The sequence below is a fragment of the Mucilaginibacter auburnensis genome (genome assembly GCF_002797815.1).
Taxonomy (GTDB): domain Bacteria; phylum Bacteroidota; class Bacteroidia; order Sphingobacteriales; family Sphingobacteriaceae; genus Mucilaginibacter; species Mucilaginibacter auburnensis.
Genome location: NZ_PGFJ01000002.1, coordinates 864,015 through 1,094,700, shown reverse-complemented (window position 1 = coordinate 1,094,700; position 230,686 = coordinate 864,015). Strand labels below are relative to the sequence as shown.

215 protein-coding genes and 4 tRNA genes (2 of these 219 only partly in view) are annotated in these 230,686 nt (G+C 41.5%); 97 read left to right on the top strand and 122 right to left on the bottom strand.

Annotated features, from left to right (window positions below):
• The 3 genes in view from CLV57_RS15530 to CLV57_RS15520 are tightly spaced (at most 18 nt apart) and all read left to right on the top strand, a layout consistent with a single transcriptional unit that may run on beyond the window.
• Positions 1 to 508, top strand: the 3' end of a protein-coding gene (locus CLV57_RS15530) for a family 16 glycoside hydrolase (protein WP_100342299.1). 905 nt of this gene lie to the left of the window's left edge; the window shows 508 of its 1,413 coding nt (coding positions 906-1,413); its start codon lies off the left edge, out of view; its stop codon occupies positions 506 to 508.
• An 18-nt stretch (positions 509 to 526) separates the two neighbouring features.
• Positions 527 to 2,602 carry a plastocyanin/azurin family copper-binding protein gene (locus CLV57_RS15525; RefSeq protein ID WP_100342298.1) on the top strand — a complete coding sequence of 692 codons (2,076 nt, stop codon included), beginning with the start codon at positions 527 to 529 and terminating at the stop codon, positions 2,600 to 2,602.
• A gap of 18 nt (positions 2,603 to 2,620) precedes the next feature.
• Complete coding sequence (locus tag CLV57_RS15520; protein ID WP_100342297.1) at positions 2,621 to 3,427, top strand: 3-keto-disaccharide hydrolase; 807 nt, start codon at positions 2,621 to 2,623, stop codon at positions 3,425 to 3,427.
• Between the two features lie 97 nt (positions 3,428 to 3,524).
• On the opposite strand, the gene CLV57_RS15515 is transcribed toward CLV57_RS15520, so the two are convergent.
• Together CLV57_RS15515 and CLV57_RS15510 are read right to left on the bottom strand one after the other, a co-directional pair.
• Positions 3,525 to 4,892, bottom strand: coding sequence for a sensor histidine kinase (locus CLV57_RS15515; RefSeq protein WP_100342296.1), 1,368 nt, complete (start codon positions 4,890 to 4,892; stop codon positions 3,525 to 3,527).
• Between the two features lie 3 nt (positions 4,893 to 4,895).
• Positions 4,896 to 5,567, bottom strand: a complete 672-nt coding sequence (locus CLV57_RS15510; RefSeq protein ID WP_100342295.1) for a response regulator transcription factor — start codon at positions 5,565 to 5,567, stop codon at positions 4,896 to 4,898.
• A gap of 186 nt (positions 5,568 to 5,753) precedes the next feature.
• Here CLV57_RS15510 and CLV57_RS15505 point away from each other — a divergent pair, with 186 nt between their 5' ends.
• Entirely contained in the window at positions 5,754 to 6,065 is a 312-nt protein-coding gene (locus CLV57_RS15505) for a hypothetical protein (protein WP_100342294.1), read from the top strand.
• A gap of 73 nt (positions 6,066 to 6,138) precedes the next feature.
• On the opposite strand, the gene CLV57_RS15500 is transcribed toward CLV57_RS15505, so the two are convergent.
• Positions 6,139 to 9,417: a TonB-dependent receptor gene (locus CLV57_RS15500; protein ID WP_100342293.1), complete on the bottom strand. Its 3,279-nt coding sequence runs from the start codon at positions 9,415 to 9,417 to the stop codon at positions 6,139 to 6,141.
• A 333-nt stretch (positions 9,418 to 9,750) separates the two neighbouring features.
• Complete coding sequence (locus tag CLV57_RS15495; protein ID WP_100342292.1) at positions 9,751 to 13,263, bottom strand: PKD domain-containing protein; 3,513 nt, start codon at positions 13,261 to 13,263, stop codon at positions 9,751 to 9,753.
• 278 nt (positions 13,264 to 13,541) lie between these two features.
• Between CLV57_RS15495 and CLV57_RS15490 the strand changes: the two genes are divergently transcribed.
• From CLV57_RS15490 to CLV57_RS15455, 8 genes are all read left to right on the top strand, one after another.
• Positions 13,542 to 16,397: a hypothetical protein gene (locus tag CLV57_RS15490; protein ID WP_157799182.1), complete on the top strand. Its 2,856-nt coding sequence runs from the start codon at positions 13,542 to 13,544 to the stop codon at positions 16,395 to 16,397.
• Positions 16,397 to 17,491, top strand: coding sequence for a DUF928 domain-containing protein (locus tag CLV57_RS15485; RefSeq protein ID WP_100342290.1), 1,095 nt, complete (start codon positions 16,397 to 16,399; stop codon positions 17,489 to 17,491). Before CLV57_RS15490 ends, CLV57_RS15485 begins: the two co-directional genes overlap by 1 nt.
• Complete coding sequence (locus tag CLV57_RS15480) at positions 17,488 to 17,916, top strand: hypothetical protein (protein ID WP_100342289.1); 429 nt, start codon at positions 17,488 to 17,490, stop codon at positions 17,914 to 17,916. The genes CLV57_RS15485 and CLV57_RS15480 overlap by 4 nt, the downstream gene beginning before the upstream one ends.
• A 1-nt stretch (position 17,917) precedes the next feature.
• Positions 17,918 to 24,823, top strand: a complete 6,906-nt coding sequence (locus CLV57_RS15475) for a hypothetical protein (RefSeq protein ID WP_100342288.1) — start codon at positions 17,918 to 17,920, stop codon at positions 24,821 to 24,823.
• Positions 24,824 to 24,837: 14 nt separating this feature from the next.
• Positions 24,838 to 25,632, top strand: a complete 795-nt coding sequence (locus CLV57_RS15470; RefSeq protein ID WP_157799181.1) for a hypothetical protein — start codon at positions 24,838 to 24,840, stop codon at positions 25,630 to 25,632.
• Complete coding sequence (locus CLV57_RS15465; RefSeq protein WP_100342286.1) at positions 25,629 to 34,439, top strand: RHS repeat-associated core domain-containing protein; 8,811 nt, start codon at positions 25,629 to 25,631, stop codon at positions 34,437 to 34,439. Before CLV57_RS15470 ends, CLV57_RS15465 begins: the two co-directional genes overlap by 4 nt.
• 1 nt (position 34,440) lies before the next feature.
• Complete coding sequence (locus CLV57_RS15460) at positions 34,441 to 34,923, top strand: hypothetical protein (RefSeq protein ID WP_100342285.1); 483 nt, start codon at positions 34,441 to 34,443, stop codon at positions 34,921 to 34,923.
• A gap of 324 nt (positions 34,924 to 35,247) precedes the next feature.
• Positions 35,248 to 36,975 carry an autotransporter outer membrane beta-barrel domain-containing protein gene (locus CLV57_RS15455; protein WP_100342284.1) on the top strand — a complete coding sequence of 576 codons (1,728 nt, stop codon included), beginning with the start codon at positions 35,248 to 35,250 and terminating at the stop codon, positions 36,973 to 36,975.
• A gap of 136 nt (positions 36,976 to 37,111) precedes the next feature.
• On the opposite strand, the gene CLV57_RS15450 is transcribed toward CLV57_RS15455, so the two are convergent.
• Both CLV57_RS15450 and CLV57_RS15445 read right to left on the bottom strand, forming a co-directional pair.
• A tRNA-Lys gene (locus CLV57_RS15450) sits at positions 37,112 to 37,184 on the bottom strand.
• A 98-nt stretch (positions 37,185 to 37,282) separates the two neighbouring features.
• Positions 37,283 to 38,260: a WD40/YVTN/BNR-like repeat-containing protein gene (locus CLV57_RS15445; RefSeq protein ID WP_169927092.1), complete on the bottom strand. Its 978-nt coding sequence runs from the start codon at positions 38,258 to 38,260 to the stop codon at positions 37,283 to 37,285.
• A 171-nt stretch (positions 38,261 to 38,431) separates the two neighbouring features.
• Between CLV57_RS15445 and CLV57_RS15440 the strand changes: the two genes are divergently transcribed.
• Positions 38,432 to 38,515: transfer RNA gene (locus CLV57_RS15440), tRNA-Leu, on the top strand.
• A 66-nt stretch (positions 38,516 to 38,581) separates the two neighbouring features.
• A tRNA-Leu gene (locus tag CLV57_RS15435) sits at positions 38,582 to 38,665 on the top strand.
• Positions 38,666 to 38,675: 10 nt separating this feature from the next.
• On the opposite strand, the gene CLV57_RS15430 is transcribed toward CLV57_RS15435, so the two are convergent.
• Genes CLV57_RS15430 through CLV57_RS15420 form a run of 4 tightly spaced genes read right to left on the bottom strand, consistent with a single transcriptional unit; the run spans position 38,676 to position 40,411 of the window.
• Positions 38,676 to 39,251 (bottom strand): hypothetical protein, encoded by a 576-nt coding sequence (locus CLV57_RS15430; RefSeq protein ID WP_100342282.1) that lies wholly within the window; start codon positions 39,249 to 39,251, stop codon positions 38,676 to 38,678.
• Positions 39,248 to 39,778: a CHAP domain-containing protein gene (locus tag CLV57_RS15425; RefSeq protein WP_100342281.1), complete on the bottom strand. Its 531-nt coding sequence runs from the start codon at positions 39,776 to 39,778 to the stop codon at positions 39,248 to 39,250. The genes CLV57_RS15430 and CLV57_RS15425 overlap by 4 nt, the downstream gene beginning before the upstream one ends.
• Positions 39,664 to 40,071, bottom strand: coding sequence for a hypothetical protein (locus CLV57_RS18415; RefSeq protein WP_157799179.1), 408 nt, complete (start codon positions 40,069 to 40,071; stop codon positions 39,664 to 39,666). The genes CLV57_RS15425 and CLV57_RS18415 overlap by 115 nt, the downstream gene beginning before the upstream one ends.
• Positions 40,055 to 40,411 carry a hypothetical protein gene (locus CLV57_RS15420; protein ID WP_100342280.1) on the bottom strand — a complete coding sequence of 119 codons (357 nt, stop codon included), beginning with the start codon at positions 40,409 to 40,411 and terminating at the stop codon, positions 40,055 to 40,057. The genes CLV57_RS18415 and CLV57_RS15420 overlap by 17 nt, the downstream gene beginning before the upstream one ends.
• Before the next feature lie 146 nt (positions 40,412 to 40,557).
• Between CLV57_RS15420 and CLV57_RS15415 the strand changes: the two genes are divergently transcribed.
• The gene (locus tag CLV57_RS15415; protein ID WP_157799178.1) at positions 40,558 to 41,649 is read left to right on the top strand and encodes an acyltransferase family protein; all 1,092 of its coding nucleotides are present in this window, start codon (positions 40,558 to 40,560) and stop codon (positions 41,647 to 41,649) included.
• Positions 41,650 to 41,775: 126 nt separating this feature from the next.
• On the opposite strand, the gene CLV57_RS15410 is transcribed toward CLV57_RS15415, so the two are convergent.
• The 11 genes from CLV57_RS15410 to CLV57_RS15360 all read right to left on the bottom strand — a co-directional run bounded on the left by CLV57_RS15410 (position 41,776) and on the right by CLV57_RS15360 (position 53,682).
• Positions 41,776 to 42,618, bottom strand: a complete 843-nt coding sequence (locus CLV57_RS15410) for an FkbM family methyltransferase (RefSeq protein WP_100342278.1) — start codon at positions 42,616 to 42,618, stop codon at positions 41,776 to 41,778.
• 64 nt (positions 42,619 to 42,682) lie between these two features.
• On the bottom strand, positions 42,683 to 43,477 hold the full coding sequence (locus CLV57_RS15405; protein ID WP_100342277.1) for a LamG-like jellyroll fold domain-containing protein: 795 nt from the start codon (positions 43,475 to 43,477) through the stop codon (positions 42,683 to 42,685).
• Positions 43,478 to 43,479: 2 nt separating this feature from the next.
• The gene (locus CLV57_RS15400) at positions 43,480 to 43,905 is read right to left on the bottom strand and encodes a hypothetical protein (RefSeq protein ID WP_100342276.1); all 426 of its coding nucleotides are present in this window, start codon (positions 43,903 to 43,905) and stop codon (positions 43,480 to 43,482) included.
• A 1-nt stretch (position 43,906) separates the two neighbouring features.
• The gene (locus CLV57_RS15395) at positions 43,907 to 45,619 is read right to left on the bottom strand and encodes a hypothetical protein (protein ID WP_100342275.1); all 1,713 of its coding nucleotides are present in this window, start codon (positions 45,617 to 45,619) and stop codon (positions 43,907 to 43,909) included.
• A gap of 1 nt (position 45,620) precedes the next feature.
• Complete coding sequence (locus CLV57_RS15390) at positions 45,621 to 46,232, bottom strand: DUF6712 family protein (RefSeq protein ID WP_100342274.1); 612 nt, start codon at positions 46,230 to 46,232, stop codon at positions 45,621 to 45,623.
• Between the two features lie 8 nt (positions 46,233 to 46,240).
• Positions 46,241 to 47,521, bottom strand: coding sequence for a hypothetical protein (locus tag CLV57_RS15385; RefSeq protein WP_100342273.1), 1,281 nt, complete (start codon positions 47,519 to 47,521; stop codon positions 46,241 to 46,243).
• Positions 47,522 to 47,588: 67 nt separating this feature from the next.
• On the bottom strand, positions 47,589 to 48,173 hold the full coding sequence (locus tag CLV57_RS15380; RefSeq protein WP_100342272.1) for a hypothetical protein: 585 nt from the start codon (positions 48,171 to 48,173) through the stop codon (positions 47,589 to 47,591).
• Positions 48,174 to 48,279: 106 nt separating this feature from the next.
• Complete coding sequence (locus CLV57_RS15375; protein WP_100342271.1) at positions 48,280 to 49,488, bottom strand: hypothetical protein; 1,209 nt, start codon at positions 49,486 to 49,488, stop codon at positions 48,280 to 48,282.
• A 128-nt stretch (positions 49,489 to 49,616) separates the two neighbouring features.
• Positions 49,617 to 50,810, bottom strand: coding sequence for a head maturation protease, ClpP-related (locus CLV57_RS15370; RefSeq protein ID WP_100342270.1), 1,194 nt, complete (start codon positions 50,808 to 50,810; stop codon positions 49,617 to 49,619).
• Between the two features lie 369 nt (positions 50,811 to 51,179).
• A complete protein-coding gene (locus CLV57_RS15365) occupies positions 51,180 to 51,476 on the bottom strand; it encodes a hypothetical protein (RefSeq protein ID WP_100342269.1) in 297 nt (98 codons plus the stop codon).
• Positions 51,477 to 51,570: 94 nt separating this feature from the next.
• Positions 51,571 to 53,682: a hypothetical protein gene (locus tag CLV57_RS15360; RefSeq protein ID WP_100342268.1), complete on the bottom strand. Its 2,112-nt coding sequence runs from the start codon at positions 53,680 to 53,682 to the stop codon at positions 51,571 to 51,573.
• A gap of 33 nt (positions 53,683 to 53,715) precedes the next feature.
• Between CLV57_RS15360 and CLV57_RS15355 the strand changes: the two genes are divergently transcribed.
• Positions 53,716 to 53,904 carry a hypothetical protein gene (locus CLV57_RS15355; RefSeq protein ID WP_100342267.1) on the top strand — a complete coding sequence of 63 codons (189 nt, stop codon included), beginning with the start codon at positions 53,716 to 53,718 and terminating at the stop codon, positions 53,902 to 53,904.
• Between the two features lie 34 nt (positions 53,905 to 53,938).
• Here CLV57_RS15355 and CLV57_RS15350 read toward each other — a convergent pair whose 3' ends face one another.
• Complete coding sequence (locus CLV57_RS15350; protein WP_100342266.1) at positions 53,939 to 54,709, bottom strand: hypothetical protein; 771 nt, start codon at positions 54,707 to 54,709, stop codon at positions 53,939 to 53,941.
• A 28-nt stretch (positions 54,710 to 54,737) separates the two neighbouring features.
• Here CLV57_RS15350 and CLV57_RS15345 point away from each other — a divergent pair, with 28 nt between their 5' ends.
• Both CLV57_RS15345 and CLV57_RS15340 read left to right on the top strand, forming a co-directional pair.
• On the top strand, positions 54,738 to 54,935 hold the full coding sequence (locus CLV57_RS15345; RefSeq protein ID WP_100342265.1) for a hypothetical protein: 198 nt from the start codon (positions 54,738 to 54,740) through the stop codon (positions 54,933 to 54,935).
• 333 nt (positions 54,936 to 55,268) lie between these two features.
• Positions 55,269 to 55,463 carry a hypothetical protein gene (locus CLV57_RS15340; protein ID WP_100342264.1) on the top strand — a complete coding sequence of 65 codons (195 nt, stop codon included), beginning with the start codon at positions 55,269 to 55,271 and terminating at the stop codon, positions 55,461 to 55,463.
• A 4-nt stretch (positions 55,464 to 55,467) separates the two neighbouring features.
• On the opposite strand, the gene CLV57_RS15335 is transcribed toward CLV57_RS15340, so the two are convergent.
• The 6 genes from CLV57_RS15335 to CLV57_RS15310 all read right to left on the bottom strand — a co-directional run bounded on the left by CLV57_RS15335 (position 55,468) and on the right by CLV57_RS15310 (position 62,761).
• Entirely contained in the window at positions 55,468 to 57,465 is a 1,998-nt protein-coding gene (locus tag CLV57_RS15335; RefSeq protein ID WP_100342263.1) for a hypothetical protein, read from the bottom strand.
• Between the two features lie 114 nt (positions 57,466 to 57,579).
• Complete coding sequence (locus tag CLV57_RS15330; RefSeq protein WP_100342262.1) at positions 57,580 to 59,673, bottom strand: hypothetical protein; 2,094 nt, start codon at positions 59,671 to 59,673, stop codon at positions 57,580 to 57,582.
• A 3-nt stretch (positions 59,674 to 59,676) separates the two neighbouring features.
• Positions 59,677 to 60,126, bottom strand: a complete 450-nt coding sequence (locus CLV57_RS15325; protein ID WP_100342261.1) for a hypothetical protein — start codon at positions 60,124 to 60,126, stop codon at positions 59,677 to 59,679.
• 195 nt (positions 60,127 to 60,321) lie between these two features.
• Positions 60,322 to 61,047, bottom strand: coding sequence for a hypothetical protein (locus CLV57_RS15320; RefSeq protein ID WP_100342260.1), 726 nt, complete (start codon positions 61,045 to 61,047; stop codon positions 60,322 to 60,324).
• On the bottom strand, positions 61,044 to 62,270 hold the full coding sequence (locus CLV57_RS15315) for a PBSX family phage terminase large subunit (protein WP_100342259.1): 1,227 nt from the start codon (positions 62,268 to 62,270) through the stop codon (positions 61,044 to 61,046). The genes CLV57_RS15320 and CLV57_RS15315 overlap by 4 nt, the downstream gene beginning before the upstream one ends.
• Positions 62,271 to 62,305: 35 nt before the next feature.
• Positions 62,306 to 62,761 (bottom strand): terminase small subunit, encoded by a 456-nt coding sequence (locus CLV57_RS15310; protein WP_100342258.1) that lies wholly within the window; start codon positions 62,759 to 62,761, stop codon positions 62,306 to 62,308.
• Positions 62,762 to 62,933: 172 nt separating this feature from the next.
• Here CLV57_RS15310 and CLV57_RS15305 point away from each other — a divergent pair, with 172 nt between their 5' ends.
• On the top strand, positions 62,934 to 63,500 hold the full coding sequence (locus tag CLV57_RS15305) for a hypothetical protein (protein WP_157799177.1): 567 nt from the start codon (positions 62,934 to 62,936) through the stop codon (positions 63,498 to 63,500).
• Between the two features lie 58 nt (positions 63,501 to 63,558).
• Here the strand turns inward: CLV57_RS15305 and CLV57_RS15300 are convergent, their stop codons facing one another.
• Positions 63,559 to 63,984, bottom strand: a complete 426-nt coding sequence (locus CLV57_RS15300; protein WP_100342256.1) for a hypothetical protein — start codon at positions 63,982 to 63,984, stop codon at positions 63,559 to 63,561.
• 55 nt (positions 63,985 to 64,039) lie between these two features.
• Entirely contained in the window at positions 64,040 to 64,216 is a 177-nt protein-coding gene (locus tag CLV57_RS18410) for a hypothetical protein (RefSeq protein ID WP_157799176.1), read from the bottom strand.
• A 194-nt stretch (positions 64,217 to 64,410) separates the two neighbouring features.
• Here CLV57_RS18410 and CLV57_RS15295 point away from each other — a divergent pair, with 194 nt between their 5' ends.
• The 4 genes from CLV57_RS15295 (at position 64,411) to CLV57_RS15280 (ending at position 66,601) form a co-directional block, all read left to right on the top strand.
• Positions 64,411 to 65,097: a S24 family peptidase gene (locus tag CLV57_RS15295; RefSeq protein ID WP_100342255.1), complete on the top strand. Its 687-nt coding sequence runs from the start codon at positions 64,411 to 64,413 to the stop codon at positions 65,095 to 65,097.
• Positions 65,098 to 65,238: 141 nt separating this feature from the next.
• Complete coding sequence (locus tag CLV57_RS15290; RefSeq protein WP_100342254.1) at positions 65,239 to 65,580, top strand: hypothetical protein; 342 nt, start codon at positions 65,239 to 65,241, stop codon at positions 65,578 to 65,580.
• 65 nt (positions 65,581 to 65,645) lie between these two features.
• A complete protein-coding gene (locus CLV57_RS15285) occupies positions 65,646 to 66,011 on the top strand; it encodes a helix-turn-helix domain-containing protein (protein ID WP_100342253.1) in 366 nt (121 codons plus the stop codon).
• 92 nt (positions 66,012 to 66,103) lie between these two features.
• Positions 66,104 to 66,601 (top strand): DinB family protein, encoded by a 498-nt coding sequence (locus CLV57_RS15280; protein ID WP_100342252.1) that lies wholly within the window; start codon positions 66,104 to 66,106, stop codon positions 66,599 to 66,601.
• 33 nt (positions 66,602 to 66,634) lie between these two features.
• On the opposite strand, the gene CLV57_RS15275 is transcribed toward CLV57_RS15280, so the two are convergent.
• The 8 genes from CLV57_RS15275 to CLV57_RS15240 all read right to left on the bottom strand — a co-directional run bounded on the left by CLV57_RS15275 (position 66,635) and on the right by CLV57_RS15240 (position 73,988).
• Positions 66,635 to 66,838: a heavy metal-binding domain-containing protein gene (locus CLV57_RS15275; protein ID WP_100342251.1), complete on the bottom strand. Its 204-nt coding sequence runs from the start codon at positions 66,836 to 66,838 to the stop codon at positions 66,635 to 66,637.
• A 1-nt stretch (position 66,839) separates the two neighbouring features.
• Positions 66,840 to 68,303 (bottom strand): PepSY domain-containing protein, encoded by a 1,464-nt coding sequence (locus CLV57_RS15270; RefSeq protein ID WP_100342250.1) that lies wholly within the window; start codon positions 68,301 to 68,303, stop codon positions 66,840 to 66,842.
• Positions 68,304 to 68,307: 4 nt separating this feature from the next.
• Positions 68,308 to 70,692 (bottom strand): TonB-dependent receptor, encoded by a 2,385-nt coding sequence (locus tag CLV57_RS15265; protein ID WP_100342249.1) that lies wholly within the window; start codon positions 70,690 to 70,692, stop codon positions 68,308 to 68,310.
• A gap of 86 nt (positions 70,693 to 70,778) precedes the next feature.
• A complete protein-coding gene (locus CLV57_RS15260; protein ID WP_100342248.1) occupies positions 70,779 to 71,150 on the bottom strand; it encodes a hypothetical protein in 372 nt (123 codons plus the stop codon).
• A gap of 80 nt (positions 71,151 to 71,230) precedes the next feature.
• Positions 71,231 to 71,584, bottom strand: a complete 354-nt coding sequence (locus CLV57_RS15255) for a glycoside hydrolase (RefSeq protein ID WP_100342247.1) — start codon at positions 71,582 to 71,584, stop codon at positions 71,231 to 71,233.
• A gap of 29 nt (positions 71,585 to 71,613) precedes the next feature.
• Entirely contained in the window at positions 71,614 to 71,967 is a 354-nt protein-coding gene (locus CLV57_RS15250; protein ID WP_100342246.1) for a hypothetical protein, read from the bottom strand.
• Between the two features lie 59 nt (positions 71,968 to 72,026).
• On the bottom strand, positions 72,027 to 72,929 hold the full coding sequence (locus CLV57_RS15245) for a hypothetical protein (RefSeq protein WP_100342245.1): 903 nt from the start codon (positions 72,927 to 72,929) through the stop codon (positions 72,027 to 72,029).
• A 45-nt stretch (positions 72,930 to 72,974) separates the two neighbouring features.
• Entirely contained in the window at positions 72,975 to 73,988 is a 1,014-nt protein-coding gene (locus CLV57_RS15240) for a fatty acid desaturase (RefSeq protein WP_100342244.1), read from the bottom strand.
• Positions 73,989 to 74,192: 204 nt separating this feature from the next.
• On the opposite strand from CLV57_RS15240, the gene CLV57_RS15235 reads away from it, so the two are divergent.
• Positions 74,193 to 75,350, top strand: coding sequence for an MFS transporter (locus tag CLV57_RS15235; RefSeq protein WP_100342243.1), 1,158 nt, complete (start codon positions 74,193 to 74,195; stop codon positions 75,348 to 75,350).
• Between the two features lie 8 nt (positions 75,351 to 75,358).
• Here the strand turns inward: CLV57_RS15235 and CLV57_RS15230 are convergent, their stop codons facing one another.
• Positions 75,359 to 77,011 (bottom strand): ArnT family glycosyltransferase, encoded by a 1,653-nt coding sequence (locus CLV57_RS15230; protein WP_100342242.1) that lies wholly within the window; start codon positions 77,009 to 77,011, stop codon positions 75,359 to 75,361.
• A 270-nt stretch (positions 77,012 to 77,281) separates the two neighbouring features.
• Between CLV57_RS15230 and CLV57_RS15225 the strand changes: the two genes are divergently transcribed.
• The 3 genes from CLV57_RS15225 (at position 77,282) to CLV57_RS15215 (ending at position 79,864) form a co-directional block, all read left to right on the top strand.
• Complete coding sequence (locus CLV57_RS15225) at positions 77,282 to 77,809, top strand: DUF2911 domain-containing protein (protein ID WP_100342241.1); 528 nt, start codon at positions 77,282 to 77,284, stop codon at positions 77,807 to 77,809.
• A gap of 77 nt (positions 77,810 to 77,886) precedes the next feature.
• Positions 77,887 to 79,008: a DUF3810 domain-containing protein gene (locus CLV57_RS15220; protein WP_100342240.1), complete on the top strand. Its 1,122-nt coding sequence runs from the start codon at positions 77,887 to 77,889 to the stop codon at positions 79,006 to 79,008.
• Between the two features lie 127 nt (positions 79,009 to 79,135).
• The gene (locus tag CLV57_RS15215; protein ID WP_100342239.1) at positions 79,136 to 79,864 is read left to right on the top strand and encodes a YoaK family protein; all 729 of its coding nucleotides are present in this window, start codon (positions 79,136 to 79,138) and stop codon (positions 79,862 to 79,864) included.
• A 35-nt stretch (positions 79,865 to 79,899) separates the two neighbouring features.
• On the opposite strand, the gene CLV57_RS15210 is transcribed toward CLV57_RS15215, so the two are convergent.
• A complete protein-coding gene (locus CLV57_RS15210; RefSeq protein ID WP_100342238.1) occupies positions 79,900 to 80,754 on the bottom strand; it encodes a hypothetical protein in 855 nt (284 codons plus the stop codon).
• Positions 80,755 to 81,085: 331 nt separating this feature from the next.
• Between CLV57_RS15210 and CLV57_RS15205 the strand changes: the two genes are divergently transcribed.
• The 3 genes from CLV57_RS15205 to CLV57_RS15195 all read left to right on the top strand — a co-directional run bounded on the left by CLV57_RS15205 (position 81,086) and on the right by CLV57_RS15195 (position 83,428).
• A complete protein-coding gene (locus tag CLV57_RS15205) occupies positions 81,086 to 81,451 on the top strand; it encodes a hypothetical protein (RefSeq protein WP_100342237.1) in 366 nt (121 codons plus the stop codon).
• A gap of 184 nt (positions 81,452 to 81,635) precedes the next feature.
• On the top strand, positions 81,636 to 82,655 hold the full coding sequence (gene murB / locus CLV57_RS15200) for a UDP-N-acetylmuramate dehydrogenase (protein WP_100342236.1): 1,020 nt from the start codon (positions 81,636 to 81,638) through the stop codon (positions 82,653 to 82,655).
• A 236-nt stretch (positions 82,656 to 82,891) separates the two neighbouring features.
• Positions 82,892 to 83,428 (top strand): RNA polymerase sigma factor, encoded by a 537-nt coding sequence (locus CLV57_RS15195; RefSeq protein ID WP_100342235.1) that lies wholly within the window; start codon positions 82,892 to 82,894, stop codon positions 83,426 to 83,428.
• A gap of 70 nt (positions 83,429 to 83,498) precedes the next feature.
• Here CLV57_RS15195 and CLV57_RS15190 read toward each other — a convergent pair whose 3' ends face one another.
• The 3 genes from CLV57_RS15190 to serS form a co-directional block, all read right to left on the bottom strand.
• Positions 83,499 to 84,098, bottom strand: a complete 600-nt coding sequence (locus CLV57_RS15190) for a helix-turn-helix domain-containing protein (RefSeq protein ID WP_100342234.1) — start codon at positions 84,096 to 84,098, stop codon at positions 83,499 to 83,501.
• A gap of 186 nt (positions 84,099 to 84,284) precedes the next feature.
• Positions 84,285 to 84,887 (bottom strand): helix-turn-helix domain-containing protein, encoded by a 603-nt coding sequence (locus CLV57_RS15185; protein ID WP_100342233.1) that lies wholly within the window; start codon positions 84,885 to 84,887, stop codon positions 84,285 to 84,287.
• A gap of 130 nt (positions 84,888 to 85,017) precedes the next feature.
• Positions 85,018 to 86,289 (bottom strand): serine--tRNA ligase, encoded by a 1,272-nt coding sequence (serS, locus tag CLV57_RS15180; protein ID WP_100342232.1) that lies wholly within the window; start codon positions 86,287 to 86,289, stop codon positions 85,018 to 85,020.
• A gap of 115 nt (positions 86,290 to 86,404) precedes the next feature.
• On the opposite strand from serS, the gene rsmI reads away from it, so the two are divergent.
• Genes rsmI through lnt form a run of 3 tightly spaced genes read left to right on the top strand, consistent with a single transcriptional unit; the run spans position 86,405 to position 89,264 of the window.
• Positions 86,405 to 87,085: a 16S rRNA (cytidine(1402)-2'-O)-methyltransferase gene (gene rsmI, locus CLV57_RS15175; protein WP_100342231.1), complete on the top strand. Its 681-nt coding sequence runs from the start codon at positions 86,405 to 86,407 to the stop codon at positions 87,083 to 87,085.
• An 11-nt stretch (positions 87,086 to 87,096) separates the two neighbouring features.
• Positions 87,097 to 87,633, top strand: coding sequence for a DUF1572 family protein (locus CLV57_RS15170; RefSeq protein WP_100342230.1), 537 nt, complete (start codon positions 87,097 to 87,099; stop codon positions 87,631 to 87,633).
• Positions 87,630 to 89,264 (top strand): apolipoprotein N-acyltransferase, encoded by a 1,635-nt coding sequence (gene lnt / locus CLV57_RS15165; protein WP_100342229.1) that lies wholly within the window; start codon positions 87,630 to 87,632, stop codon positions 89,262 to 89,264. Before CLV57_RS15170 ends, lnt begins: the two co-directional genes overlap by 4 nt.
• 537 nt (positions 89,265 to 89,801) lie before the next feature.
• Here the strand turns inward: lnt and CLV57_RS15160 are convergent.
• The 7 genes from CLV57_RS15160 to CLV57_RS15130 all read right to left on the bottom strand — a co-directional run bounded on the left by CLV57_RS15160 (position 89,802) and on the right by CLV57_RS15130 (position 95,787).
• On the bottom strand, positions 89,802 to 90,710 hold the full coding sequence (locus tag CLV57_RS15160; RefSeq protein WP_100342228.1) for a ribose-phosphate diphosphokinase: 909 nt from the start codon (positions 90,708 to 90,710) through the stop codon (positions 89,802 to 89,804).
• A 4-nt stretch (positions 90,711 to 90,714) separates the two neighbouring features.
• A complete protein-coding gene (locus tag CLV57_RS15155; protein ID WP_100342227.1) occupies positions 90,715 to 92,130 on the bottom strand; it encodes a nicotinate phosphoribosyltransferase in 1,416 nt (471 codons plus the stop codon).
• A 5-nt stretch (positions 92,131 to 92,135) separates the two neighbouring features.
• A complete protein-coding gene (locus tag CLV57_RS15150) occupies positions 92,136 to 93,032 on the bottom strand; it encodes an NUDIX domain-containing protein (protein WP_100342226.1) in 897 nt (298 codons plus the stop codon).
• A gap of 81 nt (positions 93,033 to 93,113) precedes the next feature.
• Entirely contained in the window at positions 93,114 to 93,800 is a 687-nt protein-coding gene (locus CLV57_RS15145) for an NUDIX hydrolase (RefSeq protein WP_100342225.1), read from the bottom strand.
• A 45-nt stretch (positions 93,801 to 93,845) separates the two neighbouring features.
• Positions 93,846 to 94,172 carry a hypothetical protein gene (locus CLV57_RS15140; protein ID WP_100342224.1) on the bottom strand — a complete coding sequence of 109 codons (327 nt, stop codon included), beginning with the start codon at positions 94,170 to 94,172 and terminating at the stop codon, positions 93,846 to 93,848.
• 132 nt (positions 94,173 to 94,304) lie between these two features.
• Positions 94,305 to 94,619, bottom strand: a complete 315-nt coding sequence (locus tag CLV57_RS15135; protein WP_100342223.1) for an FtsB family cell division protein — start codon at positions 94,617 to 94,619, stop codon at positions 94,305 to 94,307.
• Between the two features lie 199 nt (positions 94,620 to 94,818).
• Positions 94,819 to 95,787 (bottom strand): hypothetical protein, encoded by a 969-nt coding sequence (locus CLV57_RS15130; protein WP_100342222.1) that lies wholly within the window; start codon positions 95,785 to 95,787, stop codon positions 94,819 to 94,821.
• A gap of 75 nt (positions 95,788 to 95,862) precedes the next feature.
• Here CLV57_RS15130 and CLV57_RS15125 point away from each other — a divergent pair, with 75 nt between their 5' ends.
• From CLV57_RS15125 to CLV57_RS15110, 4 genes are all read left to right on the top strand, one after another.
• Positions 95,863 to 96,441: a thymidine kinase gene (locus tag CLV57_RS15125; protein ID WP_100342221.1), complete on the top strand. Its 579-nt coding sequence runs from the start codon at positions 95,863 to 95,865 to the stop codon at positions 96,439 to 96,441.
• Between the two features lie 98 nt (positions 96,442 to 96,539).
• Positions 96,540 to 96,914 (top strand): response regulator transcription factor, encoded by a 375-nt coding sequence (locus tag CLV57_RS15120; RefSeq protein ID WP_100342220.1) that lies wholly within the window; start codon positions 96,540 to 96,542, stop codon positions 96,912 to 96,914.
• A 182-nt stretch (positions 96,915 to 97,096) separates the two neighbouring features.
• Positions 97,097 to 98,233 (top strand): FIST signal transduction protein, encoded by a 1,137-nt coding sequence (locus CLV57_RS15115; RefSeq protein WP_100342219.1) that lies wholly within the window; start codon positions 97,097 to 97,099, stop codon positions 98,231 to 98,233.
• Between the two features lie 17 nt (positions 98,234 to 98,250).
• Positions 98,251 to 99,780 (top strand): ATP-binding protein, encoded by a 1,530-nt coding sequence (locus CLV57_RS15110; protein ID WP_100342218.1) that lies wholly within the window; start codon positions 98,251 to 98,253, stop codon positions 99,778 to 99,780.
• 45 nt (positions 99,781 to 99,825) lie between these two features.
• Here CLV57_RS15110 and CLV57_RS15105 read toward each other — a convergent pair whose 3' ends face one another.
• The 3 genes from CLV57_RS15105 to CLV57_RS15095 form a co-directional block, all read right to left on the bottom strand.
• Positions 99,826 to 100,872 (bottom strand): NAD(P)-dependent alcohol dehydrogenase, encoded by a 1,047-nt coding sequence (locus CLV57_RS15105; protein ID WP_100342217.1) that lies wholly within the window; start codon positions 100,870 to 100,872, stop codon positions 99,826 to 99,828.
• A 104-nt stretch (positions 100,873 to 100,976) separates the two neighbouring features.
• Complete coding sequence (locus CLV57_RS15100) at positions 100,977 to 101,477, bottom strand: DUF892 family protein (protein ID WP_100342216.1); 501 nt, start codon at positions 101,475 to 101,477, stop codon at positions 100,977 to 100,979.
• 111 nt (positions 101,478 to 101,588) lie between these two features.
• A complete protein-coding gene (locus tag CLV57_RS15095) occupies positions 101,589 to 103,133 on the bottom strand; it encodes a CotH kinase family protein (protein ID WP_169927091.1) in 1,545 nt (514 codons plus the stop codon).
• A gap of 134 nt (positions 103,134 to 103,267) precedes the next feature.
• On the opposite strand from CLV57_RS15095, the gene CLV57_RS15090 reads away from it, so the two are divergent.
• Together CLV57_RS15090 and CLV57_RS15085 are read left to right on the top strand one after the other, a co-directional pair.
• A complete protein-coding gene (locus CLV57_RS15090; RefSeq protein WP_100342214.1) occupies positions 103,268 to 104,176 on the top strand; it encodes a helix-turn-helix domain-containing protein in 909 nt (302 codons plus the stop codon).
• Between the two features lie 95 nt (positions 104,177 to 104,271).
• A complete protein-coding gene (locus CLV57_RS15085) occupies positions 104,272 to 105,033 on the top strand; it encodes an SDR family NAD(P)-dependent oxidoreductase (RefSeq protein ID WP_100342213.1) in 762 nt (253 codons plus the stop codon).
• A 149-nt stretch (positions 105,034 to 105,182) separates the two neighbouring features.
• Here CLV57_RS15085 and CLV57_RS15080 read toward each other — a convergent pair whose 3' ends face one another.
• Genes CLV57_RS15080 through CLV57_RS15070 form a run of 3 tightly spaced genes read right to left on the bottom strand, consistent with a single transcriptional unit; the run spans position 105,183 to position 108,917 of the window.
• Positions 105,183 to 106,949, bottom strand: coding sequence for a M56 family metallopeptidase (locus CLV57_RS15080; RefSeq protein ID WP_100342212.1), 1,767 nt, complete (start codon positions 106,947 to 106,949; stop codon positions 105,183 to 105,185).
• A 30-nt stretch (positions 106,950 to 106,979) separates the two neighbouring features.
• Positions 106,980 to 108,548, bottom strand: coding sequence for a M56 family metallopeptidase (locus tag CLV57_RS15075; protein WP_100342211.1), 1,569 nt, complete (start codon positions 108,546 to 108,548; stop codon positions 106,980 to 106,982).
• Between the two features lie 12 nt (positions 108,549 to 108,560).
• Positions 108,561 to 108,917 (bottom strand): BlaI/MecI/CopY family transcriptional regulator, encoded by a 357-nt coding sequence (locus CLV57_RS15070; protein ID WP_100342210.1) that lies wholly within the window; start codon positions 108,915 to 108,917, stop codon positions 108,561 to 108,563.
• Positions 108,918 to 109,134: 217 nt separating this feature from the next.
• Here CLV57_RS15070 and CLV57_RS15065 point away from each other — a divergent pair, with 217 nt between their 5' ends.
• On the top strand, positions 109,135 to 109,608 hold the full coding sequence (locus tag CLV57_RS15065) for a c-type cytochrome (protein WP_169927090.1): 474 nt from the start codon (positions 109,135 to 109,137) through the stop codon (positions 109,606 to 109,608).
• Between the two features lie 70 nt (positions 109,609 to 109,678).
• Here the strand turns inward: CLV57_RS15065 and CLV57_RS15060 are convergent, their stop codons facing one another.
• Both CLV57_RS15060 and CLV57_RS15055 read right to left on the bottom strand, forming a co-directional pair.
• On the bottom strand, positions 109,679 to 109,864 hold the full coding sequence (locus tag CLV57_RS15060) for a hypothetical protein (RefSeq protein WP_100342208.1): 186 nt from the start codon (positions 109,862 to 109,864) through the stop codon (positions 109,679 to 109,681).
• Positions 109,865 to 110,139: 275 nt separating this feature from the next.
• Complete coding sequence (locus CLV57_RS15055; RefSeq protein ID WP_100342207.1) at positions 110,140 to 110,544, bottom strand: hypothetical protein; 405 nt, start codon at positions 110,542 to 110,544, stop codon at positions 110,140 to 110,142.
• 93 nt (positions 110,545 to 110,637) lie between these two features.
• Between CLV57_RS15055 and CLV57_RS15050 the strand changes: the two genes are divergently transcribed.
• Positions 110,638 to 111,918, top strand: coding sequence for an MFS transporter (locus CLV57_RS15050; RefSeq protein WP_100342206.1), 1,281 nt, complete (start codon positions 110,638 to 110,640; stop codon positions 111,916 to 111,918).
• Between the two features lie 14 nt (positions 111,919 to 111,932).
• On the opposite strand, the gene CLV57_RS15045 is transcribed toward CLV57_RS15050, so the two are convergent.
• From CLV57_RS15045 to CLV57_RS15020, 6 genes are all read right to left on the bottom strand, one after another.
• Positions 111,933 to 112,526: a hypothetical protein gene (locus tag CLV57_RS15045; RefSeq protein WP_100342205.1), complete on the bottom strand. Its 594-nt coding sequence runs from the start codon at positions 112,524 to 112,526 to the stop codon at positions 111,933 to 111,935.
• A gap of 91 nt (positions 112,527 to 112,617) precedes the next feature.
• Positions 112,618 to 113,295 carry a DUF1345 domain-containing protein gene (locus CLV57_RS15040; RefSeq protein WP_100342204.1) on the bottom strand — a complete coding sequence of 226 codons (678 nt, stop codon included), beginning with the start codon at positions 113,293 to 113,295 and terminating at the stop codon, positions 112,618 to 112,620.
• Between the two features lie 82 nt (positions 113,296 to 113,377).
• On the bottom strand, positions 113,378 to 113,578 hold the full coding sequence (locus tag CLV57_RS15035) for a YwbE family protein (RefSeq protein ID WP_100342203.1): 201 nt from the start codon (positions 113,576 to 113,578) through the stop codon (positions 113,378 to 113,380).
• Positions 113,579 to 113,646: 68 nt separating this feature from the next.
• Positions 113,647 to 114,981, bottom strand: a complete 1,335-nt coding sequence (gene argH / locus CLV57_RS15030; protein WP_100342202.1) for an argininosuccinate lyase — start codon at positions 114,979 to 114,981, stop codon at positions 113,647 to 113,649.
• A gap of 328 nt (positions 114,982 to 115,309) precedes the next feature.
• Positions 115,310 to 116,374, bottom strand: coding sequence for a M20 family metallo-hydrolase (locus CLV57_RS15025; protein ID WP_100342201.1), 1,065 nt, complete (start codon positions 116,372 to 116,374; stop codon positions 115,310 to 115,312).
• A 19-nt stretch (positions 116,375 to 116,393) separates the two neighbouring features.
• Entirely contained in the window at positions 116,394 to 117,311 is a 918-nt protein-coding gene (locus tag CLV57_RS15020) for a DUF72 domain-containing protein (RefSeq protein WP_100342200.1), read from the bottom strand.
• 111 nt (positions 117,312 to 117,422) lie between these two features.
• Between CLV57_RS15020 and bla the strand changes: the two genes are divergently transcribed.
• Positions 117,423 to 118,319 carry a class A beta-lactamase gene (gene bla, locus CLV57_RS15015; RefSeq protein ID WP_100342199.1) on the top strand — a complete coding sequence of 299 codons (897 nt, stop codon included), beginning with the start codon at positions 117,423 to 117,425 and terminating at the stop codon, positions 118,317 to 118,319.
• On the opposite strand, the gene CLV57_RS15010 is transcribed toward bla, so the two are convergent.
• The 3 genes from CLV57_RS15010 to purD form a co-directional block, all read right to left on the bottom strand.
• On the bottom strand, positions 118,312 to 119,073 hold the full coding sequence (locus CLV57_RS15010; RefSeq protein WP_100342198.1) for an MBL fold metallo-hydrolase: 762 nt from the start codon (positions 119,071 to 119,073) through the stop codon (positions 118,312 to 118,314). The two genes, bla and CLV57_RS15010, sit on opposite strands and share 8 nt — an antisense overlap.
• Positions 119,070 to 119,342, bottom strand: coding sequence for a hypothetical protein (locus tag CLV57_RS15005; protein WP_100342197.1), 273 nt, complete (start codon positions 119,340 to 119,342; stop codon positions 119,070 to 119,072). Before CLV57_RS15005 ends, CLV57_RS15010 begins: the two co-directional genes overlap by 4 nt.
• An 81-nt stretch (positions 119,343 to 119,423) precedes the next feature.
• Positions 119,424 to 120,701, bottom strand: coding sequence for a phosphoribosylamine--glycine ligase (gene purD, locus CLV57_RS15000; protein ID WP_100342196.1), 1,278 nt, complete (start codon positions 120,699 to 120,701; stop codon positions 119,424 to 119,426).
• 91 nt (positions 120,702 to 120,792) lie between these two features.
• On the opposite strand from purD, the gene CLV57_RS14995 reads away from it, so the two are divergent.
• From CLV57_RS14995 to CLV57_RS14975, 5 genes are all read left to right on the top strand, one after another.
• The gene (locus CLV57_RS14995) at positions 120,793 to 121,335 is read left to right on the top strand and encodes a hypothetical protein (protein WP_100342195.1); all 543 of its coding nucleotides are present in this window, start codon (positions 120,793 to 120,795) and stop codon (positions 121,333 to 121,335) included.
• 156 nt (positions 121,336 to 121,491) lie between these two features.
• Positions 121,492 to 124,800, top strand: a complete 3,309-nt coding sequence (gene secA / locus CLV57_RS14990) for a preprotein translocase subunit SecA (RefSeq protein ID WP_100342194.1) — start codon at positions 121,492 to 121,494, stop codon at positions 124,798 to 124,800.
• Positions 124,801 to 124,851: 51 nt separating this feature from the next.
• Positions 124,852 to 125,304: an SPOR domain-containing protein gene (locus CLV57_RS14985; RefSeq protein ID WP_100342193.1), complete on the top strand. Its 453-nt coding sequence runs from the start codon at positions 124,852 to 124,854 to the stop codon at positions 125,302 to 125,304.
• The gene (locus CLV57_RS14980) at positions 125,301 to 126,485 is read left to right on the top strand and encodes a M20 metallopeptidase family protein (protein WP_100342192.1); all 1,185 of its coding nucleotides are present in this window, start codon (positions 125,301 to 125,303) and stop codon (positions 126,483 to 126,485) included. Before CLV57_RS14985 ends, CLV57_RS14980 begins: the two co-directional genes overlap by 4 nt.
• 31 nt (positions 126,486 to 126,516) lie before the next feature.
• Entirely contained in the window at positions 126,517 to 127,431 is a 915-nt protein-coding gene (locus tag CLV57_RS14975) for a hypothetical protein (RefSeq protein ID WP_100342191.1), read from the top strand.
• Between the two features lie 74 nt (positions 127,432 to 127,505).
• On the opposite strand, the gene carA is transcribed toward CLV57_RS14975, so the two are convergent.
• Complete coding sequence (gene carA / locus CLV57_RS14970) at positions 127,506 to 128,606, bottom strand: glutamine-hydrolyzing carbamoyl-phosphate synthase small subunit (RefSeq protein ID WP_100342190.1); 1,101 nt, start codon at positions 128,604 to 128,606, stop codon at positions 127,506 to 127,508.
• A 485-nt stretch (positions 128,607 to 129,091) separates the two neighbouring features.
• On the opposite strand from carA, the gene CLV57_RS14955 reads away from it, so the two are divergent.
• The 7 genes from CLV57_RS14955 to purN all read left to right on the top strand — a co-directional run bounded on the left by CLV57_RS14955 (position 129,092) and on the right by purN (position 133,165).
• Complete coding sequence (locus tag CLV57_RS14955) at positions 129,092 to 129,727, top strand: CPBP family intramembrane glutamic endopeptidase (RefSeq protein WP_100342187.1); 636 nt, start codon at positions 129,092 to 129,094, stop codon at positions 129,725 to 129,727.
• A 36-nt stretch (positions 129,728 to 129,763) separates the two neighbouring features.
• Complete coding sequence (panB, locus tag CLV57_RS14950; RefSeq protein ID WP_100342186.1) at positions 129,764 to 130,579, top strand: 3-methyl-2-oxobutanoate hydroxymethyltransferase; 816 nt, start codon at positions 129,764 to 129,766, stop codon at positions 130,577 to 130,579.
• Between the two features lie 34 nt (positions 130,580 to 130,613).
• A complete protein-coding gene (locus tag CLV57_RS14945; protein WP_100342185.1) occupies positions 130,614 to 131,336 on the top strand; it encodes an RluA family pseudouridine synthase in 723 nt (240 codons plus the stop codon).
• 61 nt (positions 131,337 to 131,397) lie between these two features.
• Positions 131,398 to 131,628 carry a hypothetical protein gene (locus CLV57_RS14940; RefSeq protein ID WP_100342184.1) on the top strand — a complete coding sequence of 77 codons (231 nt, stop codon included), beginning with the start codon at positions 131,398 to 131,400 and terminating at the stop codon, positions 131,626 to 131,628.
• Positions 131,628 to 131,927, top strand: coding sequence for a type II toxin-antitoxin system RelE/ParE family toxin (locus tag CLV57_RS14935; protein ID WP_100342183.1), 300 nt, complete (start codon positions 131,628 to 131,630; stop codon positions 131,925 to 131,927). The genes CLV57_RS14940 and CLV57_RS14935 overlap by 1 nt, the downstream gene beginning before the upstream one ends.
• A gap of 102 nt (positions 131,928 to 132,029) precedes the next feature.
• Positions 132,030 to 132,530: a lipocalin family protein gene (locus CLV57_RS14930; protein WP_100342182.1), complete on the top strand. Its 501-nt coding sequence runs from the start codon at positions 132,030 to 132,032 to the stop codon at positions 132,528 to 132,530.
• A gap of 56 nt (positions 132,531 to 132,586) precedes the next feature.
• On the top strand, positions 132,587 to 133,165 hold the full coding sequence (gene purN, locus CLV57_RS14925; RefSeq protein ID WP_100342864.1) for a phosphoribosylglycinamide formyltransferase: 579 nt from the start codon (positions 132,587 to 132,589) through the stop codon (positions 133,163 to 133,165).
• A gap of 42 nt (positions 133,166 to 133,207) precedes the next feature.
• On the opposite strand, the gene CLV57_RS14920 is transcribed toward purN, so the two are convergent.
• Together CLV57_RS14920 and CLV57_RS14915 are read right to left on the bottom strand one after the other, a co-directional pair.
• The gene (locus CLV57_RS14920) at positions 133,208 to 133,564 is read right to left on the bottom strand and encodes a hypothetical protein (protein WP_100342181.1); all 357 of its coding nucleotides are present in this window, start codon (positions 133,562 to 133,564) and stop codon (positions 133,208 to 133,210) included.
• A gap of 92 nt (positions 133,565 to 133,656) precedes the next feature.
• The gene (locus CLV57_RS14915; protein ID WP_100342180.1) at positions 133,657 to 134,085 is read right to left on the bottom strand and encodes a hypothetical protein; all 429 of its coding nucleotides are present in this window, start codon (positions 134,083 to 134,085) and stop codon (positions 133,657 to 133,659) included.
• A 169-nt stretch (positions 134,086 to 134,254) separates the two neighbouring features.
• Between CLV57_RS14915 and purH the strand changes: the two genes are divergently transcribed.
• From purH to rodA, 6 genes are all read left to right on the top strand, one after another.
• The gene (gene purH, locus CLV57_RS14910) at positions 134,255 to 135,784 is read left to right on the top strand and encodes a bifunctional phosphoribosylaminoimidazolecarboxamide formyltransferase/IMP cyclohydrolase (protein WP_100342179.1); all 1,530 of its coding nucleotides are present in this window, start codon (positions 134,255 to 134,257) and stop codon (positions 135,782 to 135,784) included.
• A gap of 135 nt (positions 135,785 to 135,919) precedes the next feature.
• Entirely contained in the window at positions 135,920 to 136,942 is a 1,023-nt protein-coding gene (locus tag CLV57_RS14905) for a rod shape-determining protein (protein WP_100342178.1), read from the top strand.
• A 92-nt stretch (positions 136,943 to 137,034) separates the two neighbouring features.
• Positions 137,035 to 137,871 carry a rod shape-determining protein MreC gene (gene mreC, locus CLV57_RS14900; RefSeq protein WP_100342177.1) on the top strand — a complete coding sequence of 279 codons (837 nt, stop codon included), beginning with the start codon at positions 137,035 to 137,037 and terminating at the stop codon, positions 137,869 to 137,871.
• Positions 137,864 to 138,382: a rod shape-determining protein MreD gene (locus tag CLV57_RS14895; protein ID WP_100342176.1), complete on the top strand. Its 519-nt coding sequence runs from the start codon at positions 137,864 to 137,866 to the stop codon at positions 138,380 to 138,382. Before mreC ends, CLV57_RS14895 begins: the two co-directional genes overlap by 8 nt.
• Positions 138,379 to 140,346 carry a penicillin-binding protein 2 gene (mrdA, locus tag CLV57_RS14890; protein ID WP_100342175.1) on the top strand — a complete coding sequence of 656 codons (1,968 nt, stop codon included), beginning with the start codon at positions 138,379 to 138,381 and terminating at the stop codon, positions 140,344 to 140,346. Before CLV57_RS14895 ends, mrdA begins: the two co-directional genes overlap by 4 nt.
• Positions 140,336 to 141,607 (top strand): rod shape-determining protein RodA, encoded by a 1,272-nt coding sequence (gene rodA / locus CLV57_RS14885; protein ID WP_100342174.1) that lies wholly within the window; start codon positions 140,336 to 140,338, stop codon positions 141,605 to 141,607. The genes mrdA and rodA overlap by 11 nt, the downstream gene beginning before the upstream one ends.
• Positions 141,608 to 141,809: 202 nt before the next feature.
• Here rodA and rplI read toward each other — a convergent pair whose 3' ends face one another.
• From rplI to rpsF, 3 genes are read right to left on the bottom strand one after another with little or no spacing between them, the layout of a single operon-like run.
• Positions 141,810 to 142,253 (bottom strand): 50S ribosomal protein L9, encoded by a 444-nt coding sequence (gene rplI, locus CLV57_RS14880; RefSeq protein ID WP_100342173.1) that lies wholly within the window; start codon positions 142,251 to 142,253, stop codon positions 141,810 to 141,812.
• A gap of 15 nt (positions 142,254 to 142,268) precedes the next feature.
• Positions 142,269 to 142,529 carry a 30S ribosomal protein S18 gene (rpsR, locus tag CLV57_RS14875; RefSeq protein WP_100342172.1) on the bottom strand — a complete coding sequence of 87 codons (261 nt, stop codon included), beginning with the start codon at positions 142,527 to 142,529 and terminating at the stop codon, positions 142,269 to 142,271.
• Positions 142,529 to 142,894 carry a 30S ribosomal protein S6 gene (rpsF, locus tag CLV57_RS14870; RefSeq protein ID WP_100342171.1) on the bottom strand — a complete coding sequence of 122 codons (366 nt, stop codon included), beginning with the start codon at positions 142,892 to 142,894 and terminating at the stop codon, positions 142,529 to 142,531. Before rpsF ends, rpsR begins: the two co-directional genes overlap by 1 nt.
• 139 nt (positions 142,895 to 143,033) lie before the next feature.
• Here rpsF and CLV57_RS14865 point away from each other — a divergent pair, with 139 nt between their 5' ends.
• Entirely contained in the window at positions 143,034 to 143,639 is a 606-nt protein-coding gene (locus tag CLV57_RS14865; RefSeq protein ID WP_100342170.1) for a hypothetical protein, read from the top strand.
• A gap of 149 nt (positions 143,640 to 143,788) precedes the next feature.
• Positions 143,789 to 144,073, top strand: coding sequence for a hypothetical protein (locus CLV57_RS14860; protein WP_100342169.1), 285 nt, complete (start codon positions 143,789 to 143,791; stop codon positions 144,071 to 144,073).
• 3 nt (positions 144,074 to 144,076) lie between these two features.
• On the opposite strand, the gene CLV57_RS14855 is transcribed toward CLV57_RS14860, so the two are convergent.
• Entirely contained in the window at positions 144,077 to 144,661 is a 585-nt protein-coding gene (locus CLV57_RS14855; RefSeq protein WP_100342168.1) for a Uma2 family endonuclease, read from the bottom strand.
• A gap of 109 nt (positions 144,662 to 144,770) precedes the next feature.
• Between CLV57_RS14855 and CLV57_RS14850 the strand changes: the two genes are divergently transcribed.
• Both CLV57_RS14850 and CLV57_RS18560 read left to right on the top strand, forming a co-directional pair.
• On the top strand, positions 144,771 to 146,579 hold the full coding sequence (locus CLV57_RS14850; RefSeq protein WP_100342167.1) for a DNA polymerase III subunit gamma/tau: 1,809 nt from the start codon (positions 144,771 to 144,773) through the stop codon (positions 146,577 to 146,579).
• 63 nt (positions 146,580 to 146,642) lie between these two features.
• Positions 146,643 to 147,365, top strand: a complete 723-nt coding sequence (locus CLV57_RS18560; protein ID WP_211290078.1) for a hypothetical protein — start codon at positions 146,643 to 146,645, stop codon at positions 147,363 to 147,365.
• Positions 147,366 to 147,388: 23 nt separating this feature from the next.
• On the opposite strand, the gene CLV57_RS14840 is transcribed toward CLV57_RS18560, so the two are convergent.
• Together CLV57_RS14840 and CLV57_RS14835 are read right to left on the bottom strand one after the other, a co-directional pair.
• Complete coding sequence (locus CLV57_RS14840) at positions 147,389 to 147,802, bottom strand: hypothetical protein (RefSeq protein ID WP_100342166.1); 414 nt, start codon at positions 147,800 to 147,802, stop codon at positions 147,389 to 147,391.
• 84 nt (positions 147,803 to 147,886) lie between these two features.
• Positions 147,887 to 148,567 carry a hypothetical protein gene (locus tag CLV57_RS14835; protein ID WP_100342165.1) on the bottom strand — a complete coding sequence of 227 codons (681 nt, stop codon included), beginning with the start codon at positions 148,565 to 148,567 and terminating at the stop codon, positions 147,887 to 147,889.
• A gap of 287 nt (positions 148,568 to 148,854) precedes the next feature.
• On the opposite strand from CLV57_RS14835, the gene CLV57_RS14830 reads away from it, so the two are divergent.
• The gene (locus tag CLV57_RS14830; protein WP_100342164.1) at positions 148,855 to 150,084 is read left to right on the top strand and encodes an NADP-dependent isocitrate dehydrogenase; all 1,230 of its coding nucleotides are present in this window, start codon (positions 148,855 to 148,857) and stop codon (positions 150,082 to 150,084) included.
• Between the two features lie 307 nt (positions 150,085 to 150,391).
• On the opposite strand, the gene CLV57_RS14820 is transcribed toward CLV57_RS14830, so the two are convergent.
• Positions 150,392 to 151,423, bottom strand: a complete 1,032-nt coding sequence (locus CLV57_RS14820; RefSeq protein WP_100342162.1) for a hypothetical protein — start codon at positions 151,421 to 151,423, stop codon at positions 150,392 to 150,394.
• Positions 151,424 to 151,526: 103 nt separating this feature from the next.
• The gene (locus CLV57_RS14815; RefSeq protein ID WP_100342161.1) at positions 151,527 to 151,970 is read right to left on the bottom strand and encodes a nuclear transport factor 2 family protein; all 444 of its coding nucleotides are present in this window, start codon (positions 151,968 to 151,970) and stop codon (positions 151,527 to 151,529) included.
• Between the two features lie 156 nt (positions 151,971 to 152,126).
• On the opposite strand from CLV57_RS14815, the gene CLV57_RS14810 reads away from it, so the two are divergent.
• The gene (locus tag CLV57_RS14810; protein WP_100342160.1) at positions 152,127 to 152,636 is read left to right on the top strand and encodes a YdeI/OmpD-associated family protein; all 510 of its coding nucleotides are present in this window, start codon (positions 152,127 to 152,129) and stop codon (positions 152,634 to 152,636) included.
• A gap of 2 nt (positions 152,637 to 152,638) precedes the next feature.
• Here CLV57_RS14810 and CLV57_RS14805 read toward each other — a convergent pair whose 3' ends face one another.
• The gene (locus CLV57_RS14805; protein ID WP_100342159.1) at positions 152,639 to 153,004 is read right to left on the bottom strand and encodes a VOC family protein; all 366 of its coding nucleotides are present in this window, start codon (positions 153,002 to 153,004) and stop codon (positions 152,639 to 152,641) included.
• 120 nt (positions 153,005 to 153,124) lie between these two features.
• On the opposite strand from CLV57_RS14805, the gene CLV57_RS14800 reads away from it, so the two are divergent.
• On the top strand, positions 153,125 to 155,908 hold the full coding sequence (locus tag CLV57_RS14800; protein ID WP_100342158.1) for a DNA gyrase/topoisomerase IV subunit A: 2,784 nt from the start codon (positions 153,125 to 153,127) through the stop codon (positions 155,906 to 155,908).
• Positions 155,909 to 156,073: 165 nt separating this feature from the next.
• On the opposite strand, the gene CLV57_RS14795 is transcribed toward CLV57_RS14800, so the two are convergent.
• The 5 genes from CLV57_RS14795 to CLV57_RS14775 all read right to left on the bottom strand — a co-directional run bounded on the left by CLV57_RS14795 (position 156,074) and on the right by CLV57_RS14775 (position 160,568).
• A complete protein-coding gene (locus CLV57_RS14795) occupies positions 156,074 to 156,940 on the bottom strand; it encodes an aldose 1-epimerase family protein (protein ID WP_100342157.1) in 867 nt (288 codons plus the stop codon).
• A 70-nt stretch (positions 156,941 to 157,010) separates the two neighbouring features.
• Positions 157,011 to 157,805, bottom strand: a complete 795-nt coding sequence (locus CLV57_RS14790) for a 5'-nucleotidase, lipoprotein e(P4) family (RefSeq protein ID WP_100342156.1) — start codon at positions 157,803 to 157,805, stop codon at positions 157,011 to 157,013.
• A gap of 7 nt (positions 157,806 to 157,812) precedes the next feature.
• Complete coding sequence (msrA, locus tag CLV57_RS14785; protein WP_100342155.1) at positions 157,813 to 158,358, bottom strand: peptide-methionine (S)-S-oxide reductase MsrA; 546 nt, start codon at positions 158,356 to 158,358, stop codon at positions 157,813 to 157,815.
• A 201-nt stretch (positions 158,359 to 158,559) separates the two neighbouring features.
• The gene (locus CLV57_RS14780) at positions 158,560 to 159,612 is read right to left on the bottom strand and encodes a hypothetical protein (protein WP_100342154.1); all 1,053 of its coding nucleotides are present in this window, start codon (positions 159,610 to 159,612) and stop codon (positions 158,560 to 158,562) included.
• 71 nt (positions 159,613 to 159,683) lie between these two features.
• Positions 159,684 to 160,568, bottom strand: a complete 885-nt coding sequence (locus tag CLV57_RS14775; RefSeq protein ID WP_211290077.1) for a class I SAM-dependent methyltransferase — start codon at positions 160,566 to 160,568, stop codon at positions 159,684 to 159,686.
• A gap of 143 nt (positions 160,569 to 160,711) precedes the next feature.
• On the opposite strand from CLV57_RS14775, the gene CLV57_RS14770 reads away from it, so the two are divergent.
• Complete coding sequence (locus CLV57_RS14770; RefSeq protein WP_157799174.1) at positions 160,712 to 161,932, top strand: carboxypeptidase-like regulatory domain-containing protein; 1,221 nt, start codon at positions 160,712 to 160,714, stop codon at positions 161,930 to 161,932.
• Between the two features lies 1 nt (position 161,933).
• Here CLV57_RS14770 and CLV57_RS14765 read toward each other — a convergent pair whose 3' ends face one another.
• The 3 genes from CLV57_RS14765 to CLV57_RS14755 form a co-directional block, all read right to left on the bottom strand.
• Complete coding sequence (locus CLV57_RS14765; protein ID WP_100342152.1) at positions 161,934 to 162,686, bottom strand: ABC transporter ATP-binding protein; 753 nt, start codon at positions 162,684 to 162,686, stop codon at positions 161,934 to 161,936.
• Positions 162,683 to 163,414 carry an MlaE family ABC transporter permease gene (locus CLV57_RS14760; RefSeq protein WP_100342151.1) on the bottom strand — a complete coding sequence of 244 codons (732 nt, stop codon included), beginning with the start codon at positions 163,412 to 163,414 and terminating at the stop codon, positions 162,683 to 162,685. Before CLV57_RS14760 ends, CLV57_RS14765 begins: the two co-directional genes overlap by 4 nt.
• A 129-nt stretch (positions 163,415 to 163,543) precedes the next feature.
• On the bottom strand, positions 163,544 to 164,863 hold the full coding sequence (locus CLV57_RS14755) for an energy transducer TonB (RefSeq protein WP_100342150.1): 1,320 nt from the start codon (positions 164,861 to 164,863) through the stop codon (positions 163,544 to 163,546).
• A 76-nt stretch (positions 164,864 to 164,939) separates the two neighbouring features.
• On the opposite strand from CLV57_RS14755, the gene CLV57_RS14750 reads away from it, so the two are divergent.
• Genes CLV57_RS14750 through CLV57_RS14740 form a run of 3 tightly spaced genes read left to right on the top strand, consistent with a single transcriptional unit; the run spans position 164,940 to position 167,246 of the window.
• Positions 164,940 to 165,644 (top strand): SDR family NAD(P)-dependent oxidoreductase, encoded by a 705-nt coding sequence (locus tag CLV57_RS14750; RefSeq protein WP_100342149.1) that lies wholly within the window; start codon positions 164,940 to 164,942, stop codon positions 165,642 to 165,644.
• Between the two features lie 30 nt (positions 165,645 to 165,674).
• Positions 165,675 to 166,253: a PspC domain-containing protein gene (locus CLV57_RS14745; protein ID WP_100342148.1), complete on the top strand. Its 579-nt coding sequence runs from the start codon at positions 165,675 to 165,677 to the stop codon at positions 166,251 to 166,253.
• Positions 166,254 to 166,277: 24 nt separating this feature from the next.
• Complete coding sequence (locus CLV57_RS14740; protein ID WP_100342147.1) at positions 166,278 to 167,246, top strand: LiaI-LiaF-like domain-containing protein; 969 nt, start codon at positions 166,278 to 166,280, stop codon at positions 167,244 to 167,246.
• Positions 167,247 to 167,397: 151 nt separating this feature from the next.
• Here CLV57_RS14740 and CLV57_RS14735 read toward each other — a convergent pair whose 3' ends face one another.
• The 6 genes from CLV57_RS14735 to CLV57_RS14710 form a co-directional block, all read right to left on the bottom strand.
• On the bottom strand, positions 167,398 to 168,024 hold the full coding sequence (locus tag CLV57_RS14735) for an RDD family protein (protein ID WP_100342146.1): 627 nt from the start codon (positions 168,022 to 168,024) through the stop codon (positions 167,398 to 167,400).
• Positions 168,025 to 168,087: 63 nt separating this feature from the next.
• Positions 168,088 to 168,711, bottom strand: coding sequence for a class I SAM-dependent methyltransferase (locus tag CLV57_RS14730; RefSeq protein WP_100342145.1), 624 nt, complete (start codon positions 168,709 to 168,711; stop codon positions 168,088 to 168,090).
• The gene (locus CLV57_RS14725) at positions 168,712 to 169,590 is read right to left on the bottom strand and encodes a UbiA family prenyltransferase (RefSeq protein ID WP_100342144.1); all 879 of its coding nucleotides are present in this window, start codon (positions 169,588 to 169,590) and stop codon (positions 168,712 to 168,714) included.
• Positions 169,591 to 169,612: 22 nt separating this feature from the next.
• On the bottom strand, positions 169,613 to 170,890 hold the full coding sequence (locus tag CLV57_RS14720) for a metallophosphoesterase (RefSeq protein WP_100342143.1): 1,278 nt from the start codon (positions 170,888 to 170,890) through the stop codon (positions 169,613 to 169,615).
• Positions 170,891 to 170,896: 6 nt separating this feature from the next.
• Complete coding sequence (locus CLV57_RS14715; protein WP_100342142.1) at positions 170,897 to 172,408, bottom strand: sigma 54-interacting transcriptional regulator; 1,512 nt, start codon at positions 172,406 to 172,408, stop codon at positions 170,897 to 170,899.
• Between the two features lie 123 nt (positions 172,409 to 172,531).
• Positions 172,532 to 173,629 carry a vWA domain-containing protein gene (locus tag CLV57_RS14710; protein WP_100342141.1) on the bottom strand — a complete coding sequence of 366 codons (1,098 nt, stop codon included), beginning with the start codon at positions 173,627 to 173,629 and terminating at the stop codon, positions 172,532 to 172,534.
• Between the two features lie 305 nt (positions 173,630 to 173,934).
• On the opposite strand from CLV57_RS14710, the gene CLV57_RS14705 reads away from it, so the two are divergent.
• The gene (locus CLV57_RS14705; RefSeq protein ID WP_100342140.1) at positions 173,935 to 174,219 is read left to right on the top strand and encodes a GNAT family N-acetyltransferase; all 285 of its coding nucleotides are present in this window, start codon (positions 173,935 to 173,937) and stop codon (positions 174,217 to 174,219) included.
• Between the two features lie 2 nt (positions 174,220 to 174,221).
• Here CLV57_RS14705 and CLV57_RS14700 read toward each other — a convergent pair whose 3' ends face one another.
• Positions 174,222 to 175,100, bottom strand: coding sequence for a carbohydrate kinase family protein (locus tag CLV57_RS14700; RefSeq protein ID WP_100342139.1), 879 nt, complete (start codon positions 175,098 to 175,100; stop codon positions 174,222 to 174,224).
• 155 nt (positions 175,101 to 175,255) lie between these two features.
• Here CLV57_RS14700 and CLV57_RS14695 point away from each other — a divergent pair, with 155 nt between their 5' ends.
• Both CLV57_RS14695 and CLV57_RS18515 read left to right on the top strand, forming a co-directional pair.
• Positions 175,256 to 175,672: a YybH family protein gene (locus CLV57_RS14695; protein ID WP_100342138.1), complete on the top strand. Its 417-nt coding sequence runs from the start codon at positions 175,256 to 175,258 to the stop codon at positions 175,670 to 175,672.
• A gap of 27 nt (positions 175,673 to 175,699) precedes the next feature.
• The gene (locus CLV57_RS18515) at positions 175,700 to 175,951 is read left to right on the top strand and encodes a hypothetical protein (protein WP_169927089.1); all 252 of its coding nucleotides are present in this window, start codon (positions 175,700 to 175,702) and stop codon (positions 175,949 to 175,951) included.
• Between the two features lie 6 nt (positions 175,952 to 175,957).
• On the opposite strand, the gene CLV57_RS14690 is transcribed toward CLV57_RS18515, so the two are convergent.
• Positions 175,958 to 176,839: a cupin-like domain-containing protein gene (locus tag CLV57_RS14690; protein ID WP_100342137.1), complete on the bottom strand. Its 882-nt coding sequence runs from the start codon at positions 176,837 to 176,839 to the stop codon at positions 175,958 to 175,960.
• A gap of 335 nt (positions 176,840 to 177,174) precedes the next feature.
• Between CLV57_RS14690 and CLV57_RS14685 the strand changes: the two genes are divergently transcribed.
• Positions 177,175 to 177,567, top strand: coding sequence for a BlaI/MecI/CopY family transcriptional regulator (locus tag CLV57_RS14685; RefSeq protein WP_100342136.1), 393 nt, complete (start codon positions 177,175 to 177,177; stop codon positions 177,565 to 177,567).
• A gap of 22 nt (positions 177,568 to 177,589) precedes the next feature.
• Positions 177,590 to 179,545, top strand: coding sequence for a M56 family metallopeptidase (locus CLV57_RS14680; RefSeq protein WP_100342135.1), 1,956 nt, complete (start codon positions 177,590 to 177,592; stop codon positions 179,543 to 179,545).
• A gap of 117 nt (positions 179,546 to 179,662) precedes the next feature.
• Here CLV57_RS14680 and atpG read toward each other — a convergent pair whose 3' ends face one another.
• The 8 genes from atpG to CLV57_RS14640 form a co-directional block, all read right to left on the bottom strand.
• Positions 179,663 to 180,565, bottom strand: coding sequence for an ATP synthase F1 subunit gamma (atpG, locus tag CLV57_RS14675; protein WP_100342134.1), 903 nt, complete (start codon positions 180,563 to 180,565; stop codon positions 179,663 to 179,665).
• 125 nt (positions 180,566 to 180,690) lie between these two features.
• Positions 180,691 to 182,265, bottom strand: a complete 1,575-nt coding sequence (atpA, locus tag CLV57_RS14670; RefSeq protein WP_100342133.1) for a F0F1 ATP synthase subunit alpha — start codon at positions 182,263 to 182,265, stop codon at positions 180,691 to 180,693.
• A 36-nt stretch (positions 182,266 to 182,301) separates the two neighbouring features.
• Entirely contained in the window at positions 182,302 to 182,847 is a 546-nt protein-coding gene (gene atpH / locus CLV57_RS14665) for an ATP synthase F1 subunit delta (RefSeq protein WP_100342862.1), read from the bottom strand.
• A gap of 144 nt (positions 182,848 to 182,991) precedes the next feature.
• Positions 182,992 to 183,498, bottom strand: coding sequence for a F0F1 ATP synthase subunit B (atpF, locus tag CLV57_RS14660; protein ID WP_100342132.1), 507 nt, complete (start codon positions 183,496 to 183,498; stop codon positions 182,992 to 182,994).
• Positions 183,499 to 183,582: 84 nt separating this feature from the next.
• Positions 183,583 to 183,789, bottom strand: a complete 207-nt coding sequence (gene atpE / locus CLV57_RS14655) for an ATP synthase F0 subunit C (RefSeq protein WP_100342131.1) — start codon at positions 183,787 to 183,789, stop codon at positions 183,583 to 183,585.
• Between the two features lie 47 nt (positions 183,790 to 183,836).
• On the bottom strand, positions 183,837 to 184,955 hold the full coding sequence (gene atpB, locus CLV57_RS14650) for a F0F1 ATP synthase subunit A (RefSeq protein ID WP_317044591.1): 1,119 nt from the start codon (positions 184,953 to 184,955) through the stop codon (positions 183,837 to 183,839).
• Between the two features lie 32 nt (positions 184,956 to 184,987).
• Positions 184,988 to 185,368 carry a hypothetical protein gene (locus tag CLV57_RS14645; RefSeq protein WP_100342129.1) on the bottom strand — a complete coding sequence of 127 codons (381 nt, stop codon included), beginning with the start codon at positions 185,366 to 185,368 and terminating at the stop codon, positions 184,988 to 184,990.
• Entirely contained in the window at positions 185,365 to 185,580 is a 216-nt protein-coding gene (locus tag CLV57_RS14640; protein ID WP_100342128.1) for an AtpZ/AtpI family protein, read from the bottom strand. The genes CLV57_RS14645 and CLV57_RS14640 overlap by 4 nt, the downstream gene beginning before the upstream one ends.
• Positions 185,581 to 185,626: 46 nt before the next feature.
• On the opposite strand from CLV57_RS14640, the gene porW reads away from it, so the two are divergent.
• The 3 genes from porW to uvrC are packed head-to-tail and all read left to right on the top strand — an operon-like array spanning position 185,627 to position 192,723.
• A complete protein-coding gene (gene porW, locus CLV57_RS14635; protein WP_100342127.1) occupies positions 185,627 to 188,668 on the top strand; it encodes a type IX secretion system periplasmic lipoprotein PorW/SprE in 3,042 nt (1,013 codons plus the stop codon).
• Positions 188,652 to 190,910 carry a transglycosylase domain-containing protein gene (locus tag CLV57_RS14630; RefSeq protein ID WP_100342126.1) on the top strand — a complete coding sequence of 753 codons (2,259 nt, stop codon included), beginning with the start codon at positions 188,652 to 188,654 and terminating at the stop codon, positions 190,908 to 190,910. Before porW ends, CLV57_RS14630 begins: the two co-directional genes overlap by 17 nt.
• A 7-nt stretch (positions 190,911 to 190,917) precedes the next feature.
• Entirely contained in the window at positions 190,918 to 192,723 is a 1,806-nt protein-coding gene (gene uvrC, locus CLV57_RS14625; RefSeq protein WP_100342125.1) for an excinuclease ABC subunit UvrC, read from the top strand.
• A gap of 128 nt (positions 192,724 to 192,851) precedes the next feature.
• On the opposite strand, the gene porN is transcribed toward uvrC, so the two are convergent.
• The 6 genes from porN to CLV57_RS14595 form a co-directional block, all read right to left on the bottom strand.
• Positions 192,852 to 193,832 (bottom strand): type IX secretion system ring subunit PorN/GldN, encoded by a 981-nt coding sequence (gene porN, locus CLV57_RS14620; protein ID WP_100342861.1) that lies wholly within the window; start codon positions 193,830 to 193,832, stop codon positions 192,852 to 192,854.
• A gap of 4 nt (positions 193,833 to 193,836) precedes the next feature.
• Positions 193,837 to 195,369, bottom strand: a complete 1,533-nt coding sequence (porM, locus tag CLV57_RS14615) for a type IX secretion system motor protein PorM/GldM (protein WP_100342124.1) — start codon at positions 195,367 to 195,369, stop codon at positions 193,837 to 193,839.
• A 41-nt stretch (positions 195,370 to 195,410) separates the two neighbouring features.
• Positions 195,411 to 196,214, bottom strand: coding sequence for a type IX secretion system motor protein PorL/GldL (porL, locus tag CLV57_RS14610; protein ID WP_100342123.1), 804 nt, complete (start codon positions 196,212 to 196,214; stop codon positions 195,411 to 195,413).
• A gap of 36 nt (positions 196,215 to 196,250) precedes the next feature.
• A complete protein-coding gene (gene porK / locus CLV57_RS14605) occupies positions 196,251 to 197,573 on the bottom strand; it encodes a T9SS ring complex lipoprotein PorK/GldK (protein ID WP_100342122.1) in 1,323 nt (440 codons plus the stop codon).
• Positions 197,574 to 197,830: 257 nt separating this feature from the next.
• Positions 197,831 to 198,589 carry a uroporphyrinogen-III synthase gene (locus CLV57_RS14600; RefSeq protein WP_100342121.1) on the bottom strand — a complete coding sequence of 253 codons (759 nt, stop codon included), beginning with the start codon at positions 198,587 to 198,589 and terminating at the stop codon, positions 197,831 to 197,833.
• 30 nt (positions 198,590 to 198,619) lie between these two features.
• A complete protein-coding gene (locus CLV57_RS14595; protein ID WP_100342120.1) occupies positions 198,620 to 199,588 on the bottom strand; it encodes a DUF4271 domain-containing protein in 969 nt (322 codons plus the stop codon).
• A gap of 165 nt (positions 199,589 to 199,753) precedes the next feature.
• On the opposite strand from CLV57_RS14595, the gene hemW reads away from it, so the two are divergent.
• From hemW to CLV57_RS14575, 4 genes are all read left to right on the top strand, one after another.
• A complete protein-coding gene (gene hemW / locus CLV57_RS14590) occupies positions 199,754 to 200,875 on the top strand; it encodes a radical SAM family heme chaperone HemW (protein WP_100342119.1) in 1,122 nt (373 codons plus the stop codon).
• 166 nt (positions 200,876 to 201,041) lie between these two features.
• Positions 201,042 to 201,590 carry a fasciclin domain-containing protein gene (locus CLV57_RS14585; protein WP_100342118.1) on the top strand — a complete coding sequence of 183 codons (549 nt, stop codon included), beginning with the start codon at positions 201,042 to 201,044 and terminating at the stop codon, positions 201,588 to 201,590.
• Between the two features lie 206 nt (positions 201,591 to 201,796).
• Positions 201,797 to 202,624: a DUF4349 domain-containing protein gene (locus tag CLV57_RS14580; RefSeq protein ID WP_100342117.1), complete on the top strand. Its 828-nt coding sequence runs from the start codon at positions 201,797 to 201,799 to the stop codon at positions 202,622 to 202,624.
• A gap of 153 nt (positions 202,625 to 202,777) precedes the next feature.
• Positions 202,778 to 203,158: a response regulator gene (locus tag CLV57_RS14575; protein ID WP_100342116.1), complete on the top strand. Its 381-nt coding sequence runs from the start codon at positions 202,778 to 202,780 to the stop codon at positions 203,156 to 203,158.
• Position 203,159: 1 nt separating this feature from the next.
• Here the strand turns inward: CLV57_RS14575 and CLV57_RS14570 are convergent, their stop codons facing one another.
• Positions 203,160 to 204,494: a sensor histidine kinase gene (locus CLV57_RS14570; RefSeq protein WP_100342115.1), complete on the bottom strand. Its 1,335-nt coding sequence runs from the start codon at positions 204,492 to 204,494 to the stop codon at positions 203,160 to 203,162.
• A gap of 213 nt (positions 204,495 to 204,707) precedes the next feature.
• Between CLV57_RS14570 and CLV57_RS14565 the strand changes: the two genes are divergently transcribed.
• The 3 genes from CLV57_RS14565 to CLV57_RS14555 all read left to right on the top strand — a co-directional run bounded on the left by CLV57_RS14565 (position 204,708) and on the right by CLV57_RS14555 (position 207,051).
• Complete coding sequence (locus CLV57_RS14565) at positions 204,708 to 205,427, top strand: peptidase (protein ID WP_100342114.1); 720 nt, start codon at positions 204,708 to 204,710, stop codon at positions 205,425 to 205,427.
• A gap of 15 nt (positions 205,428 to 205,442) precedes the next feature.
• Positions 205,443 to 206,291, top strand: coding sequence for a transglutaminase-like domain-containing protein (locus CLV57_RS14560; protein WP_100342113.1), 849 nt, complete (start codon positions 205,443 to 205,445; stop codon positions 206,289 to 206,291).
• Positions 206,292 to 206,499: 208 nt separating this feature from the next.
• Entirely contained in the window at positions 206,500 to 207,051 is a 552-nt protein-coding gene (locus CLV57_RS14555) for a hypothetical protein (protein WP_100342112.1), read from the top strand.
• 94 nt (positions 207,052 to 207,145) lie between these two features.
• Here CLV57_RS14555 and CLV57_RS14550 read toward each other — a convergent pair whose 3' ends face one another.
• A complete protein-coding gene (locus tag CLV57_RS14550) occupies positions 207,146 to 207,796 on the bottom strand; it encodes an ankyrin repeat domain-containing protein (RefSeq protein WP_100342111.1) in 651 nt (216 codons plus the stop codon).
• A gap of 92 nt (positions 207,797 to 207,888) precedes the next feature.
• Between CLV57_RS14550 and CLV57_RS14545 the strand changes: the two genes are divergently transcribed.
• Both CLV57_RS14545 and CLV57_RS14540 read left to right on the top strand, forming a co-directional pair.
• Positions 207,889 to 210,450, top strand: a complete 2,562-nt coding sequence (locus CLV57_RS14545) for an FtsK/SpoIIIE family DNA translocase (protein WP_100342110.1) — start codon at positions 207,889 to 207,891, stop codon at positions 210,448 to 210,450.
• A gap of 145 nt (positions 210,451 to 210,595) precedes the next feature.
• Positions 210,596 to 211,270, top strand: coding sequence for a LolA family protein (locus CLV57_RS14540; RefSeq protein ID WP_100342109.1), 675 nt, complete (start codon positions 210,596 to 210,598; stop codon positions 211,268 to 211,270).
• Between the two features lie 79 nt (positions 211,271 to 211,349).
• Here CLV57_RS14540 and CLV57_RS14535 read toward each other — a convergent pair whose 3' ends face one another.
• Together CLV57_RS14535 and CLV57_RS14530 are read right to left on the bottom strand one after the other, a co-directional pair.
• Entirely contained in the window at positions 211,350 to 212,006 is a 657-nt protein-coding gene (locus CLV57_RS14535) for a hypothetical protein (RefSeq protein WP_100342108.1), read from the bottom strand.
• Positions 212,007 to 212,395: 389 nt separating this feature from the next.
• Complete coding sequence (locus CLV57_RS14530; RefSeq protein WP_157799171.1) at positions 212,396 to 213,499, bottom strand: DUF6515 family protein; 1,104 nt, start codon at positions 213,497 to 213,499, stop codon at positions 212,396 to 212,398.
• Positions 213,500 to 213,943: 444 nt separating this feature from the next.
• Between CLV57_RS14530 and CLV57_RS14520 the strand changes: the two genes are divergently transcribed.
• Both CLV57_RS14520 and CLV57_RS14515 read left to right on the top strand, forming a co-directional pair.
• Positions 213,944 to 216,742, top strand: coding sequence for a TonB-dependent receptor (locus tag CLV57_RS14520; protein WP_100342106.1), 2,799 nt, complete (start codon positions 213,944 to 213,946; stop codon positions 216,740 to 216,742).
• Positions 216,743 to 216,866: 124 nt separating this feature from the next.
• Positions 216,867 to 218,330, top strand: coding sequence for a hypothetical protein (locus tag CLV57_RS14515; protein ID WP_100342105.1), 1,464 nt, complete (start codon positions 216,867 to 216,869; stop codon positions 218,328 to 218,330).
• Between the two features lie 90 nt (positions 218,331 to 218,420).
• Here CLV57_RS14515 and CLV57_RS14510 read toward each other — a convergent pair whose 3' ends face one another.
• The gene (locus CLV57_RS14510; RefSeq protein WP_100342104.1) at positions 218,421 to 219,398 is read right to left on the bottom strand and encodes a GlxA family transcriptional regulator; all 978 of its coding nucleotides are present in this window, start codon (positions 219,396 to 219,398) and stop codon (positions 218,421 to 218,423) included.
• A 160-nt stretch (positions 219,399 to 219,558) separates the two neighbouring features.
• On the opposite strand from CLV57_RS14510, the gene CLV57_RS14505 reads away from it, so the two are divergent.
• The 3 genes from CLV57_RS14505 (at position 219,559) to CLV57_RS14495 (ending at position 220,873) form a co-directional block, all read left to right on the top strand.
• Positions 219,559 to 219,942: a DoxX family protein gene (locus tag CLV57_RS14505; protein ID WP_100342103.1), complete on the top strand. Its 384-nt coding sequence runs from the start codon at positions 219,559 to 219,561 to the stop codon at positions 219,940 to 219,942.
• Between the two features lie 12 nt (positions 219,943 to 219,954).
• Positions 219,955 to 220,530: a dihydrofolate reductase family protein gene (locus tag CLV57_RS14500; RefSeq protein WP_100342102.1), complete on the top strand. Its 576-nt coding sequence runs from the start codon at positions 219,955 to 219,957 to the stop codon at positions 220,528 to 220,530.
• Between the two features lie 94 nt (positions 220,531 to 220,624).
• Complete coding sequence (locus CLV57_RS14495; protein WP_100342101.1) at positions 220,625 to 220,873, top strand: hypothetical protein; 249 nt, start codon at positions 220,625 to 220,627, stop codon at positions 220,871 to 220,873.
• A 10-nt stretch (positions 220,874 to 220,883) separates the two neighbouring features.
• Here CLV57_RS14495 and CLV57_RS14490 read toward each other — a convergent pair whose 3' ends face one another.
• From CLV57_RS14490 to CLV57_RS14460, 7 genes are all read right to left on the bottom strand, one after another.
• Positions 220,884 to 221,069, bottom strand: a complete 186-nt coding sequence (locus CLV57_RS14490) for a hypothetical protein (RefSeq protein ID WP_100342100.1) — start codon at positions 221,067 to 221,069, stop codon at positions 220,884 to 220,886.
• Complete coding sequence (locus CLV57_RS14485) at positions 221,066 to 221,266, bottom strand: hypothetical protein (RefSeq protein WP_100342099.1); 201 nt, start codon at positions 221,264 to 221,266, stop codon at positions 221,066 to 221,068. The genes CLV57_RS14490 and CLV57_RS14485 overlap by 4 nt, the downstream gene beginning before the upstream one ends.
• 89 nt (positions 221,267 to 221,355) lie before the next feature.
• Complete coding sequence (locus tag CLV57_RS14480) at positions 221,356 to 222,825, bottom strand: TolC family protein (protein WP_245857084.1); 1,470 nt, start codon at positions 222,823 to 222,825, stop codon at positions 221,356 to 221,358.
• A gap of 9 nt (positions 222,826 to 222,834) precedes the next feature.
• Positions 222,835 to 224,202, bottom strand: a complete 1,368-nt coding sequence (locus CLV57_RS14475; protein WP_100342098.1) for an HlyD family secretion protein — start codon at positions 224,200 to 224,202, stop codon at positions 222,835 to 222,837.
• On the bottom strand, positions 224,195 to 225,196 hold the full coding sequence (locus tag CLV57_RS14470) for an ABC transporter transmembrane domain-containing protein (RefSeq protein ID WP_100342097.1): 1,002 nt from the start codon (positions 225,194 to 225,196) through the stop codon (positions 224,195 to 224,197). The genes CLV57_RS14475 and CLV57_RS14470 overlap by 8 nt, the downstream gene beginning before the upstream one ends.
• A 137-nt stretch (positions 225,197 to 225,333) precedes the next feature.
• Entirely contained in the window at positions 225,334 to 225,675 is a 342-nt protein-coding gene (locus CLV57_RS14465) for a hypothetical protein (RefSeq protein WP_100342096.1), read from the bottom strand.
• 262 nt (positions 225,676 to 225,937) lie between these two features.
• Positions 225,938 to 226,009: transfer RNA gene (locus CLV57_RS14460), tRNA-Arg, on the bottom strand.
• A gap of 130 nt (positions 226,010 to 226,139) precedes the next feature.
• Here CLV57_RS14460 and CLV57_RS14455 point away from each other — a divergent pair.
• The 4 genes from CLV57_RS14455 (at position 226,140) to CLV57_RS14440 (ending at position 228,638) form a co-directional block, all read left to right on the top strand.
• On the top strand, positions 226,140 to 227,075 hold the full coding sequence (locus CLV57_RS14455) for a ring-cleaving dioxygenase (RefSeq protein WP_100342095.1): 936 nt from the start codon (positions 226,140 to 226,142) through the stop codon (positions 227,073 to 227,075).
• 2 nt (positions 227,076 to 227,077) lie between these two features.
• The gene (locus tag CLV57_RS14450) at positions 227,078 to 227,704 is read left to right on the top strand and encodes an alpha/beta hydrolase (protein ID WP_100342094.1); all 627 of its coding nucleotides are present in this window, start codon (positions 227,078 to 227,080) and stop codon (positions 227,702 to 227,704) included.
• A 164-nt stretch (positions 227,705 to 227,868) separates the two neighbouring features.
• Positions 227,869 to 228,207, top strand: coding sequence for a PadR family transcriptional regulator (locus CLV57_RS14445; RefSeq protein ID WP_100342093.1), 339 nt, complete (start codon positions 227,869 to 227,871; stop codon positions 228,205 to 228,207).
• Positions 228,204 to 228,638 (top strand): hypothetical protein, encoded by a 435-nt coding sequence (locus tag CLV57_RS14440; protein WP_100342092.1) that lies wholly within the window; start codon positions 228,204 to 228,206, stop codon positions 228,636 to 228,638. Before CLV57_RS14445 ends, CLV57_RS14440 begins: the two co-directional genes overlap by 4 nt.
• 500 nt (positions 228,639 to 229,138) lie before the next feature.
• Here CLV57_RS14440 and tamL read toward each other — a convergent pair whose 3' ends face one another.
• On the bottom strand, positions 229,139 to 230,686 hold the 3' portion of the coding sequence (gene tamL / locus CLV57_RS14430; RefSeq protein WP_100342090.1) for a translocation and assembly module lipoprotein TamL. It continues 750 nt past the right edge of the window; only the last 1,548 of its 2,298 coding nucleotides appear in the window; its start codon lies beyond the right edge, outside the window; its stop codon occupies positions 229,139 to 229,141.

Here is a 230,686-nt window from a genome sequence, read left to right as displayed (position 1 = left end):
ATGGCATGGCCCGTTCATGGACGTTACCGAAATGTGGGAGCAGCGTGGAGAACCACAACTGGCTAAGCCACGTGGTGCTGTAGTGGCATTATCAGAAGCACCTGCGCTGGCCGTGTTAGTGGATAAGGAAGCAACCATTTGGCCGGATTCATTAGCGTTTGATGATTTGAAAAACCAGGGCTACACACTTGATAAGCAACGCAATCCAACTTTTGAGTATGAGGTTGCCGGTTACCATGTTGCTGATAAGTTAGCTGTGGGTAATGCCGATAAAAGCATTGCCAGGCAAATTACTGTAACCAAGGCGCCCGCAAATCTATATCTGAGAATAGCCCGGGGAACGGCTATCACCCCTGCAGGTAACGGACTTTTTGTTATTGGAGATAAAGGTTACTATGTGCAAACAGATGAAAAATTTAAACCATTTGTACGTTACAGTAAAAGCGGATCGGAACTTCTGGTTCCTGTTACCTCGGATAAACCTGTAAACTATTCTATTATTTGGTAACCCACAGCCTGAAAGACAATGATAAACAATAGTAATATTTTTAAGAAGCTTGCTTACCCTGCCATTGCAGTATTGTTAATGGGGATGGCTAAAACTTCGCATGCAAATAATATTTGTTTGACTGATACGAGTCGTATCCAACGCGAAGACGAGGTTTACCGCCTGCGCGATGTGCCAATTCCGCAGGATATATTATTGGAAGTTGGTGGTATGGCCTTTTTGCCAAATGATGCCCTGGCAGTTTCTACCCGCAGGGGTGAAGTATGGATCATCAACAATCCGTACATGAAAAACGGAAATCTGCCGGTTTATAAGCTTTTTGCACAGGGCATGCATGAGGTGCTTGGCCTTAACTATATCAACGGAGATGTTTACGTAGTACAACGCTCGGAGTTAACGCGCCTGCGTGACCTGGATGGAGACGGAGAGGCAGATGAGTACAAAACTATGTACTCATGGCCTTTGGCAGGCAACTATCATGAGTATGCTTACGGACCAATGTTGGATAAAGACGGCAACATGGTAGTAACCTTAAACCTGGGTTGGATCAACTTTGGTGAGAGCTTGTCTAAATGGCATGGATGGATGCTGAAATTTGATAAGGATTTCAACATGAAACCATTTGCAGCCGGCTTTAGATCTCCGGCAGCATTCGCGTTAAATAATGACGGTGATATTTTCTATTCAGAGAACCAGGGCGACTGGGTTGGCTCGGGTAATATTGCTCACGTGGCCGAAGGTGACTTTTTGGGTAACCCCCGCAGCCTGCGCTGGTCGGGTGAACCGGGATCACCCCTTAAACTTAAAATTGAAGATATTCCGGATACCGGCGAACCGAAGTATGAAGTAGCTAAGCGAATTCCCGCGTTAAAAACACCGGCAGTTTGGCTACCGCATACCATTTTAGGAATATCAACCTCGGGTATACTTAATTATGATGCCAAAGGTAAGATGGGGCCGTTTGAGGGCCAAATGTTTGTTGGCGATCAAGGGCAAAGCAAAATCAACCGTGTGTCGTTAGAGAAAGTAAAAGGCGTTTACCAAGGCGTTGTATTTCCTTTTCGCGAAGGTTTTTCATCAGGTATATTAAGATTGAACTGGGGATCAGACGGCTCTATATTTGCAGGTATGACCTCTCGTGGCTGGGGTTCAACCGGTAAGCAATCGTATGGTTTACAACGCCTTGAGTGGACCGGGGTAACACCTTTTGAAGTTAAAACCATTAAAGCTAAACCTGATGGTTTTGAACTGGAGTTTACCATGCCGGTTAATGAAAGCGCAGCAAAAGATGCTGCATCATATAACATCAGCAGTTTTAACTACAAGTATCACCACATATATGGCAGTCCGCCAATTATGCAAAGCGCAAGAGTGATAAAAGCTATTCAGGTTTCACCGGATAAAATGAAGGTAAGATTAGTGCTGGATAGCCTGAAAGAAGGTTATGTACACGAAATTAAGGCAGAAGGCATCCGCTCAACCGATAACTTGTCGCTGATGCACAACTATGGCTATTATACACTCAATCGTATTCCCGATGGTGAAAAATTGACCATAACGGATGCTAACAGGGTAACTGTTGTGGCAAAGCATGATCATGAAGCCATGATGGCTAATGCCGCTGTTGCCGCAAATAAAAAACCGGTTACAGCAAGTGCCGGCAAACCTGCAACCGCTACTGTTAAACGTTTAACCGTGCAGCCCGCAAGCTGGACAAAAGGGCCTGACCGCACCATCGTTTTAACAACGCGGCCGGGTTTGAAATTTGATATAGAAGCCATAACTGTAAAGGCCGGAAGCAAAATAAAGCTTACCTTCAACAATAATGATGATATGCTGCACAACGTAGTGGTAACCGAGCCGGGCTCTGCAACGGAAGTTGGACAGTTAGCTATAAAGTTAGGTATCAATGGCGAGCGTATGAATTATGTTCCAAACTCGTCAAAAGTGCTTTATCATACCGTTTTACTGCAGCCCAATAAATCAGAATCAATTTATTTTATTGCTCCCGATAAACCTGGCGAGTATGAATATTTATGCAGCTACCCGGGCCATTATATGGTGATGCGGGGTGTAATGAAGGTTGAAAAATAATATAACCTATAGTAAATTATGAGAACATCTTTTATATGTACAATAGCGTTAATGGCTTTTGCAGTTAAAGCCAATGCGCAAATGATAGTTGACCCAAGTAAACCGCTTACCAACAAACCGGAAGAAACGGAAGTATATCCACCGCAGGCTGCACTTCCAAAAGTGGTGCAAACCGGTAAAGCATTTGATACGCCACCTTCTGACGCAATTGTGTTGTTTGACGGAAAGAATCTTAATGAGTGGGTATCATCCCGAGGTAAAACCGAAGCGAAATGGACAGTGGCAGATGGCGCATTTACGGTAAATAAACCATCGGGTGACATTGAAACTAAACGTACGTTCACTAATTATCAATTGCATATTGAGTACCGTATACCTGAGAATATTACCGGTACGGGTCAATCACGTGGTAACAGCGGTATTTTCCTGGCTGCCACCAAAGGCAAGGCGGGTGGGTACGAGATACAGGTACTTGATGGATACAATAATGAGAACAAAACGTATGTAAATGGTATGGTAGGCAGTATCTACAAAGAAGTAGTGCCGCTAGCTAACCCGTCACGTAAAGCAGGGGAGTGGAACGTATATGATATTGTATGGACCGCACCAACTTTCAACGCCGACGGATCTGTCAAAACCAAAGCCCGCGTTACTGCATTTTTAAATGGAGTACTGGTTCAAAACAATTTTGAAGTAGAGGGAGAGACCAACTATATAGGCAAACACGAATATATATCGCACGGCCCATCGCCAATTAAGCTGCAGGCCCACGGCGATAAAAGCGAACCGATCAGCTACCGGAACATCTGGCTGCGCGAATTGTAGTGAGTTGTCTTTCAAACGAATAACAACGCCGCTCCGTTCCAAGGGCGGCGTTTTTTTATAGAGCGCGAAAAAGGGGTGATCGCGATTAAATAGCTGATCAGTTCACCCGCAATTTGTTAAAAGCAATGGTAAAAACAGTGCCCCTGTTAACCTCCGATTGAACAGCTACCAACGCGTTATGTAGTTTAAATATGTTTTGCGATAACGATAGCCCAATACCACTGCCCGGAAATTTACTTGCTTTTTTGGAGCGATAAAAGGGTTGGAATATTTTATCTATCTCATCTGTTTCAATACCAATTCCCTCGTCAGCTATTGTTAAGATCACCCTGTCAGAATCATCGGTTACCAAAAGGTCCGGCGCCTTGCCGTCCGAAAATTTTAAGGCATTTTCCAGCAGATTATTTATGCTTATGAAGAGTAACCGTCTGTTGCCGTAAATAACGCCGGTATCGGCATCGTGCAGTTCATAACGTACAACCAATTTATCTTCTCCGTACTTTAACATAAATTCATCAGCAATTTCCCATATCAGTTCGTCCATTCTTATTTTTTCAAAGCCGCCAATATCCATGTTGCTTTGAACAAGTTCCATCAAACTGGTAATAATATCTTTTAGCTTAACAACACTTTCAATGATCTCGCGCAGCGCCGCTTGGTATTCTTCAGGAGTTCGTTCTTTTACCAACGTAGTTTCAGCCTGACCGAGTATAGAGGTAAGGGGCGTGCGTAATTCGTGCGATGAGTTGGCTACAAAAGTTTGCTGGTTTTCAAAGGATTGTTGCAGATGCTCCAACAACTGGTTGATGGATAAACACAATTCATCAATTTCATCTTTCGGTATCTTACTGATAGGTAATCTCCTGTGCAGATCGTTAGCTTTTATGGTGAGCAGATCATTACGTATGGAAATAATGGGACTTAGGGATATCCTGGCAAAAAAACGCCCCATAAAAAAAGTTATGATTAGCGAAGCAAAAAAAGCCAGGAATAATATTTCCTTTAGCCTTTCCATTGAGTCGAGCCCCTTTTTATCAAGCGCCGAAACCACAAATATGAACTTACCCGAATTGTCCGCGTAACGCATGCCGGCCACCTGTTTATTACCCATATAAAAATGAACAGTGCCTTTTTTATCAACTTCTGATAAAAACTTTCTGGACCACCGTATGGAGTCTTCAGAAACCAGTACCGGTTTTAATTGCTGGTCATAAATGCGAAAGGTTTCATTGGTGAGCGACCTCGGAAACTTTTTTTGAACTTCCTTAAATTTTTGAGGTGAAACATTATCCTGGGCCAGATAAAATTCGGCCACATTTACTGCGCGCTCGTCAAGCTGGTAAAAAAAATAAGCGGCACGAGACCTGTTCAAAAAAACGTAAATGAAGATAAATACAACCGACAAAAGGATGCCGAACATTAAGGTGAATTGGAGCACCAGCCTGTCTCTTACCTTTATGGCCATTTGTTAGTCCTTAATAATGTACCCCATACCGATTACTGTATGAATGAGTTGCTTAGGCTGACCTTTATCTATTTTGGCGCGTAAATAGTTAATGTATACATCAATTAAGTTGGTGCCACGGTTAAATGATATCCCCCAAACTTTTTCAGCAATATGTACTCTTGATAAAACGCGCTCTTTATTGGCCATCAGTACTTCAAGCAGCGTAAATTCTTTGGCAGACAATAAAATTATTTTTCCGTTCCTTGAAACTGTTTTGCGGAAGCAATCCATTTCAAGGTCGTCAACTTTATAAATTGTACCGGGTAAGATCATTTCCCTGCGGCGTGTTATGGCTTTTATCCGGGCTAACAGTTCTTCAAAATGAAACGGTTTGGTGAGGTAGTCATCAGCTCCAGCCTCAAGCCCATCCACTTTATTTCTTAACGAATCTAAAGCAGACAGCATGAGGATGGGTACATCTTTTTTTACCTGTCTTATTGTTTTACAAACATCCACACCATTTACATACGGCAGGGCAATATCCAATATAATAAGGTCGTGGTCGTTTTCAAGGCCCAGCTTACAGCCCATATTGCCATCGTAAGCAACTGTAACGTGATGCAGCTGTTCTTCCAAACCTTTGGCAATAAAGGCTGCCACTTTTACTTCATCTTCTACCACAAGGATATTCATAATCAAATATAAAGCTGGAACACCTTATAATATAACAGATTAAATTATTCTAATGTGGCAATAAAATAACTCACATTAAATATTTCTAATCGAATTCTAACGCCTGGTTAAGACCACCTTCATGCTTGCGAACGTTACGTTTTATAACTTCAAAATAATTTATTTACCGTTATTAAGCAGGTTCCGATGAAGCGTGTTGACAAGATTGCACACAGAAAAATAGTTAGTTCTTTAGTTCAGATGGAACAATATTTTGCCCTTGATGAACATCATTCAAATGATGCCGACAATGCCCGTAAAATGATTGCCGATCTGGAAGAAGCCTTTAATGTTTATCAACAGTACTTGCGTGAATTAGAGTGGCAGATCTCGGCTTATGATGAACTGTATCAGCAAGCGAGAATAAAGTTTGTTGGCTATAAATTAAAAGAACTAAAGCGAAATCTGACCAAGGAAGAATTTAAGAACTTTCAGGATAGTTTTGGCTATAGTCTTTAAGAGCCTCCTAATAAAAAAGTCCTGTTGATGTGTTTTGATACACATCAACAGGACTAAACAATTATAATTATTATTAGAAACTATAACGCAAACCAAACTGCATTTGCCAGCGCGATGCAAAGAAGTCTTTTGAGTAACTGGTTACATCTTTCTGAGCAAACGTATAAATAGGGTTGGTTGTAGCAGTACCTGCGGTGGCCAGTTTTAAACCAACACTCGATGTTGAATTAAACGTATTTGGAGAGAAATACTGAACGCCCCATTTTTTATTTAACAGGTTAGTTAAGTTTATGATATCATAAGTGAAGGTAATAGTGTGCTTATGATTGCCACTGCTCAATATGTTTATGTCTTGCGAAAAGCGAAAATCGGCCTGATAATTCCACGGTGTGCGTGCCCCGTTACGCTCCGTAAATTGGCCCCTGCGGCTGCTTAAATATTTATTGCCGTTTATGTAGGTATCAAATGCTGCTGCCTGAGCCTGTCCATCAGTAGTGTTGGCAAAAAAGTTAGGCGTTTCTCCCGCTTTCGGAATATATACCAAACTTACAGTTTGGGCTGTTCCGTCAATTGTTGTATTTACAAAACCAAGAGAGTATGGTGTGCCTGATGCTGCGTTAAAGAACAACGAGAAATTGCTGATCCATTTGCCTCCGCTGTTCCAGTCGCGACGGTAATTGATGGTTGAAACTATGCGGTTGCGTATATCAAAATTTGAGTAGGCAAGGCCAGGGTTGTTTGGGTTAAGCGCCTGGTTAAGCTGCCAGTTAGACTCCATTGAGTTGCGTATACCGTTGGTGATATCTTTAGATACACCATAAGTATAGGCAACATTAACATCAAGACCGAACGGGAAAGATTTCCCAACCTGACCGGTAATGCTATAACGGTAGCCCTGATCTGTATTGGTTAACAAGTAAGCATTGGTATACAACGGATTGATAGCCTGTGTTGTTGCAAGTGGGTTGGCAGTTGTAGGAGCAGGAACCGGGCGGTAAATGGGTTGCTGATGGTTTACATCATACGGGTAATAAATGGGGTTATCAACCAGGTTGATATGTTTAAACTGCAGATCGTGAATAACCTTGGTATAAATACCTTCTACGGTAAATTTCCATTGATCATCTGTTTTATAGTCTACAGCTAAACTGCTTCTCCATGCCTGTGGCATTTTAAAGTTGTTATCTATTAGGTCTACCTGAGTTGCACCGGTGTTATTGTTAATGTTTACGCCTTGTTTTTGAGCAAAGCCAGCTTCGCCGTTGCCAGTTAAAGCATCGCGTATTGGGTCAGATCCGGCTGCCGGTGTTACAGGAGTTGCACCGGTGTAAGTGTAACGCTTGTCAAATGCGCCAAATGTTGAACCATTGTTATAGTAAGCATATCCTAACCAGGCAAAAGGGATACGGCCGGTAAACACGCCGGTGCCACCCCTAACAATTAGCGTCTGGTCGCCGTTTACGTCATAATTAAAGCCTAAACGTGGCGATATCTGTACTTGTCCGAGAAATGAGTTGCGGATGTTTTTGGGTTGGGTGTAAGTGTAAGTTGTGCCGTAACGCGGGTCAACGGGCGCATCGGTTGTTTTTACGCTTAGCGGTTGTTTGTCTGGCATGTCAGCCAGGTCAAAGCGTATCCCGGGAGTAATTTTCAGGTTGTCACCAATCTGAATTTCGTCCTGACCGTATAAGCTGTACATGTTAACCTTGAATTGCGCCGGAGGGTTATCCAGAATAAAATCGCGGCCATTATTAGCGTAGTTGTAATTGGTGCGAACGCGATTAGGGCGGTTATTAAGAAAATCATCAATACTGCTGTAGGCCACACGTCCGTTCCATGAATTTACAAAACCATAGGTAATGTTATAAAACTCATTGTGCGTACCAAAAGTAAAGGTATGGTTGTTTTTTACCAGGGTGAAGTTATCAGTAAATTCAAAAGTTTTCTGCTTCATATTGAATATACTGGCTTCCCTGTCTGTACCCAAAAATATGGTACCACCGTTTGATGCTATTTCAACTTGCGGCAATGCTGGATTGGATAGCGGATCTCTGAAGTCATGGACATTTGAATAGCCCACTATCAAGCTATTTGAAGCGCTGCTGTTAAAACGGCTCTTTAATTCTGCAACGGTTGAATTCTGGTTATTAACCTGCTTAAAGTCAATGCTTCCAAAGCGAAAATTCTGTTGGTCGCGCTCCAGATTGGTTGCTTGAGAAGTAATGGTGTTGTTGCGGATAGATAGCTGATTTTTGTCGTTGATGTTCCAATCCAAGCGGTTAAAGAATTTATTTGAACGCGAGTAAATGTTGTAGTTGTCAAAACTGCCTGCACTAACGCCATAATTGCTTTGTACGTAATTTGCTATCTGTTGTGCCTGGTTTAAATTAATTATAGGCATGTCTGATGAACCAGCCCCAAGTATAACCGGATCCTGACGGCGGGTGATCTCCTCATTAGTAAAGAAAAATAATTTGTTCTTTATAATAGGGAAACCTAAACGAAAACCGGTTTGGTATTCATAGAAAGATGACGGCATTTTAGAGTTGTCGCCCGCCTTGTTGCGGCCGGTTATACTTGCGTTGCGACCAAATGCATACACGGAACCGGTTACAGTATTGGTGCCACTGCGGGTAACAGCGTTGATGCTGCCGCCTAAAAAGTTGCCTATTTTAACGTCATACGGGGCCAGATAAACCTGAATATCCTGAATGGCGTCAATAGATACCGGATTGGTACGCGTACTGCTGCCGGGTTGACCTGAAGTGCCACCTTGCCCGCCAAGCGATGGGCTGAAACCGATAGCATCATTATTAATGGCTCCATCTAACGTTACGTTATTGTAACGGAAGTTAGTACCTAAAAATGAGTTGTTATTGCTTTGCGGCGTAGTGCGCGTAAAATCTTGCAAGCTGCGGCTGGTTGAGGGCAGGTTTTTTAGTTGCGCAGCACTGATGCGTGTACTTGAACCTGTTTTGGTACTGCCGGATGACGAACGAACCACTACCGTTTGTAATTGGGTAGACTCGTCTGGCAGGGTAAAGTTATAAGTAGCGCTACCCAAACTCAATGTTATATCGCTTTGTTCCTGTTTTTTAAAGCCAACATAGGTTGCTGTAATGGTATAAGGCCCACCAGGTGTTACGTTGGCAATAGTATAACGGCCCTCGGCGTTAGTTTGTATGGCGTAACGGGTGCCGGTACCAGTATTAACAACGGTTATGTTAACGCCGGGTAAAGCATTATTCTTTTGATCTGTGGCCTTGCCGGTAATGACAGCGCTGGTTACCTGAGTCAATCCCCGGGTACTCCATAAGCCTAAGAGTAGTAAAATTAAGTAAATCTTTTTCATGACTTTATGTTTCGCCAAAAATTGATCATTAACATTAAGTTAACGTAAACATCGATTTACGTTTGATGGCGAAAAATATTAGGCTGAAATTAGAAGCAACAAGTAGCGTTTAGCGTTTAACTATGATAGCGTTTTTAGGAGTTGGAATTGAGCTGTATTTCAAGGTAAGGCTTCCTTTTATTTGCAAGATGAGGACATGCAGTGTAGAAGTGGTTAATATTAAAATTTTTAATGTTATTTTAAGTTAATATTATTAAAATTAACATGCTGATAACTTACTTCGGATTAGGTAGATTAACAATTAAGAACATGTTGCGTAGAATGATTACAGCCCTATCGTATAACTGTTAGCGAACCTGTAATTTGCTTTTTAGATCCACTAAACGATATTATATAATAATAGGCACCAGTAGGTACGTATGACGAATTGAACCTTCCATCCCAGGGAATATTATAACTTTTAGAGTGAAAAACATTTGCGCCGTATCGGTTAAAAACATCCACAACAGCGTCGGGGTGTTTTTCAATATTACGAATGATCCATATGTCATTAATGCCATCTCCGTTGGGAGTAAAGGTATTGGGCGCTTCAATAGGTGGTAGCACATTGATAATTACAGTTGCAGAAACGTTACAAATGCCATTGGAAACTGTTAACGTATATGTGGTGTTATTTTGTGGTGAAGCAGTAGGATTGGAAATTTTAGAATTGTTTAAGCCTGTAGAGGGACTCCAGAGATAAGTAAGATTATCACCCTGAATAGTTGGCTTTAATAAAACAGATTGGTTTTTTTCTAAATTAATTGCCTGAGGCAAATTTACTTTAAGGGGTTTTAAAACGGTTATAAATTTGGTAATAACTTTTATACAGCCGGAGGAAGTGGTAAAGGTATACTTTATAACATGTTCTCCTGCGCCTGCAATTTCGGGATCAAAAAAACCATTGGCAGTTACTCCAGCCCCCGAATAGGTACCCGTTCCCTGCACTCCGGTTGTTTCGGTGGCTTGTGTTAAACGGAAAGCCGGCATTGTTGTACAAACCTGGGGCAAGGTATCAAAATACAGGGAAGGTGCTTTGGTAATAAGTATGTTTTTAGTAACCTCGTTAAAGCATCCCCCTTCCACATATATTCTTAGTTTAACCTTGTATGTTAACTGCTTTAAATTGTTCGGCAATGGGGGATACAAGTGTGTGTATATATCACCATTTATTGGGTTGTTAAATGTTTCTTTATCATTAGGCCGCCCATCGTAATCAAAATACCATTCAATAGTTTTAATGGTTTGGCTGTTAGTTACTGATAAGTTCTTAAAGGTAACAACATCTCCGTCACATGAATTGCCTTGAACATCAAATTCAGGGGTTATATTCATTTGTGTTATTTGAACGTTTTTTGCCACTGTTTGCTTGCACCCGTTAGCAGATTGAACGGTAAGTGTTACAGTATAAATTCCGGCAGTGCTGTAAATATGAGTTGGTTGCCTGAGCGTAGATGTATTGGCATTAACCATAGTTGAGTTAATGTCGCCAAAATCCCACAAGTATTGAATTGATGGCTCTTCGGTAGTTAAATTAATAACTGATGCCTGCCCTCCGCTACAAGTTTGGGGTATGTTGAAATCGGGCAGGGGGGTAGTATAAATTTTAACAGTATTTGTAACCTCTAAAATGCAGCCCAAAGCATTTTTTAAAATTAATTTTACTGGGTATTCCCCAGGTAATGTAAAAGCGTGGTAAACGGGCAAATTGCTGGTTGCTTGTATAGTCTGATTGTCTCCAAACTGCCATTCCCATAAAACAGGTTTAAAATTGGTAAAATTGCTTTTATCAGTAAACGTAACCGGTTTTTCTACGCATGTTCTGTTCGAAATATCAAACGCGGGTTGTTCAGATTGATTAATATGTATTGTTTTTTTTAAAGATGTTGAGCAACTGTTTGATAATATTAACTGAACTGTATAATCTCCTGCAAGTAAGTAAGTATGGCTCGGTGTTGAGTTTAATGGTACCCCCCAAATTATGCTTCCGTCACCAAAATCCCATGAACACAACTCTCCGTTTACTCCAGTAGCATTTTTTATCTTGAACTTATACGTGTTATCACAATCTTCAGTGGTTATATCAAAGTCTGCCATTGGAGGAGTGATAACTGTAAAAGTGTTATTTATTTCCAGTTGTCCGGCCAAAGCACACTCGCTCGCAGCATAATCAGCGTGAATTTTTATGTCGTGTTTACCAAAGTTATCATAGGCTGGAGTTTTAGGAAAGGTAAATTCATAAAAAAAAATGCCATTTTTTGAGCCTGAGTTTCCGGTAGGGTTGGTTTGAACTATAGGAGCTTCAATGTTGTCAAGCTGCCACGTAATGGCAGTAGGTTTAAATGGTAAGGTTAGTTTGAAAAAGTAGTCATCCTGCACGCATGCCGAATCAATTATTTGATTAGTTGCCTGCTTTATAGCATTGATTGTGTAACTGGCGAAAAGGTTGGTTCCGGCAGAATAAGCATATGATTCTACAGGGCCAAAACCATAGGCAATAGCATTGAAGGCTTCTGACGAGGTAATGTGAAAATTGTTAGTGTTATAACTATTTAAATTAAGTTGCAAGTATGAATACCCTGGTAAGGTTGGCATGGGGGAAAAGGGTGAGGGTGAAACAGTTCCGTTTATTTTGAAAGTGTTTATACCCTCATTTTTTATTACCACATTTACGTATTGCTCTTTAATATCCTCAGAGGAGGATGAGTATACTGTTATGTTTTTTAAACTATATTCAATAGGATTAAGCAGAACCATGTCAGGGTCTCCAAAACTATTTGTATTTCCGGAACATGCCTGGCTTAAAGCATATTGTGCAACGCAAACAGGTTTTGAAGCGGTTATGAAGGCGGGCTTATTGAGAGGAGCCGGAGTTGTGAAAAATTGACCTGCATTCAGCGTTGCTACAACCAGCCCATCTATTTGTACAGTTGTGCCATCGTCTTTTGCCAATATACGCGCAAATTGACCACGCGTTCTGACCGGGTTAGGTTCGGATAAGCTTTTCATGCTGAATGGAACAAAGGCATAATTAAGGCCCCAGCTTTGAACAGGATAAGCTTGTTGAAATAAAGGGTCAATAGTAGCGGCTGTTGTACAATCACTTGGATTTATACGCGTGCCCGAACTACCTGTGAAAACAGCAAAGTTGCTGCATTCAGGGGTAGAAGATGTAATTGAAACACCAGACAGATCTTCTTTTGACAGGTATTCGTAAACATCTCCTGCTTTACTCAATGTTATGCCTCCCGGTACCAGATCAGTATTCCCTCTTTTTAGTCTTACCGATGTATTGTTGTTTGATGCTATTACTATTATAAAGTTTTTGCCATCGTTGGTTTCGTCTTGCATGTAATTCATGCTGAAGTAAGATTTACCTAATGATTCAACCGGTAAAAGTAAACTTGCTGCAGACCGCCTTCCGGCAAAAATGTGTGAATACACCACAACTTTTGGTTGACCCGGATCAACTAAAATATGTACACCTTTGTTAGAAAGAGGTATCCCGCTTTCAGATGTATCAATATAAGCAATAGATCGCGGAATTTTTATCTCGGTAACTGTATTAGCGACAACTGAGAAGTTAGCAGAAAAATTTCCCACACTTATTTTACCTGATGATGATTTGTCTGAAGTGACAAATATGCTCATGTTGGCCAGTGATGGGTTGCCATCAGGTGCGTCAGGAATGTGCGAAGGAAATGCGGTCCAAAATTCTTTTCCCTGATTTGATACAACTTGTCCAAAAGAGCTGCTTAATGCTATTAAAATCAATGCGAATTGAAGAAGGACAGGTTTTAAGGTCATTGCAAACAAATATAAATAACTTCAACGTTACCTCCCCTCAGAAAAAGGGGGCGCTGGCATAAAATAATATTAAAAAAAAGTGTATTATATTGAACTGAATGGTTATTTTAGCCCAACTAAACTTATCAAAAATGACCCTTTCACCAAGCCTTTACTTATTACATAGTTTGACAGCAGTTTTAAAAAAAACTTCTCCATTAGCAGTTTGCTATTACAGCTTATAATTTCCAAATCTTTACGCTTTACTGCTTCCTTTTAACTCTGCCAATTAATTTGCTATGGGACATTTATACCCATTCACTTGCTATATAACTAAGCTGGTCATTACTTTGCTTTGTGTCGCCGTAATCATGGTGGTTCAAATTAGAACATCTTCTGCCCAAAGCAAATTGAGAAGCAATGCTGACAGTGTTGTGTCTGAGATAGCTCTTAAAAATATTAATGTTTCAAAAATTACTCAGGATACTAATGTTAAAAGCGTTCTGATTAAGAAGCCAGCACAGGTCAAAGCTTTGGCCTCAAAAAATGCAAATAAGTTTAAAGATGTTTTTGCCCAGAATCTGGGCTCGCTCAAAAATAACACACCCTCTTTTAACTTAACAATTGAAAGCAGTAACAGATATCAGCCGTTACAAATAATGCCAGGAATACTACCCGGCAATAATTCAAACCAAAAATTTGTTAGTGTAATTACAGTAATTGGGAACTTAAATGCTTGGGGAATACCATTAAATCTAAATTTTTCAACTAATCAAAATTTAAACCGAGGCCCATCATCGCTAATTAATAACCTGTTCAAATTCAATTTTGATCCTAAGCAATTTTCAAACCTTTATCGCAGTGAGTTTAACCAATATTACCAGCTATCGTCAAGAGTGTTTGGTGGGTTAGATCTGTCTGGATATACAAGCCAAAAACTTTTAGACCAGCTCACTACCGGTAAAGGTGTTCTGCCTGCGGGTATCACTACCAACTTGTCTGAATATTTAGGAGATAGCAACAATATGGCTGAGCTTCTTAATATGGATGAGAACGCAGTTAGAAAAAAGCTTTTAACAAAAGCCATGCAAGATTCTGCTGTACAATCTAAAATGCAAACACCTGAGCAGATAATGGCATTGAAAAAGGAAACCGTTGAAAATACGCTTGCAAAACAAAATGCCTTACATAAGCTGAGCAATATAAGTGCGCTGAAACAGAAGCTTTCTGAAGACAAATACATCAATAGTTTGGATAATATGTCAAAAGATGATGTTGCATATAAGCTATCTCAGTTGGTTACAAACGAAAATCTGGTTGCAAAATTAGTACCCTCAACTGATGTGTCAGACGTATTGCTCAAACTTTGCGGTTTAAACGCTGACGTAAAAAGCTATGTTAATAATGAGATAGTTAAACAAAATGCCAATAATAGTGCAGCGATAGAACAGTTGGCAGAAAATATAGTAGAACGACAGAAAACAGGTGTAACAACAACTGATTTGTATAAAGTACCACAAATTAAAAATGTTGATGACGATTTAAATAAAAAAGGACAAGATATACTATCGGAAACTTCAGCACACAATGCCCTGAAAGATTCAATTGCGGTTGTTAAGCATATTGATAGTTTGGTAACAAGCCTATCAGAAATTAAGAAGCAACTTCATGCAAATGGTTTCGATGTTAAGAGTCTATTACAAACGCAAAATCTTTTAAAATTAAATGGAAACAGTCTGGGTAACTCCGAAATAGCCCAGCGCTTGTTAGCGAAAAAGCCTGGCAATCCGGTTCAAAATATTTTTTCAAGAGTTGAGGCTTTGCAAATAGGTTCTTTTAGTAATAAGCTAACCGAGAGTCAACCTCGAGATATGTTCATAAATGGTGCTAACCTCACCGTAAAAACCGGAAATATTCCGGTTACAATAGGTTATGGAAGAGTTAATGACATAGGCTCATTTAAAGATGCTGATTTTCAAAGTTCTATTTATGGTGCTTCGCAAAATCTAACATATATAAGCGCTGAGTTTAAACGAAATAAGGCAGATAACGTTAAAATATTGATGGTGAGTGGCGCAAGCACTAATACCACCAGTACTACCTTGTATACTACTCCCGCAGTATCATCAAATACAATAGCTTTTACATTATCTAAAGACATAAACCTTCAAAAAGCCGGAAAATTTACTGTAGATTTTTCTAAATCTACTACGCAGTATCCAACTGTTAACACTTTAACAACAGAAACCATACTCGACAGAAAATCAGGAAATACATTAAATACGAATGGAAATTTATTTGAAGCATTGGCTTTTGGTTTTAACCATCACCTTGACTTGAAGGAAATAGGATTATCAGATAATTTTTATGTCAACTATTCAGGTATGGGTTATCAAAATCCGGCAAACATCGGACTGAGTGGCGGTAGATTTAGAATGGGCGGAAATGTTAAAAAATCTTTGTACAAAAATAAATTGATTTTAAACCTGAAAACTGATTTGAAAACTATGCCGATAAGCTATAGCGCCGATGATAAATGGAAGTCGTTACAGGTACAGTTGGATACTCGTTTTGTCGTCAATAAAAAGTTTAATCTGAATTTACGCTATGTTAACAATGGGACAAGTAAAAATATAGACAACACTTCAACGCCGGTGTATACATTAAACAAAATGCAGGTTGATGGTAATCTGACTTATAAAATAGGAAGAAATTATACAGTAAGCCATTTCAGTATAGGATCACAAATATTTTCGAATCCGACCGACAAAATGGCTACTACAGCTAATAAGACTTTACTTTTCAATTATACCCAAAGTTTAATACTTCATAATAATACACTTACCGCATCTCTTTTATATAATAAAGAACTATCACCAAATAAAATGATAGGAAATTTATTAAATACTGATGTGATATATCAATATACCTTATTTAGAAAGCTCAATGTTTCATCAGGCATTACTTATCTGGAAAACGATAATATAGCCAGACAAATTGGCATTAAACAAACAATGCAGTTATACACCTCTGGTAACTTTGATATTGATACATATTTAGATATCAGAAAAAATTTGATAACACCTCAATATGCAGATCTATACGCCTCCTGCAGAGCTGAAGTAATATTACGCTATCATTTAAACAAAAAGTAATGTTAAAAAAAGGGTATATAATTATATTATTGCTTGCTATCGCATCGCCGGTTTTTGCTCAGATACGCATAAATTTTATTCCCGAAATTTATGGGCGAAACGTTAATGGCCTGTTTAATTGCCAATTAATTAACGGCCGCCAGGCGGTTACGGCCAGTTTAACTATAACAGTTACCGAGCGTGCAAGTGGCACCATATGCGTAATTAAAACTCCCGAATTTACTTTACAAAGCGGAACCAACCCCGTACCGGCTCTTGCAGTCAGGCAGTCGGCCATTCAGTTTTCGCAAAGTAAAGGTGGAAGGCTGCTTAGCATGAATAACACATTTCCAGCTGGTGAGTACGAATATTGTTACAGTCTGACCATCAGAAATTCAGATATTTTACCTGACGAGGAGTGCTTCTCTTATACTTTGGCTCCATTTGCCGAATTAAACCTAATTGATCCTTATGATGGTGACGACCTATGTAATAAACGCCCTGTTTTTACCTGGCAACCTCTTGTACCCGCGTTATCCGGAACACGGTATCAATTAGTTTTAACGGAGATCAAACAAGGGCAAAGTGCAACCGAGGCTATCAATTATAACCAACCTATTATAAATCAGCGCAATATTACATCACCCATGTTAGTGTTCCCGTCTATCGCGCGCGATCTTGAACTAAATAAAAAGTACTCATGGCAGGTTACTGCTTACAAAGATCTAACCGTATTGAACAGATCAGAAGTAAGCCAATTTAGTATTAACTGTGCAGATAGCGTCAAAAAGCAGGTAGTTGCCTCCGGTTATCGTGATATAGAAGATTTGAGTAAAGGGAATTTCTACATCGCAAGTGGGTATTTGCGGTTTGCGCTTGTAAATTCTTATGGTGTACAAAATATGGTTTATACAATAACATCTATAAATAATCCAAACAAAAAAATTGGCCACCTGGCTAAAATAAAACTGGTAAAAGGCAATAATCAAATAGATATTGACTTGGCTGGTAATTCAAGTTTCACTGATGGTGAATTTTATATACTCACAGTTACAATGCCGACTGGTAACGTTAAAAGTTTAAGGTTTTTGTATAAGGAGGAGGATAGTAAATGAAATGGTTATCCGTCATTATATGCTGGTTCGTTTTAATGGGATGTGGGGCTAAAAAAAATGGTTTTGAGGAAGTTAAAGGCAGTAAGTTGGTTGTACAGGTAAAGAACATGAATAGTGGAGCGGACGATACGGAAATTAGTTATCAGGTTAAAATTTTGCCTGAGAGAAGTTTAACCGAGAAATTAAGCCCCGAGCAAAAAAATAATCTGTGGTATAAGATGGATAGTTGCTTTTATATACAAACTGAGAAGATAAAAGTAACGCCTAATCTGGTACAGCCAATAGCTAACGGGCAAAGCGGTAACTATGAGTTTATGCTAAGCTTCCCCGCAGATAGTGCAATTAATGACGCCTCTACACTGGTGTACAAGGATAAATATTTAAACAAAGAGACGTACAACTTCAAAGTGAATTTAAAAAATTAATATGAGCCCCCAAGTTAAGAGAAATACCAAAGTTGCAAGATTATTACTGCTCATCTGGGTTTATAATTTGTTTTTTCCTGCCGCTACCTATGCCCTAACTTCAGGCCCGGCACAGCCGGAAACGCAAGCTTTCCAACAGGCAAGTGTATCAGACATGGTAGACTTGCAAACTGGTGATTTTAAATATAATATCCCGTTGTTGGATATTGACGGATATCCTGTAAATCTCAACTACCAGTCTGGAGTGGGTATTGACGATGAAGCAAGTTGGGTTGGACTGGGATGGAACTTAAATACCGGTGCCGTTAATAGGCAGCTACGCGGCCTGCCCGACGACATGCGGGGAGAAAAAATCACCACCAGGGATTACAGAAAAGAAATGATTACAGTTGGAGGGAGAGGTACAGCAAAATTAGAGTTATTTGGTTTCGGAAAAGAAATAAAAGATAACGTAAAGAAAATTTTGGGTAAAGGTACAGGTTCTTTTAGCTACGGAGTATTTTTCAATAATTATACAGGCATTGGCGCAGAAGTATCTATAAATCCTGGCATTTCGCTATCCAGATCAAATTCTACATCGCTTAGTGTTGGATTAGGATTTGGTATATCATCTAATACGCAAAGTGGGGCTTCATTCACTCCTTATGCCAGTTTATCTGTTTATACTGATGAAAAAGGCAAACAGGTTTCACAAGCAGGTTTAACGGCTTCACTTGGATATAATAGCAGATCAGGACTGAAATCACTTTCACTTGCTGAAACATTTCAGTCAACGAAACATAAGGATTCGTATGCTTTTAACGGTGCTGGCGCAAGTATATCTTACAACACCGAGCCCATTATGCCCAAAATTTCTATTCCATATAAAACCAATTCATATTCCTTTTCTGTTGATGCCGGACTGGCTAATTTTGGAACTTTTGTAAGTGGTGGACTAACAGGTTATAGAACTACCAAATCTATTCTGTCAAATGCCCAGCAAAACCCCGGTTATGGATTTTTGTATGCCGACCTTGCAAAGGATGATGCACATGCGGTAATGGATTTTATCAGAGAAAAGGAAAGCCTGGTAATTCCTGATCTGCCAAATCTGGCACTCCCAATTCAAACGCATGATCTTTTTTCATACACCAATCAACTGGGCAGCGGGCAATTTCGATTATATCGTGGTGGTACAGGAATTTTCTTTGATAACCAAACAGATGATAGTTCCGAGAATGGTTCTATTGGAATTGATGCGGGACTTGGGAACCTGGCACATTGGGGACTAACGCTGTATCCGCAAACAATGAACACAACCGCTAAAAAATGGACAGATGATAACAGGTATGCCAATGTTGGTGATTTCCAAACATACGATCCGTATAAGCCTAATTACCAGAACGTATTTTTTAAACCAATGGGCGAAAAAAGTGCACAAAACGAAGAGCTGGCTACAGCGTTAGGGAAAACAGCGCCTGTGCAGATTGATTTATCAGGCAAACGAGCAGAGAATAAGTTTTTATGCCCAACATGCAACACATCAATTAGTAGTAAGATAGAAAGTAAAGAACGTCAACCTGGGGCAACAACAATATCTTATTTAACCGCTTCAGAAGCAACATTTGCCGCGCTTAATAAAACTATAGATATTTATGATGGTATAGACGAATCAAATTTACCGGCAACATTTAATGCATCACCTAAGCCCAATACCAATAGTATTGTTCGCGTTGATCCCGTTACACTATCGGGATCTGATATAGTTAAATACCCAGCTTATCTTATAGATCCTACAGATCCTACAGATCTTCCCCCGGATAGGTACCCCTCACGTAAAGCCAACCATATATCTGAGATAACGGTTACAGATGCAACCGGTAGAAGAATGGTTTACGGCACACCGGTTTACAATGTTGAACAAACTGAACGTTCATTTGCTATAGGCAAAGGTTACAATAAAATATTGCAGGGAGGCACAAACAATCCGGATAGGGAAACAAATTTGACTAACCAGGCAATTGATGCTATTCCCGGATTGAATAAAGGAATTGACAATTATTACCATAGCGAAAGTATTCCTCCTTATGCTACAAGTTACTTGCTTAGCGGGATTTTGTCCGCAGATTATGTTGACAGAACAAACGACGGTATAACCGATGATGACCTTGGTACCGCTATAAAATTCAATTATAGCCGTGTTAACGGATTGTACAACTGGCGTGCTCCATTTGAAAACGTGGTTGTTAATAAAGGACAGCTGGCAGATCCTGATGACGATAAAGGATCAGTTATATATGGTCGTAAGGAGCTTTGGTACATCTCTTCAATTGAAAGTAAAACCAAAATTGCATATTTCATAACCAAAGACAGGCTTGACGGATTGGGTGTTGGCAAAGATTGGAAAGTAGGAGGTAAAAACGCCGATGTAAAGCAAAAATGCCTAATGCAGATAAGGCTTTACTCTAAAGCCGACATGTCAAGACCAATAAAAGTTGTAAAATTTGATTATAACTATGAATTGTGCCCATATACACCAAATTCAAACGCTCCTAATGGAGGTAAACTAACTTTAAAATCTGTTTGGTTTGAATATGCTAATGTTACAAAAGGCGCCAACCATGCTTATAAATTTAGCTACAACCAACCCATCGGCATTACTTCTGCCGGTGTAAAAGGAGCGTATGGTTACATGCTCACAGACAGATGGGGTGTGTACAAATCAAGAAGCGAAAATGTCAGTGCCGCATTAAGCAACGAAGAGTTCCCTTATACTGATCAGGATCGTTCAAAAGTAAGTGAAAACGCTTCATTGTGGCATTTAGGACAAATACAATTGCCAACCGGAGGCGTTATTAAAGTAACTTATGAAACAGACGATTATGCATATGTGCAAAATAAAAAAGCCATGCGCATGTATAAAATTGATGCATTATGTAAGGACGGCAACGATTTACCCGGGGCGGGGGCCACGCAAAACGGTTTAAATTTAGCAAATCAGATAAGGGTTACCCTACCGGATAATTATAAAATGCCAACCTCGATGACTCGTCAAAACTTTATTAATGATTGCTTAAACGGGTCAAGTTACATGTATGTTAAGCTTAATGTTAAGATGAATACAAATATTTCCGGGCCAGGGGCAGAAGGTGACTATGATTTCGTATCGTGTTTTGCAGAGGTAGGCGACATTGTAGCAGTAAACGGGAAGACTTTATTAATTGGTTTAAAAAAATTGACCCGTGATGTTACCAATTCAAATGTTGAGACCAACCCCATTGCTATAGCAGCCTGGCAAAAGCTGAAAGATGAGTACCCGCTTTACGCCTATCCGGGCTATGATAACAAAGCCAGTGGCGGAGGTATATCAGCTGTTGTTAGCGCAACCATAAACGCTATAAGCAATATTGGTGAACTTACAAGATCTTTTTATGAAAAAGCCGATGGCGCTGCGGAGCCATATGCATCAATTATCAACAAGGATAAGAGTTTTGTTCGGCTTACAAAAAACGAAGGCGCTAAAATTGGTGGAGGTGTACGTGTTGAACGGATTGAAATTGATGATCAATGGTGGTATTCAAACAATCCGGCCGAAACTCAAAATACATCTTACGGGCAAAAATATATTTATGAATTAGAAGATGGTTCTTCAAGCGGTGTTGCAAGCTATGAGCCATCTATTGGCAATGACGAAAATCCGTTTAAAATGCCAATACCCTACAGTCAAAAAAAGAAAGGGGCTATAACGAATTTATTTCAGCTGGAAGAGCCTTTCGGCGAATCGGTTTTCCCAGCGCCGGGGATTACCTACAGCCGCGTGGTTACCAAAGATCTGGTAAAGAAGCAAGGATTATTAACAACTGATGTTACAATGCGTACCGGGTATGTAGTTAATGAGTTTTATACTACAAAGGATTTTCCGGTAAAAGTAAATGTACTCGGAATTAAAACCAATCACACACCTCCCAATACCCCCACATTCTCGTTTATATTAACTTCCAGTTACGACGAGCTTGTAATGTCGCAAGGGTACAGTATTGAATTAAATGACATGAACGGTAAGTTAAAGGCCACAAGAGTTTTTAAGGAAGCCAAGGATGCTACGGGAAAAGTTGCTGCAACGCAAGTGTCGGCTACAGAATATTTTTATAAAGCCGATAAGCTGAATGGCGAAGCATTGACACTTAACAATTCTGTTCAAACTATTGACATTCATGGAGATGTGAAACCAAAGGTTATAGGCCAGGAAATTGAGCTGTTTACAGATTTTAGGGAACAGAGCAGCAAAAACGAGGGAACAACTTTTAATATTGGCAATGACTTTTTTCTGTCTTTTCCGCTGTCGCTTATATTGCACTTTCCTATAAATATAAATCAAGACAATACACTCTTCAGGTCAGCATGTGCGGTCAAGGTAATACAGTCTTACGGAATTTTAGAGAAAGTTGTAAAAACACAAGACGGTTCATCTATTGCTACTCAAAACATAGCATTTGATGCAGTAACCGGCGAAGCAATTGTTACCAAAACGCAAAACGAGTTTAAAAAAGATATATACAGTGTAAATATACCTGCTTACTGGGGTTACGAGGGAATGGGCGGAGCGTATAAAACACTGGGAATGGTTATTGGCGGGCTGAAAACAGATGAAACAGGCCTTATTACAGATAAGGCTGAATATGTTGCCGCGGGTGATGTAATTGAAGACCTTACTGATGCCGGAAAAGTAAATCTGTACTGGGTTTTAGAGCAGGAAACCGGAAATGGCACGGCTAAACGATTGGTTGACCAATATGGTAGAACTATAGCTAAAACAATAAAAATTGCCCTTCAGGCAGTTGACCCAAATAGGGTAATTCAACCCAGCGAATTGCGCTACGAGATCAAAAAAGGAAAAGTTATTCGGTCGGGGTATAGAAACATGCTTGATGGCAGCATAAGCACCTACACGTGTTTAAATAACCCTATAGAAGCAGGGCGTTTAAGGCTTGCCGATAACACCGATCTTTCAACATTAAAGGTGCTCAATGCAAGTGTAAATGAGTTTAATGAAGATTGGGTTTCTGAAGTGCCGGATATAAAAGTTTGGGAGCCTCCCACAACAGATATTAATTATTGGGGATATTCACCTAACCCTCATCCTTACCCACTACAAACACCATACAGGGCCGGGTTTACATACCCCGCTTATTTTGAGGGAAAAATGCAAATGGGTTCCATTTGGCTGAGTTATGTACTTGAAAATCCAGATAATGATCCTAACCCGCCAAGTTTTTATTATTGGATGACGCGCGCAACCAGCACATTAATTAGACCTAATTTTTTAGGAGCCGGTGATAATTTGTATTGTTTTTCTAAAGTTTATTTGCCCAGAACAGGCACTTATTTTATAGGCTTAAATGGTAGCATACCAATGACAATGGCTTTTGATGATGGGCCTTATCTCTTCAGCGAATTTGGTGTATGGAATGGAGAAAATGGCTGGTTTATTATTGAAACTCCTGAGTTGACCGCTGGTGAACATATAATAAAAATTAAGTTAAGACCAGATGGCACTGCCCCTGCTGAAAGCGGATTTGGTATGGAGATTTATAACAACACATCAAGACAACAATTAATAGATAAGCAAGATAATGTAATTTGGAGTACAACAAGTATGACCAGTAACTTGCACGGTCAGGAAGGTTTATTTATGGCAGCTTATGCTGAAAAATATCTTCCTCCTTACGGTAATCCACCGGTTGTTGCTTCAAAATACTATTGGACAGATGGCCCCGGCAATTATTACAGCCCATTAAACCCTGCTGATAAAGCCCTTAACCCATTTATGTACGGCATAAAGGGCAATTGGCGGCTTTCAAAAACTAAGGTATTTGAAGAAAAACGGAAATACAGGCCTCTTACTGATAAAGTTGTTGATGTAAAAAACGCAGGCTATATAACAAACTTTTATCCTAACTGGTACGCACCTGCTCAAGGTTCTCCCAAAAAAAGATGGCTGCTTAACAACAATTCTAAATGGGTAACTGCCAATACAGTAACACAGTATGATAAGTACGGGCAACAGTTAGAAAATAAAGATGCACTTGACAGATATAGCGCTGCAAAGTTTTCTTTTAACGGCGAACTGCCTTCGGCTGTTGCCTCTAATGCTATGCAGCGCGAAATATATGCTGAAAGTTTTGAAGATGCTAAATTCTCTGTGGGTATACCTAAGCATATTGATCCTAATAAGCAACCGTTTTTTACTTCCTCAGCAGGCGGAGCTATAAAATACCTGGTTACAAACCAGGTATCGCATAGCGGTAATAACAGTATTCAGCTTTATAACGATGGTATATTTCTATATACCAAAACATTTAATGAAAGGCCGGCAGTTTACCCGTTACTAACATTAAATACCCAAACAAATGAGTATAATAAAACTGAGGGTACAGGTAAGTATCCCAACGGTTTTGAGCCGCTAAAAAAGGAATACATATTTAATGCCTGGGTTAAAGATATACAGCCTACTAATAAGGCATTTAAGGGGCTTATATTGACAGCTAATGGTCAGGATATTCCGTTGACAGTTAAAGCAATTGTTGAGGGGTGGAAGTTGATGGAGGGACGTATTAATATAGAATCTTACGTTACGTCAACCGCGCTTTATACGGGTGCCGGAGTTCCTATTGAATTGAAGCTAAAAAGCCCAGAATCAGTTAGCTCTTTCGTAGATGATATACGCATATTTCCTAAAGATGCATCAATGAAAACATATGCCTATGATGAAAAAACCTTGCGACTGATGGCAGAGCTTGATGAGAATTGTTTTGCAACGTTTTATGAGTACGATAGCCAGGGAGCACTTGTAAGAGTTAAAAAAGAGACCGAGCGAGGTATTATGACGCTAAAAGAAAATCGATCATCTTACAAAAAAGGCCTCTAAACACACATATTGATATGGATTTATTAAGGCGCCCCAAAGTTTGTCTGACGATAGCTGCAATGATATTGGCTTTGCTTGTATTGGTAGTTACCCAGTTTAGATTGCCCAAGGCATCAGCTAAAATTCATAATAGACCTGCAGTGCCTGTAGTAGTGAGTGCAAAAAAGCCACATTATGACGAAAAGCTATTGCGAACATTTAGGCAGTTGTTAAAGCAGTTTAACACATCAAAAAACGCTTATACCTTCTCCGGAATAATAAGCACAGGCATTTATGCAGATTCGGTAAAGAGTACTACTAATGTAAGATTTATTTTATGTAAAAAAGGCGATGACTTTTACTACAGAGAGGGAGTAGTTGAAAATCTTAATACATCAGGCTTTTTCGTTTACATTAACGGAGAAGAAAAAAAAGTGGTTTTATCTGCCCAAAAGCAAATGGAACCACAAACAATGATTGATTCTGCCCGGTTAACAGATGCTTTAGCAAGCGAAAATTATTTGATTAAAGCCGATACAAACGGGAAATTTCAAAGCTTATCGCTTGTTAACGAAGATCATCCTCAATGTAAGGAATACGCAATAACTTTTAACGCGTCTTCAAAAAAAATAGTAAACATTAGTCTGCGTTTAGCTAACCCGGCAAGTCCATCAGATAAAATTGGGCAAAAGGTAGTTACTATAAAAGTTTTAGCATTGACCGATCAAGCCAATATCAATCAATATAAAAAGATCTCTCAAATTGTTAATAAGGGAGTGTTAACACGCAAGTACGCCGGCTATAAACTTATATCACAGATCAAAACATGACCCGCCTGTTAAAAACATTTACTATCATAATTTTCTTGTTACTTGCAATAGTAAGAACTTATGCTGCTGTTGAAACTACCAGTTACAGTACTGTGGGGCAACTTAAAGTTGGAGATAAATTCAGCCTGTTAGATGACAAGTTCAAACTTAATTTACCGTATTGGGATCAGATAATAAATCGATCGGTAAAGAATTCTGTTAATCTTCAGTTATTCGATACAGAGCTCATTCAGGCACCTGCCGGTACCGTATTCACCGTTGTTGTAAAAATTGATCAATTTATAAATAACAATACCCCGCCTACTACTTCAACTCAAACATTGACGGTAAGTTATAACCAAAACGGAGGCACAACTTATAATGCAATAAGCAGCTATGTTTTCAATAATGCTTTTAGGGTAGATGTAGAAGTATTGAGCATTACATCAAGTACTTACCCAACATTTAATGATATACCCTGGGTGTTAAAAGTATCGGCTGATATTACTGTTGACCGAATTTATCCATTTAGTGGTTCAAAGCCAATAGCTATTACGGCTCCTGATGAAATTCTTACCGGTGCAAAAACGTTTGATCTGGAATGGGCGTTTGAAATTGGCGACGAGGAATTTGATGTAGAATGGACTACCATAGATGAAAACAGTCCGTTTAGCGTAACTATAGCAGGTATGCAGAGTAATGCAGTTGTTTCTGCTGAGGAGATGGATAAATTGTTTCGCAATAATGCTACGCGAATTGTTACTCAAAACAATAAGTATCCTATATCTCTGGCATATAACGAAAAGTATTTATTAGTGCGAATAAGGCGTGCTGCATATAATATAGATGGCGTACGTATTACCGGCGATTGGACGTACAAATGCAAAACAAGCACCAATAATTTAATTAAATACAACTGCTGGCTGCTCAAATGGCACGAAGATAAGTTAAACTGGCAGTTTTCGGCAAGCTTTGCAGAAGAAGGCAAGAGAAAAGAGGTTATCAGCTATTTCGATGGTACATTAAGAAACAGACAAACAGTTTCTATCGGCAATAGGGAGAAAAATAAGCCGGTTGTAAGTGTAGTGCAGGAGAATATTTATGACGAATTTGGGCGTCCCGCAGCAAGTATATTACCTACACCTATCAACAAAGAAGAAAACTTGCAGGCCAACGTTCCGTATTTAAATTATCAAAAAAAATTCAACCAAAATACAAGTGGTAGTCCATACAGTATAACAGATATTTTTAATAGTGTTGGAGTAAATTGCGAGGTGCTACCCAACCCGATATTTGGCAGTTTTGGTGCAGGCAAGTACTACTCAGCCAATAATGGGTTTAAAACCGCAACCGATCCAAAATATAATCAATACATCCCCGATGCGGAAGGCTATCCGTTTTCAATAACGCAATATACAACTGATAATACCGGCCGTATCAAACTTCAGGGTGGTGTTGGTGCGCAATTTCAGCCCGGAACAGGAGTAACCAGTAATACAACTAAATACTATTACGGAAAGCCAACTCAGCGGGAACTTGACCAACTGTTTGGAACAGATGTTGGCTATGCAGAACACTATACCAAAAATATGGTGGTTGACCCCAATGGTCAAATAAGCCTGTCATACTTAAATGCAAGTGGTAAAACAATCGCTACTGCGCTTTCTGGAGCTAACCCAACTAATGTTGACGAGTTGAGGTCACTTACTGACGCAGACATGGGGGAAAAAGATGAGGTGATTTTTAAACCGGAACAATTTATTTTCAGCAATTCTGATCTGAAAATAACTGCAACTACAAGTTACATGAATGCAGTGCCCGGGCAAAAGGTTACATTAAAATACAACCTTCAGCAAATAGTTACAAAGTACCCCAATGCGCAGGTAGATATTTGTAGTAACTGTTACTATGACCTCACCATATCAATAGTTGATGATTGCGGAGATGTTATATCAGTACCCGGCTTTATAACGACTGTGGGAAGTAAAGTTGAGATGAAAGGTATAGAGCCTTACAAAAATGATCAATTTGTGAATATCAGTTTTGCAAGAACCGGCGAGTATAAAATTAAGTTTGAGTTAGCGTATGATAGACAGGCGATTAATGATTATACTGAAAAATTTGTTCAGGAAGGCATTAGTCGCAATTATTTAAAGCAACAATTTGATTTTATAAAGGAAGGTTTTCTGAGCAAAATGAATGCGGCAGATTGCTATACAGATTGCAGAACCTGTGTAATTGAATTAGCAGACAATGTTGCTTTTAAGGCTATGGCCCTAAAGGAGTTTAAACTTTTAGATATTCAAGACAAAACCGGACAGCTATATACAGATATAAACAGCTTTATTGATGGGTTATACCTGGACTTGAAAACTGCGTGTGATAACAAACAACAAACTTGTAGTTATTCTGATTGCAACGCATATCAGAATGTAATGCTCTCCCATTTATCTCCCGGCGGGCAATACGCAACTTTTAGTAAGGCATATGTGCCGCCGCCTTTTTCACAATACATAACCTTGTACCTGCCTAATGAGGCTCAAACAAATGAGTTATCTAAACACTTTAATGATGTTTTTCACCCGTCTGTGCTTCCTGCGCAAAATGATGCAGACTTTATAACTTTAGTAGATGGCTCCCGAATATGGATTTACAGTCCGGAGTTTACCCTCGCGCGCATGATAGAAAATTGGAGACCAGAGTGGGCGTTAAAATTTCTACAATATCATCCTGAATATTGCAAGCTTCAGTACTGTCAGGAGTCGTCAAAATACACTACATGGGAGCAAATGATAAGGATTAATGTATTTGGAGAAACAACATTAAGCCGCATACCGGGCGCTTCGCCAAATATTACCTATGCAGATGGAGCGTACACCTTACTATCGGGCATAGATCCATTTTTTTCAACCACATCAACTTACGGAGCTCAGTACGAAGATGATATAGAAGCTGACCTTCAAAATTATACTACCCGCATTCTGAAAATTAACAACCGCCCGGGCTTGAGTTTGTATGATTACGTAAAATACCAGTTGTATTGTAAAGACAATGATGTAGGCACGAGTGCCACGTGGCCTGTATGTAACCCGTCATGCAGGTTGAAAGATAGAGAATGGGAACTATTTTCAGAACTTTATTTCCAGCTGCGCGAAAAATATTATGTAAAAGGCCGTACAGATTACCTGAACGCCCGGGGCGCCGCTTGCTCATGTGTGCGCAATATCGGTACGCCAATTACAGGTCCGCAGTCAAGTAACGCTTGCCCTATTAAAGAAAACTTCAGGTTGAACGTCTCCTCTTATGATGGCTATGGTACAGAATGGGAAGTAAAAGTTTATAATATTATGGGCAGCGTACCTCAAAAGGTAATGGTTAAGCTATCTTATACAGAAGGCGGCACAACAAAATATATAAACGTTCCAATTGCGGCCGGACAAGGCGAAGGCACCGTTCTTCTGCCTTTTGCTGTAAACTATTCAACTATTGCAATTAATTCTGTTGTGTGTGGAAATGTTAGTATCAATTTACAGGTGGAGAATATCCAAACACAAAGTTTACCCTATGATTATCAACAAGATTGGGGAAGCGGCACTTACAGATTTTATGGACAAGACACAAAGCATAAAATAAAAATATCTCTAAGAGATAATTCGGGCATACCTGTAGCTGCACCCGAAGGAGGGTTCGATGTTTACGTTAAAACAAAGAAAACATTAAATATGTACTCTTGGGTTCTATATTCACTTTTAAATACTCTTTTAAGTGAGTCGGAACCCATTCAGGTAGTTCATATAGATGCAGGGCTGTACTATGCGTTGGGTAATGAGTATACGTCTTCGCTAACAACTTTCTATACACCAGGTAATGTAGCTCCCTATATAACTAAAGACCAAATTGCATTAACATGTGTTTACCCTATAGCTGGCATTAACAGCATAACCGGACTGACCGTATGTACAGATGGTTATGAAGAGCCTACCATAAGCTGTAGTAACGAGGCTTATTACGCCAACAAAACCGCGGTGTTTTCTGAATCATCTACGCAGACCATTACAGTTCCTCAGGATGGTAAAGATGCTGTACTGGCGCAAAATCAAAGCGCATTCACAGCGCAGATCAATAGCAACTGTGCAGATGCTATTAATGAATGGATGTTAAAGCTGGAACCTGGCCTTCGTGCTAAATATCCTAACTTAAATGATTTTGAAAACGTTGAGCGGGACTTGCGGGCAAGGCTATATGCGGTATGTGCTAAGGGCGGTGATGTAACCCACATGATGGGCGTTAGTGAGTTAGTACCGGGAATTTTAACATCATATCAAGACAATAGCTTTGGAGACGCTATAAAAAGCTATACACTGGCAAACGCAAAGTTTACTGCCGGTTTAAACCCATGGTTGTTAAGCTATCCTAATCCGTATAACAAACAAAAAATGTCTCAAACGGCGCGGGTAACTAAAATTAATAGTACCATAGATGCTGCGCTTAAAGCACTTAAAACATCTTATCAAAATTCATTGCCTGTTAGTCAGAGTTATTCAAATGCCGGTTTTTATAACTATTTGAAAAATCAGTACGGCGAGTTGGCAATGACCATAAGCGAGGTAGAACTGGCCGACCTTGTTAACGCATCAAACTGTAACTACTTGCTGCAATATAACATTTTGCTGCCGGCATTTTTACGCGATGGCGGTTGCGTAACGCGCAGCGCTTATGATTTAGCTCTTAACCAACTGCACTCTGCTTTTGATATTTCACCATCAGCATTAATGGCACATGCAAACTATCCGGCTATCCTAACCAACTTTATGAATAACCGGTTTGGTTTTGGATTAACGTATGCCGATTACAAAGCATATAATACAACGGGGCTTCTTTGCAATAGTATTTACAATAATGAAAAGCCTATTGACCCGTATGATTGTATAAGAACCACCTTGGTAAGCGCGCTAACGAGCGGTGTGTTTGCTTATGAAAAGTATATACAAGACGAGAAAAATAAGTTCAGGGCCTTTTATATATCACAATGTGCATTGGCACAAAATACTGTTAATTTAAAATCTACATCGCCTAAATACCATTATACTTTATACTACTATGATCAGGCCGATAACTTAGTGCGTACTGTGCCGCCAGAAGGCGTTAAGCTGCTTGATGATAGTCAGTTAAAATGGATAGAACAAAATCGCTTAAGCGAAAGCAGCAATTGCACAGATGCGCCAATTATCTGTAACGGAGTGCCGGTAACTTACTCAACCGACAAAACAGCTGCATTTACACAGGTAAGTACAGCCCTTACAGGTGGCGGCGCCAGAGCTTTTGAGTTTTGGTTCTACAACGGTGCATACGCTTCCGATTATCAGATGGTACAGGTTACACCCGATAAAAAGTACATGATGCAGGTTGGGGTGAATAATGGTATTGCTGGCTTTGACCTATACCCTATTGTGGAGAGTGCAGATCATTTAAGTGCATCAATAATGCCAACTTCGTACCACTACAGAGGCACTTTTGCAGGCGAATCAAGCAGGCCGTGGTTGCACATAGTTGTACAGGGAAATAATATAGCCACGGGCGGGGTGCCGCAAATATATCTTAACGGTGTAGCGCTAACGGTAACCAGTAGTATTACAGCCATGTCGCCTGGCTGGAATATTACCGCCACAAATACGGGTATAGTATATCCCGATAATATAACCACGCTTAAACATATGCGTGTATACTCACGCTTGATGACAGCAGGGGAGATCAGTACCAACGCTAATGACAATTGCTTTAAACCATCAAACGGTTGCAGTGGCATGCAATGGTATAGGTTTAATATACCTGCTCCGGGCGGCGAAACTACAATTGCAGAAAATAGCACAGTTGAAACACGGGCTATTGGATTTGTACCGCCGCATGTACTTGCTACCACCTATGCTTACACATCAACTAACCAGGTGTTGCAGCAAAAATCTCCTGACGGCGGCACCAACAGGTTTTGGTATGATGAACTTTCGCGCCTGGTGGCATCGCAAAATGATAAGCAGCAACCTGCGCATAAATACAGCTACACTAACTATGATGAAACACTTGGCAGGATAAATGAAGTTGGCGAAAAAACAATTTCAGTTGCCGATGATAATTTTATGGGCCAGCCCGGATTTGTCAGCAAGGTGGTTTACAGAAACAACTTTTTGCCTGTCGGTACCAACCGGGAAATAACGCGTACTTATTATGATGATGCCGCGCCTGTAAACGGTGGCGTTGCCGGCATAGCGTTAATACCCGAACAAAGTAACCTGCGCAAGCGCGTTGCCGCTACCACTTATCGCGATGTGCAGACCGATGCTGTAAAGCAAGCCACTTACTATAACTATGATATATCTGGCAACGTTAAAACGTTGTGGCAGCAAATTGACGGACTTACACAGGCTAATGATGTAAACAGCCTTAAACGTATTGACTATGAATACGACCTGATAAGCGGAAAAGTAAATTTTGTTGCTTATCAGCATAATACTACCAACCCTAAGCCAGACCAGTTTTATTATCAATACAAGTACGATTCAGAAAACCGGTTAACAGAAGCCTGGAGTGGTGTTTCGGCCATGGTTGAACCATTAGGTGGCAGCGAAATATTAAAACATAGCAAACGTTTAGACGCGAGTTATGCCTACTATTTACATGGGCCGCTGGCACGTGTAGAACTTGGCGACAGATTTGGTAAAGTACAGGGGCTTGATTACGCCTATACACTACAAGGCTGGTTGAAGGGAGTTAACGGGTCCCGCTTAGACCCTGCCACTGAAATTAGTTTTGATGGCAACACCACAGCAGACAATATTGCACGCGATGCCTTTGCTTTTTCTTTGGGGTATTACAATAATGATTATAAACCAATTGGTGGCTTAGGCGCAACAGCCTTTGCGCTTAAATATACATCTCAAAGTGCTGCAGATGATGGTGCCAGCCTGTATAACGGCAATATAAGCAACACAACTCTGGCCATTAGTAAAATTAACAATGGTGCCGCTGCGGGTTATACTTACAGGTATGACCAACTGAACCGCCTTACCAAAACCTTTATCCATAACGGCATTACAGGTACCACCTGGGCCGGAACAAAAACACTGTTAGAGCAGATGACCTATGACGGTAATGGCAATATTGAAACAGCCAAACGTTATACGGCGGCAGGCACTATGATTGATGACCTTAACTATAGGTACACCAAAGACGGCAACAACAAACTCAATACCAATAACCGTTTACTATACATTACTGACGCCATACCCGCTGCCACGGTTAATGATTTACCTACGCAGAGTATTGGTAACTACCAGTATGATGAAATAGGCAACCTTACAACCGATGTTAAAGCGAATATTAGTGCTATTGACTGGACCGTTTATGGTAAAATAAAAGGCATAACCAAAACGGCCGGCAGCAACCTGCTTTACGCTTATGATGCTACCGGTAACCGGGTGAAGAAAACGGTTGGTTCAACCAATACTTACTACGTGCGCGATGCGCAAGGCAATGCGCTGGCTGTTTATACCCAGGCAGGAGGCGTGGTTACATGGAGCGAGCAGCAGTTATACGGCAGCAGCAGACTTGGCCTGTGGCAGCCCAACGTAAACATGGCTACGGCAGGCGCCGCGCAAACCGAGTGGCAAAAAGCAGGCCTGAAACGCTATGAACTAACCAACCACTTAGGCAACGTATTGGCAACTATTAGCGACCGCCGGTTACAGCACCCTACAGCCGGCAATACCAGTTTTGACTATTTTACCGCCGATGTAATAACCGCGCAAGATTATTATCCTTTTGGTATGCAACAGCCCGGCCGTGGTTATGCTAGTAACAACGCCACCTACCGCTATGGCTTTAACGGCAAGGAGAATGATAATGACGTTGGTAAGGGCGATGGCAACCAACAGGACTACGGCATGCGGATTTATGATCCGAGAGTAGCGAGGTTTTTGTCAACAGACCCTATTGCCAAATCGTATCCTGAATTGACGCCCTATCAATTTGCGAGTAATAGACCAATTGATGGAATTGACCTAGATGGGTTAGAGTGGGCACAAGATATAAACGTGCAGTGTTCAATGGACGGACTAACAATTCAAACGGATTTTACCGTAAAAGTAAAAGTGATAAATAAATCTACTTTAATAAAAGATCCAAATGTTATCAAAGCTAAAGCACTGGAATTTAAAGCGGCAGCTGAAGCTAAATTTAACACAAGCGCCACATTTTTTTTAGGTCCTATAGTTTTACATGAAAAGTACAAGACAGAAGTTATTCTTGATTTTACACCGCCCACTCCTGATGATGGCAAAATTGGTATATTAGAATTTGATGATCGTACTAGCACTAAAACAACTACAGTTTCTGGCCCAGCTTTTACTCCTAATACAATCAGCAATAGCTCTGTAACTACTACAACAACGGTAATTAATAGCGTGCCAGGAGTTACTACAGGTCAAATAGATGATTTTACTATTTCACTTGGAATAACCATGGACGGTAAACTAACCAATAGCACAGATTTTAAATTGACCGGTGCGCATGAATTTGGACATTCAGGTGGATTAAAGCATCCTTGGAGTTTAACTAAGGTTGAAAAAAAATGGGCTCCATTGCTAGATCAGGGTAATACGAGCGGTAATTCCACTACGATTAAAGATAACTTAATGAACTCAGCTGAAAACCCAGATCCAGCGGTAAGGAACAGCAATGGTAGTGATACTATTTTGGGGCAGTTCCGTGCTATAAGTGAAAAAATCAAAACCCAAGGCAATTTTACACCTGCCGATCTAAAGAAAAGTCCATAGTATGAAAATTAGAAATAATATCTTTCTTTTTTGGCTTTGTATCTTAACTGCTGCGGGCATCTCTCAAATAGCTAGCTGTAAGATTAATAAGATTAAGTGGAATGAAAGTAATTGGGATATTGAAAAGGTATCATATGAGGAAGACGGTCGAAATGCTGATAGTCACATTGGCTTAGAGCGACATTCACCTAGACGTGTCATTTTGCAATTTTGGCAAGAATTCGATGATACACTAGTTGTATTAAATAATAAGAAGGAAATAAGTAGATTTTTTATGCAAAGTGATACAAATACCAATGATACTTTTACGGTAACTAACGTTTCTTTGATTATAAAGAGAAATACTCGTATTACCGTAAAACTTATTAACAAGAAAAAAATTGTTCATTTTGTCGTCGATGATAGAGCGTCAGTAATAACCATTCAACATTTCAACTCTATATGGTATTTGAGGTATCGACATCACCCCTTTGATTACAAATGAAGTCACAGCTGGCGATTACATCGGAAAGAGTAATTGTTAGCAATCCGTAAATTTATAGCCGTATCGTAAAGACAATCCCTGTGCTGTCGCACGCGTGCCGCGTGTGCTATTTGAGCAATAACATAAAACAGCGCAGTTAGTGGCTATGATGCTGATGCGTAAATGCTCAAGATTATTATCACTGCTGCAGCAAGAGTACACGTAGAATATAGCGCTGAGTTCTTATATCTATTATATTGCCTACCTGAACAAGTCATAATTTAAGGTTTTTAACATTTGAATAATGTTATATGTTATGTATCTTTCGGTACTTAAACACTTATCATGAAGCGAATTATTATAACCTTTGTACAGGTATTTCTGGTTGGTTTGGCATACGGGCAGTGGACTGCCGGTACCGGTAATGTTTACACCACAACATCAACAGATAAAGTTGGCATTGGTACAAGCTCTCCAACAACACAGCTTGATGTGCTTACAACCAGCGCTACGACTGCTGCACCCACAACGATTTTAAAATTGACCAGCAAAACCAGCGGGACGGCAGAGGCAGGCATAGGAGCAGGGCTTGATTTTTCAACCCAGCGTGCTGATGGTGGTACCGGCCCGGTAGCCAACATCACTGGTATCCGAACAGGTGTTGGTACCGGCTCAAGTAGTCATGGCGGATTGATATTTAAAACCAGCTTGAGCTCTACCTTAGGCCTTTTAGAGGCAATGCGTATAAACAAAAACGGTTTAGTGGGTATTGGTCAGCCTGTGCCTGAGTATACATTAGACATTTCCAACACCACCAACAATACAGACAACCCTGTTGTAAGGCTAAAGAACCTGGTAACTACAGGTTATACCCAAACCAGGTTGGAGAACGATTTGGCCGCTACAAGTTACTTTAATTTGTTTGGTAGTGCTGCTACCGGAACAACGTTCGGGCAGCCGCGGGGTGGCCTTACGGTATTGCGTGGCGGCAATACTTTAGCTGTTGGTACAGCCAGTTCTAATCCGCTTGTTTTTGCCACTAATAATAGTGAACGGATGCGGGTTACACCCGGTGGTTTTGTTGGTATAAAAACTACCGCGCCAACAGCCGAACTGGATGTTAGAGGCACAATAACATCTGTTGTAGACGGAAGTTACGCCAATAATGGTGCCTCGACGTATAGCAACACAGCGTGGCATGGCGCACGTTTTTTTTCTAACAGGTATAGAGGCACTATAGCGGCGCCGCTTACTGTTCAAAGCAACGATAGGTTGGGGTGGCTTGATTTTTATGGATATGATGGCACCGCACTACAACGTGCGGCAGAAATTGGAATAGCAGTTGACGGTGCTCCGTCAACCGGCATTATTCCTGGCAAAATTTACTTTACCACCACTGATGCAGCAGGCGTAACAGTCGATAGAATGACCATTTTAAATAACGGAAAAGTGGGTATTGGAGTTGGGGCGCCTACAGGTATGTTGCACGTTATTGCCCCCACATCAACTACCGGCACAGGGTCTGACATTGCTTTGTATGCAGGTAAGGGAGCCGCTTCGTCAAATGGCGGAAACGTTATTTTGGGGGCGGGTGCAAACGGGAGTGGGGCCACCGCCGGTAGCGTAGTTTTTTTACGAGGCATAACTAACGGCGCCAATGGAGTTGAAACAATGCGTATAGATAACAGCGGAAAAGTTGGAATTGGAACCAGTATTCCTGATGAAAAGCTTACAGTAAACGGCAATATACGTGCTAAAGAAGTTAAGGTTAGTTTGACTGTGCCCGCGCCGGATTATGTTTTTGACGATGAGTATGAATTGAGACCGTTAAAGGAATTACAGCGTTATTTGAATAAGAATCAACATTTGCCGGAGATCCCATCGGCAACTCAAATGGAAAAAGAGGGGGTGAATTTGAGCGATATCAGTATGGGATTACTAAAGAAGGTTGAGGAACTAACTCTATATTTAATTGAACAGAACAAAAAGAATGAAGCGCAACAAGTTGAAATTGACATGTTAAAAAAGCAAATACAAAACCTCATGTTGAGTAAAAACGACAAAGATAAATAGTAAGTTAGTTCTTTTGTTAGTCCAACATTCAATTCAACTTTGATATAAATTTGATGGGCTCAATTCAATTTGTTTTGGGCCGCCTAAACATAAAAAAGCCTTCCTGATATCAGGAAGGCTTTTTTGATTTGTGAGGTGATCCCGCTGGGACTCGAACCCAGGACCCCAACATTAAAAGTGTTATGCTCTACCGGCTGAGCTACGGAATCGTTTAACTGTTTCTGTTAAAGTGGTGCAAATATAGGGTTAATTAATACACACTGCAAGCTATTTTTTAATTAATTTTTAAGGTCTTCATTCACAGTGACTAAAATTTAAAAATCCCAATTTTACCCTTGTCGCCAGCCAATAAAACCAGCTTTCCATTTTTGGCTTTGCGGCAAACATTGAAACTTGTAGCGTCTATTTGTTGCCACGTATAGCCGTTGTCAGTTGAGTAGTTGCTGCCGGGAGTTCCGGTAGATAAATAGGTTTGAGGCGCAATTAACTCTACGCATGATTGATATCCATTTGGTCCGGGCTTGCTGTCCTTATATGGTAGCGGATGTCCTGAAAATGTGGCGTGAACTGAATCTCTAAATTTGTCTTTTGAGTAATCGCCACCAACAATGACCATTCCATTTTCGCCAACCGAAAAAGCACCGTTACTGGGTTTTCCATGGGTGATCGGGAGGTCATAATATGCCCAATCAGTAAAAGGTTTTTCTAAAACCAGGTGTCTCGCAACATTACCACCGGTTACAATTGAAACATAATCACCTTTATAGCTAATTCTTAAACAAGTTCCGCTTGCTGCAAAAGCCGCTTCTCCTTTCTCTGCGTTAGGCAGGTTTTTAAACTGATGCCAGCTATCGCCACCATCATTAGTTTCTATCAGCATAAATTTTTCGTTGATTGGATCGCCTAAAACCAAGCCGTGTTTCGGGTTTGAAAAATCCATAGCGTCAAAAAAATACGCTTTATCATCATTGCGATACTTTACTTCCCAATTTAATCCACCATCAATAGTTTTTAGTATCAATGCCGGCGATCCCGAACTCATAATAATTGCTTCTTTGTCTGAAAAAGCCTCAATATCTCTAAAGTCTGCCTTTTCAAAGCCTTTAACCTGCTGCCACTTCCAGGTAAGGCCGCCATCTTTTGTTATAGCAGTATAGCCGTTACTGCTACTTAACCAGGCTATCTTGTTATCAACAACAGATAAACTACGAATGCTAACCGTTTTATTAGTTTCAATAAGCTGTTTTTTTTGAGCGATAACGTTAGGGGCGAATACAATCGCCATTACCAAGTTTATAAAGATATTTTTTAGACTCATCAGGAAGTGTTTTATCCAAATTACTAAATGTTCGGGGCGAACATTTCTATTGGCTATAAATTATTTTATTTGAATGGCTAATTAACATAAACCATTATATTTGCATCCCCACAAGCAACTCTCACAGGTTGTTGTTATGCCCGGATGGCGAAATTGGTAAACGTTGCGGTCTCAGAAGCCGTTGAGAATTGTCTCTTGAGAGTTCGAGTCTCTCTTCGGGCACATCCAAAAAGGAAGATCCGGATGCACAGATCAAAAAATGATTTAGCATCCGGATTAATTATATAGGCCCGGGTGGCGAAATTGGTAGACGCACCATCTTGAGGGGGTGGCATTCGTAAGGATGTACGAGTTCGAATCTCGTTCCGGGCACTTTTCTTATTTACCACAGCACTTTCAGTAAATTCATTTTCCTAATCAACCAGATCACTACAATTGCCAAAATAGTTACCAATACTAAATTAAACCATACGCTTGTAGAAGGTGTGCTTTGTTTTATTGAATGCGTTTGATTTAAAGCCGTTTTAACTTCTGTTGACGATTTTGTGTCAACCTGAGCATCCTCATTTGTTGTTACATCATTATACACTGATGTTTGTTCAAGTATTTGTACAGGTACTTTTTTGGGCTTAGACCTGGCTATAAAACGGGTATACCCCAAACTGTTTACATTGAGCACTACAGACAGGTCTTCGTTTTCAAAGTAAGCAGAAGTGTCATTCGCTGTTTGTAATGGCGATAAGTAACCGCTTAAAGCGCCACCTGCTACGGTTACAATGGTGTCGACTTGCCTCATTCTAAAGGTTTTTGTTTTGTCCACAACCAACAGGCTTTTATGAGTAGATGTATCACCGGTAGTTTTTATTTTAGTTGTTGAGGCATAATTATCAGTAATGTGCATTTTTTTTGCGCATCCGGATAAAACAATTAAGCAAAGTATGATAAGGTAATTTTTCATTTAATAAATTGTGTTACGGCATAGATCTGCCGGGTTAGTCTAATTTTTCTGTACACGCCGTCGCCTTCCCGGCTACCGGCGTCATTTGTGTTTCCTTCAACGGTATTTACTGTGGTGCTTGTCCATTTGTCAACAAAACCAACATGAGCAATGCGGCCTTTCTCCTTAAAATAAATGCCGAATACATCACCTGTAAGCGGAGTACGATTGTTTTGGGCGTTGCGCTTCCATACCTGGTTTTTAGAAATGAATAAGGCCGGGCAATACCCATTTTGAGGATTGGACACATTGTTTTGACCAAGCACCCAACACACAAATGCTGCACACCACGGATTGCCTTTTGGTAGACCTACATATTTAAGGTAGGCCTCAACCTGTTTGCCATCATTATTGCCTGTAAGTTCGCGGATGCCTATCTGGCTGGCATAGGTACGCTGTACGCTTGCCCTTGTATCACTTGATTGAGCAACACAAGCGAAAACATTAATAAAAAGTAAACCGATAATGAGATAATAATTTTTAGCCATGCCGGTAAATGCTTAAAGTCGTTAATAAATTCCTGTTCAAAATAAGTGCGCAGCGACAGCCAGTTTAACTTAAGAGTTATCCAAACTACCGATTGAAAAATACAGAAGCTGATAATGGCGGTAATAGGTATTTGTAATACGCCGATGTCATAGCTGCCGGCTGTTGGATCTATGGCTCGCAATAATACCGGCGAGACCCAAAACAACAATATTGCAGCTGCCATAAGCAGGTATTCATTGTATTTTAAAAAGAAGCTATGCGGTGAAGCTTTGTGTTTAGTTTTGCTTTCCATAAAGTTGGTATTGAAGGTGATTAATTCTTGATTCCATTTGACGGATAGTAGTTTCCAGGTGTTTTATCTTGTTGAGGTATTCCCGTTCGCGCTTTTGCTGCTGATGGATGACACGCATATTTTCAGTCTCTTTTTTTTGGAGATTTAGTATTTGCTGTGCCTGGTTTTTTAATTGGTCGCCCTGCAGGTTGAGTTGCGCACGCAGATCACCAAGCATAGTGCTGTATACCTCGGTATTGAAAAGCTGTGTTTCGGCGACAGTTTTTTTGCGGCTTGCCAAAAATGTTATCAGCGCAGCGCATGCTGCCGAGCACAGCAAGGGCAGGAGAGTGGAGATCATAGTAGTGGGTTTAATGGTAAAGTAATGGTTGGAAATGACTGTTAATCGCAGTGCGTGTGTAGTCAGAACATCTCAAACTGAGAGAAATGCTACGCGGCACATTGATGAGCTATTTTGATATATTAGCGTAATATTTATTCTGAAGGTTGGTTACTATTTTTTTCTCGACACTGATTAAGAACGAGGTGTCTGTACCCGCACGTTTAAGTAGTAAGCATTTCATCGGACTTGATGGTTTACGCGGGGTGGCGATAATAATTGTTATGCTAAGCCATGTATTTATGGATACCCGCTTTAGTAAATATTTTGCAGGTGATATTGGTGTTGAGATTTTTTTCGTAATAAGTGGCTTTTTGATCACTTCATTGCTTATCAAAGAAAAAATTGTCTTTAATAAGATTTCTCTTAAAAGATTTTACATCAGGAGGCTATTCAGGATATTACCGGTAGCCTATCTGTATTTACTAACGCTTTTACTCCTTAGTTACTTCTCGGTACTTAAAGTTGACTTAAAATCATTTTTGTCTGCCGCGTTTTTTTATCAGAATATACCTTTCATAAAAGGCGACAGTTGGTATGTTGGTCATTTTTGGAGCTTGTCTGTTGAGGAGCAGTTTTACATTTTGTTTCCTTTTCTGTTAGTCACCAGCATAAACAAATACATTAAAGTGGTTATGTGTCTTATTGTATTTATTCCCATAATAGCGTTTTTAGGCTACACAAATACGGGGGCATTTTACACCAATCACTTACTTCACGCAGCTGCATTCGTGATCATCAATCTTTTTGGAAAAACCGTGTGTATATTAATAGGGTCATTTGCCGCCATATTGTTATTCAAAGGTGTAGTGGTGATTAAAAGCACAAGTTCGAATAGATATTTAAGTTTTGTGCTTTTTATAATCGCAGTATTAATTCATACCGAGAAATTTATATTGCCAATACCATACTGCGGCTTGTTTGTGTTCCCATCCCTTATTGCAACGGTAATTGTTCTTAACCTTAACCCGTTTAGCTTTTTCACCCAACTGTTAAGCAATCCAATCATCCGTTTTATCGGTTTAATATCTTACAGCATTTATATCTGGCAGCAATTATTTTTACTATCAACCGACAGTGTTTTAACGTCTTCAAAGCTAATCAACATTGCTGGCGCGCTTGGCGTTGCTTCAATATCCTATTATTTTTTTGAAAAGCCAATGTTGAAATTGAGGCGCCGTTTTGCTGATGGTGGTTAAGCGGATTGAAGTAGGGAGGCTTAAGGGTTTTAAGTGTTGTTTGTTAAGACAGGGGGAATTGAGGTTGCTGTTTATTAAAAATAATTTCTTGTTGATAAGAGGTCGATTTAGATGCTTATTACAAACTTAAATTTTCTCACCAATTAGATTTTGCTCTAAAACGGAATGTCCATCAAAATACATAGATCCTTCAACGTCACGTATTTCATATCCATTCTCTTTTAGAAGTGCAATAACTTTATTTGCATCAGAAAAGGCGTCAGGAATGAATTCAAACATCACATAACGCGGATATATCCCAATCTTAAAAAAGCTAACTAAAATATTAAACTCCTGACCCTCTACATCTAACTTTACGAGGTCTATAGTTTTTAAGTTATATTTTTTAGTCAAATCGTAAATATTAAACGATGCCGAACTAAAGCTATCTAAACCCTCATCTGTTTTTGAAATTTGGGTATTTCCCATATTCCAATACGCGGGAATTGATATATTCAAAATTTCATTACTTTCGCTCAATGCACCTAAAATAGGTTTTACTTGTCGAAATTTATTTATTTGAATGTTGTTCAATAAATAGGTAAATGTTTTCGGATTAACTTCTATCGCAAATATCTCTTTTGATTGGTCTTTATCGTCTTGTGCACATTCTAATGCATATTGACCAATATGCGCTCCTAAATCAAGTATTACTCTAGAGTTTCTTGCTATTCGTTTAAATAGTGCTAAACTCACAGGCTCATAATTCCCGTGATAATATATTTGAGTTTGAACCCAATCATCAAAATCTATTAAAAGTTTTAAGCCAGATGGAGTCTCATATTTAAGCAAGTCTAAGTTGAATACACGTTTTAATAAGCCTAAAATTCTTAATCTAGTTGGAAAGTCTTTAGATTTCGAAAGCGACATTAATACTTTATGCTGCCAGTCTTTACCTCTAGGTTTTATGATTGTTTGATGTTGAGCCATTGTGCGAACATATTAAAATATATCAGCATTAAAAAGCAAGACAAATTGACTTTGTTAGACAAAATTAAAACGGCTTCAAAACAAAGGACGATGAAGTCGGAGTAACATCCATATTAAACAACCTAGCGTGATTGTCGTTCCCGCTTAGGTCCCTTACTCCATTCCCAATTAGAGATTTGTCGAGTAAAGGTGAGAAATCAAGTGACTCAATTTTATCAAAATTATACCAGAGTAGCAAATACTCTGTCACGCACGGATTATTTCCCACACCACTGTTATAATTAATTACTATTTGGTCTTCACGTAAAACCTTGGAGTATATTCTAAATTCATCTACAAGGGCATTGCTATTAAGCGTGCCGGTATAATATCTGAAAAAATTTATTGACTTTATATAATTTGGCGCATAAGCAGCAATTGAAGACATCGTACTCATGAGGTATCCGTTAAGATAGAATTTAGAATAGTTTTCGACTTTGTCAATACACCATACACAATGGGCTTTTAATCCATCTTCTGATTCTGGCCAGTAAGATTGACCGACTAATCCACCGGATTGGCTGTCGAATCTTAACAACCGTGCACTTCCATTAGTATTAAAATTAAGCGTAGCATCTTTCAAATCATCATATATACTAAATATATAACCATTATTGATTGTAATGTCTTTATACAACCACAACTCAATAGTCAGCTTATCTGGTAAAACATAGTTTACTAAACGGGGAACGTCCATATAGTCATTAATCCCATCGGGTTTAATGCCATTTCCAAACCCAAACGCTGCCGGCAGCGCACGATTCCAACCAACACCTTTAACCCCGCGTACTTTATGGTTTAATCCGTTTCTATTCGCCATAATTATTCATCGTAATTGCCACCACCCACTACTATAGTTAATTGTTCGCCTGATGACAGTGCTGCAAGCAGTTTGGCTTCCAGGTTCATGCCGTAATTCAGGTCAATAAATGGGTTGCCGTCGCTGTCTATTTGCAGCCATGGCAGGTTTCCGCGGTTCAAACCGCTAACTACCGGCACCGATCCATTTGTTCCTGCTGCTGCAGGTACAGTTATATGCCCCATTAACGAGATGTTTGTACCGTCGTTCACCTGTAACAGTACTGTTTTTTGCGTAGCGCTGGTTGATGATATTGCCATCAATGTTACGCGGCTGCCCTCGCTTGATGGTGCAAATACCTGCTTGGCTGTAGTGCCGTCTGCACTATTGTAAGCAGTTGGTTTGAACCGTACCGCTTTAGTAAAAAATATTTCTGTGTTTTTAGCCATTTTATTTATAGTTTGAGTATTTAAAAGCTTTTATCATTAAGCTATCCTGGTTAAGCTCGCTTATTTTTCGTCTTACTTCGTTTACCGCTTCAACCAGGTTTCCCTTAGCGTCTGTTTGCAACTCTGCCTTTTCTCCGGTTACATTTAAAACGTCTTGCTTTGTCGCGTAATTAGCCAATTCAACGCCAATGGTGCTTATAGTGCCTGGTTCAACATAGGCAACGGCAATCTCAATGGTAGCATCGGGTATAGGTGGTTTTACAGGGTTAGCGGATGTAGTTCCTTCTATAAGATGAAGCATACCTGATGCATCGCCATAAATAACATCATAGCGGCCATTAACCGGGTCTGCATCAGAGAGTAAAAAATCTTCTGCGCTTACCGTACTGTAGTTGTTGCCGTTTATTCGCCATGTTGCAGGGTGGATGGTTACTGTTTGCCCGGATACAGAAGCTTCGCCGCCTAAAACAAGTCCGTCGGCTATACCACCAACCGGAGCATCTATCCATTCTGCATTCCCGTCAGCATTGTCAATTTTTGCTAATATTTGCCCGGCAGTTCCCCCTGCAGGAACTTTAAGTAACCCATTTATTTGCGCCTGCAGTTTCCCAATTGCACCTAAAATACTATCAGTGGCAGACACGGCAGCAGTGTTTAAAAAATTTACGCCTGATAAAAGCGTTGATAACACTCGTGAAGTGGTAAAATATTTATTGGTGCTGCCCTCGGGCACTGCATCAGTACTACCGGGTGAGGCTACTAATAAAACATAAGTTGAGCCGCTCCAGCGGTATTGCGCGTTGTCGTTTAAAGTGATGTATATTTTTCCTGTTTCGCCCGTTGCCGGTAAACCTGCCAGGTTAACGTATTCCAATACATCATCCACGTAACTTGGTAACTGAGTAGCGGGAATCTTCCCGGAAACAAGGTCGGCTTTGGTGTTAAATAATGCGCTTAAGTCGTCGTTATCTAAAGGGTCGCCCGTCAAACTTTCAAACGATAGTTCTCCCCAATCAGTATCCCAATTAGTGCTGCTACTTTTCAATAGGATCTGCCCTGAAGTGCCGCCAATTGGCAAGCCGGGACTTATCAATGATATACCATTTCCCCAAAGTCCGGCAGTTTTAGGGCCATAAAGCGTGTAAGTGCTTGTGTTCAGGTAAAAATCGCCATTTACACCGGTGACCGAGTTAGATGGAATGGAGTTACCGCTTAACAAGCTGAAGCCATTGGTTCCGTTAGCGCCATTGATACCGGGAGTTCCCTGTGGCCCTTGCGGACCGGTTTGCATGGAGAATACCTGGCTCCAGGTTCCGGCGGTTTTTTTGTAAAATATGCCGTTGCCTGTGTTAATGTAAGTGTCGTTATCGCTTCCAATAAAATTGCCCGGTGTTCCAACTCCATAAAGTATGGTTCCGTCGGTTGTTCCTGATGATGCAGGGATAGTGTACACCACAGTCCAAACACCCAAAACCTTTTGAGCAAACGCGCCTGTATCGGTCTTGATAAACAGGTCGCCATTTTTGCCGCTGTTGTTTGCCGGCAGGGTGGTGCCGAATGATATTTTTGCGCCAACTGTTAAATTATCGCCAATAAATTGAAGCAGACTGGCAAATGCAAATTGGTAGTCGGCACCGTTGCTTACCAATAATGATATATCGTTAGCATTTATACCGGATGCTAAAGGTAATTCGCTGAGTTTTTTATCTGCCATATTAGTTATCTGTTAATGGTAAGTAGTTGGTCTGGCTGTATGAGCCACCCGGATAATTGAAATCCGATTTATCTACCGCCCGTATGCGCGGGCCCGATTGTCGGGCTGTTCTGTTTTTGCCATTATCTTCCCAAAGCGGAAAATCATCTCTATGATCGCGCAAAAATTTCTGTACCTCGTTCGCGTGAGCATTAGCTACGCTGCGTTGCTGTTGAACCAGTTTGCTAAGCTCGGCAGGAGAGAGCCGGATGCTTTGGTCTGCTTGTTTTTGAACCGGGCCGGTTGAGGTATAACGTATCGCATCGGCTTCAATAAATCGGGAAAACGCGAAGTATAAAAGCGTTGGCAGTAAGCCCTCATATAATACAATGTGTCCACGTTTGTTTAAATACTCGCTGCCATTCAGCAGATCTTTGTAATGCTGCGGAGCATCGTCTTTTATTGTTCCGTCTTCATTAAAATGTTTGATAAAGTCAAAGTATAAAGTGCGTCCTAAAAAGGGTTTGAGGTCAAGATCCTGCGCTTTTGTGATGAATACTTTAAGGCGCTCGGGCTTTACGTTTGCAGAAATATCCTCGTATCGCTGAAACGTGAGTTGGTCTATTAAGATCATAAGATGGGTTATGCTACCATGTTTTCAGCCTCGTGCTGTTTGAAGCCGTAGGCATGAATTAGAATCGCTATTTTGTTTTCGCGTGGAATGTCAGATAACAGCAGTTGATTGATGGAGGAACCAGCGGTTCTACCCGGACTGTCATCTGCAACCGTAGCAGGCACAGGTATTATATTCCAGTTGCCGGATGGATTGATGTTAGTATAAAAGTTTTTGAATATCTCTTCAAACGTTTCTGATAGTTCTAACCTATCCGGTGCGGTATTGTCGTTGAATTCACGTATCGCTTCTTTTTTTTCACCGCCATTGCTCAAGCCCGATGATTTTTCAGCGTTGATCAGTTCTTTCGGAACCGAAAAGCCTTTGATGATGCGCGCCTCAACAGAACGCTCCGTGCTTTCAAAAAGCTTGTCATTATTTTGAATGGAGTACGGCTGGAACTCGGGTTTCTGGCTCTCGTCTTCATACTCGATCACAATGATCTTTTGCGCGCTTTTAGCTCCCTGGAAAGTGCCGAGGTCTTTTTCTAATTGAGATGGACTGTTACCAACGCTTTGTTCGGTATCACCGCCGGCGTTATCCGCTTCTTCTCTACGCGATTGCATAAAGAGCATGGTTGACGGCAAGAACCCGGTGGTTACTTCACGGTTATTGAAAGTTTTAATACCGGCTTCGGTTTCAAAGTCTTCCCAAACGCTGTCAGCTTCAATCAATGGGTAATCATCAACCGCTGGGTTAAAGTAGTAAAGTTGCCCTTTATAGTTTTTCCAGCCGCCTGCCTTGGTAACCTGTTTTTTTATTGTTTCGGCATCCGGATTATACTTATCAATAAAGCATACTTTGCTGCGGGTAATGTGTTTCCATGTTTTCCGGCCCCAGTCTGAGTAGATAGCGTATTTATCGGCAGTATCAGCATTGTCAATATCACCCATGCGGATATCTTCAAACTTTACGTAATTAACAGACGCTATTTTATAGTTGGCATTATAATTAACATGTATGCCAAAGCCGGTAAACAAGGCAATATCCTTAGCTACAGCTTTTAAAAGCTTGGCAAGTGTGAGCCCTCGGCTGTTAATTACCAGCTTGCCCAGTTCTTTTTGTTCAAAGCCATTACCTGCTATAAATTTTGCGCGCTTGTTCCAGCAATCTTTAGCAGTAGGCGATTGGGCCACCAGTTCCAGCATGCGTTGCGGATAGGCGTTATCCATATCATAGTTAAGTATGCCAAAGGTTTGGTTAGGCCTAACTATAATACGTCGCTCAATTTGTGGCAGATAGGTTTTCATGTATTAGGTTTTGTTTTTATTAAGATTTAAGATTTCCGGCAGGTAGTAAGTACCTGCCGGAACAGTTTTAGACAGTTAGTGCCTCAATAGCAGCAATTGTGCTGGCATAGGTAGCCGGGCCGCTTACCGGTGGGATTGACACCGCACGTGGTGGGTAAGGCTCTTTCAATTTATCCGGGTTGGTTAGTTTTAATTTGTAACCACCATCCAGGCCTTCGTCGGCTGCGTTACGTTCGGCTTCGGTAAGGATAAGGCCATTAACAGCGCCAAAAAGTTCAACTGCAGAGTCGCTTGATTTGTAATTGTTCACCACAATAGCGCAAACACGACCATAGCCCATGGCCTGTAACTGGGCTTTGATATCAACAGATAAACCGGCAATGTTAAAGTCGATCTCCTCGGTATAACGCGGACCTACCGCTGTTTTTGCAATTTTTGAAATGGAGTTGAAGCTGTTATTGGTTCCTTGAAACTTGTAAACTTTTGCAGAGCCAACTACTGTAAGGTCTTCAACAATCAGCGGATTTAAAGTATCGTAAGAAATTGTTACATCATCCTGGTTAAAAATGTAGATCACATCTTCAACACCTGATGTTATAGGCTCATCAACGCCCAGGGCAAAGCCTGCATTTATTTTATTGTAAATAGACATGTGTGTTTAATTATTGATTTAATGAGTTATGGAATTCTTGATTTCCAATGGTGAACTATGAATGATCAATTCAATAAATCAATCATTCAATAGTTCAGTAATTGGCTTAGGCCGACAGGTAGAATAACTCGTTGGCAAATTTGAAGTTAACTGCCGCTTTCATACGGGCTTTCATGCGTACCACGTTGTCGTTGGTGTAGGGCTTCATGTAAACGGTTGACAGTTCTGATGAGTCGCCTAAAAGATCTACACCCAGGAAGAGGTTAGATGAACGCGCGCCTAAAATGGTATTAGCCTGCCAGTGGTTCATTAGTTGTAACGGAAGACCTAAGTAATCCATTTTCTTTCTGTCTGTAAAGGCGTTCAACACATTAACCGCTTTATCAGCCTGAGCTTGCGCATAAGCATAACCTACGTGTAAAGGTATTTGCAGGTTAAAATCTTCCTGGCTACGGTCTGCAGGGTCTAACTGCGCATACACGCTGCTCAACACGCCCAATACGTTGCTGGCGTTAATGTAGTTAACGGTAGCAGCTGTTGCCGAGCCGCTGAATGTTGCCGCCTTACGGGTGTTAATTTCATTGTAGTTACGCACTAATTTAAAAGTAGTTGCGCTTTGCACCTGGATAAAGTACGATTGCCCTTGCACGTCAATGCCGCCTCCGCCATTAGTAGTGTCTTTGCTGCTGCCGGTTACCGCGGTAAGGGTCACCACGTCGCCGTCAGATAAAGTTGCGGTGCTTGAAACTGTTACTATGCCGGTGTTGCTGATAGCGGTAGCGGCCATTGAAGTAGCCGATTTACCTAAGCCCACTTTGTAAACACCCGATGCTGCCGCGATGCTTGGCAATAAGCCGTCAAAGCCTGCTGTAAATGCCGCTTCTTTGGTAGCTCCTTTGCCTAACCAGTACAAACGCTCGTTAGCTATTTGTATTTTGGTAAGGTAACGCTGTACCATAAAATCCGACAGGTCAACTACGCCTTCATAATCCATAAAGGCGCCCGGTTTAAGGCTTTGGGCCTCCCATGATTGTACCAGCTTATCCCATTGTTCCTGTTTCATAAACTCGTATACAACAGGGTCAAGGTAACTTTCTTTTTGTGATGCTGTAGTTCCCTGGTCGGTAAAGGTGCCCGATGGGTTTTGCAGTACCACATCGTCATCAACGTCGAGGATCACTTTGCGCGATTTTACGTCGTTGATAACGGTTAGCAAACCACGCTTAACCGAATCGGCCTCCAGCAGTGTGCTTGCCATAAACCCGGCCAGCGCTTCGCCGGCGTAGGTGTTGTTTGTAAATGTAAATTGAGCCATAATGGTTTAGCCCCCCGGCCCCCTAAAGGGGGAGCTTTTTGATTGATTAGTTTACTGGTTTAGGGATACAGTGTATTTTGAATAGGTTATTTTGATTTTAAGAGTTCCCCCTTCAGGGGGGTAGGGGGTTAGCGCGCCACTGCCTTTTTTACAGCGTTTTGCGCTAATGTAGTTTTAGGAGCGAAGAAAGGATCAGCCTCTGTTTTGGCTTTGCTGCTGCGTTTTGATCCTTCAGGAGTAAAGTCTGATTTAATTTCGTTTTTAATTTCGGTGTGTGTTTTGTTTAACCTGCGACCGGCTTCTTCTAACGCAGCTTTAGCTTCAGTAAGTAAAGCGTTTTGGGCATGTAGCTTGGCTTTCATTTCTTGTACGAGGTTTTGAATGTCTTTTTGCTTACCGCTACGCTTAAAAAAGTTTTCGGGCAATGCTTCTTCTTCCTCATCCTCCGGCTCTGCTTCGGGTTCAACAACCTTTTCAACCTTGCCGTTTTTTACACTTATTTTTTTACCGGTTGATGTAGTGTAGCTATCGGTAATGGCGGGTTTGATCATGTCCTCATCCTGGTAGGCTTCCGCGCCTTCGCTCAATTCGCCGGCATGGTGCAGGGTGCCTTTGTCTGTAATGGTTTGCTTGTTAACCACTTTCTTAAAAAAGTTCATGATCTTATCCAAAACCGATGTTGTTTTTTCAATAAGTTCTCTGTTTTCAATGTTCATTGTGCTGTTATTTGGGTTTAAAAGTTTGTTGATGTAGCGTTGGTAAAATGCAGGCGCATTGCTGGTGTAGTTGCCGATAATGGCCGTATTGGTAATCTCGACCTGGTAATCATCAATGGAGTCAATGAATCCGAGGTCAAGCGCCTGGTCGGCAGTAAGCCAGGTTACGGCGTTGATAAGACTGTTAATGGTAACGCCGTCTAACCCGGTTTTGTCTTCGTAAATTGCCGCCAGGCGAGATTGTACCACATTCAATAAATGAATGTCTTTAAGCAGTTCATCGGCATTGCCTCCGCTGCCCGCAATGGGTTTGTGTATCATTAACAAAGCATATTTGCTCATTACAATGTTGCTGCCGGCCATCGCAACAACCGAGGCGGCGGAGGCAGCCAGCGCATCAATGTAAGTAGTTACATTACCCGGATATTTCTTTAACAGGTCGTAAATGGCAATGGCATCAAAGGCGCTGCCACCTGCCGAGCTAATGTGAACGTCTACATCGCGGCCGGCTGCTGCTTCCAACTGCAATTTTATATGGGCCGATGATAAATTACCGGTACCGATGCTGTCTGTATCGGTATCGTACAGGTAGATTTTGTGGTTCATGATGTTTTGTTGAGTCCGGAAGTCCGCAAGTCGGAAAGTCCGGAAGATTGTTTTTTTGAGTCCGAAGTCCGCAAGTCGGAAAGTCCGGAAGATTGTTTTTTTGAGTCCGAAGTCCGCAAGTCGGAAAGTCCGGAAGATTGTTTTTGTTGAGTCCGAAGTTGGGGAAGTCCGCAAGTCCGGAAGAGTTTTTGTTAGCTGGTTTTCAGGTTGCCTGATTGATCTGTGGTGCAGGTTTCGCAGACTTGAATCTGATAATCCTTTAATTAAGCGAATCAAGGTTCAGACGGTTGATACAAATATCGGTACTGTTTTTCACCAAAGTGGTGACAAAAGTGTGTCAGTAATTAAATTTTTTTTGCTGTTTGAAAATTATGCTGTTTGGCATAATTCAAAGGTCGTTATTTTATTTTTATCAGATGGTGACACAAGTGTGTCAGTAGTTGTAAAACTGTTTAGCGCCCGCCAAATAGTGCGTTCATCTTTATTAAATTTCGCTTCGGCTTCTAATACCGCCTGGTTTTTGGCAATACCTCTTATCTGAATTTGAGCATGTACCCATAAATAGATCTCGCGATAAGTGAAAAATTTATTGGTTACAAATCCGGCTTTATATAGTTCAGAAAATATGCCCTCATCAAACAGGGCGTTGGCTGTTTTTATGTTCATACCCCTCCCGTCCCCTAAAGGGGATGCTTTAGTAAATAATACTTTTAATTTTAGAAAATTTATGTTCCCCCTTCAGGGGGTTAGGGGGCTGGCCTCATAAATTCACCCTCTCCACCGTTTTAGCCAGTATGCTTTGCTGTGTGTTGATATCCTTTACATCTACATACACAGGCGGGAAGTTGTTGATCATTTGGTACGCCAAAGTATTGGCCAGATCCTTCACATCATTAGCCGGCTGACTGTAATATCTGTTGGAGTTACCGCCATCTGTATAAATACCACCAATAGCATAGCCACTGCCCGCGTTGGCTACCGAGAAATCCCTGCCGCCATAAGCTACATTAATGGCGCTTACTAAATTACGCGCCCAAGGGTTACGCATGGCTTCTGATACCACTACGGCTTCACCGGAGCGCAGATAGGCGTTGGTATCATCCGTGCGGCTGTAACCTGATAGGAGAGCCCCTTTGCCATCTGACCTGAACCGGCCGCCACCAGCAAACCCAGGCTTTTGTTTGGCTATTTCTGCTATAGACATAGCGCCCTGTGCGCCCATAAATACCGCTTGCGCAATACCTAATGCCTGACCAATAAACGGAATGCCTGCGTAGGCCTTGAACGAATCCATCACAGCCCGTTTGGTGCTAATAATAGTATCGGCTATTGAAGTGGCTTTTTTTGCCAGGAAAGCAGCTTTAAAAATAGCCGAATCTTTTTTGCTTCCTTTCATGGCTGCATCAATAAATTTGTCGCCGGCGTGTATTTTCGACTGCGTTAACTGATCTTCAAGTGCAGCTTTTTTCTTAGCATAACTTTCTTCAATTTTTGTGGTGTCTTCACCTTTTTTGCGGGCTGCCTCAATAGCAATGTGGTACTGCTGATTTGCCAGATCTATTTGCATCTGGAGCGCTCTGGTATGATGTCCGCTTTTTTCTGTTTCCTCAATTTTTTGCTGCTCTTTGCTTTCGTCAAAAGTGCTGCTTATCTGAACTTTTTTTACTGCTGCATTTCTTTGTGCATCTAAATCTTGTTGAACATTTTTGTCAAGCGATTCTTTGAAGTATTTATTCTGGTTAAAATCCAATCCCTGCATTGGTTCACCCATAGTTTTATTACTGTCAACTACAGCAGGTTTGGGATTTTTTGGTTTATTTTTGCCAGTACTAACCCTTAGGGACACCGTATTGACATCGCTTTTACCATCTTCTTGTGCAGCCAAACTGGCAATTTTGTTTGCGCCGCCACCCAGTTTTGTATATCCTTCAATCGATTTGTCGGCTTTGTCAATTATTTTTTGTGTTTCCGCAAGGCTCTTTTCCCATCGTTCATCGCTCTTTTTTTTCTCGGTTGCAATATATTGCAAAGCGTTCCCCAATCTGTAACCTCCGGATCGACCGGCTTTTTTATCTAAGTCTTGTTTTTGTTTATCCAGAGCATGCTGTTCTTGTGCATGCGCCGTATTAATTTTCTGAATCTTATATTCCGCATCCAGAACTTTGGCCGATTCTTCTGTGATTTTATTTAACGCTGCTTTGGCCCTGGCGTTTTCAATGATTGTTTGGGTGAGTTTTAAATACGTGGAATTCGCTCTGCCGTTTTTTATTTCCTCATCGGTTAATTTGCCAAAGTAGTCGGGATATTCGTTTTTTAACGTTCTTATGCTTTCGGCTCTGGCTTCATCCGAGTTTTTTACATCCGTTGCTGCCTTATAAAGCAAATTAAGCTTTGCAGTTTGAGTTGCGGCATCGCTGTTGGCGGCTTTCATTATTTCATTAAAGCCTTTAAGTTTATCAGTCATCTGGGCAACTGCTTCTTTGCCTTTGAAAAAAGAACTTATTATGCTTATTAACTCCGGTCCGAATATTAATAGTATGGATAGACCGCCGGTTAACGCCGTCGTTAATGTCAGCGCTCCGGCTTTTAAAGCATCTATTCCTGCCTTTACTGTTTCAAAGGTTAATTTAAGTTGGGTGTAATTTTCACCGATCTTAACTATAGATTCTCCCAAAGACCCATTTTGTTTACCTAAATCACTAACAACACCTGATAACTTTGAAATTTCGCCGTTAAGTTTGTTTACCGGTTGCGATAAACTATTTATCGAAACCCTTAAAGAATCAAATGCAGTTTTGTATTGATTGATAATTTGCTGCCCGGAAGCATCGATTTCTATATCTATAGATATGTTTTTGTTATTATCTGCCATAATTTTTATTATTGATTAGTTTAATTTATAGCCATGAAAGTTTTAAAATCGGAGAAATTTACAGCTCACAACTCATTGACCAAGTTTATTAATCAACAGAAGATTGAAAGAGAAGATATTCTTTCTATAAATACCCCTAATTTTGCTTCGTCAAGCGAATACGTCGTGTTCTTTTATCATGATGAAAATGTTGAACTGCCGAAGAAGGGTTTTTGGGATTAGCAACAAACGTCGTTTTTTTATGGGATATCCTTAGTTAGGCGGCGATGGCTAAGCCTTCCGCTAAGTGGAGTATTGTTTTATGTTCCGCATCCAGAATTTTGGCCGATTCTTCTGTAATTTTATTTAACGCTGCTTTGGCCTTGGCGTTTTCAATTATTGTTTGGGTCAGTTTGAAATAGGTTTCGTTTGCTTTGCCGTTTTTAAAGGCCTCGGTGCTTAGGTGTTCAAAATAGCCAGGGAATTCTTTATTTAACAGTTTTATACTTTCCGCCCTCGCCTCATCAGATTTTTTAACATCGGTTGCTGCTTTATAAAGCAAATTAAGTTTTGCAGTTTGAGTTGCGGTGTCGCTGTTGGCGGCTTTCATTATTTCATTAAAGCCTTTAAGTTTATCAGTCATCTGGGCAACTGCTCCTTTGCCTTTGAAAAAACAAGTAACAAGATTTATTATTTCCGGTAAAAAGGCAAGTACTAAACCAATGCCGCCAGTTAAAGTAGTATTTAATGCAGCTGCTTGCAACTTGAAAAGTTTTAGAACATCCTCTAATCCCTGTATAATACTTCTAAAACTACCAAACCCGGTAGCAACATTTTTAATTGTCGCATCCAGTGAAATATTTTCTTCATTTAGTTTATTGACTGAATTGGAAAATCTTGATAAGTTTTTGTCGAGAACATTAAGGGGAGTTGACAAGTTGTTAATTGCCATTCTCAAACCATCAAGAGCTCTGTTGTATTGATTCAATTGTTGTTGTCCTGAAGCACTAATTTCTACATCTATAGAAATTTTGTCGTTGTTTGCCATAATATTATAATTGATACTATATTTATTTATGAAAATTTTGAAATCTAAAGAATTTGCCGGGCATGGCCCACTGGCTACTTTTGTAAATGATAACAATATCAGGAGAGATGACATCCATGTTATTATTTCGAGTAACTCACATTCAACGGGTTGCATACTTTTCTTCTACGGCGATTCAGAGGTTGAGGAAAAAGAGCGCAATATGTGGGGTAAATTAAAAGATTAACCTACCCCAACATCATCAACTCCACCTTAGTAGCTTGCCCTTTGCGCCAGGCATCAATTTTATTAATGTAATAGTGATGCTATCGTGATCAAGGTAAACGAATGTCATGAGGCTTAGTACTAAATATCGGTTTATAGGCTTTTTTTGCTATTTTTTTGAAATTTAAATAATTCACTACATGGTCGTAAATTCGACACAAGAAACCAGTCAAGCTAAAAGCTTGTGATATTTAAGGTCGAAGTTAGTTACGCTAAACTTCGACCAGTGGGGTCGATGTATATATTATTTTTATTTGTCATATTGGTTTAGTTTTATCAAAAAAGATCATTAATCATGAAAATCTTGAAAGGCAGAAGTTTTTTAAGTTATGTGCAGCTCCTGCAATTTGTGGACGACAACTGTATCGTTAGAGAAGATATAATTGCCATAACTCAAGGTGGCGGGAGCGACTATACTATTTTTTTTTATGCTGATAAAGACCTGAAAGAAAAAGATCGCAACTTTTGGGGTAATTTAAAAGAAGATTAATCGCTTACCCCAACTTCACCAACTCTACTTTAGTAGCCTGCCCCTTGCGCCAGGCATCAATTTTATTAATATAATAGTAGGCGCTATCCTGCTCAATGTAAACCGGTACCATCAGGTCAAGCTCTAATATATCAAGCGGCGTCAGTAAAAAATAACGTACAACTTTTTTGGTTTGCTTTAGTATCTTCTCCAGTTCGGGGTAGTAGCGTTTGCGCAGGTTATCAAACTTTAAACTGGCCTGGCCATAGTTGCCTTCAATATCGGGTGCATCAACTTTATGAAAGTACGGTGTGCTTATATAGTCATTAACTATTCGGTTATTACCGCGGCCATCAGTAAATGTTACTGTTTTTCCACCGCCAAGCGGTAGCTTTTGGTCTATTAAAATGCGTGGTGCAACGCCAATGTTAAATTCATTACCGTCATGCTCGGTCATTTTTATTTGAGCTACGCTGCTGTTCATATAAGGCGATGCAAGCGTAGGTGCAAACTGGCTTTCAAACAGGTCTGCCGATGCCGGTAGCGTTGCGTCATTAACTTTAATAACCGCGTCGGCAAAGCCTATAGGCAGTACCGCGTCGTCTTCTTTGTACTTCAGTTTGTTTTCCTGCGCGTAGCCACCTAACTGAAAACTGATAGCCTTACCCTGGTCCAAACACTTATCCGACCAGTTTTTTGCCACAGGTATGTTGTTAACAATATCGCGGAAGGAGTTGAATGATACGGTACGTTTTGCATTATCGGTCTGGCAAATTATACCAAAGCGTTGCAGCGTATCTTTTAACAGGTCTTTTGCCGATATATCCGGGAATATGCGTTCGCACTGCACATTGTGCCCGTAAAGTACATTTTGCCGCTTAGTGTTAATGGTTAAGGTGGCATCTTGCTTAACAACAACGGTACCATGCTTGCTATTATTAACGTTGTACTCAACGTAAACACCTTCGCCTTGCAATAATTCTAACTCGTAAGACAGTTTGACATTGTTTGCCACACGCCGGTATAACTGCCAGGTAACAGGTTGGGTGTCTGTGCTCAGATCTATAGTGATATCGGTAAGGAAATCAGCATTGGGGTGCTTTTTTATGCGAAACACAATGCCAAAATGTTGATCCTCATTATTCTTACTCAAATCGCCCATCAACTCAACCGAAAATTCAAATACAACCGAAACAGAAAGGGTGGCCGGCGCGCGGTATACATGGTTTCCGTTATCTGTTTGCCATAAATTGCTTTTATCTACAACAGTATTATAAAATCTAAACCTGTCGGCGTAATTGTTTTTGTTAAACGTTTGGTCGGCATTGGTTTTTACAACACACCTGTACGGATCATCAGCTTCGTTGTTTTGAAAAATGGTGCCGTGTTCCCAGGCGCTGTTACTAAACTGAGCAATGAGTTTAGGATAAAGCGGATCATTCAACAAAGAACCTGAAGCCCGATATCCTGTTTTTTTAACTATCTCATCAATGGCTGTTTTGATGAAGAAACCCGGCCTTAAATAGTTAACGTTAATGGGCTGGGGATAACTTGGTAAATTGCCATAATCAATAACCGGATATATCCAGCCCGAAGTTTTGGTTTGTGATGAAGCTACGCTGTCAACGTCCCACTTATGTTCATAAGGCTTAAAAATTTCGCCCATGTCGTACAACTTACCATCAATGGCATCAAAAAAATCAACATTGCCTGATAGTATGGTTACGCTTGCCGTATCATTATCAACACTGTTCAGTTCGGCCAGGCCATAAGGGATGATCTCCAGGCCATCCTGAACCAGTTTTGCAGGATATTTTTTGTATGGAGCGTCAGAGCAAAAAGCTACATCGTCCGGAAAGCCCAGTATGCGCCGGTTGTGTTGCGTAAGCGGTATTTTGAACTGGTTAGAAGTGTTACCCTGCTGGTTTTTTACCTCGGCCAGGTTATTGATCTGGAAGGTTAGGGCAATAGGGCTGTCGTCGCTCAGGTCAACCAGCGTGTCGTTTATGTAAAGTTGAAGCATTTTAGTGAATGGTGAGTAGTGAGTGGTGAATAGTGTTTAGAAAGTAGCAGAAATCAAAATAGCTGTAGTTTCGCATTTCGGAATTTAACAACACACTATTCACCACTCACCAGGTTACTGCGTTTGTATATTAATTGCAGGCAAATTAAACGTAATGCTAAATGGTGCCTGGCCGTTACGGGTTTCGTACTCTGCGAAGGTGGCGGTGTTAAGTATAACAGTTTGCCATTTAACCGGGTTTTTGTTAACCAGCATTTGCACTTTAGGCGAGTATTTGATGGATTGCAATCCTTTTATGTCATTAACCGATAAGTCCTCGGCCATCACCTTCATTTTTTGTTCTGCGGATTTGCTAATCACGTCTTCAATGCCTTGTTGGTTCTCCCAGTCGCTAACGTATTTTTTAATGATGACCGCGTTCTGCACATCTAAGGTAACTTCCTGATTATACACAAACCTGTAATAGTTCCATGATCCGTTCAGCCCAATCCAGCGCAGATAAACGGAGTTGTCATCAATAGTTTTGTCTATGCGTACAACCTGGGTTTGTGTTACGGCATGACTAACGTTATTGCTGTCATCGTACTTAATAGTTAAGCTAAAATATTGCGCATTAGGTGGGAAATTGTTATTGATGAGCAGCCTGTTCAAACCTAATTGAGCAGCCAATGCAGTAGTTGATGCCATTTGCCCTGCAATAATGTATTTAGTGCCATCCTGATTGAGTAACCATGATCCGTCTTCGTTTAACAAAGCAACAGCTTGTGTACCACCGGGCAGCGGTTTACGGTTAACGTCAAGTAACTCCATCTCACAATACAGGTCTAAGCCTAAAATATCTTCGCTATAAATAAAACCAATGTCAAACGGATAGCTTTTGCTATAAGCCGGTTCTGCAAAATCAGTAAGCCATTTAGCCGGTTGTGCGCCGCCGGTTAAGGTTTTAAATGGTACGTAAGCTGCCATGTTACCGCCAAAGCGGTCGCCTAATTGTTTAGCGGCATAAACCACATAAAACGGGTGTTGCATGTCATAGTATGGCGATACGATCTCTTGCCCGTTCGCATCGTCATACTGTGGGGCGTATGATATGGAATAACTTGCGCTGAGGTTGGCATCCCGGTAGTTAACAAGCGCGTAATCACTCTCATCAACGGGCTTTACCAGGCTTTGCAAAAAGCTGGACAGGTCGGCCTTGACCAAACCGGTGTTGTCCGGGCGGTTAATAGATTCTATTGTTTTCTGTTGCCCGGTTGTAGCATCCTGATAAACTATTTTTGTACGTATGGCATAGTAGGGTCTTAACTTGTCAATATTAATAAAACCTGTGGCGCTTGTTGTAAAATAAGCTTCAATTACCACGGTGCTGCCGTCGGCGCGTATTACATTAAACACACCTTTGTAAGCACCCGCATTAACATAAACTTTGTCGTTCTTTAAAAGCTTACTCGTATCATTTGTATTGAGCAATAATGCCGCATAGCCGGTAATACTATCGTAGCTCACGCTGTAAACGCTAAAGTCCCGGCGCTGATAGGTGAACACTATCGGATTAAAAGCAGCGTTCCAACGGCAGATGTTTCCTCCAACTGTTACAGATGGATCATCAAGAAGCAAGTTATTCAATGTAGGGACAGCTATGTCCTGGCTGGCCGAACATCCCAGCGTGTTGGCATCGGTTACATAAACCGTTTTTAGGCCGCCGCTTAAGCCTGTAAAAACGTTGGAAGTTTGAAAATTAACATTGTCCAGACTGTATTTAATTGGTAAATAGCTGGAGTAAGCCTTTACTGTTATTTGTCCATCGGCTGCACCCGGTGTGGTTTCAAATTTGTCAACATCTATACCTAAAATTTGCAAGTTACAGGCATAAACCGGAGGCGCCGGGTTGGGCGTTTCTGATACGTTGACGATAAAGTAGTTACGGTAAAACTGTATTGACGAATTTCCATACTCATCAACCGCAACCCTAAATGTTGGGAAATTAGTGGCAATTTGCTGCGATTGGCCTGAAATGGTAATGGTGTTAACGTAACTATTGAGTGCGCCTTCACTAAACTCATCAATCTGGTAAGTTACCTCAACGTTATTACCGTTAACCGGCTGACCTGTCTCCGAGTCGTACAGATTAATATAGGCGTCGGCGTACCTATCGTTACCGTGATTTTCGTAACGTTCATCAAGCTGTATATTGGCTATTATTGGCATAGGTTAAAAATTTTGAAAGTACATGGCCGTTAATGTTATGGTGAGCGAAACACCTGTTGTATTGGCATCAAACTTATTGTATACCGGCAGGCACCTGGCTTTTGTGCCGGTTTTGATCTTAAAGTACCTGCCTTCGCTTTCGCGGTAGGTTGACGCCTTTACTATAAGCTCATTAGCTAGCTTCAGCGCCTGGCTAACATAAGTTTCGTTGTCGGCGGTGTATTGGTCAAACTCTGTTTTGAACAGGAATTCCAGTGTAAGCGTAAACGTGTTACTTACCGAGCTATTAACATGAGGCGACAGCTCAATAGGCTGAACAGGATACATAAACACGCAGGGAAAAGTGGTGATATCATCTGCCAGCGTGTTCAACTCATTAGTGGTGCCGTAGGCAAAAGCCGGGCTATTTGTAAGGCTTTGTACAATGGCTTCTATTTGGTTACGTATGGGCATTGTTAGTTGATTAGTGATTGGTTGATTAGTGATTGGTTGATTAGTGATTAGGTCTTGGTTAAGTCTTAGTTTGCCCTTAATGTTGAGCGTGTAGCAGCTCTGCATACCTTTTTTGATATTCGGCTTCGGTTTTGTTGAGCAGGAGTTTGGTTAATACGCGCTCATAGGGCATGTTCAAAACATTGTCCCATTTGCTCAGATCGCCGCCTGCGAGGGAGTTAACGGTGTTGATGTATTTAAACCGCTCAAAGTTTTGTAAGCCTGCTTTTTTTTCCAAAAGGGTAGGAGCCGATGCCAAAAGCCTGGTCTCCGTTTGTATAAGCTGGGATAGCAAATAAAAAAATGTTTCGCGATGGGCAGCGCCTCCGTTACCCTCAATTGTTTAATGGTTTCGCAAAATTCTTCTATCTTATATTCATCATACCTGTCCTTGGTAACTTTGCAGTAAAAGTAATTGGCCAACACCTTGCAGCATGCGTTTAACGATGGGTTAAAGCTTTCCTGCCAATTTTCTTCGCCATGTTTGCTTATGTGCTCGTTGATCTCGGTGGCTATAATGTCTTTTGATGCAAGGAAGGCTCCCGCTGGTTCAACAGACAGGTTATGCATCACCTTTATCTTCAATGGCTTTGTTGTATGATGGAATATTACATGCTCCGGAATTTCGTCGCTATTGTACAAATACTTGAGCTGGTTAGCTAATGACAATACAGCTTCGCCAAACACATGCAGATCATCTGCATTTTTTATGTTTTGTAATTCCTGCGTTGGCGTCCCGGATAAAATACTGATCGCATCAAGGTCATTCAGCTCAGGTTTTTCCTGCATAGCCATTAGCTGGCCCAGGGTTAATTCCTGCAGTGTGGACGGTATTTTCAGGGTGATCTTACCTGTAATGGTGGATATGGGTTTTTCTATCATGCTGATATCATTTGGTTCAATAGGTCGTTGTTATTGCTATTATTAGTGTTGAGGTGTGGCAGACGGGAACGTGTTCCGCCTGTTGCGTTTACCTTTAATTTGTTTAACGCCACATAACGCAGCGGATCGATCAGGTGGTTCCAGGTGTCAACGGGCTGGTTAGTGGCCTTGCCCGAGGCATCTGTACGCCATTTATAACGCTCCAATTCTTTACGCAGGTTGACGCTTTGGCGGGTTATGTTGAGCTTGTAGCGCTTTAAAATATCAATAGAGTGCTTAACGCTGTCGGGCCCTTTTTTGGCAGCGCTGATAAACCATCCTAATCGCTTCAATTCTTCAATTGATTTGGGTTCGGCAGAATCTGCTACTATCTCGTGACTTTTAGTTAACCCGGCCAGCAACAATCTTTTAGATACATCCTGATTGGTAAGACCGGTTTCATACAAAACTTCGTTTATCCATAACTCACCCGATTTTTGATAGACCAACAAACATCCCGTTTCATCATTGGTAAAGCCAAAGTCTAATCCCGCAGCTAACAACCTCGCATCAACAGGTATCGCATCGCATAAGTGCCAGTTGGTTAGTACCAATCCGCTTATTTTGCCGGTTAAGCCACGTGCATAAACTTTCCAACGTTCTTCGTCGTCATCTTTTAACCCCTCAATCTTTTGGCGCGAGGCATCATCCAAAAAAGGATTATGCCGATGGTCGGATATGATCAATTCAACACCCGGTTTACCCAGCAAATTATCGTGCACCCAAAAAGCGGTATTGGGGTTGTAGTCAATAAATATCCTTATCCTTGTGCGTAAAGCAAGTTCGCTGTAAATCAGCCAGTCTATACCATTTGCTTCGTTAACGAAAAGGTAGTCGCGCTTACCCGACTTTGCATCCTGATCATTATCATAGCTCTTAAACTCAATGATAGAGCCATTATGAAACTCAAATATCCGGTCGGTTTTATTAAAGCTTTTAACCGCGCTTTTTATCTCTTCTGAGTCGTTGTATATTTTCAGCGCATCTCTGAGCGCGCCCGCTTTTAGGTTCGGAATATCCTGCCCAACAACCGTAATAACCAGATTGCCGGTTTCGCAGGCTTTACAAAACAGCACCTGCTCAATGGCAAATGTTTTGCCCGAACTGGTACCGCCCTGATTGACCACCACCTGAGCCGTAGCGGCATAGTTGCGCCTGAACAGTATTGATGCCTGTGCTGCCATACTTGTAGTTTAAATGTTTGTTTTTTAAGCGCAGATCAAAGTGCTACTTCTCTTTCGCTGGATGCAGGTGCAGGGCCGCTATCAATTAATTTTATAGCGATGGTTGTGCTTGAACGCACTTGCTTGTCGTCGGGCTTATCATTCCAACCCATGTTTTTTAAAGCGAATAAAGCGCCGCTGGCCGACTGCTGATGCAGCTTTTTCTCATAACCTACCTCTACGCGGAGACGTGCGCGTTGTAACGTTGCGGAGTATTTGCCTGCTTTTTCCATTTTATCAAACTCGTCTCTGCTGTTAAAGCCGAGGTGCAATGCTAAGCCTGCCATGGTTGCCGGTTCAGGCTCCCTGATAGTTACTTTTTGTAGTGCAGGAGAGTCTTCTGATTTTTTTTGCGGCTTTTCCTCCATGCTGTATTCACCCTCAATGCTTTTAAAGTATTCTTCCACAAGGGTGCATAGGTCAGCCACGCTCTTAAATAATTTTTTAGGCATGTGATTTTATGATTTAGTTGCCGTTTGGCATAATTGAGATACAAATATAGCTAAAATATTTAGCATTTTAAAATAAATTAATTGTTATTTTTTACTCGCAGCGTTAAATAAATGTTAAAATGTACAACCGACAATAATTTAGCATTATATTTGTTTATCTGCACTTTACACGGTGAAATTATTTAAACACATAGCTTATATAATGTTTCTTTTTGTGGCATTTACTGCCTGCCAAAAAGAAGACGAGCGGCCTGTAGGTTTAAAACCGGTAGTTAAATCAGATTCCTTAAGTGCTGTTGTAAGCGTTAACAGCCCAGGTACTTATCTGGCAACTAAAGGCACGCTAAAAATTAATGTAGGCGATTCTACGTATACCTTTGATGCAGCTACAGATTCTGTTGCTTTTATTACCGTTGAACTGGACAGTACGCAATATTTTGGCATCACCGCTATCAATAAAGAACATACATTGAGTTTTGGCATAAGCTCGGCGGGTATTGCCCGGCCAGATACTAACGCCACTATAGCAGGTACACAATTGCTGTTAAGTACTGAAGAAAAAGGAACTATTCAATATACCTTGCCGAAATATATAAGCCCGGGCGATATTGGAAAACTTTACCTAATTAAATTCCAGCAGGACAGTACACTCAGTCGCGGTACTTTTTATACTACACTTGCCACCAAGGGTAAGTCAACCTACCAGCGTGCTACCGGCACATTTAATCTTATAAAGTAATTTTTAAAAGCTTTTTCAGTGAATACAAATATACAAAAATAATAATATGTTTACTATGTTAAATGGCATATTTAATTTCTGTGTCAGCCACTTCATTCTCCACTAACTGTGTAAGTAAGATTTTAACAACCGTTTCACGTAACCATTGCTGCTCTGTTAAAGTTGCATCCTCTTTATACCAACGGATGGGTTCGTTTATTTCAATGCGGGTTTTATAAATAAAGCCTTTGCGCGGGTGAATTTTGGTTCCTTCATAGCTGTTTAAGCCTTCGGCTCTTATTACTTTAGCCAGCTGTTTAAAGGGTATGTTTAGTTCCAGGCATTCCTCTAAAGTGTTTTTAAAGTCGTGCTTGTCTTCCAGCCACAACGTCAGTGCATCTTCGCCCAGTTCATGGTCGGCTATACTAATGCGGCTGTAATTGTAATCTACCGATATGATCATCCACCATATCGCGTCTTTCGTTTTTTGCGAGATCTTAATCATTTTCAATAAGTAATTAAAGCCCCGCAGGCGCGGGGCCGGTTTGGTTTATGTGAGTTTACTGCTCAAATCGCGGTTTCCAGTTGGGCAGATATTTCTGTATCGCGGCAATCTCATGCCGGTACTTTTCGCAAACTGCGCGATAAGCTTCATAACGCAGTTGCTTTTCCTGAACGTTTCGTTCATTCGAATCAGGCGATGCCTGATTTTGAAGTGCAGAATAGATAAGGTACATAATAAGGTATTAAAAATGTTTTAAAGGGTAGTTTTGAGGTAGTCATTTTTTAAGGCGGTAAGTTCATTTATTCTGTATTTCTGTATAAAATTTGTATTTATAAAATATATGCTGTATTATTGCTGTGTTGTGATACAAATATAGAAAAGAAATATCTTTATTTAAAGAAATAATTCAGAAAATTATTAACATTTATGGAAACCAAAGACAAGCCCAACAAAATCAAAACCGTAAGACCGGAAACATTGGAATTCATAATTCTGTATAACCAGTTAAAGGGAAAGGCATTTACAGGCAATGCGCAGCTGGCCGAGATACTTGGATTTAATTCTACCAGCTCTATTACAGAAATAATTAAAAGCAGGCAGAATATAGATCCTGAAAAATTCAAGGTATTTAAAGAATATTTTAAAGATTACCTGGATAATGGAACAACTGCACAGCCAGTAGCTGTAATGGGTGGCGGCATTCCAATGTTTGAGGTTTCTGTAACAGCATCGGGTGTGGAGGTTTATAATGATATAAACGACAAGCAGGCGGTGGGCAGAATGAATTTTCCCGGTATTGAGGACTGCGACTTTGCGCTACCGGTTTGGGGGCACTCCATGTATCCTTATTTAGAGAACGGTTGTTGGGTAGCCTTAAAGATCATCCACGATAAGAAGATACTGCCAGGCGAGGTATATTATATTGAATGGGGCGATTACCGCATGTATAAAAGATTATTAGCCGGTAACAGTCCGGATGAGGTAATAGCGCACTCAGACAATGTTACAGAGATGATAGGCAACCGCCTTAAGTACGCGCCATTTGTTATAAAGATTGACGAGATAAAGAAATTGTGTTTGGTAAAGGATATTCATAAAAAGCACAACCATTAGTAGTGTATTGATTTCATTACTCGTTGTTAATAAGTTAATTATGGCTAAATAGCCGGCAAGTATTCTTGCCGGCTATTTTTTTATATTTATTATTTTAATAATATCGTAACCGGTTTTTAATACCCCATTAACTTAAACAGTATGAATGATTTAATACTTTATTTTATAGCAGGTGGTTTTGTTGTTACTGCCATAATTGTTTTTAACCACAAAAAGCAAAAAAACAAGCTAAATGCATTTGTAATGGAAGCCGAAAAAGCGCCGTCATTATTAATGATACAATCGGTTGAACGTAAACTGAATAATATTTATGGCAGTTTATATGATAATGGCGTTAGAACCGAGGGCGAACCCAACGGTAAAAAGCTGCAACTGATACAAGAGTTGGAAACACTTGAAACGGCTTACGCCGATAAAAAGATTGGTCTTCGCGATTATAATGACAGGCTACAGCAATTACAACTTAAAACAAGCAAGCTGTAAATTCACGTTCTATGATATAAGATGTATTTCGGTTTTGGATATACATTGTTTATAATTGCAGGCATATGTTGTCTGACGAGGGTATAGTAAAACGTATCAAAATTATAGTTAAAGAGCACGGTGGGCAACTGGCGTTGGCTAATGCCATTAATGTAGACCAAGGCTTTATCAGCAAGGTTATCAATAAAAAACAGGAGGTGAGCTACTACCTCATCCGCAAATTGTGCCTTCAGTTACGCTATTCTCCCGAGTGGTTGATATTGGGTACCGGCGACAAGAACATCAACAAACCGGAATCGGCCAAACTTATTACAGAAATACAGATGATGCGTACGGAGGTAGATATCCTACATGCCCGTATGCGCGCTTTTGAACTGGAAATTAAGGAACTGAAAGGTTCCCGGGACGAAGAGCGCAAAGCCGCAGGATAAGAAAACAAAAATATTTTCATCGCTATAAAACCTGCTGACATAGGGCTGTCACCACCTCATGGTTTCTTTGTATCAACAAAAACAAACAAACCATGACAATCATTGAAAACCTTTTGAATGAAATTGAGCAGGAAGCTCAAATCACCCGTAAATTCCTAAAAATAGTTCCGCAAGATAAGTTTGACTGGAGGCCGCATCCAAAAAGCATGAACCTGCAGCAGCTTACTACCCACATAGCCGAATTGCCTGCGTGGATAACCATGACCGTTACTACTGATGGTTTAGATTTTGCCACTACTCCTTATGAACCAAGTAAAATAGATAACGTTACTGACCTGCTTGAATTCTTCGAGCAATCATACGCAGACGGCCGCGCGCACTTGCAAAATTTCAGCGAAGCAGACCTTGAAAAGCGCTGGTTGCTGCGCCATGGAGAACAAATTCTGGTTGACAGAAATAAATACGAAACCCTACGAATGTGTATTGCTCAGATTATACACCACCGGGCACAACTGGGCGTTTTTCTGCGCCTGCTAAACATTCCTATTCCCGGATCTTACGGTCCAAGTGCCGACGAAATGGGCAAATAATAAAAAATGCCTGCCGATTCCGGCAGGCATTTTTTATTTAGCGTCTTCGGTAGTGTCGCGTTCTACCAAATCCATGCCGCATTTGGAACAGGTGCCGGGCTTATCGGCGCCAATTTCAGGATGCATGGTGCATACGTACTTGTATTTTTTGACAGGTGCTTTTTTCTCTGCCGGTCCGCTGCAGGCGGTTAAGCCTAATAGTGCAAAAGCTAATCCCGCGGTTATATTTTTGATCATATTATTTGTTTTTGATAAAGGCCGTAAAGCCCAGCAAAGATACTACTAAAATGCCCAGTGCTGCCAGCATGCTCACTATATCGCGCACATCTTTTCCGGCCCAGGTCATCCAAAAAAATTTATGCAGGAAGATAAAAGTTAAACCTTCGGCGCGGTCCAAACCATCAACTTTGGTTGCCAGCTTTGCTGATGTAGTTTCAATGTACCAGTCACCATCGTTAGGATAGCTAACTTTTTCAACAGGCAGCCGCTTATTAATGAAGCCGTAATCGTTTGTGAATTGTTTAACCGGAGTAACCTCAGTTTTTCCGTATACTTTTTCTTTTCTCTTTTGTTCGCCAAAGGTTTTATAATAAGAAGCCAAAAAGCGTGCATAGGCTTGATCACCATCCGTTAACTCCTCACCTGTGTTCACGTTAATATATACAATCTGCTTTTTGTTATTAAGAATTTGATAGTAGCTTTTACCATCAAATTCTGCCAGCCCGGTACGGAATATGGTGCTATCTGCAACAGGCAGGTTAAAGTTGCTCAGTTTCAAATCGCTTGCTTTTATTAGTTGGCTGTAGGCTTTGCTCTCGCCCTTTAAGTTATACAATGTAATGTACAAGTGAAAAGCAGCGCTTATGGTAAAAGTCAGCATAAGGAATGACATGATGAGCCCCAGTTGCCTGTGGTAGCGATGGATAAACCGCTTGTCATTGTTTTGCCTTTTCTGCCTTACTTCTTTAAACTTCTTCCATAAAAGGCCATAAACAGTAACACCACTTAACAGCGATAAGAACATTACCCCCACAACGCATAACATAAATATCAACCTGAACTGCTCACCACCAATAGCCGCTAAAAAGCTCCAGGTGTGCAGCTGCTCAAACAACACCAGGAAAAACTTCCTGGTGTTGTTGTTAAATGTGCCTAACCTGCTTTGCGCGGTCTCAACATACACATCCATACCGCCGGGGCGGTCAAAAGTAACTTTCCAAACAGGTAGCAAACGGTTAATGGGCTGGTAGTGGCTATCAAAACTTTTCTGAACATGCATCTCTTTTATTGCAGAGGTGCTATCCTGCATAAAGTAACGGGCAAGATATTCGGCATAAAGCTTATCGCCATCAGGTAGTAAACTGCCATCATTGGCCGAATAATAATTGTAAACGCTGTCTTTGTCCAATACCTGGTAATACGCTCCCTTGCTGAATTGTATCAGACTAAAGTTTCGAAGTTCTGAAACGCCATTCTTCGCCAATACCTCATGCAAAGAAATTTTTGGGGCTATCTTGTCCTGGGTTCCGGGTACAAAAACTTCTTTAGGAATAGATGGACGCAACCAGTTAGACATCAACGGGTGCGATAACCCGCTGATGGTCCATGCCATAACCGGTATTAATGCAATTAAGCCCAATACTCGGTGCCACTTATAAAACAGTCGTTTGGCTTGCTGGTTACCGGCGTTACTTTTTTTCATTTGATCAGTTTTTTAAGAACGAATAGCTTAAACCTAATGTGTAAACCCGTGGCGGCGCTGCGGTGTAGGTATCACCATACTGATTACTCACCACAGTGGTAGCATATAGTTTATTGGTTACATTCAATACATTGAACCATATACCAAAACCTTTTAGCGCAGCTTGTTTGGCTTCGTAGCCTAAGCGCAGGTTGAAGATGTCATACCCTTCATAGCTTTTGGTATTAGCCGGATTGGTAAAGAATTTATCAATATGCTGCCACTCGCCTGCAATACGGAAACCCGGAATAAACAAGGGCTTATAAGTCAGCTCGCTGTTGGCTATCCAGGCAGGGGCGTTGGCCATACGGTTACCGTTGTAAACTAATACCGTACTTGTACCGGTGGCAAAGTTGGTGCTCACCTCGCTGTAATCTAAATACTGATGCTGCGCGTTGGTGCCGCTAAACCTGAAGCTTAATGACCGTACAGGCGCGTAAGTTACAGCATACTCAATACCTCTGTGGCGTGTTGCTCCTGCGTTTTGGTTTTGTGTGGTGTTATTAGGCAACAGCTGACTGATAATTTCATTCCGTCCTTCCAAATCATATAAGCTTACTTCTACGTAAAGCTTTTTATTGAAGGCCGAAAACCATCCGCCTAACTCATAATTGTTAAAGGTAGCCTGCTTAAGCGGCGTTTGCTGACGGGCGCTGTACAGGTCGCCGGTTTCGGGTGGCTGAAAACCTACGCTGTAATTGGCATATAAGCCTTTGTTGTTACCAAAGTTGTAGGTGAGGCCAATTTTGGGCGCTACAATATTAAAGTCATTCACCTCATGCAGTTTATATTTTGAACCCGCGGTTAAGTTGTTGTTGAAGTTGTAATGTACGTGGTCATACCTTAAACCTAACACCACACGCAGCGGCTCAACAGGGTTCATTTCATATTGTGCATAAGCCGCTGTATTAAACAGCTTGATCTTATAATCGTCAATATATTTACCTGTATTAGTAAAGCCGGTATAGTAGTTACGGGCTACATCTTTTTGAATATCCAGATATTGCGAGTAGAACGAACTCGGACTGTTATCCAAATAACCACCCAATATAAATCTCGAATTCAAAAAATCCATGTTGATGCGGTGCTGCGCCAACACACCATAGCTTTGCAGGCGTTGATCATTTACCTGTCCGTTTGAGCTCAGGTAAGCGCCGGTATTATCGCGCACATCCGAAATGAAATAGCTGGGTAATTGCGCTGTTGAATTGGCGCGGGTAAACAGCGTGATAAACGTGCTGCTTTTTTCGTTCCACATATGCTCCAGTTTTAATGATGCACGTAACGCCTTTACCCTGCGATAAGTAAAGCGCTGGTTGCTGCTGTAACTGCGGTTGTAAAAACGGGTTGCATCTAAACTGCCCGGTGTTTGGGTATTCAGATAATTGTAAGCCGTTGTAAAACTTAGTTTGGTTTTTTCGCTGGCATCATAGGTCATTTTCAGGTTTACAGAGGTTTTGTCAAAATCTGTGTAATCCTGCCAGCTATCACGCTGACGTGCCTGGTAGCCACCCACATAAAAGCCGAATTTGCCTTTGGTAAAACCTCCATCAGCATCAATGCGGCGGTAATTGTAGTTATCGCCTTGTACAGATACATTCCCTGCATAGCCGGCAGGCGGGTTTTGCGTTATAAAGTTTATTGCGCCCCCAATGGCATTGCTGCCATACAGTGATGAAGCCGGACCTTTAATAACCTCAATATCCTTTACGCCCGACATGTTGATCTCATAAAGCGAGTTATGGTTGAAAATACCCGTGGGGCGAATAGGCAGGCCATCTTCCATGTACAAGTACAGCGCGTTGTAGGTAATAGGCTGCCTTATGGCCATGGTGTGCTGCTCGTTGCCCAAATTCACCATGTATACGCCCGGTGTTTTGTTCAACAGCTGGTACAGGGCAGTTGCTTTGGTATCTTTAATTTGTGTTGAATTGATCTTGCTGATGGCAATGGGCGCATCTTGCCGCGACTGCCCCTCGCGGTTGGCTGATACAATTACAGTTTGTAAATCTGTAACCGATGGTTCCAGCACAACGTTTACTTCGGCGCCATCGGTTACCGTTAAAGTTGCGGACGTATAGCCCACCATAGTTACTTTAATGGCCTTTATTGAAGCTTGTTGTATGCTGAATTCGCCGCGCGCATTGGTTTGTGTTAGGGTTGAAGTTGTGTTGCCATCAACTTTGCATATAACGGCACCCGCGAGTGCCTCGTGAGTTATGGCATCCGTAACAGTGCCTTTTATCTGCCCTAACGTTACTGTAGTATACAGCACGCTCAGCAGAAATAATATAGAATATTTTTTCACCTGAATGATTATTGCAGGAGTGTTTCGCTCCTGATAGTGCATAATAAGTTAAAGGGTATTTATGCCGACCAACCTATCGTCCGCGCACAACGATCCGCTCATCAACATACAATACAATAAGAAATTGATTATGCTACCTGCGGAGGGCGAAAAACAGCACCCGGGAAAGGCGTAGCCTTGGGTGCATGGTAAGGTGTGGAAATAATATTAATTACTCGCGAATAAAATTTGATGGAGTTGCCCGATGCTACAAACACTTCCTGAAAAAGGCTTTTCTGTGTTTGGCGTTCATCGCTTTTTTCTTTTTCCTGGGCCTGCTTTACTTTTTTCATAAAGTAACAATGCCCATCGCAATGCAGCCAGGGTTTATCTAAATTTTCGCAAAGTTCTGTGGCTATGTATTTTTTGTTGAGCTCAAAACCGGCAAATACAAACAAGCGCGAAAAGTTGGCTGATAAAAGCGCAATAATTAAAACGATGGAAGTAAGTCTGGTGAACATGCGCAACAAAAGTAGCGTAGGAGAGGAGGAAAACCAAATAAAAAGGCCTGTTTAATTAACAAGCCTTTTTATAAATTGGGTTATTGAGCGCGTAATAGTTTAACGTGCGTTTTTTGTCCTTGAAATTCTGAGGTTATAACGGTTGAGTCGCCGTAAAATTTGCCTACTTGTGGCATTTGTTGACCCTGAATGTCTAAAGCGAAAGTAAAATCGCTTCCTTTTATTTTACCATTCAATATTGGCAAGTCGCCCTGGTCTGTAGAGCAGGCACCGGTTAAAGTTTCGCCATCAACTTTAAAAGTATAGGTTAGCGGTAATTCAAAATCGGCAATTTTTAAAGTGCCTTTCCATTTGCCGTTCAGGTCTGCAAATGCCGCGAAAGCAGCAGCAAAACAGCATACCAGTAAAGCTGCAATTGATAATCTTTTTTTCATGATAATAATTTTTAAATGTGATTAATAAGTTATTGAGCGCGGGTAAGCTTGATCTTGTTTTTCATTCCCTGAAATTCAGAGGTAATAACGGTTGAGTCGCCATAATATTTACCTGTGTTAGGTATTTTCTCTCCGTTAAAATCAAGTGTGAAGGTGAAGTCACTTCCTTTGATCTTGCCATCAGCAATTGGGAATTCGCCCTGATCGGAGCCAATGGTTCCGGTTAATTTCTCGCCATCCACTTTAAAAGTGTAGTTAAGCGGAAATTCCATGTCGTTAAATTTCATCATACCTTTCCATTTCCCCGAAAGGTCTGCAAATGCTGCGAAGGCAGCGGCAAAGCTACACACCAGTAGCGCTGCAATTGTAAATGTTTTTTTCATGATTTTTAGTATAAATGGTTGTTTCGGTCGGCTTAAATATAGGCAGAAGTTTTAAAATTTTAAGGCGTTTTATAATAATAAATAGGAGCAAACACGCCTTCGCCAACGGTATAATAGCCCTTGCCGTCAGCACTAAAGCCAATACCTTCGCCCAGTTTTTCCTCTTCATAACGTGGCTTATAAGGCTTACGCTGCATGCTTTGCCAAACGCTTTCGCCCTCTTTGCGGTCCCAGTAATAAACTTCCTGGTAGCTTTTCAATAAAATGTGTTCGCCATCTTTCGAAATATCACCTCCGGTTATCCATTTAAGCGGCTTTATGCCGCCGAAGGTGAGCGTAGCCCTTTTAGTTAGCGTTGTGGTGTCACCGGGCGTAAAGTTGAGTGATGCTGTATATACACCAACTCTATCGCCGCGTTTAGTTACTATATATAACAGCTTTTCCAGCGGATCTATCATTAATGTCTCAGCATCCTTTGGTCCATCCGGGTATCTTAAATAAATAGGAGTTGCCTTTACCTGCTTTTTATTGCTATCAAATAAGCTTTTGCTTTCCTGAATGCGATAGATAATGATTGTAGGTCTTACAAAAAAGTTATCGCCTATATCACCAATATAAATATAGCTTTTGCCGGTTTCCGGGCCGGGGCCAACGGCTATATCCTCACAATCATTTACACCTCTGTACTGTGAACCATCTCCTTTAAAGTAAACGGTATTGATGAGCTGACCATGATCGTTTATAACAAAAAAGCGGCTGGTGTCGCCGCTATCATTGTGTACGTAAAATATTTCATTATTGATGCCCGATGCCGCAATGCCCGATGCTTCAGACATGCTTCTGTCCTGCAATCTACCTGTTACAGTAATTTTATTTGCCAGATACCTGTGCCTTGCATAAGCGCCAATAAATAACAGAATAACTACCGCAGCAATGTATTTAAGCCTTTTGCTTCTGCTCATTCGGGGGAATAACATACAGCAAATATAACTTAAAAAGCGCTTGTGTTAAGCCTGTGCCTGCACCTGTACCAGTTCTACGTCGGGTTTTGAAACATCTGTAAGCGCTACTTTGCCACGCTCTCTGCGCAGTATGCGGTTAAACAGTGATATTTCTTTATCAAACAAAAAGCGGAAGAACAGCTTGGTCCATGATTTATGGTAATACAAGGTTTCGTAATATCCCGGAGCCGTGCTTTTTATTTGCGGAAGCTTGTTCCACGGAATAGAAGGAAAATCATGATGCTCATTGTGGAAGCCTACGTTAAAGGCCACTTTGTTTAAACCACCATAGTAGCTGTAAGTTTCCTGTTCAACACTGTGCGTTAAATAGTGTTCCTGTATCCAACGGGCGCCAAGCGGGTGTAAACCTACAGAGAACGAGAAACTTAACAGCAGGAACGCCAGTGAATGCCATCCCATAAAGTAATAAATGGCGGCTGTGAAGGCAACCTGTACCAACAGGTTGGTTACTATCCAGATGTCAAATGTTTGAATTTCGCGTAAGCGAGATAAACGGAAAACCTGGAACACCGGGTAGAACAGTAACCATAAAGCTTTACCTAAAAATGAGTTATTGATCAATTTAGCTTCCCATTTGTTAGGTAAGTCGGCGTCTAACTCATGTACACCCTGAAAAGAGTGGTGTTTAATATGGTAACGCTCAAATGAGATAGAGCTCGGGAAGATCTGCGGCATGTTGGCCAATATACCCGCCCAGCGATTGGCGCTTTTACCTTTAAATATTAATTGGTGCGCGCACTCGTGTATCATAACAAAAAGGGCGTGGTCTGCAAATGCACCCAATAAGTAAGCGGCGCCAAAAACCAACCACCATGATTGATCACGCAATAGCCAGGCTAAAATTAACTGAAAAGATACCAAACCAATTATTGCCCAAATAGTGTTTGGGTTTTTGCCAATGAGGTTTCTTAATCCCGGAAATTCTTTTAATATTTTTTTGGTACGTATACGGTGTGGTTCGGACGCTTCCGAGTAATAGAAATCGGTTCTTTTAGCCATTTTATCAGTTAGTATTCTTTAGTTTAAATCGGTTAGTTCCTTAAAACTCTATTTTTCAAAAATAATTATAAAATTTTACATAAAAGTTATAAAATTTAAATTTGTGAACAGTAAGTAAAGGTAGTTTGATCTTAAATTGGCAGATGGAGAATCGGTGGTTAACGTTCCAATCATTCAAGGCGTATTACTTACCTTTGCACCACTGTGCTAAAAACCCCCACTCACCATAAAACACCCCGGCAATTACGTTTAGCTAATGCGGTTTTCTTTTTCCTGTCGGGGATTGGTTATGCTACCTGGGCCTCGCGCATCCCCAACATTCAAAAGCAGCTTAATTTAAATGAGGCCGAACTGGGCGGAATATTATTTGCCATGCCTATTGGCTTATTGGTAACCATACCGCTCACCGGGCAATTATTAAGCAAATACAGCAGCCGCACCGTAATGCTGATCGGGGCAACTTTATTCGCTGTAATTTTAGGCATACTTGGTTTTTGTACCTCAGGATGGCAGTTGATACCTGTGCTGTTTTTGCTGGGTGCATCACGCAACCTGTTCAACATATCAACCAACGCGCAGGCAGTGGCCGTACAAACACTATACGACCGATCCATCATGGCCAACTTTCATGGCATTTGGAGCCTGGCAGGTTTCGCGGGGGCGGCTTTAGGTTATTTTGCCGTGCATTACGGTGTAAGCACCGCGCAGCATTTATTGCTGATGAGTATATTTTTGATTATCTGTTCCTTCGGTTTTATATCAGGTACCATTTACCAGCCGCCCGTACCTCAGCCTAAGAAAAAGATATTCACACTGCCTGAAAAGTCACTGATCGTTTTTTCGTTGATCTGCTTTTGCTGCATGGCTTGCGAGAATACCATGTACGATTGGAGCGGTATTTACTTTGAAAAAGTAATACAGGTAGCCAAAGGCAATGCTACCGAAGGCTTTGTGGTTTACATGATAGCCATGACCATAGGCAGGTTTATAGGCGATGCCATAGTAAACCGTTTTGGAATTAAGAACATGCTACGCGGCAGCGGGTTATTTATTTTTGTAGGATTAATGCTGTCGGTTATTTTCCCTTATCAGTTACTTGCGGCCCTGGGTTTTGTAATGGTAGGCTTTGGTGTATCATGCATTGTACCTATGATCTTTCAGTTGGCCGGTCGCTCAAAAACCATGAGCGGTGGCGCCGCGCTCGCATCAATTTCTTCAGTTGGTTACCTGGGATTTTTGCTGGTACCGCCTTTAGTAGGTTTTATTGCCGAAGCTATTAACCTGCGGGCATCATTCGGACTAATTTCTGTTTTGGGATTAATGATAGTGTTGCTGGTTTACCGCATAGAGGATGATAAATAGTAAACCGCTTATTTAGTTATCAGATATACTTTATCTAAAGTTGTTTCCCGTTTGTCTTTATTAATAAAGGCCGGCAATATGCGTTCCTGCGGATAATTGGTGAAGGAGGCCATTACTTTGAACGGTATGTTTTGTTCCCGCAAATAATCAATCGATTGCTGGTTAGCATAGTATGCCATGTTTTTCGATGTGGCAGCTTTGCCAAAATCTTCTAATGGAATGTACCCAACGGGCCGGTTGCATTCAAACTGAAAAACGTTGTTGGTTTGTTTTAAAGAATACGGGCTGTAGTCTTTAAATTGAGGCTGATTAAGGTATTGCGCGGCGGCTATTTGTCCGTTATAGTTACCCAACAGCGGGTAGAGATAGGTAGCCAGGTAAAAGTTAGCAAATAGCGAAGCCGCTATCGCGATAAAAAACGTGACCTTAACCCTGTGTTTAACCAGGCTACTGGTAATGTTGATCAGCCCGAAAAACCAAATGCATCCAACTGCCAACCATCCATAGGTGTCGGGTTGAAGCAAAAAGTTGATCAGGAACACGCCCAAAGTAAACGCAGCTATGTATAACCACCACGATATAATGCGTATGCGGTTACCCCATGTTTCCAGCTGTTCAAAGCAGTAGGGAGCAGTTATCAATGCAAACAGCGGGAACAAAATATTGGTATAAAACGGTAACTGGAACCGCGAAAGGGAAAACAGTAATAACAATAACAAGCTGCCAACAATAGTATAGAACTCTGGTTGTTTTTCTTTTTTGATCATGCCGCGTATCCGCTTATACAAAGCGTAATAAAACAGCAGGCACCATGGAGCAAAGGCCCAAAGCAAGGTATGCATATAAAAAAACACATCGCCCGATTTTTGCTGACTGATAGGTCCGCTGTTCACAAAGCGCCCAAACTGGCTATCCCACAAAAACCATTTAATGCCTGATACGTCCTGTCTACCAAATACCGTTTTTTCAGGATGGAGATCAAACTGTACATACAGTGCATACACCTCAGGCGCGGTTAGTAATAGGGTGAGGATAAATAATCCTATCCACTTAAAAGAAAATACCTGACGGAAATTGCCGGTGAAAATAAGTTGCCCTAACAAACTGCCATAAATTACCACCAACACAAAAATTCCTTTGGTCATGATGGCGCAGGCGGTTAACAGGGCGGCCAGCAACAGGTCTTTTACACTAAATCTATCGTAGAGGCCGGTAATGTGGTAGATGGCGCCGGTGATCAAACCCATCAGGTAGGGCTCGGCGCGAACATCGGTATTGCTCATTATCACATACTGTGATGCAAACACAATGAGCACGGCTATGAAAGCTATCTCCTGTGTATAAAATTTTTTGCCTAACAAGTAAGTATACCACAAACTCATAGCAAAAAACAACAGCGCAGGCAAGCGGTAGGCCCATGTACTTATACCAAAAACTTTAAAACTAACTGCCGCCATCCAGAACGGGAAATGGGGTTTGTCCAGCCAGTCTTGCCCGTAACTGTAAAGGGAGAGCCAGTCGTTACGGTAAAGCATGTTTTTGGCAATGGCTCCATACAAACCGGGGTCATCGGTAAAAAAAGCGTTGGTGATGCCGCTAAGGTTAACCGCAAAAGCAAGAAGGATAAACAGCAGGTAAAACAGCTTTTCCTGTTTTTTCATGCCTCAAATTAAGGCATAATTAAGCACAAACAAAAAACCCCTGCCTCGCGGCAAGGGCCAACTCACAACAATTGTTTAACCTTGGGGTATGGTTAACCCTCGGGTCTATTCCTAATTGCAACGCGAGCACGAATAATAAACAAGGCACCTTAATATTTAGTTTTGAAAATTTTAAACATAATTTGAATATAACAGCGTTTAATAACTAATCGCTTATATTAGCGGTACCAATTTGTATTAAACAGAACAATATCAAGCTTAAGAAAAATCATGAAAAAAGTATTTCAGTATGTAGCGGTTGCATGTTTCGCATTCGCATTATTTTTAGTGTCATCAACGGCATTTGCACAGGGACGTACCAGTCTAAAAGATAGCCTTAAAACTACAGTTGCAGGTGCTAAAATCACCATTAATTATAGCAGTCCTGCTGTAGATGGCAGGACCGTATGGGGCGACCTTGTGCCTTATGATAAGATGTGGAGAGCGGGTGCTAATCAGGCAACCACTTTTATCACAGATAAAGACATTATGGTAGAAGGTAAAAAATTGGCAGCAGGTAAATACACATTGTTTGCTACTCCCGGAAAAGATAGCTGGAAAATTACCTTCAACTCCGAAACAGGTCAGTGGGGTATAAAAAGAGATGGTACAGCTAACGCTGACCCTGCAAAGAATGTATTGGAAGTAACTGTTAAACCTAAACCAGCGCCAATGACTGAGCGCTTGAAATACGTTGCATCAGCAAACGGTTTTTCATTGGTTTGGGATAAACTTGAAGTGCCTGTATCTATTAAATAATTAAATATTAAACATTCAATAAAAGCGTCCTGACCAACTCAGGGCGCTTTTTTGTTTGCAGCAACTATATTTGCGTAATGCCAAAGCCAATTAACCCTTACCTGAAACAACTTATAACTATAGCTGCTTTAGCGGTGGCTATATGGCTGCTTGGTGTTTTTACCAACTATCCGCAGCTGGTTGAACGGTATTATTCGCAAGCCTTTTATGTAGGGGTTTGTTATGTACTGCATCCGCTGTTAAACATATTACCTTTCAGCATTGGCGATGTTATTTATATCGCGGTTATTGGGTATCTGCTATACTTGTTGGGCAGGTGTATCTACCTGCTGTTTAAAAAACAGTTTAAGGTTATAGGCAGGGGAGTGCTTGGCTTGGCAATAGGCATACAGGTGGCCTACCTTATTTTTTACCTGTTTTGGGGATTGAATTATTTCCGCCCATCTGCAGCAGAACGTTTAAACCTGCGCGACACCGCTTATACCACCGCTGACCTGCAAGCCGTTACCTCTATTATGATAGACAGCGCCAATGCTACCCGTGCCCGGCTACAGCATCAGGACACTTTACAAACCAATACTGCTATTTACGCCAATGCACTGTTAGCCATCAAAAAACTATCGGCAGATTCAGCTAATTTCCGCACCTATTATCCGGGCATAAAGCCCTCATTGCTTACACCCATCATTAATTATTTGTCAACTTCCGGGTATTACAACCCTTTTACCGGCGAGGCGCAGATGAACTACCAGATGCCTTTAATAACCCGCCCCGCGGTGGCCTGCCATGAACTTTCGCACCAAACGGGTTTTGGAGCCGAAGATGAAGCCAGCTTTGCCGGCTTTTTGGCAGGTGTGCGCTCAAACGACAGGTTATTACGATACTCGGTTTACCAAATGGCTTTAGGCGAATGCATGTGGGCCATGCGCCGAAGAGATACCACCATCAGCAAAGGACTAAGATTGCGCTTATCTCCGCAGGTGCGTTACGACTTTATTGCCGAACGCCGCTACTGGCTGTCATTCCGGGGTAAGGCCGGTGCCTTAAGCGGCATGTTTTATGATGATTTTTTAAAGGCCAACAACCAACCCATGGGGATGGATACCTATAACCAAATGGTGTTGCTGTTGGTCAACTGGTATAAAGCAGGTGGAGGCTCTGGTCCAGGTGAGCCACCAAAGGCCACCAAGAGCCGGTAAGAGCCACACCGCAGCCAACTTGGCCACCTGTATTGCTATAGGCGTTCACTGTTTTGCTTGGGGCTGCTTTGTTTTGTAATTTAGTGGTTTCCGTTATGCAGACCATCCTGCATCAAACACAAATAAAATGCTACATCATACAGGCAAATACCGTACGTACGCGCACAACCTGCGGTTAGCAGCGTTGCTGTGTTTGACAGCCGGGTTTGTTAATGGCGCAGGCTTCCTGTCGTTTTATGTGCTTACTACCAATGTAACCGGTCATGTTGCCCTGTTTGCCGAAAAGCTGGCCATTGCAGATTTTCCAGCAGCCGGAACCGTTGGCCTGTGGATGCTGCTGTTTTTAGGCGGCGCTATGGTATCAAGTTTTATAATTGGAAAGGTGGGTAAGGAGCATCGCTTTGCATACACCATATCATTATGTATAGAAATAGTGATATTGCTGTTTGTTGCCGTTTACGGAACAAACATGCCGCAATCTGTTACCAATACCAGACTGTTAGCCGGATGTTTACTGTTTGCTATGGGTTTGCAAAATGCCATGGTTTCCATGGTTTCGGGTTCCGTAGTGCGTACCACGCATTTAACGGGCATATTTACCGATCTGGGTATTGACCTGTCGGCATTATTACAAATCAACAAAACCGAGGATGCCAGGTTGTTGAGGCAGCGCGTATTTTTACGCCTGGCAATTATCTTTTTCTTTTTCCTCGGATGTGTAACGGCAGCTTATTGGTATCCGGTTTTTAAACTGAAGGAGTTTTTTATCCCGGCAGCAATACTCATTGTTGTTATGTTCTATGACATTTTCAGGTTCAGAATACATAAAGTCGTTTTGCGGTTAAAGCGCAGGTAACACACTCGGATTTATTTTGAATTAATTCATAGATATTAATTTGAGCTTTTCGAACGTTCCTTATGGTCTTCACTTATCCGTTTTAAGGCTTCATTAGTCATTATTAGCAAATCATTTTTATCACCATCCCATATTGATGTATATTTTTTCGAAGTAACATAATGCTGTTTCCAACCGCTTAATGGCTTGTAAAGCCGTAACGTGCATATGTCTGTAGCGGTAATAAAGTCGCCTGTTTCGGGTAGATGAGTATGCATCTGAGCCACCGTTGTTTTGCTGTCAGGAGTATTGGTATATATAGGAATTATATTCTTATGAAGCGTTTTTTTGGAGGTGATGTTATTGTTGTCGTCAAAGTTCAACAAGTAGTCATTACCGAATATAACCACGCCATTAACGCTTGGTCCGGTAAGTATGTATACCATTTTTTTGCCTTTGTTTACCAATGGTATCGGATTCAAACTCGTATTGTTATAAAGTTTGTATAAGGTGTCTTTCCGCATATCAGCTATTGCTGCAGCTCGGATCTTGTAAAGCGCACTCTCGTTACTATTCATCACCCTTTCAGTTGTATCTAATTTATAATTGCCCGGATTGAAATCATAATTGAATGATATAGTAGCCAATACTGTTGTATTGGCCTGGGCCGAATAGAAAACGTTAATTAGGTTGGTGCCGTTGTCGTAAGATAAATATCCGCCGGCCTGCTTAAGTTTTGAACCGCATTTCTCTTTAAAAATATCCGTGCCATGCCATGAAGCAAATTCCGAGCGGTAAAGCACTTCTGCCTCGGCACGTATACTGTCTGCAACTTTATCCAGGTCTATTTCCTGAGCAATAGCGTTTATAGAAGAGACTAAAAATGATATAATCAAAAAGAGTTGTTTCATAATAAGGAATTGGTACTGCAAGCTAATCTATTTTTGAATAATCTGCGCCTCCTTCTCAAGTTATTTAATAATCGTAGTCTAATTTACCTTTGCTAAGTCTGCACTTAATCTTTTATAAGTAGTAATGACAAAATTAAAACTAAGCAATCGACGGTGTTGGCTTGCAGTAAAATTGGTGTCAATCTACCTCATTTAGTCAAATACAACTCACTTATATAATTTAGATCATATATAACCTATAATTAAATTATTTTTTCTTTATATATTGATTTTAAGTATGTTAAAAATTAAATTTGACTAATAGTTTAATATTAACCTAACTTAAAATTGTATGAAAAAACAAATTTTCATGTCAGCATTCGCATTAGTATTGCTTATTCCTGCTTTCTCATTTAAAAACATTGATCACCCACAACATGTAAACAGAACTGCTACTGCTAAGCAGAGCATTGTTGAATTAGGAGACTTTACCCGAGATGGTATTACCTACAGGGTTTACATTGACAATTCAACAAACACTATAACCGGTGTAATGTATACTTATGGATTTGGCTGGTACGATGTGTATTCTTTCAGCAATGGTGTATACAATCCGTCAATTCCAAATTATGTGGCCCATTTGATAGTTAAGAGAACAGAAACAACCAGTTCATTTACTTATACAGGGTCTACTACACCTCCCGCGATTTACGATTAAAACATCTACAATTTAAAGTCGTTTCTTTAAGAAACGACTTTTTTGTTTTTTGATACTGATCCAACGCTTTTCTGTAATGATTTGAGTAGTTTACCTTACTCAAAAGGCCTGCCTCATATCAGAACTTGTCTAAACGCGTCAGCAATCTGGTGGACAGTCAAAAATATTTCCGAAATTCGCCCACATGCTGCAAATACAGGAAAACGTATCCCTAAAAAACTTTAACACCTTTGGTGTTGATGCCCACGCCAAATACTTTGTTGAGATAGCTCATGAAGATGAGCTGGTGGAGCTTTTTATGGATCCGCAATGGCAGCAAACCCAGCGCCTGGTAATGGGCGGCGGCAGCAATATGTTGCTCATTAATGATTTTGACGGATTGGTTATCCGCCTTAACATACGTGGCATTGAACACCGCATTAATCATGATGATGTTTTTGTAGAGGCGGGGGCAGGCGAGGTGTGGAATGATCTGGTTAGTTACTGCGTCAATCACAATTTTGCCGGTATGGAAAACCTGAGTTTAATACCGGGTTCGGTAGGTGCATCTCCCATACAAAATATTGGTGCTTACGGTGTTGAGTTGAAAGATGTGTTTGAAAGCTGTAAAGCATTTGAGATAGCAACCGGAAAATTCAAAACGTTTACCAAAGCCTGCTGCAAATTTGGCTACCGCGAAAGTGTTTTTAAGGATGAGCTGAAAGGACAGTACATTATTACTTTTGTAAAATTTCATTTATCGCTGATTCCTCAGCTAAATTTAAAATATGGTGCCATTGAGCAGGAACTGGCGAACCGTGGTATAACCGAACCAACTATTAAAGATGTATCGCAGGTGGTGTCGCACATTCGCGTTAGCAAACTGCCCGATCCATCAACCATAGGCAATGCGGGCAGCTTCTTTAAAAATCCGGTTATTACTTCCGCTGAATTTGAGGCTGTTCATCAAAAAAATCCGGAGGTGGTACATTTTCCGGCTGGCGATGGCTTGGTTAAATTGGCTGCCGGATGGTTGATAGAACAATGCGGGTGGAAAGGAAAAGTGGTTGGAAATACCGGCACGTGGAAGAACCAGGCGCTGGTTTTAGTTAACCATGGCGGCGCTACAGGACAAGAGGTGTACAACCTTTCGTCGCAAATCATAGACAGTGTGTACACTAAATTTGGCGTTACCCTACAACGCGAAGTGAACATTGTAAAATAATTTAAAACTTTTTTTTAAGTGCATTTGTGATGTGTCTTTTTTACGATACACATCTCTTTATGTAAGGTGTTAAGCTATTTAATCCCCTTAAAATCAGTGTGTTTTGTTTGTTTGGGACGATTGTGCCTTATTTGTGCTTTCGTCATCCATAAGTCATTGAAAACGTTGTAATAAATGTAACAATGGGCTATTGTGGTATCAACTTTGTCTTAAAAGGAATACAAAACGATAGCAAAATGACAAAAATTGAGTTTAACACCCTGGTATTACGTCAAGCAAGTTCTTTAAGGTCATATGCCTTACACTTTACTCACGATGCAGACGACGCAAATGATTTAGTGCAAGACACTATTTTGAAAGCGATAACTTATTATAACAAGTTTAAAGAAGGAACTAATTTAAAAGGATGGTTGTATACCATTATGAAAAACACTTTCATAAACAACTACCGCCGTTTTGTTAAAATGAGCACCTTCGTAACTAAATCTGACGAGATATCTTCACCTAACCTGGTATTCAGCTCAACCAAAAATCAGGGCGAATCAAAATTTGTGATGGATGATATCAAAAAAGCATTAGACAGGTTACCTGCTGATTACTATGTACCTTTCACCATGTACTTTGAAGGTCACAAATATCACGAGATAGCAGACCATCTGGATATTCCTATCGGAACTGTTAAAACGCGTATTCACGTAGCACGTAAGCTGTTAAAGAAAAGCCTTAAAGCTTATGATAATGGTGTTAAAAAACCTATCTACGCTGAAAACTAATTAGAAAATTAAACTCAACATATATAAAGAAAAACCCCGTTGGTTATAACCAGCGGGGTTTTTTAGTGGTTTAACTTTTTATGAATTTAATTGCTGGCTTGTATAGGACGGGGCGCTTAGTTGCTATTAATATGCTGTTTGTAACTATGTATAAAACGTTAAGGGCGGGAACGCCAAATAGTAATAATTCAAAAAAACTATACCCACCAAGTTCATAAGGTAATTTTAAACGCCAATGTAATTCCTGATTAGCAATTGCACCTGACAGCACTACTAAGCCAAGTAGTAAAAACGATATTTGGAAGTTAATCAGCGGCTTTGCAACGGCATCAATTCCCTTGATATCTTTTTTCAAATGCCATAGCACAAAAGGAGCGAATACCGCTAAAAGCGGGAAGAAAATAAAAGTTAGTGCAGATAAATTTAAAAGTACTAAATAGGTTTGATTATCCTGTAAATCATGCTGATCTGTGGAAATTTCACTTACCGTTAATTCTCGCGGCGCGATATTTAGTGCCGCTGCTAATTTCAATAAGCTATCGCCTCGCGGTTCGGTGTTATTGTTTTCTATGCGCTGTATGGTCCGGATGCTTAAAGCAGTTAGGTTAGCCAGGTCTGCCTGACTTAAGCCTTTCGATACCCTTAGCTTTTTTATTTTATTGCCACTCATTCTATAAGGTTTGCAGCAAAGCTAAATATCAATATACAAAAAATTAAACGACATATTGATGACGAGTTTGCGACAATAAGCAATTATCCAAATCAATTCTATCACTTGTATAAACATAGTACAAAAGAAAACCCCACTGGTTATCGCCAGCGGGGTTTTTTTAGTGATTAACTCTTAATACTAACTTCAGAAAAAATTAATTGCAGGTTGGTAAACTACGGTACGTTTTCTTAATAATATTATAGTGTTGGTAATGATGTAGGTGAGGTTAATGGCATACATTGCGAATACACCTGAAAAAAGGATTATTGTTGAGCCAAGATCTATAATGCCGTTCGTTTTTAGTGCTGTTAAAATAACTGCAATTACCCACAGAAAAATGCCGCATAAAACCCACGAGATTTGAAAATTTATCACCCGTTTAGCAACCAGGTCTATGTTGTAAATGGAACCTTTTTTTAACGACCATAATACAAGTGGGGCTATTACACCCAATAACGGAAAAGCTAAAAAGCATATGGCCGATAAATTAAGCATTAACAGATAGCTGTTATTTTCAAGACGCGGTGCCGCATTAATATCTACAGGGTTTTTTGTTAGTTCTGCGGGAGTTACATTTAAGGCCTTTGACAGTCGTATCAAACTATCGCCTCTTGCTTCGGTTTCGCTGTTTTCTATCCGCTGAATTGTTCTTAAACTCAACGCAGTTTGGTTGGCAAGTTCTGCCTGACTGAAGCCCTGTGCAATTCGAAGTGATTTTATCTTTTCACCTATGATGTTGTCTTTCATTTTGTACTTTTTTTCACAAATCTAAACAGCATTGAAGGTAATATTCAGCGACATATATGCGACATGTTTGCGCCATAAAACAAACTCCGCTCAAACACATTGAGCGGAGTTTACTACAACAAATTGATTATTAGTTTATAAGATCAAACCTTGTATAAGGCACCAATGCTTCAGGAATTTTAATTCCGTTTTCAGTTTGGTTGTTTTCTAACAAAGTAGCTACTATACGCGGTAAAGCCAAAGCGCTGCCGTTAAGCGTATGCGCCAGTTGTGTTTTACCCTCAGCATTACGGAAACGAAGTTTCAACCTGTTGCTCTGGTAGGTTTCAAAGTTAGATACTGATGATACCTCCAGCCAGCGTTGTTGTGCCGCGCTCCAGGTTTCCATATCATAAGTTAAAGCAGAACCAAACCCCATATCGCCACCGCACAGGCGCAATACACGGTAGGGTAAACCCAACTTTTGTAACAACCCCTGCACATGTGCGCTCATTTCCTCCAAAATCTCGTAAGACTTATCGGGATGGGCCACCTGTACAATTTCTACCTTATCAAACTGGTGCAAGCGGTTCAAGCCGCGCACATGCGCGCCGTATGAGCCTGCTTCTCTGCGGAAGCAAGGCGTATGTCCGCAGTTTTTAACAGGCAGTTCTTCACCTTTCAAAATTACATCGCGGTATAAGTTGGTAATAGGCACTTCGGCAGTCGGGATCAAATAGAATTGGTCCTCGGTAACAAAGTACATTTGCCCTTCTTTATCAGGCAGCTGACTTGTACCAAAACCTGATGCTTCGTTAACCATCAACGGTACGCCAACTTCAGCGTACCCTGCTTTTTCGGCCTCATCAATAAAGAAGTTGATCAAAGCGCGTTGCAGTTTGGCACCTTTTCCGGTATAAACCGGGAAACCCGCACCGGTTATTTTAACCCCCAGTTCAAAATCGATGAGTTTATATTTAGCCGCCAGTTCCCAGTGGGGTAGGGCGCCTTCTATTAGTTGAGGCTTGTCGCCATTCTCCAATACTACTTCATTGTCCTCAGGCGTTAAACCTTTTGGTACAGATGAATGGGGCAGGTTAGGCAGCAATACCAGTTTCTCAAAAAGCTCTGCCTCTACAGTTGTAAGTTGTTCGTTGTATTGTTTTATCTCTTCCTTCCAAACGCCGGTTTTGCTTTTAATAGCTTCGGCTTCGTCTTTTTTGCCGGTACGCATCAGTTCGCCAATTTGTTTGGCGGCAGCGTTGGCCTCAGCGGAAGTGTTGTCAAGTTTAGCCTGAGTGGAACGACGTTTATCATCCAATTGAATAATTTCATCAACCAGATCAAGCTGTTTAAAATTTTTTACAGCTAAACGTTCTAAAACCAGTTCGCGGTTATCGCGGATATAACTAACTTGCAGCATTGTTTTTAATTTTAAGGCAAAGATATAAATTAGTCGATAGCCGATAGTCCATGGTCCATAGTTTTTGTTTGGATGAAGCTATGGTCTATCGTCCATAGACTATCGACGCTAAGCTATGAACCCAACAGGCAAACTATACCTCGTTCCTACACCCATCGGTAATCTGGAGGATATCACCTTCAGGGCTATCCGGATATTGAAAGAAGCTGATCTGATATTAGCTGAAGATACGCGTACATCGGCACCACTGTTGAAGCACTTTGATATACAGCAAAAGGTATTTGCGCATCATCAGCATAATGAACACCAGTCGAGTAATGAGATAGTTAAGTTTTTGCTGCAAGGGAAAAACATAGCTTTAATATCTGATGCAGGCACGCCCGCTATTTCCGATCCGGGTTTTTACCTGGTGCGTGAGGCTTTGAAGTTTAATATAGCCGTGGAGTGCCTGCCGGGCGCTACCGCTTTTGTTCCGGCGCTGGTTAATTCCGGCTTTCCTACTGATAAGTTTTGTTTTGAGGGATTTTTACCGCTTAAAAAAGGTCGCCAAACCCGCTACAAATTTTTAGCCGAAGAGGAGCGCACTATTATACTTTACGAGTCGCCGCACCGTTTGTTAAAAACACTGGACGAAATGGCTACTTATTTTGGTACAGACAGACAACTGTCCGTATCGCGCGAGCTAACCAAAATGTTTGAAGAAACTGTACGCGGTACCGTAGCCGAGGTAAAAACTTATTACGAAACCCATCCGGTTAAAGGTGAGTTTGTGATCTGTGTTGCAGGTAAACAATAAAGCACAATTTTATGGAAGATTATTTAAAAAGCGCGATCAAGCAGTTTGAATACCACAAAGGTGTTGCCGAGCGCACTTTTGAGCAACTGCGCGATGAAGACCTGTTTTGGCAATATAATGAGGAAAGCAACAGCATAGCTATAATTGTTCAACACCTGCACGGCAATATGCTATCCCGCTGGACCGACTTTTTAACTACGGATGGCGACAAGCCCTGGCGCGATAGAGATGGTGAGTTTGAGCAAAATATAAGCAACCGCAAAGAGTTTCTGCAAAAATGGAACGAGGGTTGGAACTGCCTGTTATCTGCATTAAAAGCGCTAACTCCGGATGATTGGGGTAAAACCGTTTACATAAGGCATGAGCCGCATAAAGTTGTTGATGCCATCAACCGTCAGTTGGCGCATGTGCCTTACCACATCGGGCAAATAGTGCTGATAGGCAAGATGCGTGCTGAACACTGGAAATCATTAACCGTTCCGAAGGGACAATCAAAACAGTTTTACCAGCAAATGGCTGACAAGTATCGTACTAACAATTCTAAATGAAGAAGAACATCCTTTTAGCTATATTTTCGGGGTTAATGTTGTGGCTGGCCTGGCCGCCTATGCACTATACCACTTTCTTTTTGTTTTTTGGCTTGGTGCCCATGTTGATGGCGGTAGAAAACATCATCAAATCAAACTATACACGCAAGGGCGCCAAAATATTTGAGACTGTTTTTTTAGGTTTTTTTGTTTGGAACACGCTGAGCATTTACTGGGTGTACAATTCACTTAAGTTAGTTGGAGAAGTGGTGGCAGTGCCTATTTCTTTAATACCTTATGCGCTTGGTCCGTTGCTGATGGCATCGGCGTTTTGGTTGTATTACAGGTTCCGGCTAATAACCAACAGAAGCAAGGGACTGATAGCCTTGGTGTGTTTCTGGATAGCTTACGAGTACCTGCACCAAACCTGGGACCTCGCTTTCCCTTGGATGACCTTAGGCAACGGCTTCGCCGTTGCGCACCAGTGGGTGCAGTGGTATGAGTATACCGGCGTATACGGTGGTACCATTTGGATCTGGGCAGTGAACATACTCGTCTTCCTGCTGTACATCGGCCTATCCGAAGCGCAGGCAAAGCCAACACGGTTAAAGCTTGTTACGGCATTGGTACTAATGTTGGTGTTGCCATTGAGCTTCTCGCTGTATACTTATAACACGTATAAAGAACAGCCCGACCCCTCCAATGTGGTGGTAGTACAGCCTAATATTGACCCATACGGCAAAAGCGGCTTTATCCCGGCATATGAGCAGTTCCAGATCTTAACGCACCTGTCAGACTCTGTAGGGCAGGTGAATACTGAGTTCTTTATATGGCCCGAAACTGCTCTGCCCAAGGTGATCGATGAGGACCGTATCCGCACTGACCAGTTTTTTTGGCAGGCCCAGCAGTTTTTAAAACGTTATCCTAACGGCAACCTTTTAACCGGTGCCGAAACCAGCAAAATATTCAACGACCGTAAAACCAATACAGCCAGTCCTGTGCCGGGCAGCGGTCAGTTTTATGATAGATACAACGCGGCTGTTAATATAGAAAATTCGGCACAGGTGCAGTTCTACCATAAGTCAAAGCTGGTGCCGGGTGCGGAGGAACTACCTTTTGGTAAGGCACTCTCATTTTTAACGCCTGTGTTTGAGCACCTGGGTGGTGCGGTGGGCAGCTATGCAGGGCAGGAGGAGCCGGGCGTGTTGTACTCGCAAAGTGGAATAGGCGCGGCCCCCGTTATTTGCTACGAGTCTATCTGGGGTGAGTGGGTAGGCGGCGCGGTTAAAAAAGGTGCCCAGTTCATTGCCATTATAACTAACGACGGCTGGTGGGAGAATACCTCCGGCAAAGATCAGCACCTTGACTATGCCAAGCTGCGCGCTATAGAAACCCGTAGATGGGTAGCGCGCTCTGCCAATACCGGTATATCTGCTTTTATTAATCAGCGGGGCGATATTGTGCAGCAAAGCAAATGGTGGGTGCGTGCAGCTTTGAAGCAGAATATTAACCTCAATAGCGATATTACCTTTTACGTTGAGCACGGCGATTACCTGCCTAAAACCGGTAGCTTTTTAGCCATATTGGGGATTTTGTTTGTAGCGGTTAAAATGCGATTCAAGCGTAAGCCTGTCAGTACATTGGAACACTAAGTTGTCCCACATGCGTATGCGTGAATGCGAATTGTGTTGTTTTGTATTGATCTTATTTTCATATACTTGAAACTTCTACTGACCATTTTGGGACAACTATTTCCGAAATTAAGTTGACGTTATAGGTTTTTTGGTCCACCAGATGGGACAGGGTTGGGTACACTAAGTGTGTCTGAATTAAAATTTTTATGATTTAGGGGATTATTGGATTTTTATTGATGCCTAAAGATCTCGCACAGTGCTACCGTCGCTTTTCAAATTACTCACCCGACCTCGCTACGCTGGTCTGCCCTCTCTTCGCCTTCGGCGGAAAGAGGGCTTAGGAAGCTGTTTAAAAAAATCCCTCCTCTTTACGCAGCAGAGAGGGGCAAGGGGTGAGTCGCTTTGCAAGGTACTTACCCGATCTCGCTACGCTGGTCTGCCCTCTCTTCGCCTTCGGCGGAAAGTTGGCTTAGGATTGCTGTTTAAAAATCCCCCCTCTCTACTGCGTAAAGAGGGGCAGGGGGTGAGTCGACAGGCATATATCCTCAAAGCAGATTACCTCAACACCCCACAGATCAACTCCGCCAAACTTCTAACCTCCACAAAATCATCTGTTATATTCTGTGTGTTAACATGCGAATCTGTACAGATCAATTTTTTAATAAATCCGCAGTTTTTCAATTTGTTTAAGCCGTCGTTTACAAACAGGCCATGCGTGGTTATAACGTAAATATCTCCCGCTCCTGCATCCTTGTAGGTTTTAGCCGCATTAATAATGCTTCCGCCCGAGCGTATCATATCGTCATAAATAATTACTGTTTTGCCATCCACATCAGCGTTAATAGCGCTTACCTCCGTATGGTCGCCTTTAAGTCGACGCTTGAGTATAAAGGCCGCGTTAACACCCAGATCATTGGCTAATGATTCTACCCACTTGGCCCTGCCTGCATCTGTGCTGGCCATAACAAAGTTGTCGCATCCAAATTCGCGTGCTGCCTTTAAAATAATGTCTTTACAGTACACATGCACAGGGTACAGATCATGCTCAAAATAATATTGTATACCTTCAGAATGAAGATCAAACAACAGTACCTTGTTACCGCGGTTCGACCTCGGGATGGCCGAAAGCAATCGTGCACGGGTTTTAGCAGTTACAATTTCGCCGCTTAATACAGCGCGTTCCATGGTTGAATAGCCAAAGTAAGGAATAACCAGTGTGAGCGATTTAACCCCATAACTCACCAGCGATGATGCCAGATCAAAAAGTTCAAGCGTGGCGCTATCGTTTACTGTGCCGCCCAATACCACAACATCACGGTCTTCAATCGGGGTGATTATTCGCTGGTAGCGTTCACCATCTGTAAAGGTGCTTACCTCTAACTTACCTTTCTTAAAATCACCGCAGGCCATTAATTTTTCGGCTAAGTATTCGTATTCTTTAATGGCGAATAATATCTTCTTCATGTTATTATTTGTTGGCGTTGGCTTTGGCCTGTTCAAAGGTAATAGTGTTGAGCAATTCTCCGTTCTCAAAAACGGTTATCAATTGGTCAGCAAAATCAGTCTCGGCATCTTGGTTCACCGTTTTAAACTGACCGTTCACTTTTATCAGTTTTAAGCGGCCGGCCTTGCTCTTTTTAAAACTGGGGGTTATGTTGCCTTGTGCGTCCATTTCGGTAGGATTTTTCTCTACGGCAACTTCCTTTCCGTTAATCACCGCGGCGCTGCATTTCAAGGCAAATTTTTGCGTGTCCCTGTCTACCTTTTGCAGTAGCGCGCCGCCCATGCCCAATACCAGATTTTCGGCGCTGATGCCGTTAGCTTTTAGTGCGTTATACAGGTTAATGATCTCGTTATAATTAACGCCATCGCCCTGTATTACTCTTACCTGCTTAGGCAATACTTTGTACCCCTTAGCATTAGTAGTAAAGCCGAATTTTTTAAACAGTATGTTAAAGACCTCCAGCAAGGTCATGATCGGGTCGCCGCTATCCGGACGAATAACTAAGGTACCATCCCGCTTTAGTATCTCATCGCGTAGTTCTTCGCCCCAATATTCTTCGCAAGCTTTAAAAATGTTAAAACTGTCAGATACGCAGGCGATGGTGCCGGTTGGAAACGTACGTAGCACGTGCTTAAAAACTTCCAGTTCGCCTTCGCGGCCCAGTAGCGTACAAATACTATGTTCGGTAGCCGGAATGCTCAAGCCATAAACTTTTTGGGCGTTGTAATAATTAATGGCCATGCCACTGCCGGCCAGGTTATCGCTGCCTGCAAAGTTGAGCAAATGGGCCGCACCGCCCAGTTTAGCGCTTTCAACACTGCTTACGCCTCTAAAGCCAAAGTCATTCAATACAAAGTCAATTCCGGCTTCCGCACCCTCGGTAGCTGTTTCGGTATAAAACTGCTTAACTATTTTTTTTATTTGATTGCTTAGCGTTGCTACCGTACAAGGGTACCAAACCTGCATCAACAGGGTTTCTAAAAAATTGGTAAGCCAGTAACATTCCGGGTCGGTGTTTTCAATGGTCATTAACACATTGCCCGTAGGTACAGCTGTACCTTCGGCAACCGCTTTAATGCGTATGGGCAAACGGCCTTTATGCTTATCTAAAATATATTGAAATTTTGCCGGGTCAAAAACATCGTCGCGGCCAAATACCTGCTTCAAAAACTCTTCGGCCTCATCAATATCCAGTTGTGTAAAAGCAGGGCCTTCCAGGTATGCTCTTAAAAAATATTGCAGACCGAAAAATATGGTCTCATCAAACATACCGCCACGGCTTTCCAGGTAGCTGTATATTTGCATGGTACGGGGGTAGTAAAATTTATGGTGAGCATATTTATAGGCATCGGCCAACAAAACTAAGTTTTCGCGTTTCATGATATTTATTTGTTTAGGTATTTGTTAAGGATAAAATTGAATAATTCTATATGCTCATCGCTGATGGTTTCATTCTCGATCATCTGTGGGATATCAGCTAAAGCAAACCAGTTCAGATCAATAATGTCGTCCTGTGCTGCGGGACTGCCACTTATAAAATCGCAGCTAAATAGCAGGGTAATGATCTTGTCGGCCTCGTTACGATAGCGCCAGTCATTTATTTTACGTGAGGTTTCATACGTCATGGCACCGGTTTCCATTGGTCCGCATTCTTCAGCGAGTTCACGTTTGGCAGCATCTTCATAACACTCATCTTCCGGATCAGAAAAGCCACCTATAAAGCGCCATTTGTTATTAGTTGATTTTTTGCCTAACAGAATTTCTGTTTTGTTATTTCTGAAAACCGCTATATCAACGGTAGGGTATACCTTAGTGTATTGGTTGTAATAAGCGTAAAGTATACCGGCGCGAAAGTCGTTTGAATCAAAAACCTTATCGGCGTACTGTTTTCGCAGTTCGGTAGCGTTGTAGTCGCCATGTTCAGGCAGTTCTATGGTTTCAAAACGCCCTTCATAATAAGGAATAAAGCTATCGCGACTGCCAAACAAACAGAATTGCTCCGCCGGGAAAACACTTTTAAGCAGATTATCAATACTTTCCGACCATGTTTTGTCGCTCGGATGATCGCTTACCGGCAATACAATTACTTCAGGGTAATCTTTTTTGATCATCTTCTCGCGAGTGTAATAGTCGTAAGGGTTTTTACGGCTGCCAACTATCGGGCTCACACCTAACAGTATGATGAGCTTTGCATGGCGCTGCTTAACCGTATCAATTAATTGTTTGTGACCATTGTGCAGATACGGTGTTTGGAAGCGGGCTATGATAACTGCTGTTTTCATTTTAATTTGTGTTAATTATACGCAAATATAAATATGCGTTTTTAATACGCAAATTATTTTTTTATTTTTTTGATGAAAGAGCTATAACTCGAAGTTGATACCCTGTTTTTGCAATTGGTAGTACTTTTCGGTATTGAAGCGGAACAGGTTACCCGGTCGCCCTGCACCTTCCAAAGCCTGTTTTTCCGTGGTTTCTTCTAAAAAGCCAAACTTCATCACCTTCTTTTTAAAGTTACGGCGGTCAATAGGTCTGTCTAATACGGCCATGTAGAGTTTTTCTAATTCAGAGAAGGGAAATTTCTGGTCCAGTAGCTCAAAACCAACAGGTTGGTAAAGTATTTTGCTTTTTAGGCGAGTGTGTGCTGCGCTAATAATTTCGGCGTGATCAAAAGCTAATTGTGGTAGTTTTTTTATATTGAACCAGGCCACATCGCTTGCATCTGTATCGGCGTGCAGTTCAAAAACGTCTGGTTTAACCAAGCCGTAATAAGTGATGGAGATAGCTCGGTTACGCGGGTCGCGCCCGGGTTGCCCAAAGGTGTACAACTGCTCCAGGTAGTTAATGTTAACGCCGGTTTCCTCTTTGAGTTCACGCTGCACGGCATTTTCTAATGATTCATCGTCTCCCACCAAACCACCGGGAAGGGCCCAAGTATTTTTAAAGGGTTGTATGTTCCGTTTAATGAGCAGTACAGATAAGCCTTCTTTTGAAGTATATCCAAATACTACAGCATCAACAGCCACTTTTATATTTTGCAACGCAGGCATATTGCAAAGGTATTAATATGCAGGAATTTTGTTTGGACTAAGATTTTAACTGTAACAACAAACTTCACAAACTTCTTGTGTTCTTTTTTCCTTATCATAGACCAAGGTAAGGTTTGTGGTAAATGCAGGTTTAACAACGGCATCATACCAATCGTCTGATATGGACAGTCTGCTGTTTAGTTTGTTAAGAAATTCGTGCCACCCATCTGTTGATTCAATAATTTTTAAGTAATTACCGTTGGCCATGAAAATGTCCATGCATATCTCATCAAAAGTGAATAGATCTACTTTATACGCAAATATTGTATTGATATCATCCCATGAATGCAAATTGCCGGTAAAGGTAAAATGCTCATTAGTGAATACTATCATGGTTCAAGTTTGCATTGGGAATGAAGTGCCTAAGCTTCAGTAAGTACAGTTAAATACACAGTATGTTAGGCAATATCGTTGCTTTTAATTTATAACGAAAAGTAAAGGTTCTTCAATCCTCAAATCCCAAAATCATGGTTCAGACTCCTCCTCCTTTTCCTTCTCTTTTACCACTACATAAACATCCTCATTGTCTTTACGCATGAGGTATTTTTCGCGGGCAAATTTTTCCAGTTGCTGAGGATTGGAGGTAAGCTCTTCCAGGTCTTTGCTTACTTTGTCGGTTTCGGTTTTATAGAAATCGCGCTCCTGTTCCAGTTTGCTTACCTGCTCGTGGTATTGGTATTGCGATAGCAGATCATTTTTGTCAAAAAACGTCATCCATACTACAAAAGCCACTGTTACCAGGAAGAATTTATTTCTGAAAAGATCTATCAAACGTTTCATTGTACCGCGCTAATTTGGATATAAAGCTATTTAATAATTTTGAATGCTGCAATAAGGGGTTTACTCACATATCAACAGTTTACTCACCCGACCTCGCTACGCTGGTCTGCCCTCTCTTCGCCTTTGGCGGAAAGAGGGCTTAAGATAGCTGTTTAAATCTCCCACTCTTTGCTCAGCAGAGAGGGGGCCGGGGGGTGAGTTAATACCGCCTTTTCAACACCGCGTAAAACTTGGCAACCGTATCGGGTTTGGTTTCCCAGTTGTTTTTGGTTACATAGTTTTTGCTTAAAAAACGCTCGGCATCTTCAAACGAGCTTAAGCGGTTCAATATTTCAATAGCTTCGCTGTAAGCCAGGTTATATCCGTTAAACAGGTCTTTTATGTACAACAGTTTATCATTAAGACTAATTGCGTGTTTCAGATCACTTACCGGCTGTCCCGCAGGCTGGTCGGTAACGCCACCCTTATTCAACTGGGCCGACATGCGCTGATTGATGGTCAGCACCTCCTCTTTTTCTTTTACAGGTTCGGTTTTAACGGGCGCTACATAAACCGGTGGCTCGGGCGCTTTAACAGCAGGCGGCTCTGGTATTACTTCCGGCTCGGGCGCAATTGGCTCTTCCTCTTTTAACTCAGGTATAAAAGGTTTTTCAGCCACAACAATCGGTGCGGCTGCCGGTTGGTCCTCTGTTTTTAGCTCTTCCACATCTTCCTCTTCCCAATTTTCTATTTCCTCAACAACTTCTTCGTCCACATCTTCTATCGGTTCAACATCCAACTCATGCCTTATTATTTCGGGCTGCGGCGTAACAACTGGTTCTTCTTCCCTGGTTGGCGTGATCTCAAAATTTATAACCGGTATTTCTTCCTCATCAATAACAATTGGTTTTTGAGGCTTTACGGGCTGACGTACCACCGGTTCAAAAAACTTTTCTTCGGTTTTAGGAGTCTCCTTTGGCGGAGGAGGCAGTGCAGGCTTGGCAGTTGCAGTTTGCAGGTTAAGTTTTTTGATGATCTCGGCATGATCTGCCAAAAAATGAGCGTTGGCTACAAAAAGCTCCAGCTCCAGGCTGTTCATATCATCAGGGTTAGCTTCAAGGTATTTATACTGATCATTCAGCTCTTTTAATATTACTCCTATCTTATTAAATACTTCCTGTTGCCTCATAACGTGTATTCTGTGGTAAAATGCTATCAAAATTAAGCATTAAATTCTGATATTAGGCCTCTACAAACCATTGGAATGCAGCTAAGCGACGAAATTTTTAACCGAAAGAACGAGGCCGGGGGAGGTATAGAGGTGATATGCGGGTCCATGTTTTCGGGCAAAACCGAAGAGCTTATCCGCCGTATCAATCGTGCCCGCTATGCCCGTTTAAGTGTGAAGGTTTTCAAGCCAAAACTTGACGTACGGTATGATGAAAGCGATGTGGTATCGCACAACGCGGTAGCCGCTGCATCTACCCCGGTTGATAAATCCGAAAAAATATTGCTGTTGGCCGGCCATGCGCAGGTGGTAGGTATTGACGAAGCTCAGTTTTTTGATGCCAAACTGCCAGAAGTTTGCCAGTCGCTGGCCAATAAAGGTATAAGAGTGGTGGTAGCAGGACTGGATATGGATTTTAAAGGGCGGCCTTTCGGCCCCATGCCTGCGCTAATGGCCATTGCCGAATCAGTTACCAAAGTACATGCGGTGTGTGTTAAATGCGGCAACCCGGCGCTTTACTCGTACCGGTTGGTGCCGGGCAAAGAGAAGGTGTTGCTGGGCGAGAAGGAAAGTTATGAACCCCGCTGCCGGGTTTGCTACAATAGTAAGGTTTAATTTTATTTACGCGCAAACAATTTTCGGCTATAGCTGGTTATCCAATTAATACCGTTAAACCTGTAACAAACGCGTATTTAAGGCTCAGATCAATTGCTATGGCAAAGAAAATTTTAGTTATTGAGGACGATAAAGATATCAGAGAATCTATCCAATATGCGTTAGAGGAGGATGGTTATGTTGTTACCGCTTCTGAAGATTCTAAAATACTTAAGCAGTTTGATGCCATATCGCCCGATATGGTACTGTTAGACAACTGGCTAACTGAGTGGAAAAGCGATGCCAACGGACAGCAAATAAGCAAGGAGCTGAAGAGTAATACTGCTACCAGCCATATACCCGTTATCATTATATCGGCAGTAAGCAACATCAAAGAAATTGCCGAAGCAGGACTGGCCGATGGCTACCTGCGCAAACCTTTTGATCTTGACGAGTTATTGGCGCTGGTTAAAAAGCATGTAGGCAGCGAGTAATCAACTACGCCTTTACTTGTTTAAGCTTTTCCATAATTTACTGTAGTAAGAAACCATCTGTACATTTATTACGTAAAAGTAGGTGCGCATTGCAGCAGGGTATTGTTAAGCGCTTATAATTTCGATAATTATTATTTGTAATTTTAATGCGTACAACCCTAATTTAAACTGTTTTTATTTAAATGAAAACAAAACAACACCACTTTGTTGGCGGTATTTGGAAAGACCTGCCATCTGAACTCAATGCGGCCGAAAGTCAGCTGGTTTTAGTGTTTGGCTCTTCGCAGGTTATAGTTAAGCCCGAAATTTATGATCATTTACGGTCTGTTTATCCTACAGCCGATATTGTTTTTGCTTCAACCGCCGGAGAGATATTGGATGAGATGGTTTATGACGATAGCGCCGTTGTCACAGCCATCCAATTTGAAAAAACTACTACCCGTTGCGTTAAAACCAACATTAAACACCACGCCAACAGCTTTGATACAGGTGTATTTTTAATGGACAAATTAGCTGCTGAAGGTCTGAGCTGCGTATTCATTATTTCTGATGGTACTTTTATTAATGGCAGCGAATTGGTGAGCGGTTTAAACCAGCACAATAAGTATAACGTGCCCGTTACAGGTGGTTTGGCAGGAGATGCCGCCCGTTTTGAAAAAACTTTTACCGGCATAAATGAGGTGCCATCGCAAGGTAATGTTATTGCTATTGGTTTTTATGGCGATAGCATTAAAGTTGGCCATGGTTCTGTAGGTGGTTGGGACGAGTTTGGACAGGAGCGTACCATTACCAAATCAAACAAAAACATATTATTTGAGATTGATGGCGATAACGCCCTTGATCTGTATAAAAAATACCTGGGCGATTATGTAAATGAACTGCCGGGTTCGGCTTTACTATTCCCATTATCTATACGCGTAAATGGCGACGAGAAAAACCTGGTGCGTACCATTTTGAGCATTGATGAAGAACAAAAGTCAATGACCTTTGCCGGTAACCTGCCCGAGGGTAGTAAGGTGAGGCTGATGAAAGCCAATTTTGATAAAATAATTGAAGCATCATCAAAAGCCGCCGAAAGCGCGTTTGAAGATATTAACAACAGCAAGCCTGATCTGGCGCTGTTGGTGAGCTGCGTTGGCCGTAAGTTGATATTGCAGGAACGTACCGATGAAGAAATTGAAGCGGCTAAAGAAATTTTAGGTGGCAATGCAACCATTACCGGCTTTTATAGCTACGGAGAGATCTCGCCGTTTAACGAGAGCGTGAAATGCGAGCTGCATAACCAAACCATGACAATTACCACTTTTACCGAAGTATAATACAGACAGGGCCCCGGATGGAATACCACAGTATTTTAGCTAAACAAATAAAAAAATTCATACCCGAACAATGTTTGCAGGATGAAGCTATGCAGCGTTTTCTGGAGAGTGTAAGCAATTCCTATTACTCGTTTGAAAAATCAAAAAAGTTATCTGAGCATGCGTTTACCATCAGCGAACGTGAATACCAGGAAGTGAACAGTTTTTTGTTGAAGGAGAACGAGATCAAGCAAAAATCCATCTCAGAAATAAAAAAAGCCATCAGTTCGCTTACACCCGATGCCGGAAATATTGAACAGGGTGAAGCGGAAGACGACCTGATAACCATTATTAAGTTTTTACAGCAGCAAATAGAAAAAGCCAAGGAACTGGAGGCGCAGCTGATCGAATCAAAAGACATAGCCGAAAAAGCTGCCATGACTAAAGCGCAGTTCCTGTCTACCATGAGCCACGAGATACGTACGCCCATGAATGCGGTTATTGGCTTTACCCACCTGCTATTGCAGCTTAACCCGCGCGAAGACCAGATGGAGTATATCAAATTACTCAAGTTCTCGGCCGAGAATCTGTTGGTTTTGATCAATGATATTTTAGACTTCAGCAAAATAGAAGCCGGTAAAATTGAGTTTGAAGAGGCCGACTTTAGTATACGCGACCTGATCAGCAACATCAGAATGGCCTTGCTGCAAAAAGCCAGCGAAAAGGACATTCAGATCAAACTATTTGTTGATCAGGAACTACCCAATGCCATTAAAGGCGACCCGGTACGGATAGGGCAAATTTTAACTAATTTGATCAGTAACGCTGTTAAATTTACTAAAGAAGGTAAGGTAACTATCACGGCATCATTAGTTAAAAAGAATGATGAGTTTACCACCATTGATTTTGAAGTTACCGACACAGGTATTGGCATTGAGCCTGAAAAAATTGACCATATATTTGAAAGCTTTACACAGGCCAGTTCGGCTACCACACGTAAGTTTGGTGGTACCGGCCTGGGCTTAACCATTACTAAACGCTTGTTAGAACTAATGGGTAGTCAGATCAAGGTAAGGAGCGAATTAGGAAGAGGATCTACATTTTATTTTAGTCTTAACATGAAAAACAGCGACAAGGATTTTGCCGCGCACCAACGTAACGAGGAAAAAATTGAAACCAAAAGTTTAAAAGGCGTTAAGTTATTAATTGCGGAGGACAACCAGATCAACGTAATACTGGCGAAGCAGTATATGAAACTTTGGGAGGTTGAGTGCGATGTTGCCGAGAACGGAGCTATTGCCCTTATGCTGGTGCAAAACGGTAATTATGATATGGTTTTAATGGACCTGCAAATGCCCGAAATGGATGGCTATCAAACCACTACTTCTATCAGGGAACTTCCGGATGAAAAATACCAAAAGCTGCCTATCATAGCTTTAACGGCATCGGCTATGCTGGATATTAAGGATAAAGCCTTTGTGGTGGGTATGAATGATTATGTAAGTAAACCATTTAACCCAGACGAGTTGTATCGCAAAATAGCTTATTACTCAAAAGCTGAAGCATAAAAAAAGAGCCGTATTATTTAATGCGGCTCTTCTTTATTAGCAGCGTTATTTTAGCGTACTCATGTCAATAACAAAGCGGTATTTTACATCGGCCGCTAAGGTACGTTCATAAGCCTCGTTGATCTGGTCAATGCTTATCACCTCAACGTCTGACGTAATATTGTGCTCAGCACAGTAGTCCAGCATTTCCTGGGTTTCTTTCAAGCCACCTACCAATGAGGCAACCAGGCTGCGGCGTTCCATTATCAGCGCAAATGCCGATACAGGCAGCGGCTTAGGCGGCGCGCCCACCAATATCATTACGCCATCAGTAGTTAACAGATTGAGGTACTCGTTATAATCGTGCTCGGCAGATACGGTGTCAATAATGAAGTCAAAGGTGCGGGCTACGCTTTTCATTTGCTCTTTATCAGTGGTCAACACAAAGTTTTTGGCGCCTAATTCGGCTGCATCATTGCGTTTACTTTCTGATCGACTTAGCATGGTAACTTCGGCGCCAAAAGAAGCGGCAATTTTAACTGCCATGTGGCCAAGGCCACCTAAACCTACCACGCCTACTTTATGGCCGGCTTTAACGCCCCAATGGCGCATGGGCGAATAAGTGGTAATGCCTGCGCATAGCAATGGCGCTACGTTAGCCAATGGTAATTTATCTGAAACAGACAATACAAAGTGTTCCTTCACCACAATATGGCTGCTATAACCGCCTTTTGTTATGGTTTTTTTGTCCTGACTTAAGGCGTTATAGGTTTGCGTGTTGCCGTTTTCGCAGTATTGTTCCAAATCTTTTTCGCAGTTAGCGCAATGCATGCACGAGTCAACAAAGCAGCCAACGCCTACCGTTTGGCCAACCTTGAAGCGGCTTACATCATTACCAACGCGTGTTACCGTCCCCACAATTTCATGCCCCGGAACGGCAGGGTACACCGTGCCGCCCCATTCGTTACGGGCGGTGTGAATATCTGAATGGCAAACGCCGCAATACAATATCTTTATTTCCACATCATCGGCTCCGGGTTCGCGGCGCTCAAAAGTATATGGGGCAAGGGGTTGGTCGGCGGCCGGGGCCGCGTAAGCTTTTACAAGTGTCATAGTTAGTCTGTTTTTTACAAAAGTGGCGAACACACGCCATAAACAAGCCCGGCCGTAGTTATAATTATTTAGTTAGCGAACCGGTAAGGTGGCAATGGGTTTGCCTAATTTTTGAGGTAGCCTAAAAATTGCTTTCCTATTTTTATCAGTAACTGCCTGTCTTCCTTAGCTTCATCAAAACTTTCTTTTAAAAGCTGGCTCACGGCTTGGTTATCTAACTCATTAGCGGTTACTCGTAGCATTTGGAAAGAGGTAGCCTCAATGCTTTCAATGTTTTGAAGGTAAAACACCAGCGACAGATCGCTCAGCGGCTTCTCGCCATTGTTGGCATCTATACCATCAAACATTTCCTGCAACAGGGTGGTCATGCCTATACAGCCTACATCACTTTGTTGTATGTTAAGCAGGTTGTATATGTCGTTCATCCTGTCAACCTGCTTGCGCACATCGTCATGCAATTCTAAAATAGCCAGTTTCAGATCTTTAAATTGTGCCGCTGCGGCAAAAGTGGGTAAACTGGCTAAAAGGTGTTGTTTACCACAGTGAATGCGGTTAAGGTGGCCCGAAAAAAACTCAAGCAGCGTGTTTTTTGATAACTTACTCATGAATGCAAATGTTGCAGTACAACAGCAGCTGTTGTATTTTGTTTAAGCACAATATTTGCAGGCTAAGTTGAAGTTATCAGCTAATGAAAAAGCCCCTTTCGGGGCTACAAATCAGTAACTGTTTATGTTGGCGTCTATCCAGGCTACACGTTGTGTCATAAAATTTTTAAAGTAGGCAACTTCTTTATCATAGCTGCCTAACCAAACCACGTTAGGCCAAACATATTGGTCAAGCGTGGGCCAGCGTTTGTAGTTTTGAGCGGCAGATAATTGGAGCTGCTTGCCGTAGTAATCAATATCATCAAACATTTGCTTGATCTCTTTTTGTCTGGCGTTGGTCCACATGGCTCTAAATTTAAAGTTCCATGCCGGGTCTTTGGCTAACTGTAGCATCCAGGTGCCGTTGCGGGTATACCATCCATCAAAATCTTTAGCAACAGAATAATCACAATTACCACCGCTCAGGTCAAAATCCCATACCGGGCCCATGCCAATTTTGCTGTTGGCATTTTTATAGTAATAAATACTGCTGTAATCCCATGAATCCTGATTTTTAATAGTTTCGTTAACAAAGTACCAGCGCATAAACGATTCCGCATCAATATATTTAGCATAACCTTTGTCCGCATCTGTCCAATCAGCAGAGAATAACGCTGCTTCTGTTTGAGTTACATAATCTTTTAAGTAAGCAAGTTGAGCCGGGGTAGGAGCGTCAGGGTCCTTGAAGGTCAATGGTGTATTCTTCAATGGGGTACGGAACCAGGCATCGGCATCTAATTTAGCATCCAGTTCAAATAAATAACCACCTGTAATATTTGAGGCGCTCAAAGGGGTAAGATTAACCCTGTTTTCGTTTATCTCAACCTGGCTGGTAAGCAAATAGTTGCCAATAAAATCGCCGTTCAAAACCACTTCAACAAAACGGCTTTGCGGCGCATAGTCAGATTTTACGCGCCTGGCCAGTTCAAATGCTATTTTGGTACGCATCAAAGTTTTGTCGCTGTAGTTGGCTAATAACACCCAATTTTTTGCCGTTGGCATACCTAATAAAGGCGCCTTGCTATTGAATTTTAAACGATAGGGTTTCTTTAAAAAATCTGTACGGTACCATGTGGAGTTACCTCTGCCTTTCATTTGCAGGGCTATGCCTTTAGCAGGCTGGTCGTACTCGGCATTAGCGTCAACATTTAAAACACCGTTTACATAGGCGTCTTTTGATACAACAGGTGCGTCGGTAGTAATGTAAAGTATGGGTAGGCCGGTAAATGCCTTGATCTTCACCTTGTAAGTTTGGGTTAAACCACTTGCTGAAGTAAGCTTATAGGTAACAGGTTGCGAAAAATCAGGCGATGTATTGCCGCTAACCTGTAAAGTATCATTCGCTTTTACGATGGTGCCGCTTTTCTTGGTTTCGAAGGTTATTACCCACTTTTTGTTGCGGGTCAGTTGCGGTACAACAGCAATTATAGAGTCGCCTGTTATGGTGCAGTTTACATCGGCAGTAATTTTGCCGCTGTTGTTTTTGGCTTCAATTTTGAAAGAGGTAAGGCCGGCGCTATCAACAGTTGGGAGGGTATTATCGCCACCGTAGTTGGTTTTTTTGCAAGCCCACAACCCTGTAGCTATTACAAAAAGCAGTAATAACGTTCTTCTCATCATCATTATCAATAGTTGCAAATATAACTTTTTATTAAGAGCTATTTAGAAAAGATAGTCAAATTCCTCAATAAATCACTGTTGTTAAGATGTGTGCAAAAAAGCTTTATATTATATTTGATTTTTGCAACGGTATGGAACTAACATCAATTGAAGACTTTTACCGCGAAACAGCCGGCATTTTACCTGAAGGTATTAACAAAGAAATAGGGCATTTCAATGTTTTTAAAATAGCAGATGTGATGGCCGCCCAAAAGAAAAAGCCGGGTGCCATGCCCTATAACCGCCGTGCCTATTATAAAATAAGCCTGGTAAGAGGTCGAAACAAAGCCGAATATGCCGATAAGGTAATCAATATTGAAAAGAATGCCCTGCTATTTGCCACGCCACGTATACCTTACCACTGGCTCCCGCAGGATGAGCAGCAAGACGGATACTTTTGCATTTTTACCGACGAATTTTTGATACAACCCAAAAGCGGAGTGGTGTTAGATGAACTGCCAATTTTCAAGCCGGGAGGCTATCCTGTTTTTCAGATGGGCGATGAGGAAGCAGAGGAGATATCCTTTATTTTCAGGAAGATGTATAAGGAAATAGCATCAGACTATGTTTATAAGTATGATCTGCTGCGCAATTATGTTTTAGAGCTTATTCACTACGGGCAAAAACTACAGCCTGTTGAAGTACTTTCTCCTTCCCGTAATGCTGCAACCCGGGTGTCATCATTATTTATAGAGTTGCTGGAGCGGCAGTTCCCTATTGAATCGCCACGGCAACGGCTTAACCTGCGCACCGCTAAAGATTATGCCGACAGGCTGGCCGTACATGTTAACCATTTAAATAAGGTTTTGAAAGAGCGTACAGGCAAAACTACTACCGCCATTATAACCGCCCGCATTATGCAGGAAGCCAAAATACTGCTTAAGTTGACCGACTGGAGTATATCAGAAATAGCCTATAGTTTAGGATTTGAAGAAGTGGCGCATTTTTCTAACTTTTTCAGGAAACAGGCAAACGTAGCTCCACAGGCTTTCAGGGTTTAGGCCATGTTTGATTTTCGCAAATTTTGATTGGTTTTTTGCAAACACCCGCGGCAATTACCTGGTTACCTTTACAGTATTAAATCTAACAACAAACAATGAGTGTAAATAAAATAGCCCTGGTAACCGGCGGTAGCCGCGGTTTGGGTAAAAACATGGCCCTTAGCCTGGCCAAAAAAGGCATTAACGTAGTACTTACTTACAACAGCAAAAAGGAAGATGCTTTAGCTGTAGCACAAGAAATTACTGCCTTGGGGCAACAAGCAGCCATACTCCAATTAAATACCGGCGATATTGCATCATTTGATGCATTTGTTGAGCAATTTAAACAAACCCTTACAAATGATTTTGGTACAGATAAGTTTGATTTCCTGATCAACAATGCCGGTGTTGGCATACACCAGGCCTTTGCCGAGTTTAGCGAAGAGAATTTTGATACGCTGATGAATATTCACTTTAAAGGGGTATTCTTCTTAACGCAAAAGCTACTGCCTATATTAAATGATGGAGGACGTATTGTTAACCTTTCAAGCGGATTGGCACGCTTTAGTATGGCGGGTTATTCTGCATACGGTGCATTAAAAGCAGGCATTGAAACCCTTAGCCGTTATATGGCAGTTGAGTTAGGCGCGCGCGGCATTGCTGTTAATGTGGTTGCTCCGGGTGCTATTGAAACCGACTTTGGTGGCGGTATGGTGCGAGACAATGCCGAGTTAAACAAACGTGTAGCAAGTATTACCGCTTTAGGCCGCGCAGGTGTGCCCGATGATATTGGTGGTGTAGTAGCCTTTTTATGCAGCGAAGAAGGTCGTTGGTTAAACGGTCAGCGCATAGAGGTGTCCGGTGGTATGAATTTATAATAAATATCGCCAAAACAAACAGCCCCGCAAAGTCGGGGCTGTTTGTTTTAATTAGGGTCAGTAATTAAAACTGTACCTGTGTTTTTATCGTCATTGATCTTAAACCAAGTGGTTGTATGACGGTTGTGCTTATAACATGGTTACAGCAATTACTTCTTTTTTATTGTAGTTATTACTACGGCACCATTTTTAGCCTTTTCGCCATAATATTTTACAGCGGTTTTTGCAGGTAGCGAAATGGTTTCTTCAATGTCCATTACCGATACTTTTTTTAACTCTGTTTCTGTCGCTACTTTCCCGTCAATGACGATCAGTTTGCCTTTAAAGTTGGTTGGGCTGCCTGCAGATGACGCTTCAGCACCAAATGCTGAAGATAACCTGGTGCCATAGCCTTTAACTATAATTTCGTCGTTGGCGTTGGAAAGATTGCCCAATCTTTTTAAGTTAGTAGTTCTTTCTAATGAATCTTTATCTCTGGCAACCCAAAAGCCATTCACTTTTACTGCGCTGTCTATCGTCTTATAAGTGCCTGCAAGAAAATTTTGCCTTCTTGCAATAACGATGTCATTACCGTTCATTGAGAAGTTACGGGATCCGTCGAAAGTGTAAGTAGTAGTGTTTAATGGTTTGCCGTTAACAACAATCCCTGTCAGACTTTGCACGCCGGGTTGTGGCAAATCTTTTAAAAGTTTAGCCGCTTCTTCGGGAGTAGCTTTTTTGCCATTGATCATAATGGTTTTTATACTGTCTATATTAACACTATTAAACCTGTTTAACCCAGATAAGATAGTGGAAACACCTCTGCCAGAAATGAGTGTATTTTTGCCGGTGTCTGTTACAATGTTATAAGTGCGTGCATTGCCTTCAGTTGTAATATTTACAGTTCTGTTTCCTTTACCATCGTCATCAGTAACAACGGTGAAGGTTCTGGTTATCTTTTTAGGCTTAGGTGTTGTATCCGCAGGTAAGGTAATAGCATCGCTCAACTTGTCTAAAGTTGTTACAGTAGCGGCCTTTATGGTTTTTACAACAGCGTTGTTTTTAACTACTTCGGCTTTTGACAGGCTGAAAGCCAGCAGGCAAACCGTTACCATTGGCACCAAAACGGCATAGCGGGTAAGGTTAAGTTTTGAAGATCTTTGAGCATTCATCATTTTGATTCTCTTTTTTAAGGTTGAAAAATTAAAATTGCTGGTAAGCGCGGCAGGTGCATGCTGGTTAAAGCTTACGTTAAGCAGGCTGTATTGATAGGCTCTGCTATCAACGCCACGCTGTATTATTTTTCGATCAGTTATAAATTCAATGTTTTCGCGCACGGCCCGTTTCATCATCCATACACCGGGGTTGAACCAGTAGAAGATCACGCTGATCTCCGACAGTAAAATATCCAGCGTGTGCCATTCTTTTACGTGTACCTGTTCGTGCTCTATCACATTTTGCAGGTCATCAGGGCTTAGTTTATCGGGGTTAACAAAAATGCTTTGCCAGAACGAAAAGGGACTAATATCGCCACTCACCACACGAACTTTCTGGCCGTTGATCTCGCGCTCATCTGATCGGCGGTAAATAGCATATAATGAAAATAGCTGACTCATCAGGCGCATAGCCAGAATGATAGCTACGGTCCAGAACAAGGCTTCCAGCCAGTTCCAGTAGGCCGCCTGTTTAACAAAATTTTCGGCAGGTGCTTTCCATACTATCACTACGTTTTGAACCGGTTCAACTATCTGCTGGTGTTTTTGTGCAAACCCCGACAGGTCAATGAAAGGATACACGCTGGACAGGATGATAGCACTAACCAGGTATACCCTGTTTAGCGTGTAGAAAGTAAGCTTACGTAATACCAGGTAGTACCCTGCGCAAAACAGTATCAGCGCTATGTTTACTTTTAGCAGAAATGCAAATAAATCAGGCATAACAAGTTTGTTTTGAGGTTTTTGATAGTATTACTTAGCGTTTTTTGTGATTATGACTATAACGCCATTTTTGGCTTTGTCACCGTATAGCTTTGTGCCCGATTCTCCCTTTAGTACGGTTACACTTTGAATGTCATTCTGATCCATGTTCTGAAATTTTTCAAGGTCAGTTATTTGTGTTCCATTAATAACTATCAACGGTTCCTTTCCTTCAACAACACGCCTTCCAAAAAAAGTTGTAGAATCCCGGCGGATTTCAACATACCCCTTACTTTTTAGCTCGTTGCTGAGCTCCGAGTTGGGGTACTGCGGAATATCAGGCGCATCTTGAGTAATTACATGAATTAACCCTTTAATACTACTATTGGATTTAAAGCTAAGCCCAGTTATTTTATTAATATACCCATCAATATCAGACTTTATAACTGTTACTGACCTGATATTATTGGGGTTGATAGAATTGATATTGTTAGTTAGTTTATTATTAACAATGATCATAAGCGAATCATCGCCGGCAAGACCTCGTGCAACAATACTGTTGCTTGCAGCATTAGTAGTAGATAATAGCGGTTGCGGAGTTTGTTCAACAACCAATGTTTTTTCCCTTGGAGTTGTTTTATCCACGGTCGTTGCCGGTTTCTTTTTAACAGGTACTGTATCTGCGTTAAAGCTAACCGGGCCAATTTCTTCAACAGCTACAGCTATTTGTTTAAATACTTTATCAATTTTAAGTGTTTGAGCTTTGGCCAGGGTAAGTGTAAGCAGGCATACAATTACCACCGGTACCAATAGCGCGTAACGGGTAAGGTTTAGGTTAGAAGATCTTTCGGCATTCATCATTATAATTCTCTTTTTCAGGGTTGAAAAATTGAAGTTGCTGGTAATGGCAGGTGCCGGTTGGTTAAAGGTTACGTTAAGTAGGCTGTACTGATAAGCTTTACTATCGGTGCCTTTTTGTAATATTTTACGGTCGGTAATAAACTCTATGTTCTCTCGCACGGCTTTCTTCATCATCCACACACCCGGATTGAACCAGTAAAATATCAAGCTGATCTCTGACAGTAAAATATCTAACGTGTGCCATTCTTTTACGTGTATCTGCTCATGCTCCAGTATGTTTTTCACATCTGCATCACTCAAGTTTTCAGGATTAAGGTAAATGCTTTGCCAAAACGAGAACGGACTGATATCACCATTTACCACGCGCACTTTTTGTCCGTTTATTTCTGCGCTTTTTGAGCGGCTGTATATGCTGTATAACGACAGCATTTGCAACATCAATCGCCCGGCAAATAGGGCCGCGCCTATCCAGAAAGCAATTGTTAACCAGTTCCAGTAGCTGCTTTGTTGGGCAATGTGGTTAATAGGCGCCTCCCAGTAAATAACTATCTCCTGTACCGGCTCAACTATTTGCTGATGTTGTTGTGCAAAACCTGAGAGATCAATAAATGGGTAAATACTTGAGAGTAAAATGGCAGCAACCAAATACACCCTGTTTAGTGTGTAAAAGGTAAGCTTACGCAATACCATATAGTACCCTCCGCAAAACAGCACAAGGGCTATATTTATTTTTATGAGGATGGAAAATAATTCAGGCATGGTTATAATGGTTTATGATTTTTCAATCAGGTTGATTATTTCCTTTAGTTCATTCGCGCTTATCTTCTTCTCTTTGGCAAAAAACGTAACAAGGTCTTTATAGGAGTTTTCAAAATAGTTGCTTACAAAACCATTCATAAAACGCTTTTTGTATTCTTCCTCTTTTATTGCGGCTTTGTAGCAGTATGAATTACCCAATTTTTCGGCAGCTACAAAACCTTTACGTTCCAGGTTTTTTACTGTGGAAGCAAGGGTGGTATAAGGTGGTTTGGGTTCGGCAATTTTGTCTAAAAAATCTTTTATAAATCCGCTTTCACATTGCCATATGGCCTGCATTGCTTCCTCTTCCTGTTGTGTTAACTTCTCCATATTTTACGATTGTTTCGTAAATCTACGAACAATTCGTAATAATCCAAATCTTTTTACATTTTTTAACATTTGTAACTTTTTTAATAATTTTTTAATAACTGTTGTAACATTGAAAGTGGATAATTACTTTTAATGACTTAATTATGACAATATGCACCTTAACAAAAAGATCACAGTTATAAGCGCCCTACTGTTAGCAGTAGTTGTGTTAGCGTCTATGACTCTTCAACAACCTCAGCGTCCAGCTGATCCCCCGGTAACTAACTTGAAGGTGTTGCCAAAAAAACTAACATTCCGCCAGGTTGATCACATCATGGATGATTGGTCTGCATCCTTAGGCGTACGTTGTAACTTTTGCCACGTGCGCGACAATGCTGCGAATAAGTGGGATTACGCCAGCGATGCAAAACCTGAAAAAGAAATGGCCCGCCATATGTACAAAATGATGGTGAGCATCAACAAAAAATATTTTAAAGCCGGCGACAAAGATTCGTTGGGTATGGTTAAGTTAACCAGCGTTAATTGTAACACGTGCCATAATGGTAAAGCAAAACTGGAGTTAACAATACCAAAACGCCAGGGCTTTGGTCCGCCGCCGGGAGGCGCTCCTGGCGCACGTCCACAAGGTGCTCCCCCTGCAGGTGGCGCTCCGGCAGGCGCTCCGCCAGCTGGTGCTCCAAGACAAGGATAACACACTTACAAACAAAAAAAGCTCCGCGAAACCGCTGAGCTTTTTTTGTTTGTATATAATTCAGGTATAATTACATGTTGTTTTTAATAACCGCTATTCTGGTATCGTTATGCTGGCGATTTTTAGCTGTGTTATTTAAAGTATAACCGGTAACTACCATATAGCATTTTACAAATAACACAAATAAAATCAAAGCCAATACCACAAAGCTCTGCGTATCTGCCTTTGTTTTAAATGTTAAATTAGGTCTGTTCATCTTACCAAACATTCTTGCAAGTTGTAATTGTATACAACTAATACGAGTTAGTTGAAGCAATTGTTTTAATAAATTGGTTTTTTTTAGGCTTACTTTAGTAAGGAGATGTAATATCGTTTTTTTTAGGAGATATTTTAAAATAACTTTTTTGTTACATCAAAATTCACCTACAATACGTAGCGGTGTTTGTCCTCTGTATTCATGAGGGACAGCGTGAATCAAATAGGTAGGGGTGGATTGCTGAATCAGATTAGGCAACTAAACAGATACTATCACTAACAAGCCACAAGCTTTAACGAGCGATAATACAGAAAGGCGATTGCAAGTGTTAATAATATTGGTATAACAAAGCTTAATTTGGCAAACATTACCAGGGCAATAAAAGCTAAAGGCAGTATTAACACGCAGGCTGCAATAAAAGCAAAAACCGAAGATCCGCTATCTTCGCTGCCGGCTGTTAACTCATAAACTTTACTCAAAAAGTAAGTAAGCGGTATGGCATAACACATCAGCACAACAATCATTTTCAAAAAATCTGCACTTAAAAGCCATTTAGCATCAAATTTGTTTAATGTTGAGGTATACGCGGACAAGCAAGCCAATACCACCAATGGTAAAATTACACACAGAACAATATTGAAAATTTTGGTATTGATAAGGGAGAATGTGATACCTTGCATTTTGATGGATTTAGTACTACTAAGTTAGCACTATTTTCATAGGCGCAAATTTATTTTCTACATATTTACTTCATTAATAATTGTTTACACTAAATGTCTCAAACGCTCAGCACCGCTCAACGCGTCCGTTCAATAATAGGTGGGTCATTAGGTAACCTCGTGGAGTGGTATGATTGGTATGTGTATTCGGCCTTTGCCTTGTACTTTTCGGGCGCTTTTTTTCCTTCGGATGATAAAACAGCTGAGCTGTTAAAAAGTGCAGGTGTTTTTGCGCTCGGCTTTTTAATGCGCCCCATAGGCGGTTGGGTAATGGGCACTTACGCTGATAAAAAAGGACGAAAAGCGGCCTTAACAGCATCAGTTTTAATGATGAGCATTGGCTCACTTTTTATTGCGCTTATTCCGGCGTATGATACTATTGGCGTTGCCGCGCCGGTGTTGCTGGTATTGGCCCGCGTTATACAGGGCCTGAGTGTTGGGGGTGAGTACGGCACAAGCGCAACTTACCTCAGCGAAATGGCAACGCACAAGCGCCGGGGTTTTTATTCATCGTTTCAGTATGTAACACTTATTATGGGGCAGTTGCTGGCGCTTGGTATATTGGTATTACTACAACGTACGTTTTTAACCGAACAACAATTGTACAGCTGGGGTTGGCGCATACCGTTTGCCATTGGTGCGGTGCTGGCCATCAGCGTAATGTATTTACGCCGCAGTTTGCAGGAGTCGGTCCAAATACCGGCTGATGAACAAGACAAGGCAAAGCGTGGTACTTTAAAAGCATTGGCGGCACACCCAAAAGCAGTTTTGACTGTTATTGGTTTAACCATGGGCGGCACCCTGGCTTTCTATACTTTCACTACTTACATGCAAAAGTTCCTGGTTATCAGTTCGGGCTTTAGCAATGGCGATGCAACACTTATATCTACGCTTACGCTGGCTATTTTTATGTTGCTGCAGCCGCTGTTTGGTTTACTGTCTGATAAGGTAGGGCGCAAGCCTTTATTAATTGGCTTTGGCATATTTGGCGCATTGGCAACAGTGCCTATATTGACAGCACTTAGCCACACTAATAACTTTTGGGAGGCATTCGCGCTCATTATGGCGGCCTTAATCATTGTTAGCGGTTATACCTCTATTAACGCAGTGGTAAAAGCTGAACTTTTTCCGGCCAACATACGTGCATTGGGTGTAGGCTTTCCATATGGCATAGCAGTTTCTATATTTGGCGGTACGGCCGAGCAGGTAGCCTTATCTTTTAAAAAGGGCGGTCACGAACAATTGTTTTACTGGTATGTAACCGGCTGTATTCTGGTGTCGCTGGTTATTTATGCATTAATGAAGGATACGAAGAAGTATTCGAAGATAGAGTAAGCACTAAGCCTTAATTATTGTCTGGTAGCCTCTTTAGATATGTTTTTGATAATGCTATCTAATTCTTCGGAGGACTGTTTGAGCATTTGGCAGAGTTGAGTAACGGCGTTGTCATTTGTATGCTCGCTAATTAAATCTGAAAGGCCTATAATGTTTGCCAGCGGCTTACGTACCATATGCGATTGTATGAAGCCTATAGTGTCAAGTTGAGTATGTGCCGAATCTAATTGGTTCTGCGTTGAAACAAATTCTGAAATATTGTAACCAATACAAAATATGCCGGCAGGTTGTCCATTGTCATCAAAATAGGCTTGCATTTCCCATTGGGTGGTAACAAATCCTCCTTTTCCGTCATGTTTGCGTAAGGTAGCAGGTATAAGTTTGCCGGGTTCAGAGAAACATTTAGCTCCCAGGGTTTCACATATCGCCACATCTTCAGGATGAAGCGTAACGCTGAAATGTTTACCGAGTAATGTACCATGATTGAGTTTGAAGTTGTTGTCGTAATTTTTGCTTACGTAACAATACATGCTATCAATACCTATACTAATGGTATAAAAAAATGAAGAGTCGTTTAAAAGTTGATTGATTTGCCGATAATTCTCCATCCTATAAATATAAATTAAACCAATTCGGTGTAATTAAGTTTTACATGATATGAAACCTGAGTAGCGGCCTGTTAAAAAGGAGTGCACTTCGCTACACCAAGCCCGAAATAATATTAATACTCAACGCAACAATAGCCGTATTAAACGCAAAGGAAATTAACGCGTGTATAAGAGCCAGTCGCCTGATGCGGCGGGAGGATATTTCCACATCTGATACCTGAAAGGTCATGCCGATAACAAAGGAGAAGTATACAAAGTCAAGATAATCGGGCTCTTTCAAATCGCCGGGAAACTCTAAACCACCGGCAGGTTTTTTGGTACGCTCGGGCTCGTAATATAAATGAGCGTAGCGCAAAGTGAACAAGGTATGCACCAGCCACCATGATACCAATACCGAAGCCATAGCCAAAACCACCGGAAAGGCAACGCCACTACCCGTATGGCCCTTAGCCGATAGCAAAAGAAAAACGATAGCGGCCAAACTCATTACCGCTGAAACAATAGTAAACAGAAAAAGAAAGGAGCGACTGGAATCCTGCAGTTTGGCAATTCTGCGCACTTCCATAGGGTGCGAGGTGAAAATGATGATCCAGTCTAAAATAATCACCATAAAAGCGAAGCAGATCCAGGCCATCAGGATGCCTTCTGGTAAGGTTTCGTCCGAATGAACTAAAAAGAAGCCGCCTGCCGACGCCACCAACGCTATCAAAAAGCGGTAATGAGCATCCACCTTGAAAAATATTTGACGATCTGATTCTTTATGGTTCATAGTTTGTTGATCATAGTTTCATGATATTTGTTCAGTCGTTTAGTGCTATGAACCATCAACCATCACCTATTAACTAAAGGTACTACTCTTCCTCAACAATAAAAGCCACACGGCCAACTTGTCCGTCTTCCAAACGCACTTTAATGCCACGCGAATGATAGGCTGCGCTGGTAAGTAGTTTGTCTACAATGCCACGCGTTAACGTGCCGCTGCGCTGGTCCTTTTTCAGGATGATATCTACCTCCAGACCCGGGTATATGTCGCTTCTGTTTTGTCCGTTCATAATTTAGTTGATTAGTTAATCAGTGATCAGAGATTAGTGAATATTGGTCTAATCACCAGTCTCTAACCTTACTTTACTAACCGCGCTACCGCCCAGGTTACTTTATCAAAATTAAAGCTGTTAACCAGTGTTTCCATAGCGGCAATAATGCGCTCATTGTTCAAATTGCCAATGCTGCCTTCGTGGGTATGTATTACTGTTTTAGACGGATTGAACTCGCCTTGTTCAATGGCCATACCTATCTTTTTATATGCATCGCGGAAAGGTGTGCCGTTCAGTACCATGCGGTTAACCTCTTCCACGCTGAAAAGGTACGCGTATTTAGGGTCGTTTAATATGTCAGTATTTACCGTAATGTTTTGCAGCATAAAGGTGGCCATTTGCAGGCAGCTTTTTAACTCAGCAAAAGCAGGGAAAAGTAATTCTTTTAACAATTGCAACTCACGGTGATAGCCCGATGGCAGGTTGGTGGTCATCATGGCAACATCATTAGGCAAAGCTTGCAAACGGTTACACTTGCCGCGCATAATTTCCCAAACATCAGGGTTCTTTTTATGTGGCATAATGCTGCTGCCCGTGGTCAATGTATCCGGGTAGCTTACAAATGCAAAATTCTGACTCAGGTATAAAGTCTGGTCCATGGCCATTTTAGCCAAAGTGGCGGCGATGGATGATATGGCTTGTGCAATAATACGTTCAGTTTTGCCGCGACCCATTTGCGCGTAAACTACGTTGTAGTTCAGGCTGTCAAAACCAAGTAACTCGGTGGTCATGGTCCTGTTCAGCGGGAACGATGAGCCATAACCAGCAGCAGAACCCAAGGGGTTTTTGTTAGTTATTTTATAAGCGGCCAATACCATTTCCAGATCATCAGTAAGGCTCTCGGCATAAGCGCCAAACCATAAACCAAATGACGATGGCATAGCCACTTGCAGGTGCGTATAACCCGGTAATAAAACATTTTTATGTTTTTCGCTCAGCGAGATGAGTTCTCTGAAAAGATTGTCGGTTTCTGCAACTACCTGTTGCAGTTCATGTCTGAAAAATAGTTTCAGATCAACCAAAACCTGGTCGTTACGTGAACGGCCGCTGTGAATTTTCTTTCCGGCTTCGCCAATACGTTGGGTAAGCAGCATCTCCACCTGCGAATGCACATCCTCCACACCCGGCTCAATGGTAAAGTTGCCTTTTTCTATATCGGCATAAATGTTTTTAAGTTCGCGCTGAACCAGTTCAAGGTCTTCGCCACTCATCAGGCCAATGCTCTTCAACATTTTGGTATGCGCCAATGAGCCCAATACGTCAAACGCAGCCATTTGCGCGTCAAACTCGGTATCGCGCCCAACGGTAAAGTTTTCTACCAACGAATTAACATCAATATCTTTTTGCCACAGCTTAGTCATGCTGCAAATATGTGAAATATTTTGATGATGGAACGGACGGATTAGCAACGGAACGGCAGAATACCGTTGAGTTATTTTGAAAGATTTTTTAAGAGTTCTTTGGCAGGAACGGTAGCCGCTGAACCATCTTTAAAACCAATAACAAGGCTTTCGTTGTTTACTGCAGCCTTTTCTGTCATTGGTTGAAGACCGACGTCTAAAGCGGCGACAAGTTTCTTTGCGAAATCTTTATCTGTAGGTTTAAGATGTTAAGTTGCCATAATAGTGCCTATCATTAACTTAACAAGTCCTAAAATAGTTTTAATCTTAAAAATCTTAGTTCAGACAATCACACAATTTTCTCCAACATCGCCACATACAACTCAATCCCGTCCTTTATTTCCTCCACATAAATAAACTCGTCGGCCATATGCGAACGGGCCGAATCGCCGGGGCCAATTTTTAATGTTTCAATATCCAGCAAAGCCTGGTCTGATGTGGTGGGTGATCCGTATGTGGTTCTGCCCAAACTGATACCAGCTTGCACAATAGGGTGTTTCCTGTTGATAGATGATGGTTTTAAACGGGTAGACCGTGCCTTAACATCACATTTTACATGCTGCCTTATTATGTCAAGCACTTCCTCATTACGGTAAGCATCAGTAACCCTTATATCCACCACAAAGTTGCAGCTTGCCGGAACAACGTTGTGCTGTGAGCCTGCATTAATAACTGTTACCGACATTTTAATAGGCCCAAACACATCCGACTCTTTTGGAAAACGGAAGGTGCGGAACCATTCAATATCTTTCATGGCGTTGTAGATGGCATTCTCGCCTTCCTCACGTGCAGCATGGCCGGCTTTGCCATGGGCAACGCAATCCAATACCATTAAGCCACGCTCGGCAACGGCTAACTGCATTAAGGTAGGTTCGCCTACTATGCCAAATTCCAGTTGACCAAGATCAGGCACAACCAGCTCAATGCCGTTTAATCCCGAAATTTCTTCTTCGGCAGTTGCTGCCAGGCAGAAATTATATTTCAGATCTTCACGATCATAGAAATACAAAAAAGTAGCTATTAACGATACCAGGCACCCTCCGGCATCATTGCTACCCAAGCCGAACAGCTTGCCGTCTTCAATCCTGGCATCGAATGGATCACGGGTATAACCGGTGTTGGGTTTAACCGTATCATGGTGCGAGTTAAGTAATATGGTTGGCTTTGCTTCATCAAAATGTTTGTTACGCGCCCAAACATTGTTTATTTTACGGTGAGTAGTAACGCCTTTGCTCTTTAAAAAGCCTTCAATAATATCGGCAGTAACATTTTCTTCCTTGCTTAAAGATGGGGTGGCTATTAGTTTTTGAAGAAGTGCTACCGCTTCACGATAGAGGGTGTTAATGTCTTTCATAAAATATAAATGCAAGGGCTTAATCAAAAAGTCCTTTATCTCTATCTAAAAAATTAGGCCGTGGTAATGCCAGCCCGAGTTTAGTATTCAGTTGTTCCGAAACGTAATCAGCCAGTTCGGGCGAGTAGCGCTCATCATGCTGGTGCATAAAAAACCAAACCGACTGCAAACCTTTATCCCGCCATTGTTTTATGCGCTCCACCCAATCGTCAACGCGCTGGTAGTCGCTTCGGTGCAAACTATTACCCACAAAGCGGATAAAGGCGTGTGGGGTAGGTAAAGTCATGTGTACACAATCCCGCCTGCCGCTGGCGTCTGTAATAACCGCGCCAATGCCCAACTCCTGGAATAATTTAAAAGCATTATTGCGTACCTCGTTGTTGGCAAACCATTCTTTGTGGCGCAGCTCTACAAATATGGGTACATCCTTAGGTAGGTGCTCCAGGTAAGCTTTTAACTCAGGGAAACTTTTTGGTGTAAAGTTATCGCTCAGCTGCAAAAACAATGGTCCAAGCTTATCACCAAAGGCCATTATGCCATCATAAAATTGCGTAGTAATTTCTTCCGCATTTTTCAGCCTGCGTATGTGACTTATGCTTTGCGAAAACTTGGGGCAAAATTTAAAATCAGGATTACTGTCTACTTTCTCCTTCCATTTGCTGATAGTTGCCGCCGGGTAAACGTTATAAAAGGTGGCATTCAACTCTATACAGTCAAAGTGTTTAACGTATTCGTCTAAAAAATTGGCATCCTTTGTTTTAGGCGGATAAATTTTTCCTACCCATTCCTTTCGTCCCCACTTGGCGCAACCCACACGTACCTGTAAAGGGGCAGAACTTTTTGCAGCGGCAAGTGTTGTATTGGTGAGTTCGGCATCAGGAGGAAGTGTGAAATCTACATTGTCTAACTCTTCAGGATTTATCCGGCCAAATTCCATAATCTGTCGCGATTTTTAATGGCAAGTTAATACTTTTACAGCATACCATACCGCGTATAATATTATTTTAGTAGCTGCGTTTTACCCTTTAGACAATTAAATCATAATGTCATGTTAAACAAATACATAACTGCTGTGCTGCTGGGTTTTCTGGCTTTTTCTGCAAAGGCACAGTCAAACATACAACAGCAAATAACTGATATAGCAAGGGATGCTAAAGGCATAGTTTCGTTCACAGCTTTGAATTTAGAAACGCGCGATTCCGTTTCTTACCATGGCGAAGGGCAAATGGTAATGCAAAGCGTTATGAAGTTCCCGATAGCGTTGGCCGTTTTGCATGAAGTTGAACGCGGGAAATTCAGCCTTGATCAAACCTTTAAAATAAGCGACCGTGATATGCACCACAAAAACGGACCGCTGTTTGAAAAATATCCCAAGGGAGTTAATATTCCTTTAAGTGAATTACTTACCTACATGGTGAGTTACAGTGATAATAATGCCTGCGATATTTTGTTGGACAAAATTGGCGGCGTAAAACCTGTAATGGACAACCTGCGCCGCTTGCGGGTTAAAGGTATTGTTGTAGACGCATCTGAGTTGGATATGAGTGCTGCATGGGAAGTGCAGTATACCAACTGGTGCAAGCCCGCTGCTATGGTGCAGTTGCTGGATGTTTTTTATCAGGGCAAGGCATTGGATAAAGCCAACACCGACACATTGATAAAAAAGATGCTGCAAACAACTACAGGCCCTAAACAAATAAAAGGCTTATTGCCTCAAGGTACCGTTGTGGCTCATAAAACAGGTCGGTCAAATACTAATGCCGAAGGCGTTACTGCAGCTACAAATGATGTTGGGATTATTACCCTGCCTAACGGTCAGCATCTGGCTATAGCTATTTTTATAGGAAACTCAACTGCTGATCTGGATACAAGGGAAAGCGTAATAGCCCGTATTACAAAAGCTCTTTGGGATGCTAATTTTACTAAGCCGCAAAAAGCTAAATAGTCAGCTTTAAACCGTCGTAAGCCAATTGTATGCCGGGTGGCAATTCGGTGCTTACATCGGCGTGTTTGCCCAAACGGTGACTAATGTGGGTAAAGTAAGTTTGTTGGGCGCCAATCTCCAGAGCAAAATCAATGGCTTCCTGAAAGGTAAAGTGTGATATGTGCGCCTGTTTTTGCAGGGCGTTCAATACCAGTGTTTTAGTGCCTTTCAGTTTTTCTTTTTCACTGTCAGATATCGTCTTCGCGTCGGTTATATAGGTAAAGTCGTTTATCCGGAAACCCAGTATGGGTAGCCTATAGTGCATTACCTCAATAGGGGTGAAGGTAATGTCGCCTACGTTAAAAGGCGCGTCGGCTATAGTGTTTAAATTTACCTGCGGAATGCCCGGATATTTATGTTCAGCAAAAACATACGGAAACTCACGTACTATGGTAGCCTGCACGCGGGTATCAGCATAAATATTCATAGGCGCCTGTTGCTTAAAATTGAAGGCGCGTATGTCATCCATGCCTGCAACGTGGTCCTTATGTTCGTGGGTAAAAACCAGGCCATCCAGTTTTTGCACATTCGCGCGCAACATCTGGTACCTAAAGTCGGGTCCCGAATCAATAACAACCGTTGTGGTATCGCTTTCAACCAGAATAGAACTGCGCAACCGCTTGTCGTGACTGTCGGTTGAGGTGCAAACCTCGCAGTCACATGCAATTACAGGTACGCCCTGCGATGTTCCGGTTCCTAAAAAAGTTATTGTCACAGTTCCAGTTTGGTTTGTTTAAGTTGCTGCAAAAAAGCTATTTGTTTGTCATCTAACACGGCATGATCAATTTCCAGTTCACGCAGTAATTCAGCAAGCGCCAGTACTTTGCTCTCCAGATTTGAGAAGCGGTTAATCACAATTATTTTGCTGTTTTGCAGCAGGCAGGCACCTGTTTTAAAGTTCCCTTTTTCATAACGCACTTTATAACCCGCTGTTTTAAGCAATAGCTCCATTTTTTCAAGGGTGTGGGTGGTTAGCGTTAGCATTATTTCAAATATATTATTTTAGTCGGGAAGTCCGTTAAGCCGGAAAATCCCACAGGTATCTTTTGCTAAGCCAATATTGCTCTAAATTAAATCAAACCCAATATCTTTTCTGAAATAAACACCATCATAATAAATCCTGCTGGCATCTGCCGTAGCTTGTTGCAGGGCGTTAAACAAGTTGTCCTGCAAGGTAGTAATAGCCAACACGCGTCCACCTGTGGTAATAACTTCGCCATCGGCATTAAAAGAAGTACCGGCATGAAACACCTGCGAACCGCGCACATTCTCAATGCCTGATATTACTTTGTTCTTCAAATATTCGCCAGGGTAACCACCCGCTACGCAAACTACAGTAACGGCAACCTTATCAGATATCGAAAGTTCTTTTTCATTCAGATTGCCATCGGCCACGCCTTGTAGCAACTCCACCAAGTCGGTTTCAATACGTAGCATAACGCTTTCCGTTTCCGGGTCGCCCATACGGCAGTTGTACTCAATCATGTACGGGTCGCCGTCGCAGTTCATCAGGCCTATAAAAATAAAGCCTTTGTAAGGGATGCCATCCTTTTTCAACCCCTCAATAGTAGGGATGATAACGCGGTCCTCCACCTTTTTAATAAAGGTCTCATCAGCAAACGGAACAGGGGAGATAGAACCCATGCCGCCTGTATTTAAACCCGTATCACCTTCGCCTATACGCTTATAATCTTTGGCAGATGGTAAAATTTTATAATTATCGCCATCGGTCAATACAAAAACAGAAAGTTCAATGCCACGCAAAAACTGCTCAACCACAACCTTGCTGCTGGCCGCGCCAAATTTGGCATTGCTAAGCATTTCAACCAGTTCTAACTGAGCCTCTTCAACAGTGGTACATATTAAAACACCTTTACCTGCGGCAAGGCCGTCGGCTTTTAAAACCACAGGCAAGCCAATAGTAGCTACAAATGCTAAGCCTTCCTGTAAGGTTTCCTGCGTAAAAGTTTGTGATGCCGCCGCCGGAATGTTATGACGAGACATGAACTGTTTTGAAAAATCTTTACTTCCTTCTAATTGCGCTCCCTCAGCCTGCGGCCCGATAACCGGGATGTGTTTAACCTGCTCATCGGCCAAAAAGAAGTCATGAATGCCTTTTACCAAGGGTTCCTCAGGGCCAACCAAAACCATATCAACAGCATTGGCTAATGCAAACTGCTTAATGCCTTCAAAATCTGTAACGGCAATATTTACATTGGTTCCGTATTGCCCGGTGCCGGCGTTGCCGGGAGCAATAAAAATTTGGCTGCATTGTTGGCTTTGGCTTAATTTCCAGGCGAAAGCGCTTTCGCGGCCGCCCGAACCGATAATAAGGATATTCATGCGGCAAAGATAAAAGATTTTAAATGTGTAGGCCGAACAAATAAATAGGCTATTTTAACGTTGTTTTTTATGTAACCTTGTTGCCATTTAAATGAGCAGATTAGATAAATACAGAAAACTACCGGTATTTAAAAAGGCTGAAGAAATATTGGAACTTGCCGAGGTAATTGTGGAAGCGATTAAAGACAGCAAGGAGAAAGAACACTTCGCTAACGAAATATTAAGCAATGCTATGCTCATTGGTGTTAAAATTGCCGGTGCCGAAGGAGGAGGACTATACTCTTTAAGGATGCAGAATGCCGTGGTGGTCAAAATTGCAGTACATGACATGCTGAACGCGGTAATCTGTACGGCCATGTTTGACCTGAACGAGGAAGACTATGTTGACCTGATGCGTGATAAGGTAGAAGAATTCAGGCTGGAGTTTGTGGAGTGGATACGCAGCTTTGATAAAAAGCATGATATACCTGATAACTGGGCTATCCGTTTTGACACCAGTACTCCGGAGCAGGAAGTACTGGAAGAGTTAATGTTTGATGAAGAGGCTTTCGACGATAAATTTTTTGAAGATCTGGATGATGACGAAAGTGACGACGATGATGATGAGAATGATGATAAAAAAGATGAATGTTAATGTTGTTTCAGTTGGGTTCTCTAGGTCAAGGCCTTTTACCTTTCACCTTAAATAGCCTTTCACCTTTAACCTCAAAACGCTACCTTTGCCTGCCATATTGACTTTAAAATTACAATGGCGCAGTTATTGAGTTAGCTGGCGCATTAACCACATAATATGTTAAACTTTATTAGTAAGCTTTTCGGAAGCAAATCAGAACGGGACGTAAAAGCTATTACACCCATTATAGAAAAAATAAAGGCTGAGTATGCTAAAATGGATCAGTTGAGCCATGATGAGCTGAGAGCCAAAACCATATATTTTAAAGAGACCATTAAAGAAGGGCTGGCTAAAATTGATGCTGAAATAGCTGAGATTAAAGCCCGCACCGAAGAGAACCTTGATCTGGAAGTAAGCGAGAAAGTTGAGTTATATACGCAGCTGGATAAGTTGCAGAAAGACAGGGATAAAGAACTGGAAGTTATCCTGATGGATATACTTCCGCAAGCTTTTGCAGTGGTTAAAGAAACCGCCCGCAGGCTCAAAGAAAACGATACCCTGGAAGTTACCGCTACCGATTTTGACCGCGAATTAGCCGCTCGTAAGCAAAACGTTGTTATAAAAGGCGATAAAGCTATTCACCATAATAAATGGCTGGCTGCAGGTAATGAAGTTACCTGGAACATGGTACATTATGATGTACAGCTGATAGGTGGTGTGGTATTGCACCAGGGTAAAATATCTGAGATGGCTACGGGTGAAGGTAAAACCCTGGTGGCCACTTTGCCCGCTTACCTCAATGCTTTGGCCAGTCAGGGTGTGCATATTGTAACGGTGAATGACTATCTGGCACGTCGTGACTCGGAGTGGATGGGGCCGTTATATGAGTTCCACGGTTTATCTGTTGATTGTATTGATAAACACGAGCCTAACGGAGAATCACGCCGTAAAGCTTATTTAGCTGATATTACTTTCGGTACTAATAACGAGTTTGGTTTTGATTACCTGCGTGACAATATGACACGCAGCCCTGAAGAGCTGGTGCAACGCAAACTGCATTACGCAATGGTGGATGAGGTTGACTCGGTTTTAATTGATGATGCCCGTACACCTTTAATTATATCAGGCCCGGTACCTCGTGGCGATGAGCATGAGTTTTATGAATTAAAACCACGCATTGAGCGTTTGGTTAATGCGCAGCGTAATTATGTTACCGGCGTATTGAATGAAGCTAAGAAAGCCATTGCCGAAGGAAAAACCGGCGTTGATGATGGTGGCTTAGCTTTATTGCGTGCGCACCGTGGTCTACCTAAAAACAAAGCCTTAATTAAGTTTTTAAGCGAAGGCGCTAACCGCAGCTTATTGCAGAAAACCGAAGGCTATTACATGCAAGATCAGAACAAAGAAATGCCTAAGGCTGATGCTGAGCTTTTCTTTGTTATCGACGAAAAAAATAACCAGGTTGAATTGACTGAAAAAGGTATCGAGCTGATCACGGCATCGGGCGAAGACCCTAACTTCTTTGTGATGCCTGATGTAGGTACCGAGATAGCGGAGATTGAAAAATCTAACATGTCTGCCGAAGATAAACTGGCAACTAAAGATGCTTTAATGCGCGATTTCTCTATTAAATCTGAACGTATTCACTCGGTAAACCAGTTGTTAAAGGCTTACACTTTATTTGAAAAAGATACCGAGTACATTTTAGACGAAGGTAAAGTTAAGATAGTTGATGAGCAAACCGGTCGTGTATTGGATGGTCGTCGTTATTCTGATGGTTTGCACCAGGCAATTGAGGCTAAGGAGAATGTTAAGGTAGAAGATGCTACCCAAACATTTGCAACCATCACCCTGCAAAACTATTTCAGGATGTACCACAAGCTTTGTGGCATGACGGGTACTGCAGTTACTGAAGCAGGTGAGTTCTGGCAGATCTACAAACTGGATGTGGTAGAGATACCAACCAACACGCCAACCAGTCGTCAGGATATGCAGGACCTGGTATATCGTACCGTTCGTGAAAAATATAATGCTGTTGCTGATGAGATTGTGAAATTAACTGCAGCAGGCAGACCCGTGTTAGTGGGTACAACATCTGTTGAGATATCAGAATTGCTGAGCCGTATGCTTAAGCTACGTGGTATAAAACACAACGTACTGAACGCCAAGATGCACCAAAAGGAGGCTGACATTGTAGCCGAAGCAGGTAAAACCGGTACCGTAACTATTGCTACCAACATGGCAGGCCGTGGTACGGATATTAAACTGGGAGAAGGTGTTAAAGAAGCCGGAGGTTTAGCCATTATAGGTACCGAGCGCCACGAGAGCCGTCGTGTTGACCGCCAGTTGCGTGGTCGTGCAGGTCGTCAGGGTGATCCGGGTTCATCACAATTCTTTGTATCGTTAGAAGATAACCTGATGCGTCTATTCGGTTCAGAGCGTATCTCTAACCTGATGGTACGTATGGGTATTGAAGAGGGCGAAGTAATTCAGCACTCCATGATCTCTAACTCTATAGAACGTGCTCAGAAAAAAGTAGAAGAGAATAACTTCGGCATACGTAAACGTTTGTTAGAGTATGACGACGTAATGAACTCGCAACGTACGGTAGTTTATACCAAACGTAAAAACGCTTTGTTTGGTGAGCGCCTTGACGTTGACTTGAATAACACTGTGTTTGATGTAGTGGAAGATGTTGTTACCGAATACAAAGAGCAAAACAACTACGAAGGATTTAAACTGGAGCTGATCCGTCTATTCTCTGTAGATACTGATTTAAGTCAGGATGACTTTGCTGGTACATCTGCCCCAAAACTGGTTGACAGGATATTTGAAGAAGTTACCGATTTTTACAAACGTAAATCAGAAGCTATTGCGCAACAGGCTTACCCTGTGTTGAAAGATGTTTACGCAACGCGTGGCGAGTATATCGAGAACATCATTGTTCCGTTTACTGATGGTGTTCATGGTATACAGGTAGCAGTTCCACTTAAAAAGGCTGTTGATAATGAGGGTATGGAAGTGGTAAAATCATTCGAAAAGAATGTTACCCTGTTCCTGATAGACGATGCCTGGAAAGAGCACCTGCGCGAAATGGACGAGTTAAAGCAATCTGTACAGAACGCTGTTTACGAACAAAAGGACCCTTTATTGGTTTACAAGTTTGAAGCGTTCGAGTTGTTCCGACAGATGCTGGCTAACGTAAATAAAGAGATCGTTAGTTTCCTTTTCAGAGGTGGTATCGTATCGCAACAAGCACCTGAACAAGTGCAGGAAGCGAAACCGGAACCAAAAACCGATATGCGCCAGATGCGTACTTCAAAACCTGAATTGGTAGGAGAGGGCGACGGAGGTTTGCCTGAAGAACTGCGCGAGCCACAAAAAGCATCGCCGGTAAGGGTTGAGCAAAAAATAGGCAGAAACGATCCTTGTCCTTGCGGTAGCGGTAAAAAATATAAAAACTGCCACGGCGTAGGAATGGTTTAAACTAAAAACTTGTCATTGCGAGGTGTCTCGCAGTGATAAAAATTAACAATAATGAATAAAGCATCTGGTTGTAAAGCAAGTTTTAGCCTTATATTCAGATGCTTTTTATTTACATGCGTTTTTATGCCTGCGTTTAGCATCGCGCAAACCCGTGGCACTGTTAAGGAATTTAAAGATCCCCGTATAGACAGCCTGATTGCACGCAGAAATTCCTTGAAAAGTATTAAGGGCGGTACAATTAAGTTTTCATCGCAGGGGTATCGCATCCAAATTTATAGTGGCTCCAATCGTAAAGAGGCATATAATATACAGGCGCGTTTTCAGTCAGAATATCCAGCCATACGTACCTACATTTCCTACAGAATGCCTGACTTTAAGCTGCATGTTGGAGATTTTAGATCACGTTTAGAAGCTGAAAAGCAAGTACAGGATATGAAAGGCAGATACAGCGGGCTCATCATCATGAGGGCAACTATAAATCCACCTAAATCAGAGGTAAAATAATGAAAGAGCAGATACAACAATTAGCTAAAGATATTTTTGATGACGTACTGGCTAACCGTCGCCATTTGCACAGTCACCCCGAACTTTCTTTTCATGAGGTGGAAACCTCAGCCTTTGTGGCCCGCCATTTAGATATTTTAGGCATTAGCTATGAGCGTATGGCTGATAACGGTTTGGTTGGTTTGCTAAAAGGTGATCTGCCATCTGATAAGGTAATTGCCCTGCGTGCCGATATGGATGCATTGCCTATTACCGAGGCCAATGATGTGCCCTACAAATCGCAGAATGTGGGTGTGATGCACGCTTGCGGTCATGATGTGCACACTTCATCATTATTAGGAGTAGCCACTATTTTAACCCAAGTCAAAAGCCAGTTTGGCGGCACTATAAAATTGATATTTCAACCTGCCGAAGAGAAATTGCCCGGGGGTGCCAGCCTGATGATAAAAGAAGGCGTTTTAGAAAATCCAAAACCTTCGGCGGTGATAGGTCAGCATGTTATGCCCTTGATAGATGCCGGTAAGGTGGGTTTCCGTGCAGGTAAATATATGGCATCTACTGATGAATTGTATGTTACCGTAAAAGGTAAAGGCGGTCACGGTGCGCAACCGCAGCAAAACATTGATCCTGTTATCATCACAGCGCATATGCTGACTGCCCTGCAGCAGATTGTAAGCCGTTTTTCTGACCCTAAAAGTCCATGTGTGTTATCCTTCGGAAAGGTGATAGCTAACGGCGCTACCAATGTAATTCCTAATGAGGTTTACCTGGAAGGCACCTTCCGTACCATGGATGAAGAATGGCGTGCTGAGGCACACCAGAAAATGAAGAAAATGGCTGAGGGCCTGGTTGAAAGCATGGGTGGTGCCGTTGATTTTAATATTGTGAAAGGTTACCCATACTTAATTAACGAACCCGTATTGACCAACAACGTACGCGGTTTTGCGGAAGACTATTTAGGCAAAGAAAATGTGCTCGATCTTGATATATGGATGGCTGCCGAAGATTTCGCCTATTACTCTCAGGTGGCCGATTCGTGTTTCTATCGCTTAGGTACACGTAACGAAAGCCGCGGCATTACCTCATCAGTACATACCCCGACATTTGATATTGAGGAAACAGCCCTGGAAACCAGTGTTGGTTTAATGGCTTATCTGGCTGTAAAGCAATTAGGAAATTAATATGAGGTCCATGGTCCATAGTCTATGGTCCATGGACTATAAAAAAGTTCTTTTGGCTTTCAGCCTTAGTCTGTATGCTTTCGGCTTAAAAGCGCAACAGAATCCGGATACTACGCTTTCTATAGTGATTGATACGGCTATTGTAAATATCCGGTCGCATAAACTTACAGAGCAGGATTTTATTGACGCGGTTGTTGCTGATACCGGCTTTTACAAAGCCTTTCGCGACATGAAGCGCTATAGCTTTATCGCCGAAAATCATATCTTTACTTACGACAAAAAGAACAAACCCGAGGGGGAGATCTACCGAAAGGTGCGCCGTACCATCACAGGCAACAAAGCCAAAGTGGAGTATCTCGAAAAATACGATAAGGGCAAGCTTTACAAAAAGAACGGTAAGTATGATCTGTACACAGTGGAGATGTTCGATTACATTTTTAATAATGCGTATAAGTCAGATTTTTCAGAGCGGGAATCCTTACCTGCCGAAGGCAAGAACGCTTCTTATAAAGACAAACTCAAAACCCTTATTTTCCAACCCGGTCGCAAAATTACCGGTATTCCGTTTTTAAGCAAAAAAACGGAAATATTTGGCAAGGATATGCGGCAATATTATCTGTATGAGTTTGCGCGTGGTACTTATCTGGATTCTATTCCTGTATATCGATTTAAAGTTATCCGCAAGCCAAGTACGGCTGAGGGTGATGTAATGATCAACGAGCTAACCACCATATTTGATGTACGGGATTTTAAAATTTTAGGCCGCTATGTGGATATGAAATACCACAATATGCTATTTGATTTTGATGTGAAGATGAATATTGAGCTGGTGCCTTTTCGCGATAAACTTCTACCTGCCAAGATAAGCTATCAGGGTAATTGGGATGTGCTTTTACATAAAGAGGAAAAGGCCAGTTTTTTGATCACGCAAAAAGAGTATCAATAAAGTTGATATCCAATGGGGTACAAAAAAAAGCCATCACTATTACAGTGACGGCTTTTATTATTAAGAGTTCTTAATTACTTCATCAGTTTAACAAAATCGTCAAACAGGTAGCGGCTATCGTGCGGGCCTGGTGATGATTCGGGGTGATATTGCACCGAGAAGGCTTTTTTACCTTTTACACGTATACCTTCAATTGAATCGTCGTTCAGGTTAACGTGGGTGATCTCCACCTTGTCGCTTGCTCTAACCGCTTCCGGCACTACACCAAAACCATGGTTTTGTGAGGTTACCTCGCAGTGGTTGATAATGATATTTTTTACCGGGTGATTTAAACCACGGTGACCGTTAAACATTTTTTTGGTTGGAATACCGTTAGCCAAAGCCAGCAACTGGTGACCTAAGCAAATACCGAACATAGGTTTATCAGCATCCAGAATTTCTTTTACAGTATCAACCGCGTAAGGCATAGCGGCCGGATCGCCGGGGCCATTTGATATAAAGTAACCGTTTGGCGCGAAATCTTTTTCCATTTCGGCGAAGGTGGTTTTAGCCGGATATACTTTAGCATAAACCTCGCGACTGTCAAAATTGCGCAGAATGTTCTTTTTAACACCCAGATCAAGCACCGCTACACGGTAAGGTGCGCTCTCGTTGCCAATGGTATAAGTTTCTTTGGTACTTACTTTTGATGATAACTCCAAACCGTCCATTGAAGGTACTTCGGCAAGTTTAGCTTTTAGTTCTTCAATGTCTAAGATCTCTGAAGAAATGATAGCATTCATAGCGCCCTTGTCGCGGATGTGGCGAACCAACTGGCGGGTATCTACATCAGATATGCCAACAATATTTTCTTCCTGAAAATAATCCTGAATTGACTCGTTAGCCTGTTTGCGGCTGTAAGCAATGTTGTAGTTTTTACATACCAAGCCGGCAATTTGAATATTGCCTGATTCGGTCTCTTCATTGCTTATGCCATAGTTACCAATGTGGGCATTGGTAGTTACCATGATCTGGCCAAAGTACGAAGGATCTGTAAATACTTCCTGATAGCCGGTCATGCCGGTATTAAAACATATTTCGCCGGCGGTTGTACCAATTTTGCCTGCGGCTTTTCCATGAAAAACAGTACCGTCAGCCAGTAATAATACGGCCGGTAATTTGGTGAAATAAGTCATTCTTTAAATAAATAAAAGGATTAAAAAAGCGGCTTATGCGGTGCGCTGCGCCGTGAAAATAGGATGGGAAAACGGTGTTGTTGAGTCCCTGGTTCACGCCGCAAAAGTAATTATTAATTTCGGAATTCGGAATTTCGATTTCGGATTTTTTCCACATCGCAAATTCGTTGCTATTTGTTATAACTTAGTCCATATAACAATTGCCCCTTCTGAGTTATGTCACAAACAAACAACCATGCCTATTTACAAAAGCAGCGTTCCTTTAAATTGCATGCTCCTTCATTGTTGATATTCGTGTTTGCAATATTTATAGCATGGGCAATTAACATTGCTCCACACATGATTCCCGGAGGTTTTGCAAGCAATTTTTGGATCCGTACATCACTGATAATAATTGCCGACGCACTTTTGCTTTACGTTACCTTTAATTTATTAAAACGGAATAACATACTGACTGCTGCTCTGGGGCTTGTTTATCAAAGCACATGTATAAAATTATATTTATCGGCATTGCTATCGGTGTAGCAAGCCTGATTATTTTAGCATTTGTGCTTTATATGATGGTTCCTTACCGGTTTGTATATCAACCGATAAATGTAGCTTACGTTTTAGAAGAAAGTTATTCTTTTTTGCTGGGTGCTGTTTTAGAGGAGCTAATGTTTAGAGGGTTTTTATTGGTGGTTTTTGCCAGATTGTTGGGTTGGCGCATAGGCTTATTGATAATGGCACTTCCATTTGGATTGTATCATATAGCAGGCGGCTTAAGTATGATAGTAAGCACTACGCTATTTTCATTTGTGTTTGGGTTATCATTTGTACTTACCCGGTCGTTATGGGCGGCTATATTTGCGCATGCAACCGCAAATATACTTCTGCATCTTATAACCGGGTTAGACGGTGGTAGCAATTCTGTTTATAAATTGGTTTTAGACGGAAATTGGCCAGTTAATTATGCTGTGGGGCTGTTAACATCAGTTATTAGCGCGTTGGTTACTTCCGTTGTATTGTATGTAATTATTTTAGGTAAACGACACTTCAATAATTCCGAAATCGAACATCCGAAACGGCGCAGCCCTCTTGAGCACCGTAAAAAACAAATACTTGCGAAAAATCCGAAATAAAATAATCCCTACATTTGCCCACTCAAACTGATCAAAATGTCGGTAAACAAAGAAATTAAAAGGGTAACCACCCATACGCTTCAGGATATGAAAGGCCGTGGCGAAAAGATAAGTATGCTTACCGCTTATGATTACACCATGGCTACCATTGTTGATGCCGCCGGAACAGATGTTATTCTGGTGGGCGATTCAGCCTCTAATGTTATGGCCGGACATGAAACTACGCTGCCTATAACGTTAGATCAGATGATCTATCACGCCTCATCGGTAGTACGTGCTGCCAAGCGGGCTTTGATAGTTGTTGATCTGCCTTTTGGTACCTATCAGGGTAACTCAAAAGAGGCTTTAAACTCTGCTATCCGCATTATGAAAGAGAGTGGCGCGCATGCGGTTAAACTGGAGGGTGGCGTGGAAATTGCCGAGTCTGTTAGCCGCATACTAACAGCCGGTATACCCGTTATGGGCCATTTGGGTTTAACGCCGCAATCCATCTATAAATTTGGTACCTATACGGTACGTGCAAAAGAAGAAGCAGAAGCGAGTAAGCTAAAAGAGGATGCTTTAAAGCTGCAGGAGTTAGGTTGTTTTGGTATAGTGATAGAGAAAATACCGGCTGCTTTGGGTAAAGAAGTTTCTGAAAGTTTGAATATCCCTACAATCGGTATAGGTGCAGGCCAGTATTGCGACGGACAGGTTTTGGTTATTCATGATATGCTGGGTTTGAACAAAGGTTTTAAACCGAGATTTTTGCGTCAATACGCTAATTTGTATGACGATATGAACAAAGCCATTCAAAATTACGTTAACGATGTAAAAGGAGGTAGTTTCCCTAACGAGAAGGAACAGTACTGAGCCCCCCAACCCCCTAAAGGGGGAGCTGAACATTATGGCACGAACAGAAATTAAATACATTCCGAAAGAAATAACTAACGCTGATGTGTTGTATGAGGATAATCACCTCATAGCTATCAACAAACGCGCGGGCGATATTGTGCAGGTTGATGATACCGGCGATGAGCCGCTGGATGAAAAGGTAAAAAAATACATCGCCCAAAAATATAACAAGCCTAACGGCGCTTTTTTGGGTGTGGTGCATAGGTTAGACAGGCCTGTTAGTGGTGTTATCTTATTTGCTAAAACCAGCAAAGCGTTAGAGCGGATAAATAATATGTTCAAGGCGCGCGAAATGCATAAAACTTATTACGCCGTTGTTCGCAAACGTCCGTTTCCGGAAAGTGGCACATTGGTACATTGGTTGCAGAAAAATCCGCAGAAAAATGTTACCAAAGCGCATGATAAGGAAGTGAAAGGAAGCCAACGCGCTGAGTTGCATTATAAACTGGTTGGCGAATTGGATGGCTACTACCTGATTGAAGTTGACCCAATAACCGGCCGTCCGCACCAAATACGAGTGCAATTATCTACATTAGGTTGTCCCATAGTTGGTGATAACAAATATGGATATCCGCGTGGAAGTTTGCGTAAAAGTATTTGCCTGCACGCCCGGCGCCTGCAATTCATCCACCCCGTTAAGAGTGAACCTATACTGATAACTGCTCCTGTACCTAAAGATGGTTTTTGGGAAAAGTTTGAAGGGATGATAGGGTAGAAGTTCAATCAAAGCTTAATTATTATTGTTATTTTTGATTGAGTGATGTTTTAATCAGGCTATGAATTTGCAATACATTTCAGATAACAACGGAGAAACTACAGGGGTCTATATTCCCATCCAGGAGTGGAACGAACTCAAAAGCAAGTTTAAAGGTATTGAGCAAGAGGAGATCAATGTACCCGACTGGCATATCAAAATTGTAAGAGATCGCTACGAAAAGTACTTAGAAAATCCGAAACAAGGTTTGGATTTTGATGAGGCAATGAGAGATATTGATAAGGAATTATAATGTATAAACTCATTATTCTGCCCATTGCTAAACAGGATATTAAAGAAGCTGCATATTGGTATAATTCTCGTCAGCCGGGTTTGGGTAAGCGGTTTACCTTAAAGGTAAAGGAAAAAGCCGACTTTATTAAATCCGAGCCTTTGGCAACGGCTACACGATACGATGATGTGAAAACCGCCGTATTAGATACCTTCCCGTTTATGTTGCATTATACGGTCGATCAAGCAAAAAAGCTCATAGTCATTTTGGCGGTATTACATACCAGTCGTAATCCTGATATCTGGAACTCTGAACGCTAAATTTTCTAATTTTTCAGGTAAAATAATAATTGCTAAAAACAGTTATTATTACCATGCATTAACTCTCCATTAAATTCCGATTTTATATTTTTGCTCCGTCTGATGAAAAACGTTCCGCTGATATTTATTTTGTGCCTGCTGCTACTTAGTATGCTCACTAATTCCTGCAAAAAGGATAAAGGAACTTCTATTCAAAATTTGTTCAGTAGTGGTAAGTGGGAACTCACAACAGTTGTGGTAACTGTTACGCAGGGAGATTCTGTAAAGTATGATACCCTGAATACCGATTGTCCAGAAAAACAGTTGTTTACACTTAATGCAGACGGCACCTGTAACTATACTAATTTTCATTGTAAAACTCAAATTTCAAATGGCCGCTGGTCATTATCACCCGACCAGTTGTACTTGAAGTCGGATATAGTTTGCCAGGATACTGTTAAGTTGGGGCCAGGCAAGTCAACGCCTTTTTCCAACGCGCAGATATTAACTGTTGGTCAATACTCCATGGTGTTAATAACCGGCGATATTCAAAACTACTCCAACACACAAAAAAGAACGGTAATGCGTTACGGGTTTGTAAAACAAAAAGTGATAACGCAATAAAACAAAGTGTTAAAAATTTATATTTGACAATAATCAACCATAGTTATCGCGTGAATTTGAAAAAAAGAATAGCCATTTTTGCTTCAGGATCAGGCTCAAACGCCCAAAAAATAATGGAATATTTTAAGCGTAGTCCGGATGCTGAGGTAGTATTGATATTAACCAACAATCCGCAGGCCTATGTGCTGCAGCGCGCAGATAATTTTGAGATCCCATCGCATGTTTTTACGCGTAACGAGTTCTATCAAACAGACGAAGTGATCAGGATATTGAAAAATCTTCAGGTTGATCTGATTGTATTGGCGGGTTTTTTATGGTTGGTTCCGTCTGCGTTACTCAAAGCTTTTCCTAATAAAATAATTAACCTGCACCCTGCCTTGTTGCCTAAATACGGCGGTAAGGGCATGTATGGCGATAATGTACACAAAGCAATTTTGGCTGCCGGTGAAGAGGAATCAGGCATTACCATTCATTTTGCTAATGAAGAATTTGACGAAGGGGAGATCATTCATCAATCGCGTTTCAAAATTGACCCGACCGATAATCTGGAGATGATAAAGTTCAAGGGACAGCAATTAGAGCATCAGCATTTCCCAAGGGTAATTGAAAATTTGCTTAAAAAGATGAAGAGCTAAGCCCGATAGGCTTAGCTCTTCATCTTTTTTGTACGTTATAAATTATTTCTGACGGGCAAATAATTGTCCGCAGCCATTTGGATCCTGACAAATTACATCCGGTTGGATATACAATGAATCTGAACCTACAGTAAAAGAATGCACCAGCGTACCGCTGCTGCCTTTAAATATCAGCCTTCCGCTATTAACCTCATATGAGTTATAACCTGAAATTACCGTAGTCTCTAAGTTTCCGCTTTCAGAGAACTTGAGATATTTACCTGTTGGGACTTTTGTTGATATATCAACCTGATTCCAGGTACCTATAAGCAATTGCTTACCAACGTCTGATACATTGTTTTTTTTACATGCCGATATAATAAATAAGAAAGCTGCAAACGCGTAGAAAATCCTTTTCATAAGTTTTTGTTTGTTACTGTATAATTGATAAAGCCAAACGATCGTAGCTTTATTTTTATTGCGGTTAAAAGTACTGTAAATAAATTTTACTGCTATTGTTTAATATACTTAGTAGCGCAACCTTCAACGCAAATATTTGGGCCTGTCGGGGTTAGTGTCATTGTATCACCCTCAATCTTACAACTATAATTTTGTACAACATCGCTATTTTTCTCTTTTAAACTAACGGTAGTATTGTCTTTAATAACAAAAGTTGAGTAAGTGTTTGCCAGGCTATTACCGCCTAAAGTGCCGTCTGCTTTAAATTCGTCGTACACTGTTTGGTTAGTTGGCGCATTTTTCCAACTACCTGGGCCACCTTCAGAAATAAAATAAGAGGTAACCTTCCAACGGCCTATCAGATCTTGTTTATTTAAGGCAATTACCCCTTTTGTCATCTTTTCCTCTCCGGCGCTTTGTTTCTCGCAGGAAGTAATGCTGATCGTTAATAGGAGCAATGAAAGCGTAAGTAATTTTTTCATAATAATAATGTGGGTTAAATGGCGGTTTGGTGTTTGTTTCTATAATAAAACGAGAGCTTTTGTTGCAATGCTACAAACAGGTTTAATTTTTCATTAAATCAAAGTATCAATTCAGCAATAAGTAATCAGCTAAAATAACTACCTTTGCGGCTCAAAATTTTTCATATAAATGAGTCAACCCGTTACCATTAAAAATGCCTTGATTTCAGTTTATTACAAAGATAATCTGGAGCCTATTATTCAGGAATTAAACCGCCTTGGAGTAAATATTTATTCAACTGGTGGAACCGAAACGTTTATACGCAGCCTTGGTGTTGATGTAATTGCGGTAGAAGACCTTACTTCTTATCCATCAATTTTAGGTGGACGGGTTAAAACGTTACATCCTAAAATTTTTGGTGGTATTTTAAATCGCCGTAGTTCTGAAGGCGATCAGCAGCAAATTGCTGAATATGAAATTCCTGAAATAGACCTGGTCATTGTTGACCTTTATCCGTTTGAAGAAACGGTAGAGTCTGGTGCGGGACATGATGACGTTATTGAAAAGATTGATATTGGTGGTATATCGCTTATCCGCGCGGCAGCTAAAAACTTTAAAGACGTTGTTATAGTTGCTTCCAAGGATGATTATGTAGAGCTGGATGGTTTGCTAAAAACGCAAAATGGTGCAACTACTATTGATCAGCGTAAACGCTTTGCGCAAAAAGCATTCAACATTACATCAAATTACGATACAGCAATATTCCAATACTTTAACCGCGACGAGCCAATGCCTGTGTTTAAACAGAGCATTTTAAAAAGTCAGGTTTTGCGTTATGGCGAGAACCCGCATCAAAAAGGTGTATTCTATGGTAATTTGGATGCCATGTTTACCAAATTGAACGGTAAAGAACTATCCTACAATAACCTGGTTGACGTTGACGCTGCCGTTGCTTTGATAGATGAGTTCACTAACGAACCAACCATAGCTATATTAAAGCACACTAACGCCTGCGGTATTGCCAGCCGTCAGTTTATAAAAGAAGCCTGGTTAGATGCGTTAGCTTGCGATCCGATATCTGCTTTTGGTGGTGTTATCATTGCTAATGATGAGATAGACGCGGCTACAGCTACCGAGATTGATAAGTTATTTTACGAGGTATTAATAGCCCCGGCTTATACTGATGAAGCTGTGCAGATCTTAACCGCTAAAAAGAACCGTATTGTTTTGATCAGGCAGCAGGTTGAATTACCTGCAAAGCAGTTTAAAACGTTATTAAACGGTGTTATTGAACAAGATAAAGACAATACGGTTGAAGGTCCTGATCAAATGAACGTTGTGACCAATGCTAAGCCAACTTCGCAGGAATTGAAAGACCTGTTCTTTGCTAATAAGGTGGTAAAGCATACCAAATCAAACACCATAATATTTGCTAAAAACAACCAGTTAATGTCAAGCGGTGTTGGGCAAACATCAAGGGTTGATGCTTTAAAGCAGGCTGTTATAAAAGCGCATAGCTTTGGCTTTGATCTGAAGGGTGCTGTTATGGCTTCCGACGCATTTTTCCCGTTCCCGGATTGTGTTGAACTGGCTGCTGAAGCCGGAATAACCGCGGTTTTACAGCCGGGTGGCTCCATAAAAGATCAGGACTCTATAGATATGTGTAATCAAAAAAACATAGCTATGGTTACAACAGGTGTGCGCCATTTCAAGCATTAGCAGTTGGTGATCAGTGATTGGTGATTAGTGAATAGTTGTAATTTTTTTATAATAAAAAGGCTGTTTATGGAGTTAACTAATCAACATATTTCAACTAACTTTATGAAATTTTAAAATATTCGAATCAGCCGGAAAATGAGCTTATTTAATTTTTTCACACAGGAAATCGCCATAGATCTGGGTACCGCAAATACCCTCATTATACATAATGATAAAGTTGTTGTTGATGAGCCATCAATAGTAGCTTTTGACCGCACTACCAATAAAGTTATTGCCATTGGGCGCCAGGCCATGCAAATGGAAGGTAAAACCCATGATAATATCCGTACTGTACGCCCGCTAAAAGACGGTGTAATAGCCGACTTTAACGCTGCCGAACACATGATACGCGGCATGATCAAAATGATCAACCAGGGCAAGGGATGGTTTTTCCCTTCATTGCGTATGGTTATCTGTATCCCATCGGGCATTACGGAGGTGGAGAAACGCGCCGTGCGCGACTCTGCGGAGATAGCAGGGGCTAAAGAGGTTTACCTGATACATGAGCCAATGGCCGCTGCAGTAGGTATTGGTATTGACGTAGAGGAGCCTATGGGTAACATGATCATTGATATTGGTGGTGGTACCACCGAAATAGCGGTTATTGCGCTTTCAGGTATCGTGTGCGATCAATCCATACGTGTTGCTGGCGATAACTTCGACTCAGATATCGTTCAATACATTCGTCGTCAGCACAACATCATGATTGGTGACCGTACTGCAGAGAAGATCAAAATAGAAGTTGGTTCTGCTCTGCCGGAGTTGACTGACCCACCAGCTGACTTTGCTGTACAAGGCCGTGATTTAATGACAGGTGTCCCAAAACAGATCATGGTATCATATACCGAGATTGCGCATTGTTTAGACAAATCAATTTCAAAAATTGAAGAGGCGATATTAAAGGCCTTAGAGATCACTCCGCCGGAACTCTCGGCTGATATTTATCAGACCGGTATCTACTTAACCGGTGGCGGTGCATTGTTACGCGGATTAGACCGTCGTGTATCTGCTAAAACCAAACTTCCGGTGCACGTAGCCGAAGATCCGCTGCGCGCGGTAGTTAGGGGTACGGGTACGGCGTTGAAAAACATAGGTAACTTTAAGTTTTTAATGCAATAATTTTAGATATGAGATGTGAGATATGAGTATAGAGATCAATAAAATCTCGCTTTTGTCTCACGTCTCAAATCTCACGTCTCAAATCTAATAACATGCGTAACCTGTTAATTTTCATAAGCAAGTACAACGCATTTTTCCTTTTCGTTATTTTTGAGATAGCTTCCATAGTTATCTACATAAAGTACAATTCTTTTCAAAAAGCCAGCTTTATTAACAGCACTAATCAGGTAACAGGAAACCTTTATGCCCGCATTGATGAGCTGAAAGGCTATTTAACGTTAAGGGACGTTAATGATAGCCTGGCTGCAGAGAATGCACGCTTGCGCAATCAGTTAAAAAGCTCGTTATATGTTGATACCGTATCAAAAGGAACCTTTACCGATACGATATACAAACAGCAATACAGTTTTATATCAGCCAAAGTGGTGAATAATTCGGTTAACCGTAGCAGGAATACCATTACTATAAACGTAGGCTCTGATGCAGGTGTGCAAAAGGGTATGGGTGTAATAGCAAGTGGTGGTGCTGTTGGTAAGGTTATTTTGGTGAGCAAGCATTATGCGGTGGTACAATCATTACTGCATAACGAAACAACTGTAAGTGCAATGCTGGCTAACTCTAAACAGTTGGGTTCGTTTAGCTGGGGTACAGATTTGAACCCTCATGTTGGTTTATTGTATGATGTTCCAACCGATGCCACGCCTAAAATTGGTGAGGAGGTGGTAACGTCAGAGCATTCTTTGTTCCCGGCAGGAGTACGCATTGGAAAGCTGATCAATTTAAAAGCTAAAAACCCTAAAGGCTCATTTTTAAGTATGGATGTAGCGCTGGCTGTTGATTTTAGTAAACTGCAATATGTTGATGTAATAATTAACCAATTTGCGGTTGAGCAAACGGGATTGGAGGCCCAGATAAAGGTTGATGAGTAGGACGATAATTTATAACATTATACGTTTTGTAGTAGTGGTATTTGTACAGGTGTTTTTATTAAAAAACATTACGCTGTACAATTTATCAACGCCATATCCATATATCCTTTTTGTTTTATTGCTGCCGTTTGAAACGCCAAACCTGCTGTTGTTTCCGTTGGCATTTATTTTAGGGTTAACAATTGACGCGTTTTATGATACGCCGGGACTGCATGCTGCAGCCTGTGTTGTACTGGCTTTAGTTCGCGTTATGTTTATCAGCATTACCGTACAGAAGGATGGGTTTGATAACGAGCCTGAGCCAACGTTAAGTATTATGGGTTTCAGGTGGTTTTTTACCTATGCAATAATACTTACGGTTATTCACCATTTTTTTCTATTCATATTAGAAGCCTTTACCTTTTCCAGCCTGTTATTTATACTGCAAAGAGTTGTTACCAGTACTATTTTTACAGTATTTTTGATGTTGATTACCGGCCTATTATTTTTCAGGAAAAGAGAACGTAAATGAACAGTTTTTTTCAGCGACGTTATGTCATCGCAGGGGTGTTTATTACCCTGATCATAATTTTGCTGGCCCGCTTATTTTATATGCAGGTTATTGATGACCGCTACCTGCAGTTTGCCAACCGCAACGTTATAAGGCAATTTATGCAATACCCTGCCCGCGGCCCTATTTATGATAGGAACAAGAAGATATTAGTGCAAAATAAACTGGTGTATGACGTTTCTGTTATTCCCCGGCAGGTTAAACCCTTTGATACCGTTGAGTTTTGCCGCTTGTTAGATATCACCAAAGAAGATTTTGATAAGCGATTTACAAAAGCTATTAAATACTCGCGTGCTTTACCCTCAAAATTCGGTAAGCAACTATCGCCGGAGCTTTACGCCTCCCTGCAGGAACGCATGTCTGAGTTTCCCGGATTTTTTGTTGAGCCACACCCTGTACGTATCTATCCTGACTCAACCGCTGCTCAGTTCTTAGGTTATATTGGCGAAGTTACTGATACCAAAATAAAGGAATCCGGAGGTTACTATCGCCCAGGCGATTATATTGGCATTACCGGTGTAGAGCGCGCTTATGAGAATATATTACGCGGTCAGCGCGGTGTTAAAAACGTTATGGTTGATTCGCGCGGCGTGCCTCAGGGATCATATGCTAACGGCGCTTTTGATACTGTAGAAACTCCGGGCGAGAAGGTGGTGTCATCATTGGATATACGTATTCAGAAGCTGGGCGAAAAGCTCATGCAAAACAAAATAGGCAGCATTGTAGCTATAGAACCTGCTACCGGCGAGGTGCTCTGTTTTGTAAGCAGTCCAACCTATGATCCTAATTTAATGGTTGCCGGTCCGGACCGAGGCAAAAATTATAAAAAGCTAACAACAGATCCATATAAGCCATTTTTGATCAGACCTATAATGGCTAACTACTCACCTGGTTCATCATTTAAGCCGTTAAGCGCCCTTGTAGCTTTGCAGGAAGGGATAATTGACCAAAATACCACTTACACCTGTACAGGGTCGTATTTACCTAACAGGGGGAAGCCAAAATGTACACACGTACACGGTGTTGTTAATTTGAGTAGCGCCATTGCGCAATCATGCAACGGCTATTTCGCCATGGTGTTTGAGCGGCTCATCAATAAAGCAGGTGCAAAAGCTACCGCAGCAAGTTTTACCGACTGGCGTTCAAGAGTTACTGCTTTCGGTTTAGCACAGCGCCTCAATATTGATATGGCAGGCGAAAACAAAGGCCAATTGTTCAAAGCGGAACAGTATGATAAAAGATACGGTGTGGGTAGGTGGCGCTCAAAAACCGTTATCTCATTATCTATTGGTCAGGGTGAGGTAGAGTCTACACCTCTACAATTAGCTAATATTGAATGCATAATTGCCAATCAGGGATTTTACTATTTACCTCACCTGGTAAAATCAATAGGCAATAACCCGGTTATTAAACATGAATATACTGTTCGGCATGAGGTTGGAGTTAAACCCCAATATTTTGCTCAGGTTATTGACGGAATGCAGAATGTGGTAGAATACGGTACGGCGCGTGGCTCCAGAATTCCCGGAATTAACATGGTGGGCAAAACGGGTACAGTGCAAAATAACCGCGGAGCAAACCACTCTGTTTTTGTTGCTTACGCACCGCGTGAGAATCCTAAAATAGCCATTGCCGTTGTGGTAGAAAACTCAGGCGACGGTGGTCGTTGGGCAGCCCCAATTGCCAGCTTTATAGTAGAAAAGTATTTGCGTGATACAATTTCGCGCCGCCCATCGGGAATAACGCTTGATTACTTTATGAACGCTAACCTGCTGGCTCAACCCAAACCAAAGCCCAAGGTAACGGTAACTGATAGTACAAAACTGCAGCCAACAGTAATAACTCCGGTTAAAACGGCTGCTGCCGGCATAGCAAATAAGAACATTAGCGCTAACGCCATAATAAAACGGAAAGATGACGAATAACAACCAGCGTAGCTTCTTTTTTAATGTTGACTGGTTAACGGTTTTGGTATACCTGGCCTTGTGCGCTATTGGTTTATTAAGCATCCATTCAGCGGTTTTTGATCCTGATCATCCGGGGCTGGTTGATCTGGATACCAACTATGGCAAGCAGTTTGTTTTCTTCATCGTATCGGCTGTAGTTGCTGTGGTTATATTGCTGCTGGAGAGTAGGTTTTTGTCGGCATTGGCGCCTATTGGCTACGTAATAACCACGCTGTTGCTAATAACGGTACTGGTGGTGGGCCGTAATGTTGGCGGTAACCAGGCATGGATACCATTGGGTGGCGGCTTTCGCTTACAACCGTCGGAATTTGCCAAGTTAGCAACCTGTTTGTTACTGGCACGATACCTCAGCGGCGTTAACATCAAACTAACCGAAGTAAAGTCATTTGCAGTTGCGGCGGCCATTATTTTCGTGCCCATGTTTCTCATTATGCTTCAGCCGGATGCCGGTTCAACATTGGTGTTTAGCTCCCTGCTGTTTGTTTTATACCGGGAGGGTTTGTCCCCCTACTTTTTAATCCTGGAAGGGCTGTTTATTGTGCTATTTGTGGCTACGCTCAAGCTGGACAATATGGTTTGGGTTATAAGCGCCCTCGTAGCTGTGGCGCTTTTTATTATGTGGTTATTCAGGCGCAACCGCCAAATGCTGATCACCGTGGTTGCAGGGGCTATTATAAGCATAGCCTTTGTATTCAGTGTTGAGTTTATTTACGACCATGTTTTAAAGCCGCACCAAAAATCGCGTATTGACATTGTATTAGGTATTACCGATGACCCGCGCGGGAAAGGCTATAATGTTAACCAGTCAAAAATAGCTATAGGTTCGGGTAAGTTGTGGGGCAAGGGTTATATGGAAGGCACCCAAACCAAATATTCCTTTGTGCCTGAGCAAAGCACCGACTTTATTTTCTGTACAGTAGGGGAGGAGTTTGGTTTTGCAGGCTCGGTTGTGGTAATTGGCTTGTATATGTTATTGGTGCTCCGCATCATTCATATAGCAGAGCGGCAACGGTCGCCGTTTTCGCGCATTTACGCTTACGGGGTTGCATCGGTTATCTTCTTTCACGTATTTATTAATGTGGGCATGACCATAGGTATAGTACCCTCTATAGGCATTCCTCTGCCCTTTATTAGTTACGGCGGTTCCTCACTCATTAGTTTTACTATTATGCTGTTTGTGTTGATCAAACTTGACTCTAACCGTATGGGGATTATTTAAAAACACCCGGTAGTGTTATACAAAAATAGATGTAATGCCTGGGTTTAGGTATTAACTATCCGATTATAAGCTTCTTGTTATGTGCGTGCTGCTCTATAGAATGACACTGCCGAATTTTTATATACAAAAAAAGCGATGAGCCTAAACTCACCGCTTTTTTATTATTAATCCGATATCGAAAATCCGATATCCGAAATCAATATTATTCTGCTACTACAGTAAACGGAACCTGAACTTTAACCTCTTTGTGCAGGTTAATGTTGGCAACATACTCGCCAACAAATTTTGGTTCCTGATCAAAAGTGATACGACGACGGTCAACATCAAAACCTTCTTTTTTCAATGCATCAGCAACCTGAATAGTGTTGATAGCACCGAAGATTTTGCCGCTTTCGCCTGCTTTTGCACCAATGGTTAGGTTTACACCTTCCAAACGTGCTGCAATTGCATCAGCATCTTTACGTATTTTCTCTTGTTTAAACTGAGCCTGTTTTAGGTTTTCAGCTAAAACTTTACGGGCGCTTGTTGTAGCCAGTATAGCAAAACCTTTTGGTAAAAGATAGTTACGGCCATAACCGGCCTTTACTGTAACTACATCATCTTTATCGCCCAGGTTTTTTACGTCTTGTTTTAAAATAACTTCCATTGCTTTACCTCCCGATTATTTTAATGAGTCTGTAACATAAGGTAATAAACCAATGTGGCGTGCACGCTTAACAGCTTGTGCCACTTTGCGCTGGAATTTTAATGAAGTACCGGTTAAACGGCGAGGTAATACTTTACCTTGATCGTTAACAAACTTTAATAAAAAGTTAGCGTCTTTGTAGTCAATATACTTAATACCGTTCTTTTTGAAACGGCAGTATTTTTTACGGTTATCCTCTACTTTAGGGGCAGTAACGTATTTAATTTGATCAGCCATTAGTTTGCCTCCTCCAATTTAGCGGCAGGTTTTTTGTTAAAAGCACCGCTGCGTTTTTTGTCGTTGTAAGCAACGGCATGTTTGTCTAAAGCAATTGTCAGGAAACGCAAAACACGCTCATCGCGTCTTAACTCAACCTCCAATTTGTTAATTAATTCACCCGGAGCCTTAAATTCAGTTAAGTGATAGTACCCTGTAGTTTTCTTTTGAATAGGGTACGCAAGTTTTCTCAAACCCCAATTATCCTCCTGGACAATTTCGGCTCCGCCATCAGTTAAAACTTTGCTGTATTTGGCAATAGCCTCTTTAGCAATGTCTTCTGAAAGCAACGGGGTTAGAACGATCACGATTTCGTACTGTTGCATTGTTTGTACTTTGATTTTTAATTATTTATCCCGACAATTCGGGGCTGCAAATATAGGTAATAATTTAATGTTTTCAAATTGATGATTTTCATTTAATTATTTATATTTCAATCGGCTTAAACATAAGTTGTCACATATCATGAAAAAGTTCATAATCAGTATTCTATCGTTATTATGTATTGCTGCCCACGCTCAAACTGTAAGTAAGTTAGGGCCAACCGAGCAACAGATGAACGATGTTTTGTGTGAATGTATCAGCAAACAGGACCTTTCGCAAATTAATGGGAAACAACAAGGCACAAAAGCGATTACAGATTGCATGAGTGCGCACACCGATCTATTAATGAAAATAGCTGAAGAGCGCAAAGTTGACGTTAATGATGGCGAAGGAATGAGAGCCATAGGTATAGAAATAGGCAAAAATCTTTTAACGCAAAATTGTAGTGCATTTTTACAATTGAGCATGAGAATGAATCAAGATCCGGATGCCACATCTATGGGTAGTACTGCGGGCACATTCAAAAGAATAGAACTAAAAGGCTTTAATTATATTGTACTTAATGAGGCCGGTAAAGGAGAACGTTCATTTTTGTGGTTTGAACAATTTCCAGGATCTGAGAAATTTACAGGTGTTACTACCGCATTAGTTGGTAAAAAAATAAATGTTAAATGGAAAGAAGCTGAAGTTTATCTGCCTCAAGCTAAAGGATACTATAAAGTTAAAATAATTACCGGAGTTGAATAGCTGTAGGTCAACTGGTAATTATAATAGGTGCTTATAAACCAACTTCTGTTAATAAAAATAAAACCCCCAATTAACATTTAGTATAAAACATTACGGTAGTTTCGGTTGTCTTTAAAATGTTGATTTTTTAACCCGAAAACATTACCACCATGGACTTTAAACACACTGAAGACCGGTCAGCAAACAGCAACGCTTTCATGTACGATTCAATTTATTTCCAGGCACCGGAAGTATATAACAGATTGGAAGAAGAGGACGAAGATGACGAGGAATGGGAAGATGAGGAAGACGAAGATTTTGATGATGAAGCAGAAGATCTTGACGATCTGAACTCGGCACGTTACGGTGCTGATCTGGACATAAGTGATGACGCTTACGATATTACCAATCCCGATCCGGACGATGATCATCTGCCCGAAGAGGAGTTGCAGTAAAGCTTAAATCTTTTCTGCAAAAAGCTCCTCCAGATCAAGTATAAACTCAGGCAACACGGGTGTAGTAACTTTGTCGCCTATGGTTAATAAACGCGATGGTTGAAATAAACCATCTGTGAGTGTGTATTTCATGAAGGTTTTTTCAAGCGGGTGAATGATCCAGTATTCAAGCACACCCGCTTCTTCATAAACTTCAAACTTATTTTGAAGTTCTTTTTTATTGTTACCCGGCGATAGTATTTCCACTACTATATCTGGTGCGCCTAAACATCCTTTATCGTCAATTTTTAAATGGTCGCATATTACGCAGATGTCTGGTTGAACAACGGTAATAACTTCTTTGTCGTTACCTGATAAACGGGGCAAACGTACATCAAATGGAGCAGAAAAGGCCTCACACCTTTTGCCTTCAAGATAGTTTCCAAACCATCGAGACAAACGTAAGGAAATGCGTTGATGTATTGAACCCGGAGCCGGACTCATCTTAAAAATTTTGCCCTTTATTAATTCTAAACGCTCATCAAACGCCCATTTTAAATAGTCGGCGTAAGTGTACGTTTTGTTGATATCTAAGTCTGATAACTGCATGCCCAAAATTCTGTTGTCAATCAAAAATACTAAAATGTTGCACAAACCCCGCCAAATAAAATACCAACACCTGTTTAATAGTACTTGATTTCTTTTTACCTTAGTAGCTGTGGATAATTTTATAGTTTCGGCACGTAAATACCGCCCGGCTACTTTTGATACCGTTGTTGGTCAGCAACATATAACCAACACCCTAAAAAACGCTATTAAAAATAATCAGCTGGCGCAGGCATTTTTATTCTGCGGGCCGCGTGGGGTGGGCAAAACCACATGTGCACGTATATTGGCAAAAACCATTAACTGCACCAATTTACAGCCAAGCGGCGAGGCCTGCGGCGAGTGCCCTTTGTGCACCGCTTTTCAAAATGGTAATTCGTTTAACATTCATGAACTGGATGCGGCATCCAACAACTCGGTTGATGACATTCGCAGTTTAATTGAGCAGGTGCGCATACCACCGCAAGGTGCCCGTTACAAAGTATATATTATTGATGAGGTGCACATGCTGTCGCAGGCAGCCTTCAATGCTTTCCTGAAAACGCTTGAAGAACCACCTCATTACGCTATATTTATATTAGCTACTACAGAGAAGCATAAAATACTGCCAACCATACTTTCGCGCTGCCAGATATTTGATTTTAACCGCATAGGGGTTGATGATATGAGCGCGCATCTGGAGGGTATTGCCAAAAAAGAGAGTGTTGCCTATGAGCCGGATGGCTTACATATTATTGCCCAAAAAGCCGATGGCGGTTTGCGCGACGCGCTTTCTATGTTTGATCAGATAGTTAGCTTCTCGGGCAGTAATGTTACTTACAGGGCGGTAATTGATAACCTTAATATTTTAGATTACGATTATTACTTTAATATAACCGAAAGCCTGCTTAGCGAAGAAACGGCCAAAACACTACTGTTTTTTGATGAGATACTACAGAAAGGTTTTGACGGTGCGCACTTTGTATCTGGCCTTTCAGAACACTTCCGCAACCTGTTGGTGAGTAAAGATGCCGCAACTATTAAATTACTGGAAGTTAGCGAGGGTATTAAAACCAAATACCTGCAACAGGCACAGGCGGCAAGTGTGTCATTCCTTTTATCAGCGCTTGGTATAGCCAATCAGTGCGATCTGAACTATAAGCTGAGTAAGAATCAGCGCTTACAGGTTGAACTGGCGCTGTTAAAAATGTGTCATTTACAATCGGTGTTTAATATAGCCTCAGGTAGCCAACCAATGCCCGCTGATAACGGGCAATTAAAAAAAAAACCTGATACCTCAGCAAACGTAACATCAACCGAAAGCGGATCACCTAAAAACGAGATGCCTCTTTTAAATGATAGTGCTGCTGCTTACACAACACAAAAGCCCGCTCAAACAACTCCGGCGCCCGCGGCGGCAAAGCCTGCTTCGCCGCCGGCAGAAGAGCGGCCAAAGGTTTTCATTCCCAACGCCAGTACCACTTCAATAAAAATACCATCGCTGAAAGATCTTGATGCACCTTTAAATGCCGGTGGTGAAGAGGAAGAAGATCCTTACCAAAAAGGGACAGACCGAGAATCTTTCACCTATAACGAGTTTTTAGCCGAATGGAGTAACTATGCGGCTAAGGTTAAAGCTGAAGGTAAAATGAATTTGTTACCAATTTTTACCTTAGGCGCACCAAAAATGCTGGGCGCTACTAATTTTGAGGTGTTAGTAGGTAATAAAGTACAGGAGAATTTGCTGCGCGATGAGCGTCCGGGGTTGCTTAATTACCTGCGTGCCAAACTGAAAAACTATGATATTGAGGTGAATGCCCGTATTGATGAGCAAACTGTAGTTAAGCGCCCGTATACAAGTCAGGAAAAATTTCAGTATATGGCTGCCAAAAACCCCCAGTTGGCAGAACTGCGCAGAATGTTTAATCTTGATTTTGACTAAAATTTCTTTTCCTCGCTATAATTAACTCATTTTCCGTATTTTAGCGACAAATTATCCGGTTGTATGAAATTTAAATACCTTTCCTTATTCGCAGCATCAATTTTCTGCATGTCGCAGTTTTCATGTAAGCAAGATCCGCCTATTTATCCTAACGATCCTGACTTTGTAGCCTATAACGGTCCTAAAACCGGCACTGGTACAGGAACCGGCACTGGTACAGGAACCGGCACTGGTACAGGTACAGGAACCGGCACTGGTACAGGAACCGGTACTGGAACGGGAACCGGCACTGGAACGGGAACCGGCACTGGAACAGGAACCGGCACAGGCACAGGAACCGGAACGGGTACAGGAACCGGAACAGGTACCGGCACTGGAACAGGAACCGGCACTGGTACGGGAACAATAAACGAGTCTCAGCTAACCGGCAAGTGGAAGGTTACAAAAATAACCAATGAATATTACTTAAATGGATCGCCGCAAAGCAGCATAGATGCCATGGCTGCCATTATTAGCAATGTGCAGCTCAATGATGCTAATAAAACTTATGAGATTGACGGCTTTACTGATCCTACAGACAAGTATACATTGTCAAAAACCGGTAGTACACTTTATATACAATTTGCCACCGACCCTTTGATTCGTTCATCAAACGAAAAAATTCAGGTAACAAATTTGACAGCTACTTCAATGACATGGCTTGCACCCGAACCTGCGCTAACAGTTAGCTCTCAAGGGAGTACAATAACCATGTCGTGGAAAGTAACCTTTACCAAGGTTAATTAAATAAAAAAGGTAGCGTGTAAACGCTACCTGATTCTATCATTTTTTGGATAACCTTCTTCATCCAGGTCATCCCTGTCATCTTCAGGAGTGTGTCCTAAAACCTCATCAATGGGGTCAAGGTCAACTATGCTGCCCTTGTTATCAATGTGCATGCCTAACTGGTCAACATCTGTTTCCAGGTTCTCATTAGGTATATATTCATCAACGGCGTAAGGATTGGCCTCGTCATAGGTAGAGTTAAAATCTTCACCGTTTTTAGCAGCTGTATTATATGGATCCGGATGATCGTAATCGGGGTCATCGCTTTTTACGTCAAACTCGTAACTGTTACTTTCAGCATTAAAGCTTAATTGTTCCTTGTCTATAGTTTCGCCAAGGTCATTTTTCAGGGTAAGATCCCTGTCGTTGTTCTCGTTTTTTTGATTGTTGGTGCTCATAGGTTAGTCGATTATAGTTCACTATACATTAAAAACCTTGCCAAAATAAGCAACAAGTGCCCTCCGGAATATGATAAATGTTGCTTAGTAATATGATATTTGTTTTTTGTAAGATGTAATACCTCCAATGGCAAATTTTACACCTATAGAAAACTGGTCATAAGCATCATTCTTGCTCCTTCCGGTTTCAAAGCCGTCAAGGTCATCTCCCAAAATATAATTTAGCTGATAACCCAGATCAATTTTTACAGAAGGCTGGTTATATCTGTTAAAAATTTTGAATTCGTAACCTATTCGCGCCGGAATAAGCAGCTGGTTGGAATGGTTACGGCCAGGGCTATAAAAACCCTTATCATCAGGAACACGTAAAGTAGTGTCAATATCAAGCTTGTTAACCACAAAGCCGATACCACCGGAAACATAGAAATTTTTTAAACCGTTAAGTAGCGCGCTGCCAGAATAATCAAACAACTCGCCCGCCTGCAGTTGCGCCCTAAACATTACTGAGGTGAACTTATTTTCAAAATAGCGTTTAGATGGCGTTGAGGTACCACCGCCTTTCAATACACCCGCCTGCACTTCAATAACATAGTTGATGTATGGGCTTACGTTATAATTAAAGTTAAAATGCCCTGTAGGCGACATTAAAATTTTTTCGGCATCGCTGGCTACCACCCGGCTTGCTGCTCCTCCAAAGCCAATGTCGTATTGTGCATATTCAAATCCTAATTGAGCTTTGGCTGTAAAGCACAATATAAAACTCATTAAAACTACAGTGCTAAAAGATCTGACGAAAAAACGGGTCATATTTAAGTTGAAGCGATTTATAGAGGAGAGGTAAAAGTTAATAACCAAAGATCAAACGTTTTAAAAAGGTTGTAAGTTTAAATATATAATTCGTACGCTAATCCGGATAAAAATACAACTAAGTTTTGTTAAAAATACATCCGTAATAAAATTATCTGCCTTATGTTAGGCCCCAAACCGTTAATTAGTAAAGCCGATAAATTCAATTTTCATATATTAGCGGCCAAAACAAAAAAGCATCTGGTATGGCAAAAATTAAAGTAGACAACCCTGTTGTTGAGTTAGATGGGGATGAAATGACCCGCATCATCTGGAAATTTATAAAAGACAAACTAATTGTTCCTTATCTTGACCTTGATATTAAATATTATGACCTTGGTTTAGAGTATCGTGATGAAACAAATGATCAGGTAACTATTGATGCCGCCAATGCCATAAAACAATACGGCGTAGGTATAAAATGTGCCACTATTACTCCTGACGAAGCCCGTGTTACTGAGTTCAACCTGAAACAAATGTGGAAATCGCCTAACGGAACCATCCGTAATATATTAGATGGTACCGTATTCCGCGAGCCTATTGTTATGAGCAATGTGCCGCGTTTGGTGCCTAACTGGACTGCACCAATCTGCATTGGCCGTCACGCGTTTGGCGATCAATACCGTGCTACTGACTTTTTAACCAAAGGCAAAGGCAAACTTACCGTAACCTTTACTCCCGAAGATGGCAGCGAGCCACAAAGCTTTGAAGTATTTAACTTTAAAGGTGATGGTGTAGCTTTAACCATGTACAATACTGACGAGTCTATCCGCGGGTTTGCACATTCATGCTTTAACCAGGCGTTAATGAAAGGCTGGCCTTTATATTTATCAACTAAAAACACCATCCTGAAAAAATATGATGGTCGTTTTAAAGATATTTTTGAAGAGATCTACCAAAGTGATTATAAAGCTAAATTTGACGCAAAAGGGATTGTTTATGAGCACCGTTTAATTGACGACATGGTTGCATCGGCCCTTAAATGGAACGGTAACTTTGTATGGGCTTGTAAAAATTATGACGGCGACGTACAATCTGACACTGTTGCTCAGGGTTTTGGCTCATTAGGTTTAATGACCTCAACTTTAGTTACACCAGATGGTACCGTTATGGAAGCTGAAGCTGCGCACGGTACGGTAACCCGCCACTACCGCGAGCACCAGGCCGGCCGCCCAACATCAACTAACCCAATCGCATCAATTTTTGCCTGGACACGTGGTTTAGAGTTCCGTGGCAAATTAGATAATAACCAGGAACTGATTGATTTTTGCCACACTTTAGAGCAGGTTTGTATTGAAACTGTAGAAAGCGGTAAAATGACCAAAGATTTGGCTATTACCATTAAACCTAAGGTTGAGCACGGTGTTGATTACCTGTACACAGAGGAGTTTTTGGAAGCTATTGACGAGAATTTAAAAGCAAAATTAGCTAAATAAGCTAAAGCAAATATTTTAACCCTGAGCGCCCATTTTTCAAAATGGGCGCTTTTTTTTGGAAAAATGTTTTTACCTTAGGTATAACCAATTAATATTATACCTGAGCCATGGCAAGCTATTATATGTTCGCTTTAGTACTTTATTTTTATTTAATAACCCGCTTTTCTGTTCAGAGCAGTTTCAAATTTGCAGGGGTTTACCAGCTAAAATATTTTTTGATAGTTGTGCTGTTACCTTTTGCAGGCTATTTTATTGCTCTTAATCTGCTAAATAAAAAATTGGAATTAGAAGGGTGATAAGTAAATACTTACTGTTTAGGCACAATAAACTCACCTGTTAGATAGTCAATTTTTACCTCGCCATCGTAAAGATCATTTGTACCTGACGACGCAATGAGGCCGCCGGCAATACCAAACAGCGCGCTCATGGCAATTACGGTACCGGCGCTTGCATTCCGGTAAATGCTTATTCTTCCGTTAAAGAAAACATCATCGTCTCGCCTGTAAACAGGGTGGTAGCCAAAGGTGTTTGTTATATAAGGTTTGCCTTTAAAAACTACGGCGTAGGCATTTGCGGGGTTTAGATTTTTAAGCTTTCTTTTGGCATCGTAAACTTTGATATTACCATCGCTTATTGAGTCGCCTTCAACCACCACTTCTCCGTCGGGTATCTGGTCTTTGAATGATCTGTAACGGTAATAAACGCCATCGGTAAATGTGTCTGCCGTATAAAGTCTTAGCTGTTTTTTTTCAGCGCGGTCAATGTTCACAATATAGCTGTACGGAAAGGATGCTTTTGATTGCGGCTTATTGGTAAGGTTATTGGCTATGAAATCAGTTAATACATTACTGCCGGCTTTTAACAGCGCGTTAGTTACATCCATAGCCGACATCACAACTAACGTATCTACGCTATTGATGATGCTGTAACCATTGTCAACCTTGGCAAATAGGTGCGCATATAATTTGAAATAGCCCTTCTCGCTGAAACTTGACGTTACTTCGGCCAGGTTATACAACCTGAGTTGTAACAGCAACTCTCCGTTAGCAGCTGTGCTATCTGTTAAATCAGCCAATACATTTTTTATTTGATTGCCCAGTCCATCTTTTGCAACAACCAGGGCCTGCCTGTTGAAAGCGCCGGTTTGAACTATGCCGAGGGTTGATGTATCATTCCTTGAATCTATAAAGTTGATGGTTTTATATAAACTGTTGGCAACCTTGTATTCAGGCCTTATCAAAGAAAACTGCTCAATTTTTTGTGCTTTAGCGGCAAAGTGCTGTATTGAAATCAAAAGATATACAAAAAGCAGTTTGACAACATTTAATTGTGAAGGCATAGTAATTATTTTAGGCAAAAGTAAAATATAAACGCCACAACGCAAAAAAGGCCACGCTTAATGCGCGGCCCTTCTTAATTATAAACTAAACGTAAACTAAAAATTAATTATTGCGGGTCTCAATTTTGGTGATCTTCCAATCGTTACCTTGTTGCTTAATAGTTATGGTGCTGCTGCGCACATAACCTTCGTATTGTTGGTCTAAACGTACTACCATTGTTTTGTCAACATCAGACAAAATTGATGTAGTATACTGGCAGTTTTGCTCAACATTTTCTGATGCTTTGAATGAATCGATCAAAGCCTGTTTGTTCAATTTATAAACCTGCGAACCGCGGTACATGTTGTATTCAACATCTTTAGCCAGGGCTGCTTCTAAATTTTGTAAATTGCCATGCATAAGTGCATTGGTGTAAGCGTTTACTACATCATTTTTTGACAAAGCGTTTGATACATAATGGCTTACAGTAGTATTTACATTAGCATTTGCTATAGTGGTAGCCATTACTAAGGCTAAACCGAATAGGATTGTTTTTAGAGTTTTCATAATAATATGGTGTTAAAGGTTATTAATAATTTTTATACCCATATGACAACACGAATCGAGGTTTCGTTACAGCCGATTTGAACTTTATTTACGATTTAACGAAAATTTAACATTTGAGCTTGTTTTTTAAATACTTCATAACAAAGCGCAACTAACATGACAGACTTTACCACTATCATTCTTCAATTTGATGAACAGGGCGAAAAAACCGGTTGGACGTATATTGAAATCCCGGCAGATATTGCTCAAAAGTTAAAGCCGGGTAATAAAAAATCTTTCAGGGTGAAAGGTTGGTTAGATGGCTTTGCAGTTGCCGGTATGGCTGCTATGCCAATGGGGGAGGGTAATTTTATTTTAGCCCTGAATGCCGAAGTGCGGAAAGGAACTAGAAAAGGCGCCGGTGGTATGCTTGCGGTAAAGCTGGAGGAAGATAAAGATTACAAAGTTGAAGTGCCTGCCGATTTACAGGAATGTTTTGAATTTGATCCTGATGCCGGCGTGCAGTTCAATAGTTTGGCCCGGTCGCATCGAGATTATTTCATTAAATGGATAAACAGCGCTAAAACTTCCGAGACGCGGGAGAGGCGTATTGTAAACACCGTTAACGCTATGCTGCGCAAATGGGATTATGGAACAATGATACGGGAAATGCGTAAGGAGGTCTAACCTTACAACAAAGCCAGCACTATTCTGAAACCGTCCGGATCAGCTATGGTTAATCCATTTTCGGCCCAGTAAGGGTTTTTAGGTGCAAGTAAATTGATTCTTAGCTCTGTTAATTTATTTTTCATAGCGCTGTATTCCACGGCACTGAGGTAAAATACCAACAGATCATCCTCATCACTTTGATGTACGGCCGGTTCCTCAGATTGCGTAAATTCCAGGTGCCATTCTGAATTTGCGCCGCCAATAAAGACGCCATCGTAACCTGCATGGTCCTTAAACCCGCCAATAACTTTTAGTCCTAAAACTTGAGTGTAAAAATCTATGAGTGCTTGTAGTTGGGAGGTATGTCGGGCTACTCGGAGTTTCATAATTCTGCAAGTTAAAAAGATGTACCCAAACCCGCCAATTTGTGTATAAAATATGCACATCGGTATATACGCACATCTGCACATTACATTATCTTTACCCATCCAAATTATTTGTTACGAATGAGTGAAGAGCTGAACGAAAATACATCTGCCAACGAAGAAAAATTAAATAACATAACCTCGCTTGACGGCTTGTACGAAAACTGGTTTCTGGATTATGCCTCCTATGTAATTCTTGACCGTGCCGTTCCGCATATTAATGATGGTTTAAAGCCGGTACAGCGTCGTATTCTCCACTCATTGAAGGAGATGGACGACGGACGCTTTAATAAAGCTGCCAACGTTATTGGTAATACCATGAAGTATCACCCGCATGGCGATGCTTCCATTGGTGATGCCATGGTGCAAATAGGGCAGAAGGACCTGCTGATTGACTGCCAGGGTAACTGGGGCGACCCGGTAACCGGCGACTCGGCAGCGGCTCCGCGATATATTGAGGCGCGTTTGTCAAAATTTGCTTTAGAAGTAGTATTCAACCCGGATACTACCGATTGGCAGGCCAGTTATGATGGTCGTAACAAAGAGCCTATAACGCTTCCTGTTAAGTTCCCTTTACTGCTTGCGCAAGGGGCCGAAGGTATTGCCGTGGGTTTGGCTACCAAAATATTACCCCATAACTTTGTTGAATTGCTTGATGGTTCAATTGCTGTTCTGCGAAACGAGCCGATAAACTTATTGCCCGATTTCCCTACAGGTGGGATGGCTGATGCTTCCGCTTATAATGAAGGTCAGCGAGGCGGACGTATACGCGTTCGTGCCAAGATCAGTGAGCGCGATAAAAAAACGCTTGTTATTACCGAGATACCTTTTTCTACAACAACGGGTAGTTTGATTGATAGTGTTGTTAACGCTAATGATAAAGGTAAGATCAAAATAAAGAAAATAGAGGATAACACCGCAAAGGATGTAGAGATAGTTATCCATCTGGCGCCAGGTATATCGCCTGATGTTACCATAGACGCGCTTTACGCCTTTACAGATTGCGAAGTTTCTATATCGCCAAATACCTGCGTTATTCAGAACGATAAGCCGAGGTTCATCAGCGTGAATGACATGCTTACCGAGAGTACGCACAAAACCCGCGACCTGCTAAAGCTGGAACTGGAGATCAAGCTGAAGGAGTTGATGGAGAAGATATTTTTCAGTTCGCTGTTAAAAATATTTATCCAGGAAGGGATGTATAAGCATCCTGATTATGAAAGCTCATCTAACTTTGAAGAAGTATTGGTTGTACTCAACCGCTTGTTTGAGCCTTTCTTTCCTCAGTTTTACAGGGAGATATTGCCGGAAGACTACAAGAAACTGATTGATAAGCCAATGAGCAGCATTACCCGTTTTGACGTGAAGAAAACGGATGAGCAGATAAAGGGCCTGGAAAGCGAGATCAAGACAGTTAAGCATCATTTAAAGCATCTAACTGATTACGCCATTGATTGGTTTACCAAATTAAAGGAAAAGTACGGAAAGGGCCGTGAGCGTAAAACCGAACTGCGCACCTTTGATAAAGTAGAAGCCGCACAGGTAGCCTTGGCTAATGTTAAATTGTACGTTAACCGCGAAGATGGCTTTATTGGCACGGGCTTAAAGAAAGACGAATTTGTTGGGGATTGCTCAGACATTGATGAGATCATTGTTTTCCGTGCCGATGGCCGCTGCCTCATAACCCGGGTACAGGAAAAAGTTTTTGTGGGTAAGGAGATCATCCATGTGGCGGTGTTTAAGAAGAACGATGAGCGCACCATTTATAACATGATCTATAAAGACGGGCAAAGCGGCGTTAGCTACATTAAACGTTTTGCCGTAACCGGTGTAACCCGCGATAAAGAGTACGATCTCACAAAAGGAACTAAAGGCTCAAAAGTGCTGTACTTCTCTGCCAACCCTAACGGTGAAGCCGAAGTGATTAACATACAGTTAAAGCCGCACCAGAAGCTGAAAAAGCTGCAGTTTGATGAAGACTTTGCTTTGCTGGCTATAAAAGGACGTGGTTCTATGGGTAATATAGTTACCAAGTATCCGGTTAAAAAGATAGTGCTAAAATCAAAAGGTGTGTCAACGCTGGCCGGCCGTAAAATTTGGTATGATGAAATATTGAAACGCCTTAACGTTGATGGCCGCGGTAAATATTTAGGCGAATTTGATGGCGACGACCGCATATTAACCGTAATGCCTAACGGTATTTGCGAACTGACCAGCTTCGACCTCAATAACCATTTTGATGATAAGATGGTGTTGATTGAGAAGTACAACCCTGAAAAGGTTTATTCGGTAGTGCATTTTGACGGCAAGAGTAAAAATTACCTGGTTAAGCGCTTTACGTTTGAGAATACTGCAATAGGTAAGCAAACCAGCATTATCAGTGATGAAAGCGGCTCAAAAATGCTGCTGATATCAGGCGCGGCGCAACCTATTGTTAAAGTTGATCAGTTAAAAGGCGCATCAAAAGCAGAAGAAACGGTTGAATTGAACCTGGCCGATCTGATAGATGTTAAAGGTATGAAGGCCATGGGTAATCGACTGTCGGCTCACGTAGTGCAAAAGGTTGAATTGATTGCCGAGCATGACGATGCAGAGGATGTACCCGACCCGGAACCATCATCAGTTGAAGATACTGAGATCACCATAACACCGGACGATAAAACCGTAGCCGATGTTGTTCCGCCTGCTGATGCGCCTGTAAATACAGATGTATCGCCGGCAGGTTATGAGCCGCCAACAGAATCTGTGCAATTACCCGAAGGATCAAAGAAATCACCGGAGAAACCTGTGGAGCCTCCTGCAAAAAAAATAGACATGGAGATAACTAATAGGGATGACCTTGATATACAGGGGACGTTGTTTTAGGGAAGCAGATGTCTAATCAGTAATTCGTCGTTGCGAGGTACGAAGCAATCTCTGAAGCGATAAGCATATTGATATGTAATCCGCCTACCACCAGCGGGCTACCTGTCAATCTGGGATTACTTCGTACCTCGCAATGACGAAAAATAGATATATTGCAGGATTGCTCTACGCGCTTATAAAATAAGCCGCTTCAAAAACATGCCCTACCTTTAACTCCTGAATACCCTCTTTTTTGCTGATATCAACATGCTGGCCTTCCGTATCGGCACAACCCAACCAGGGCTCAATGCATACAAAATCGGCGCCGGGTTTTGCCCAAATACCTAAGTAATTAAAATGCGGAAACTCAACTGTCAGACTTAAGTCATGCAGTTTACTTTTGATGGTAACCTCGCGCGAACGCAGATTTTTGAATACTAACGCGTCTTTGTCAAATAAATCGCGGGTTAAAGGAAGCATTTTGTTTGGGGTTGGCACAGGGTGTGTCTCGCCGTTAAAAAATCCGTCTGCCGAAAGTTGGTGTGTTTCCAGTTGCTCATCTGATTCAAACTCCAGGTAATAATCTTCGTATTTCTCACCTTTATGAAAAGGTACATTAAATGCGGGGTGACCGCCAACCGAAAAATAAATAGGTTTTTTATCATGATTGATCAACTTGTACGTAACACGTAATGCTGAATCGATCAGATCGTAATGAATTTGAAAATCAAATTTATATGGGTAAACAGCCAAAGTTTTTTCGCTGTTAGGTAACGAAAACTTGGCCGATATGGGGCTGCTTTCAATCAGCAGCAGTTCTGAAGTGCGGGTAAATCCATGTCGTGATAAATTATAACTATTGCCATCAACCAATAACTCGTTATTGATCAAACCACCCACAATAGGGAACAGGTTGGGCGCGTGCCAAGGCCAAACAGCTGCATCGGCCTGCCACATATGCTCAATGCCTGTTGTTTTATTAAAAAAGGAGGTAAGCTCACCGCCCTGGTTGCGGATAGCTACTTTATAATATTCATTTTCAATAACGGTCATATTCAGTTTGGCTTAATTATATTTTATAACGCAAGGGTAGCTATCCTGTTTAACTTTTTTTCTACAAACCTTATTCTGAGGTTTTGATTAGGGCCCTTAATACCGAATCCTTTTGAGCGGTATTCAGCTTTTGGCCGCCAAATAAAGCATTCTCAAAATCGCCATAACCGGGGTTGGGTATCACAATGTATTTGTAGCCAAAATATTTTTTCAGACGTTCGGTTGCGGCATTGCGGCTATCCTGCAAAGGTTTATTATCATAAGCCGAATCAAAATCGGGCAGGTTGTCGCCGCAATACAGTACAACATTATACTTTTTAAGTATTTCCTGCCTGCGCGCTTCCTTGCTGGATATGCTTTGCTTTAAAACAATGTGGTCCTTATCTGCATTAGGTAGCTTGTATAATTTCAGGTTTTTTGTAGTGCCTTCGCGTTCGTCTTCATCGCGGTTAGTAACATAAAACACGGTAACGCCCTTTGAAGCCGCATATTTAAAAAACGACGGTGCGCCGGGTACGGTATCAGCAATACCTTTTGCTGTCCATGCTTTCCAGCCAGCCAGATCAAAATCTTTATTTTTGACCGCGCGCGCGGCATCATACGGACTGTTGTCTAAAACGGTCTCGTCAATATCCGTTATAATAGCCAGCGGCTTTTTGCTTTTTTGTTTCAAGGCCTCATCTAAACGCAGGCGGGCAATGTTATAAGCCTGAAAGCACAAGGCCTTATACTCGGCAGCACGTTGCTGATATAGCAACGCCCAAACTTTGCCGCCATTAACTATTGAAAGTTGCTCGGCAGTTTGCGCCCGGGTTGTTGCTGTAGAGATTAGCACTATTAAGCAAAGCAAAAAAGTTTTTTTCATGGTACTTTTAATAAGTGCCGGGTCTTAATTTATCCTGAAACTCCTTTACAAATTTATTCACCTTAGGCTGTATCACAAAAGCACAGTAAGATTTGCTACTGTTTTGATTGAAGTAATTATGGTGATATTCTTCTGCAGAATAAAACTCGCTTACAGGCGTAACTTCGGTTACTATCGGATCATCAAAAACCTGCTCATCCGTTAAAGTTTTGATAGTGGCTAACGCACGCTCTTTCTGATGCTCGTTATGATAGAATATAGCCGACCTGTACTGCGGCCCAACATCATTGCCCTGGCGGTTAAGCGTGGTTGGATCATGGGTTTTAAAGAAGATCAGCAGCAACTCGTCAAGGTTCAGCTCGTCTGCATCATAAGTAACCTCTACAACTTCGGCGTGGCCGGTGGTGCCGGTACAAACTTGCTCGTAGGTTGGATCTTTTTTATGACCACCGGTATAGCCCGATGTTACGCTTTGTACGCCTTTAAGCGTTTGAAATATAGCCTCGGTGCACCAAAAGCAACCGCTGCCCAATGTTATTTTTTGTATATCCATAGTGTTATAAACAAAGTTAACATTAAACGTTCTCAAAACATTAATCTGAACCTTGATTTACTTTGATTTTGGGATTAACCTGACAAAGGACCATGATTTGCTTGATTTGAGGATTGACTAATATATCATGTCGATTCCTAAAAACAGAAAAGCCACGACGTTATCCATCATGGCAATCCTTAAATCCTTTAATCAAGGTTATTATTGGTATTGAATATATATCGGGTTAGGTGTTTTCTTCAACACTTCTTCCGGCGTCATCATATGGTGAGGCGCTTTTTTCAAATCGTTTTTGTAGAACAGTTTAAACCCGGTAAACTGTACCGGTTCGTTTTGAATAAAGTAGCGCCAGGTACCGCCTTTTAATTCAGGTTCGCCCCATCCATCCATATCCATTACCACCTGAACTTCAGGGCGCAATTTAATGTTTTGGTAATTAGTTACCATTTTTTTGGTAAAACGGTGTACAATTAAAATTTTTGGCGGCAGGTTGTGCTTTTTAACCAGTCCGGCTAAGTAGCCAGATACATAATTAATATCGGCAGCATCATAAGTGCCAATTTTTTTGCCCGGCTTGGTGCCATCTTTCATTGAAAACTCAGGGTCCATACCAAAATGCACATGCGGCATTATTAGGTAAGGCTCTAATAAAGGTAACTCCGCCTGTATGTTGCTTAGCGCTACCTGCACATCTAAAAATACAATAGCATTTATTTTTTTCGCAATATTTAATACGCTGTCAATCTGTTTAAACGGCATGCGGTAGCGGTATTTACCGTCTTTACCACCATCACCCTGCGCCACAACGGCTATGTAATGCAAAGCCGGTTGAACAGGTGTATTAGGGTCAGCTTTTTCCCATGCTTTTACTTCGCCTTTTAATTTAGCAAGCATTTCTTTAGGAGGCAATTCGCCTAAAATGCCCATCTTTTTCGAGTATAGGTTACCGTAATAAGACACTACACGTTTGTAAGGAAAAATAGCGCCGGGTAGCGGATAAGGCGCATTTTTTACGGGCCATTTGCCGGTGGTGTCGCCGTGCGCCAAACGTTTCATTAATGAGTCGTATTGGGCTTTATCAATTGGAGGATAGTTACGTGCTACAGTTGTAGTGTCGGCCACTTCTTCTTCGCCGGTAGCGGTCTTTTTAACTTTTGTTGTGTCAGTTGATTTCGTTCCGCTGCTTTGGGTACAGTTGGTAAAGAAGGTTAAAGCCGCAATTACTAAAGCGAAAGAAAGAAAGATTTTCCTCATAGGTTGGAATTTTGTTTAAAGACGCAAAATAATACCTTTTTGTTTACTAACAGAACAAATTTATCCACAGCTTATTTATGCTTGCAAAATTTACCAAACACGCCCAATGGCAACTTTATGCCTGATGTTGCCTGCAAATAGAGTTCGCCAATCTCCAGGTTCTGTACTTCAGGATAAGCGGTTTTGATAAGGTTTTCCACTATTACAGATGAGAAACCCAATGAGTAAGTATTCAGGATAAGAAAATGTTCTTCAGGATCTAAAAGACGCGTAACTTCCTGCATCATTTCGTTGATCTGGTCCTCCAGTTTCCACTTCTCGCCATTTGGTCCGTGGCCGTATGCCGGAGGATCTAATATAATACCGTTGTATTTTTTGCCGCGTTTCAGTTCGCGTTTTACAAATTTCAGTGCATCTTCAACTACCCAGCGTATATCTTTCAAACCCGAAAGTTCCTGATTTTCGTTACCCCAGGTAACCACCTGGCGGATGGAATCAACGTGCGTTGTATCAGCTCCGGCAGCCTTTGCAATTAATGACGCGCCACCGGTGTAAGCAAACAGGTTTAACACTTTTGGGTTGGGTGTTTTAAACTTTTGTACATTCTGCGATATGTAATCCCAGTTAACGGCCTGTTCCGGGAAAATGCCTAAGTGCTTAAATGAAGTAAGCGCCAAACGGAATTTTATAGCGGCTTCTGGGTTTTTGTACTCAATATGCCAGCGATCTGGTGTTGCAGGATTTTTTTTCACCCACTCGCCTGATGTGGCCGAGCGGCCCTTAAACTTAATATGGTGCAGGTTCTGCCACTCGCTTTGCGGCAAAGCTTTGCTCCATACAGCTTGGGGCTCGGGGCGTATCAATATTACGTTGCCAAAGCGTTCCAGCTTCTCAAAATCGCCGCAATCAATCAGTTCGTAATCTTTCCAGTGGATGGGCGTAAGTAGTTGGATCATGCTGTGTTGTAGTAAAATTATAGTTGGCAAATATAGGCATTACTAAAAAAATATGGAGGTTTAACACTCATGATAATAAAAACCGGAAATAATATACAACATATTCATTAGTTAACTAAATTAGTAGTTATATGCGTAACCTAATGAGGAAAGCCTTGTTGTTAATTTTAATCTGTATTAATAGTGTTATAGTCCATGCTCAACAAACCTATAACATAACAGGTATAGTAACCGATGAAAAGGACGTACCCATTCCCGGCGCTACGGTTTTTTTAGCCGATTCGCGCAAAGCTACTGTTAGCGATGCCGATGGCAGGTTTACCTTGCAGCAGGTACAGCCTGGTAAGTACAACATAGTGGTTAAAATGATTGGTTATATAGTAACCACCCACGAGTTTTTATTACAGAATAACAACATGCGCTTTAGGTTTAAACTTCCCGAAGACAACATAGTGCTCAACACTGTTGAAATATCAGCCATGTCATGGGTAGAAAGGAAAAGACATTTAGCCACATTTATACGCTGTTTTTTTGGTGCTTCAAAAAATGCCGAGCAATGCAAAATTCTTAATACCGATGATATCAAAATTAGGTTTGATAAGAAAACGAACGTGCTTACCGCCAGTTCAAATGAGTTTCTGATCATTGAGAACAAAGCTTTAGGCTACCGGATGAAATACCTGCTCAGTAACTTTCTGTTTGATAGCTCATTAACGGGGGGCGGATTGATAAGTTTTGATGGAACCGTTTTTTTTGAAGACATGAAGGGTAGCGCCAGGCAGATAAAAAAATGGGAGGAGGAGCGGGCCAATGTCTATCTGGGTTCTATTCCTCATTACTTCAGGTCGCTATTCAATAACACTTTGGAACAGAATGGCTTTATTACTTATATTCTACCCATACCTAAGGTATTGAATAAGATGGCTATGAATAAGCCAGAAATGCTTGGCAAATATTTCAGACCCGTTAATTCACTAAGCAAGTACATAAATAGAGTTGATAGTAATTTTAAAACATTTGATCTGGGCTTGCTGCGAAAAGATTCAACGGAGCTTTATGTGTTATACACCCCTAAAAAAGAGCCACAGGAATTTTTAGATAAGGGTACAAAAGTGAACAGGTATTTTAAAGTGCCTGTTGGGCAGTTATCAATTATACGCCCAACGCAGGACAGTCTTTTAATAAGCAGCAGAGGCGATATAAGCCCGGTTTCGAGTATTTTATATATCGGATATCTGGCGTGGGGGCAGGTGTCATCTTTCTTGCCTTCAGACTATGAATTACCTAAGAATACCAAAATCCCTGATGAAAATAAATTCAGTCAGCTTCCGGGCACGATCTCGGTAAGGAAAGCCGATCAATGACTTACAGCTTTGCTTTAGCTGCCTGCATAAACTTGCTGGCAAATACAAAGTCATTCAACTCTTTAATGTCAGAGTGGGCAATGTCTTTATTAGAGCCTTCCCACCATTTTTGGCCCTGGTTAAGGAAAATAATATGATCGCCAATGCCCATAACCGAGTTCATATCATGCGTAACTACTACTGTGGTTATCTTGTATTCCTGGGTAATTTCATTGATCAGCTCATCAATCAGGATGGAAGTTTGTGGATCAAGGCCCGAGTTGGGTTCGTCAACAAACAAATACTTGGGTTCCATTGATATGGCGCGGGCAATACCCACCCTTTTTTTCATACCGCCGGATAATTCGGATGGATAGAGGTGGTTTTTACCCTTAAGGTTAACCCGCTCCAGGCAAAAATTAGCCCTGTCCAATTTTTCAGACCGGGACTGATCAGTGAAAAGATTCAAAGGAAATATAATATTTTCTTCTACTGTCATGGAATCAAATAACGCGGAGTTTTGAAACAGCATGCCTATTGCTGTACGTATAGGTACGCGTTGCTCAAAACTCATCTCGGTAAAGTTTTCCCCCGAAAAAAGTACCTGGCCCTTGGTAGGCTCGTGCAAGCCAACAATGCATTTGAGCAGGGTAGTTTTACCTGAGCCTGATCCGCCTATGATCAAATGGTTTTTGCCGGGTTCAAATTTGGCGCTTATGCCTTTTAATACCTCGTTTTCGCCGAAGGTTTTATAAATATCCTTGATCTCGATCATAAAAGCATGCTTGAAACTATCAAATCGGCAAATAAAATAAATATACAGCTAAATACAACCCCGCGTGTAGCAGACTCGCCAACCTGTAATGCGCCTCCTTCTGTATAAAAACCATTATAGCAGCAAATTGAAGTAATTAAAAAACCATACACTACAGACTTTACGGCACATACAGTAATAATTACAGGGTTAAAGCCATCTTGCAAACCTGCAACAAAATCTGCAGGAGAAATATCGCGTGTAATAACACAAGCTAAATAACCGCCGCATAAACCCAGACCCACTGATATGATGGTTAACAGGGGGATCATAGAAATGCCCGCTATAACTTTTGGTGCAACCAGAAAGCCGGGTGCGTTAACGCCCATAATTTCCAATGCATCTATCTGTTCGGTAACCCGCATAGTACCCAATTGCGATGCCATGCTTGAGCCCACACGCCCTGCAAGCACCAATGCAGATATGGTAGGGCTGAACTCTAATATGGTAGAATCGCGCGATATACCTCCCGCAATACTTTGAGGTACCAACGGACTTGACAATTGAAACGCCACCTGTATGGTTGCCACAGCACCAATAAATACCGAGATGATAGAAATAATACCCAATGAGCCAATACCTACCGATACCATCTCGCGCATTACCTCATGCCAGTAAACGCTGAACTTTTCGGGTTTTTTAAAACTTAATCGTAATAACAGTATATATCTGCCTAAGCTGTAGAACATATTGTGAGTTTAAAGCGGGTTAAAAATACATTTTTAATGTGTGCTCCCCGCATAGGCAGCATAAATTGTAGCTTAACCGTAGTGTTAACGAAAAATAGTAAGGATTGTTTATGGTGATATTTAAACTTCTTATTCTACTCCCAGCGAAAAATTAATTGGAACACTATGTTTTACTCTAATGAGTTTGCCATTTACTTTTGCCGGAACCCACTTGGGTGATGATCCAAATACTCTTAAGGCTTCTTCTGCAAGTCCTATGGACGGAGTTGCTACAACATGGATGTTAGTTAACGAACCATCTTTTTCTACAATAAAGCTTGTGTACACTTTACCCGTAACGTGGTTCTCTCTCTCTTTTACAGGGTACCTTATAGCTTTTTCCAAAAATTTAGCAAAACTACCCAGACCGCCAGGGAAGGATGGTTGTTCATCGATGCCAGAAAAGTTAACTGCTGATGTTGTATCTTGTTGGTTAAGTAAACTGTCCAAAGAGAAATAAATAGGTAAGACAAAAGGTGATTTCACAGGCTTACCTTTTTTAATGCCTGGGTTAAATTGCGTTAAGAGCTTAGCCACCCTCAAAGCCTCTTCTCCCAGTGTTGCAGATGGAGCTTTTATGATTTTGAAATTACTTGTTGTTCCATCTTGTTCAACGGAAAACCCAATAAAGGCTTGACCACCAATGCTGTCCTTTCTGTCTTGTTCGGGGTATACAAGGTTTTTATAAATAAATTCATGCAGCTTTCCGCCAGTATAAACAGGCGTTCCTTCTATTGGTAAATAATCATTTTCAAACACCAAATTCTTTCCTGCTTTAGGATTTAGGTCAACTAATTGCGTAGAGTCTGATAATATTTTTGCTATTCTGCCTTTTTCATAAAGTGCTTTTCTACCAGATAATTGCCATTTGCCGTCTCTTAACCCGTCTTTAACCGGGCCGGTTGTAGAGCTGCTATAAAAATCAAGAGGGAAGTCTAGCCATATACCATTGCCGTTCTGCGCCAATATGGTACCCGTAGAATCACGGCATTCGTTTAAAATTATCTGTCCTTGTTTATGTATTATATGGGAGTAGAGGTTCCCATTCGGATAATAAGCTATTTCATCTCCAACTAACACGCCTTTATCTACTGTTGCAACAAGCTTTCTTTTGCCATTAGGAAAATATGCAATATATGGACCTTGTAACTCAAAGTTGGCAGACTGTGTTTTGGACATAGCACTGAGTTTTAAAACACCATTAGGATAGTATGCCATTACGGGGTATAGCTTATTATTATTTATTTTTTGTTGTGGTAAAATAAATACCACATAATCAGCTTTCGTTTTATCATCAATAATTGAATTATTGTCTTTAGCGTAGTAAATTAATGTGTCACTTTTAGCTTGAGCGAAAGCCGCGTTAACAGTTATTGTTAATGAGATAAGGCAAAACAGGTATTTAAGCATTGTGAAAATTAAAGCTTAAATATACTTTTAAAAATTAAGGCTGGCAATTCCGCCTATATCATTTACATTTATTAACATGAAAAACGCCATTATAACCGGTGCTACCAAAGGAATGGGGCGCGCCATAGCCATAGCTTTCGCGAAAGAGAATGTTAACATAGCAGTTTGTGCCCGTGGCGCCGAAGACCTTGCCGCGTTTAAAACCGAACTTCAAATTATTAATCCCCAGATAAAGATAGTGACCGTTGTTGCCGATGGCAGCGACCGCGATCAGCTCATCAGTTTTGCCGAAACAGCACAGCGCGAATTAGGCTCAATTAACATCATTGTTAACAATTTGGGCATGTATCCACCCTCCAGCATACTGGATGATGAAAAAACTTTATTCCTAAAAGTTGTAAACACCAATTTGATGCCTGCCTACGAACTATACCGTTTTTTCGGTAAAAGTATGGTTTCTGTCGGTGAAGGTCACATCTTCAATATTTGCTCCATCGCGGCGCTTGATCCAGTACCCGAAGCGGGCATTTACAGCGTAACAAAGGCTGCTTTGCTAAGTCTTAATAATGTAATGAGGTTGGAAATGGAACAGTACGGCGTTAAAGTAACTGCAGTAATACCCGGCTCAACATTAACAGACTCATGGAAGGGCATAGCCGTTGATAAAAACAAAATGGTGTTGCCCGAAGACGTAGCTTCGGCCATAATAAACATTTACAAAATGAGCGCCGGTGCCAACGTTGATCAGATTATAATAAAGCCTGTGTACGGACAGGTGTAAACTAAACAACGAACTAAAAAACTTAAGATCATGGAAAAGAAATTATATAGAGACGAGCTGAACAAAAAAGTGGCAGGTGTATGCGCCGGTTTAGCTGAGTACTTAAACGTTGATGTTACCATCATTAGGGTGCTGTTTTTACTGGCCCTTATATTTAAAGGCGGGGGCGGCCTAATCTACCTTATACTTTGGGCAGCATTGCCAAAAAAACCGCTCCACCTGTATAATAACCCTAACGTAGATTATACTGTTCCGCCGCAAAACGCTCCATTTAATCCGTTTGCTGCGGGTGGTGTGCCTCCAAATGTGCCATTCTCACCGGTGCCTCCTAAAAAGAGCTCAAATGCCGGTTTAATTGGTGGTATTATATTAGTGCTGATGGGGTCATTCTTTTTGTTGGATCAACTTGACCTGATACCGTTTTGGGACTTTGGTAAGTTATGGCCGGTTATACTCATCATTGTAGGTGCGGGTATAATGTTCTCAGGCAAGGATGAAAAACCTAATTTTACGGATGCGCCGTGGAACCCAACAGATAAAAAAGAAGAAGTAAAGTTCACTGAGAACGATGCCGACAACAACACAACAACTGATAAAACTGAATATTAATCACAACTTTAAATATATACGATCATGAAAAATAACAGAATAGTACCCGGAGTTGTGTTAATAATGTTAGGTATAGCTTTCCTGCTGCGAAGCTATGGTTACCTGCACTTTCACTTTAGTAACTTGTTTCACTTGTGGCCCATCATCATAGTAATGATAGGTATCAACCTGATATTTGCCAATAACAGGTCAACCTGGTCAACTATATTAAAAGTTGGTGTTTTAGTAATAGGTTTTGGCCTGCTGTTCTTTGGCAATTTTGGCGACGGTAGGGGATATTGGAAAAATTATTCATACCACATTGATACGGATGATGATGACGACGATGATGATAATGAAACCACCATTACCAAAGTTGAAGGTTCACAAGAGTTCAATGCAGATTATACCGATAGCGTTAAAGTAGCAGAGCTTAATATTAGCGGTGGAGCTACCACCTATAAATTAAGCGATTCAACTAATAGACTTTTTACCGCCAATACACAGGAATACTTTGGTAACTACATGTTGAACACCGACAAAAGGGATTCAGTTTATGTGCTTGATTTCAAAATGAAAGATGGCAAACAAAGCTTTAACTGGGATGATGATAACAAAAAATCAAACACAGCCGACTTTAAACTAAACGTAAACCCTGTGTGGGATATCAACGTAGCAACAGGAGCAACTGATCTGGATTTTGATTTGTCGCGCTTTAAAGTGCGCAACCTTGATCTGGCTGGTGGTGCCGGCGCTTTCAAGATCAAATTTGGTCAGCCGTTAACTTCTACTACTGTTGATATTTCAACCGGTGCGTCTGATGTGGATATTACCATACCTAAAAATGCTGCCTGCCGCATAACCAAGGGGACAGCTTTCTCATCAAACAACTTTGAAGGTTTCAATAAAGTTGGTGATAATGCTTACGAAACCCCGGGTTTTAATAAAGCAACCAACAAAATTTACATAAAAATAAAAGGTGGCATGTCTTCTTTCAGCGTAAAGAAATACTAATAATTAGCTTTTAAAGCAATGGCGTTCATGACTCACCCCGACGACGCTGCGCTGGTCGACCCTCTCTTCTGCAAGCAGAAAAGAGGGTAACGCAAGGAGTGCTTTTGGGGTGAGTAAAAAAAAGGGATGGGTTAATTACCCATCCCTTTTTTTATTTAGTTTTTACGGTATAAGTTTTAGACAGATAATCATACCAACACTGGCGGTGTTCGCTAAATAACATACTTAAAAATGATACGCCATAGAATAGATTTGAGGCTATAAGCGCGCCCAAATTTCGGCCTAAAGAACGTAAGAAACTTAGTTTGTTGCCATCAATATCAACCACTATCAGGTTGCATATTTTTTTACCAATAGTGCCTTTCCAGCTGCTTACTTCAAAAAGTGTATTGTAAAGTAAAAATACAACGGAGAAGATACTTTGCATAATCAATGAGTTTTGTAAAGAGGGCATTGTAATATTCTCAATACTGCTGGGAATAACAATATAACCGGCTTTTATAAAGAAAAACTCTAAAGGTATTATCAATAGTATCATATCAATAATAAACGCGCCGGCTCTTAACCCAAAACCAGCCAGATTATCGCCGGTAGGGAAGTGTATGCCAACAGATTGGAAGTACTCAATAAACTCCGGTAGCTCCGAAGCGTACTGCCAATCGCCTGTTAAGCCAACGGCCAGTTGGGTGTCAGTATCTAATCCTTGCTCAACCAATTCGCGGTAGGTAAAAGGCCCGGTTCTTTCTTTGCCATCCAACAGGTAATATTCTTTCTCCATACTGTGCCGAAGGTAGAAATTAAACCGTGAAATTATAACGTAGCTATGTAAAATGTTGCGTTGCTACAAGTGTTTTCTGTATGCCGATGAGCAAATGAATTTGCCGAAAAAAGGCTGGTTTTTAAACATCTGATAACCTTTTTGATCAAACAGTTTTTTAACATTGGGTAATTGAGAAGCTTCCACACCGCACAGTAGTTTAAAAAACAAATGCATGGTTTTTAATAGGATAGGTTGCCACCACTTTCCGCTTAGTTCAAAATCTGCATTCAGCCATATGCCGCCATTTTTCAAGACGTTATTTAAGCGTGCGAATATTTTATCAGCCTTTTCCTGCTTAAAATTATCAAAAAGGAAAGGCGTAATAATTACATCAAATGTTGATGTTAGTGCCACGTCTTCAATAGCCGAATTGACGAAAGTCACGGAATTACCGCCGGTATTTTTTTTGCCGGATAGGGCCATCATTTTAGCCGATATCTCCACATAAGTTATGTTAAGGCTGTGTGAATGCCGTTTAGTGAGTTCCTCTAATATCCAACCCGTACCACCGCCAACTATTAGTATGGTTGATGATGGCGGTATAAATTGCAGCAAATACAATTGAGCGTTTACCAGTGCCTTGCCAAACACCAGCCGCGATAGCTGATCGTAAAACGGGGCGGCGTTATCGTAGTTATTGGCCAATTATTTAATAAGGTTAAGGGCCGTTAAAATAACGTACTGCAGTATCAGTACGCCATCCAGATAAAAGAAGTAGTAGTATTCGTTTTTTTGCCAGCCCGATTTGAATATGAGCCAGCCGGTTAAAATTGCTGTAAGCGTAAGCGCGAAAAAGTCAATATTGGCACCATTGTTTCTGAACAAAAATAGCAAAACAATATATCCGCCTAAAAGCACCTGGCAAAACAGGTAGGCTTTTTTTTCTCCCCAAACCACGGGGATGGTACGCAGGTTGGTTTTGCGGTCTTCAAACAAGTCGCGTATATCAAACGGAATGGTTAGGGCCGCTATAAATAAAAAGCGTTTGGCTAACAGTATAATGGTATCGCGCATGGAGATGTCGGTTTGGCGAACTTCCTGCGCTTCCAAAACAGGCAGCAGCACAATACTTAGCGTCCATACCAGTGTTATTAAAAAGGGCTTTAAACCAGGAATATTGCGCAGTCCGAATTTATGCTCGCCAACTGAGAATAAGGGCAATCCGTAAGCAAAAGAGAGGATGCCCAAAAATACCAGTAACAGGCGCGATTGCATAGATAGCAAAAAGAACAAAGGCACCAAACAAAGCAAACATACAATAGTAATACTCACCATTAAACGGTAGTGACTGTAGAACCACCTCACACGTAAATAAGGAGAATTTAATGGGTTTTTGGGCTTGCTTATGAGTATACAAAAATTGTATAACCCTAATGTTGCCGCAAAAAGTAAACCTAATACCGTTTGGTTGGGCTCAGCATTTATTAAGTGGAAAGTTACCAGTCCCTGCGCTACCGCGCACAATGCCATAAAAACATTGCTGAACAGCAGGAAATCAAGAATAGGTTTAACGAGCTTTTTCATTGGCCGCCGGTTGCTGCCGCCGTCAGGTTTTGATCAAAGATGGGTTGGCAGCGGCCCGTAATTCAAATATCGTAATCTCGGGCAATATTCCAACTCTGCCCGGAAAGCCCAAAAAGCCGTAACCAACATTCACATACAATTGCTGATTACCTTCCCTGTACAGGCCTGCCCATTCTTTATAAACATATTCTACCGGACTCCATTGGAAATTTTCCGTACGTACGCCAAACTGCATACCGTGTGTATGGCCCGAAAACATTACATCTATCTGCGGATATTTCTCCAATACCTGCGCGCGCCAATGCGATGGATCATGGGAGAGTAGGAGTTTTACCGGCAGATCCTCTGTACCTTTTACAGTAGGTTCCATTTTGCCGTATTTAGGGAAGCGGGTAAGTTCGCCCCAGTTCTCGCAACCTAAAATGCCTATTTCTTCGCCGTTCACTTTTAACCTGCGGTTCTCGTTGAGCAGCAAATCCCAGCCCATGTTTTTGTGGGTGGTTTTCAAATCGTCGAGGTTTTTCTTTTTTGCTGCTTCTGATGGCCAATCGTAATAGTAATCTCCATAATCATGATTCCCCAAAGTTGAAAATACACCCAGGGGCGCTTTTACTTTGCTGAAGATATCCTGATAACCATACATTTCATCGCTGCGCTTATTAACCAGATCACCGGTAAAAAATATCACATCGGGTTTTTGACCCAACAGCATTTCAACACCGCCTAAAACCGCTTTTTTGTTGTAGAAACTGCCGGAGTGCACATCAGATATCTGACCGATGGTCATGCCGTCAAACGATTTTGGCAGATTCGGCAAATACAAAACCTGACGACGCATTCTATAATCATAAGCACCCGAGTAAATGCCTGCTCCAATACCTACCAGCGGAACAACACCCGTGATCAAGCCCGCTTTCATCAAAAATTCAGAGCGAGGAATGGCACCTTGTGATGGCTCTTTTGAACCTGTTACCGGCGCTGTTGGTTTTTGTTTACGTTTTGCGAACAAGAGACGTATGTCATCAGCTATTACAAAGGGTAAAAATGTAATCTTCACAATCATCAGTATGAAGAAAACCATCAGGAAACCTGCCCTGAAGCCGGTTGGCAGTTTAAAATAAATGCTGCAAATAGTTCCAACTATCAGGATAGCTGAGAATATAAAATAGCCTTGTTTAAAGCCTTTTTTGCGCACAAAGGCCCTGCTTTTAAACGCGCCAACTACACCGCCATACAGGTAGGCATCAAGCGCAAATAAAGCAGCGCCTAAAAGCAGAATAATGGGGATTTGAGAGAACATTAGTGGTTAATAGCGGTCGTCGTCCAAATCCAGATCATCTTCGTCATCAGGTTGCATGTTGAACAAGCTGTTAAACATGTCTGAAAAGGCAAAACCATTATCTAAAAATCCTTTACTCAATTGCGAGAACTCAGCCAAACCATGCAGCACGAATTCCATTAATATCAGCTGCTGATTCTCTGTTAATTGCGGATGGATTTTTTTGATCAAATCTTTCAAACCCGGTACACTGTTCAAAGCGTCTTTGTATTCAACGGCCGAAAGGTCATCTAATACCGAAAGCGTGTTACCATCAGCAAACCAGTTAATGATCTGCGCATAAGGGTTTGGCGCTTTGCTTTTCTTGGTCTTTTCGGGATCAGGGAAGTATTTTAGCAGCAGCGTTTTAATGGCTTTACCAATAAGGATGTTGGCCACTTTAGCCGGACCTTCCAACTCACCTTCATAAACCAGCTCTATTTTACCTGTGATGGCGGGGATAACACCCAAAAAATCTGATATGCGAACAAATGTATTGCTCTCGTGATTAATGATCATCCTGCGCTCTGCATTACTGATCAGGTTCTCGTAAGCAGCAATGGTTAAACGCGCGGACACACCCGATTTTTTGTCTATGTACTCTGAATTTCTTGCTTCAAAAGCTATCTGCTCTACCAGGTCTTTTACCAGGCCATCGGCTTCAACGGCCGTACGCTGTTCAGGTGTTAGCGATGCCTCTTGTTGCGTTATCTTACGTGAAATTTCAACCGAACGCGGGTAGTGGGTTAATATCTGGCTCTCAATACGGTCTTTCAACGGTGTTACAATAGAACCACGGTTGGTGTAGTCTTCGGGATTAGCGGTAAACACAAACTGAATATCCAAAGGCAACCGAAGCTTGAAGCCGCGTATCTGTATATCGCGTTCCTGCAAAATATTGAAAAGCGATACCTGTATACGTGCCTGAAGATCGGGCAACTCGTTAATTACAAATATGCCACGGTGCGCACGTGGTATTAAACCGAAGTGTATCACCCGCTCGTCTGAGTAAGTCAGTTTTAAAGTAGCCGCCTTAATTGGGTCAACGTCGCCAATTAGGTCAGCAACCGTAACATCCGGCGTGGCCAGTTTTTCGGTATACCGCTCGCTGCGGTGCAGCCAGCCTATTGGGGTATCATCGCCTTTTTCCTGAACGATGTTGTGGCCGAACCATGATATAGGGTTCAACGGACAATCAAATAATTCGGAACCTTCAATGTAAGGGATGTACTCGTCAAGCAAGTTTACCAGTAAACGTGCAATACGCGTTTTAGCTTGTCCGCGTAATCCCAATAATAAAATGTTATGGCGAGAGAGAATGGCTGTTTGCAGATCAGGAATTACGGTATCCTCAAAACCAATAATACCCTCAAAGCCATCTTCATCCTTTTTTTGAAGCTGCGTTATCAAATTACGGCGCAGCTCATCCTTAACCGATTCACTTTTGTAACCTGTTTGCTTAAGCTGGCCTAATGTTTTTATATCTTGTATGTTACTCATAAGTCTTTTTTATTCAGTCCGGAAGTCCGGGAAGTCGGTAAGTCCGGAAGATGCTTTTTTTAGTCAGAAAGTATTCGTCATTTGATTTTAGTCTTTCGGACTTTTCGTCTTCCCACTTTCGGACTACCTAACATTCTTCCTTCTGTTCCTGGCGTAATCCTCAAAAATATACTCACCCAAATTATTCAGCGAGCTATAAAACGCTTTACCGCCGTTTGTTTCGGTAAATTTACGCACAAATTGTTGCAGGTAAGGGTCGTTAGCTATCATAAATGTGGTGATAGGTATTTTCAAGCGCTTGCACTGCGCTGCCATATTGAGGGTTTTGTTTACCACCTTGCGGTCAAGTCCAATACTATTTTTATAATACTTGGTACCCTCTTTTAAGCAAGTGGGCTTACCATCAGTTATCATAAAAATTTGTTTGTTGGATGTCTTGCGACGGCGCAACAGGTCAGTTGCCAATTCCAAGCCTGCGTAGGTGTTGGTATGGTAGGGGCCAACCTGCAAATAAGGCAAGTCTCGCAAAGTAACCGGCCATGCGTCGTTACCAAATACAACAATATCCAGGGTGTCTTTAGGGTATTTGGTGCGGATGAGCTCGGCCAGTGCCATGGCTACCTTTTTAGCCGGCGTAATTCTGTCCTCGCCGTATAGGATCATGGAGTGCGATATGTCTATCATCAGCACGGTTGAGGTAAGCGTTTTATAATCTTTTTCCTCTACTTCCAGGTCGCGTTCGGTCATCCGGAAATCGCCAATGCCGTGGTTTACCTGTGCGTTATGAATAGATTGGGTCATATCTATCTGGTCCAAACTATCGCCAAACTCAAACTCCCTGCGCTCGGCGTTTTTTTCATCACCCTGGCCAGATTGTGGCGAACGGTGATTACCTTTTCCTGATTTCTTAAGCTTGCCAAATATCTCTTCTAAAGCCGATTGGCGAATGCTTTGTTCTGCCTTAGCGGTAATTTTAAAGCCGCCGCCTTCGCGGTCATCATCCAGGTAACCTTTTTGTTTCAGCTCATCTATAAAGTCGCCCATTCCGTACTCATCGTTAGTGAGGCCGTATTGTTTATCCAACTCGTTCATCCAGGCTAAAGCTTCGCCGGCATCGCCCGATGTATAATTGAGCAATTCAAGAAAAAGCTTCAGTAACTCGTCAAATCCGCCTTTGGGTAGTTGGTTGGGTATAAACTTTGAAAATCCGTAACCGCGCATAATGTGCCTTTCAAGTATAAATTAACGCAATATTTTTCTCAATAGTTTTAAATATTGGAATTGTTAGGTGGATATGACAAAATAGCGGCCTTTTGACTCACCCCGACGTAGCTTCGCTCGTAGACCCTCTCTTCCGCAAGCGGAAAAGAGGGTTATGGTAATTGTTAATTTGAAACGAAATCAATTCTACTCACCCTCTTTGCGCCGAAGGCGAAGAGAGGGTCTACGAGCGAAGCTACGTCGGGGTGAGTAAAACACAATGGCATTTCAATGGTATTATAAAAATACTTTCCTAAATTAGATTTATGCCATACACTAACCTGCCATTAATCAATAACACCGACAATCATAACTTTGAGATGTTTGTTGACGATAAGCGCGCGTTTATTGACTACCAGCTGCGCGGCGATAAAATGTTCCTGCTGCACACCGAGGTGCCGGTTGAACTGGAAGGGCAGGGTGTAGCCCCCGCCCTTGTTGAGAAAGTTTTTAAGTATCTGGAAGAGCACAACCTTAAAGCCGTGCCTTACTGTTCTTACATCAAAACCTGGCTAAAGCGCCATCCCGACTGGGAACGTGTAGTAGCTTAAGCTTACCAGGTTTCCATCAACTCGGCAACACCCTCCACATAGCGTGGATTAGCGCCGCGTTTACCCGCAACAAATGCACCTACAGCACAGGCGCGTTTCAATATGTCTGCCATTGGTAGTTTATCCAATAGGCCTTTAACAAAGGTGGCTAAAAACGCGTCGCCGGCACCTACGGTGTCAACTACTTTTACAGGGTAGCCTTCGTGTTCATAAAAAACGTGATCGTGCCATACAATAGCGCCTTTGTCGCCGCGTGTAACACAAATGGTGTTTACGTGATATTTTGAATGGAATTCAGTTATTTTATCTTTGAGATCACCTTTTGTTCTGCTCAACAATAAATTAGCTTCCTCTTCATTCATCTTCACAACATCGGCGTGGGCAGCCAGCGTCTCAATAGTGGTGGTATCGTAATGCGGATGACGCAGGTTGACGTCAAATACCTTCATGGCTTTGGTGTCAGACAGTAAATTTAGCAGCGTGTTTTTCGATACATCGCTACGGCATATCAAACTGCCAAATACTATAGCGGCCGCTTTCGCAGCTCTTTCCGTAAGTTTTTTGTCGGGATGGATCTGGTCCCACGATACTGGCTGGGGGATAACATAAGTGGCTTGTTGCTTGTCATCCAGTTCAACGGTTACCTGGCACGTAGGCAGGTTTTTATGACGCTGTATTAAAGGATTGTACAGGTAATTGTCCTTCAAAAATTCCAGCAACTCCGAACCGGGCTTGTCATTACCAACGCTGCTCATAAAGCAAACAGGGGCACCCTGCTGCATTAAATGAAAAGCCACATTCATGGTTGCGCCGCCGGGTTGTTTACCATCGCCAAAGGCATCCCACAAAACCTCTCCAAAACAAAGTATAGATCTATTCATGCAGTATTATTTACGTATACGGGGGTATTACTTCAAAGCCCAAAGGTAAGCTGTTTTTTGTAGCCGTAATGTTAAATTATTGTTAGCCTAAGGTTGGTTTAAGGTTATGAGCATTTGGGTTTGCAAGGCTACTTAATGTTTGTTAAATTTATTGAATGAAGCGTTTTTTACTACTTGCAGCATTTATAATAGCTATGCTCCATGCCGGTGCGCAGAGCAGGGAAGCCATAATCAAGGTAATGAATAACCAAATGGATGCCTGGAACCGCGGCGATCTGGAAACGTTTATGCAGGGGTACTGGAAATCAGACTCGCTGATGTTTGTGAGCGCCAGGCCTACCTATGGCTGGCAAGCCACTTTAAATAATTACAAGCGCGGTTACCCCAACAAGGCGGCCATGGGCATACTGTCTTTTGATATTAAGAAAGTTGAGGTTTTGAGTGACACCGATGCTTTTGTATTTGGAGCATGGCACTTAAAACGCGATAAAGACGAGCCCGGAGGATATTTTACCCTATGGTTCAGGAAGATAGACGGTGAGTGGAAGATAGTGGTGGATCATACGTCTTAAAGGTAAAAGCTAAAAGATAAAGGTTAGATGAAATTTCTATTTAATTTCTTTTTTGGGGGTGAGATCATACGCTTTGTGGGTGCGTGTTTTCTTTTTTTGCTCGGATGGATGTTATCAAAAATTAATCAAACCCGGTTAACGTATTCATTTAAAGAGATATGGGAAATGAAATATGATAACGGAGATAATTACGCTATGTTAACTGAAAGCACCGGGCAAAAAATCGTAGGATTTATGGTAATTGCCGCTATTATACTCATACTTAACCTCTTATGCTAACACCAGCTAAAGCGGCCTTCCCTCTGCTAATGCTTTATTGGCTCGCTTAACTGCCAGTTCCTCTTTCCAATCCATGTAGCGTTTTTTGAAGGTGGTTTTCATTACATCGTCAAACTTGCGTTGTATGGTGAGGTTGTAAAGGCTTTTAGCTTTAATTGCCCATGATCTATCCCATGCGCGCAGGCTTAATGAGTAACCGCCGCCAACATACTTCATCCAATGCCACCAGCCTGTTGGCATAAAGAGGGTGTCGCCGTGCTCCAAAAATAATTCTATGCCTTCAACACCGTTCAAAGCCGGAAATTTATCAATATCAGGATTGGCTACGTCATAATCTTCTAACGCGTATGTTGCATTAGGGAGGCAATACAGGCGTTCTTTCCATTTATTTTCAAACAAAATAACGTGCTTGCGACCGTGAAAATGCGTATGGAAGATATGCGAAAGATCAATGTCATAATGCAGGAAGGTAACAGAATCTGAACCGCCGAAAAACATGGCAGGCATACTTTCAATAAAGCCTCCCATTAAATCTTTTGGTAAAGTTACGTCGTTCAGTAATTGAGGGGCTTGTTTAAATATATTGAAAAAAAAAATGCGCAGCTCGGTTGGTTGTGATAATATCAGATCAATATAATCATCAAAGGGCATTTGGGTAGCAGCTGAGTTAACCGGCTTTGATGGATCGGCTTTGGCATTGTCATACAGCGGAACCACCTTATTGCCAACCACCTGCTTTAAGTACTCAGGTGTCCATTTTTCTACTGACGGCCAGTTACGGGTGAGGTCTTTAATTACAAGCGGACGGCGCGCATCTAAATAGTTTTTCTTAAAAGTTGCGGCATCAATAGTATCAACAGTATCAATTGCGCTAAGTTGGAAGCCCATTTAATTAAGGGGGATTTTATGTGTACACATTGGAGAAGGCAAACCTCACCAAAGCTTCAAAGTAACAGCAGTAATGTTACCTCAATAATTCCCTTATATTAACTTTACCTCCTCACACTAAGTTGTCCCACATAACTATGCGACTATGCACAATTATTGCAAAAGTTTGGGACGTATCTGTATTGTTAGTCAATGTTTTAAGTTTTACCGTTTTTAGGTAAGTCAACTTTGAATATCCAATCCCCCGTTTTGGTCCACCAAATGGGACAGGGTTCCGAAATAAAAAAAAATAAGATAAATATTGTTTCGTACGAAAAGTTTCCTACCTTTAGGATATGGATCAGTTAAACGAACAAAAAAAATTAGAACCAACCAGGTCTGAACTGGAGATATTACAGGTGCTTTGGCAGATCGGCCCCGCCACCGTACGGTCGGTTAACGATGAATTGATCAAGGCTAAGGATGTTAACTATACCACAACTTTAAAGCTGATGCAGATCATGGCAGATAAGGGTATTTTAAAACGAGACGCCAGCCAGATGAAGCATGTGTACTATGTGGCTGAACCCGAGGAGGAAACTAAGAGCCAGTTGCTTAACAAATTTGTTGATGCGGTTTACCAGGGAGCCGCCGGAAAACTGGTGATGCAGCTGTTGGGTAGTAAAAAGGCATCCAAAAAGGATTTGGAAAGTATCAGAGAATTGCTGGATAAACTGGAAGATCAATAACACTAATCAAAATTTATAACCTATGTCAAATCTTATCTCTTCGCTATTTACAGATCAGCTAATTGCTGCACTTTGTAATACCTTACTCTATTCATTTATTTACGGCTTGTTACTGGCCGCTTTGGCCGGAATAGTTATTATGTTAACCCGCCATGCCGCCGCTGTTACCAGGTACAATTTATTAGCGGCAGCTTTCATGATGTTTACCCTGGCTATTGCTGTAACCTTTGTAGTGCAATTCAATAACGGTTTGGAAAAGATCCCTGTTACTGCCCAATCTAACTACACTACACTAACAGCACCCGCCAATGTTGGACAGGCTACCCAGGCATCTATGCCGGAATCCGCTTCCTCTCACAACCAGGCATTTTTTGAAAATTTTATAACAACACATCGTATAAGCATTGTATTAATATGGTTTATTATAATTTGTGTCAGATGTGTTCAATTAGGCTGGGGCCTGATGGCTGTACACAGGCTAAAGCATAAAAAAATACATCAAGTAGCCAACCATTGGGTGCAGAAAACCAGGGAAATGGCGGGCAGACTGGGTGTTACGCAACAGGTAAATATCTTGGAATCAGAACTGGCAAAAGTACCAATGGTATTAGGACATTTTAAACCTGTTATACTAATACCCATCGGCTTACTTACCGCCCTTTCAACTGCCGAGGTTGAAGCTGTGCTGTTACATGAGCTGGCACATATAAGGAGACGAGACTATCTTGTAAACCTGCTGCAAAGTATGCTGGAGATAATCTTTTTCTTTAATCCGGCTGTGTTGTGGGTATCACATTTAATTAAAACGGAACGCGAAAATTGCTGCGATGATATTGCCATTTCAAAAAACGTTACTAAAGTTAATTATATAAATGCTTTAGTAGCCTGCGAAATTTTTAGAAGCAGTAAACCGGTTTATGGTATGGCTATGTCAGGTTCAGGCAATCAATTAATAAAGCGGGTACACCGCATGGTTAAAAAGCGCAACAATGGCTTAAATACATTGGAGATGACTGTTCTTATTGTATGTCTGGTTATATCCGGCATAGGGTTTTCAGCCTACGCGGGGAAGGACCGTATTAAAGAGGCCGCCCTGGCTATAGCTAAGGTTGTAATGCCTGCAGAAGGTGAAGTGCCATTGAATACTCAAAAAGAGTCATACAAACAAACTACGGCTGCCAACGTGAGCGATAAATCTAAATTGGTAATAGCGCAACGAAAAGTGATTGATAGTATGGTTGCTTCGGCTGTGAAATTTACAACAAGATATGCAGACAGCGCAAAAACAGTTGCACTGATCGAGACAAGGCAGGATAGCTATAATGTTATCAATTTTAAAACGGTAACTAACGCATCCGATACAGATAAATTAGTTAAAACTACCGTTAATACCCAAACTACATATACTACCGCTGCCAATCAGAACGGTGGTTTTAACCGATATCAAAGTTTGGTTAGGCGGGATTCAATGGACCGTGCCTATTATGATTTTAGTTTAGACAAGAACAATAACATCAACGATGGCTTACGTCATATTCCGCGTACTTATAATGAACAAATGGCCCTTGAACTGGTAAAAGATGGAATTATACCAGGCGATGCAGCTTCGATGCGACTGTTTAGCTATAAACTGGGAAGCGATGAATTTATTGTAAATGGAAAGAAGCAACCCGATGAAGTTGCAAAAAAGTACAAGGTGATGTTTGACAGGCACACCAATAATCCTAAATACGCGGCATCTATGCAGATGGAAAACAGCCACATTTTAAATCGCATTATTTTAGAAATGGTTAAAGATGGAATTATAGATAAAAGCGATAATGCTTTGGCCAATTTGTCGTTAGCGTTAAGTAACGAGGGTTTTGTGGTGAACGGGCAAAAACAACCAGCCGCTATATTTAAAAAGTATTTTGACGCATTTGTAAAAACAGCGCCTAACGGTGAAATGAGCTGGAGATATAACATGTCCTCAAAATAAGTTCTGTTACTGCGGTCTATTTTTACCTGCTGCAAAAAGGAAGCGTGGTAAGTTGCATAAGCTCAAAAAAAAAGGCCCGTTACGAAAGTAACGGGCCTTTCATTATTATATATTTCTTTATTCTGCCGATAGGGCTGCCGCACCGCTCACAATCTCGGTAAGCTCGGTGGTGATGGCTGCCTGGCGTGCCTGGTTGTATGAAAGTTTTAAGGCTTTCAATAGTTCGCCTGCATTCTCAGTTGCTTTATCCATAGCCGTCATACGTGCGCCGTGCTCTGAAGCTACAGAGTCTAATACGGCGCGGTATAATTGAATTTTGATATTCTTAGGTATCAGTTGTTCAACTATCTCTTGTTTTGATGGCTCCAGTATATAATCAACCTGAGCTTTGATCTCGCCTTTAACAGCTTTTACTTCTTCTTTATTTTCCGCTTTTGGTACCGGTAACAATTGCTCGGTGATGAGGTACTGAACAGCCGCGTTTCTGAAGTGGTTGTATACAATTTCCACGCGATCATATTTACCGTTCAAAAAGCCATCCATGATGCTTTCGGTAATAGCAGAAACGCTGGTGAAGTTAAGGTGGTTGTAAACCTCGTTATTGTTGCCAACAACATTATATTTACGACGCTCATAATACTCCTGCGATTTTTTACCGATAGCTACAATTGAAACGTTACCTGCTTTGTACTGCTCGCTGTATTTTTCCGAGATCAGGTTGTTAGTAGCCTTCATTACGTTGGTATTGAAAGCGCCGGCCAAACCACGGTTAGAGGTAATAGCTACTATCAAAACACGTACGGGCTCGCGCTCCTGCAAAAATGGCGAAGCGCCATCTTCTAAGCTTGAAGATAAATTAGCTAATAACTCCTTTAGCTTGTTAGCGTAGGGGCGCAGCTCAACTATAGCATTGGTGGCGCGTTTCAACTTAGCAGCCGAAACCATTTTCATGGCTTTGGTAATTTGCTGGGTTGAGTTAACCGAACCTATCCTGTTTCTTACTTCTTTTAAATTAGCCATTCTTACGAGATGTGAGATATGAGATGTGAGATATGAGACATATCAACACTACTCTATCTGTTTTATCTTTATTTGTCAGATGTGAGTATCTGTCTCAATACTCACATCTAACATCTCAAATCTAATTAATAATTTGCTGAAAGCTCTTTCGCTACTTTTTCCAACACGCTGGTTAACGAGTCGTCAAATTTACCAGCTTTTAAGCCTGCAAGCACCTCAGGGTGACGCAGCTCTAATTGCGAAGTAAATTCAGCTTCAAACTCACGTATTTTGTTTACAGGTACGCTACGCATCAGGTTTTTAGTACCCAGGTAAATAATAGCTACTTGTTTCTCAACAGATACCGGAGAGAACTGACCTTGTTTCAAGATCTCAACGTTACGTGCACCTTTATCCAATACGTTTTTGGTTGAAGCATCCAGATCTGAACCGAATTTAGAGAAAGCCTCTAACTCACGGAACTGAGCCTGGTCAAGTTTCAATGTACCGGCAACTTTCTTCATTGATTTGATCTGCGCGTTACCACCTACACGAGATACAGAGATACCTACGTTAATAGCCGGACGAACACCCGCGTTGAACAGGTTTGATTCAAGGAAGATCTGACCATCAGTAATTGAAATTACGTTGGTTGGGATGTAGGCTGATACGTCACCAGCTTGTGTTTCAATAATTGGAAGCGCTGTTAATGAACCACCACCTTTAACAATACCACGTATTGAATCAGGAAGGTCATTCATTTGCTGAGCGATAGAGTCATTGCTGTTGATTTTAGCGGCACGCTCTAATAAACGGCTGTGCAGGTAAAATACGTCACCAGGATAAGCCTCACGGCCCGGTGGACGACGTAATAACAATGATACTTCACGGTAAGCTACTGCTTGTTTTGACAAGTCATCATACACGATCAAGCCTGGTCTGCCGGTATCACGGAAATACTCACCTATAGCTGCACCAGCCAAAGGAGCAAAGTACTGCATGGTAGCAGAGTCTGACGCGTTTGCAGCAACTACGATAGAGTAAGGCATAGCGCCTTTTTCTTCCAGTGCGCGAACGATGTTAGCCACTGTAGAAGCTTTCTGACCGCAAGCCACATATATACAGATTACAGGTTGACCTGCATCATAAAATTCTTTTTGGTTGATGATGGTATCGATACAAACCGCGGTTTTACCTGTTTGACGGTCGCCAATAACCAACTCACGCTGACCACGACCGATAGGGATCATGGCATCAATAGCTTTGATACCTGTTTGAAGAGGCTCGGTAACCGGCTGGCGGTAGATAACGCCCGGCGCTTTACGCTCCAAAGGCATCTCGTAAGTTTGGCCCAAAATTGGTCCTTTACCATCAATAGGCTCACCTAATGTGTTAACAACACGGCCAAGCATACCTTCGCCTACGTTGATAGAGGCGATCTTGTTAGTACGTTTAACGGTGTCGCCTTCTCTGATCTCGTCGCTGGAACCCAAAAGTACCACACCAACGTTATCTTCTTCAAGGTTCAATACAATACCTTGCAGGCCATTGTCAAATTCAACCAGCTCACCTGATTGAACTTTGCTTAAACCATAAACGCGTGCAATACCGTCGCCTACCTGCAATACGGTACCCACTTCTTCTAATTCAGATTCTGACTTGAATCCAGCTAATTGCTGACGCAAAATCGCTGAAACTTCATCTGGTCTTACCTCTACCATTTTTTAATTTTATTTAGAGTTGTTTGCTGTTATTTATTAAACTGCCGCTGTGGCAAAATTCTTTTTCAATTTATTAAGGCTCCCTTGTACGCTGGTATCCAGTTGCTTGTCTCCAATGGTTAGTACAAAACCACCTATCAAAGATGGGTCAACCTTAGCTACAAGGGTAATTTCGCCACCTACAGCGGCTTTAACCTCAGCCAAAAGCTGTTGTTTATTAGCATCAGACAATGGAGTAGCAGATACAACGGTTGCTTTGGTAATATGCTTTTTAACGTTATACAGTTCAATAAACTGTTTTGCTGTTGCATATATAACCTGTCCGCGGCCTTTGCTAACCATTAACTTAAAAAACCCGATTGACAGGGCATTTACTTTTGAACCGAATACATCGGTCAAAATATTAAGTTTTTTTGAATGAGATATGATAGGATTGCTCAAAACAGCTTTAAGCTGAGCATTCTCTTTTAAGGTTTTCACAAAGAAACCCATGTCGCCATTAACCACTTCCAAAAGGTTTTGCTCCTCTGAAAGATCAATTAATGATTTGGCATATCTGGATGCTACCGTTAGTTCTGACATATTTTTGGTTGAGATTTGAGATTTGAGATTTAAGATTTGAGACGATAAAGCCATCAAATTCTAAAAATCAATCTCGGTTTATCTGTATCTCTATAAAATGCAAGTATTTATCTAAATACTCACATCTCATATCTCACATCTAAATTATAACTTAACTTCCTTTAATAACTGGCCTACCAGTTCGTCTTGTTTTTGCTGATCTTTTAATTGCTCCTGCAATATTTTCTCAGCAATTTGAATTGAAAGCGCAGCAACCTGATTTTTAACATCGGCCATTGCAATAGCTTTCTGGTTGTTTATTTCAACACGTGCTAATTCAATTTGGCGCGCACCTTCTTTGTGTGCAGCATCTTTGGCTTCGCTTATAATTTGTTCTTTAACTTTCTTAGCTTCAGCTAAGATCTGGTCGCGCTCGGCACGTGCTTGTTTTAATAACGACTCGTTTTCGTTAGTAAGGCGGCTCATTTCTTCTTTGGCAGCCTCAGCTCTTAATAACGCGTCTTCAATTGAACGCTCGCGCGCGTCAATAGCGCCCATAATTGGTTTCCAGGCAAACTTACCTAATAAAACCAATAATATTACAAAAGCTACTAAGGCCCAAACTACAAAGCCTAAGTGGTCATTTAATAAACCGTCAAATAATTCTTCCATTATTGCTTATAAAAAATCGTTGTTCTTTTAATTTTTTAAAGCTTGCAGCCAATCGCTGCAAGCTTTATTTTGTTTTTGGGCTAATTATTTGCCCAACAATGCAACTACCACACCAAATAATGCAACACCTTCTACAAGGGCCGCAGCGATGATCATTGCAGTTTGGATTTTTGAAGCAGCTTCTGGTTGGCGAGATATACCTTCCATGGCTTTACCACCTACCTGACCGATACCGATACCGGCACCGATAACTGCTAAACCTGCACCTAATGCAGCAATACTTCCAGTCATTTTGTTAAAATTAAAAGTTAAATATAAATTATAGTTGTTTTCAAAAATTAGTGGTGGGCTTCTTCAGCTCCGTGGTGATGCTCCTCAACAGCAGTACCGATAAATAAAGCGGTAAGCATGGTAAAGATAAAAGCCTGTAAAAATGCAACCAATAGCTCAAGTACATCCATAAACAGTACAAACGCTACAGATACCGGTGCAATAAACATTGTTTTGAATATAAATATCAATGATATTAAGCTCAATACAATGATATGGCCTGCAGAGATGTTAGCGTACAAACGTATCATCAAAGCGAAAGGCTTGGATATTACGCCTATTAACTCAACAGGGATCATGATAGGGTATAACCACCATGGTACATCAGGTAATAAAATGTGTTTCCAGTAGTATTTATTAGCGCTGAAGTTAACTACTAATAATACGATGAATGATAATACAAACGTTAACAGGATGTTACCGGTTACGTTAGCACCACCCGGGAACAAAGGAACAAGGCCTAAAAGGTTGTTTATCCAGATAAAGAAAAATATGGTTAACAAAATAGGCATATAACGCTGGTAACGGTAACCAATGTTAGGGCGGGCAATTTCATCACGAACAAAAACAATAATAGGTTCAATGAATGATTGTAAACCTTTTGGCGCTTTGCCAACGCGTTTTTTGTATGCAGATGCTACGCTGGTAAAGATAATAAGCAGCAATGCTACCGCTATCCATAAAGCTACCACGTTTTTGGTGATAGATAGATCGTATATTTTGTAAGAAGTTGCTTTGTCTACGTTTCCTGCAGCGTCAACAACTCTAATATTGTCTTCAACCAGTTTATAGGTGTAATATTTACCCTGGTAGGCATCATGGCCATGATTGAATTTGCTTGACGAGAAAAACTCGGTTCCTTTATCAGTATAGATAATAACAGGCAGGCCTAATGATATATCACCAATAACATGCCACATATGCGAATCGCCAATGTGCTCTAAAATAGCCGTGGTTGGGTTGTAGGGTCCTTCCTCTGCATGTTCACCGTGATTTTCGGCATGTTCTTCTGTTGCATGTTCAGTGGTTTCAACACCATTTTCATGCTGTGCGGCGAAAGTTTTAAAGGTAGAAAAGAAAAGAAAAACGCCTAAAATGAAGCCTGAGGCTATTTTTTTTAAATTCAAAACGTGGCTTAAATACATCTAAATAAAGTTTTTTACTTTAATTTTTGGTGCCGCAAGTTACGCAACAAAACATAAACTTCAAAGGCTGTATTTAAGAAATATAAGTAAAAGAAATTGGAGGCAAAAACCAGTTTATTTTCCTGATGTTTCAATAAATGCACTACAACAAAACTGAGGCATAAAAGTAGCTTAACAACCGTTGCGGCAAGGAAAATCTGGGCATAATTTTCGGCGCTTATGCGGCCGCCAATAACTATTGATGCTACGGCAATAAATGTAAGTCCGGTTAATACGGCAAACCAAAGCCAAAAATTAGCGATTAACAGATCGGCTCTGCCGGCTTGCATTAACAACAAAGGTGGTGCGGCCAGCAGCGCGGTAAATATCAGGAAGGGTAGAATAAGCGGTTTCAATTTTTTACAGATCTGATAACAACATAAAGGGAAGCAAAAACACCAATAAGCGATAGCATAGCCGTAACCCACTTGGTATCGTGATGGGCAGATTCATCAATTTTATAACCAACAAACGTGAACACACCTATAATAGCTATCATTTGAAAGCCCAGCGCGCTATACTTTATATAATTGTTTACAGGTTTGTCGTTTTGTTCATTTTCAGGCATCCGCAAATTTATTAAATCCTGTTATATACTATTTAGTAAATTAGCCATGCTTTTAAACAGGGCTGATACTTTGAGGAGAATACATAAAATTACTATAAATAAGCGGTTTGCCTTCTGTCTTATCATACTCGTACTTGCAATAGCAGGCTGTACGCTCCAAAAAAAGACCGGCTTTAACAGGGTATTGCAAAATATTACCGCCCATTATAACCTGTTGTTCAATGCTAACGAACTGCTGAATCAAAAACAGGCCGACTATGCCGCGGGTTTTGTTGACGACTATCAGCAAATCCTCGCTGTTTACCCCGATACCATTGCGCATAGCGATGCCGTAGATAAGGACATTGACGATGTTATAATTAAGGCCAACAAAATTATTAATGAGAAAGAGCAGAGTAAATACCTTGGCGATGCCTACCTGGTAATAGGTAAGGCCAATTATTTAGCCGGAAGCTATTTTAACGCGGTTGAGTTTTTTAATTATGTTATCCGGTCGTTCCCGGCACGGGCTGACCTTAAACAGCAGGCCTTTACCTGGAAAGCGCGCGCGCTGCTTTACCAGCATTATAATGAAGAGGCAGCTGTGGCTTTAGATAGCGCCATGCATAACCTCTACCCCAAAAAACTTAACCCTGCCGAGGTTTACGCCGCCCAATTACAATATGATATAAATACACAGGAGTACGAGCATGCCGAAGAAATGGCCAAACAAGCCATTGCCACAGTTAAACAAAAGCAGCTAAAGCTACGCTGGATATATATATTAGGCCAGCTGCAGGAGCTGAATAATAAAAATGCAGATGCTATTGCTAACTATACCCGGATAGTAAAAAGCAATGCGCCCTTTGAAATGGCTTTTAACGCCAGTTTGAACCGAATACGCATTCAGGATATGCACGATGGTGTTAAGCTGGATAGGATAGGATTATTATTGAGCTTGCTTAAAAATAATAGCAACGCCGATTTTAAAGACCAGATCTATTACCATGTGGCCGACTTATATCACCGTGCTCATGATTTGCCCAACGCAATTAAGTATTACAACCTGTCGGTAAAAAGCAGTACAAAAAATCAAAATCAAAAAGGTTTGTCCTACCTGGCCATTGCTGATATCAACTTTAAGGAAAGAGGCGATTACATCACTGCCAAAAACTATTACGATAGTGTGGTAGCTAATTTATCGCCCTTGTATCCGGGGTACAAACAAATAAAGCTCAAGAGCAATAACTTGCAGTTGCTGGTTGATAAGTTAAAGATCATATCATTTGAAGACACCCTGCAAATGCTGGCCAAACTGGATGAAGATACCCGCGCAGCTAAAATAGATGCAATGGTGAGCAACGAGATACAGCGGGGGCAAAATTTAAATAACACAGTACAAGCTAACGCACTAACAGGAAATGCGGCGCAAATTCCCCCGGATAATGTAACGGCAAGTACCGGCAGCACTTTTTACTTTTATAATAGTGCCGCGGTAAGCAAGGGGTATAATGATTTTAAAGTGAAATGGGGCAACCGTAAGCTGGAAGACAACTGGCGCGTTAGTCAGCGGGCGGCTACGGTTCCGGCTAATAGCACAACTACAGCCATAGCAGGCGACCCTGATGCGTTAGCAGCCAACCTGCCTAAAAATGATATGACCGCCCCTGTGGCTGCATACCGCCAAAATATTATGCAGAATTTGCCGCTCACTGCCGATCAGTTGATTCAATCTAATCAGCGTGTGTATTCAGCTTATCTGGAGATGGCCAATTTTTACAGGGATATTCTGGATGATAAAAACGAAGCCATTGCCAATTATGTACTATTGATCAACCGTTACCCGGATAACCCTAACAACGCCGAGGTTTATTACGACCTCTATCGTATGTATTTTGATAGCAACAAACAATTATCTGATCAATACAAGAACCGCTTACTGGCGGCTTATCCGCAATCTATATTTGCGAAAGTTATTCTGGACCCTAACTATGCTGATAAGGTGAATGATAAAGACACGCAGCTAAAGACCGTTTATAACAGTTTGTTCAATTTGTATCAGCGTAAAAAATTTGCTGAGGTTATAACTAAAATTGACAGCCTGCAGCCGCTCTTTGCTGAACATCCGCTGGCCCCGCAAATAAAATATTTGCGAACCATAGCCGCTGGTCATCGGCAGCAACTGGCACCTTTTGAAACTTCGCTACAGGATATTATAAAAACATATCCGCAAGACAAGTTAATAACCCCGTTGGCACAGCAGCATATGGACTATATCAATGCCAACCGTTTAACATTGGCAGCCATGCCGGTTGTGCTTACTAACGACGATGTTGACGAGATCATTTTTTCATCGCCCATCGCAAATAAAAAGGAAACACCATTTAACCGTAACCGTGTGGCGCCTGTTGTGCAGCAAACACGTATTGATCCGCTTGCACAAAAGCCGGTAGTGCCTCCGCCTGCAATCAAAACGCCTGCAACCTTGCCGGCGCAGAAGCCAAACCAACCAGCCGCGGTAAAAAAAGATTCAACAGCTATTGCTCAGAAGCCGGTAACGCCGCCTGCTGTTCAGCCTGAAATAATTAAAAAGGATACTGTTGTTACAATTGCTAAACCGGTATTTACGCAGCCTGTGATCGCGGCACAGCCAAAAGCCGATAGTGCGGTTACGGCAACGTCACCTCAGGTCAAGAAAGATACTATGGCCACTGTTGTACCGACTAAACCCAAATTTGTATCTAACCTGTTTAACGAACGCGATAGCACCCACTATTTCTATGTTATTAATGTTAGCACAGGCACTCAGGATCTATCTTCCTCACGATTTGGCATCGGACAATTTAACCGCGGAACGTACAAACTAAACAGTATTGTTCACCGTTTAAAGTTCGCCGGGCCAAATAATCAGTTAATATTTGTTGGGCCCTTTAACAGTCAGGCTGCAGCAAAGGCTTATGCCCGGGCCATAACTCCTTTGCTGCCTGAGATTATGAAGGTGGCAAAAGATAAATACAGCTTTTTTATCATAACACAGGAAAATCTGAATAAATTAGCCGACAAGAATTTATTAGATAGTTACGTTAACTACTATGAACAGACCTTTTAAAAAAGAAGATACCCTTACCCAACAGGATATAAAAAGATATAACGGCTACATCTGGAAAACAGTTATCACCGGTTTTGTGATAGTTGTTTTGTTGATAGGCAGTACAGCGCTGGGCTTATTTGGTCCGCTGCCTTCGCTGCGCGATCTGGAAAATCCAAAGAGCAACGTTGCGTCTGAGATACTATCTGCTGATGGCAAGGTTTTTGGGCGCTATTATGTTGAAGAGAACAGAACTGCTGTTCCGTACGATCAAATTTCGCCTAATGTTATCAACGCTTTAATAGCAACTGAGGATAACCATTTTATGGAACACTCGGGCATTGACTTCTGGCGTTCATTCAGCATTATTTTTTATAACATAATAGGCAAGCGTCAGGGGGCAAGTACCATTACCCAGCAGTTGGCGCTTAACCAGTTCTCTGAAGAAGCGAGGGCAAAAGGTGTAATTGCCCGTGGTATACAAAAGCTCAAAGAACAGATAATTGCCGTACGTTTAGAGAAACACTATACCAAGCAGGAGATAATTACCATGTACCTCAATACGGTTTATTATGGTAGTGGTAGCTACGGTATAAGCGCAGCAGCGGGTACATTTTTCAACACAACGGCTGATAAATTAACACCCGATCAGGCCGCCGTTTTGGTGGGCGTATTGAAAGGCCCTTCGCTTTACTCACCGGTAAACCGCCCTGAAAACGCTTTGAACAGGCGCAATTTTGTGTTAGCCAGAATGGCGGATATGGATGAGAAAGCGCTTACCGAAGGTCAGGTAAAAGAGTATCAGGCAAAGCCGCTCGGACTTAATTTTCATCCTATCAGCGATAAACAGGGCCTTGCTCCTTATTTCAGAAAAGAGCTGAAAGATGCTGTAAAGAAAATACTGGCAGATAACAACGTTACCAAAAGCGATGGTACGCCGTATGACCTGAACCGTGACGGCTTGAAAATTTATACCACTATTGATGCCACCATGCAGGAGTATGCAGAAGAAGCACAACGACAACACATGGCTGCGTTCCAAAATACTTTTAACAAACAATGGAAAGGTATAAATCTTAAAAAATCTATCAACAACTATGATCGTATTGTTAATGCAGGCATGAGGCGATCTAAACGTTGGGAGGACCTGGTGTCGCAAGGGAAAAGCGAGGATGAAATCATACACGATTTTAACACGGTTGATACCGTAAACGTGTTTACATGGCACGGGAGGGTAGATACGTTGATGAAGCCTATTGACTCTGTTGTTTACACCAAAATGCTGATATGGAATTCCATGATGAGCATGGACCCTACAACCGGCTACATCAAAGCCTGGGTGGGAGGTATTAATTTTCAGCAAACAGAATACGACCAGGTGTATCAGGGTAAACGTCAGGTTGGCTCAACAGCTAAACCGTTTACTTACGCGGCAGCTATTGACCAGGGCATATCGCCATGTACCGGTGTTGATAATGTTCCGGTAACCATCGGCGACTGGACGCCAAGATCAGATCCTAAGTCAACCTTACCGGGGCGTATAACATTAAAGCAGGCGCTGGCTTATTCTCAAAACTACGTTACCGCCTGGGTTATGAACCAGGTTGGAGCTATGCCCGTTGCCGAATTGATCAAAAAGATGGGCATAACCTCAAATGTTCCTGCCTACCCTTCCATTGCCTTGGGGGTATTCGATGCATCGGTTTATGACATGACAGGAGCCTATTCGGCATTTGTAAACCAAGGTGTATGGACAGAGCCTACCTTCTTATTACGTATAGAAGATAAGAACGGTACTGTTTTGTACACGCATACACCTAAAAAGCAACAGGTTATAAATGACCAGACAGCTTATGCCATGACCGATATGTTGAAAGGCGTTATTACAAAGGGCACAGGTAGCAGATTAAATTATAAGTATAAGCTCAACGCCGTAGTTGGCGGTAAAACGGGTACCACACAAGGCAATGCCGATGGTTGGTTCATTGGCATTACTCCTCGCCTGGTAACCGGCGTTTGGACAGGCTGTGAGAACCGCGATTTCGCCATCCGGAACACCAATGTTGGTCAGGGGGCAGCATCTGCCTTGCCGGTGTTTGCCTATTATATGCAGAAAGTTTATGGTAACGCAAGTTTGGGCTACACTAAAACCGAGGACTTTGCACTACCAAAAAGCGGCGAGGTGACTATAGAACTAAATTGCGATGCTTATGCCCAGCAATCGCAGGGTGTTGGTGAGGTAGAGGAGAAGCTGGGATTTTAAGAACGTAATGAGTCAGTTTGATTATAAAGAAGCATTAAAAAAAATACCGCACAAACCAGGGGTTTACCAGTACTGGAATGCCGAGAACGAACTTATTTATATAGGTAAGGCTAAAGACCTGCGCAACCGCGTTGGCTCTTATTTTAACAAAGATCTTAACGTTAATGCCAAAACACGTGTACTGGTATCGCGTATACGCAATATTACCTTTACCATTGTTGATACAGAGGTGGATGCCTGGCTGTTAGAGAACAGCCTGATCAAGAAGCATCAGCCGCGCTACAATGTTTTGCTCAAGGATGATAAAACCTATCCGTGGATCATAATAAAAAATGAGAACTTTCCGCGTATTTTCTGGACACGCCGCATTGTAAAGGATGGTTCAAAATACCTTGGACCCTACGCATCGGTAAGCATGATGCATGCTATATTAAGCCTGATAAAAGATACCTACCCGCTGCGTACCTGTAACCTTGCTTTAACCCGGCCTAATATTGATGCGGGTAAGTTCAAGGTGTGCCTGGAATACCAGTTAGGCAACTGCAAGGGCCCTTGCCAGAACTATCAGACAGAAGACGACTATAACAGTAACATTGAGGAAATAACCAATATACTCAATGGTAAAATAGGCGCTGTGCTGCGCACCATGAAAGCCGAAATGGACGATGCCATAGCTAACATGAACTATGAGCATGCCCATCGCCTTAAGCGCAAGTTTGACCTGTTGGAGAATTACCAAAGTAAATCAACGGTGGTTAACTCGTCTATTACAGAGGTGGACGTTTTCAGTATTGCAAGCGAAGAGAAATATGCCTTTGTTAACTATTTGAAAGTGATGCATGGTACCATCATCCAAACGCAAACCATTGAGTTAAAAAAGCGCCTGGATGAAACTGATGAGGAACTGCTGGAGCTGGCCATAAGTGAGTTCAGGAGCCGATATAACAGTACGTCTAAAGAGATCATCGTTCCATTTGACATCAATGTGGAAGATAGCGGACTTAAGTTTACGGTACCCAAACTGGGAGAGAAGAAGAAACTCCTGGAGCTTTCCCAAAAAAACGTCCAGTTCTTTAAAAAGGAAAAGATAGACCAATATGAGAAGCTTAATCCTGAGGTACGTACAGAACGCCTGCTTACGCAGATGATGAAGGACCTGCGCATGAACCAGTTGCCGCGGCATATAGAGTGTTTTGATAACTCTAATTTTCAGGGTAAATACCCGGTATCAGCCATTGTGGTGTTTAGGGATGCTAAACCATCTAAAAAAGATTACCGGCATTTTAACGTAAAAACCGTTGAAGGCCCTAATGACTTTGCCACTATGGAGGAGGCCGTTTTACGCCGATACCGCCGCGTTTTAGATGAAGATACGGGCTTACCTCAGCTCATTGTAATTGATGGTGGCAAGGGCCAACTATCTGCTGCTTTGAAAAGTTTAAAGCTGTTAGGTATAGATAAGCAGGTAACGGTGATAGGTATTGCCAAGCGTTTGGAAGAATTGTATTATCCCGGAGACCAGTATCCGCTGTACCTTGATAAAAAATCAGAGACCTTAAAGATCATTCAGCAATTGCGTGATGAGGCTCACCGTTTCGGTATCACCTTCCACCGTAAAAAACGCGATAAAGGCACTTTAGCCACCGAACTGGAACTGATAGAAGGGATAGGCAAAACCACCGCCGAGAAGCTATTAAAATACTTTAAATCGGTTAAAAAGATCCGCGAGGCTGATGAAGCAGCTTTACTCGAAGTAGTTAACCTGAAACAGGCGAAAGCTATAGTGGGTTACTTTGGTGAAGAGGGTCATTAGTCATTGGTCATTGGTCATTGGTCATGGGTGTGGCAGAAACTTATTCAATACAAAAAAAGCGACAGGTTACCTATCGCTTTTTTTTATATTTCAGTCAATGACTATTGACTAATGACCAATGACTAACCCTAATATTGCCACAAGTTAAGTTCCCACTCCATCAGCTCTTTTTTAATGCGTTCTGCTTCGTACAGGCGGTCAACTCCTTGCGCGTAATCTTTGATACGCTCGTCGCGATCGTTTGATACTTTTACAATTACGCTGGTAAATATGCGTTTCATAAACATATCATCAAAGCTCAGGCTGGTTGCATCGTTATTACGGTTAAACGCTTCTTTAGTAGCTAATATGTGGCGTGCGGCAGGGAAGTATACCCAAAAAGCAGGTTGAAAATCTAAGCCGGCAACCGTAGCTCCGGGAACCTTCTCTTTGATCATTGGCGCTAAACCAATAATACGTGGCTCCCAAATACCGCGTTGTTTGTCAAATATCCAGTCCTCTTTAATTCTGAAACGTACAACGCTGTCAGGATTAAATTCGCCTGCTGTCATGCCCGAACTGATGATGTTACCATCACGGTCGCGTTTTTCTACCATCACGCTATCAGCCATAGTAGACATAGCTTTGTCTGGCGTAAGTGGCGTTGCAAAGCTGTCGCCGTTGGGATCATCCTTAGTAGGAACAGGAGAGTAGGCGGTTAATTCACCTGCTTTAATGGCATCCATCAACACCTCAATAAGGCGTGCCTTAGGCGAAGCCAGGTACTGGTTCATCTTCTCGCGCACATCAATTTCGCGCCATACGCGCTTTGAAAATGCAACGTCAGATTCTCGTACGTTGGCGTAAGGGGTAGCGCGTGCTTTGGTAAAGCTTTCTTTTTTATAGTAACCATCAAGCGGCCTTTCAAAAGGCTTTGGCGGCTCCGCAGTTACCGGTGCAACGGTAACTTTAGGTGTAGTGTCAATTGGTGCAACGGTAGCATCGCGCTTTGATGCCACACGGGTAGGGGTGCTCTTTTTCGGAGCAGCCTTTGTTGTTTTACGTTTTGTTTGGGCAAACGATGTTGCGCAAGCCAAACATAATACGCCAATTAATAATCTCTTTCTCATCTGCTTAATTTGCATTTAATACTATTGGGTCCAAACCAACCTGGTTTCCGTCAGGGCCAACAGCAATTATATCCATAAATACTACAGTAGTACCCGGTATTATAGTGTTCATGGCCTGGTGCATGGTTGCGCTTAACTCATCGCCGCTCGCAACCATTTTAATAGGATCCTGGCGTGGCTTGGCAATCAATAACGTAAAACGTGTAACCCTGAACTTCGCGTCAAAATCAAAGTTTTCCAGTTTGGCAATCAGGTAGTCCTGTGCTTTAATGTTAGCCGCGCTGGCAACACCGCCAGATTTGCCGGCAAACTGTGCCTTAGGCGGAGGTATACGTTTAACGCGGAAGCTTGTAGCGCCTAATACGCTTGTTTTACCCGGAGCAAGTTCGCCGGATACAGTTACTGTTGCGGTACCCGGATTGCTTACGTTAACCGTATACTTTCCGTTACTGCCGCTAATGCTGCCACCACTGATAGACACTTTAATTTTATCTTTTGCGATGCCGGGAGCCGATACTGATACCGGGTTAGGCACGCCAATGTAGAACACATTCATTTTATCAGGCGATACAACTGCCGACGGGCGTGCAACGGTGTAAGTCTGCGGCGCAGTTTTGTACTCTTTCATGCTGCCATCATTTTGTTTAACCCTGATGGTGCCAATCCAGGTATGCACACCTTCGCTGCCTGTGTTGCCCGTGTATTTACCACGGCCGGCTTCAGTAGGAACCCTTGCACCATCTACCGTAATATCCGGTGAAGATTTTGAATCTGATGCTGTAAGGAATACCTCAGCAGTATAAGGCTGCCCAACCAATACATAGCTGCTTGGTGCAACCGCAACAGCCGAGAATTGGTCAAGGTTAACAACAGCCTGGTCAACTTTGCCCAGGATCTTTTTAACCACTTCGTTCTCAGCATTTTTAGCGTCGGCCTGTATTTTGGCCAAAGTAGTAATAGTTGCACCCAACGGGATACCTTCGCCAAAGTTGGCTTCTTCCCAGTTCTTCTTAACGTCGCCTCTTCTTGGAGGATCAACCGCGTTTAAAGAAAAGTTGATGGTAGCACGTTCTTTCTCGTCTAACAGTGCCAAAAGCTGGCTGCGGGTTTCGTCAACCTTAGCTTTCAGGGTTTTACCATTACCTTGGGTGATCATAAGGCGTGGAGAAATATCCAGATTATCTCTGGCGTCAACATCGCCTGTTTTTTCGTTAATGCCGCCGCCTTCAGTTACCAGTTTTTTCTTTAGATCTTCTACGTAGTTGTTCAGGTCGTCAGCAATTTTACTTGCTTGTTTAGCTTTTTCGTAAATTGGTTTGGCGCGCTCAGGCTGCTCTTTCAATTTAGTGCTTTCAAAAGCTGTGTAAGTATTTTGTATACCGGTAGTAACATTAGCTCTTGATTTGTCTAAGCTATCGGTAATATTTTTGAAGGCATCAAGCAAGCTATCAGGTATACTCAAGGCTATCAAGCCTAAAAGCACCAGATAGAGGATGCCGATCATTCGCTGCCTTGGGGTTTCTTTGCCTCCCGCCATTGTTTTTTCTCGTTATTAGCGTGTGATGGTTCAGTAATTAATTAAACACGTGGCTGGTTCATAGCCGACAGCATATTGCCATAGATGGCATTTAACGAAGCCAGGTTTTTAGCTAAGCGGCCAACTTCATCTTTAAACTGTTTAGAGTCTTCTAATGATTCGTTGAAGTTATTCATGGTCAATGAAAGGTTTTGGTAAAACTTGTTCATTGATTTAAGGTGCGCGCTTGAATCCTGTAGCTCTAACTCATAAACAGCATTTAAAGCTGATAGATTTTTAGCCAGGTTATTTACCTGCTCATGGTAAGCTTTTGAATCAACATTTGATTCGGCAAGGTCAGTAAGGTTTTTTGAGGCTCCTTCAAAAGCAACGCTCAATTTATCATAGCTGGCAGTAGCGGTTTTTACTTTTTCGGTAAAGGCCATTGTGGCTTCGCCGGCATCGGTTACGCGGGCAATACCTTTTACTTTATCGCCAAAGGTGCGTAAACCATCGCCTAAGCTGGCAATCAGTTCCGGGCCAATTTTAGCATCTTCTAACATCTTATCCAGCGCTGCTGTGTTTGAAAAACCTGTGCCTGTGCTAACCTGTTTTACAGTAGCCTTAGGCAGTTCGCCTGCAAAATCTTCATTCAATTCAGGATAAACGCGTGTCCAGTCAATTTCTTTCTCTTCGCGTTGAAAACCAAGCATCAAAAATAACAATGCTTCAACGGTCAATCCGCCTGCAATAAAATAAGTAGATCCGGGGAAGTGGAGGATCTTGAACATCAGACCCACAATTACGATTGATGCTCCCCAGGAAACGATGTTGTTAATTCCGTATGGTTTTTTCTTTCCAGCCATAAAAATTTGATAAAGTAGTGAGATTGTTTTTCTTGATTATCTTCTATCCAAGAGATCGCGACCCTGGAAGTGTGTTACACAACGGAAACCGATATATGATTTTGCAGTATCCTGGTACTCATAAGTACGTGATGAGTTTTGCAGGAAATAGCCAATGTCTTTCCATGACCCGCCGCGTACCACCTTACGTTTCATAACTTCAGCATCGGTAGCTTTAGCATCGTAGTGGAAAGTAGGGGCAAGGTCATTAACAAACGTAGAGGCGGAAGCATCATAAGCTGATGAGGTCCATTCGGCTACGTTGCCGGCCATGTTATATAAGCCAAAATCATTCGGGAAATAAGAACGAACTTTAACGGTATAGGTGCCGCCGTCGTCAGAGTAATTACCACGGCCGGGTTTAAAGTTAGCTAACAAACAGCCTTTAGCATTTTTAATGTAAGGGCCACCCCAAGGGTAATCTGTGCCTATCCTGCCGCCGCGTGCCGCGTATTCAAACTCTTCTTCGGTTGGCAAGTCATATGGTGAACGCAAAGGCATGCGTCTTGAGTTTTTATAAGCTTCGTTGTAACGTGTACGCCAAACGGTGAACGCACGTGCCTGGCGCCAGGTAACACCAACCACCGGATAATCGCGGAAAGATGGGTGTGAGAAATAGCCTTCAACCATTGGCTCATTGGCAGCGTATGAGAAATCGGCCAGCCAAACCAGTGTATCCGGGTAAATAGCAACGGTATCGCGCATTATAAAGTCCGAACGTTTTTTGGTTTTATCAGTTCTGTAATTGGCCGCTTCACGCAGTTGCATTAATGAGTAGTTGTATTTTATCAGTCTTACATCTATCTCATCACGGTCAAAAACACGGTCGTCGCCCTGGTAGTACATGGCTTGCAACTTTTGCTTGTTGTCTGCCTGTCCTTTACGCGCACCTGTCCATATAGGATTTTTCTTTACATAATCCCAGTTAATGTATTGCTTGCCGCCGGCATTCGCAGCCGGAGCATTGGCGCCTTTAGGAGTGATGTAATATTTTGGATCGTTAAGGTAATTGGTTATAGCTATTGAGTCGCGCACCCAGTTAACAAACTGCCTGTACTGGCTGTTGGTTATCTCGGTTTGATCCATGAAAAACGCGGGGATGGTAACTTGCTTGGTTTGTGCGATCTGGGCGAAGGTAACGTCCTGATCTGTTTGTCCCATCAGGAAACTTCCGCTGGGCACATAAACCATTCCGTAAGGTACTTCGGCTCTGAATGATCTCGCCGGAACTCCGACCACTTCACCACGATCTGAAGAACTACCGCATCCGGATAAAACTCCAACCGATAAAACAGCAAATAAAAAGTAAATATGCTTCATTTCTAACTATAAAAACCTTTGTAACAACCTGTGTTGCTATGGGCTCCTCTAAAATATTAAAATAGTTTACTCAAACGCAAAAACGTTGCTAAAATAACATAATTTATCATTTTAACAGCTAAATATGTATTTGCTTTTAAAATATATTAATAAAGCGAGAAATAGTTCATTTCCATCGCATTAGGGGCCAACGCATAGTTGTTATACGTGTTAGGTGCCCTAAATGTTTGGACTGATCAGAAAAATGCGGCTTTAAACTACTTATTTACCTGTTTTACGTACTGTTCAATAGCCATTGTCATGGATGGAGCGCCGGGTGTAGGAGCCGGAATATCCAATATCAAGCCCGCTTCAAGCACCGCCTTATGGGTGGTAGCGCCAAAAGCTGCAATACGGGTATTGTTCTGTTTAAAGTCTGGAAAGTTTTTGTAAAGGGATTGAATGCTTGACGGGCTGAAGAATGCTATTACGTCATAAAACACATCGGCCAGGTCAGAGAGGTCGCTGCAAACTGTACGGAACAATACCGCAGGGGTGAAGTTATAGCCGTTCTCTAACAAGAATTTTTGGGTTTCCTCAGCTGCTACATCAGAGCAAGGATACAGGAATTTTTCGCCTGAATGTTTTTTCAATACTTCGGCCAGATCACTCGCGGTTTGTTTGCCAAAAAAGATCTTACGCTTGCGGTATTGAATATATTTTTGAAGATAAAGGGCTATGGTTTCTGAAAGGCAGAAGTACTTCATATCAACCGGTACTTCAAAACGCATCTCTTCGCAAATGCGGAAAAAATGATCAGCAGAGTTACGGCTGGTAAAAATAACGGCAGTAAAATCGGCCAGATTTACCTTGTCTTTTCTAAAGTCTTTAGCCGGCACACCTTCAACGTGAATGAACGATCTGAAATCAATTTTCAGATTGAGTTTCTTGGCTAATTCGGTATAAGGGTTCTTATCGTTTTCGGGCTTCGGCAAAGTAACCAGAATGCTTTTAACCTTTTTCTTTCTCTCTTCCAATTCTGTACGCTATTGGTGTGTATGTAAACCTTAAATATTATATTTCAGTGCCTTAATCAATATTAAAATAGGGCAAATTTCGAGGGCACAAAGATAGATAAATAAATAAAATTTATGAAATCGGATGTTAGAAATGATATTTACACTACTACGCAGGTAAAGCAAGGCAAAAACAACAGCTAAAACGCCAAAAACCACCCACATTAAAACCGGTATTAAAGCAGCAGCCAGTAAACTAAAGCAAATGGTTACCGGCAAAAAAACAAAAGCAGCGGTAAAGTAGGTGAGGTAAAGCAGCGATATGTATTCGCTCACGATGTTTGCGGCATCAAAAATAAACCCTAACGCTTTTAATATTACAAATTTGGCCGCGAAAAGGATAACAATAAGCGCCGACAACCACGCGAACAAACCGATGCCGCTTAGCGAATAATAGATGTTTTTGTAATTGGCAAACTGGTACAGGAACAGGCCAAAAGTTAGCCCAAATAACACAAAAAGACCAATGAACGCGCCTGCGCTAATGGTGCTTTCTTCTTTACCACTAACCTGCGAGAGGCTGCGTTTGCCATAAAAAGATGTGAAAATCTGCTTAATTTCGGCATTCCATACCAGGTTGAGCAGGGCCGTATAAAGCAATAAACCCAGCAATGCTATGATGATCCACCTGTCGCGCGAATGGCGGATATGCCCATCGGCAAACTTGCCTTTGCTTATGTATTTCAGATCTAAAAAATTGTTGCCGTGATATAATTTCTGCCTTAGATATTCAGCAACATATGCATCAGCATCAGGCGCGCGCACATACTGCATAGCGGCCGAATCGGCAGCCAGTTTTTCTTTGGCCTGCATGGCCAGCGCAACAGAATCAAGCACGTTTAAAGCGGAAGTATCAGCTATTAAACTGCGGAAAGTGCGCCGCCTCGGCACTGAGTCGCGTTGCGCAAACGCGGTTGAAACGGTAAAAAATAACAATAAGCAAATTATAAAAACGCGCATTTATTAAACCGGACATCGTGCCGCTCAAAATTACTATTTTTTTGATACCAGTTGAGATGTTTTACGTTATCTGTTGTGCGTAAAAGTGGAGCATTGGATATTAAATTGTCAAAACACTAATCGCTGATCACTAATCAGCAATCACTAATTACTACCTTTGTGCCAATGGCCGGTATTTACCTTCATATTCCGTTTTGCAAGCAGGCCTGTTATTACTGCGATTTTCATTTCAGCACCTCGTTTAAATACAAGCGCGAACTGGTTGATGCTTTAGTAAAGGAAATCCATCTCCAGAAAAACTATCTGCAGGGCGAAACAATCGAAACCATTTATTTTGGTGGCGGTACACCTTCTGTTTTAGATGAGAGTGAGTTAAACAGGTTATTAGCAGCTATCCATGCCAACCATACAGTAGCCTCAAACGCTGAAATAACGCTGGAAGCTAACCCTGATGACCTGGACAAAGCAAAGGTTAACGCCCTGCGCAAAACCGACATTAACCGCTTTAGCATCGGCATACAATCGTTTTTTGATGATGACCTGCTTTGGATGAACCGCGTGCATCGTGGCGATGAGGCTGAGTCGTCTGTTAAGCGGGCGCAGGATGCCGGATTTGAGAACATTACCATCGATCTGATCTACGGATACCCTTTACTCACGGATGCCAAGTGGAAAAGCAACCTTAACAAAGCTTTTGAATTGCAGGTTCCGCATGTATCAGCCTACTCCATGACGGTTGAACCTAAAACAGCCCTGGCATCATTTATTAGCAAAAAGGTTTACCCGCCGCTTAATGAGCAACAAAGCGCCAGCCAGTTTATGCAACTTACCGATGCAATGCGGGAGAAGGGTTTTGAACATTACGAAATATCCAACTTTTGCAAGCCGGGCCATTACTCAAGGCATAATACTAATTACTGGCGCGGCGTAAAATATATAGGTATTGGTCCGTCGGCTCATGCTTATAACGGGTTTACCCGCCAATGGAATATACCCAACAACGCCAGATACATGCAGTCTGTTCAGCAAAATATTATTCCCGCTGAGGTAGAAGAATTGACAGAAGAGAACCGCCTGAATGAGTACATCATGACCTCGCTGCGCACCATTTGGGGGCTTGATCTGGATAGGCTGAATGCTATTGCAGGGGGCAGTGCACCCTTGTTGCTCAAAGCCGCGCGGCATCATTTTGACAAGGGCTGGATCTCTCAACATGAAAAAATAATTTACCTCACCCAAACCGGTAAACTCTATGCCGACGCCATCGCTTCTGATCTGTTTTTTTAATTAAGTATCTGTTTTATAGTTGTTTTTATTAGTCGCGCATCTACGCAATTTGTTGGTTTCCGGTTTGAAAAATGATAGCGCTTTTTGCACTAACAAAAGCAGTTCAATAAAAAACCGGGATGGGTTGCGTGGCCGTATTTCTATCAAATAACGAAAAACAAGTTCTATGAAAAAATTATTTATTGCGGCGTTTGCTTTAGCAACTTTAGCATTTGGCCAAACAACTTTTGCACAAACCAAAATGGTAGGCGGCGCAGCTATGTATCCAACAAAAGATATTGTGGACAATGCCGTAAACTCTAAAGATCACACCACGCTGGTTGCAGCAGTTAAAGCTGCCGGTTTGGTAGAAACTTTAAAAGGTAAAGGCCCGTTCACTGTGTTTGCGCCAACCAACGAGGCGTTTAACAAACTGCCAAAAGGTACTGTTGAAACTTTAGTAAAGCCAGAAAACAAGGCTACGTTAACTAAAATTTTAACCTACCACGTAGTAGCAGGTAAACTTAGCGCTGCAGACCTGGCTGCCAAAGTAAAAGCCGGTAAAGGCTCGGCAGAGTTAACAACTGTAGAAGGTGGTAAGCTTTGGGTTAAAGCTGATGGTAAAAAACTTTACCTGGTTGATGAGAAGGGCGAAAAATCGTGGATCACCATTGCAGATGTATTTCAAAGCAATGGCGTGATACATGTTGTTAACACCGTTGTAATGCCTAAATAACAAAACTGCATCTACCTGCAAAAGCGTAAAGGCTTCCCGGAAACGGAAAGCCTTTTTTTGTATGGTGATATTTATCACGAATTTATTTTTGATTAACAGGGTTACTTTTCATGCCTCTGCGGTATCAATTAAAAAACAGAAAACAACCCTGAAACACCGGCCGGTAGCTGAGGGATTTTAAACCTACATTAAAATCTTTAAACATTATGAAAGCAAAATTATTAGTGATGCTGGCCGGCATTGCCATGCTCGCCGCGTGCCAGGGTTATCAGGAAAGAGCATCCAGCGATATTGACAGTCTGGTACAGGATACGGTGCTTGTAAAAACTGCAGACATGCGCTTAAAAGTCAAAAACTTACAACAAGCAGCCGAAAAGGTAACAAAGTTGGTTGCTAACAACAAAGGCATGGTAATGCACCATGATATGCAAGCGGAGGTATTGAGCCGGCGCGAAATACCGTTGAGCGATGATTCTATTAAGCGTTTAACTGTAATGAATGTAAATGCTGATATGACGGTAAGAATGCCATCCGAGAAAATTGAGGCGTTTATGGATTCATTAAATCACCTGAGCGTGTATGTTGACCGGCGCACCATGGATATAGAGGACCGTACGCTGGAACACGTAGCCGGAATATTAAAAGCCGAAAACCGTGAAGAGAATGTTAAACTTCGCAAAAAAATAAAACCAAGCCACACCGGAGCCGATAGTATTTTGGCTACTGCTGATAACGTAGTTGATCGTAAAATTGATACTTACCGCATGGAAGCCGATGCCGCTATGAGCACCGTTAAGCTCAATATTTACGAAAATAATGTGGTACAGGCAGAAGTGGTAGCCAATGAGGACCTGAGCGCTTACAGCTTACCGCTTTTAAAACGTGCCGGCATGGCACTGTCTACAGGATGGTTTTATTTTACTCAGCTAATTGTTGTACTGCTGCATATATGGCCTTTCTTACTATCGGCATCAGCGGTAGGCGTTGCTATTATAACTTACAAAAAGCGTAAAGCCGCAAAGGTTAGTATTTGATCTTTTAAAACTTTCAAAGTGCGGGAACTTAAATGTTTCCGCACTTCTAATTTTAATTAGCGGTAATTCAATTGGTTGAGTGCCCCGACCAAGAGCCTGAAAACAAAACTTAAAAGCCATCTGTTATTGCCTAATCAATAATAAGGCTAAAAAATGACAAGGAAAGTTCTGGTAATAGATGATAATAACGATCTTTTAGATCTGTTAAGGGAAGCCCTTTCAGCAGAAGGGTATGAGGTGGATTGCTTGCCCCAGATAGACAACATATACGAAGCTGTACTGCAATCTCGCGCGGGATTAATAATAGTTGATTTTATTTTAGACGGTATAAACGGAGGTGAACTTTGTCATCAAATAAAGATCAATCCTCGCACAAGTCATATACCTGTTATCATGATATCCGGCTATACCAGAGTATTGGAATCATTAGGAGGCGATTACGGCGCTGATCATTTTTTATCTAAACCTTTTGATCTGAGTGAACTGGTAGACACGGTGAACAACCTGTTCCCTAAAGGCGAGTCGGTTGCTTAAGTTAGCTAACCCTTATCAAACTAATGGTGAAAGTAGTGCCCTGCTTTTCAATGCTGCTTACCTTGATATTGCCACCATGTTTGGTAATGATCTGCCTTACAATACTTAACCCAAGCCCCACAGATTCTTCCCCGCGAACACCGCGCCGGCTGGCCCTTGAGAAACGCTCAAATATAAACGGAAGCATATCTTCCGGAATACCTACCCCTGAATCCTTAATATCGATAAACACTTCGTCTTCGTCTGTACGCAACACGATGTCTACGTGATTGTTACTGCCCGAAAATTTGATAGCGTTGCTAATGAGATTATCCATCACCCGCTCCATTTTTTCGGTATTTAAATATGCAAAAACCGGTTGGTTGGTGCCGTAATACAAAATGTTGCTTTGGCCCTGGCGGCTCTTAACCCAATCGTCAACAATTTTTAGCAGGAACTGGTTGAGTTCTATCTTTTCAGTATCAAAGTCTTGTTGCTGTTCATCATGTGCCATCTCCAGCAGGTCGTTAATAATATTGGCGGCTTTATCGCACGAGGCCTCTATCATTTTAAGGTTTTCATGGTCCTCGCTATCCATTTTGTTCTCCATTTTCATAATAGCTGCCACTGTTTTTATGGCGGAGAGCGGATTACGCAGATCATGCGCCACTATACCTAAAATTTCATTTTTAGCGCGTATGGCCAGTTCAATTTCAAGGTTTTTCTGCTCAATGGCTTTCAGCTTTAAATAATTATCTGCTCTGTAAGAAAACGAGTACCTGGAAATACAGAAAAACACCGTTAACAGTATAGCCGACGCAAAATTATTCATGATGATCTCGCCTGCCCCACTCTGGTAAAGTGGTAAAAGTAAAGAGAAGCAAATACCGGTAATGAGCGCTATCGCGATGGTTTCTAAATATTCAAAAGTAAAGAATACCGCTACCGCAATAATACCAATCAAATACATAACCAGTGTATTACGCGGGTTATGCATAGTGAAAAAGGTGGTCCGCATAAAACTCAGCATAATAAACACAGCAAATGCCAGGCTTAAAAGGCGTGCTATCTTCCTTGTTCTGTTGTTTTCTTTATAGTGTTTGAGCAGGTAAGCCGAACTGAAATAAAAAAAAGGTGTTACGCCTAATGATATCCAATTGCCCTGGCTAAACTCATCTATGTTTTGAATGTTTTCTATGGGCAGGTCGGCCAGTACAACCAGCAAACGTATAGCAAGGCTTACAATAATGTAAATCAGACTTAGAATTTTAACAACGCGCAGGTTTTGATAAGTGCTGTAATTATAAAAAGGGGTGCGGTTAGGCGAGTCTATCCTATTGAAGAAATGCACCTTCATAAAGCGGCAATAAATACAGGTTTACCAATATATGTTAGGGGGCATATATGCATTTCAATTAACTTTAAACGTCATAGGGAGGGATAAAATTAACTAATATTTGTTACTTACATCATAATTGGTTCAATAACTTCAAAAAAATAACACCCAAAACCCGCGCTATTTTGCTATTTTGCACACGCTTAAAACTTTGTTAACCGATACATATTTATAATGACTTATTGCTTAGGGATAAAGGTAAAAGAAGGATTGCTGGCCATAGCAGATACCCGTATAACATCGGGCACGGACACTACGGTAAAAAAGAAGATAACGATAGAACAAAAGGATAATTTTTCTCTTTTTATCATGACCAGCGGCCTGCGTTCAACGCGTGATAAGGCTATTGTATATTTTAACGAATTGCTTGAAACAACCGAGTACAATAAGTTGTATAAAGCAGTGAACGCCTTTGGCGAGCAGATAAAACGAGTTGCTCAGGAAGATAAGGCATCGCTTGAAAAAGCGGGTTTTAATTTTGATCTGCACTCTATAATAGGCGGGCAGCTTAAGGATGATGATGAACATAAATTGTTTTTACTCTATCCGGAAGGTAACTGGGTTGAACTGGGACAGGGCGCACCTTTTATTATAATAGGGAATACGGGCCACGGTAAGCCTATACTTAACCGTACGCTGAATGAAAATTCAAGCTTGAGGTTAGCGTTGAAAACCGGTTTTCTGTCTTTTGATTCTACAAGGGTAAGCTCTAACAATGTTGACTTCCCGATAGATGTGGCGGTATACAAGAAAGACAGCTTTGAAATAATTGAAAAACGATACGAGAAAAAAGATCTCGAAAATATATCAACCCAGTGGGCCGAAGAGTTAAAGGCCGCTTTAGATAATATATCTGAAGACTGGATGGATGCAGCATTTGACAAACAAACATAAAAACACATTAACGCTATGAAATTCAACGTATTTACCGACATGGAATATCAAATACAATCGGCAAGTACGTTGTTATTGAGCATTAACGCGTTGCGCAACCAGCACCAAACAGTGTTGAGCGAAGAGTTCACCATTTCTCCATACATTAAAACGGAGGAGCTTCCGGCAGTGAACGGTGAGAACCGCCTTATCCGTTTTGAAGTTGCAGAGGCTACCACGCTAAAAATTAGCTACAAAGCTACTGTTGATAATTGCTATAAACTGGTTGAATATACAGATAAGCCTGATATTCCTGTTGCGAATTTGGATCCGCTCATTATTCCTTATCTTAATCCAAGCCGTTACTGTCAATCGGATAAGCTATTCAGGTTAGCTAATAACCAGTTTGGGCATATAACTAACTCTTTTGAAAAGGTGCTGGCCCTCACAACGTGGATCAATCAAAATGTGGAATATTTAAGCGGTTTCAGCAATGCCAGCACATCAGCATTTGATACCGTTACCGAGCAGGCCGGCGTATGCCGCGATTTTGCTCACCTTGGCATCACCCTGTGCCGGGCTTTGAACATTCCGGCGCGTTATTTTACCGGATATTCTTACATGCTCAAACCCGCAGATTTCCACGCTTGTTTTGAAGCTTACCTGGGCGGGGAGTGGATATTGTTTGATGCCACCGGCCTGGCGCCATTAAACGGTATGGTTAAAATTGCCACCGGCCGTGATGCCGCCGACGCCGCCATAGCCAATTTGTTTGGTGATGTGTTGTTTACCTCAATGATAGTTGGCTGCAATTTAGCCGATGGCGAAATTTTTATTCCTTTTAATTACAGTGTTGATAGCACCGCCGGAATCTGCTATTTGTAATTGCAATAAAAATAACTTAAGTTATTAATTGTCAATGTAAAATAATGATTACCCATAGGTTAATTATTGTGCTGTGTACACACCCGTGTAATTGGTACACTTATAAATATTTTTTAGCCTTGCAAGTATAATTTTTTTGGTTTTTGTAACATTATTGTGGCTAAAATGTTATATCTTTAAATAACCAATCAATATAAAGGCTAAAATTATGAAAAACGCAATTCTTGTGTGCTTGGTAGCTTTCGGTTTTAATGCTGCCGCGCAATGCCCCATTAACGAGGTTTTAACTACACGTAATCCACAAAATATTACCAACCTGATAGAGAATAATACTGAATGTTTTAAACAGGCGCTTACCCAAAACCCGGAGTATTCGTCTTTCAAAACGTACCTTGACTATATATATAACACAGCCAGCGATTGGGTGTATGGCGCATATCCCGAAAAGGAACAGCAGTTTAACGAGTTTTACGCTAAATGGGGTAAGGAATATCCAACCATGACGTCGCCTGCACCAAACATCCCCGAATTTTACCATGATCTGGCAGCTATGGTAGCTACCGACAAGGAATTTTTTAAGCAAGCGCGCCCAACAAAAATGCCTTTACGCTACATGCAATGGTTGTTTGTTAAAAATTTAAAGCAAAAATATGGCGAGCAGGCTGTTGTTAACTTAGCCAATGCAGCCGGCAAGTTAGCCAACCTCAAATCGGCCCCAACATATAACTATTATGATATGTTAGCCGATAACGCATATTAAGGATACCTTCTATATAGTTTTTTTTAAAGGACTGAAAGTAAAGGCCGGTTTTTAGGGACAGAAAACCAAATAGGCTTTGTTTTTAGTCCTTTTTTTATTGGCTTAAAATATCTGCAATCTCTGCAAATCCTTTAGTACGGGCCAGGTCAGCAGGAAGTTTTCCGCCTTCCATACGTACATCAACAGCGGCGCCTTTTTCAAGTAACAGAATGATCAGCTCCAGGTTGCCGTTTTGCGCTGCCGAGTGTAACGGAGTAACACCCATTTGCTGCTTAACATTTACATCAGCGCCGCTTTCTATCAGCATGCGGGAAATATCAGTGTAATTACCTGCTACAGCCGAATGCAGGGGGTAAACATTGAAACCGTTTCTGGACGGCAAATTAACATCAGCACCTTTCAAAACTAAGTAGCGCGCTGCTTCAAACTGCCCGAAATAGCAAGCCAGACCCAGCGCTGTGAAACCATCGTTGGCATACTTATTTATATTATCCGGCTGGTTGTAGATCAGGTGAGCCAATGTATCGAACTTGCCTGTTGCAGCTGCTTCAAAAAGGTTGATATCTCCAACAAAATTTAAAATTACCGCGGTAATTTCAGGCTTTTTGTAGTAGCAGGAAAGCATTAGCGGAGAAACATTATAGCCTGTATTTTTAGTGGCAAGGGCGGGGTTTTGTGTTAATAAAGCAGTTAGCGCGTCAACGTTGGCTTCAGTAATATACTGCTCAAGAAGTTCTGTACTCATCGACCTCAATATTACAAAAAAATTAAAACTTTAGCGAGTTAGATGTTTTATCTGTTAACTTTATATTTGCACACACTACGCTATTAATTGGGATGCCGTTAAAAGGAAATCAGTTTAAATCAAACACGATAAGGGAAGAGAATTCGCCGCGCCAGCCGGGCGATAAGGGAAGCAGGGTTAGACCATCACGGCCACTTGTAGATAGTTTGCCTGTTTTTAATTTGCAGAACGGCCGCGTGATCAAAATAGCAGGTCTGTTTTTCCTGCTGATGGCCATTTATTTTCTGGCCGCCTTTACTTCGTATTTATTTACCTGGGAGCAGGATCAAAGCTATGTATCTGCCACTAATGGCGGATGGGGCAACCTTTTCAAAACCAGCGAAGAACTGGCCGAACGTGGCATTGCCGATCCTATAGTTGATAACTGGTTGGGTAAGTTTGGCGCCCTGTTGTCTAACCAGTTCATTTATGAGTGGTTTGGCGTAGCATCGTTCGTATTTGTATTTGTGTTTTTTATAGTGGGATACCGCATGTTATTTAAGGTGCGTATCTTCTCCCTGGGTAAAACCTTAGGCTATTCTTTTTTCATGCTGATATTTTTATCAGTTGCTATTGGCTTTGTACATGCCTTTATTATTGATTATCCGCATTACCTGGAAGGACAGTTTGGTTTTTGGAGCAACCGCTTGCTTGACGCGCAAATAGGGCAAACCGGAACTGCAGGCTTATTGGTATTTGCCGCGCTTACGGTATTGATCATAGCCTACAATATAGATTTTAAACTGCCGGAAAGTAAGGAAAAAATACCTTCGCCATCTGTGTTTGAACCTGCTGTATCCGCTGCTCCGGTTGATCTGGAAGAGGAAATGCCATCAAAACCTGTTGAGTGGCCACGCAATGGTCCGGCTAATACAGCAGTGCTTAACCAGATAAAAGCAGAGCCGGTTAAACCCGTGATTGAGCCGGAACCAGTTTTCCATGAAACGGTGGTGTTGAAACCCGATAATGAGGCTGCCGACCCTGAAATAGCTACAGACAGCATCCCGCTAACTTTAGAAGTGGAGCGCCCAACTCCTGTATTAAATATTGAAAAAACAGATGATGATAAGGCAAAGGCTTTGGTGGATGAGTTTGGTACTTATGACCATACGCTCGACCTTGCATCGTATAAGTTCCCACCGCTTGATCTGTTAGAAACATACGGAGCATCAAGCAAAATACAGGTAAACGCAGAAGAGCTGGAAGCCAACAAGAACAAAATTGTTGAAACGCTAAATCATTATAATATAGAGATCGATAAGATCAAGGCTACCATTGGTCCAACGGTTACCTTGTACGAGATCATTCCGGCTCCGGGTGTGCGTATCTCCAAGATCAAGAATCTGGAGGATGATATAGCTTTGAGTTTGGCGGCTTTGGGGATACGTATTATTGCGCCAATGCCGGGCAAGGGTACCATTGGTATTGAGGTGCCTAACCAAAACCCCGAGATGGTATCTATGCGCTCTGTACTGGCTACCGAGAAGTTTCAGAACACCACAATGGACTTGCCGATTGCGTTGGGTAAAACCATCTCCAACGAGGTATTTATTGCCGATCTGGCTAAGATGCCGCACTTACTGGTGGCGGGTGCCACCGGTCAGGGTAAATCGGTTGGTATTAACGCCATATTGGTATCATTGCTTTACAAAAAGCACCCTGCCGAACTGAAGTTTGTACTGGTTGACCCTAAAAAGGTGGAGCTTACGCTGTTCCGTAAAATTGAGCGGCACTTTTTGGCTAAACTGCCCGATGATGGCGACGCTATCATTACCGATACCAAGAAAGTGGTTAACACCCTCAATTCTTTATGTATTGAGATGGATCAGCGATACGATCTGTTGAAAGATGCGCAGGTGCGTAACCTCAAGGAATACAACACCAAGTTTGTTAACCGCAAAATAAGCAACCCCGAAAAACACCGTTACCTGCCTTTTATAGTACTGGTGGTTGACGAGTTTGCCGACCTGATGATGACCGCAGGCAAAGAAGTAGAGATGCCTATAGCCCGTTTGGCGCAGTTGGCGCGTGCGGTGGGTATACACCTGGTTATTGCAACGCAAAGGCCGTCGGTTAATATTATTACGGGTACCATTAAGGCCAACTTCCCGTCAAGGCTGGCATTCAGGGTACTGTCTAAAATAGACTCGCGTACCATTCTGGATGCAGGCGGTGCAGATCAGCTGATAGGTAGGGGAGACATGCTGTTCTCGACGGGCAGTGATCTGCTGCGTTTGCAGTGTGCCTTTGTAGATACGCCCGAGGTGGAAAAGATATCAGATTTTATAGGCGCTCAACGCGGCTATCCAAGCGCTATGATGTTGCCTGAATATGTTGGCGATGGTGAGGCGGCAGATACCAAAGAGTTTGACCCTGACGACCGCGATCCGATGTTTGAAGAGGCAGCCCGCCTGATAGTGATGCATCAACAAGGCTCCACCTCATTGATACAACGCAAGCTTAAACTGGGTTATAACCGCGCTGGGCGCATCATTGATCAATTGGAAGCCGCAGGCATAGTTGGTCCGTTTGAAGGCAGCAAAGCCCGCGAGGTACTGTATCCGGATGAGTATTCATTAATGCAGTATTTTGAAACGTTAGAAAATAAGGGTTAATAGCCTATAGGGTTTTCAATACGACAAGGGAATCCCTCCCTCGGGAGGGTAGGGAGGGGTTGATCCGCCATTGTAACGCTTCGATACTTGTTTTAAAAACACACCCGCCCAATAAACGTTTCCCATAAAAAACAGTCAGAAGTATATGATAAAGAAAATAGTACTATACACAGCATTGGTATTGTCGTCGGTTAGTGCATTCGCGCAAAAAGATGCCGAGGCTAAAAAGATACTTGATGCTGTAGCTGCAAAATACAAGGTTTACAACACCATTAAAACAGATTTTACTTTTACCGTTGATAACCAGCAGGCAGGCGTAAAGCAAAGCCAAAACGGAACCCTTATCACCCAGCCGAAAGCCAATAAGTTTAAGATAACTTTATTTAAAGTTGGTGCTTCTGCCGATGTACAGCAGGAAATAATCAACAACGGTAAAACGCAGTGGACCTACCTGAAAGCCGAAAAAGAGGTGCAGGTGGCTGATGCTAATAAAAATAACGACAGCTTTAACCCGGCACAGTTATTCACCCTTTACCAAAAAGGCTATAAATATCTTTTTACAGGTACGCAGAAAATTGGCGGTAAGCTATACCAAATGGTTGATCTGACACCGGAAGATAGCAAATCGCCTTTCTTTAAAATACGCCTGGCTATTGACAAAACAACCCGCCAGATCTATAGCGCTACTTTATTTGATAATGGTGGAGGTAAGTATATCTACCAGCTGCGCACCATTACGCCCAACGCCCCCGCTACCGAAAGCACCTTTGCTTTTGATGCTAAAGCGCATCCTGGTGTTGAGGTGGTTGATTTGAGGTAGTTTTGTGTAGTCAGAGACTGCACGCATATGGGTTCGAAGTCGGAGACTTCGAACAGCGGGGTTGATTTGAGGTGGGGTGTTAAGGTGCTTTTTCAAACTTCATTTTCTCAATTTCCTGCTCTGCCAGATCAACTAATTTCTTTAAATAGGTTTTTTGGTTTTTAGCGTAATTTATGTTTACGGCTTTGCCGGGTGGAGGAGTAGATGGTTGGTTTTTTGACCAAAAGTTATCATCCTCCCATCTGGAATCCAATTCAAATAGATCTATTCGTTTTTCTACCATTTTACCGTTTAAGTAAAATATAAAATCCCGATGATCGGAGTGATCTATCAAAATAGTGAATTTTTCAACTTTACCCTTGGCTTTCTTTTCAATCTCAACCGGTAATATTTTTTCCTTAACTATTAAAGCGGCATTTTTACTCAATATTGCAATAAACCCATCAGCTCCTTTTTGAGGCTGATATTTATAACACTCATCGAAAAGCTGTACGTAGCCTTCGCCTTTATGTTTCCAGATAACGTATTGACGTATGTTTTGGAAGCACGTGTCTGGTCCTGATATTCCGATGAGAATACAGCCTACACAATAAGGGTGATAGGTTACAATTGTATCTACTCCTGCTTGCTTCAAAGTCTTTACCTTATCATTAACCGAATTTAATAATCGCATTTGACCATATGAGCATAATGCACTCATTAAAGGAAACAGGATAAGAAGAAAGAGTTTTTTCATTAGGAGTATCGATGTGGTTAGGTGTGTCTTGTTGTTAAAGTTAGTGAAATTATTGCAACTGGTGGAGTAACGGCTGTCTCAACAAAATTGTAAACCAATACCATGACAAAGCCCAAAAGTGTTACATCGAAAGTGCTAAAAGCAGTGGTTTTTCAATTGTCTGTCAGTCAGTATTTTAATTTTATTTTGAACTTAATTTATCTGACGTAAAAGTTGTTGCATCTTGTTTCAGGTTAAGACATTAAATTGCTGAAAATGAATAGTTTACGACCTAAACTCGTTACAGCCATTACATCTATTCTCATGTAACAAACATGCGGCTACCAATAGCCCCTAAACAACAAAGGGCCACCCGGAGGCAGCCTTCTGAAGACAGATAATAAATAATATTAGTTGCCGGGCTCAATAATAGGAACGGCTACAACTTTATAGGTTTTAGTACCATTATCTGAAGGTAATTCCTGGTAATAGTACTGATCTGGTGATACAAAGTAGGTTTCACCATTCAAGTTTACCTTACGGGTATCAGGTGGCAGCGTAGTAACTATCTCACCTACGTTAGCTTCGGGTATGGTAGGAGGGAGTACCTCATTGTATCCACTGCCGGTTTCCAACTGACCATCTTTACCTACCACTTCATACACCATACTGCCGTCGTCGCGGGTAACAGGTTGATAGTATACACCATTCAGCTCATAGTACTGCTCGCCGTTGATAGTGATCGGCTCAGCGCCATCAGGCAATTGAGTAAGCGCGGCACCCAATGGTGGTTCAACAACAGTGTACTGGTTATTATTATACTGATAGAAGTAGCCACCGCTCATGTAAAACTGTGAGCCACCCCAGTAAAACGGATAATAACCGTAAGGCAATACGCCTATGCTAAAACCAAGGCGTGGATAATACAAACTGCTGTAAAAACCACGGTTAAAATAAAAACCGCCGTAGCGTCCCCAAGGGCCATAAACGTTTCCGTAGTAGCGGTTACCGCCATAGTAACGGTTGCCATACACTACCCGACCAGGGTAATAACGGTTCCCTCTGTAAAAACCACCGCTGCCTGTGGTAAGGTTAGGGCTTGTGGTACCACGCCTTGTGTTACCATAAAAGCTGTTATTGGCACGTGGCGAAACACCATTAGGCTGACGGCTGCCCATGTTACCACCAAATAATCCACGGCGCGCGTCAGAAGACATGTTGTTAGAACGCGGGGCTATGTTAGGCTGCTGTCCTCTTGACATATCGCGGTTAAAGCCACCATCCATCCCTCTGCGTCCCCCTGAGAAATCGCCACCGTTTGATCGAGGTGCGGGTGCCGAAAAACCACCGCCACGGCTAAAGCCGCCGCCGCCCCCTCCACCGCCACGTGAGAAGCCGCCACCGCCGCCACCACCACCAACACCACGGCGTTGAGCATCTGCAGGTTGAGCCAATGCCACACACAACAAGCCGCTAAAAACGGCCATTGCTACATATTGAGATATCCTTTTCATAATTGTTTAAAAATTTCAAAGCCGGCAGCAAAGCTGCCATATACTATAGACTATGAAATGCAAAACGGTTTAATTGGTTATAAATTATTTTTATAAAACATTACAGCCTTCACTGATGGTTTTACCTGATCAGTAAAGAAGAAAATGTGTTAATTAAAAGTTAGGATAAAATGACTACAATTAATAAAATGTTACATTTTCCTAATACGCAAATTATTAACCGGTTTGTATAATCTCTTTCTAAAAATTAATATAAACATAGGTATGTATTTGTAGTTAATTTGCTGAAAATAAAATATTTATCTATTTAATTGACCTGCTAAATTCAGTCAAAAATCCGCTCTGTAATAATGCTGAAACTGCGCTAAAACTTCATATTTGATAATCTGCGCTTAACATTGGCTTAATGGTGTGCCGGTAATTTTGCCACCATCATTAAGTATTATGTTGAAAGCAAAAAATCTACTACTAACAGTTTTAACAACTCTTATAGTCAACTTAAGTCTTTTCGCTCAGGAAGCCGGGAAGATATCTGGTAAAATAACCGACCAAAAAACAGGTGAAACGTTAATTGGGGCTACCGTAAGTATTGACGGAACCTCAAAAGGGGCTGCTGCCGATGTTGATGGCAAGTACATTCTTTCCGGCTTAACACCGGGAAGGTATACCTTAACGGTAAAGTACATTGGTTATCAAAGTAAATCAATATCGGATGTGGAGGTGAAAGCCGGCCAGGTTACCAACCTTGACGTCATCATGTCAGAAGCGGCTACGCAGGCCCTTAATGAAGTTGTGGTTAAAGCAACTTTCCGCCAGGCATCAGTTGCATCTTTATATGCACAGCAAAAAAATGCGGTTTCTATATCAGATGGTGTATCATCAGAAGCCATCAGGCGTTCACCGGACAGGAATACTGCCGATGTTTTGAAACGCGTTAGCGGTGCAACCGTACAGGATAACAAATTTGTTGTTGTACGTGGTTTGAGCGACAGATATAACACGGCCACGCTTGATGGTGCATGGTTGCCAAGTACAGAGCCTAACCGCAAGGCGTTCTCATTTGATATTGTGCCATCTAATCTTGTTGAGGCATTAACCATAACTAAAACAGCATCGCCGGATATGCCTGGCGATTTTGCAGGTGGCTTGATAAATATAGCTACTAAAGATATCCCTGATCAAAATTTCCTGTCATTTAGTATTGGTGGCGGTTATAATACTGCTTCAACTTTTAAAAATTTTAAAAGTGGCCCACGTAACGTTACAGACTACTTTGGTTTTGATAATGGCGATAAAAAATTGGCTTCGGGAATACCAAGTTCAGCACAAATTGCTAATGGCTTAAGTCCTGAGCAAAACAGAGTTGCGTTATTGAGATTTTTACCTAAGCGTAATTTTACCATATACAACGGTACAGCTTTACCTACCCAGAACTACCAGTTTACAATAGGTAAGGTTAAAGATTTTGCAAATAGCGGTAACAGGTTGGGTGCTATATTTGCTTTAACCTACAGAAACTCTCAGAATATTCAGAACGAAGTATTACGCGACGACTATAACAACCATTACCGCGATAACGTTTACAAGTTCTCAACCAACGTAGGTGCCTTGTTTAATTTAGGTTATTCATTCGGTAAAAGCAAAATCACTTTTAAAAACGTATACAACCGTATATATGATGATCAGTTTTTGCAAAGGGCAGGTACAAATGACAACGCGACCGCTGACATAAGATATTTTGCATTTGATCTTCTTCAAAAAGCACTATTCAAATCTACACTTGAAGGTAACCACCCGGTGAGCGAGAAAGGCGCAAAAATTAACTGGAATGTAAGTTACAATAATGTACTTAATGATCAGCCAAATCAGCGTAAGATAAGCTACAATGGTCCTTTTCACGGTAATGGTCCTTTCTATGCCAACGTAACCACTTTAGGTAAAGATAATACAACGCTTTTCTCAAGGCTTAACGAGAATGATTTTTCCGGGGCATTGAACTTTACCTTACCTGTTAAAATGTTCAAACAAAATGCATCATTCAAAACAGGTTTAACTTCACTGTATCGTAACAGAACATTTAACGCGCGTTTTTTAGGTGCGGTACTTAACACCAGCAATCCGAACATTGAGCCTAATGATGTTAGGCAACTGCCTTTAGATCAGTTATTTTCGCCAGATCTGATCAATAAAGGAGCTTACAGGTTAGACGAAATCGCTTCATCAATTGACTCTTACACTGCTAATTCAACCACTAATGCGGGCTACGCTATGTTAGATAATAAGATAGGCAAAAACCTACGTTTAGTTTGGGGTGCACGTGTTGAGCAATTTAATCTGAACCTGGCTACAAAAGATAATGATCCGGCAGGTAAGGCTAAGCAAAATTATGTGGATGTATTACCATCTGCTAACTTAACCTATAGCTTAACTGAGAAAACCAACATCAGAGCTTCATATTCCCGCACACTGGCCAGACCAGAATTCAGGGAGTTGGCAAGATCTCAATATTATGATTATGAGATATTGGCTACTATAGTGGGTGATCCTAATCTGAAAAGGTCATCAATTGACAATATTGACTTACGATTGGAATTTTATCCATCGGCAGGACAGGTGCTGTCAGTATCCGGTTTTTACAAAAAGTTCAAAAACGCTATAGAAACGTATAATGATGATGCTGCTTCATCAACCCGTCAGATCAGATACTTTAACTCAAGCAAAGCGGATGTATACGGTATTGAGATGGAAGTTAGAAAATCTCTTGATTTTATAATTGAGAACGATTTCTTTAAGAATACTACAGCTTATACCAATGTGGCCATAATTAAATCAAACGCGGTTAACCCTAATGTTGGTTTAACATTTAAAGAGAAAGAGCGTCCGTTGGTTGGTCAGGCCCCTTATGTAATAAACGCTGGTTTGCAGCACACATTCCTTGACAATAAGTTTACGTTCAACGCCCTTTTTAACCGTGTAGGCCGCAGGCTTTCTGTTGCTGCTGGCGCGCAATATGAAGGCATTTGGGAAGCTCCAAGAAACGTGTTGGATATGCAATTAGGTATAAAGGTATTTAAGAACAAAGGTGAACTAAAACTAAATGCAGGCGATATATTGAATCAGAACGCTACTTTTTACTATGATATAAACAAAAACAAAAAGTACGATCCTCAAAATGGCGACTTTACACAAAGCAGCTACAAACCAGGCAGCAACTACTCGTTTACGTTTAGCTACACGCTTTAGTGTTAATCAAATGTTAACTAAACATTCAACTATTTAATATTTATTTAAATTATCTATAACATTCAGTTCAATTGCCTTGCCTTACTTTGGCGACAAGTAAACAGAAAAAAAAGAATAACGTAACATGAAAAACTTTTTATTAATGACAGTTGTGGGTGTTGGGTTGCTTTTAGCAAGCTGCTCAAAATCAAACGATGACAGTGTGATTGTTAATCCACCTGCGGCAGAATCTACAGTAACCGTTTCTGCTGACGTAACAGCTAATACAACATGGACTGCAGACAAAATATACCTTTTAAAAGGTAACATTTTTGTAACCAACAATGCAACTTTAACTATTGAGCCTGGTACAATCATTAAAGGCGACAAAGCTTCTAAAGGCGCTTTAATTATTACCCGCGGCGCAAAAATTATGGCAGTAGGTACTGTTGATAAGCCAATTGTTTTCACTTCAAATGTTGCTTCAGGTGGTCGTGCTCAAGGTGATTGGGGTGGTGTTATCCTTTTAGGTAAAGCGCCAAACAACCAAGGCCCAAGCATTTCAATTGAAGGTATTTCTGATGCTACTGATAAAGGTAAATATGGCGGTACAGACGCTGCGGATAACTCAGGTACTATGAAATATGTGCGTATTGAGTATGCAGGTATTGCACTTAGCCCGGATAACGAGATCAACGGCTTAACTTTTGGTAGCGTTGGTTCTGGTACTACTATTGATTATGTAGAAGTTTACCGCTCTGGCGACGACGCTTTTGAATGGTTTGGCGGTACTGTAAACTGTAAACACTTATTGGCTATTGACAGCTGGGATGATGATTTTGATACAGATTATGGTTTCTCTGGTAACGTTCAGTTTGGTTTAGCTCAGCGTTTAGCTGCTACCGCCGACGTATCTGGTTCAAACGGTTTTGAATCTGATAACAACAGCGCTGGCGATAACAAAGCACCTCAAACAGCTGCTGTATTTTCTAACATGACCATTTTAGGCCCACGTGAGGCAGCTTCTGGCAATCCAAGCATTAATGCTAACTTCCAGCACGCGGCTCAAATACGTCGTAATTCTTCTATCAGCATTCTTAACTCTGTTTTCTCAGGTTATGTTCAAGGTATATTCTTTGATGATCAGGCTCCTGGTGCTGGCGATGCTAACTCTTCATCAGTTAATTTAACCAGTGGTAAAGCAGTATTCGCTAACAATATCATTATCGGAACAGGATCAAACGTGATCAAAGCTACTACCACTGCAATTTTAGATGTTATCACTCCGTTTATCAACAGCGTGGCTAACAATAACACTATAAACAACAGTTTGTATGCAGGCGCTATCTATACAGATCCTTACAAATTCTCTGCCGATATAGCTTCTAATACAGCTTCTTTAAACAGACAAGGTATTCCTAACTTTACTCAGGTAAGCGGTTCAACAGCTTTAACCGGAGCAGTTTGGACAAGCGCTAAACTTAATGATGCATTTTTTGATAAAACTGGTACTTTCAGAGGTGCATTTGGAGCAACTGATTGGTCAGCTGGTTGGGCATCATATAACCCACAAGCGTTGCCTTACACCACTCCAGGTGCTGTAAAGTAATCTGAACTTAAAGTTTGATATAATAAAACAAGGCCTGTTCAATTGAGCAGGCCTTGTTGTTTTTAAACAATATTTGTATTGATTGTCCGGCTAAACCGCGGCGCTACGGTTGTATTTGTGCCGATATTCAATTGGCGATAAACCGGTGATCTTTTTAAATACGGTACGGAAAGTTTTTACATCCATATATCCTATATCATACATTACCTCATTTACATTTTTGCGGGTGTTTTCCAACTGTTTTTTTGCAGCTTCTATTTTTACACGCTGAATGTATTCGGCAGGGGTGTTGTTAGTAGCTTTTTTAAATCTGCGGGCAAAGTGCCTGGTGCCAATGGCAAAGCGGGAGGCCAGCTCATCAACCGATATCTTTTCGGTTACATTCTGCTCAATAAACTCCTGAGCTTTTCTAATAGGCTCATCTTCGTGCTTTTTCTGGCCGTTAAACATCACAAATGGTGATTGGCTTTTACGGTCAATTTCGATTGCAAAGAATTTACTGGCCATAATAGACATTTCGCGGCCGGTGTACTTTTCAATTAAATGTAGTAAGAGGTTCCAGTAGGAAGAAGCTCCACCGCTTGAATACAAGCCATCAACTTCAGTTATAATACTGCCATCAGTTAAGGTAACATCCGGAAACATTTCTCTGAAATCGTTAGCAAATAGCCAGTGTGTAGAACATTCTTTACCGTTTAATAAACCGGTGGCTGCCAATAAAAATGCGCCAATGCACAATGAAACCACCTCGGCTCCTTTATGGTGTTGCTCAACTATCCACGGAATAAAACTCTTATTCAACTCAACGGCAGCCTTTACATTGCCCGAAAGTGCAGGTATAATAATGATATCTGTTTTATTAACCTCGTTGCACAGGGCGTTTGTGTTAACAGAAAATACCCCATCGGTTAAAGGTACATGCTTATCCAAGCCAACCAGTTGAACGTTAAATGCAGGCTCACGTCCGGCGTTTTTCAAAAATTGGTTTACCGTCGTAAACATATAACGTGGGTCAACAATTGCTGCCGGAACCGCTTCGTAAGGCACTAATATGGAAACATGTTTCATACAGGTTTATTTGTGTTTCTTATCAAATTTAATAAATATGTTTTTACAAATGAGGTCGCTGTGGGGCAATAAGTCGCATAACAGCCCCAAAAATGTCCAGTTTACACACCGTTAGCGGTTACTGCTGAAGCTAAATTTGTATCATCAAACCAAAACTGATATGAAAACTAAAACCGTTAAAATTTTATACTGGGTATTTACGGCCCTGTTCGCCTTTATGATGCTGGGTTCGGCCATTCCCGATATTATTTCAATGCCTGCTGCTGTTGAAGGTATACACGGTAAACTGGGCTACCCACTTTATTTTATCCCTTTTATAGGCGTTGCCAAAGCCTTGGGTGCCATAGCTATTTTAATACCCGGCTATCCCCGTATAAAAGAGTGGGCCTACGCCGGGCTAATGTTTGATCTGATTGCTGCTACCTATTCCTTAATGTGCATCCCCAATCCTGATGCTGCCTGGTATTTTAACCTGTTACCATTGGCATTAGGAGCGTCGTCGTATATTTTTTATCATAAAAAGTTAAAGGCTACTGCTGTTTAAAAGCTCTGCATTATGCGCAAACTGGTAGCATCGGTAAACATAACGTTAGATGGTTTTATAGCCGGCCCTAATTGCGAACTGGATTGGCACTTTAGCCGCTGGACCACAGAAATGGCCGATGTGCAAACCAGCCTGCTCAGTAATGCTGATACAATATTATTGGGCCGTGTTACCTATAATGCTATGGCAGCTTACTGGCCCAATGTAAGTTCAAATGTTTCTTTTCCACGCCAGGATCTCGCTTTTGCTGATTTGATGAATAGCCGCCAAAAAGCGGTGTTCTCTAACACTATTGATGCGTTAGTTTGGCCTAATTCTTATAAAATAAGTGGGAAGTTGGATCGGGAAATATTTAAATTGAAGCAAACGCCCGGGAGGGATATTATGGTATATGGCAGCAGTAAATTAATGATTGGATTGATAAAATTGGGGTTGATAGACCATTTTGCACTTTGGGTACACCCGGTTGTATTAGGGAAAGGAAAGCCGCTTTTTAGTAAGATGAATGATGTGGTTAATATGCAACTCGTTCAGGTCCGAAAATTCAGTTCGGGGGTAGTTTTAACGCAGTATCAAACTGTGGTTTAACGAAGTCAGTACGATGTTAATACGGTTTTAACAGGAATTTTCACGCAACTAATTTCATTGGCATACTTTTTTGTTGATTACAGAAAAAGGGAATATGAAAATAGGAGTAAGATTACAAAAACTGTTAGATAAGATTTATCCGCCGGATGCAAAGATGGAATTTCAACTGGACCGTACCGACGTGGTTTTTAAAACCGATGGAGAGGGCAGGCCTGTTTTACTATTTGTTGGCAGGAAAAATGCCGATGGGCAAATTAAAGGTGAGCGCTTTGCCAGAACGCTAAAAAAGCTATCAGACGGTACCATGAAAGATCATTGGGAAAATAAAGGGCAGACAAGTTAAAGCCAGCCCTTTATTTTGTATTGCAAATGGCTACCGGCGTTTTTACCGAAGCGTTATTCGCTGCTGCTTTTGAATCATTACCACACTTGCCTAATAAAGTGTAAATAATAATGAAAATTACAATAGTTGAGAGGCAGCCACCTCCCAACTTTTTGGCGCCCCAACCGGCAATTAATACTCTGAAAAACTTATTCATCGCGGCTGGTTATCGTTAAAGTTTTGCTTAACATCATTGATGGTTTGTGTTGCAAACTCTTTTGCATCATTCATCCAACTTGGTGGGTTGTCTAAAAACTCATCTAAGATAGATGTACCGTCTTCTCTTTTTTTGGTGATATAGTTCACGCCGTAGGCTACTGCTGCGCCTACCAAGGCAAATTTGATAATGTTCATAGTGTTAATTTTTTAATATGAACAGTTTCAAATCAATTTAAGTTTTTCTCTTTTATAAAAAGAAAGCAAACAGGTGTTTTCCGAAGTTATTACTGCAAATCTGCCTGCGCTTGTCGGGTTCCAGCTTTGTAGTATAGCTCGGCAAGTGTTTTTTGGTAGCCTGCTATCATGCTTTCGCGTTTAATTTTCATGTCGATAAGCTTACTTTCCCTGCTGTTGATGAGGAAGAGCGTGCTCTCACCTAACTCAAATTTTTGCATTTCGCCGGTTAATAAAAATTGTTGATTATTGATGCTTTGTACCTGAACGCTCAATTGAGATTTGTAGGCGCTTAGACTGTTGTATGATGTTACAATTTCGTTGTTGATCTCGCGTCCGGATTGTTGAAGATCGTAACTCAGTTGTTGTTGTTTAATTTTTACTTCCCTTAACTTACCGCGCTCAGCCCGCAAAAACAATGGAAAGGCAAACTCCACTCCAAACTTGTAGTTGCTCCAGTTAAAATCATAATAACTCGGTACGTATTGTGTAAAGTCTCTGCGCGTTGATATTAATGAACCGGTTACGTTTATTTTAGGCTTAAGCATTTCCTGGCGGTAGCGGCGCTCTATGTCTAACTGCGTGCCTTTAGCTCTTAATTTTACCAGTTCCGGGTGTTGTCTTCCGGCTTGCCCGAGCAAGGTATCAAGCACCATAGCACCGGGAAGCATCACGTTCTCGTTTACCGTTTGCGGTACCGCATTTTTTGGCAATTCGAGCGGTTGGCTCTGCTCGTTCCACAAATGATTGGAGAGCACCAGCATAGCGTTTTGCATTTCTATGGCGCTTTTTGCTAACTGTATCTGCCGTTCCTGCAAGGTTATCTGTGCCTCAACCGAATCAATAGGTGGTTTATCTCCTAAAAGCGTTTGCGCGCTTAACGCCTTAAAGCGTTTACTTGCCAAATCAACCCCTTCTTTTACCAGTGCGTATTCACGATACGAATAATACCAGGTCCAATAATCTTTAACAGCGGTATACCAAACGCTGTTAATTTGTTTCACCTTATCGGCTTCGGCATAGGTAAGCATGGCTTGTGCCTGCCAAAGTGTGCTTCTTCGCGCATCTATCAGCAAACCCTGGCCAAGCGGAATACTTAAGCCTACGGCTGCAAGGCCGTCTGTGCCGGTTCGGTTCTCCCTGCCGGTGTATGTACCTACGTTACGGTCATAGCCAACTTTCAGGTCAGCGCCCGCTATATACAAAGGAACTTTAAGTTCATTGCTCCAGTTGTTGTAGTATTCGGTGCCGCCAAATAACTTGCGGGCAAAGCTGCTTTTTAATGCCGGATCAAAATATCCTAATGATTGCATTACGTTGGCCTTTGCCGCTTCGCTTAAAAGCGCGGCTTGTTTGACTATAGGGTGGCCCCTGAACACAATTCCTTCAAGGTCCTCAAGCGAAAATACTTTATCGGTATCAGCAGGTGCGGTTGTTTGGGCCGAGGCGCTGTTTAAACAAGCTGCCAGCCCTAATAACAGTGCGGCTATATACCCTTTCCATCTCAACATCATGCTCATTGTTAAATCTTATTTTTTACCATCAGTAATTTTATCAGACGGCTCTTTTTCTAAACTTGGCGGGAAACCATTTAACTGGCGCCATATTTCATACCACAGCGGCACAGAGCGTAATATAATACGACCGTACACGCCCGAACCTTGCCTAAGCTGGTGCGGCCATGGCTCATCTTTTGCCGGAATAGGTTCTGTTGGCTTTACTAACACGCGGTACTTACCTCCGTTGCTGCTCACACGGTCAATGGCCCATATTTTGCCTGCAAAGGTGCCAACAGCTACAGATGGCCAGCCCGAAAACTGTAATGATGGCCAGCCCTCAAACTGCAGGCGTACATCGCTTGTATCTAAAATAAGCGGTACATCCATCGCATCTACGTAAAGTTCTGCCGCCACCTGTGGATCTTTAGGCTGTAATGTAACTACTGATTCACCCTCTTTGATATTCTCGCCTATACCCGCTTTTAGGGTTTTTACAACAAAGCCATCCTGTGGCGCGCGCACAACATATAGCCCGCGACGGACCGAAATATTAGATATGTCATTACGCAGCTTGGCAATATCTCCCCGTGCGCTTGCGCGGCTTGACAAAGCCGAACTCATATCTGACTGTGCTTTAGCCAATGATTCCTGATATTTGGCCCTGATGTTATCCAAGTCTATGCGGGCATTAAGCAGGCCTTGTTTGGAGTTGTTAAGCTTATTTTGTTGAGTAACAACCTTGGCTTTGTCTTCCTGCAATTTAAGGCGGCGGGTCTCAATATCCGTAAGCGAGAACAGGCCATTTTTATAACCTGCCTCATAACGTTGTAACCGCGCTTTTGATGTTTCATAAAAATTCTCAACAGCTACAAGCTCCGCACTATCTATACCAACATAGTTCTCCGCCTGCTTTACTTTGTTTTCGGCTGCCGAAAGTTGGAAACGTAACCCGGCTGTAAGCGCGCTTATCTGGGCGTTTGTGGCTTCCATTTTTTGAATGGCCGCTTCTTCACTGCCTTTTTTTGCATCTAACTGTTCGTTTAAACGTTCTGGCAGTTCGGGGTCAAAGTAAGATTGACTGGTTTCAGAAATTACTAAAATAGTGTCACCTTTCTTAACCTCTTGTCCGTCTTTTACGGCCCAGCGCTCGATGCGGCCGCCAATTTGGTTTTGAACAGTTTGAGGCCTGTCTTCCGGACTCAAGGCTGTAACCGTACCGCGCCCAGGTATGGTTTGGCGCCATGGCAGCAAAAGTATAATGATGAATACAACCAAAAATATGGTCATGATACGGCCCAGCAAATGCGAGCCTTTTACATCCATTATTTCGCGGTTGGAAAGTGATGCCAGGCTTTCCATATGCATATTATGCATTCTGCTTTTTGACATTTTACTCATGTTGCTTTTCCTCCCATAACTCAAGGTCTGTTACGGCCGCCAGCTTTTCACTGCCCGTAACCATATCAAAAACGGTATTCATGTTGGTCAGTAATTTTTCAACTGCATAGCTGATTTGTACAATAATTACTTCGGCAGCCACAAACTGTCCAAAAGTCATTTCGCGTTCTACAACGAAAAATGAGCCTAATAAAAGTAACGCGCCCATCAGCACGGTACGCAGCGCTACTGAACCTACTATAAGTTTTCTTAAAACACTAAAGTGTGCATTACGTGCACTAAGGTATTGAGCTGTAATTTCATCGGTTGTTTTGATGATGCTATCCATTTTTTCAGGGTTGCCTCTGTAGGCGTCCAGGTCGCCGGCAACTTCCTCCAGGCGTGCTACCAGTTCGTATTTATGTGCTGATTCATCTAAACTGGTATCTACACCCTGCTTATAATAGAGCACAATTACCCCAACAATGCTCACAATCGCCAAAAAGCCAACAGCCATAAATACCGGGTGATAGAATGATAATAATATTGCACTGAAAAAGATCTGCACTGATGCAGCTACAATGTCTATCAGTAGTTTGGTTAGGCCTTTTTGAATGGTGAGTACCTCAAAAAAACGGTTTACCAATTCGGGTGGATGTTCGCCTTTCAATTCATCTTTTTTAATGCGGGGCAGGCGGTAGGCAAACTCCATTGAAGCTTTAGTGAATATTTTTTGCTCTAAGAATTCAACCAGTGTAAACTGTCCTATCAGTAACGTACCGCCAATTACTATACCTATTAAAACTACCGCAATAAGTATATAAGTTGAACTGTACATGGCCCCGTTTGAAAGCAGGTTGAACACCGCGGTGGTGCCTAACGGCAACGTTAAACCAATAAGGCCAATAAGCATGGCGTAAATAAAAATGTAGTTAATGGTAGAACGCTCGTAGTGTAGTAAACGCGCCAGGCGTTGCCAGGGCGTTAGCGCATTTGCATGCTGGTTTTTTTTCATAAAACAGTTTAAAAACAGTTATAAATTGGTTGTAATGTGTTGTTAGTAATGCATAAGCATAAAACCTTGCATTGTTCAAATCAACTAAGTATCACATTAAATGCAGCTCCGATAGTATCGGGCTAATTAGGTGTATACTAAGATACAGAATTTGGTGGAGGGGTGAGAACCACGCGTAACGGCTCTTTAAATATGCTGAAACTATATAGGCATTTAGGGGCAGGGAGATGCTTTACCCACTGGAGTGACGAGAAAGAAAAGCTGGTTTCAAAACCTGAATATAGTTTTTTGTCTATTTTTTCAAAGCTATCCTCGCTAACATCATTGCTGTCGTCATCTGCAATATTTTCTATCATTGCAGCTTTATTTTGAGCAGAATAGTAGCTGATCAGCAGATCGCATGACTTGATAGCGAATAATGCTATCAGCATGATCTGCAATACCGACCTCAGATATCCTTTTCTAAAATAGTTGAACATTGTCACAGCGGCAAATATAACCAATAATGCTGTTTTGTGTTTTAAAAATATGTTAAAACATGCAAATCGTATGAAAAAATGACTGTTTGGAAATATTTTATTTGGTAAAAGACCTGCTATGTTAAAATTTTATTAAAAAGTGATTAGAGAAATGGGTTTAATTTGAGATTTTAACTTTTAAATCTAATTATGAATAAGAATTTTTAGTTCGGTTCGGGTGAGGGTAAAAAAGGAAAAGCCACTTTTTGAAGGTGGCTTTTTGTGCTCCCGACGAGATTCGAACTCATATCGATGGTACCGGAAACCATAATTCTATCCATTGAACTACGGGAGCAGTTTGGAGGCAAAGATATTAAAATTAGCGATGTTTTTATTTCTTGATGTACATCAAGTGGCAGGGTTATTAGCAGCTATACCTTTGTAGTGTAATAATTAAACAATCACTATTTAAAATAAAAAAGATCATGAAAAATACAATCAACGGCATACACCATATCACTGCAATAGCAGGCAATGCCAAACGCAATTTTGATTTTTATAGTAAAGTTTTGGGCTTACGTATGGTTAAAAAAACCGTAAACTTTGACGACCCTGAAACCTACCACTTTTACTATGGCGATGAATACGGTACACCGGGCACCATACTTACCTTCTTCCCTTGGGCCAATATAATGCAGGGCAGAAGAGGCGCAAGACAAGCTACCGAGATAGGTTACTCTGTGCCTGCAGGAAGTTTAGATTTCTGGCAAAAACGTTTGGAAGACAACAATGTCATCTATAACAAAGTAGCTGAGAAATTTGGTGAAAGGTACCTTACCTTTTTAGATCCGGACGGACTTAAATTTGAGTTGATAGAATCTAAAAACCAAGATAACCGCAAAGGATGGGAAACTGATGAGATAAAAGCTGAGAACGCGGTAAAAGGTTTCCATAGCATTACTATTACTACCAACAAAATGCAGCCTACTGCTGACGTATTAACCAAGGTGTTTGGCTACCGTTTACTGGAACAAAATGTTAACCGTTACCGCTTTGTAACCGATGCAGCAGACACCGCCAACATTGTTGACCTGGTTGAAGTGGCTGGCGAAGTAGCCGGACATGTAGCCGGTGGCAGCGTACATCACGTAGCCTTCAGGGTGGAGAATGAAGAAATTTTGATGCAGTTTAGAGATAAGGTACTTGCCCATGGCTTGCACATCACCGAGAAAATAGACCGTAACTATTTCTACTCATTGTACTTCCGCGAACCGGGTGGCGTGTTGTTTGAGATAGCTACTGATAACCCGGGCTTTGATGTTGACGAACCAGTGGCAGAATTGGGTAGCCACTTAAAACTGCCAGCTCAATATGAAAGCCGCAGAGACGAGATAGAAGCTGTTTTACCTAAATTAGACTAATAATGTACACACATCAAAATAACTATACAGCTGCCGGTACGCCGGCAGCTCAGGCAAAAGCCGCCCTCGTTATGCTACATGGCAGGGGCGGTTCTGCTGCCGACATTATAAGGTTGGCTAATGTATTCAACTTGAAAGATACCGCCATATATGCACCCGAAGCTACTAACAACAGCTGGTACCCATACAGCTTTATGGCACCCGAGCAACAAAACCAACCCGCACTTGATTCTGCTTTAGAGCAGATAGGCGCTTTGGTTGAAAAGATAGAGCAAGAAGGCATAGCGTCAGAGCATATTTACTTCGCGGGATTCTCGCAGGGGGCATGTTTAACACTGGAGTATGTGGCACGTAATGCAAAGCGCTACGGTGGTGCTATTGCTTACACAGGCGGACTGATAGGAGAGCGGTTAGTGACGGACAGGTACAAAGGTGATTTTAGTGGTACACCTATACTGATCACTACCGGAGACCATGACGCGCATGTGCCGTTAAAAAGAGTAGAGGAGTCGGTTGAAGTGCTGGAAGGGCTGGGCGCTAATGTTACCTTAAAAGTATATCCTGATAAGCCGCACAGCATCTGGCAGGAAGAAATTGAGCTGGCCGGCAGCGTTGTATTCAATGCCTGAACATTATTATTAAAAATGGTTTCTGCGTATAAAATACTTGTTAAAAGATTTTCCGGGTGAAACTCAAATACGAAAGCTGCTTCTTAATATGGAAGTAGCTTTTTTTGTACATTTTTTTATATATATAATTTACTTATGTATATAAAAAATAATATATTTGTTTTATGAATTCAAATATGCTGTTAAAAGGAACTTTGCAGACCATTATTTTAAAATTACTGGAAGGTAATAACCAAATGTATGGTTATGAAATAACGCAAAAAGTTAAGGAGTTAACTGCCGGAGAAATTATGCTCACTGAGGGAGCTTTGTATCCGGCTTTGCATAAAATGGAGGCAGAGGGTTTTTTAGAAACTTTTACGCAAATTGTTGATGGACGAGCACGAAAGTACTACAAACTTACCGAAGAGGGTGGTATCCAGGTAAACAATAAGCTGGATGAAGCCCGTGCGTTTATTGATCAGTTACAAAATATTTTAAACCTTAAACCGGCAACCAAATGAACATTACACAAGATGAACGCGCATGGGTAGCAGAGCGAATGAATATATACGATCTGAAGTACCAGGAGATATATGATGAGTTATTAGATCACATACTCACTGCAATAGAAAATAGACGAGCGGAGGGCAACACGTTATCAACAGATAAATTGTTTCAGCAGGTAGTTGATAATCATTTCGGAGGTTGCAGTGGTATTGAAGATCTGGCCAAAAACCAGGAAAAACTACATCGTAACTATGTCCGCGACATATTTTTTAAATACCTGAAAGGTGCTTTTAATTGGAGGACATTAATAATAGCGGTTATAGTTTTAATGGCTGCATCAACAATTGTAAATAGTAAAACATTGCATTTGGCTTTTGGTCTCTCTGTTTTTGTTTTGGCTGTATCGCCTGTTATTTACGCTTATGCTTTATTGCAGATAACTTAAAAGTTAGTAAAGGTAAAAGCTCGCTTTTTAAGGTTCATATTATTAATCAAACCGTTGTTCCGCTCATGCTGTTGCAGGTGTTTATGTACGTGCCTAACTTAATTGACGAAGCTAACGGGCATAAAGAATTCGCCAGTATAAAAAGTCTTAGCCCGGTAGCTATGGCAGCAATTTTGATATTTTTAGCTATAGTGAATTACAGTTACATAAAAGCTTGTAGGGTTTTGGTCGAGAAAAAGCTGAACACATTGGCATTGTGAACGCTCATCGTCTCAACTCTGGGGTGAATAAATGCTGAAATAGGTTCCATTGCATGTTACACAAAATGTATTTTTTTTAATCTCTTAAGGTCAGTGCGTTAATAGTAATTTGAACTTAGAAATACTGACCCTGAAGTTATTGCATATTGTTACATGGCGTTTTGATAAATACTTGAATTAAAGTGTTTATCAAGTAAACCTGTTCAAGTATTACATCTTTGTTGCTGTAACACTTAGCTTTTAGAATGGATAACCTATAGCCAAATTGAACACCAGGTTTTGGCTGCGCCACGCGCTGTTGCCAAAATCTATTTGGTTGATTACCCAACGCTGACCATCAGGCAGCCATGGTTTACGAAGTGGGAAACCCAGGTCGGTACGCAGTACCAATACACTTGCATCAAAACGTAAACCCACGCCGGCATCTACTGCAAACTCTTTAAAAAAGTTTTTACTGAATGCACCGCCCGGTAAGCCGGCCTGCGAGTTAAGGTTCCAGATGTTACCTGCATCCATAAACACAGCACCATATACTATGCTGAACAGTTTAGGGCGCCACTCTACGTTAGCTTCCAGTTTAATATCACCGGAGGCATCAGGCAAAAAGCCGGTTTTACCGCGCAACTCGTTAGGGAAATAATAAGTACCCGGACCGAATGAACGTGCCCTGAAACCGCGTAAGCTGTTGGTTCCTGCAATAAAGAATTGCTGACTGTACGGCATAATGGTGGAGTTGCCGTAAGGAAGGCCCAATCCGCCAATTAACCGTGCGGCAATGGTGCTTTTTGGTCCTAATTTGTGGTAGTACCTGAACTCATTTTCCAGTTTCACATACTGATTGAATGGCGTGCCGAAAATGGTACGCACCTTGCCCGCCAGGGTGTCTGCCCCTGTAACTAAGCCCAGTAAATTTGCCGACATGCTAACCTTGGTATTAAAGTACCAGGTGTTAGTACGGTTGGTTTCCATTGTGTTGGTATAGGTGTAACTATAGCTTGGGCCAAATGTAAGTTGCGGGTCAATAACATGCAGTAATGTTGGATTGCCGGTGCTGGTAATGCTATCGCGATACTCCTTACTTACATTCTCCGGCCTTACGTAATTAATGTTGATCACGTTAAGGTCGTGCTGGCGGTAAGGATCTGATTTCCATGAATAACCAAATGATCCGTTGAAAGAACTTAACGTATACAACTTGGTACGGTTGATCAACGTGTAGCCTAACGTAAGGTTAGTACGAGGGATGTAGGCGTTATCATTTTTAGGTTCTATCGGGCTGATAAAGCGGGGCCATGATAGCGTTGCTGTACCACCTAACTGATACACGTTATAGCCACTGTTCTGCCCGGAGATCTGTACGTCTGAACTACCAAATAAAGATATGGTTAACGTTTCTGCCGCCCTGAAAGCGTTCCGGTTTTTCCAGTTGATGCTTACCTGCGTACCGGTAAAGTTAGCTGATGTGGTACGTCCCAATACATCAAACTGTAACGACTTTTTAGGATACTTGGTAAGGAAATAATAAACGTCCAGCTTGGAAGAATCAGCAGATACATCTTCAAACTGATTTTTAACATACCTGAACGGCCCAAGGTTAATAAAACGGTTAAGGCTGTTGGTGTGTTTGGTGCGGTTGTAAGGCTCTCCCGGGTGCATCAATACCGTGTTTTTAAATACATAAGGGGTAATTGACTTGCGCGGATCGATTACTTTATACCAGGCATAGTTAATGACCGAATCTTTTTTACGGGCGGTATCAGCCAACGAATAGCTTGGATAAACAAACAG

What these genes read in the sequence shown, in the direction of transcription:
- CLV57_RS15525 (WP_100342298.1), top strand. Translation starts at nt 527, where the DNA reads ATGATAAACAATAGTAATATTTTTAAGAAGCTTGCTTACCCTGCCATT.
- CLV57_RS15520 (WP_100342297.1), top strand. Translation starts at nt 2,621, where the DNA reads ATGAGAACATCTTTTATATGTACAATAGCGTTAATGGCTTTTGCAGTT.
- CLV57_RS15515 (WP_100342296.1), bottom strand. Translation starts at nt 4,892, where the DNA reads ATGGCCATAAAGGTAAGAGACAGGCTGGTGCTCCAATTCACCTTAATG.
- CLV57_RS15510 (WP_100342295.1), bottom strand. Translation starts at nt 5,567, where the DNA reads ATGAATATCCTTGTGGTAGAAGATGAAGTAAAAGTGGCAGCCTTTATT.
- CLV57_RS15505 (WP_100342294.1), top strand. Translation starts at nt 5,754, where the DNA reads ATGAAGCGTGTTGACAAGATTGCACACAGAAAAATAGTTAGTTCTTTA.
- CLV57_RS15500 (WP_100342293.1), bottom strand. Translation starts at nt 9,417, where the DNA reads ATGAAAAAGATTTACTTAATTTTACTACTCTTAGGCTTATGGAGTACC.
- CLV57_RS15495 (WP_100342292.1), bottom strand. Translation starts at nt 13,263, where the DNA reads ATGACCTTAAAACCTGTCCTTCTTCAATTCGCATTGATTTTAATAGCA.
- CLV57_RS15490 (WP_157799182.1), top strand. Translation starts at nt 13,542, where the DNA reads ATGGGACATTTATACCCATTCACTTGCTATATAACTAAGCTGGTCATT.
- CLV57_RS15485 (WP_100342290.1), top strand. Translation starts at nt 16,397, where the DNA reads ATGTTAAAAAAAGGGTATATAATTATATTATTGCTTGCTATCGCATCG.
- CLV57_RS15480 (WP_100342289.1), top strand. Translation starts at nt 17,488, where the DNA reads ATGAAATGGTTATCCGTCATTATATGCTGGTTCGTTTTAATGGGATGT.
- CLV57_RS15475 (WP_100342288.1), top strand. Translation starts at nt 17,918, where the DNA reads ATGAGCCCCCAAGTTAAGAGAAATACCAAAGTTGCAAGATTATTACTG.
- CLV57_RS15470 (WP_157799181.1), top strand. Translation starts at nt 24,838, where the DNA reads ATGGATTTATTAAGGCGCCCCAAAGTTTGTCTGACGATAGCTGCAATG.
- CLV57_RS15465 (WP_100342286.1), top strand. Translation starts at nt 25,629, where the DNA reads ATGACCCGCCTGTTAAAAACATTTACTATCATAATTTTCTTGTTACTT.
- CLV57_RS15460 (WP_100342285.1), top strand. Translation starts at nt 34,441, where the DNA reads ATGAAAATTAGAAATAATATCTTTCTTTTTTGGCTTTGTATCTTAACT.
- CLV57_RS15455 (WP_100342284.1), top strand. Translation starts at nt 35,248, where the DNA reads ATGAAGCGAATTATTATAACCTTTGTACAGGTATTTCTGGTTGGTTTG.
- CLV57_RS15445 (WP_169927092.1), bottom strand. Translation starts at nt 38,260, where the DNA reads ATGGCGATTGTATTCGCCCCTAACGTTATCGCTCAAAAAAAACAGCTT.
- CLV57_RS15430 (WP_100342282.1), bottom strand. Translation starts at nt 39,251, where the DNA reads ATGAAAAATTACCTTATCATACTTTGCTTAATTGTTTTATCCGGATGC.
- CLV57_RS15425 (WP_100342281.1), bottom strand. Translation starts at nt 39,778, where the DNA reads ATGGCTAAAAATTATTATCTCATTATCGGTTTACTTTTTATTAATGTT.
- CLV57_RS18415 (WP_157799179.1), bottom strand. Translation starts at nt 40,071, where the DNA reads ATGGAAAGCAAAACTAAACACAAAGCTTCACCGCATAGCTTCTTTTTA.
- CLV57_RS15420 (WP_100342280.1), bottom strand. Translation starts at nt 40,411, where the DNA reads ATGATCTCCACTCTCCTGCCCTTGCTGTGCTCGGCAGCATGCGCTGCG.
- CLV57_RS15410 (WP_100342278.1), bottom strand. Translation starts at nt 42,618, where the DNA reads ATGGCTCAACATCAAACAATCATAAAACCTAGAGGTAAAGACTGGCAG.
- CLV57_RS15405 (WP_100342277.1), bottom strand. Translation starts at nt 43,477, where the DNA reads ATGGCGAATAGAAACGGATTAAACCATAAAGTACGCGGGGTTAAAGGT.
- CLV57_RS15400 (WP_100342276.1), bottom strand. Translation starts at nt 43,905, where the DNA reads ATGGCTAAAAACACAGAAATATTTTTTACTAAAGCGGTACGGTTCAAA.
- CLV57_RS15395 (WP_100342275.1), bottom strand. Translation starts at nt 45,619, where the DNA reads ATGGCAGATAAAAAACTCAGCGAATTACCTTTAGCATCCGGTATAAAT.
- CLV57_RS15390 (WP_100342274.1), bottom strand. Translation starts at nt 46,232, where the DNA reads ATGATCTTAATAGACCAACTCACGTTTCAGCGATACGAGGATATTTCT.
- CLV57_RS15385 (WP_100342273.1), bottom strand. Translation starts at nt 47,521, where the DNA reads ATGAAAACCTATCTGCCACAAATTGAGCGACGTATTATAGTTAGGCCT.
- CLV57_RS15380 (WP_100342272.1), bottom strand. Translation starts at nt 48,173, where the DNA reads ATGTCTATTTACAATAAAATAAATGCAGGCTTTGCCCTGGGCGTTGAT.
- CLV57_RS15375 (WP_100342271.1), bottom strand. Translation starts at nt 49,488, where the DNA reads ATGGCTCAATTTACATTTACAAACAACACCTACGCCGGCGAAGCGCTG.
- CLV57_RS15370 (WP_100342270.1), bottom strand. Translation starts at nt 50,810, where the DNA reads ATGAACCACAAAATCTACCTGTACGATACCGATACAGACAGCATCGGT.
- CLV57_RS15365 (WP_100342269.1), bottom strand. Translation starts at nt 51,476, where the DNA reads ATGAACATAAAAACAGCCAACGCCCTGTTTGATGAGGGCATATTTTCT.
- CLV57_RS15360 (WP_100342268.1), bottom strand. Translation starts at nt 53,682, where the DNA reads ATGGCAGATAATAACAAAAACATATCTATAGATATAGAAATCGATGCT.
- CLV57_RS15355 (WP_100342267.1), top strand. Translation starts at nt 53,716, where the DNA reads ATGAAAGTTTTAAAATCGGAGAAATTTACAGCTCACAACTCATTGACC.
- CLV57_RS15350 (WP_100342266.1), bottom strand. Translation starts at nt 54,709, where the DNA reads ATGGCAAACAACGACAAAATTTCTATAGATGTAGAAATTAGTGCTTCA.
- CLV57_RS15345 (WP_100342265.1), top strand. Translation starts at nt 54,738, where the DNA reads ATGAAAATTTTGAAATCTAAAGAATTTGCCGGGCATGGCCCACTGGCT.
- CLV57_RS15340 (WP_100342264.1), top strand. Translation starts at nt 55,269, where the DNA reads ATGAAAATCTTGAAAGGCAGAAGTTTTTTAAGTTATGTGCAGCTCCTG.
- CLV57_RS15335 (WP_100342263.1), bottom strand. Translation starts at nt 57,465, where the DNA reads ATGCTTCAACTTTACATAAACGACACGCTGGTTGACCTGAGCGACGAC.
- CLV57_RS15330 (WP_100342262.1), bottom strand. Translation starts at nt 59,673, where the DNA reads ATGCCAATAATAGCCAATATACAGCTTGATGAACGTTACGAAAATCAC.
- CLV57_RS15325 (WP_100342261.1), bottom strand. Translation starts at nt 60,126, where the DNA reads ATGCCCATACGTAACCAAATAGAAGCCATTGTACAAAGCCTTACAAAT.
- CLV57_RS15320 (WP_100342260.1), bottom strand. Translation starts at nt 61,047, where the DNA reads ATGATAGAAAAACCCATATCCACCATTACAGGTAAGATCACCCTGAAA.
- CLV57_RS15315 (WP_100342259.1), bottom strand. Translation starts at nt 62,270, where the DNA reads ATGGCAGCACAGGCATCAATACTGTTCAGGCGCAACTATGCCGCTACG.
- CLV57_RS15310 (WP_100342258.1), bottom strand. Translation starts at nt 62,761, where the DNA reads ATGCCTAAAAAATTATTTAAGAGCGTGGCTGACCTATGCACCCTTGTG.
- CLV57_RS15300 (WP_100342256.1), bottom strand. Translation starts at nt 63,984, where the DNA reads ATGATTAAGATCTCGCAAAAAACGAAAGACGCGATATGGTGGATGATC.
- CLV57_RS18410 (WP_157799176.1), bottom strand. Translation starts at nt 64,216, where the DNA reads ATGTACCTTATCTATTCTGCACTTCAAAATCAGGCATCGCCTGATTCG.
- CLV57_RS15295 (WP_100342255.1), top strand. Translation starts at nt 64,411, where the DNA reads ATGGAAACCAAAGACAAGCCCAACAAAATCAAAACCGTAAGACCGGAA.
- CLV57_RS15290 (WP_100342254.1), top strand. Translation starts at nt 65,239, where the DNA reads ATGAATGATTTAATACTTTATTTTATAGCAGGTGGTTTTGTTGTTACT.
- CLV57_RS15285 (WP_100342253.1), top strand. Translation starts at nt 65,646, where the DNA reads ATGTTGTCTGACGAGGGTATAGTAAAACGTATCAAAATTATAGTTAAA.
- CLV57_RS15280 (WP_100342252.1), top strand. Translation starts at nt 66,104, where the DNA reads ATGACAATCATTGAAAACCTTTTGAATGAAATTGAGCAGGAAGCTCAA.
- CLV57_RS15275 (WP_100342251.1), bottom strand. Translation starts at nt 66,838, where the DNA reads ATGATCAAAAATATAACCGCGGGATTAGCTTTTGCACTATTAGGCTTA.
- CLV57_RS15270 (WP_100342250.1), bottom strand. Translation starts at nt 68,303, where the DNA reads ATGAAAAAAAGTAACGCCGGTAACCAGCAAGCCAAACGACTGTTTTAT.
- CLV57_RS15265 (WP_100342249.1), bottom strand. Translation starts at nt 70,692, where the DNA reads ATGCACTATCAGGAGCGAAACACTCCTGCAATAATCATTCAGGTGAAA.
- CLV57_RS15260 (WP_100342248.1), bottom strand. Translation starts at nt 71,150, where the DNA reads ATGTTCACCAGACTTACTTCCATCGTTTTAATTATTGCGCTTTTATCA.
- CLV57_RS15255 (WP_100342247.1), bottom strand. Translation starts at nt 71,584, where the DNA reads ATGAAAAAAAGATTATCAATTGCAGCTTTACTGGTATGCTGTTTTGCT.
- CLV57_RS15250 (WP_100342246.1), bottom strand. Translation starts at nt 71,967, where the DNA reads ATGAAAAAAACATTTACAATTGCAGCGCTACTGGTGTGTAGCTTTGCC.
- CLV57_RS15245 (WP_100342245.1), bottom strand. Translation starts at nt 72,929, where the DNA reads ATGAGCAGAAGCAAAAGGCTTAAATACATTGCTGCGGTAGTTATTCTG.
- CLV57_RS15240 (WP_100342244.1), bottom strand. Translation starts at nt 73,988, where the DNA reads ATGGCTAAAAGAACCGATTTCTATTACTCGGAAGCGTCCGAACCACAC.
- CLV57_RS15230 (WP_100342242.1), bottom strand. Translation starts at nt 77,011, where the DNA reads ATGAAAAAACAGGAAAAGCTGTTTTACCTGCTGTTTATCCTTCTTGCT.
- CLV57_RS15225 (WP_100342241.1), top strand. Translation starts at nt 77,282, where the DNA reads ATGAAAAAAGTATTTCAGTATGTAGCGGTTGCATGTTTCGCATTCGCA.
- CLV57_RS15220 (WP_100342240.1), top strand. Translation starts at nt 77,887, where the DNA reads ATGCCAAAGCCAATTAACCCTTACCTGAAACAACTTATAACTATAGCT.
- CLV57_RS15215 (WP_100342239.1), top strand. Translation starts at nt 79,136, where the DNA reads ATGCTACATCATACAGGCAAATACCGTACGTACGCGCACAACCTGCGG.
- CLV57_RS15210 (WP_100342238.1), bottom strand. Translation starts at nt 80,754, where the DNA reads ATGAAACAACTCTTTTTGATTATATCATTTTTAGTCTCTTCTATAAAC.
- CLV57_RS15205 (WP_100342237.1), top strand. Translation starts at nt 81,086, where the DNA reads ATGAAAAAACAAATTTTCATGTCAGCATTCGCATTAGTATTGCTTATT.
- murB (WP_100342236.1), top strand. Translation starts at nt 81,636, where the DNA reads ATGCTGCAAATACAGGAAAACGTATCCCTAAAAAACTTTAACACCTTT.
- CLV57_RS15195 (WP_100342235.1), top strand. Translation starts at nt 82,892, where the DNA reads ATGACAAAAATTGAGTTTAACACCCTGGTATTACGTCAAGCAAGTTCT.
- CLV57_RS15190 (WP_100342234.1), bottom strand. Translation starts at nt 84,098, where the DNA reads ATGAGTGGCAATAAAATAAAAAAGCTAAGGGTATCGAAAGGCTTAAGT.
- CLV57_RS15185 (WP_100342233.1), bottom strand. Translation starts at nt 84,887, where the DNA reads ATGAAAGACAACATCATAGGTGAAAAGATAAAATCACTTCGAATTGCA.
- serS (WP_100342232.1), bottom strand. Translation starts at nt 86,289, where the DNA reads ATGCTGCAAGTTAGTTATATCCGCGATAACCGCGAACTGGTTTTAGAA.
- rsmI (WP_100342231.1), top strand. Translation starts at nt 86,405, where the DNA reads ATGAACCCAACAGGCAAACTATACCTCGTTCCTACACCCATCGGTAAT.
- CLV57_RS15170 (WP_100342230.1), top strand. Translation starts at nt 87,097, where the DNA reads ATGGAAGATTATTTAAAAAGCGCGATCAAGCAGTTTGAATACCACAAA.
- lnt (WP_100342229.1), top strand. Translation starts at nt 87,630, where the DNA reads ATGAAGAAGAACATCCTTTTAGCTATATTTTCGGGGTTAATGTTGTGG.
- CLV57_RS15160 (WP_100342228.1), bottom strand. Translation starts at nt 90,710, where the DNA reads ATGAAGAAGATATTATTCGCCATTAAAGAATACGAATACTTAGCCGAA.
- CLV57_RS15155 (WP_100342227.1), bottom strand. Translation starts at nt 92,130, where the DNA reads ATGAAACGCGAAAACTTAGTTTTGTTGGCCGATGCCTATAAATATGCT.
- CLV57_RS15150 (WP_100342226.1), bottom strand. Translation starts at nt 93,032, where the DNA reads ATGAAAACAGCAGTTATCATAGCCCGCTTCCAAACACCGTATCTGCAC.
- CLV57_RS15145 (WP_100342225.1), bottom strand. Translation starts at nt 93,800, where the DNA reads ATGCCTGCGTTGCAAAATATAAAAGTGGCTGTTGATGCTGTAGTATTT.
- CLV57_RS15140 (WP_100342224.1), bottom strand. Translation starts at nt 94,172, where the DNA reads ATGATAGTATTCACTAATGAGCATTTTACCTTTACCGGCAATTTGCAT.
- CLV57_RS15135 (WP_100342223.1), bottom strand. Translation starts at nt 94,619, where the DNA reads ATGAAACGTTTGATAGATCTTTTCAGAAATAAATTCTTCCTGGTAACA.
- CLV57_RS15130 (WP_100342222.1), bottom strand. Translation starts at nt 95,787, where the DNA reads ATGAGGCAACAGGAAGTATTTAATAAGATAGGAGTAATATTAAAAGAG.
- CLV57_RS15125 (WP_100342221.1), top strand. Translation starts at nt 95,863, where the DNA reads ATGCAGCTAAGCGACGAAATTTTTAACCGAAAGAACGAGGCCGGGGGA.
- CLV57_RS15120 (WP_100342220.1), top strand. Translation starts at nt 96,540, where the DNA reads ATGGCAAAGAAAATTTTAGTTATTGAGGACGATAAAGATATCAGAGAA.
- CLV57_RS15115 (WP_100342219.1), top strand. Translation starts at nt 97,097, where the DNA reads ATGAAAACAAAACAACACCACTTTGTTGGCGGTATTTGGAAAGACCTG.
- CLV57_RS15110 (WP_100342218.1), top strand. Translation starts at nt 98,251, where the DNA reads ATGGAATACCACAGTATTTTAGCTAAACAAATAAAAAAATTCATACCC.
- CLV57_RS15105 (WP_100342217.1), bottom strand. Translation starts at nt 100,872, where the DNA reads ATGACACTTGTAAAAGCTTACGCGGCCCCGGCCGCCGACCAACCCCTT.
- CLV57_RS15100 (WP_100342216.1), bottom strand. Translation starts at nt 101,477, where the DNA reads ATGAGTAAGTTATCAAAAAACACGCTGCTTGAGTTTTTTTCGGGCCAC.
- CLV57_RS15095 (WP_169927091.1), bottom strand. Translation starts at nt 103,133, where the DNA reads ATGAGAAGAACGTTATTACTGCTTTTTGTAATAGCTACAGGGTTGTGG.
- CLV57_RS15090 (WP_100342214.1), top strand. Translation starts at nt 103,268, where the DNA reads ATGGAACTAACATCAATTGAAGACTTTTACCGCGAAACAGCCGGCATT.
- CLV57_RS15085 (WP_100342213.1), top strand. Translation starts at nt 104,272, where the DNA reads ATGAGTGTAAATAAAATAGCCCTGGTAACCGGCGGTAGCCGCGGTTTG.
- CLV57_RS15080 (WP_100342212.1), bottom strand. Translation starts at nt 106,949, where the DNA reads ATGCCTGATTTATTTGCATTTCTGCTAAAAGTAAACATAGCGCTGATA.
- CLV57_RS15075 (WP_100342211.1), bottom strand. Translation starts at nt 108,548, where the DNA reads ATGCCTGAATTATTTTCCATCCTCATAAAAATAAATATAGCCCTTGTG.
- CLV57_RS15070 (WP_100342210.1), bottom strand. Translation starts at nt 108,917, where the DNA reads ATGGAGAAGTTAACACAACAGGAAGAGGAAGCAATGCAGGCCATATGG.
- CLV57_RS15065 (WP_169927090.1), top strand. Translation starts at nt 109,135, where the DNA reads ATGACTCTTCAACAACCTCAGCGTCCAGCTGATCCCCCGGTAACTAAC.
- CLV57_RS15060 (WP_100342208.1), bottom strand. Translation starts at nt 109,864, where the DNA reads ATGAACAGACCTAATTTAACATTTAAAACAAAGGCAGATACGCAGAGC.
- CLV57_RS15055 (WP_100342207.1), bottom strand. Translation starts at nt 110,544, where the DNA reads ATGCAAGGTATCACATTCTCCCTTATCAATACCAAAATTTTCAATATT.
- CLV57_RS15050 (WP_100342206.1), top strand. Translation starts at nt 110,638, where the DNA reads ATGTCTCAAACGCTCAGCACCGCTCAACGCGTCCGTTCAATAATAGGT.
- CLV57_RS15045 (WP_100342205.1), bottom strand. Translation starts at nt 112,526, where the DNA reads ATGGAGAATTATCGGCAAATCAATCAACTTTTAAACGACTCTTCATTT.
- CLV57_RS15040 (WP_100342204.1), bottom strand. Translation starts at nt 113,295, where the DNA reads ATGAACCATAAAGAATCAGATCGTCAAATATTTTTCAAGGTGGATGCT.
- CLV57_RS15035 (WP_100342203.1), bottom strand. Translation starts at nt 113,578, where the DNA reads ATGAACGGACAAAACAGAAGCGACATATACCCGGGTCTGGAGGTAGAT.
- argH (WP_100342202.1), bottom strand. Translation starts at nt 114,981, where the DNA reads ATGACTAAGCTGTGGCAAAAAGATATTGATGTTAATTCGTTGGTAGAA.
- CLV57_RS15025 (WP_100342201.1), bottom strand. Translation starts at nt 116,374, where the DNA reads ATGAAAGACATTAACACCCTCTATCGTGAAGCGGTAGCACTTCTTCAA.
- CLV57_RS15020 (WP_100342200.1), bottom strand. Translation starts at nt 117,311, where the DNA reads ATGGAATTTGGCCGGATAAATCCTGAAGAGTTAGACAATGTAGATTTC.
- bla (WP_100342199.1), top strand. Translation starts at nt 117,423, where the DNA reads ATGTTAAACAAATACATAACTGCTGTGCTGCTGGGTTTTCTGGCTTTT.
- CLV57_RS15005 (WP_100342197.1), bottom strand. Translation starts at nt 119,342, where the DNA reads ATGCTAACGCTAACCACCCACACCCTTGAAAAAATGGAGCTATTGCTT.
- purD (WP_100342196.1), bottom strand. Translation starts at nt 120,701, where the DNA reads ATGAATATCCTTATTATCGGTTCGGGCGGCCGCGAAAGCGCTTTCGCC.
- CLV57_RS14995 (WP_100342195.1), top strand. Translation starts at nt 120,793, where the DNA reads ATGAGCAGATTAGATAAATACAGAAAACTACCGGTATTTAAAAAGGCT.
- secA (WP_100342194.1), top strand. Translation starts at nt 121,492, where the DNA reads ATGTTAAACTTTATTAGTAAGCTTTTCGGAAGCAAATCAGAACGGGAC.
- CLV57_RS14985 (WP_100342193.1), top strand. Translation starts at nt 124,852, where the DNA reads ATGAATAAAGCATCTGGTTGTAAAGCAAGTTTTAGCCTTATATTCAGA.
- CLV57_RS14975 (WP_100342191.1), top strand. Translation starts at nt 126,517, where the DNA reads ATGGACTATAAAAAAGTTCTTTTGGCTTTCAGCCTTAGTCTGTATGCT.
- carA (WP_100342190.1), bottom strand. Translation starts at nt 128,606, where the DNA reads ATGACTTATTTCACCAAATTACCGGCCGTATTATTACTGGCTGACGGT.
- CLV57_RS14955 (WP_100342187.1), top strand. Translation starts at nt 129,092, where the DNA reads ATGTATAAAATTATATTTATCGGCATTGCTATCGGTGTAGCAAGCCTG.
- panB (WP_100342186.1), top strand. Translation starts at nt 129,764, where the DNA reads ATGTCGGTAAACAAAGAAATTAAAAGGGTAACCACCCATACGCTTCAG.
- CLV57_RS14945 (WP_100342185.1), top strand. Translation starts at nt 130,614, where the DNA reads ATGGCACGAACAGAAATTAAATACATTCCGAAAGAAATAACTAACGCT.
- CLV57_RS14940 (WP_100342184.1), top strand. Translation starts at nt 131,398, where the DNA reads ATGAATTTGCAATACATTTCAGATAACAACGGAGAAACTACAGGGGTC.
- CLV57_RS14935 (WP_100342183.1), top strand. Translation starts at nt 131,628, where the DNA reads ATGTATAAACTCATTATTCTGCCCATTGCTAAACAGGATATTAAAGAA.
- CLV57_RS14930 (WP_100342182.1), top strand. Translation starts at nt 132,030, where the DNA reads ATGAAAAACGTTCCGCTGATATTTATTTTGTGCCTGCTGCTACTTAGT.
- CLV57_RS14920 (WP_100342181.1), bottom strand. Translation starts at nt 133,564, where the DNA reads ATGAAAAGGATTTTCTACGCGTTTGCAGCTTTCTTATTTATTATATCG.
- CLV57_RS14915 (WP_100342180.1), bottom strand. Translation starts at nt 134,085, where the DNA reads ATGAAAAAATTACTTACGCTTTCATTGCTCCTATTAACGATCAGCATT.
- purH (WP_100342179.1), top strand. Translation starts at nt 134,255, where the DNA reads ATGAGTCAACCCGTTACCATTAAAAATGCCTTGATTTCAGTTTATTAC.
- CLV57_RS14905 (WP_100342178.1), top strand. Translation starts at nt 135,920, where the DNA reads ATGAGCTTATTTAATTTTTTCACACAGGAAATCGCCATAGATCTGGGT.
- mreC (WP_100342177.1), top strand. Translation starts at nt 137,035, where the DNA reads ATGCGTAACCTGTTAATTTTCATAAGCAAGTACAACGCATTTTTCCTT.
- CLV57_RS14895 (WP_100342176.1), top strand. Translation starts at nt 137,864, where the DNA reads ATGAGTAGGACGATAATTTATAACATTATACGTTTTGTAGTAGTGGTA.
- mrdA (WP_100342175.1), top strand. Translation starts at nt 138,379, where the DNA reads ATGAACAGTTTTTTTCAGCGACGTTATGTCATCGCAGGGGTGTTTATT.
- rodA (WP_100342174.1), top strand. Translation starts at nt 140,336, where the DNA reads ATGACGAATAACAACCAGCGTAGCTTCTTTTTTAATGTTGACTGGTTA.
- rplI (WP_100342173.1), bottom strand. Translation starts at nt 142,253, where the DNA reads ATGGAAGTTATTTTAAAACAAGACGTAAAAAACCTGGGCGATAAAGAT.
- rpsR (WP_100342172.1), bottom strand. Translation starts at nt 142,529, where the DNA reads ATGGCTGATCAAATTAAATACGTTACTGCCCCTAAAGTAGAGGATAAC.
- rpsF (WP_100342171.1), bottom strand. Translation starts at nt 142,894, where the DNA reads ATGCAACAGTACGAAATCGTGATCGTTCTAACCCCGTTGCTTTCAGAA.
- CLV57_RS14865 (WP_100342170.1), top strand. Translation starts at nt 143,034, where the DNA reads ATGAAAAAGTTCATAATCAGTATTCTATCGTTATTATGTATTGCTGCC.
- CLV57_RS14860 (WP_100342169.1), top strand. Translation starts at nt 143,789, where the DNA reads ATGGACTTTAAACACACTGAAGACCGGTCAGCAAACAGCAACGCTTTC.
- CLV57_RS14855 (WP_100342168.1), bottom strand. Translation starts at nt 144,661, where the DNA reads ATGCAGTTATCAGACTTAGATATCAACAAAACGTACACTTACGCCGAC.
- CLV57_RS18560 (WP_211290078.1), top strand. Translation starts at nt 146,643, where the DNA reads ATGAAATTTAAATACCTTTCCTTATTCGCAGCATCAATTTTCTGCATG.
- CLV57_RS14840 (WP_100342166.1), bottom strand. Translation starts at nt 147,802, where the DNA reads ATGAGCACCAACAATCAAAAAAACGAGAACAACGACAGGGATCTTACC.
- CLV57_RS14835 (WP_100342165.1), bottom strand. Translation starts at nt 148,567, where the DNA reads ATGAGTTTTATATTGTGCTTTACAGCCAAAGCTCAATTAGGATTTGAA.
- CLV57_RS14830 (WP_100342164.1), top strand. Translation starts at nt 148,855, where the DNA reads ATGGCAAAAATTAAAGTAGACAACCCTGTTGTTGAGTTAGATGGGGAT.
- CLV57_RS14820 (WP_100342162.1), bottom strand. Translation starts at nt 151,423, where the DNA reads ATGCCTTCACAATTAAATGTTGTCAAACTGCTTTTTGTATATCTTTTG.
- CLV57_RS14815 (WP_100342161.1), bottom strand. Translation starts at nt 151,970, where the DNA reads ATGAAAACTCTAAAAACAATCCTATTCGGTTTAGCCTTAGTAATGGCT.
- CLV57_RS14810 (WP_100342160.1), top strand. Translation starts at nt 152,127, where the DNA reads ATGACAGACTTTACCACTATCATTCTTCAATTTGATGAACAGGGCGAA.
- CLV57_RS14805 (WP_100342159.1), bottom strand. Translation starts at nt 153,004, where the DNA reads ATGAAACTCCGAGTAGCCCGACATACCTCCCAACTACAAGCACTCATA.
- CLV57_RS14800 (WP_100342158.1), top strand. Translation starts at nt 153,125, where the DNA reads ATGAGTGAAGAGCTGAACGAAAATACATCTGCCAACGAAGAAAAATTA.
- CLV57_RS14795 (WP_100342157.1), bottom strand. Translation starts at nt 156,940, where the DNA reads ATGACCGTTATTGAAAATGAATATTATAAAGTAGCTATCCGCAACCAG.
- CLV57_RS14790 (WP_100342156.1), bottom strand. Translation starts at nt 157,805, where the DNA reads ATGAAAAAAACTTTTTTGCTTTGCTTAATAGTGCTAATCTCTACAGCA.
- msrA (WP_100342155.1), bottom strand. Translation starts at nt 158,358, where the DNA reads ATGGATATACAAAAAATAACATTGGGCAGCGGTTGCTTTTGGTGCACC.
- CLV57_RS14780 (WP_100342154.1), bottom strand. Translation starts at nt 159,612, where the DNA reads ATGAGGAAAATCTTTCTTTCTTTCGCTTTAGTAATTGCGGCTTTAACC.
- CLV57_RS14775 (WP_211290077.1), bottom strand. Translation starts at nt 160,568, where the DNA reads ATGATCCAACTACTTACGCCCATCCACTGGAAAGATTACGAACTGATT.
- CLV57_RS14770 (WP_157799174.1), top strand. Translation starts at nt 160,712, where the DNA reads ATGAGGAAAGCCTTGTTGTTAATTTTAATCTGTATTAATAGTGTTATA.
- CLV57_RS14765 (WP_100342152.1), bottom strand. Translation starts at nt 162,686, where the DNA reads ATGATCGAGATCAAGGATATTTATAAAACCTTCGGCGAAAACGAGGTA.
- CLV57_RS14760 (WP_100342151.1), bottom strand. Translation starts at nt 163,414, where the DNA reads ATGTTCTACAGCTTAGGCAGATATATACTGTTATTACGATTAAGTTTT.
- CLV57_RS14755 (WP_100342150.1), bottom strand. Translation starts at nt 164,863, where the DNA reads ATGCTTAAATACCTGTTTTGCCTTATCTCATTAACAATAACTGTTAAC.
- CLV57_RS14750 (WP_100342149.1), top strand. Translation starts at nt 164,940, where the DNA reads ATGAAAAACGCCATTATAACCGGTGCTACCAAAGGAATGGGGCGCGCC.
- CLV57_RS14745 (WP_100342148.1), top strand. Translation starts at nt 165,675, where the DNA reads ATGGAAAAGAAATTATATAGAGACGAGCTGAACAAAAAAGTGGCAGGT.
- CLV57_RS14740 (WP_100342147.1), top strand. Translation starts at nt 166,278, where the DNA reads ATGAAAAATAACAGAATAGTACCCGGAGTTGTGTTAATAATGTTAGGT.
- CLV57_RS14735 (WP_100342146.1), bottom strand. Translation starts at nt 168,024, where the DNA reads ATGGAGAAAGAATATTACCTGTTGGATGGCAAAGAAAGAACCGGGCCT.
- CLV57_RS14725 (WP_100342144.1), bottom strand. Translation starts at nt 169,590, where the DNA reads ATGAAAAAGCTCGTTAAACCTATTCTTGATTTCCTGCTGTTCAGCAAT.
- CLV57_RS14720 (WP_100342143.1), bottom strand. Translation starts at nt 170,890, where the DNA reads ATGTTCTCTCAAATCCCCATTATTCTGCTTTTAGGCGCTGCTTTATTT.
- CLV57_RS14715 (WP_100342142.1), bottom strand. Translation starts at nt 172,408, where the DNA reads ATGAGTAACATACAAGATATAAAAACATTAGGCCAGCTTAAGCAAACA.
- CLV57_RS14710 (WP_100342141.1), bottom strand. Translation starts at nt 173,629, where the DNA reads ATGCGCGGTTACGGATTTTCAAAGTTTATACCCAACCAACTACCCAAA.
- CLV57_RS14705 (WP_100342140.1), top strand. Translation starts at nt 173,935, where the DNA reads ATGCCATACACTAACCTGCCATTAATCAATAACACCGACAATCATAAC.
- CLV57_RS14700 (WP_100342139.1), bottom strand. Translation starts at nt 175,100, where the DNA reads ATGAATAGATCTATACTTTGTTTTGGAGAGGTTTTGTGGGATGCCTTT.
- CLV57_RS14695 (WP_100342138.1), top strand. Translation starts at nt 175,256, where the DNA reads ATGAAGCGTTTTTTACTACTTGCAGCATTTATAATAGCTATGCTCCAT.
- CLV57_RS18515 (WP_169927089.1), top strand. Translation starts at nt 175,700, where the DNA reads ATGAAATTTCTATTTAATTTCTTTTTTGGGGGTGAGATCATACGCTTT.
- CLV57_RS14690 (WP_100342137.1), bottom strand. Translation starts at nt 176,839, where the DNA reads ATGGGCTTCCAACTTAGCGCAATTGATACTGTTGATACTATTGATGCC.
- CLV57_RS14685 (WP_100342136.1), top strand. Translation starts at nt 177,175, where the DNA reads ATGGATCAGTTAAACGAACAAAAAAAATTAGAACCAACCAGGTCTGAA.
- CLV57_RS14680 (WP_100342135.1), top strand. Translation starts at nt 177,590, where the DNA reads ATGTCAAATCTTATCTCTTCGCTATTTACAGATCAGCTAATTGCTGCA.
- atpG (WP_100342134.1), bottom strand. Translation starts at nt 180,565, where the DNA reads ATGGCTAATTTAAAAGAAGTAAGAAACAGGATAGGTTCGGTTAACTCA.
- atpA (WP_100342133.1), bottom strand. Translation starts at nt 182,265, where the DNA reads ATGGTAGAGGTAAGACCAGATGAAGTTTCAGCGATTTTGCGTCAGCAA.
- atpH (WP_100342862.1), bottom strand. Translation starts at nt 182,847, where the DNA reads ATGTCAGAACTAACGGTAGCATCCAGATATGCCAAATCATTAATTGAT.
- atpF (WP_100342132.1), bottom strand. Translation starts at nt 183,498, where the DNA reads ATGGAAGAATTATTTGACGGTTTATTAAATGACCACTTAGGCTTTGTA.
- atpE (WP_100342131.1), bottom strand. Translation starts at nt 183,789, where the DNA reads ATGACTGGAAGTATTGCTGCATTAGGTGCAGGTTTAGCAGTTATCGGT.
- CLV57_RS14640 (WP_100342128.1), bottom strand. Translation starts at nt 185,580, where the DNA reads ATGCCTGAAAATGAACAAAACGACAAACCTGTAAACAATTATATAAAG.
- porW (WP_100342127.1), top strand. Translation starts at nt 185,627, where the DNA reads ATGCTTTTAAACAGGGCTGATACTTTGAGGAGAATACATAAAATTACT.
- CLV57_RS14630 (WP_100342126.1), top strand. Translation starts at nt 188,652, where the DNA reads ATGAACAGACCTTTTAAAAAAGAAGATACCCTTACCCAACAGGATATA.
- uvrC (WP_100342125.1), top strand. Translation starts at nt 190,918, where the DNA reads ATGAGTCAGTTTGATTATAAAGAAGCATTAAAAAAAATACCGCACAAA.
- porN (WP_100342861.1), bottom strand. Translation starts at nt 193,832, where the DNA reads ATGAGAAAGAGATTATTAATTGGCGTATTATGTTTGGCTTGCGCAACA.
- porM (WP_100342124.1), bottom strand. Translation starts at nt 195,369, where the DNA reads ATGGCGGGAGGCAAAGAAACCCCAAGGCAGCGAATGATCGGCATCCTC.
- porL (WP_100342123.1), bottom strand. Translation starts at nt 196,214, where the DNA reads ATGGCTGGAAAGAAAAAACCATACGGAATTAACAACATCGTTTCCTGG.
- porK (WP_100342122.1), bottom strand. Translation starts at nt 197,573, where the DNA reads ATGAAGCATATTTACTTTTTATTTGCTGTTTTATCGGTTGGAGTTTTA.
- CLV57_RS14595 (WP_100342120.1), bottom strand. Translation starts at nt 199,588, where the DNA reads ATGCGCGTTTTTATAATTTGCTTATTGTTATTTTTTACCGTTTCAACC.
- hemW (WP_100342119.1), top strand. Translation starts at nt 199,754, where the DNA reads ATGGCCGGTATTTACCTTCATATTCCGTTTTGCAAGCAGGCCTGTTAT.
- CLV57_RS14585 (WP_100342118.1), top strand. Translation starts at nt 201,042, where the DNA reads ATGAAAAAATTATTTATTGCGGCGTTTGCTTTAGCAACTTTAGCATTT.
- CLV57_RS14580 (WP_100342117.1), top strand. Translation starts at nt 201,797, where the DNA reads ATGAAAGCAAAATTATTAGTGATGCTGGCCGGCATTGCCATGCTCGCC.
- CLV57_RS14575 (WP_100342116.1), top strand. Translation starts at nt 202,778, where the DNA reads ATGACAAGGAAAGTTCTGGTAATAGATGATAATAACGATCTTTTAGAT.
- CLV57_RS14570 (WP_100342115.1), bottom strand. Translation starts at nt 204,494, where the DNA reads ATGAAGGTGCATTTCTTCAATAGGATAGACTCGCCTAACCGCACCCCT.
- CLV57_RS14565 (WP_100342114.1), top strand. Translation starts at nt 204,708, where the DNA reads ATGACTTATTGCTTAGGGATAAAGGTAAAAGAAGGATTGCTGGCCATA.
- CLV57_RS14560 (WP_100342113.1), top strand. Translation starts at nt 205,443, where the DNA reads ATGAAATTCAACGTATTTACCGACATGGAATATCAAATACAATCGGCA.
- CLV57_RS14555 (WP_100342112.1), top strand. Translation starts at nt 206,500, where the DNA reads ATGAAAAACGCAATTCTTGTGTGCTTGGTAGCTTTCGGTTTTAATGCT.
- CLV57_RS14550 (WP_100342111.1), bottom strand. Translation starts at nt 207,796, where the DNA reads ATGAGTACAGAACTTCTTGAGCAGTATATTACTGAAGCCAACGTTGAC.
- CLV57_RS14545 (WP_100342110.1), top strand. Translation starts at nt 207,889, where the DNA reads ATGCCGTTAAAAGGAAATCAGTTTAAATCAAACACGATAAGGGAAGAG.
- CLV57_RS14540 (WP_100342109.1), top strand. Translation starts at nt 210,596, where the DNA reads ATGATAAAGAAAATAGTACTATACACAGCATTGGTATTGTCGTCGGTT.
- CLV57_RS14535 (WP_100342108.1), bottom strand. Translation starts at nt 212,006, where the DNA reads ATGAAAAAACTCTTTCTTCTTATCCTGTTTCCTTTAATGAGTGCATTA.
- CLV57_RS14530 (WP_157799171.1), bottom strand. Translation starts at nt 213,499, where the DNA reads ATGAAAAGGATATCTCAATATGTAGCAATGGCCGTTTTTAGCGGCTTG.
- CLV57_RS14520 (WP_100342106.1), top strand. Translation starts at nt 213,944, where the DNA reads ATGTTGAAAGCAAAAAATCTACTACTAACAGTTTTAACAACTCTTATA.
- CLV57_RS14515 (WP_100342105.1), top strand. Translation starts at nt 216,867, where the DNA reads ATGAAAAACTTTTTATTAATGACAGTTGTGGGTGTTGGGTTGCTTTTA.
- CLV57_RS14510 (WP_100342104.1), bottom strand. Translation starts at nt 219,398, where the DNA reads ATGAAACATGTTTCCATATTAGTGCCTTACGAAGCGGTTCCGGCAGCA.
- CLV57_RS14505 (WP_100342103.1), top strand. Translation starts at nt 219,559, where the DNA reads ATGAAAACTAAAACCGTTAAAATTTTATACTGGGTATTTACGGCCCTG.
- CLV57_RS14500 (WP_100342102.1), top strand. Translation starts at nt 219,955, where the DNA reads ATGCGCAAACTGGTAGCATCGGTAAACATAACGTTAGATGGTTTTATA.
- CLV57_RS14495 (WP_100342101.1), top strand. Translation starts at nt 220,625, where the DNA reads ATGAAAATAGGAGTAAGATTACAAAAACTGTTAGATAAGATTTATCCG.
- CLV57_RS14490 (WP_100342100.1), bottom strand. Translation starts at nt 221,069, where the DNA reads ATGAATAAGTTTTTCAGAGTATTAATTGCCGGTTGGGGCGCCAAAAAG.
- CLV57_RS14485 (WP_100342099.1), bottom strand. Translation starts at nt 221,266, where the DNA reads ATGAACATTATCAAATTTGCCTTGGTAGGCGCAGCAGTAGCCTACGGC.
- CLV57_RS14480 (WP_245857084.1), bottom strand. Translation starts at nt 222,825, where the DNA reads ATGAGCATGATGTTGAGATGGAAAGGGTATATAGCCGCACTGTTATTA.
- CLV57_RS14475 (WP_100342098.1), bottom strand. Translation starts at nt 224,202, where the DNA reads ATGAGTAAAATGTCAAAAAGCAGAATGCATAATATGCATATGGAAAGC.
- CLV57_RS14470 (WP_100342097.1), bottom strand. Translation starts at nt 225,196, where the DNA reads ATGAAAAAAAACCAGCATGCAAATGCGCTAACGCCCTGGCAACGCCTG.
- CLV57_RS14465 (WP_100342096.1), bottom strand. Translation starts at nt 225,675, where the DNA reads ATGTTCAACTATTTTAGAAAAGGATATCTGAGGTCGGTATTGCAGATC.
- CLV57_RS14455 (WP_100342095.1), top strand. Translation starts at nt 226,140, where the DNA reads ATGAAAAATACAATCAACGGCATACACCATATCACTGCAATAGCAGGC.
- CLV57_RS14450 (WP_100342094.1), top strand. Translation starts at nt 227,078, where the DNA reads ATGTACACACATCAAAATAACTATACAGCTGCCGGTACGCCGGCAGCT.
- CLV57_RS14445 (WP_100342093.1), top strand. Translation starts at nt 227,869, where the DNA reads ATGAATTCAAATATGCTGTTAAAAGGAACTTTGCAGACCATTATTTTA.
- CLV57_RS14440 (WP_100342092.1), top strand. Translation starts at nt 228,204, where the DNA reads ATGAACATTACACAAGATGAACGCGCATGGGTAGCAGAGCGAATGAAT.